This window comes from Pedobacter sp. AC464 (assembly GCF_979253075.1).
On the sequence record NZ_CEEDBV010000002.1, the window covers coordinates 904,111 to 1,134,796 of the forward strand.

The 230,686-nt window shown below is 38.9% G+C and carries 212 protein-coding genes, 1 tRNA gene and 1 riboswitch (1 of these 214 cut by a window edge); of the genes, 112 read left to right on the top strand and 101 right to left on the bottom strand.

What is annotated here, in order from left to right:
• Positions 1 to 120: 120 nt before the first annotated feature.
• Together AC0IWT_RS14690 and AC0IWT_RS14695 are read left to right on the top strand one after the other, a co-directional pair.
• Positions 121 to 192: transfer RNA gene (locus AC0IWT_RS14690), tRNA-Glu, on the top strand.
• Positions 193 to 458: 266 nt separating this feature from the next.
• Entirely contained in the window at positions 459 to 1,004 is a 546-nt protein-coding gene (locus AC0IWT_RS14695; RefSeq protein WP_471797724.1) for a hypothetical protein, read from the top strand.
• Between the two features lie 104 nt (positions 1,005 to 1,108).
• On the opposite strand, the gene AC0IWT_RS14700 is transcribed toward AC0IWT_RS14695, so the two are convergent.
• Complete coding sequence (locus AC0IWT_RS14700) at positions 1,109 to 1,624, bottom strand: DinB family protein (RefSeq protein WP_471797725.1); 516 nt, start codon at positions 1,622 to 1,624, stop codon at positions 1,109 to 1,111.
• Between the two features lie 192 nt (positions 1,625 to 1,816).
• On the opposite strand from AC0IWT_RS14700, the gene AC0IWT_RS14705 reads away from it, so the two are divergent.
• Both AC0IWT_RS14705 and AC0IWT_RS14710 read left to right on the top strand, forming a co-directional pair.
• Positions 1,817 to 2,380: a DUF1569 domain-containing protein gene (locus tag AC0IWT_RS14705; RefSeq protein WP_471797726.1), complete on the top strand. Its 564-nt coding sequence runs from the start codon at positions 1,817 to 1,819 to the stop codon at positions 2,378 to 2,380.
• 48 nt (positions 2,381 to 2,428) lie between these two features.
• Positions 2,429 to 3,280 (top strand): alpha/beta fold hydrolase, encoded by an 852-nt coding sequence (locus tag AC0IWT_RS14710; protein WP_471797727.1) that lies wholly within the window; start codon positions 2,429 to 2,431, stop codon positions 3,278 to 3,280.
• Positions 3,281 to 3,354: 74 nt separating this feature from the next.
• Here the strand turns inward: AC0IWT_RS14710 and AC0IWT_RS14715 are convergent, their stop codons facing one another.
• Entirely contained in the window at positions 3,355 to 3,927 is a 573-nt protein-coding gene (locus AC0IWT_RS14715; protein WP_056869537.1) for a hypothetical protein, read from the bottom strand.
• Between the two features lie 214 nt (positions 3,928 to 4,141).
• Between AC0IWT_RS14715 and AC0IWT_RS14720 the strand changes: the two genes are divergently transcribed.
• Complete coding sequence (locus AC0IWT_RS14720) at positions 4,142 to 6,652, top strand: zinc-dependent metalloprotease (protein ID WP_471797728.1); 2,511 nt, start codon at positions 4,142 to 4,144, stop codon at positions 6,650 to 6,652.
• 50 nt (positions 6,653 to 6,702) lie between these two features.
• Here AC0IWT_RS14720 and tssD read toward each other — a convergent pair whose 3' ends face one another.
• Positions 6,703 to 7,233 carry a type VI secretion system tube protein TssD gene (gene tssD, locus AC0IWT_RS14725; protein WP_471797729.1) on the bottom strand — a complete coding sequence of 177 codons (531 nt, stop codon included), beginning with the start codon at positions 7,231 to 7,233 and terminating at the stop codon, positions 6,703 to 6,705.
• Between the two features lie 135 nt (positions 7,234 to 7,368).
• On the opposite strand from tssD, the gene AC0IWT_RS14730 reads away from it, so the two are divergent.
• Complete coding sequence (locus tag AC0IWT_RS14730) at positions 7,369 to 7,593, top strand: CDGSH iron-sulfur domain-containing protein (RefSeq protein WP_056869535.1); 225 nt, start codon at positions 7,369 to 7,371, stop codon at positions 7,591 to 7,593.
• Between the two features lie 154 nt (positions 7,594 to 7,747).
• Here AC0IWT_RS14730 and AC0IWT_RS14735 read toward each other — a convergent pair whose 3' ends face one another.
• Positions 7,748 to 8,044: a Dabb family protein gene (locus AC0IWT_RS14735; protein ID WP_056869534.1), complete on the bottom strand. Its 297-nt coding sequence runs from the start codon at positions 8,042 to 8,044 to the stop codon at positions 7,748 to 7,750.
• 236 nt (positions 8,045 to 8,280) lie between these two features.
• On the opposite strand from AC0IWT_RS14735, the gene AC0IWT_RS14740 reads away from it, so the two are divergent.
• The 5 genes from AC0IWT_RS14740 to AC0IWT_RS14760 all read left to right on the top strand — a co-directional run bounded on the left by AC0IWT_RS14740 (position 8,281) and on the right by AC0IWT_RS14760 (position 11,579).
• Positions 8,281 to 8,496 (top strand): hypothetical protein, encoded by a 216-nt coding sequence (locus tag AC0IWT_RS14740; RefSeq protein ID WP_471797730.1) that lies wholly within the window; start codon positions 8,281 to 8,283, stop codon positions 8,494 to 8,496.
• A 117-nt stretch (positions 8,497 to 8,613) separates the two neighbouring features.
• Complete coding sequence (locus AC0IWT_RS14745; protein ID WP_471797731.1) at positions 8,614 to 9,048, top strand: MarR family winged helix-turn-helix transcriptional regulator; 435 nt, start codon at positions 8,614 to 8,616, stop codon at positions 9,046 to 9,048.
• Between the two features lie 17 nt (positions 9,049 to 9,065).
• Entirely contained in the window at positions 9,066 to 10,325 is a 1,260-nt protein-coding gene (locus AC0IWT_RS14750; RefSeq protein ID WP_056869531.1) for an MFS transporter, read from the top strand.
• Positions 10,326 to 10,521: 196 nt separating this feature from the next.
• Entirely contained in the window at positions 10,522 to 10,914 is a 393-nt protein-coding gene (locus AC0IWT_RS14755) for a winged helix-turn-helix transcriptional regulator (protein ID WP_471797732.1), read from the top strand.
• Positions 10,915 to 11,048: 134 nt separating this feature from the next.
• Positions 11,049 to 11,579 (top strand): hypothetical protein, encoded by a 531-nt coding sequence (locus AC0IWT_RS14760; protein ID WP_471797733.1) that lies wholly within the window; start codon positions 11,049 to 11,051, stop codon positions 11,577 to 11,579.
• A 192-nt stretch (positions 11,580 to 11,771) separates the two neighbouring features.
• On the opposite strand, the gene AC0IWT_RS14765 is transcribed toward AC0IWT_RS14760, so the two are convergent.
• From AC0IWT_RS14765 to AC0IWT_RS14790, 6 genes are all read right to left on the bottom strand, one after another.
• The gene (locus tag AC0IWT_RS14765) at positions 11,772 to 12,653 is read right to left on the bottom strand and encodes a glycoside hydrolase family 16 protein (RefSeq protein WP_471797734.1); all 882 of its coding nucleotides are present in this window, start codon (positions 12,651 to 12,653) and stop codon (positions 11,772 to 11,774) included.
• A 54-nt stretch (positions 12,654 to 12,707) separates the two neighbouring features.
• Positions 12,708 to 14,129, bottom strand: a complete 1,422-nt coding sequence (locus AC0IWT_RS14770) for a PKD domain-containing protein (protein WP_471797735.1) — start codon at positions 14,127 to 14,129, stop codon at positions 12,708 to 12,710.
• A gap of 12 nt (positions 14,130 to 14,141) precedes the next feature.
• Positions 14,142 to 15,650 carry a RagB/SusD family nutrient uptake outer membrane protein gene (locus AC0IWT_RS14775; protein ID WP_056869527.1) on the bottom strand — a complete coding sequence of 503 codons (1,509 nt, stop codon included), beginning with the start codon at positions 15,648 to 15,650 and terminating at the stop codon, positions 14,142 to 14,144.
• Positions 15,651 to 15,662: 12 nt separating this feature from the next.
• On the bottom strand, positions 15,663 to 19,019 hold the full coding sequence (locus tag AC0IWT_RS14780; RefSeq protein ID WP_471797736.1) for a TonB-dependent receptor: 3,357 nt from the start codon (positions 19,017 to 19,019) through the stop codon (positions 15,663 to 15,665).
• A 214-nt stretch (positions 19,020 to 19,233) separates the two neighbouring features.
• Entirely contained in the window at positions 19,234 to 20,406 is a 1,173-nt protein-coding gene (locus AC0IWT_RS14785; protein WP_471797737.1) for a FecR family protein, read from the bottom strand.
• Positions 20,407 to 21,208: 802 nt separating this feature from the next.
• Positions 21,209 to 21,787: an RNA polymerase sigma factor gene (locus AC0IWT_RS14790; RefSeq protein WP_471797738.1), complete on the bottom strand. Its 579-nt coding sequence runs from the start codon at positions 21,785 to 21,787 to the stop codon at positions 21,209 to 21,211.
• Between the two features lie 174 nt (positions 21,788 to 21,961).
• Here AC0IWT_RS14790 and AC0IWT_RS14795 point away from each other — a divergent pair, with 174 nt between their 5' ends.
• From AC0IWT_RS14795 to AC0IWT_RS14805, 3 genes are all read left to right on the top strand, one after another.
• The gene (locus AC0IWT_RS14795) at positions 21,962 to 22,264 is read left to right on the top strand and encodes an ArsR/SmtB family transcription factor (RefSeq protein ID WP_056869524.1); all 303 of its coding nucleotides are present in this window, start codon (positions 21,962 to 21,964) and stop codon (positions 22,262 to 22,264) included.
• Positions 22,265 to 22,275: 11 nt separating this feature from the next.
• Complete coding sequence (locus AC0IWT_RS14800) at positions 22,276 to 23,376, top strand: NADH:flavin oxidoreductase (RefSeq protein WP_471797739.1); 1,101 nt, start codon at positions 22,276 to 22,278, stop codon at positions 23,374 to 23,376.
• A 156-nt stretch (positions 23,377 to 23,532) separates the two neighbouring features.
• Positions 23,533 to 24,414: a pirin family protein gene (locus AC0IWT_RS14805; protein WP_471797740.1), complete on the top strand. Its 882-nt coding sequence runs from the start codon at positions 23,533 to 23,535 to the stop codon at positions 24,412 to 24,414.
• A gap of 1 nt (position 24,415) precedes the next feature.
• On the opposite strand, the gene AC0IWT_RS14810 is transcribed toward AC0IWT_RS14805, so the two are convergent.
• The gene (locus AC0IWT_RS14810; RefSeq protein WP_471797741.1) at positions 24,416 to 25,609 is read right to left on the bottom strand and encodes a porin family protein; all 1,194 of its coding nucleotides are present in this window, start codon (positions 25,607 to 25,609) and stop codon (positions 24,416 to 24,418) included.
• A complete protein-coding gene (locus AC0IWT_RS14815; protein WP_471797742.1) occupies positions 25,606 to 26,229 on the bottom strand; it encodes an RNA polymerase sigma factor in 624 nt (207 codons plus the stop codon). Before AC0IWT_RS14815 ends, AC0IWT_RS14810 begins: the two co-directional genes overlap by 4 nt.
• A gap of 168 nt (positions 26,230 to 26,397) precedes the next feature.
• Here AC0IWT_RS14815 and AC0IWT_RS14820 point away from each other — a divergent pair, with 168 nt between their 5' ends.
• Positions 26,398 to 27,246, top strand: a complete 849-nt coding sequence (locus tag AC0IWT_RS14820) for a hypothetical protein (protein ID WP_471797743.1) — start codon at positions 26,398 to 26,400, stop codon at positions 27,244 to 27,246.
• 54 nt (positions 27,247 to 27,300) lie between these two features.
• On the opposite strand, the gene AC0IWT_RS14825 is transcribed toward AC0IWT_RS14820, so the two are convergent.
• Positions 27,301 to 27,699: an HIT family protein gene (locus AC0IWT_RS14825; RefSeq protein ID WP_471797744.1), complete on the bottom strand. Its 399-nt coding sequence runs from the start codon at positions 27,697 to 27,699 to the stop codon at positions 27,301 to 27,303.
• Positions 27,700 to 27,769: 70 nt separating this feature from the next.
• Complete coding sequence (greA, locus tag AC0IWT_RS14830) at positions 27,770 to 28,243, bottom strand: transcription elongation factor GreA (protein WP_047798983.1); 474 nt, start codon at positions 28,241 to 28,243, stop codon at positions 27,770 to 27,772.
• 284 nt (positions 28,244 to 28,527) lie between these two features.
• On the opposite strand from greA, the gene AC0IWT_RS14835 reads away from it, so the two are divergent.
• Positions 28,528 to 29,991 carry a M1 family metallopeptidase gene (locus tag AC0IWT_RS14835; RefSeq protein ID WP_471797745.1) on the top strand — a complete coding sequence of 488 codons (1,464 nt, stop codon included), beginning with the start codon at positions 28,528 to 28,530 and terminating at the stop codon, positions 29,989 to 29,991.
• A gap of 24 nt (positions 29,992 to 30,015) precedes the next feature.
• Positions 30,016 to 30,405, top strand: coding sequence for a hypothetical protein (locus AC0IWT_RS14840; RefSeq protein WP_471797746.1), 390 nt, complete (start codon positions 30,016 to 30,018; stop codon positions 30,403 to 30,405).
• A 107-nt stretch (positions 30,406 to 30,512) separates the two neighbouring features.
• On the opposite strand, the gene AC0IWT_RS14845 is transcribed toward AC0IWT_RS14840, so the two are convergent.
• A complete protein-coding gene (locus AC0IWT_RS14845) occupies positions 30,513 to 30,989 on the bottom strand; it encodes an OsmC family protein (protein ID WP_471797747.1) in 477 nt (158 codons plus the stop codon).
• A 130-nt stretch (positions 30,990 to 31,119) separates the two neighbouring features.
• On the opposite strand from AC0IWT_RS14845, the gene AC0IWT_RS14850 reads away from it, so the two are divergent.
• The gene (locus AC0IWT_RS14850; protein WP_471797748.1) at positions 31,120 to 31,596 is read left to right on the top strand and encodes a GNAT family N-acetyltransferase; all 477 of its coding nucleotides are present in this window, start codon (positions 31,120 to 31,122) and stop codon (positions 31,594 to 31,596) included.
• 98 nt (positions 31,597 to 31,694) lie between these two features.
• Here the strand turns inward: AC0IWT_RS14850 and AC0IWT_RS14855 are convergent, their stop codons facing one another.
• Positions 31,695 to 32,621 (bottom strand): 2-hydroxyacid dehydrogenase, encoded by a 927-nt coding sequence (locus AC0IWT_RS14855; RefSeq protein ID WP_471797749.1) that lies wholly within the window; start codon positions 32,619 to 32,621, stop codon positions 31,695 to 31,697.
• Positions 32,622 to 32,836: 215 nt separating this feature from the next.
• Here AC0IWT_RS14855 and AC0IWT_RS14860 point away from each other — a divergent pair, with 215 nt between their 5' ends.
• The 3 genes from AC0IWT_RS14860 to AC0IWT_RS14870 all read left to right on the top strand — a co-directional run bounded on the left by AC0IWT_RS14860 (position 32,837) and on the right by AC0IWT_RS14870 (position 36,905).
• Positions 32,837 to 35,329, top strand: coding sequence for a TonB-dependent receptor (locus AC0IWT_RS14860; RefSeq protein WP_471797750.1), 2,493 nt, complete (start codon positions 32,837 to 32,839; stop codon positions 35,327 to 35,329).
• Positions 35,330 to 35,422: 93 nt separating this feature from the next.
• On the top strand, positions 35,423 to 35,977 hold the full coding sequence (locus tag AC0IWT_RS14865; protein WP_471797751.1) for an NUDIX domain-containing protein: 555 nt from the start codon (positions 35,423 to 35,425) through the stop codon (positions 35,975 to 35,977).
• A 175-nt stretch (positions 35,978 to 36,152) separates the two neighbouring features.
• On the top strand, positions 36,153 to 36,905 hold the full coding sequence (locus tag AC0IWT_RS14870) for a lysophospholipid acyltransferase family protein (protein WP_471797752.1): 753 nt from the start codon (positions 36,153 to 36,155) through the stop codon (positions 36,903 to 36,905).
• Here the strand turns inward: AC0IWT_RS14870 and AC0IWT_RS14875 are convergent.
• Both AC0IWT_RS14875 and AC0IWT_RS14880 read right to left on the bottom strand, forming a co-directional pair.
• Positions 36,902 to 37,651 carry a LytR/AlgR family response regulator transcription factor gene (locus AC0IWT_RS14875; RefSeq protein WP_056869511.1) on the bottom strand — a complete coding sequence of 250 codons (750 nt, stop codon included), beginning with the start codon at positions 37,649 to 37,651 and terminating at the stop codon, positions 36,902 to 36,904. The genes AC0IWT_RS14870 and AC0IWT_RS14875 overlap by 4 nt on opposite strands.
• Before the next feature lie 61 nt (positions 37,652 to 37,712).
• Entirely contained in the window at positions 37,713 to 38,741 is a 1,029-nt protein-coding gene (locus AC0IWT_RS14880) for a sensor histidine kinase (protein WP_471797753.1), read from the bottom strand.
• 247 nt (positions 38,742 to 38,988) lie between these two features.
• Here AC0IWT_RS14880 and AC0IWT_RS14885 point away from each other — a divergent pair, with 247 nt between their 5' ends.
• The 11 genes from AC0IWT_RS14885 (at position 38,989) to AC0IWT_RS14935 (ending at position 49,963) form a co-directional block, all read left to right on the top strand.
• On the top strand, positions 38,989 to 39,249 hold the full coding sequence (locus tag AC0IWT_RS14885) for a hypothetical protein (protein WP_471797754.1): 261 nt from the start codon (positions 38,989 to 38,991) through the stop codon (positions 39,247 to 39,249).
• A 1-nt stretch (position 39,250) separates the two neighbouring features.
• Positions 39,251 to 40,159 (top strand): ABC transporter ATP-binding protein, encoded by a 909-nt coding sequence (locus AC0IWT_RS14890; RefSeq protein WP_471797755.1) that lies wholly within the window; start codon positions 39,251 to 39,253, stop codon positions 40,157 to 40,159.
• Between the two features lies 1 nt (position 40,160).
• Positions 40,161 to 40,958 carry an ABC transporter permease gene (locus AC0IWT_RS14895; RefSeq protein ID WP_471797756.1) on the top strand — a complete coding sequence of 266 codons (798 nt, stop codon included), beginning with the start codon at positions 40,161 to 40,163 and terminating at the stop codon, positions 40,956 to 40,958.
• A gap of 254 nt (positions 40,959 to 41,212) precedes the next feature.
• Positions 41,213 to 42,808 (top strand): M28 family metallopeptidase, encoded by a 1,596-nt coding sequence (locus tag AC0IWT_RS14900; RefSeq protein WP_471797757.1) that lies wholly within the window; start codon positions 41,213 to 41,215, stop codon positions 42,806 to 42,808.
• Between the two features lie 577 nt (positions 42,809 to 43,385).
• Positions 43,386 to 43,883 carry a hypothetical protein gene (locus AC0IWT_RS14905; protein WP_471797758.1) on the top strand — a complete coding sequence of 166 codons (498 nt, stop codon included), beginning with the start codon at positions 43,386 to 43,388 and terminating at the stop codon, positions 43,881 to 43,883.
• A 669-nt stretch (positions 43,884 to 44,552) separates the two neighbouring features.
• Positions 44,553 to 45,320, top strand: a complete 768-nt coding sequence (locus AC0IWT_RS14910; RefSeq protein ID WP_471797759.1) for a sensor histidine kinase — start codon at positions 44,553 to 44,555, stop codon at positions 45,318 to 45,320.
• A 3-nt stretch (positions 45,321 to 45,323) separates the two neighbouring features.
• Complete coding sequence (locus tag AC0IWT_RS14915; protein WP_471797760.1) at positions 45,324 to 45,965, top strand: response regulator; 642 nt, start codon at positions 45,324 to 45,326, stop codon at positions 45,963 to 45,965.
• 107 nt (positions 45,966 to 46,072) lie between these two features.
• Positions 46,073 to 46,450 carry a BlaI/MecI/CopY family transcriptional regulator gene (locus AC0IWT_RS14920; RefSeq protein ID WP_056869502.1) on the top strand — a complete coding sequence of 126 codons (378 nt, stop codon included), beginning with the start codon at positions 46,073 to 46,075 and terminating at the stop codon, positions 46,448 to 46,450.
• On the top strand, positions 46,447 to 48,453 hold the full coding sequence (locus AC0IWT_RS14925) for a TonB family protein (protein ID WP_471797761.1): 2,007 nt from the start codon (positions 46,447 to 46,449) through the stop codon (positions 48,451 to 48,453). Before AC0IWT_RS14920 ends, AC0IWT_RS14925 begins: the two co-directional genes overlap by 4 nt.
• Before the next feature lie 5 nt (positions 48,454 to 48,458).
• Positions 48,459 to 49,127, top strand: a complete 669-nt coding sequence (locus AC0IWT_RS14930) for a hypothetical protein (RefSeq protein WP_471797762.1) — start codon at positions 48,459 to 48,461, stop codon at positions 49,125 to 49,127.
• A gap of 104 nt (positions 49,128 to 49,231) precedes the next feature.
• Positions 49,232 to 49,963: an energy transducer TonB gene (locus tag AC0IWT_RS14935; protein ID WP_471797763.1), complete on the top strand. Its 732-nt coding sequence runs from the start codon at positions 49,232 to 49,234 to the stop codon at positions 49,961 to 49,963.
• 339 nt (positions 49,964 to 50,302) lie between these two features.
• Here the strand turns inward: AC0IWT_RS14935 and AC0IWT_RS14940 are convergent, their stop codons facing one another.
• The 3 genes from AC0IWT_RS14940 to AC0IWT_RS14950 all read right to left on the bottom strand — a co-directional run bounded on the left by AC0IWT_RS14940 (position 50,303) and on the right by AC0IWT_RS14950 (position 53,832).
• Positions 50,303 to 51,073 carry a succinate dehydrogenase/fumarate reductase iron-sulfur subunit gene (locus AC0IWT_RS14940; protein ID WP_056869498.1) on the bottom strand — a complete coding sequence of 257 codons (771 nt, stop codon included), beginning with the start codon at positions 51,071 to 51,073 and terminating at the stop codon, positions 50,303 to 50,305.
• A gap of 80 nt (positions 51,074 to 51,153) precedes the next feature.
• Complete coding sequence (locus tag AC0IWT_RS14945) at positions 51,154 to 53,133, bottom strand: fumarate reductase/succinate dehydrogenase flavoprotein subunit (protein ID WP_471797764.1); 1,980 nt, start codon at positions 53,131 to 53,133, stop codon at positions 51,154 to 51,156.
• An 18-nt stretch (positions 53,134 to 53,151) separates the two neighbouring features.
• Positions 53,152 to 53,832, bottom strand: a complete 681-nt coding sequence (locus AC0IWT_RS14950) for a succinate dehydrogenase cytochrome b subunit (RefSeq protein WP_056869496.1) — start codon at positions 53,830 to 53,832, stop codon at positions 53,152 to 53,154.
• 322 nt (positions 53,833 to 54,154) lie between these two features.
• Here AC0IWT_RS14950 and AC0IWT_RS14955 point away from each other — a divergent pair, with 322 nt between their 5' ends.
• Positions 54,155 to 55,267 (top strand): TlpA family protein disulfide reductase, encoded by a 1,113-nt coding sequence (locus tag AC0IWT_RS14955; protein WP_471797765.1) that lies wholly within the window; start codon positions 54,155 to 54,157, stop codon positions 55,265 to 55,267.
• A gap of 130 nt (positions 55,268 to 55,397) precedes the next feature.
• Here the strand turns inward: AC0IWT_RS14955 and AC0IWT_RS14960 are convergent, their stop codons facing one another.
• Complete coding sequence (locus AC0IWT_RS14960; RefSeq protein WP_010599638.1) at positions 55,398 to 55,589, bottom strand: cold-shock protein; 192 nt, start codon at positions 55,587 to 55,589, stop codon at positions 55,398 to 55,400.
• Between the two features lie 234 nt (positions 55,590 to 55,823).
• Positions 55,824 to 56,333, bottom strand: a complete 510-nt coding sequence (locus tag AC0IWT_RS14965) for a hypothetical protein (protein ID WP_471797766.1) — start codon at positions 56,331 to 56,333, stop codon at positions 55,824 to 55,826.
• Between the two features lie 27 nt (positions 56,334 to 56,360).
• On the opposite strand from AC0IWT_RS14965, the gene AC0IWT_RS14970 reads away from it, so the two are divergent.
• On the top strand, positions 56,361 to 56,648 hold the full coding sequence (locus AC0IWT_RS14970; protein ID WP_471797767.1) for a hypothetical protein: 288 nt from the start codon (positions 56,361 to 56,363) through the stop codon (positions 56,646 to 56,648).
• A gap of 199 nt (positions 56,649 to 56,847) precedes the next feature.
• Here the strand turns inward: AC0IWT_RS14970 and AC0IWT_RS14975 are convergent, their stop codons facing one another.
• Positions 56,848 to 58,395 carry a trypsin-like peptidase domain-containing protein gene (locus AC0IWT_RS14975; RefSeq protein WP_056869492.1) on the bottom strand — a complete coding sequence of 516 codons (1,548 nt, stop codon included), beginning with the start codon at positions 58,393 to 58,395 and terminating at the stop codon, positions 56,848 to 56,850.
• 314 nt (positions 58,396 to 58,709) lie between these two features.
• Between AC0IWT_RS14975 and dapF the strand changes: the two genes are divergently transcribed.
• The 9 genes from dapF to AC0IWT_RS15020 all read left to right on the top strand — a co-directional run bounded on the left by dapF (position 58,710) and on the right by AC0IWT_RS15020 (position 72,369).
• The gene (gene dapF, locus AC0IWT_RS14980) at positions 58,710 to 59,492 is read left to right on the top strand and encodes a diaminopimelate epimerase (RefSeq protein ID WP_471797768.1); all 783 of its coding nucleotides are present in this window, start codon (positions 58,710 to 58,712) and stop codon (positions 59,490 to 59,492) included.
• A 444-nt stretch (positions 59,493 to 59,936) separates the two neighbouring features.
• The gene (locus AC0IWT_RS14985; protein ID WP_471797769.1) at positions 59,937 to 61,106 is read left to right on the top strand and encodes an efflux RND transporter periplasmic adaptor subunit; all 1,170 of its coding nucleotides are present in this window, start codon (positions 59,937 to 59,939) and stop codon (positions 61,104 to 61,106) included.
• Between the two features lie 42 nt (positions 61,107 to 61,148).
• Entirely contained in the window at positions 61,149 to 64,331 is a 3,183-nt protein-coding gene (locus AC0IWT_RS14990; protein WP_056869489.1) for an efflux RND transporter permease subunit, read from the top strand.
• A 13-nt stretch (positions 64,332 to 64,344) separates the two neighbouring features.
• Positions 64,345 to 65,745: an efflux transporter outer membrane subunit gene (locus AC0IWT_RS14995; protein WP_471797770.1), complete on the top strand. Its 1,401-nt coding sequence runs from the start codon at positions 64,345 to 64,347 to the stop codon at positions 65,743 to 65,745.
• A gap of 183 nt (positions 65,746 to 65,928) precedes the next feature.
• The gene (locus tag AC0IWT_RS15000) at positions 65,929 to 68,820 is read left to right on the top strand and encodes a DEAD/DEAH box helicase (protein ID WP_471797771.1); all 2,892 of its coding nucleotides are present in this window, start codon (positions 65,929 to 65,931) and stop codon (positions 68,818 to 68,820) included.
• Positions 68,821 to 69,389: 569 nt separating this feature from the next.
• Positions 69,390 to 69,776, top strand: a complete 387-nt coding sequence (locus AC0IWT_RS15005) for a GxxExxY protein (RefSeq protein WP_471797772.1) — start codon at positions 69,390 to 69,392, stop codon at positions 69,774 to 69,776.
• Between the two features lie 732 nt (positions 69,777 to 70,508).
• On the top strand, positions 70,509 to 70,826 hold the full coding sequence (locus AC0IWT_RS15010; protein ID WP_471797773.1) for a YgaP family membrane protein: 318 nt from the start codon (positions 70,509 to 70,511) through the stop codon (positions 70,824 to 70,826).
• 65 nt (positions 70,827 to 70,891) lie between these two features.
• Entirely contained in the window at positions 70,892 to 71,674 is a 783-nt protein-coding gene (locus tag AC0IWT_RS15015) for a 3-keto-disaccharide hydrolase (RefSeq protein WP_056869483.1), read from the top strand.
• 101 nt (positions 71,675 to 71,775) lie between these two features.
• Positions 71,776 to 72,369 (top strand): TMEM175 family protein, encoded by a 594-nt coding sequence (locus tag AC0IWT_RS15020; RefSeq protein WP_471797774.1) that lies wholly within the window; start codon positions 71,776 to 71,778, stop codon positions 72,367 to 72,369.
• Here AC0IWT_RS15020 and aat read toward each other — a convergent pair.
• Positions 72,366 to 73,004, bottom strand: a complete 639-nt coding sequence (gene aat, locus AC0IWT_RS15025; RefSeq protein ID WP_471797775.1) for a leucyl/phenylalanyl-tRNA--protein transferase — start codon at positions 73,002 to 73,004, stop codon at positions 72,366 to 72,368. The genes AC0IWT_RS15020 and aat overlap by 4 nt on opposite strands.
• A gap of 73 nt (positions 73,005 to 73,077) precedes the next feature.
• Between aat and AC0IWT_RS15030 the strand changes: the two genes are divergently transcribed.
• From AC0IWT_RS15030 to AC0IWT_RS15045, 4 genes are all read left to right on the top strand, one after another.
• Entirely contained in the window at positions 73,078 to 74,520 is a 1,443-nt protein-coding gene (locus tag AC0IWT_RS15030; RefSeq protein ID WP_471797776.1) for a DUF1800 domain-containing protein, read from the top strand.
• Between the two features lie 115 nt (positions 74,521 to 74,635).
• Entirely contained in the window at positions 74,636 to 75,835 is a 1,200-nt protein-coding gene (locus AC0IWT_RS15035; RefSeq protein ID WP_471797777.1) for a DUF1501 domain-containing protein, read from the top strand.
• A gap of 165 nt (positions 75,836 to 76,000) precedes the next feature.
• Positions 76,001 to 76,189, top strand: a complete 189-nt coding sequence (locus AC0IWT_RS15040; protein WP_157274813.1) for a hypothetical protein — start codon at positions 76,001 to 76,003, stop codon at positions 76,187 to 76,189.
• A 136-nt stretch (positions 76,190 to 76,325) separates the two neighbouring features.
• Positions 76,326 to 76,694 (top strand): YccF domain-containing protein, encoded by a 369-nt coding sequence (locus AC0IWT_RS15045; RefSeq protein ID WP_471797778.1) that lies wholly within the window; start codon positions 76,326 to 76,328, stop codon positions 76,692 to 76,694.
• Here AC0IWT_RS15045 and AC0IWT_RS15050 read toward each other — a convergent pair.
• Positions 76,691 to 77,746, bottom strand: a complete 1,056-nt coding sequence (locus AC0IWT_RS15050; protein WP_471797779.1) for an App1 family protein — start codon at positions 77,744 to 77,746, stop codon at positions 76,691 to 76,693. The genes AC0IWT_RS15045 and AC0IWT_RS15050 overlap by 4 nt on opposite strands.
• Between AC0IWT_RS15050 and AC0IWT_RS15055 the strand changes: the two genes are divergently transcribed.
• A complete protein-coding gene (locus tag AC0IWT_RS15055; protein WP_471797780.1) occupies positions 77,727 to 78,581 on the top strand; it encodes a diacylglycerol/lipid kinase family protein in 855 nt (284 codons plus the stop codon). The two genes, AC0IWT_RS15050 and AC0IWT_RS15055, sit on opposite strands and share 20 nt — an antisense overlap.
• A gap of 385 nt (positions 78,582 to 78,966) precedes the next feature.
• Here AC0IWT_RS15055 and AC0IWT_RS15060 read toward each other — a convergent pair whose 3' ends face one another.
• The 8 genes from AC0IWT_RS15060 to AC0IWT_RS15095 form a co-directional block, all read right to left on the bottom strand.
• Positions 78,967 to 79,620, bottom strand: coding sequence for an energy transducer TonB (locus AC0IWT_RS15060; protein ID WP_471797781.1), 654 nt, complete (start codon positions 79,618 to 79,620; stop codon positions 78,967 to 78,969).
• Between the two features lie 39 nt (positions 79,621 to 79,659).
• Positions 79,660 to 80,346 carry a peptidoglycan DD-metalloendopeptidase family protein gene (locus AC0IWT_RS15065; RefSeq protein ID WP_471797782.1) on the bottom strand — a complete coding sequence of 229 codons (687 nt, stop codon included), beginning with the start codon at positions 80,344 to 80,346 and terminating at the stop codon, positions 79,660 to 79,662.
• 24 nt (positions 80,347 to 80,370) lie between these two features.
• Positions 80,371 to 80,751 (bottom strand): 30S ribosome-binding factor RbfA, encoded by a 381-nt coding sequence (gene rbfA / locus AC0IWT_RS15070; protein WP_471797783.1) that lies wholly within the window; start codon positions 80,749 to 80,751, stop codon positions 80,371 to 80,373.
• Between the two features lie 49 nt (positions 80,752 to 80,800).
• Complete coding sequence (gene hflX, locus AC0IWT_RS15075) at positions 80,801 to 81,991, bottom strand: GTPase HflX (RefSeq protein WP_056869471.1); 1,191 nt, start codon at positions 81,989 to 81,991, stop codon at positions 80,801 to 80,803.
• 534 nt (positions 81,992 to 82,525) lie between these two features.
• Positions 82,526 to 83,308 (bottom strand): indole-3-glycerol phosphate synthase TrpC, encoded by a 783-nt coding sequence (gene trpC / locus AC0IWT_RS15080; protein ID WP_471797784.1) that lies wholly within the window; start codon positions 83,306 to 83,308, stop codon positions 82,526 to 82,528.
• Positions 83,309 to 83,393: 85 nt separating this feature from the next.
• Positions 83,394 to 83,975, bottom strand: a complete 582-nt coding sequence (locus AC0IWT_RS15085; RefSeq protein WP_056869469.1) for an anthranilate synthase component II — start codon at positions 83,973 to 83,975, stop codon at positions 83,394 to 83,396.
• A 27-nt stretch (positions 83,976 to 84,002) separates the two neighbouring features.
• Entirely contained in the window at positions 84,003 to 85,400 is a 1,398-nt protein-coding gene (locus AC0IWT_RS15090; RefSeq protein WP_471797785.1) for an anthranilate synthase component I family protein, read from the bottom strand.
• Between the two features lie 299 nt (positions 85,401 to 85,699).
• Positions 85,700 to 86,143, bottom strand: a complete 444-nt coding sequence (locus AC0IWT_RS15095) for a hypothetical protein (RefSeq protein WP_056870208.1) — start codon at positions 86,141 to 86,143, stop codon at positions 85,700 to 85,702.
• A 114-nt stretch (positions 86,144 to 86,257) separates the two neighbouring features.
• Here AC0IWT_RS15095 and AC0IWT_RS15100 point away from each other — a divergent pair, with 114 nt between their 5' ends.
• From AC0IWT_RS15100 to AC0IWT_RS15120, 5 genes are all read left to right on the top strand, one after another.
• Positions 86,258 to 89,290 carry an amidohydrolase family protein gene (locus tag AC0IWT_RS15100; RefSeq protein WP_471797786.1) on the top strand — a complete coding sequence of 1,011 codons (3,033 nt, stop codon included), beginning with the start codon at positions 86,258 to 86,260 and terminating at the stop codon, positions 89,288 to 89,290.
• Complete coding sequence (locus AC0IWT_RS15105; RefSeq protein ID WP_471797787.1) at positions 89,268 to 90,602, top strand: amidohydrolase family protein; 1,335 nt, start codon at positions 89,268 to 89,270, stop codon at positions 90,600 to 90,602. Before AC0IWT_RS15100 ends, AC0IWT_RS15105 begins: the two co-directional genes overlap by 23 nt.
• A gap of 288 nt (positions 90,603 to 90,890) precedes the next feature.
• Positions 90,891 to 94,019, top strand: a complete 3,129-nt coding sequence (locus AC0IWT_RS15110; protein WP_471797788.1) for a TonB-dependent receptor — start codon at positions 90,891 to 90,893, stop codon at positions 94,017 to 94,019.
• 102 nt (positions 94,020 to 94,121) lie between these two features.
• Positions 94,122 to 95,876 carry an ABC transporter ATP-binding protein gene (locus AC0IWT_RS15115; RefSeq protein ID WP_056869464.1) on the top strand — a complete coding sequence of 585 codons (1,755 nt, stop codon included), beginning with the start codon at positions 94,122 to 94,124 and terminating at the stop codon, positions 95,874 to 95,876.
• A 15-nt stretch (positions 95,877 to 95,891) separates the two neighbouring features.
• On the top strand, positions 95,892 to 96,110 hold the full coding sequence (locus tag AC0IWT_RS15120; RefSeq protein ID WP_471797789.1) for a PLDc N-terminal domain-containing protein: 219 nt from the start codon (positions 95,892 to 95,894) through the stop codon (positions 96,108 to 96,110).
• 701 nt (positions 96,111 to 96,811) lie between these two features.
• On the opposite strand, the gene AC0IWT_RS15125 is transcribed toward AC0IWT_RS15120, so the two are convergent.
• The 6 genes from AC0IWT_RS15125 to AC0IWT_RS15150 all read right to left on the bottom strand — a co-directional run bounded on the left by AC0IWT_RS15125 (position 96,812) and on the right by AC0IWT_RS15150 (position 103,197).
• Positions 96,812 to 98,095: an MFS transporter gene (locus AC0IWT_RS15125; RefSeq protein ID WP_471797790.1), complete on the bottom strand. Its 1,284-nt coding sequence runs from the start codon at positions 98,093 to 98,095 to the stop codon at positions 96,812 to 96,814.
• Positions 98,096 to 98,189: 94 nt separating this feature from the next.
• Complete coding sequence (recG, locus tag AC0IWT_RS15130) at positions 98,190 to 100,295, bottom strand: ATP-dependent DNA helicase RecG (protein WP_471797791.1); 2,106 nt, start codon at positions 100,293 to 100,295, stop codon at positions 98,190 to 98,192.
• A gap of 5 nt (positions 100,296 to 100,300) precedes the next feature.
• Positions 100,301 to 101,206, bottom strand: coding sequence for an EamA family transporter (locus AC0IWT_RS15135; protein WP_471797792.1), 906 nt, complete (start codon positions 101,204 to 101,206; stop codon positions 100,301 to 100,303).
• 2 nt (positions 101,207 to 101,208) lie between these two features.
• Positions 101,209 to 101,589 (bottom strand): RidA family protein, encoded by a 381-nt coding sequence (locus AC0IWT_RS15140; protein ID WP_471797793.1) that lies wholly within the window; start codon positions 101,587 to 101,589, stop codon positions 101,209 to 101,211.
• Between the two features lie 9 nt (positions 101,590 to 101,598).
• The gene (locus tag AC0IWT_RS15145; RefSeq protein ID WP_369817211.1) at positions 101,599 to 101,736 is read right to left on the bottom strand and encodes a DUF6728 family protein; all 138 of its coding nucleotides are present in this window, start codon (positions 101,734 to 101,736) and stop codon (positions 101,599 to 101,601) included.
• Between the two features lie 99 nt (positions 101,737 to 101,835).
• Entirely contained in the window at positions 101,836 to 103,197 is a 1,362-nt protein-coding gene (locus AC0IWT_RS15150; RefSeq protein ID WP_056869459.1) for an OmpA family protein, read from the bottom strand.
• Positions 103,198 to 103,370: 173 nt separating this feature from the next.
• Here AC0IWT_RS15150 and AC0IWT_RS15155 point away from each other — a divergent pair, with 173 nt between their 5' ends.
• Positions 103,371 to 104,657: an aminopeptidase P N-terminal domain-containing protein gene (locus tag AC0IWT_RS15155; RefSeq protein WP_471797794.1), complete on the top strand. Its 1,287-nt coding sequence runs from the start codon at positions 103,371 to 103,373 to the stop codon at positions 104,655 to 104,657.
• Here the strand turns inward: AC0IWT_RS15155 and meaB are convergent.
• Positions 104,647 to 105,543: a methylmalonyl Co-A mutase-associated GTPase MeaB gene (meaB, locus tag AC0IWT_RS15160; protein ID WP_471797795.1), complete on the bottom strand. Its 897-nt coding sequence runs from the start codon at positions 105,541 to 105,543 to the stop codon at positions 104,647 to 104,649. The two genes, AC0IWT_RS15155 and meaB, sit on opposite strands and share 11 nt — an antisense overlap.
• A 71-nt stretch (positions 105,544 to 105,614) precedes the next feature.
• Between meaB and AC0IWT_RS15165 the strand changes: the two genes are divergently transcribed.
• The 5 genes from AC0IWT_RS15165 to AC0IWT_RS15185 all read left to right on the top strand — a co-directional run bounded on the left by AC0IWT_RS15165 (position 105,615) and on the right by AC0IWT_RS15185 (position 111,591).
• The gene (locus tag AC0IWT_RS15165; RefSeq protein ID WP_471797796.1) at positions 105,615 to 106,493 is read left to right on the top strand and encodes a glycosyltransferase family protein; all 879 of its coding nucleotides are present in this window, start codon (positions 105,615 to 105,617) and stop codon (positions 106,491 to 106,493) included.
• The gene (locus AC0IWT_RS15170) at positions 106,494 to 107,480 is read left to right on the top strand and encodes a glycosyltransferase family 2 protein (RefSeq protein WP_471797797.1); all 987 of its coding nucleotides are present in this window, start codon (positions 106,494 to 106,496) and stop codon (positions 107,478 to 107,480) included.
• Positions 107,481 to 107,607: 127 nt separating this feature from the next.
• Positions 107,608 to 109,437 carry an ABC transporter ATP-binding protein gene (locus AC0IWT_RS15175; protein ID WP_056869454.1) on the top strand — a complete coding sequence of 610 codons (1,830 nt, stop codon included), beginning with the start codon at positions 107,608 to 107,610 and terminating at the stop codon, positions 109,435 to 109,437.
• Positions 109,438 to 109,443: 6 nt separating this feature from the next.
• Entirely contained in the window at positions 109,444 to 110,361 is a 918-nt protein-coding gene (locus AC0IWT_RS15180) for a glycosyltransferase family 2 protein (RefSeq protein ID WP_471797798.1), read from the top strand.
• A gap of 132 nt (positions 110,362 to 110,493) precedes the next feature.
• The gene (locus AC0IWT_RS15185; protein ID WP_471797799.1) at positions 110,494 to 111,591 is read left to right on the top strand and encodes an acyltransferase family protein; all 1,098 of its coding nucleotides are present in this window, start codon (positions 110,494 to 110,496) and stop codon (positions 111,589 to 111,591) included.
• Positions 111,592 to 111,688: 97 nt separating this feature from the next.
• Here AC0IWT_RS15185 and infB read toward each other — a convergent pair whose 3' ends face one another.
• The 4 genes from infB to AC0IWT_RS15205 form a co-directional block, all read right to left on the bottom strand.
• On the bottom strand, positions 111,689 to 114,724 hold the full coding sequence (infB, locus tag AC0IWT_RS15190) for a translation initiation factor IF-2 (RefSeq protein WP_471797800.1): 3,036 nt from the start codon (positions 114,722 to 114,724) through the stop codon (positions 111,689 to 111,691).
• 61 nt (positions 114,725 to 114,785) lie between these two features.
• A complete protein-coding gene (nusA, locus tag AC0IWT_RS15195; protein WP_056869450.1) occupies positions 114,786 to 116,030 on the bottom strand; it encodes a transcription termination factor NusA in 1,245 nt (414 codons plus the stop codon).
• Positions 116,031 to 116,032: 2 nt separating this feature from the next.
• Positions 116,033 to 116,497 carry a ribosome assembly cofactor RimP gene (rimP, locus tag AC0IWT_RS15200; RefSeq protein WP_056869449.1) on the bottom strand — a complete coding sequence of 155 codons (465 nt, stop codon included), beginning with the start codon at positions 116,495 to 116,497 and terminating at the stop codon, positions 116,033 to 116,035.
• 121 nt (positions 116,498 to 116,618) lie between these two features.
• Entirely contained in the window at positions 116,619 to 117,047 is a 429-nt protein-coding gene (locus AC0IWT_RS15205) for a hypothetical protein (protein WP_471797801.1), read from the bottom strand.
• Positions 117,048 to 117,065: 18 nt separating this feature from the next.
• Here AC0IWT_RS15205 and AC0IWT_RS15210 point away from each other — a divergent pair, with 18 nt between their 5' ends.
• Entirely contained in the window at positions 117,066 to 117,410 is a 345-nt protein-coding gene (locus AC0IWT_RS15210) for a phage holin family protein (protein ID WP_056869447.1), read from the top strand.
• Positions 117,411 to 117,474: 64 nt separating this feature from the next.
• Here AC0IWT_RS15210 and AC0IWT_RS15215 read toward each other — a convergent pair whose 3' ends face one another.
• The 4 genes from AC0IWT_RS15215 to panC form a co-directional block, all read right to left on the bottom strand.
• On the bottom strand, positions 117,475 to 118,614 hold the full coding sequence (locus AC0IWT_RS15215; RefSeq protein ID WP_471797802.1) for an acyl-CoA dehydrogenase: 1,140 nt from the start codon (positions 118,612 to 118,614) through the stop codon (positions 117,475 to 117,477).
• Positions 118,615 to 118,711: 97 nt separating this feature from the next.
• The gene (locus tag AC0IWT_RS15220) at positions 118,712 to 119,695 is read right to left on the bottom strand and encodes a lysylphosphatidylglycerol synthase transmembrane domain-containing protein (protein ID WP_471797803.1); all 984 of its coding nucleotides are present in this window, start codon (positions 119,693 to 119,695) and stop codon (positions 118,712 to 118,714) included.
• A gap of 4 nt (positions 119,696 to 119,699) precedes the next feature.
• A complete protein-coding gene (gene panD, locus AC0IWT_RS15225; protein ID WP_056869444.1) occupies positions 119,700 to 120,050 on the bottom strand; it encodes an aspartate 1-decarboxylase in 351 nt (116 codons plus the stop codon).
• 224 nt (positions 120,051 to 120,274) lie between these two features.
• A complete protein-coding gene (gene panC / locus AC0IWT_RS15230; RefSeq protein WP_471797804.1) occupies positions 120,275 to 121,120 on the bottom strand; it encodes a pantoate--beta-alanine ligase in 846 nt (281 codons plus the stop codon).
• Between the two features lie 149 nt (positions 121,121 to 121,269).
• Here panC and AC0IWT_RS15235 point away from each other — a divergent pair, with 149 nt between their 5' ends.
• The 3 genes from AC0IWT_RS15235 (at position 121,270) to glmS (ending at position 125,505) form a co-directional block, all read left to right on the top strand.
• Positions 121,270 to 122,094 carry a glycogen/starch synthase gene (locus AC0IWT_RS15235; RefSeq protein ID WP_056870206.1) on the top strand — a complete coding sequence of 275 codons (825 nt, stop codon included), beginning with the start codon at positions 121,270 to 121,272 and terminating at the stop codon, positions 122,092 to 122,094.
• A 22-nt stretch (positions 122,095 to 122,116) separates the two neighbouring features.
• Entirely contained in the window at positions 122,117 to 123,520 is a 1,404-nt protein-coding gene (locus AC0IWT_RS15240; protein WP_471797805.1) for a DUF4270 domain-containing protein, read from the top strand.
• Positions 123,521 to 123,666: 146 nt separating this feature from the next.
• Positions 123,667 to 125,505 carry a glutamine--fructose-6-phosphate transaminase (isomerizing) gene (gene glmS, locus AC0IWT_RS15245; protein WP_056869441.1) on the top strand — a complete coding sequence of 613 codons (1,839 nt, stop codon included), beginning with the start codon at positions 123,667 to 123,669 and terminating at the stop codon, positions 125,503 to 125,505.
• Between the two features lie 59 nt (positions 125,506 to 125,564).
• Here glmS and AC0IWT_RS15250 read toward each other — a convergent pair whose 3' ends face one another.
• Entirely contained in the window at positions 125,565 to 126,002 is a 438-nt protein-coding gene (locus AC0IWT_RS15250; protein WP_056869440.1) for a single-stranded DNA-binding protein, read from the bottom strand.
• A gap of 46 nt (positions 126,003 to 126,048) precedes the next feature.
• Positions 126,049 to 127,122, bottom strand: coding sequence for an A/G-specific adenine glycosylase (gene mutY, locus AC0IWT_RS15255; RefSeq protein ID WP_471797806.1), 1,074 nt, complete (start codon positions 127,120 to 127,122; stop codon positions 126,049 to 126,051).
• Between the two features lie 171 nt (positions 127,123 to 127,293).
• On the opposite strand from mutY, the gene AC0IWT_RS15260 reads away from it, so the two are divergent.
• The 5 genes from AC0IWT_RS15260 (at position 127,294) to AC0IWT_RS15280 (ending at position 132,625) form a co-directional block, all read left to right on the top strand.
• Positions 127,294 to 127,596 (top strand): HU family DNA-binding protein, encoded by a 303-nt coding sequence (locus tag AC0IWT_RS15260; RefSeq protein ID WP_056093708.1) that lies wholly within the window; start codon positions 127,294 to 127,296, stop codon positions 127,594 to 127,596.
• A 10-nt stretch (positions 127,597 to 127,606) separates the two neighbouring features.
• A complete protein-coding gene (locus AC0IWT_RS15265; RefSeq protein WP_471797807.1) occupies positions 127,607 to 128,479 on the top strand; it encodes a tetratricopeptide repeat protein in 873 nt (290 codons plus the stop codon).
• Between the two features lie 279 nt (positions 128,480 to 128,758).
• Positions 128,759 to 130,309: an Rne/Rng family ribonuclease gene (locus tag AC0IWT_RS15270; RefSeq protein ID WP_471797808.1), complete on the top strand. Its 1,551-nt coding sequence runs from the start codon at positions 128,759 to 128,761 to the stop codon at positions 130,307 to 130,309.
• A 120-nt stretch (positions 130,310 to 130,429) separates the two neighbouring features.
• Positions 130,430 to 131,809 carry a DNA repair protein RadA gene (gene radA, locus AC0IWT_RS15275; protein WP_056869436.1) on the top strand — a complete coding sequence of 460 codons (1,380 nt, stop codon included), beginning with the start codon at positions 130,430 to 130,432 and terminating at the stop codon, positions 131,807 to 131,809.
• Positions 131,810 to 132,160: 351 nt separating this feature from the next.
• A complete protein-coding gene (locus tag AC0IWT_RS15280; RefSeq protein ID WP_471797809.1) occupies positions 132,161 to 132,625 on the top strand; it encodes a DUF4920 domain-containing protein in 465 nt (154 codons plus the stop codon).
• An 80-nt stretch (positions 132,626 to 132,705) separates the two neighbouring features.
• Here the strand turns inward: AC0IWT_RS15280 and AC0IWT_RS15285 are convergent, their stop codons facing one another.
• Together AC0IWT_RS15285 and AC0IWT_RS15290 are read right to left on the bottom strand one after the other, a co-directional pair.
• Positions 132,706 to 133,770: a branched-chain amino acid aminotransferase gene (locus tag AC0IWT_RS15285; protein ID WP_471797810.1), complete on the bottom strand. Its 1,065-nt coding sequence runs from the start codon at positions 133,768 to 133,770 to the stop codon at positions 132,706 to 132,708.
• 147 nt (positions 133,771 to 133,917) lie between these two features.
• Entirely contained in the window at positions 133,918 to 134,883 is a 966-nt protein-coding gene (locus AC0IWT_RS15290; protein WP_471797811.1) for a tryptophan 2,3-dioxygenase family protein, read from the bottom strand.
• 64 nt (positions 134,884 to 134,947) lie between these two features.
• A riboswitch (Fluoride riboswitch) is annotated at positions 134,948 to 135,008 on the top strand.
• 18 nt (positions 135,009 to 135,026) lie between these two features.
• Here AC0IWT_RS15290 and AC0IWT_RS15295 point away from each other — a divergent pair.
• Entirely contained in the window at positions 135,027 to 136,316 is a 1,290-nt protein-coding gene (locus tag AC0IWT_RS15295) for a voltage-gated chloride channel family protein (protein ID WP_471797812.1), read from the top strand.
• Between the two features lie 104 nt (positions 136,317 to 136,420).
• Here the strand turns inward: AC0IWT_RS15295 and AC0IWT_RS15300 are convergent, their stop codons facing one another.
• Positions 136,421 to 137,722 (bottom strand): HAD-IB family phosphatase, encoded by a 1,302-nt coding sequence (locus AC0IWT_RS15300; RefSeq protein ID WP_471797813.1) that lies wholly within the window; start codon positions 137,720 to 137,722, stop codon positions 136,421 to 136,423.
• Positions 137,722 to 138,684, bottom strand: a complete 963-nt coding sequence (locus tag AC0IWT_RS15305; protein WP_471797814.1) for an NAD-dependent epimerase/dehydratase family protein — start codon at positions 138,682 to 138,684, stop codon at positions 137,722 to 137,724. The genes AC0IWT_RS15300 and AC0IWT_RS15305 overlap by 1 nt, the downstream gene beginning before the upstream one ends.
• 69 nt (positions 138,685 to 138,753) lie before the next feature.
• Between AC0IWT_RS15305 and AC0IWT_RS15310 the strand changes: the two genes are divergently transcribed.
• Positions 138,754 to 139,935 carry a formimidoylglutamase gene (locus AC0IWT_RS15310; RefSeq protein ID WP_471797815.1) on the top strand — a complete coding sequence of 394 codons (1,182 nt, stop codon included), beginning with the start codon at positions 138,754 to 138,756 and terminating at the stop codon, positions 139,933 to 139,935.
• A gap of 70 nt (positions 139,936 to 140,005) precedes the next feature.
• Positions 140,006 to 141,148 (top strand): redoxin domain-containing protein, encoded by a 1,143-nt coding sequence (locus tag AC0IWT_RS15315; protein ID WP_471797816.1) that lies wholly within the window; start codon positions 140,006 to 140,008, stop codon positions 141,146 to 141,148.
• Between the two features lie 84 nt (positions 141,149 to 141,232).
• Here AC0IWT_RS15315 and AC0IWT_RS15320 read toward each other — a convergent pair whose 3' ends face one another.
• From AC0IWT_RS15320 to dcd, 9 genes are all read right to left on the bottom strand, one after another.
• Entirely contained in the window at positions 141,233 to 141,739 is a 507-nt protein-coding gene (locus AC0IWT_RS15320) for an SMI1/KNR4 family protein (RefSeq protein WP_471797817.1), read from the bottom strand.
• A 16-nt stretch (positions 141,740 to 141,755) separates the two neighbouring features.
• Positions 141,756 to 143,027: a phosphoribosylamine--glycine ligase gene (gene purD / locus AC0IWT_RS15325; RefSeq protein WP_471797818.1), complete on the bottom strand. Its 1,272-nt coding sequence runs from the start codon at positions 143,025 to 143,027 to the stop codon at positions 141,756 to 141,758.
• Positions 143,028 to 143,084: 57 nt separating this feature from the next.
• Positions 143,085 to 143,966, bottom strand: a complete 882-nt coding sequence (locus AC0IWT_RS15330) for an SDR family oxidoreductase (protein ID WP_471797819.1) — start codon at positions 143,964 to 143,966, stop codon at positions 143,085 to 143,087.
• Between the two features lie 62 nt (positions 143,967 to 144,028).
• Positions 144,029 to 144,790 carry an enoyl-CoA hydratase/isomerase family protein gene (locus tag AC0IWT_RS15335; RefSeq protein WP_471797820.1) on the bottom strand — a complete coding sequence of 254 codons (762 nt, stop codon included), beginning with the start codon at positions 144,788 to 144,790 and terminating at the stop codon, positions 144,029 to 144,031.
• A gap of 77 nt (positions 144,791 to 144,867) precedes the next feature.
• A complete protein-coding gene (locus tag AC0IWT_RS15340) occupies positions 144,868 to 146,178 on the bottom strand; it encodes a carboxypeptidase-like regulatory domain-containing protein (protein ID WP_471797821.1) in 1,311 nt (436 codons plus the stop codon).
• Positions 146,171 to 146,455, bottom strand: coding sequence for a hypothetical protein (locus AC0IWT_RS15345; protein ID WP_471797822.1), 285 nt, complete (start codon positions 146,453 to 146,455; stop codon positions 146,171 to 146,173). Before AC0IWT_RS15345 ends, AC0IWT_RS15340 begins: the two co-directional genes overlap by 8 nt.
• On the bottom strand, positions 146,436 to 147,380 hold the full coding sequence (locus tag AC0IWT_RS15350; RefSeq protein WP_471797823.1) for a hypothetical protein: 945 nt from the start codon (positions 147,378 to 147,380) through the stop codon (positions 146,436 to 146,438). The genes AC0IWT_RS15345 and AC0IWT_RS15350 overlap by 20 nt, the downstream gene beginning before the upstream one ends.
• An 86-nt stretch (positions 147,381 to 147,466) precedes the next feature.
• Entirely contained in the window at positions 147,467 to 150,157 is a 2,691-nt protein-coding gene (locus AC0IWT_RS15355; protein ID WP_471797824.1) for a TonB-dependent receptor plug domain-containing protein, read from the bottom strand.
• An 80-nt stretch (positions 150,158 to 150,237) separates the two neighbouring features.
• On the bottom strand, positions 150,238 to 150,774 hold the full coding sequence (gene dcd, locus AC0IWT_RS15360; RefSeq protein ID WP_056869422.1) for a dCTP deaminase: 537 nt from the start codon (positions 150,772 to 150,774) through the stop codon (positions 150,238 to 150,240).
• A 71-nt stretch (positions 150,775 to 150,845) separates the two neighbouring features.
• Here dcd and AC0IWT_RS15365 point away from each other — a divergent pair, with 71 nt between their 5' ends.
• The 5 genes from AC0IWT_RS15365 (at position 150,846) to AC0IWT_RS15385 (ending at position 153,947) form a co-directional block, all read left to right on the top strand.
• Entirely contained in the window at positions 150,846 to 151,493 is a 648-nt protein-coding gene (locus tag AC0IWT_RS15365) for a 4'-phosphopantetheinyl transferase family protein (protein WP_056869421.1), read from the top strand.
• 17 nt (positions 151,494 to 151,510) lie between these two features.
• Entirely contained in the window at positions 151,511 to 152,266 is a 756-nt protein-coding gene (gene lipB, locus AC0IWT_RS15370; protein WP_471797825.1) for a lipoyl(octanoyl) transferase LipB, read from the top strand.
• 34 nt (positions 152,267 to 152,300) lie between these two features.
• The gene (locus AC0IWT_RS15375; RefSeq protein ID WP_471797826.1) at positions 152,301 to 153,026 is read left to right on the top strand and encodes an SGNH/GDSL hydrolase family protein; all 726 of its coding nucleotides are present in this window, start codon (positions 152,301 to 152,303) and stop codon (positions 153,024 to 153,026) included.
• Positions 153,027 to 153,113: 87 nt separating this feature from the next.
• Entirely contained in the window at positions 153,114 to 153,611 is a 498-nt protein-coding gene (locus AC0IWT_RS15380) for a DUF5684 domain-containing protein (RefSeq protein WP_056869419.1), read from the top strand.
• Complete coding sequence (locus tag AC0IWT_RS15385) at positions 153,612 to 153,947, top strand: DUF2752 domain-containing protein (protein WP_471797827.1); 336 nt, start codon at positions 153,612 to 153,614, stop codon at positions 153,945 to 153,947.
• Here the strand turns inward: AC0IWT_RS15385 and AC0IWT_RS15390 are convergent.
• The gene (locus AC0IWT_RS15390; RefSeq protein WP_471797828.1) at positions 153,944 to 154,687 is read right to left on the bottom strand and encodes an RDD family protein; all 744 of its coding nucleotides are present in this window, start codon (positions 154,685 to 154,687) and stop codon (positions 153,944 to 153,946) included. The genes AC0IWT_RS15385 and AC0IWT_RS15390 overlap by 4 nt on opposite strands.
• Before the next feature lie 129 nt (positions 154,688 to 154,816).
• Between AC0IWT_RS15390 and AC0IWT_RS15395 the strand changes: the two genes are divergently transcribed.
• From AC0IWT_RS15395 to AC0IWT_RS15420, 6 genes are read left to right on the top strand one after another with little or no spacing between them, the layout of a single operon-like run.
• Positions 154,817 to 155,764 carry a stage II sporulation protein M gene (locus AC0IWT_RS15395; protein ID WP_471797829.1) on the top strand — a complete coding sequence of 316 codons (948 nt, stop codon included), beginning with the start codon at positions 154,817 to 154,819 and terminating at the stop codon, positions 155,762 to 155,764.
• A gap of 4 nt (positions 155,765 to 155,768) precedes the next feature.
• The gene (locus AC0IWT_RS15400; protein WP_056869415.1) at positions 155,769 to 156,653 is read left to right on the top strand and encodes a hypothetical protein; all 885 of its coding nucleotides are present in this window, start codon (positions 155,769 to 155,771) and stop codon (positions 156,651 to 156,653) included.
• Between the two features lies 1 nt (position 156,654).
• Positions 156,655 to 157,377: a DUF4129 domain-containing protein gene (locus AC0IWT_RS15405; protein ID WP_471797830.1), complete on the top strand. Its 723-nt coding sequence runs from the start codon at positions 156,655 to 156,657 to the stop codon at positions 157,375 to 157,377.
• Positions 157,377 to 158,576, top strand: a complete 1,200-nt coding sequence (locus AC0IWT_RS15410; RefSeq protein ID WP_471797831.1) for a DUF4350 domain-containing protein — start codon at positions 157,377 to 157,379, stop codon at positions 158,574 to 158,576. Before AC0IWT_RS15405 ends, AC0IWT_RS15410 begins: the two co-directional genes overlap by 1 nt.
• On the top strand, positions 158,551 to 159,534 hold the full coding sequence (locus AC0IWT_RS15415) for an AAA family ATPase (RefSeq protein ID WP_471797832.1): 984 nt from the start codon (positions 158,551 to 158,553) through the stop codon (positions 159,532 to 159,534). Before AC0IWT_RS15410 ends, AC0IWT_RS15415 begins: the two co-directional genes overlap by 26 nt.
• Before the next feature lie 29 nt (positions 159,535 to 159,563).
• On the top strand, positions 159,564 to 160,910 hold the full coding sequence (locus AC0IWT_RS15420; RefSeq protein ID WP_471797833.1) for a DUF58 domain-containing protein: 1,347 nt from the start codon (positions 159,564 to 159,566) through the stop codon (positions 160,908 to 160,910).
• A gap of 3 nt (positions 160,911 to 160,913) precedes the next feature.
• Here AC0IWT_RS15420 and AC0IWT_RS15425 read toward each other — a convergent pair whose 3' ends face one another.
• Genes AC0IWT_RS15425 through AC0IWT_RS15435 form a run of 3 tightly spaced genes read right to left on the bottom strand, consistent with a single transcriptional unit; the run spans position 160,914 to position 163,038 of the window.
• Positions 160,914 to 161,972 (bottom strand): nucleoid-associated protein, encoded by a 1,059-nt coding sequence (locus AC0IWT_RS15425; RefSeq protein ID WP_056869410.1) that lies wholly within the window; start codon positions 161,970 to 161,972, stop codon positions 160,914 to 160,916.
• A gap of 50 nt (positions 161,973 to 162,022) precedes the next feature.
• Positions 162,023 to 162,598 carry a TlpA family protein disulfide reductase gene (locus tag AC0IWT_RS15430; RefSeq protein WP_471797834.1) on the bottom strand — a complete coding sequence of 192 codons (576 nt, stop codon included), beginning with the start codon at positions 162,596 to 162,598 and terminating at the stop codon, positions 162,023 to 162,025.
• Entirely contained in the window at positions 162,595 to 163,038 is a 444-nt protein-coding gene (locus AC0IWT_RS15435; protein WP_471797835.1) for a hypothetical protein, read from the bottom strand. Before AC0IWT_RS15435 ends, AC0IWT_RS15430 begins: the two co-directional genes overlap by 4 nt.
• A 126-nt stretch (positions 163,039 to 163,164) precedes the next feature.
• On the opposite strand from AC0IWT_RS15435, the gene AC0IWT_RS15440 reads away from it, so the two are divergent.
• Positions 163,165 to 163,497: a hypothetical protein gene (locus AC0IWT_RS15440; RefSeq protein ID WP_157274811.1), complete on the top strand. Its 333-nt coding sequence runs from the start codon at positions 163,165 to 163,167 to the stop codon at positions 163,495 to 163,497.
• Positions 163,498 to 163,614: 117 nt separating this feature from the next.
• On the top strand, positions 163,615 to 165,933 hold the full coding sequence (locus AC0IWT_RS15445; protein WP_471797836.1) for a TonB-dependent receptor: 2,319 nt from the start codon (positions 163,615 to 163,617) through the stop codon (positions 165,931 to 165,933).
• Between the two features lie 106 nt (positions 165,934 to 166,039).
• Here AC0IWT_RS15445 and namA read toward each other — a convergent pair whose 3' ends face one another.
• Positions 166,040 to 167,119, bottom strand: a complete 1,080-nt coding sequence (gene namA, locus AC0IWT_RS15450; protein WP_471797837.1) for an NADPH dehydrogenase NamA — start codon at positions 167,117 to 167,119, stop codon at positions 166,040 to 166,042.
• Between the two features lie 274 nt (positions 167,120 to 167,393).
• Here namA and AC0IWT_RS15455 point away from each other — a divergent pair, with 274 nt between their 5' ends.
• The 6 genes from AC0IWT_RS15455 (at position 167,394) to AC0IWT_RS15480 (ending at position 171,636) form a co-directional block, all read left to right on the top strand.
• On the top strand, positions 167,394 to 168,221 hold the full coding sequence (locus tag AC0IWT_RS15455; protein WP_056870201.1) for an ABC transporter ATP-binding protein: 828 nt from the start codon (positions 167,394 to 167,396) through the stop codon (positions 168,219 to 168,221).
• Between the two features lie 3 nt (positions 168,222 to 168,224).
• Complete coding sequence (locus AC0IWT_RS15460; RefSeq protein WP_471797838.1) at positions 168,225 to 169,043, top strand: hypothetical protein; 819 nt, start codon at positions 168,225 to 168,227, stop codon at positions 169,041 to 169,043.
• 17 nt (positions 169,044 to 169,060) lie between these two features.
• Positions 169,061 to 169,435, top strand: a complete 375-nt coding sequence (locus AC0IWT_RS15465; protein WP_056869405.1) for a GntR family transcriptional regulator — start codon at positions 169,061 to 169,063, stop codon at positions 169,433 to 169,435.
• A gap of 4 nt (positions 169,436 to 169,439) precedes the next feature.
• Positions 169,440 to 169,724 (top strand): hypothetical protein, encoded by a 285-nt coding sequence (locus AC0IWT_RS15470; RefSeq protein WP_471797839.1) that lies wholly within the window; start codon positions 169,440 to 169,442, stop codon positions 169,722 to 169,724.
• Positions 169,725 to 169,758: 34 nt separating this feature from the next.
• Positions 169,759 to 170,292: a hypothetical protein gene (locus AC0IWT_RS15475; protein WP_471797840.1), complete on the top strand. Its 534-nt coding sequence runs from the start codon at positions 169,759 to 169,761 to the stop codon at positions 170,290 to 170,292.
• Between the two features lie 363 nt (positions 170,293 to 170,655).
• Positions 170,656 to 171,636 (top strand): alpha/beta fold hydrolase, encoded by a 981-nt coding sequence (locus tag AC0IWT_RS15480; protein WP_471797841.1) that lies wholly within the window; start codon positions 170,656 to 170,658, stop codon positions 171,634 to 171,636.
• A gap of 4 nt (positions 171,637 to 171,640) precedes the next feature.
• Here the strand turns inward: AC0IWT_RS15480 and AC0IWT_RS15485 are convergent, their stop codons facing one another.
• Genes AC0IWT_RS15485 through AC0IWT_RS15495 form a run of 3 tightly spaced genes read right to left on the bottom strand, consistent with a single transcriptional unit; the run spans position 171,641 to position 174,368 of the window.
• Complete coding sequence (locus AC0IWT_RS15485; RefSeq protein WP_471797842.1) at positions 171,641 to 172,540, bottom strand: DUF6263 family protein; 900 nt, start codon at positions 172,538 to 172,540, stop codon at positions 171,641 to 171,643.
• Between the two features lie 18 nt (positions 172,541 to 172,558).
• A complete protein-coding gene (locus AC0IWT_RS15490; RefSeq protein WP_471797843.1) occupies positions 172,559 to 173,329 on the bottom strand; it encodes a M90 family metallopeptidase in 771 nt (256 codons plus the stop codon).
• A 13-nt stretch (positions 173,330 to 173,342) separates the two neighbouring features.
• A complete protein-coding gene (locus tag AC0IWT_RS15495; RefSeq protein ID WP_471797844.1) occupies positions 173,343 to 174,368 on the bottom strand; it encodes a Gfo/Idh/MocA family oxidoreductase in 1,026 nt (341 codons plus the stop codon).
• Positions 174,369 to 174,508: 140 nt separating this feature from the next.
• Here AC0IWT_RS15495 and AC0IWT_RS15500 point away from each other — a divergent pair, with 140 nt between their 5' ends.
• Positions 174,509 to 174,853, top strand: coding sequence for a hypothetical protein (locus tag AC0IWT_RS15500; protein WP_056869399.1), 345 nt, complete (start codon positions 174,509 to 174,511; stop codon positions 174,851 to 174,853).
• A gap of 153 nt (positions 174,854 to 175,006) precedes the next feature.
• On the opposite strand, the gene AC0IWT_RS15505 is transcribed toward AC0IWT_RS15500, so the two are convergent.
• From AC0IWT_RS15505 to AC0IWT_RS15525, 5 genes are all read right to left on the bottom strand, one after another.
• Positions 175,007 to 175,684 (bottom strand): YiaD family glycine zipper/OmpA-like lipoprotein, encoded by a 678-nt coding sequence (locus AC0IWT_RS15505; protein ID WP_200940305.1) that lies wholly within the window; start codon positions 175,682 to 175,684, stop codon positions 175,007 to 175,009.
• A gap of 175 nt (positions 175,685 to 175,859) precedes the next feature.
• Complete coding sequence (locus AC0IWT_RS15510; RefSeq protein WP_056869397.1) at positions 175,860 to 176,552, bottom strand: ABC transporter ATP-binding protein; 693 nt, start codon at positions 176,550 to 176,552, stop codon at positions 175,860 to 175,862.
• Between the two features lie 2 nt (positions 176,553 to 176,554).
• Positions 176,555 to 178,027, bottom strand: a complete 1,473-nt coding sequence (locus AC0IWT_RS15515) for a DUF5687 family protein (RefSeq protein WP_471797845.1) — start codon at positions 178,025 to 178,027, stop codon at positions 176,555 to 176,557.
• Positions 178,028 to 178,084: 57 nt separating this feature from the next.
• Positions 178,085 to 179,365, bottom strand: coding sequence for a replication-associated recombination protein A (locus AC0IWT_RS15520; protein WP_471797846.1), 1,281 nt, complete (start codon positions 179,363 to 179,365; stop codon positions 178,085 to 178,087).
• A 175-nt stretch (positions 179,366 to 179,540) separates the two neighbouring features.
• On the bottom strand, positions 179,541 to 180,440 hold the full coding sequence (locus AC0IWT_RS15525; protein WP_471797847.1) for a hypothetical protein: 900 nt from the start codon (positions 180,438 to 180,440) through the stop codon (positions 179,541 to 179,543).
• 111 nt (positions 180,441 to 180,551) lie between these two features.
• On the opposite strand from AC0IWT_RS15525, the gene AC0IWT_RS15530 reads away from it, so the two are divergent.
• From AC0IWT_RS15530 to AC0IWT_RS15550, 5 genes are all read left to right on the top strand, one after another.
• Complete coding sequence (locus AC0IWT_RS15530) at positions 180,552 to 181,871, top strand: flippase (protein WP_471797848.1); 1,320 nt, start codon at positions 180,552 to 180,554, stop codon at positions 181,869 to 181,871.
• Positions 181,868 to 182,515 (top strand): class I SAM-dependent methyltransferase, encoded by a 648-nt coding sequence (locus AC0IWT_RS15535; RefSeq protein WP_471797849.1) that lies wholly within the window; start codon positions 181,868 to 181,870, stop codon positions 182,513 to 182,515. Before AC0IWT_RS15530 ends, AC0IWT_RS15535 begins: the two co-directional genes overlap by 4 nt.
• 17 nt (positions 182,516 to 182,532) lie before the next feature.
• Positions 182,533 to 183,294, top strand: coding sequence for a class I SAM-dependent methyltransferase (locus tag AC0IWT_RS15540; RefSeq protein ID WP_471797850.1), 762 nt, complete (start codon positions 182,533 to 182,535; stop codon positions 183,292 to 183,294).
• Positions 183,295 to 183,492: 198 nt separating this feature from the next.
• On the top strand, positions 183,493 to 184,395 hold the full coding sequence (locus tag AC0IWT_RS15545; RefSeq protein WP_471797851.1) for a glycosyltransferase family protein: 903 nt from the start codon (positions 183,493 to 183,495) through the stop codon (positions 184,393 to 184,395).
• Between the two features lie 49 nt (positions 184,396 to 184,444).
• Entirely contained in the window at positions 184,445 to 185,896 is a 1,452-nt protein-coding gene (locus tag AC0IWT_RS15550; RefSeq protein WP_471797852.1) for an alpha-L-fucosidase, read from the top strand.
• 1 nt (position 185,897) lies between these two features.
• On the opposite strand, the gene AC0IWT_RS15555 is transcribed toward AC0IWT_RS15550, so the two are convergent.
• The 3 genes from AC0IWT_RS15555 to AC0IWT_RS15565 all read right to left on the bottom strand — a co-directional run bounded on the left by AC0IWT_RS15555 (position 185,898) and on the right by AC0IWT_RS15565 (position 190,081).
• Positions 185,898 to 186,644, bottom strand: coding sequence for a class I SAM-dependent methyltransferase (locus tag AC0IWT_RS15555; RefSeq protein WP_471797853.1), 747 nt, complete (start codon positions 186,642 to 186,644; stop codon positions 185,898 to 185,900).
• Between the two features lie 246 nt (positions 186,645 to 186,890).
• Entirely contained in the window at positions 186,891 to 188,528 is a 1,638-nt protein-coding gene (locus AC0IWT_RS15560) for a S41 family peptidase (protein ID WP_471797854.1), read from the bottom strand.
• A gap of 158 nt (positions 188,529 to 188,686) precedes the next feature.
• A complete protein-coding gene (locus AC0IWT_RS15565; protein ID WP_471797855.1) occupies positions 188,687 to 190,081 on the bottom strand; it encodes a DPP IV N-terminal domain-containing protein in 1,395 nt (464 codons plus the stop codon).
• An 84-nt stretch (positions 190,082 to 190,165) separates the two neighbouring features.
• On the opposite strand from AC0IWT_RS15565, the gene AC0IWT_RS15570 reads away from it, so the two are divergent.
• From AC0IWT_RS15570 to AC0IWT_RS15580, 3 genes are all read left to right on the top strand, one after another.
• Positions 190,166 to 191,437, top strand: coding sequence for a glycosyltransferase family 4 protein (locus tag AC0IWT_RS15570; RefSeq protein ID WP_471797856.1), 1,272 nt, complete (start codon positions 190,166 to 190,168; stop codon positions 191,435 to 191,437).
• 107 nt (positions 191,438 to 191,544) lie between these two features.
• Complete coding sequence (locus AC0IWT_RS15575; RefSeq protein ID WP_471797857.1) at positions 191,545 to 192,291, top strand: glycosyltransferase family 2 protein; 747 nt, start codon at positions 191,545 to 191,547, stop codon at positions 192,289 to 192,291.
• 186 nt (positions 192,292 to 192,477) lie between these two features.
• Entirely contained in the window at positions 192,478 to 193,038 is a 561-nt protein-coding gene (locus AC0IWT_RS15580) for a type 1 glutamine amidotransferase domain-containing protein (protein WP_471797858.1), read from the top strand.
• Positions 193,039 to 193,104: 66 nt separating this feature from the next.
• Here AC0IWT_RS15580 and AC0IWT_RS15585 read toward each other — a convergent pair whose 3' ends face one another.
• From AC0IWT_RS15585 to typA, 5 genes are all read right to left on the bottom strand, one after another.
• Positions 193,105 to 194,148 (bottom strand): hypothetical protein, encoded by a 1,044-nt coding sequence (locus AC0IWT_RS15585; RefSeq protein WP_471797859.1) that lies wholly within the window; start codon positions 194,146 to 194,148, stop codon positions 193,105 to 193,107.
• Between the two features lie 96 nt (positions 194,149 to 194,244).
• On the bottom strand, positions 194,245 to 195,438 hold the full coding sequence (locus AC0IWT_RS15590; RefSeq protein WP_471797860.1) for a serine hydrolase domain-containing protein: 1,194 nt from the start codon (positions 195,436 to 195,438) through the stop codon (positions 194,245 to 194,247).
• A gap of 47 nt (positions 195,439 to 195,485) precedes the next feature.
• Positions 195,486 to 196,382, bottom strand: a complete 897-nt coding sequence (locus AC0IWT_RS15595; RefSeq protein WP_471797861.1) for a lysophospholipid acyltransferase family protein — start codon at positions 196,380 to 196,382, stop codon at positions 195,486 to 195,488.
• Between the two features lie 73 nt (positions 196,383 to 196,455).
• A complete protein-coding gene (locus AC0IWT_RS15600; protein WP_471797862.1) occupies positions 196,456 to 197,388 on the bottom strand; it encodes a lysophospholipid acyltransferase family protein in 933 nt (310 codons plus the stop codon).
• Positions 197,389 to 197,736: 348 nt separating this feature from the next.
• The gene (gene typA, locus AC0IWT_RS15605) at positions 197,737 to 199,542 is read right to left on the bottom strand and encodes a translational GTPase TypA (RefSeq protein WP_471797863.1); all 1,806 of its coding nucleotides are present in this window, start codon (positions 199,540 to 199,542) and stop codon (positions 197,737 to 197,739) included.
• A 337-nt stretch (positions 199,543 to 199,879) separates the two neighbouring features.
• Here typA and AC0IWT_RS15610 point away from each other — a divergent pair, with 337 nt between their 5' ends.
• On the top strand, positions 199,880 to 200,107 hold the full coding sequence (locus AC0IWT_RS15610; RefSeq protein WP_471797864.1) for a hypothetical protein: 228 nt from the start codon (positions 199,880 to 199,882) through the stop codon (positions 200,105 to 200,107).
• Between the two features lie 18 nt (positions 200,108 to 200,125).
• Here AC0IWT_RS15610 and AC0IWT_RS15615 read toward each other — a convergent pair whose 3' ends face one another.
• Positions 200,126 to 201,469, bottom strand: a complete 1,344-nt coding sequence (locus tag AC0IWT_RS15615) for a tetratricopeptide repeat protein (protein ID WP_471797865.1) — start codon at positions 201,467 to 201,469, stop codon at positions 200,126 to 200,128.
• 207 nt (positions 201,470 to 201,676) lie between these two features.
• Here AC0IWT_RS15615 and AC0IWT_RS15620 point away from each other — a divergent pair, with 207 nt between their 5' ends.
• A complete protein-coding gene (locus AC0IWT_RS15620; protein ID WP_471797866.1) occupies positions 201,677 to 203,440 on the top strand; it encodes a caspase family protein in 1,764 nt (587 codons plus the stop codon).
• A gap of 13 nt (positions 203,441 to 203,453) precedes the next feature.
• Here the strand turns inward: AC0IWT_RS15620 and AC0IWT_RS15625 are convergent, their stop codons facing one another.
• On the bottom strand, positions 203,454 to 204,263 hold the full coding sequence (locus AC0IWT_RS15625; protein WP_471797867.1) for an alpha/beta hydrolase: 810 nt from the start codon (positions 204,261 to 204,263) through the stop codon (positions 203,454 to 203,456).
• A gap of 171 nt (positions 204,264 to 204,434) precedes the next feature.
• Between AC0IWT_RS15625 and AC0IWT_RS15630 the strand changes: the two genes are divergently transcribed.
• The 10 genes from AC0IWT_RS15630 (at position 204,435) to AC0IWT_RS15675 (ending at position 215,560) form a co-directional block, all read left to right on the top strand.
• The gene (locus AC0IWT_RS15630) at positions 204,435 to 205,142 is read left to right on the top strand and encodes an esterase family protein (RefSeq protein ID WP_056869374.1); all 708 of its coding nucleotides are present in this window, start codon (positions 204,435 to 204,437) and stop codon (positions 205,140 to 205,142) included.
• A gap of 84 nt (positions 205,143 to 205,226) precedes the next feature.
• Positions 205,227 to 206,303, top strand: coding sequence for an ATP-grasp domain-containing protein (locus AC0IWT_RS15635; RefSeq protein ID WP_056869373.1), 1,077 nt, complete (start codon positions 205,227 to 205,229; stop codon positions 206,301 to 206,303).
• Positions 206,304 to 206,330: 27 nt separating this feature from the next.
• The gene (locus AC0IWT_RS15640) at positions 206,331 to 207,431 is read left to right on the top strand and encodes a carboxylate-amine ligase (protein ID WP_056850795.1); all 1,101 of its coding nucleotides are present in this window, start codon (positions 206,331 to 206,333) and stop codon (positions 207,429 to 207,431) included.
• 8 nt (positions 207,432 to 207,439) lie between these two features.
• Entirely contained in the window at positions 207,440 to 208,267 is an 828-nt protein-coding gene (locus AC0IWT_RS15645; protein WP_471797868.1) for a type 1 glutamine amidotransferase, read from the top strand.
• Between the two features lie 62 nt (positions 208,268 to 208,329).
• The gene (locus AC0IWT_RS15650; protein WP_471797869.1) at positions 208,330 to 209,517 is read left to right on the top strand and encodes a hypothetical protein; all 1,188 of its coding nucleotides are present in this window, start codon (positions 208,330 to 208,332) and stop codon (positions 209,515 to 209,517) included.
• A 53-nt stretch (positions 209,518 to 209,570) separates the two neighbouring features.
• Positions 209,571 to 209,729, top strand: coding sequence for a FeoB-associated Cys-rich membrane protein (locus AC0IWT_RS15655; RefSeq protein WP_082491293.1), 159 nt, complete (start codon positions 209,571 to 209,573; stop codon positions 209,727 to 209,729).
• Positions 209,730 to 209,741: 12 nt separating this feature from the next.
• Complete coding sequence (locus AC0IWT_RS15660) at positions 209,742 to 210,332, top strand: Crp/Fnr family transcriptional regulator (RefSeq protein ID WP_056869370.1); 591 nt, start codon at positions 209,742 to 209,744, stop codon at positions 210,330 to 210,332.
• 175 nt (positions 210,333 to 210,507) lie between these two features.
• Positions 210,508 to 211,038: a YceI family protein gene (locus AC0IWT_RS15665; RefSeq protein ID WP_056869369.1), complete on the top strand. Its 531-nt coding sequence runs from the start codon at positions 210,508 to 210,510 to the stop codon at positions 211,036 to 211,038.
• Between the two features lie 59 nt (positions 211,039 to 211,097).
• Positions 211,098 to 211,976 carry a pirin family protein gene (locus tag AC0IWT_RS15670; protein ID WP_471797870.1) on the top strand — a complete coding sequence of 293 codons (879 nt, stop codon included), beginning with the start codon at positions 211,098 to 211,100 and terminating at the stop codon, positions 211,974 to 211,976.
• Between the two features lie 179 nt (positions 211,977 to 212,155).
• The gene (locus tag AC0IWT_RS15675; RefSeq protein WP_471797871.1) at positions 212,156 to 215,560 is read left to right on the top strand and encodes a glycosyltransferase; all 3,405 of its coding nucleotides are present in this window, start codon (positions 212,156 to 212,158) and stop codon (positions 215,558 to 215,560) included.
• A gap of 49 nt (positions 215,561 to 215,609) precedes the next feature.
• Here the strand turns inward: AC0IWT_RS15675 and ispF are convergent, their stop codons facing one another.
• From ispF to AC0IWT_RS15700, 5 genes are all read right to left on the bottom strand, one after another.
• The gene (gene ispF, locus AC0IWT_RS15680; RefSeq protein WP_471797872.1) at positions 215,610 to 216,089 is read right to left on the bottom strand and encodes a 2-C-methyl-D-erythritol 2,4-cyclodiphosphate synthase; all 480 of its coding nucleotides are present in this window, start codon (positions 216,087 to 216,089) and stop codon (positions 215,610 to 215,612) included.
• 55 nt (positions 216,090 to 216,144) lie between these two features.
• Entirely contained in the window at positions 216,145 to 217,332 is a 1,188-nt protein-coding gene (gene porV, locus AC0IWT_RS15685) for a type IX secretion system outer membrane channel protein PorV (RefSeq protein ID WP_056870198.1), read from the bottom strand.
• A 196-nt stretch (positions 217,333 to 217,528) separates the two neighbouring features.
• Entirely contained in the window at positions 217,529 to 217,672 is a 144-nt protein-coding gene (locus AC0IWT_RS15690; protein ID WP_471797873.1) for a hypothetical protein, read from the bottom strand.
• A 59-nt stretch (positions 217,673 to 217,731) separates the two neighbouring features.
• Entirely contained in the window at positions 217,732 to 218,013 is a 282-nt protein-coding gene (locus AC0IWT_RS15695) for a hypothetical protein (protein ID WP_471797874.1), read from the bottom strand.
• 55 nt (positions 218,014 to 218,068) lie between these two features.
• On the bottom strand, positions 218,069 to 219,820 hold the full coding sequence (locus tag AC0IWT_RS15700; RefSeq protein ID WP_471797875.1) for an AsmA family protein: 1,752 nt from the start codon (positions 219,818 to 219,820) through the stop codon (positions 218,069 to 218,071).
• A gap of 232 nt (positions 219,821 to 220,052) precedes the next feature.
• On the opposite strand from AC0IWT_RS15700, the gene AC0IWT_RS15705 reads away from it, so the two are divergent.
• Entirely contained in the window at positions 220,053 to 221,711 is a 1,659-nt protein-coding gene (locus AC0IWT_RS15705; RefSeq protein WP_471797876.1) for an SUMF1/EgtB/PvdO family nonheme iron enzyme, read from the top strand.
• A gap of 57 nt (positions 221,712 to 221,768) precedes the next feature.
• On the opposite strand, the gene AC0IWT_RS15710 is transcribed toward AC0IWT_RS15705, so the two are convergent.
• The 9 genes in view from AC0IWT_RS15710 to nuoL are tightly spaced (at most 47 nt apart) and all read right to left on the bottom strand, a layout consistent with a single transcriptional unit that may run on beyond the window.
• Positions 221,769 to 222,269 (bottom strand): acyl-CoA carboxylase biotin carboxyl carrier protein subunit, encoded by a 501-nt coding sequence (locus tag AC0IWT_RS15710; protein WP_056869365.1) that lies wholly within the window; start codon positions 222,267 to 222,269, stop codon positions 221,769 to 221,771.
• Between the two features lie 2 nt (positions 222,270 to 222,271).
• Positions 222,272 to 222,934 carry a DUF4159 domain-containing protein gene (locus AC0IWT_RS15715; protein WP_471797877.1) on the bottom strand — a complete coding sequence of 221 codons (663 nt, stop codon included), beginning with the start codon at positions 222,932 to 222,934 and terminating at the stop codon, positions 222,272 to 222,274.
• A gap of 41 nt (positions 222,935 to 222,975) precedes the next feature.
• Positions 222,976 to 223,680: a 16S rRNA (uracil(1498)-N(3))-methyltransferase gene (locus tag AC0IWT_RS15720; protein WP_471797878.1), complete on the bottom strand. Its 705-nt coding sequence runs from the start codon at positions 223,678 to 223,680 to the stop codon at positions 222,976 to 222,978.
• Positions 223,681 to 223,688: 8 nt separating this feature from the next.
• On the bottom strand, positions 223,689 to 225,113 hold the full coding sequence (locus AC0IWT_RS15725) for a hemolysin family protein (protein ID WP_082491291.1): 1,425 nt from the start codon (positions 225,111 to 225,113) through the stop codon (positions 223,689 to 223,691).
• Positions 225,113 to 225,664 (bottom strand): inorganic diphosphatase, encoded by a 552-nt coding sequence (locus AC0IWT_RS15730; RefSeq protein ID WP_056869362.1) that lies wholly within the window; start codon positions 225,662 to 225,664, stop codon positions 225,113 to 225,115. Before AC0IWT_RS15730 ends, AC0IWT_RS15725 begins: the two co-directional genes overlap by 1 nt.
• 2 nt (positions 225,665 to 225,666) lie before the next feature.
• On the bottom strand, positions 225,667 to 226,323 hold the full coding sequence (locus tag AC0IWT_RS15735) for a DedA family protein (RefSeq protein ID WP_056869361.1): 657 nt from the start codon (positions 226,321 to 226,323) through the stop codon (positions 225,667 to 225,669).
• 47 nt (positions 226,324 to 226,370) lie between these two features.
• The gene (locus tag AC0IWT_RS15740; RefSeq protein ID WP_471797879.1) at positions 226,371 to 227,744 is read right to left on the bottom strand and encodes an NADH-quinone oxidoreductase subunit N; all 1,374 of its coding nucleotides are present in this window, start codon (positions 227,742 to 227,744) and stop codon (positions 226,371 to 226,373) included.
• Between the two features lie 3 nt (positions 227,745 to 227,747).
• Positions 227,748 to 229,211 carry a complex I subunit 4 family protein gene (locus AC0IWT_RS15745; protein ID WP_471797880.1) on the bottom strand — a complete coding sequence of 488 codons (1,464 nt, stop codon included), beginning with the start codon at positions 229,209 to 229,211 and terminating at the stop codon, positions 227,748 to 227,750.
• Positions 229,212 to 229,231: 20 nt separating this feature from the next.
• Positions 229,232 to 230,686, bottom strand: the 3' portion of a protein-coding gene (nuoL, locus tag AC0IWT_RS15750; protein ID WP_471797881.1) for an NADH-quinone oxidoreductase subunit L. 447 nt of this gene lie beyond the right edge of the window; 1,455 of the gene's 1,902 nt are visible here — the last part of the coding sequence; the start codon falls outside the window, past its right edge; it ends in the stop codon at positions 229,232 to 229,234.

The following is a 230,686-nucleotide window of genomic DNA, read 5'->3' on the forward strand; positions in this document are numbered from 1 at the left end:
GCTCGTCGGGCTCATAACCCGAAGGTCGCACGTTCGAGTCGTGTCCCCGCTACCAAATTGAGTGACGATTTTAGATTTTAGATTTTTTTTAAATCGTACTTCTAAAATCGTAAATCAAATGGCCCGTTCGTCTAGGGGTGAGGACGCCAGATTTTCATTCTGGAAACAGGGGTTCGATTCCCCTACGGGCTACGAAAAAGCATTAACCTTGGGGTTGATGCTTTTTTTATATATAATCATTTCTAAAGATTTTCCTCCATTTTTCCTGGTTGCAAGTTGCCATAAATTTAGGTGACTATAATTTTAAACCGAATCGATTTTCCTGGCAAGATGGCCTTCGAATGCGGCTTCTGTTACCGTTTTATAAAATATTTACAAAGTTTACATCTTTATTTACAATCCAAAATGTATTGCAGAAAGGCTATCAACGTAGATTTGTTCTATAAATTCTGAAGGAAATGAAAATTAAAAAAACTGTAATCTATGCGCTGATGGTATCAATGGTGATAATAAGCGGACTTGTGTTTGCCAATCGTGAAATTAAGGGAGTAGACAGGCCTTTATCTGATAGTTCTAACAACGCCAGCTTGAATGAACGCAAAAGATGGGAAGCATCGCCAGACGGTATAAAATATAAAAAATGGGACGCATCGCCCGAAGGCAAGAAAGTACACGCCAGCAACGATAGAATAAAGCACTATTTAAAAAATTTTGAAAACATGGAGGCCGTGGTAAAGTCTGTTACTTTTTCGCGTCAGGGTGCCAAATCATCTTCACCAAAATGGCTCATTGTTGAGATTGATGGCGCAACATATATGATGCAATTTACCCTGAAAGAGTTTCGGCAATTGAGTAGCCTGAAAGTTGACGAAAAAATAATTGTACGCAGCCACAGTGCCGGCTTTTCGCCCAATCATCCATACCTAATCGTATCGGGCGACTATATTGAGCAAAATAAAAAAGTGATTTTTAAACGCGACTTTAATAAAAATAATGGCTGTTAAGCTCTTTATTGACTGGTATTTGCAAAGGTCTTGGAACACTTTTCATAAGCGTCGCCCCTACTTGTTGCAGCGAAAAGCATTAATCTTTTGGTTGATGCTTTTTGCTAAATGCCACCATTTTTTACAACAGCGACAGTTACCATTAACTGACCCACATGACGCATTGTGTGTTCCGCCCCATGCACAAGTAAACCTATAACTGTAGATGGCAAACCTGCACGGCCAATGCCCCTGAAATCGCCGAAGGTGGATTCATAGGTAACCTTAATTTGCGCTAATGCCACATCAACCTGTTTGTTAAACCTCCCAACTAAATCTGAGACCGTATAGCCGGTTGGCGAATCATTACCTTCTTCTGCAAGTTGCTCAAATTGAAATTCGGAAAGTTTTTCATTCCTTGCATAAGTAAAAACCCGGTCTAAAACTCCACTTAAATGCTGCAAATGAAAACCGGTAGAAGCCATACCGGCAGGACGATGCCAAAGCAATTCGACAGGAAAAGCGATCATATATTCATTAACCTCTTCTCTTGCCTGCAATAACGCATGGGCAATTGGCTGTAAAACCGGTAATATATCGGGCAATGGACCACGCTGCCAAACTTCTAATTTCTGAGCCATTTTAATTCTAAATTTTTGCTACCCAAATATTAGCGTTATAGAAAGAATAAAAATCAGCCATAGCGACAAAATTGCTACAAAATAAGGTTTTGTAAAGGCTTTATTCTTCTTTGCCCCCGCCACAGAGGTTACTCCGAAAAAAAATTCTAAAACTAACTCGATCATAACAATTTTTAAACTAAGATACTAAAAATGAAAATGTTGTTACAAAAATTGTCATTTTTAATTGTCTCATTCTATCCCTTAGTTTGTCTTAAGCTAACCGATCGTAACTTAGGTTTATCAATTAGCTTTGTTTCAAGCCTAGAATATATGAAAACTATACTAAACAAAGAAAATAGAGCAGAAATATTAAACAGAATTTCAAGCTTAAATAAAAACAACGAACCACTCTGGGGGAAAATGAACATTTACCAAATGCTTAAACATTGTGTTCTTGCGGAAGAAATGTATTTAGGAAAAACACGGTATAAAAGAACATTTTTAGGTTTGCTCCTTGGCAAAATGATGTTAAAAAAGATGCTTAAAGATGGTCCAATGGAGAAAAACGCACCGACTAGCGCTCACTTTATAATTCGAGAAACTGAAGGCGTTGCAGATACAGAGAAACAAAACTGGATTTCGCTGATTAAAGAATATGAATTTCTGCCGGACTATACCCTCAATCACTGGTTTTTTGGTAAAATGACTAAAGAACAAATAGGATACTTTGTATATAAACATGCTGATCATCACCTTCGTCAGTTTAACAACTAAAATAAATCCTTATCCATGAACAGGTTAACCTACAAAATAATTATTTTTATGCTAGTAGAATCACTCTTATTTTTATGGTCTACGCCTTTAAGTGCGCAGAACACTGCGGAGATGAAACAATCGATGAGTGCAGGTTATGCCCCTGTAAACGGAATCAAAATGTATTATGAGGTTTATGGAGAAGGCAATATCCCTCTGATATTAATTCATGGCGGCGGCTCAACAATCGAAACCTCTTTTGGAAACTTTTTGCCTTTGCTTCACAACTATGGAAAAATTATAGCTGTGGAGTTGCAGGCACATGGCCGCACCACTGACCGTAATAAGCCGGAAACCTTTGAGCAGGACGCAGATGATGTGGCCGCTTTAATTAAATTTTTAAAACTGGAAAAAGTAAATATTTTAGGTTTCAGCAATGGTGGTACCACCACATTACAAATCGCAATCAGGCATCCTGAAGTGGTAAATAAAATTGTTACGATCTCAGCGAGCTACAAACGCGATGGATTAATAAATGGTTTCTTCGACGGCATGAAAAATGCCAGTTTGGACAACATGCCAGCACCCTTAAAAAAGGGATTTTTAGACGTAAATCCGAGCGAAAAAGGATTGCAGACAATGTTTGAAAAAGACAAAAACCGGATGCTTAACTTCAAAGATTATGATGACGAAGCAATAAAATCTGTTAAAGCTAAAGCATTATTTATCGTTGCTGATAATGATGTAGTAACCATCGAACACACGGCAAAAATGTCGCATATGGTTTCAGGGTCGCAGCTTGCAGTTTTACCAGGTGTTCATGGCTCGTGTATTGGCGAAGTTTGTGTGAACATTGAAGGAAGCAAAATACCTGAAGCGACTTCACTCCTGATAAAAGAATTTCTGAATGAGCAACATTAACCGGCAGGCAAGTTAATATGATAACGTTATCGGAAAAAATAAGATACCTAGGCTTCCTAAAAGCATTAGCCGAATTACTGAATTTTAACAGCTTTGACTAAATAACCATTGCTCCTGTTATTTGGATCATGAACTACGGTAGCATCTATTAAAACTTTTGCGGCGTATTGAGGGTCTGATTGAAATTTGGGCGCTAATGCCAATACCTCTTCTAACTGTTTCTTCACTAAATCATTATCAGCCCTTAGTACGTAGCTTCCATAAAAAAATGTTTGCTTATCGAGGCGTAATGCCAAACCTGTTGAGAAAAGCCTGTTGCTCTTCAATGAAATATTAAATGGTTCGTTCCCTGAATAAATTTCCTTATTAAGCACTTTCACAAACTTATACCACCTGCTTGGGCCATCCATTGGTGCAACATCGGGTATGTAAATTTCGGCGCTCACCTTGTAAGTATAGCCCAGTTCGCGTTCGTCAAATCCCTCCAGATAAGTATCAACAGGCGTTTTTGCCGGCAAATTAAAAATCATTTGTGCATCTGCGGTAGCATAATGATCAACAAATAATTCGACGACCTTACCGTTTTCAGAATTCTTTTTGCACCCGATGGATAGCAACACTAAAAGTACAAGAGGAAGATAGCGCATAACTTATTTTTTTGACTGTAACGTTAGAAGATTTAAAAACGCTACTTCGAACATACATATTTTTTTCCAAGCCGTTGTGCACAATTTAGAATCTTCACCATCAAAAAGTTACGCGACTAACAAGTTGTTAATGATGGTTTAAATTATATTTGTTTGGCAAAACAAAATTTTATCCAGGTTTTGGTTTGCATCCTTAAACCAAATCTATTCCCATATGATTAAAAAACTTTACGCATTAGCGATGCTTGCACCACTATTTGTTTGCGAAACTACGTACGCACAAGTTGCCCCTGCAGGTGCAAGAACGCAAACAGTAGCGCCCGCAACAAGCATTTCTGCCTTCACCAAAGATTTCAAAAAACAGGAAGGGTATTTTAATTTCTATTACGATGAAAAATCTGGAAAAGTGTTTCTGGAAATTTCTGCCTTTGATAAAGATTTCTTGTACTTCAGTTCGTTAACGGATGGAGCCGGAAGAAATGCGGAGCGTGGTGGGGCATCTACAGATGTTGCCCGTTTCATAAGGGTTGGTCCGAAAGTTTTTTTGCTTGAACCTAATCTGGCTTACCGTGCAGGGAATGGCAATCCTGATGAAGTAAAAACTGTTGAAGGATCATTTGCGAAATCAGTTATTTGGGGCTTTGCGCCTGTTGCAATAGAAGGTGAGAAGGTTTTAGTTGATTTAACGCCTTTCATCATTCGTGATAGTCAGAATATTGGCGGTACCATTGGTGCGCCTGCTTCTTCTGGTGGTGCAGGCGGAAGAGGCGCAGCAAGTGGCGGAGGAACGTATCGTGTAGATGAAACACGCTCGGCAGTATATCTGCCTAATACAAAAAACTTCCCAAAAAATACAGAGTTTGAAGCTATGCTCACCTTCACGGGTGGCGCACCAAGCGGAAGAGGCAACATAGCGCCCGACGCAAACGCGGTAACTGTCAGAATGCATCAATCTTTCGTCGAACTACCTGATAACAACTTCAAACAACGGAAATTTGATCCCCGTTCCAGTTACCAGCTTTTCAGTTACACTGATTTTTCTGCGCCAATGTCCGAACCGCTTGTTAAGCGCTTTACCAGAAGACATCGCCTGGAAAAAAAAGACCCGAACGCGAAAATGAGTGAGGCGGTTAAGCCAATTGTTTATTATATTGATAGAGGTGCGCCGGCGCCGATAAAAAAAGCATTAATTGAGGGTGGTGCCTTTTGGAATGAAGCTTTTGAAGCCGCTGGTTATAAAAATGCTTTTCAGGTAAAAGAATTACCGGAAGGTGCTGACCCAATGGATATCCGTTACAATGTTGTAAACTGGATTACCAGGGCCGGAAGCCCGAGGGCCTTCTCCTACGGTTCTTCTTATAGCGACCCAAGAACAGGTGAGATTATTAAAGCTGTGGTAACTTTGGGTTCCGACCGCCACCGCCAGGATTATTTAATTGCCGAAGGTTTATTGCAACCTTACACAGATGGCAAACCAGTAAGCAAAGCGATGGAAGAGATGGCAATTGCCCGGATCAGACAATTATCAGCGCATGAAATTGGCCATACACTTGGTTTAAACCACAATTTTGCAGCGAGCCCGAAAGAGCGGGCCTCCGTAATGGATTACCCGTTTCCGCGTATCAAACAAAAAGCTGATGGTAGCATTGATTTATCTGATGCCTATGCAAAGGAAATTGGGAGCTGGGATAAAAGGGCAATAATTTGGGGTTACAGCGATTTCCCGAAAGGGGCAGATGAAAATGTCGAACTGGATAAAATTATGAACGAAACCTTAAAACAGGGGTTTCAGTACATTCCCGATATCGGTGGCTACACACATCCAAATGCAAACCAATGGGAAGACGGCGAAAATACCATTGCCGAACTGAACAGGTTAATGAAAATTCGCAGACAGGTTTTAGATAACTTTTCGGAGAAGGCTATTGTTAAAGACGCACCAATGGCTACACTACAAGAGGTTTTAGTGCCGATTTATTTATTGCACCGCTACGAAATTGAAGCCGTAGCAAAAAACATTGGCGGCTTATACTTTACACATGCCGTAAAAAACGATGGACAGAAACCTACGAAAATGGTAGATCCTTCGCAGCAATGGGCTGCTTTTGATGCATTGCTTGCAACTGTTAGCCCAGAGGCCTTAGCTCTACCTGAAAGCCTTATACAAAAAATTCCGCCCCGCCCTTCCGGCTATCCCGCATCTGCTGAAACCTTTAGCGGCTACACGGGCCCAACATTCGACCCGATTGCTACCGCAGAGGCTGCGGCGAATGAGACCATTTCGTCGTTGTTAAATCCGGAGCGGGCATCACGTTTAGTCGAATATAATTCACGCGATTCAGAACAACCTGGCTTAATTGCCGTTGTCGAAAAATTACTGTCGAAAACCTGGCGAGCAGACCTTTTACCTGGCTATAAAGGCCAGTTGCAAGTTATGGTGAATAACCTTACGCTTAAATATTTGCTCCAGCTCGCTGCCAACAGTCGTGCTTCAGAAAGTGTTAGAGGCGAAGCGCTTCTGGAAATATCCGAACTAAAATCCTGGATGAACGGAAAGCTAAGTGCTGCTGAGCCAAAGCGGAAGGCAAATATTTTATATGGACTGTCGCAAATTAGGGCGTTTGAAGAGTCGCCCGCCAAATTTCAGCCAGAACCAGCACAGGTAATGCCGCCGGGTGCGCCAATTGGTATGGGTAGCATGGATTTTACCGAAGATTGGAAATAGCAGAAATATTAATGAAAGCATCAATCAGAAATGCCTGGTGCTTTCATATATTAGGTAATCATCCAATCATCCGTGGCTGAAATGCCCCCGTCTGTCCAGATCCATTCTATTTTTTGATAGGAGAATGATACCTCTTCATACTCGTTAAATTTTGCAAGTTCAGGGTCTTTAACGTTAGGCATAACAAACCGAATGTTGCTAACTCTCGCATTCGTAAGGATTACCGTGTATTTCTGTATTTCGGCTCCAGCGCCGGCAACTTTAGCAGACGGCCCCCAGAACTCCAGTCTCCACTCTGTTATATTTTCATTGGTTGCCAAAGCATTATACAAAAGAGGAGAAGATCTATCGAGCTCCTTAGTGATAACAAAACGGGAATGAATTTTCCGCCCAACCGCCACAGCGCTTGCCGAACTTGTTGGCGTACTTAATTGATGGCTGGCTGCAATAACCAAAATCTTATCTTCTCTGCCTTTGATGGTCACCGATCCTTTTATCAGGCCAGACCTTTTACCTTTAATTGTTAAAAATGCGTTGAGCGCCATAATGCCATTGTTATCGTGAACATAGAAGTTAACCAAATAAATATACTGATTATTAATGCTTTGCACAAAATAACTTATTGCAAATCCTGCGATTAGAGCCTTTCTAAATTAGAATGAAATTATGTTAGCACAAGCTATTGTTCTAAGTTTGCAGGTAAACAAAACATAATTATGTCCAAAACAAAACTTACAATTAACAATAACGGTTCGGTTAAAATAGAGGGCGATTTCGAAATCGTAGATAGAAATGGCAACGAATACGGCTTGCAAGGCAGAACTATTGTTTCGATTTGCAGATGCGGACTATCCAAGAATAAACCCTTTTGCGATGGTGCACACAACGGCCATTTTGAGCATGAGGCCATTGCTTTTGACCTTCCTCCAAAGAAAGTTTAAAGAGAATTAAGTCGTCATTTCGGCCGCCGCTGCGAAGTGTTTTCACGTTGAAAATTTTGCGATGTGACGAAGGTTTCGCTTAGAGATTTAGAAACTGAATGCCAACCGAAATGACGACTATTTATGCCTTAATGAAAGTTCCTGGGGGCATTATTTATTCCGCATCGTAGATAATTACTTTTTCGAATAAGCTGCGGAACTCATCTAAAAATGCTTTGTGTATTTCGTGAACCTGGTAAACATCGTGTGCAGCCAAATCTTCAAAAAACAAAACCAAACTGAAAGAATAAGTGCTATCTACAACTGCACGCTCAATTGGTGCAGGTATGCCAATATGGAATGTTTTTACAACTTCAATATTTTCCAGACTTTCTAAACCTTTGCGAAAAGCGGCTTTTTGTTCATTACTTGTATCGGCTTTAAGCCAGAATAAAACGTGATGTGCTATCATAAATATATTTTTTTCAAATATAATGATAAGCCAGATTTAAAAGCGTTTTAAGTCGAACTACCTTCCAAAATGCAAATTTTCCAATTTTTTCATATTCCAGTTTAAGGTTCGGATAATGCCAAATTGCGTGTTTTCTCAGTTTCGTAATTAGCGCAATTATTAAGCTCATCTGTTTCTCCGGAACCTTTATTAGTGTTTTGCTGTTAAGATGTTAGTTAACCTAAAAATCAGAAATAATGGCTAAAGAAAAAAAGAAAACAGGCAAGAAAAAAGGTGGCAAGAAGAAGGATAAGAAAAAGAAGAAAGGCGTTAAAAAAAATAAGCTGGGCGTGAAAAATTCACTTGTCAACAATATCAACGCCCGCAAGAAAAAAGGGAAATCGCGATCGAAAAAGAAATCCAAAGTTAGTAAGAAAGCTTATAAAAAGATGCAGAAAGGCTGGAAGAAATAATCTCCAGTCCTTTCTCTGCGAAAAATCTTTTAAATGTCAATAAATTCTATCGGATAAGAATTAGCTTAAATTATGCATTATATTTGTAAGGTAAACTTATAAGTTTTACTTACAACTATGAGCATAGAAAAGAGCATAAAAATTGCATCAGAACTTCGGCCTGTACTCGCGAGGCTAAATCGAAAACTGCGCAAATTATCTCCGTCTAATACCGCTTTGTCTCAAACCGAACGTTCAGTTTTAGTTTTGCTGGAACAGCATGAATATCTGCTTTCTGCAGAACTCGCTGTGTTGGAAAAAATCACACCGCAGAGCATGGGTGCTTTGTTAAATCACCTTGCCGAACTTAAGCTGATTTCTAAAACTGCATCTGAAAACGATAGGCGGAAAATACACATTTCGTTATCTGCCAGTGGAAAAGAAATGCTGGAACAGGTTAGGCATGAACGCGATGAATGGTTGGGTAAAACCATTGCAGAAGTTTGCACAGAAAATGAACAATTAATTTTAAAAGAAGCTATAGGTCCTTTAACAAAACTGGTTAATTTTTAATCAAATGGCCTTGAATTATGAAAATAAGTACATTTAATGCTTTTAAAAGTAGAAATTATCGCCTCTATTTTGGCGGACAATCCGTTTCGTTAATCGGAACCTGGATGCAAAAAACCGCCGTAAGCTGGGTAGTTTACGAGCAAACGCATTCCAATTTTATGCTAGGGCTAACGCTGTTTGCAAGTTTATTTCCCTCGTTTATTTTTTCATTCATCGGTGGTGTCGCGTCAGACAGGTACAACAGGTATAAACTCTTATTGATAACGCAAATCGCATCAATGGTGCAGGCGATTTTAATGACGATATTAATTTTCTCCAAACACTACGAAATGTGGCAAATCATTGCACTAAGCGCATTTTTGGGAATGATAAATGCTTTTGACGTTCCGGCAAGACAATCGTTGGTTTACGAAATGGTTGATAATAAAGAGGATTTACCAAATGCCTTAGCCCTCAATTCATCAATGGTAAACCTATCAAGGCTCATCGGCCCCGGACTGGCGGGCTTAGCATTAGAGAAACTTGGTGATGACGTGTGTTTTGGCTTAAACGCAGTGAGTTTCATCGCAGTTATTGGCTCATTACTGATGATGAGGCTACCAAAATATGTTGAAAAACCACACACCAAAAATATTATCGGTGAACTTAAGGAGGGTTTTGCCTACATCAAACAAACCCCTTCCATTGCTCATGTTTTAACCATGCTTGCGCTGATAAGTTTATTTGTTTTACCATTTAGCACACTCATTCCGGTTTATGCTAAAGATATTTTCCGCGGAACAGCTTCAACATTTGGTGTAATAGATAGCGTAATCGGATTGGGAGCCTTTACGGGCGCTATATTCCTAGCTTCGCTTAAACCCGGCCGAAACCTTCGAAAAATACTGGCCATAAACACTTTAATCTTTGGAGCGGGCTTAGCCTTGTTTTCGCACACCACCTTGTATCCGGTAGCTTTAATTTTTGCAGCCATTTCAGGTTTCGGTATGATGTCGCAAATTACAATTAGCAATACTTTAATTCAAACCACGGTTGACCCAGATATGCGTGGCAGAGTTATCAGCTTTTATGCAATGGCCTTTTTCGGTATGCAACCACTGGGCGGTTTGTTAATTGGTAGCGTATCCCAATTGGTGGGCACACAAAACACAGTGCTGTTTCAAGGCGCAATTGCTTTTCTAATCGGCATCATATCTTACAGGAAATTATATAAAGGAGAAATTAAAAACCTAAAGCCCGTTAAGCCGGTAAGCGAACTCGTTTTGGAAAAAGTATAAACGATAGCTCAAAAAAATTGCGCCATCGCCTGGAGTGGTTTTGAACTAAGCTAAACTACAAGGCTAGGCTATTTATAGCTGAGTATTTTTATGTTCATGTTGTTTTTTTAATTAAACGTAGCTATTTTTACTATCAAAAGGATACTACTTTCCAAAAGGATAGCGGTATCGTTTCGGAAAGCCATTAACTTTGAGTATGCCTTTTAAAAAAGAACAACACAGTAAAGAAAGTTGCAATACCCACCTAAATGCCGTTAAAGACGCTTTATATGTTTTGAACGGAAAATGGAAACTGCCTTTAATTTTAGCCCTGCAAAACGGCCCGCTCCGTTTCAACGAAATACAAAAATCACTCGGAGAGATTACACCGAAAATTTTATCGAAGGAATTAAAAGATTTGGAGTTAAATGAGTTTTTAAACCGCAAAGTTTTTTCTACAACACCAGTTACCGTTACGTACGAATTGACAGCATACAGCGCCAGCTTAGAACGGGTAATTGATGAACTCAGAATTTGGGGAACGCAACACCGTGAAAGATTGGTGAACCATAGAAAAACCGACTATCATATGAAAGAGGTGGCAACTTAAATAGCGGGCAGTCAGACTTTATTGCCAGGAAAAGATTGGCAAACAAAAGGTTTTGGGCCACCAGGATAAAAGTTTAAATCTGGTATTAACATGATTATCTGTAATATCGGTTATCTTTGTTCAAAATTTTAACAATGGCGGTATTACATAGAAAAGAAGAAAAAATTCAGGCAGTGTTGGGCAGGTTGCCTAAAAAATATACAGACGAACAATTTGTTGAGCAGTTTATTAAACTTTACTCTAAAGATTGGGGAAAAATTAAATCGGCTTACATTAAACAATCGCAGGATAAAGAACCTGGAACGGTAATTAACATGCCTAAGCCAGAAGTTTATCTGAAACAGGTTTTGGCTAATTATTTGCAGCAAGCCGATGCGCCTAAAGTTGCTGAATTGAATGAGGAAGTTGTAGCAGAGCAGCCAGCTGTAGAGTTGAAGAAGGCCAAAGCGCCTGCAAAGAAAAAAGAGGTTGTTGCAGAAGCCATTACTGCTGAACCTAAAAAGAAAGCACCCGCTAAAAAGAAAGTAGAAGCTGTTGAAGAACTTGTTACTGAAGTTAAAAAAACTAAAGCACCAGCAAAGAAAAAAGCCGAAGTTGTTGAAGAAGTTCCTGCTGTTGAGAAAAAACCAAAAGCCGCAGCAAAAAAACCTGCAGCAAAAAAATAAAAAAATTCGATTCGATATAATAAATCTGCTTTTTGGTTGTTTATATATCTGAGAGCGTTAATTTAGATGACGGGGATGGGTCGGTATGATTTATCCCCGTTCCTTTTTTTAGGCTTTACCTAAACACACACTCAAGCGCATAAAAAAAGCCGCCAATTACTTGGCGACTTAACAATTAAACTAACCTAAAGTCTATTTATCGATCATTTTATAATATCGAACGTAATCAACTTCCATTGCTTGTGGCCAGATGGAATCATCTACACCTTGAGCGCCACCCCAATCGCCACCAACAGCAACATTCAACAGCAGGTGAAATTTTTTATCAAATGGCCAGGCTTTATAACCTGTTCCTTCATTTGCAAATTCGAAAACCTTAACATCGTCATAGTAGCCCCGCACTGCGTAAGGCGTCCAATCAACCCGGTAGAGGTGAAAAGCTGAACTTGCCCCGTCGATTTTTTTAGTGATGGTTTTCTGAGTATTAATTTTAAAATAATAGGCTTCGGTGTGTGTACTGAAGTGAACATTATCCTGGTCGTAACCTACGTGCTCCATAATGTCGATCTCACCAGACTTTGGCCAATCGCCGTAAGCTCGTTCTGTTGGCAGCATCCAGATTGCCGGCCAGGTTCCTTTACCAAGTGGTAGTTTAGCTTTAATTTCAAAGCGACCATATAGCGCATCCAACTTACCTCTGGTAACCATACGGGATGATGTATAACGCATACCACCCATGCTTTCCTTTTTAGCGGTGATGGTTAAGAGTCCGTTAGCTACGCTCGCATTATTTGTTGTGCCGGTATAATACTCAAGTTCGTTATTACCCCATCCGCCTCCACCAGTATCGTAATCCCAGTTACTTGACAATGGTGCACCACTATTTGTAAATTCGTCTGCCCAGGCAGGAGTGGTTTCAAAACTCCAGCTTTTATCTACGGGTGTAACCACAACTGGCGGCACATAAACCGGTCCGCCAGCGTCTGTCCCTTTAGAACATCCGCCTATTCCAACTACTACAATCGCGAAAGCTGAAACAATTTCTTTCTTTAAGTACTTCACTGAATCCCTCATTTTTAAAAATTTAAACAGCAGTTTGCAGGTATGGCAAACTGCTGTTGTTTAGCACTATTTAAATTCAAAATCGTCAATATAGAATATACCCGGGTTTGGATGCCCTTCGCCGCCTAACTGTACAACAATTTTATCGTATAATGTTTGGCTGGCAGAGGCTGAATAATCAAATTCTAACTGCACCCACGTATTATATTGCGATGCCGCTATAGTTTTAACAATTTCGATTTGCGTAGTGTAAGCATTTGCCCCCAATAATGAATTCTGCAACTTAACAGAAACGGTTGGCGCAACTTTAGTAAAATCATTTCCTCCCGGGATGAACACCTTTAACCTGATCTTATTTTTCGCGGTTAAATCGAAACGGTAAGGCATGGTAATATTAATGTTTCCATACTGGCCATCGTTACCTGTTCTTTTCTCGTAGTAAGCTACTTTTGATGAAGTATTTACAGGGAATCTTGCAGGGTTATCATAACTTCTGTTGAAATCCATGTTTTCGGCCAGCCAGGCCATGCCCGTTGCAGTCTGGAAATCATCTGATAGATTGGCCGCCTGTATTGGTTTTTGTACCGGTGGCACGATTGGCCTCACGTAGCCTTTTCTAATTAACTTCAGATACCAGGCATTTCCTGCGTTAGATTTATCTCCACATCTTAACCACATTTCATCCGCGGTAAGCGATAAAATCTGATAAGAAGAAACGCCAAGATAATATGAAATGAATCCGTTGTTACTTAAATTGATGTATTTTACACCATTTACATCATTTAAAATCCAGGTTAAATTTGTCGGGGCCGTATAATTAACCGTCGGGTCGTTACTTCCTGTTGGGCCGCCAATGCCCGGCGCATTTGATGCGTTGGCAAAAGTGGTTCCATTATTAGCGTAAGTATATTTTACCGAAGATGCGCCCATGGCAAAAGTCATTTCGTCATCGTAAAAACCTAATCCGGCTTTCTCATTTGGCCCAGCCTGGTACCAATCCGGCGTTTGCGAAGTTATCGGACCAACGCCCAGGTGGCCAGGTTGCGTTTGATCTATAACCCAGGTTTTACCGGCGGCATTCGATAAGCCCCCAGAGAGCAGTGTATAGGCGGGGTCGCTTAGCATGCTTGTATTGGTTGTTGCAATGGTAATGGTTTTGGTTGTTGAAACCGAACCACCATCTGCCAAAACAGTTAACTTTACAGTGTAGGTACCCGCAATTGGGTACGATGACTGAACATCGTTTCCGTCAGCGCTTGCGCCGTTTCCGAAATCCCAATGTGCGTTGATTCCATTGTATGCACTTTTGAAACTAACAATATTCGGGTTGGTAGCCGTTGGCGTAGAAGTGAACTGAATCTCTGCCGCGGTTGGCGGAATACCAATGTCTTTGGTGGTTTCGCTCTTTTTGCAGGAAACCATAATGCTAAGCACTAAACCCAGACTAAGCAGGATTGATGCTTGTTTTTTATTTTTAAATAATTTCATGTCAAATGCTGATTAATTATAACCTGGATTTTGTTTAATACCACCTTTAGTTACTTCAATTTCGTTTAGTGGAATTGGAAGGTACTCGCTTTTACCAGCCTTAAAGCCTTGCGAACCTAGCACTGCTACGGCTTTACCTGTTCTAACTAAATCGAAAAACCGGTGACCTTCAGTAGCTAATTCTAACCTGCGTTCTGCATAAACATTATCAAGCGTAGCCGGAATTGATGCTAACCCTACTCGTGCTCTTACTGCATCCAGCAACTCTTTTGCACGGCTTGCGCTACCGCCACTTCTTAATAAGGCCTCGGCCTGCATTAAATAAGTATCTGCCAAACGAATCTCAATTTCATCAATCGGCCAGTTTTGCTCTGCAACACCGCTTGCCGAACGGAATGCTTTTAATGGCGCATATTTTTTGATGAAATAATCTGTATTCTGATAACGGCCGTTGTAGGTTGCACCGGCTGCTTTTAATGCAGCACCGTCGATAATCGTTGCCGCAAAGCGAGGGTCATTTTTCATTACGCCAACCAAATCAAGTGTTACCGGACAAAAGCCCCACCCGCTCGAATATGTATCACCGTTATAGCTATCCATACCCACAAATTGGGTACCCACATTCCCTTCACCACCATTTATGTAACCCCAATCAGACCAGGCTGCATTATTTGAGTGCGGAATTTCCAGAATTGCCTCTGCATTGAACTTATTAGCCGGATTAAAGATATCAGCATAGTTTGGCAGCAACGAGTAACCATACGGATTTCCAACGCGGTTTACGTCTTCAAATAAAGTAGCGGCTTCAGTCATTTTCGCATTGTCATTTTGATACAATAAAACCTTGCCCAACTGCGCTTTTGCCGCACCTTGAGAAATTCTTCCCTTCTCGCCCGCCGAAATGGTGGCTGGCAATCCTGGAATTGCATCCCTTAAATCTTTCTCAATTTGAGCGTAAATTTGAGCCGGTGTAGATTGAACCTGCGTATAAAGTTCGCTGGTTTCTAAAACTTTGGTAATTAAAGGAACATTACCGAACCATCTTACCAAATCAAAATAAAAATAAGCCCTTAAAAACTTCGTTTCAGCAGTAACACGGGTTTTAAAAGCGGCACTTAGCGTTGTAGCCTTTTCAATTTTGCTCAAAATAACATTTGCCCGGTTTATGCCACTGTAGTTTTTATTCCACAAACCAACCTGCGGACCAACACTCGAGTTCATGTTAAAATTATCATACGCCACCCAGTTCGGCTGGTCGGAAGCATTACTTCCGCCTGCAAAGCAATCATCAGATGCGGCACTTAACAAAGGCATTTTCATGGTGTAGCCACCTGTTGTACCCCACTGCGTAACATCATACACAGCAATTACGCCCTGCATAACCTCAGTTTCATTTTTATAAAAGTTATCTTCAAGAGCTGTGCCGCGTGGCGTTAGCTCCAAATAATCCTTCTTACACGAAACAAAAACAACCATGACAGCAACTATTGCCATCAGGCTTTTAATATTTTTATTGTTCATCTTTTCCAATAATTAAAAACCAACATTTAAACCGGCAAAGAAGGTTCTTGCCTGCGGATAGAAACCGCGGTCAACACCATAACTTCCACCACCAATTTCCGGATCGTAACCTGTGTATTTTGTAAATGTTACCAGGTTATTCGCCATTACATAAAACCTTACTTTATCTAAACCAGCCTTAGCAACCAACTTTTTAGGCAGCGAATAACCTACCTGCAAAGTTTTGATTCGGAAATAAGAACCACTTTCAAGGAAAATACTCGAAACGCGACTGTAGTTTTGGTTCGTATCATCCAAAGTTACCCTTGGTATGGTATTGCTCGTTCCCTCACCTGTCCACCTGTTTAAGATTGCAGTGGTATAGTTTGCAGTTGGTAAATCGAATCTTCTTAATGCATTAAAAATCTGATTACCAGCTACGCCCTGCCCAAGAACGATTAAATCGAAACCTTTGTAAGCAAGGTTAAATGTCATTCCATAAGTAAAATCAGGGGTTGGGTCTCCAATAATCTGGCGGTCATCGTTATTGATCTGACCATCACCATTTAGGTCGATAAACTTAATATCACCAGGTTTTGCATTTGGTTGAATAAGGGCACCACTCTGGCTTTTATAGTTATTAATTTGCGATTGATTTTGGAATAAACCATCGCTTTTGTACCCGTAAAACGAACCAATTGCATTCCCAACTTTGGTACGTGTAATTTCCAATGCCTGAGGTGTAACTGTTTGGCCGCCAAGGTATTCTTTATCATCACCTAAAAAGTCGATGTTGTTTTTAACGAATGCCCCATTTGCATTAACCTTTAAAGAAAATTCGCCAATTCTTTTTGTGTAACCAAGTTCCAGTTCGAAACCTCTGTTGGATAAATCAGCGATGTTGCCGATAGGACCAGCATTACCGACATAACCTGGTACAGCAATTTGAAGCAACATACCTGTGGTTTTTTTCTTGTACCAATCTGCTGTTAAGGTAAAATTGCCAAAAAGGCTCATGTCAACACCGATATCGGTTGATGAAGTTTGCTCCCATTTCAAATCAGGGTTTGAAAGTGCGTCAGGACTTACACCATTATTTAAACCGGCAGATGTACCTAAAGTAAAGTTCCTGCCACCGCTAACGGTAGATAAGTACCTGAAATCTCCAATATTATCATTACCCACAACTCCGTAAGAACCTCTGAATTTTACAAATGTTACGTAATCGTTTTTAGGAAAGAAGTCTTCTCTACTGGCCACCCAACCAACCGAAGCCGAAGGGAAATAACCAAACTTATTATTCGGTCCGAAACGCGAAGAACCATCTCTACGGATAATACCTGTTAAAAGATATTTCTCATCATAGTTGTAAGTTAAACGTGCGAAAGCCGAGTTCAAAGTGTTTAAATATTCACCACCGTAAAAAACATCATTTGCCCTTGATACCGGAAATTGTAGTGAAGCGTCTTTGATGTTATTTACCGGAATGCCATCTTTTGTTCCGCCCTGGGTTTCACCTCTGTTTTTTTGGAATGAGTAACCAATTAAACCGGTAACATTGTGTTTAGCAATCTGCTTGTTATAGCTAATTGTATTCTCCAACGAATAAAAAAGGCCGCGGTTTGATGACCTGTTGTATGAAGTTATTGTTGTTTGGTTAATCGAGTTTAGGTAGTAAATTGGCGTAAAACCTTCACTGCCATAAAAGGCTAAATCTACACCGCCTTGCGACCTTACTTTTAAACCTTTAATAATTTCGGCCTCAACAAAAGCATTAGCAACCACTTTATCCGACCACCCGTTGCCTTGTGCAACTTGTAAAGCCGCAACAGGATTTAAAATTTCCGATTGTGCATATTGTGAAATTCCATAAGGAAAACCGGCTTCGTTTCTAACTACAGGATTGCCAATATAAGGCGCTGCACCATATTTAGCGGGGTCTGTTTCTACAATTGGCGTAATAGGATCGATGTTAATTGCCCTGTTTAATGGAGAACCGTATTCGGTATTTGTACCGACGCCTACAGAGTTTGTGCGGGTATAGCCGATGGTTTGTCCGAATTTTATTGCCTTGGTTAACTGGTGTTCAGAGTTAAAACGGGCTGTAAATCGTTTATACTTAGAGTTACTTGTTGCAACAATACCCTCCTGATCGAAATAACCAAAAGAACTGTAATAGGTAGATTTTTCACCACCACCGCTAATGCTTAACTCGTGATTTTGAATCCTTGCATCATTATTAAAAACAGCAGCCTGCCAATCTGTTCCAACACCATACTGTGAAGGATTTGGAAATCTTGGTGTTGCTAAACCGGGTGTTTTTGCATACTCAGCCTCGTTATAAATAGTAGCATACTGCGTAGCATTTAACAAATCTAATTTTCTTGATGGTGCTTGTGTTCCTAAATAAGTATTGTAGTTAACAGCCATTCTGCCATTCCTGCTACCTTTTTTAGTTGTAATAATGATTACACCGTTGGCAGCTCTGGCACCATAAATCGCACCAGATGCAGCGTCTTTTAAAACTTCGATAGATTCAATATCGGCCTGGTTAAGGTAGTCGATACCACCACCAACCTGCACACCATCTACAATATACAAAGCCTCGCTATTATTAATTGAAGTTGTACCACGAATACGCAGGGTTGCGCCTTCACCTGGCTGGCCAGAGGATGTTGTAATCGTTAAACCCGAAGTACGGCCTTGCAACGATTGCTCTACACGTACAACTGGCATATTCTCTAAATCGGTGCCTTTAACCTGCGAAATTGCTCCCGTAACCACGCTCTTCTTTTGCGTACCATAACCAATAACAACAGCATCGGCAAGTATGCCGGCCTGCGGCGCCAGTTGGATATTTAAATCCCTTCCTGATGTTGCCGCAACTTCTTTATTTTCATACCCGATGTAAGAAACAACAATAATTGCGTTTTCTTCGACAGTTTTTAATATAAAACTACCGTTTACATCTGTAATTGTTCCCTGGTTAGAGCCCTTAACTTTAACACTTGCACCGATTAACGGCGCACCGGTTTCGTCTACAACTTTACCTCTTACATCTGCATAGGCACGGAGCAACAACGGCGAGCCATCTATTGCCTTTTTGTGTATAATAATGGTGTTGTTTTTTATCGTGTAGCCGAGTGGCTGCTCGTTAAAAATTTGCCTCAGCGCTTCTTTTATATCCGTATTTCTTATATCAATAGTTACCAGTTTAGCTTCTTTTAAAAGTTCGGTATTGTATAAAAAGCTGTAGCCAACGCTTTTATTCAGTTTTCGAAAAACACTTAGTAAGCTTGTATTTTTTTCTGAAAGTGTTACGTTTTGAGCTTTCGCAGCGTAACTTATTTGAAGAAACGTAGTGATTAATAAGACAAAAGTCAATTTCATAATCAACAATAATTTAGATAGCCTGCCCTTAGGGTTGGGCAGCCATTCAGTATAAAAATTCATATATTTGGTTATTAGGTTTAGAATAGTTGTATCTCACAATTTTACGATTAAACAAAAGCCCTAATTTATGCCGGGAGCGTTGCCGCGCTTCCGGTTTTTTAGTCATACTTCCGCCTAAATAATCGTCGTAACCGATAATAGAAAGTATAGGTTAAGGCATAACTAAAATCCTCCTTCCTTCAATTTTAAAATGAACATCGCCGGTTGTCTGCAGGGTTTCTAAAACTTCGTTCACACTGTTAAACCTCGAAATTCGACCGCCAAAAAGCTTATCCATTTTTGCGCCGCGGTATGATATTTCTACATCATACCAGCGGGAAATTTTATTCATAATTGTTTGTAAATTTTCGTCGTTAAAACTAAAAAAGCCGTCTTTCCAGGTCACAGCATCTTCTGCATCTACATTGCGCACCAATACCGCCGGCGTAGATGCTGCAATTACAGATTGCTGCCCAGGTTTTAAAATATTCGACGTGGATGAGCTAAGGTTTACAATACGCACTTTACCTTCCAGCAAAGTTGTTTTATTATTCGGCTCGTCTTTATAGGCGTTAATGTTAAAATGCGTTCCAAGAACTTCCACTTGCTGCTTTCTTCCTTCGCCAAGCTCGCTGTTCACCTTAAAAGGCACACGCTTGCCTTTTTTATCGTTCAGTTTTGCAACTTCAAAATAAGCTTCTCCGGTTAATTCGACCCGTCTTTCTTCGCTGTTAAAAGCCGCCGGATAACGTAAAGATGATTGTGCGTTGAGCCAAACTTTTGTACCATCAGGCAAATTAATTTGATATTGGCCACCGCGGGGCGTTTCAATGGTATTAAATAAGTTTTCCTTTTTAGCCGAATTTGAAGAAACGATAGAATAGACAAGCTCGCCGTTTTTTGTTTTTGTAATCTTTATCCCGGCTTGCTTGGCAATAACACCGTTGTTGGCATCCGTTAATGATATTTTGGAGCCATCAGCTAACGTTAAAGTTGCTTTATTGCTCCCTGGTTTTATTGCTTCGGTTTTGTTGCTGCCCAAAGTTTGGCTGGCAAACTGTTTTTTAAATTGATTATTAACTATGAAACCGATAAAAAACAATACCACTGCCGCAGCGGCAACTTTTAACCAGGCAACACGCTTTAAGGCTGGTTTTATTTCGGTTCGTTCTTCAATAGCCTGCCAAATTTGGTTTTTGGCTTCAATTATATCTTCGTGCTTTAAATCAGATTGTTTTTCCGAAAGCGCTGCAAGGTGCCAGGATTCTACCAAAGCTTTTTCCTGCGCGGTACAACGTCCATCCCTGTATTTTTCTAAAAGTTTTTCAACTTCTGGGTTATTCATCACTATAATATATTTGGCTAATTAAATACAAGTAGGTTAACAAACACCCAGGTAGTAGAACATTGAAAAATAAATTTCAATTGGCGCAAAAAGCCAGCTTAACTGGTCGGTGCTAAACTGCTGCTTCTTATTTTTTTGGAGCGCAAGGCTTTTGCGTTTAACAAAGCTGGTTCCCGTTTTCCGCTTTACTCCGCAAAAACAGCCGAAATGGCTGTTGCTACGTGTTCGCTGCAACCGGGGCTAATTTGCAAAGACGGTGTTCCATTTTAAATGGTTTGCAAGGCGCAAAACCTTCGTTTATAAACCTGATAGAGCGGAATAGCCCGCAGCGCAGCGAGGACTATAAGCGATAGCAGGAATGCAAGCAGCCAAGAGCACTGCCATACATTTCCAAACCATCTTTAAAATTTTAATTAAATGAATCTGAAAATTTAATAAAAAACCTGCTTAGGTCTTATTTTTTTTGGAGCGCAAGGCTTTTGCGCTTAACAAAGCTGGTTCCCGTTTTCCGCTCTACTCCGCAAAAACAGCCGAAATGGCTGTTGCTACGTGTTCGCTGCAACCGGGGCTAATTTGCAAAGACGGTGTTTCATTTTTAAATGGTGTTGAGCGCATAAATCCTTGGTTCTTAAACCGGATAGAGCGGAATAGCCCGCAGCGCAGCGAGGACTATAAGCGATAGCAGGAATGCAGGCTGCCAAAAGCACTGCCATACATTTCCAAACCATTTTTAAAATTTTAATTAAATGAATCTGAAAATGTAATAAAAACCAGCTAGGGCTTTACACAAACGGGTATACCGCTATCGAATTAGCAAAATGGCTGCAATTGAGATAAAAGAGGTAAGCTTTAAGCGAAGAACCTTAAGGGCGTTGCTCATTTGCTTTTTTACGGTCTTATCTGACAGATGAAGAATTTCTGCAATTTGTTTTTGCGAAAGATGTTGCTGCCTGCTCATTTCGAAAATTTGCCGCATTTTGGGTGGTAATAAACTCACCTCTTTCTCTATTATTGATGCGAACTCTTTCTCCCGGATATAATCATCAGTTATGCAATCGCCACGTTCTGCAAAGTTTTCCAGTGAGCGCAAATAGTTTGATTTCGACTTATTTTTATCGAGCCAGTCGAACACCTTGTAACGTACCGCTGTGTATAAATAAGCAGATAACTGAGCTTTGATTTTTATACCCGGATTGCTCCACAAATAAACAAAAATTTCCTGCACAATATCTCTCGCGTCTTCCTTATCAGTAACCAGTTTGCAGGCATAAATGTATAGCAAACCATTAAAGCGCTCGTATATTTCTTCGAAAGCAAACTTATCTCCAGCCTGCGTAAGTTCGAAAAGTTCGTTGTCTGTTAATGGTTTATAGTGAAACATCTGGTTAGAATGATTAAACGAATGTAAGAATTAGTTTAAGTTAAATCCTAACAAAATTTTGCATCGCGTATTTATTTAAAACGTTTTAACAACGTTTATCAGCAACTTTCACACAGGTTTGTAATCTTAAATTTAATATTGGTATATCGGGAAAAGCCGATATATATTTGCATCATGGATCAGGTAGAAATATTTAAAGCTTTATCAAATAAAACCCGCTTGCAGATTTTAAATTGGTTAAAAGATCCGGCTTTAAATTTTCCTGAGCAACCAAACGCCGATTTTGAAAATGTTGGTGTTTGCGTTGGGCAAATTCAAATTAAAGCCGGCTTATCTCAGAGTACAATTTCCGAATACCTTGCCATTTTACAGCGGGCAGATTTGGTTTCAGCAACCCGTGTTGGCCAGTGGACTTATTACAAGCGCAACCAGGAAGGCATAGCGCAATTAAGCAAAATCATTAACTCAGAATTATAAATTTTAACAATATGAACACAGATAGTTTATTCAGACCATTTAATCTGAAAACATTAAATACAAAAAACAGAATCGTAATGGCGCCAATGACGCGTTCGTTCTCGCCAGATGGTATACCAACAGCCGATGTTGCAACTTACTATGCAAAACGGGCAGCGGCCGAGGTTGGCTTAATTTTGTCGGAAGGTACTGTGATAAACAGGCCATCATCGTCTGCAGACCCAAACATTCCACATTTTTATGGCGAAAAGGCATTGTCAGCCTGGCAAGATGTAATCAATGGTGTTCATGCAGAAGGCGGCCAAATGGGCCCTCAAATCTGGCACCAGGGCATTCATGCAAACCACCCATCGGGCTGGTTGCCGGGCACACCTTTCGAAGGGCCATCAACCTTTAACAGCCCGGGTTTTGAGAACGGCGTGGCCATGACGGATGCTGCAATTGCAGATACGATTGCCGCTTTTGGTCAGGCTGCTGCAGATGCAAAGGCACTGGGTTTTGATACAGTTGAAATTCACGGAGCGCACCAATATCTGATAGATCAGTTTTTTTGGGATGCTACCAATAACCGCACAGATATTTGGGGTGGTAAAACACTTGGCGAACGCACCCGTTTTGCTGTCGAAGTAATAAAAGAAGTTCGTAAAAGAGTTGGCGAAGATTTCGCTCTAATCATCAGACTGTCGCAATTTAAACCCTCGGCTTACGATTATAAACTGGCTAAGAATGAAAGCGAAATGGAGCAATGGTTAGCGCCGATGGTTGATGCCGGAATAGATATTTTTCACTGTTCGCAACGTCGTTTCTGGGAACCGGAATTTGAGGGCTCGGACTTAAACTTTGCTGGCTGGGCTAAGAAAATTACCGGTAAAGCAACAATTTCTGTAGGTTCAGTTGGGTTAGACGGTGATTTCTTTGGTGCATTTGCCGGCCAGAGTTCTCAGCCTAGCTCTTTAGATGAGTTGGTACGCAGAATGGATAGAGGCGACTTTGATTTGGTTGCCGTTGGCCGCCCATTATTGGCTGACCCACAATGGGTAGAAAAAATTAAAGCGAACAGAACCGACGAACTTCAGGGCTTTACTAAAGAAGCTTTGGCACAATTGGTTTAAATAGTTAAACATTATAAAGGCATCTCCGTTGGGGGTGCCTTTTTTTTGTGCCTTAAATAACGTGTGCGGACGAGGCTTGCAACTAAGCTTTCAAGTTTTTGCAATGACGGGTTTTAAACTTTTTACTTAAATTCACAGCATCAAACAAAAAACGATATGTCGAACATTAAACTGATTATAGATGAACGCCCGGCTAACATTGGCAATTTTATGGTTGGCAGATTGCTGCCATTCAGAGAAAAAAGAATGGTTGGCCCTTTTTCCTTTATAGACCATATGGGCCCGGCGGCTATGAGCGACCACGAAAATCTGGATGTTCCGCCTCATCCCCACATCGGCCTGTCTACCTTAACCTTTTTGTTTGAAGGCGAAATTACACACAAAGATTCTTTGGGGAACAATGTGGTTATTAAACCTGGCCAGGTAAACTGGATGACATCGGGTAGTGGAATTGTTCACTCAGAAAGAACACCTGAGCATTTAAGGCATACAGATAAAATGCTTCATGGTTTACAAATCTGGGTTGCGTTGCCGAAAGCTTTAGAACAAATGGAACCTGAGTTTTTTCATGTTGAAGAAAAAGACATTCCACATTGGGAAGAAAACGGCTTACAGTTTAAGTTAATTGCTGGCGAAGCCTTCGGGAAAAAATCTGCCGTTCCGGTTTATTGTCCGCTTTATTTTATCGAGATTAAAAGTACAGCGAGGCAAAAAGTTAACATCGGCGAACACCTTTTCGGCGAAAGCGCTTTATACATTTTAGAAGGCGCCATAGCAAGCGAGGGAAATGTTTTCGAGCCAAAACACATCCTTATTGCCAACGATGCGAAGTTGTGTGAATTCGAAATGCTCGAAAACTCAACAATTTACATTTTTGGCGGCGAACCTTTCCCGGAAGAACGTTTTATGTACTGGAACTTTGTAGCTACCGACAGGGCTTTAATTGAGGAAGCCAAAACCAAATGGCTTAACCAAAGTTACAAACCTGTACCCGGCGAAACAGATTTTGTGCCTTTACCTACACAAAGCATCCGTTAAGCTAATTGGCTTTTTTGAACAAATTCATATTTACCGAAACCGCAACGCCTGTTGATGACAACTTTGAGTTTCCATAACCAATATCAGTTAACGGAATTTTTATAAACGGGCGTGCACTAATGCTGAACTTGTTGTTTATTTTATGCTGTATGGCTACACCCAAATTCGCAATTCCTAAATAGTGCTGGTTTTGGTTTCTAACTTCGTAATCTGCCGGACCCGGATAAGTTGAATTATAGGTGTAACTGTATTTTTCCTTAAGCATCAGGTAACTGGATAAACCTGTACTAACAGCTATCGAATTCCTTTTACCCTCAAACACTTTAAAATTAAGATTTAGGGGAATATCCAACACATCGCAATTTGCCCGCACATTTGTGGGCTGTGTTCTGAAAACGTAAGTAGAATTAGGATTATACAAGCTGAAATCAGACTCGTAAATCTTTTTAGCATAAGCTGCACCAGTTGTTATGCTCAATCTTTTTGTCAACGAAAAAGTAAGTTCGGCGCCAATGCTTCCGCTCAAATTGCTTCTTCCTGATGATTGCACAGATGTTAAATCGGGAGCCGCCAAGATGCTCAAAACAAACCTTTGCCTGTTCCCCGTCCGTTTAAAAACCACTTTATCTTTTGGCTTAACAAAATCAGCAGGAAATCTTTTACTGCCGTCTAACGAGACAATCTTAGTCGGCGCCTCAGCTAAAACGGAACTGTTTAAAGCCACCGTATGCGCTAACCGGTTGCCACTCATTATGCCCGCTTCAAAATCTGTGTTTGCTAAAGTTACCGGCTGGCTAAAGCCAACTGCTTTTGAAACCGCTAAATTTCGATTGCCATCAGCAAATAAAGGCTTATTTTTACTAACTATACGTTGTGGCGTTTCCTTGCTCAACTTACCCTCCAGTCCTAATCCATTCCGGCTGTTTCTCTTGTCTGCATTTACATCCTCTAATTTTGTTTTAACCACGATGTTCGTGTTTAAGCGTTCTTTTTTAGGTTCCACTAAAAAAAATACGATCACCAAAGCGGCGGCGATACCGCTTAATGCTGTAAACCAGATTACCGGGGCAATTCTACGCTTCGGTTTTGGATGCAGCCGCTCCTCCATCGCCTGCCAGTGCGCATCATTAAAAGGAATTTCGGGCTCCTCTAATCCTTCTTTAAAAAATTTATCTATGTCGTTCCCGTTTTTCATTTCGTGTTTGTATTAAAATTCACCCGCACATTATTTCTGTCAAAAGCCACCATTTTACGCTCATAACCATTTGTTTGAGGCGGCGCAAGCATTTCCTGTAGTTTTTGCCTTGCCTTAAACAGATTAGATTTTGATGTTCCGACAGAAATAGAAAGTATCTCTGAAATTTCCTCGTGCGAGTAACCGTCTATAGCAAAAAGGTTAAAAACCGTTCTGTATGCTGGCGTTAATTTTTGTACAATAGCCAGTAAATCTTCATAGGCTAACTTCGAATAAACAGATTGTTGCTGCGAAACTTCATCATGATCAGAAATGTCGTCATGGTCTGCAAATTTTAAATTCGACCGGTAATAATCAATTGCAGTATTGGTAATGATCCGGCCTAACCAAGCCTTAAAAGGCTTATCCTTTTCGTATTTCTCGATATTCCTGAAAACTTTAAAAAACCCATCATTTAGTATCCCGGCAGCATCCAATCGGTTATTTGCATAACGCAAACAAATGCCCATGGCAAAGCCATAGAAATGTTTGTAAAGCGTCTGCTGCGCTTCGCGTTCATTTCTGATACATCCGTTAATGGTACTTTCTAAAGCATTTTCATTGTTGCGATTAGGGATCACTAATTCTCCTTTCTAAATCATCATACGGATAAAAAAATAAAAGGTTGCCTGAAATAATTATTTAATTCATTTTCTAAAAAGTTGCCCTCCGGTTTAATTAATCAACCAGGCAACCTTTTAGCTTCCGCAGGCGTAACAGGATTATCTTACACATTAAACAAAATCGTTATGCTAATCTACTTAAAAAAATCACTATTTGCGGTGTTATGCATTGCCCTGGTAATTGCTTCATCTTGTAAAAAAAGTACAGATAATTCAGTTCCAAAGAAGGGTATTCAGCTGGCTACAGATGCAAAGTTTGGCACAATACTTACCGATAACGCCGGCAAAACCCTTTATATGTTTTCCAGTGATGTTGCCGGCCTGCCAACTTGTACGGGTGGTTGCGAAACCGTTTGGCCACCATATTATGCCGCCGATGCCAGTACCGACCTGAAACTTAACGCGGCAGATGTTGGCGAAATTACCAGAGCCGACGGGCGCAAGCAAAACACCTACAAAGGCTACCCGCTTTATTATTATCAAAATGATGTAGCCACTGGCGATGTGAAAGGCGATGGTGTGGGTGGGATATGGTTTGTTGCCAAACCAGACTATTCTTTGATGCTGGCAAATGCACAAATGATTGGTTTAAACGGAAAACTTTATACCAGCACCTATGCCGAAGGTAGTGGATTAACAAGATACTTTACTGATGCATCGGGAAGAGCACTTTATTCTTTTTCTCCTGATAAAAACAATAAAAATACATTTACCAAAGCCGATTTAAGTAACAATACCATCTGGCCGGTATACGAAGCAGAATTGAAAAGCCTGCCTTCAATTATCACTAAGGATATGATTTCTACAATTGATGTCTTTGGAAAAAAGCAGATGACCTATAAAGGATGGCCACTATATTATTTCGGACAGGATACAAAGCGAGGAGATAATAAGGGTTCGAGCGTTGGCCCGGCGCCAGGCTTTTGGCCAATGTTAAATGCAGCAACTGCTGTTGCACCTGCAGCTGCACCATAAAACCAGGTAAACGATGAAATGAGTCGGCTTATTAATTTAAAGCCGGCTCATTCATTAAGCTTCTAACAAAGCCTGTTTTATCTTTTCTGCAGCTTCTGCAAGTTCTTCCTGACTTGGCGATAATTTTTCTTTGCTGAAATTCATGTCGCTAACATTGTTCATCGGGATAAGATGGATGTGTGCATGCGGCACTTCAAGTCCGATTACCGAAACACCAACTTTTTTACATGGAAAAGCGGCCTTAACACCCTTGGCAACAATCTTTGCGAACATCCACAGACCAACATAAAGGTCTTCTTCCATATCGAAAATGTAGTCTACCTCAACTTTCGGAATGACCAGAACGTGGCCGGCCGTTAGTGGCTGCACATCTAAAAAAGCTAAATATTCTACAGTTTCTGCAACAACATGAGCAGGAATTTCTCCGGCAACAATTTTTGAAAAGATAGTCATAGTTCGGTTGTTTGTTAGGTTACAAGTTAGAGTTTGCTATTTTAATATTAACCCATAACTCACAACATTTTTATCTCGAGATTTCTAAAACTTCGAACTGCATTTTACCTGCAGGCACTTCAATTTCGGCAAATTCGCCAACAGATTTACCCAATAAACCTTGTGCTATAGGCGACTTAACGGAAATTTTTCCGGTTTTTAAATCTGCTTCACTTTCTGCTACAAGCTGGTAGGTCATGGTAGCTCCGTTTTTAACATTTTTGATTTTAACTATCGATAAAGCTAAAACTTTAGATAAATCCAGTTTAGATTCATCAATTAAACGGGCATTAGCTAATGTATTTTTTAATTTCGAGATTTTCGCCTCATGCAAACCCTGCGCTTCTTTTGCTGCATCGTATTCCGCATTTTCCGATAAATCCCCTTTATCTCTCGCCTCAGCAATTGCTTTAGATATTAGCTGACGCCCTGTTGTTGTTAGATAATGAACTTCCTCTTTTAGTTTATCTAACCCCTCTTGTGTGTAGTACGTTACCTCTGTCATTGCTCTATTAATTTTTGTTCAAACGCTATAAAAAACAAACAAGACTACATAGTTGGTTTCCTACATAGTCTTGCTTCAATTATAACGAAGATAAAATGTGGAAATTACAAAAGCAAATAAAAGAACAGGATTTTTGTGATTCGAGCCTCAGATTTCAATGCCATATCAAGTTATACTGCTTTAAATACTCATTATTATTGGGCAAACCGGCCAGGAAATTATACCCATTCCCTTCATTCTAAATTCATTCATTATTTTTAGATTAGCCGAAATTATTCAGAAAAATGAAAAAGTTGATATCTCTGGCCATTTTGGCTGCTCTGGCAAGTTCTGCAGTTTCTGCGCAAGAACTTTACATGCCCAGAAACATAAAAGCGGCCTATGCAAATGGTACCCGTTCTGCTAACGGTGCGCCAGGCCCAAATTATTGGCAAAACCACGGTAAATACAATATGGATATTAAGGTGGATGCCGATACAAAGGTGGTGAGCGGAAGCGAGGAAATTGTTTACAGCAACAACAGCACCGATACCCTTAAAACACTCGCCATACGCTTCGTGAACAATTTACACAAGCCTGCATCACCAAGAAATGGTAGCGTTAGTGATGATTTTTTAAGCTCAGGTTTAAACATTTCTGCCTTTTCCGTTGATGGGGAAACCATAGCTGTAAATGCGAAATACTGGGGCACTGTTGGTAACGTACGACTGAAAAAACCACTTCCGCCTAAATCAAAAATCACCGTCAAAATTAATTGGGATTATCCTTTATCAAAGGAAAGTGGTCGCGAGGGGCAAATTGACCCCACAACTTTATATGTTGCCTACAGTTACCCAAGAATTTCCGTGTACGATGATTACAACGGCTGGGACCGGATTCCGCATACCGACAGAGGCGAGTTTTACAACGATTTTAACGATTACACTTTCTCGGTTAAAGCACCAAAAAACTACGTGGTTTATGCTACCGGCGATTTGTTAAATCCTGATGAGGTTTTACAACCAGAAATTGCTTCAAGGTTAAAAAAATCTTATTTAACAGATGAAATCCAACACATTGCGAACGAACAGGAGTTAAAAGATGGAAAGGTTACTTTACAAAACGACTGGAATACCTGGAAGTTTAAAGCAAACCACATTACCGATGTATGTTTTGGTTTAAGCAGCACCTACCTTTGGGATGCAGCAAGCGTAATTGTTGATGCAAAAGCGAACAGGCGGGTAAGCACACAGGCAGCCTATAATGTAAAATCCAAAGATTTTCCAAGCTCAGTTAAAAATAATTTATTTGCACTTAACTGGTTCTCTAACAATTGGCCGGGCGTACCTTACCCATTCTCTAAAATGACCGCTTTTCAGGGCTTTGCAGATATGGAATATCCAATGATGGTTAACGATTCTGATAGCGGCGACCCGGTTTTTGCGCAATTGGTTCAGGATCATGAAGTGGCGCACACGTACTTCCCGTTCTATATGGGCATTAATGAAACCCGTTATGCATACATGGACGAAGGTTGGGCAACCACTTTAGAATATTTAATCGGCATTGCCGAACATGGCAAAGAAGCTGCTGATAAATTTTATAAGTCATTCAGGGTTCAGCGCTACATTAACGATAAATCTACCGAAGAAGACCAGCCAATAATTTCAATGTCTGATCAGGTTTCGGGTGCTGGTTATGGGAACAATTCTTATGGCAAGGCTTCGCTTTCTTACCTGGCATTAAAAGATATGCTGGGCGATGACTAGTTTAAAAAAGCACTTCACCACTACATGAATAATTGGAATGGGAAACATCCAATTCCATGGGATTACTTTAATTCAATGAACACAGGCTCTGGTCAAAATTTAAACTGGTTTTTCCTAAACTGGTTTTTTACCAATAACTACATCGATTTGGCGATAAACAAAGCGCAGATTTCGAGTGGCAAGGCAACATTCGTAATTAAAAATGAAGGCGGTTTTGCAATTCCGTTTGATATTCTGGTAACAGATACCGAAGGCAAAACAGAAACAATCCACAAAACGCCCTCTGTTTGGAAAGTTAATCAAAAGGAATTCACGATGACGGTTAATACAAATCGTAAAATAAAATCGATTAAACTGGATGGGGGCATTTTTATGGATGCCACACCTGCAGATAATGTTTATGAGGTGAAATAATTTTTAATACCTGAAATTTATCACATTGAGCTTGCCAAAGTTTTTGAATTAAATTGCTTTGACTGCTCAATGTGCTAATTAAAAGCCAACAAAACTACAACCGTTTATCAGCTGTTTTCTGCCTTGCTACTCGCTTCATGCCTCACCGGAAAATTGAGCGAATTCGCGATGAAACACATTTTGTTCGCTTCCTGATGAAGCGATTCTGCAAGCTCAAAATGCGCCTTGTCTGCTATTAAAACCTGCGGATGCAGGGTTACCTCTTTAAATTTACCACTTCCATCTGCCGATTCTTCCATTGTGCCAACGGCTTCATCTTTATAATCTATAACAACGATTTCGTTTTTAGAACATAAGTGCAAATACCATAACATGTGGCAGCTCGAAATTGAGGCCAGCAATAAATCTTCAGGGTTGTATTTCGATTTATCGCCCAGAAATGCAGAATCAGACGAACCAGAAATATTAGCTTTACCCGTTACAGAAATTAAATAATCGCGATCGTAGGAGCGGTAATCCATTGTGCCCGAGCCTTTATTGCCCGTCCAGGTTACCGTAGTTTTGTATTGATGATCTTTCGGCATGATGTAAATGGTTAGAATTGTATTGCCAATTTAAGAAATTAAGATTGATTTATTCAGGAAAGGTTGTGGAAGAAGTTTTTTTGCTGAAGTATAAATAATTATCTTCCTTCGGATAAAAATTTCCTGAATTATGCTCAGCCCCACTTGCCACCTCACCTCAACACAAAAAAGCCAGATTTTCAGACTCTGGAATAATGAGTATCCAAAATCGTTAAACTTTGCTGATGCAACCGGTTTTGATAATTACCTGGCTGGTTTATCGGACCCAGTTCACTACTTACTGGAAGGTGAAAATGGCAAAATATTAGCCTGGGCTTGCAAATTCATCAGAGCTGAAGAAAAATGGTTTGCAATAATTCTTGACCAAGAAATTCAGGGGCAAGGGAAAGGAAGAGCAATGTTAAACGCCTTGAAAAAAGATGAACATGTGTTAACCGCCTGGGTTATAGATACAAAAGATGCGCTGAAATTAAACGGCGAAAGCTATAATTCGCCGCTAAACTTTTATTTAAAAAATGATTTTATCACTATTCCGGAAATTAGACTGGAGAACGAAAAAATGTCGGCCATAAAAATTATCTGGACTAAGGCATCCGCCTCTCTCTAAAGTGTCGCGTTCAACTTACGTACCTGGAAGTCCAACCTGCTTAAAACAAAGTTTAAGCTGTTTACGGTAACCTCATAACGGCTTTAAGCAACAATGAACTAAGTCAGGTTTCGCAGTTTCTCAGCTAAAACTTCTGATATTTTTCGGTAAGAATCGAATGTCCAGCCGCCAACGTGTGGTGTCAAGATAACCTTCACATTACCCTTCAATTCTTCATACCAGCTTTGTTCGCTCAGTGCGGGGAATTTCTCAGTCTCTAAAACATCTAAGCCTGCACCCAAAACTTTGCCTGATTTAAGGCTATTCAACACCGCTTGGGTATTCACAATTTCGCCCCTGGCCGTGTTAATGAAGAAGATTGGCTTTTTAAAATGGAAGAAATACTCATCATCAACTAGCTGCTTAGTTTCTGTTGTAAGCGGTATATGTAAACTCAGTACATCACTGTGTTTAACAATTTCTTCCATACTCACCTCGCGGGCAAAAGCATCGCTAAAACCTGTTTTATACTTATCATAAGCCATAACATCAACTTCAAAGCCAGCAAGTTTTCTTGCGAAACTTTGTCCCATAAAGCCATAACCGATGATGCCAACTTTTTTACCTTTCAGTTCGTAACCACGGTTGCCTTCCCTATCCCAAACGCCATTTCTAATTTCCATATCCGCCCTGCGGAAGTTATTCATCAGCGATAAAAGCAAACCCGTCGCATGCTCGCCGACAGCATCACAATTGCCTTCAGGGGCGTTAATCAGCTTTATGTTGCGCTCAAGAGCAATTTTCTCATCAATATTATCCAAACCGGCGCCGGCACGTGCAACAAATTTTAACTTCGCCGCAGCAGAAAATATTTCAGCATCTATTCGGAATTTCGTTCTAACCGCAATGCCATCATAACCGGCAATCCTCTCCAAGGTTTCCTGGCGGGTAATTTTCGGCTCATCATCAACTTCATAGCCCAAACTTATGGCCTGTTCTTTAAACGCCGGATGCAAATCATCAACAATTAATATTTTTTTACTCATGATAACAAAAGTAACATTTTAAGATTTTTACTGGGGCACTAATTGCTGTTAGAAAGCAATAATTCACCCATAGAAGTGAACCTGGTTTAACGCTTCAAAACAACAAAAATATTACTGTAAAGTAGCTGTAATAAAATAGTTACGGCACTTATTTTAAACTTCCTTGCCGTTTCTTTGTCACTCTTTACGAAAACTACTAAAACTTTTATAATTTAATGAGACTTTTACATTCAAAAACGATAAAAATTGCCACTTTCTTTTTGCTACTTTCTTTCAGTTTATTTGCTCAAACAGGTAACAAAGCCAAAATTTCTGGTGTGCTTAAAGATGCTAAAACGCAGGAGACCATCCCTTTTGCTACAGCTGTATTAATTAATAAGGAAACAAAGGCAAATGTTAAAGTTGCGCAAACCGACATCAACGGCGCCTTTACCATGGCCGATTTACCTACCGGAACCTTTACTTTTAAAATAAGTTTTGTAGGCTACCAAACCATGGTAAGAGATAATGTTTCGATTACTGCTGCAACAGGCACACTAAATTTTGGCGACATAAAAATGAACCCTGCCGCCGGTAATGTACTTAAAGACGTTACGGTTACAGCGCAGAAGGCGGCCATTCAAATGGGTATTGATAAGAAGGTTTTCTCTGTTGACCAGAGTTTGGTGAGCGAAGGTGGTTCTGCCGGCGATTTATTACAAAACGTACCTTCAGTATCTACCGATATGGATGGAAATGTGAGTTTGCGTGGCTCTACAGGTGTAAAAGTTTTAATCGATGGTAAACCCTCTTTAATAGCGGGCGGAAACGTTGCCCAGATTTTGCAATCTATTCCTGCAAGTTCCATTGAAAGTGTTGAAGTTATTACAAACCCTTCGGCAAAGTATGATGCTGAGGGCCAGTCGGGTATTATTAACATCGTACTAAAGAAAAATACGAAACTTGGCTTTAACGGGTCGGTGGCTTTAACGGCCGGTAACCGCGATAACTATAATGCAAATACCAATTTGAGTTTTCAAAATAGCAAAGTTAATGTTTACGGAAACTACAGCTACCGTTACGGAAACCGTATTGGTGGTGGTTTTCAGGATATTACCTACAAGAATTCTCCAAGTTCAACGGTATTCGCGAACCAGAATACGGTTTCTTCATCATTAGATAAAGGGCATAATGCTAAAGCGGGCATTGATTATTATGTTGCGCCAAAGAGTGTTTTGAGTTTATCAGGAGGATTTAATGCCCGTGATAACGACCGCAACGAGGCCATTAATATCAGGCAGTTGGGCGCTTCTTTGAACCCCGTTTTATTAAGCAACAGAAATAACGTAACAAGCGGCACCGGAAACAGCTACGATTTAAATCTTGATTACAGTCAGAAATTTAAAAAACCAAAGGAGGAACTAACCTTTAACTTTGGTTATTCTTATGGCACAAATGATAACGACCAGACTTACAACACTAACGTTACAAATTTAAACGGCGCAGCAATAAATCTTAACCGAAGCCTTCAGCGTACTTTTAATACCGGCGATAATACCAATTACAACATCCAGGCTGATTATAGTTTGCCTGTTGGCAAAGCCGGAAAGATTGAAGCAGGTTATCGCAGCCAAATCCGCCTGGGCGATAATGGCCAGTACGCCGATTCAATATTAAATGCAACGAATATTTATGTTCAAAACAACAGACTAATTAACAATTTCGATAGCAAGGATCAGGTGCATGCACTCTACCTAAATTATCAGAATCAAATTAAAGATTTTGGATATCAATTGGGTTTAAGAGCCGAAGATGCCCGTTTGGATACCCATCTGGAAGGTTATACAAATAACGTGCTCACAAGCAGCGCCGGAAACATTCATTACAAAAGGTTATACCCAAGTGTATTTTTAACACAAAAACTTAAGGGCGATAATACCATCCAATTAAGTTATACCCGCCGGGTTAATCGTCCGAGGCCTTGGGATACAAACCCATTTTTAGACGTTTCTGACCCGCTAAACTACAGAGCTGGTAACCCAAATTTATTACCTGAAGATGTGCATTCATTTGAGTTAGGCTACAGTAAATATTTTAAAAAGGTAACTTTAACATCTAGCTTATATTATCGCCAAACCAATGATGTTATCCAAAGGGTTAGGAGTACGCCTGATATTAACGGAATTATTACCTCCACACCTCAAAACCTTTCCCGCCAGATTAATAGCGGTTTAGAGTTAATTGGCCGTTTCGATTTAATTAAAGCATTAAACTTTACCACAAACGTAAATCTGTACCAAAGCAAATTTTTTGGCGATGACCGCTTTAATATTGCAACAACAAGCGGCTTTAGCTGGAATGCAAACATTACAGGAAACCTAACAGTTGTTAAAAATTTATCATTGCAGGTTCGTGGCGATTACAGAGCCCCGGAAGTGATGGCGCAGGGTAAACGTAATGCAATGTACGGCATTGATGGTGGTGCGAAATACGATTTCCCGAACAAAAAAGCTTCGCTTAGTTTCAACGTTAGAGATGTATTTAACACCCGTAGATGGAGCATGACCACAGAAGATGCCGCAACCATCGTTGATTTTCAACGCCAGATGCAAGGTACAATGGGAAACATAACATTCTCTTACCGTTTCGGGAAAACATTATTTAACAACACTAAAAAACCTAAAAAGGACGACCAACAGGAAAACAGACCTGACGAAGGTTCATTCTAAAACATCTTAAAGCGCTTTAAAGAAATTTAAAGCGCTTTTTTTATATAAACCGGCAAAGTCGATTGAAAAGCCACCAATTTTCTATCTTGCAATATGGAAGAAATTAATCCCTGGAAAACCCTGGAAAGCGAAGTTAAATATGATAATAACTGGATTAGGATTACTGAACATCAGGTAATCAACCCATCCGGTGGCGAAGGAATTTATGGCGAAGTGCATTTTAAAAATTTCGCTATCGGTATTTTGCCCTTGGATGAGGAATACAATACCTGGCTGGTTGGGCAATATCGTTTTCCGTTAAAAGCTTACAGCTGGGAAATACCAGAAGGCGGTGGCAGGTTAGATGGAGAACCTATCGACAGCGCCAGGAGAGAATTGCTGGAAGAAACCGGAATGAGTGCAAAACATTGGAAAGAGATTCAGCGAATGCATTTGTCAAATTCGGTAAGTGATGAGTTAAGCATCATTTATGTTGCCACAGGATTAATCCAGGGCATTGCAATGCCTGAAGAAACAGAACAACTTGTTGTTAAAAAATTGCCTTTCGAAGCGGCTTATCAAATGGTATTAAAGGGAGAAATTACAGATTCGATGAGTGTAGCCGCAATTTTAAAAGCAAAGCTGATGATGATAAACAACGAATTGTAAAACCTCGGAAAAACGCCGTTTGCAAAGAACTTTGAAAGAAAATATCTTCATTGTTAAAGGCTTTTGAGCTTGAATATGATGACAGGCTCTTATTTACACTTCCCCAATAATCTAATTCATTTGATTTTATTGCGACACACAATATTTCTATCTTTGCTACAGTTAAACTAACCACATGAGCAAATTTTTCGGCTACATATTAACCCCTTTATTTTATTTTTCCTTTGGATTAAGCCTCTGCATTTTTCATCCGATACAATGGATTTGCATTAAGTTTTTTGGCTACAAGGCCCATAAAATTTCAGTTGATGCGCTAAATTTTTTCCTTACCTACTCGCAAATCTTTCTTTTAAATTCGATTTCGTTTAAAAATGAATTCAATTTGCCTACAGACCGACCAATAATATTTGCTGCCAATCATCAAAGCATGTACGATATTCCATCGTTAATATGGTTTTTAAGAAGGCATCATGCAAAGTTCATTTCCAAAATTGAACTTACAAAAGGTATTCCGTCAATTTCCATAAACCTACGCGTTGGTGGTGGTGCAAATATCGATCGTAAAGATAATAAGCAGGCAATATCAGAAATTATTAAGCTGGGCCGGAGAATGAAAGAAAATAATTGGAGCACGGTAATATTTCCGGAAGGCACCAGGGCTAAAGACGGGCAGGTAAAAACCTTTCAGTTTGGCGGCATTGCAACATTATTAAAAGCGGTTCCAAATGCCTTGGTGGTACCAGTTGCGATAGAAAACTCATGGAAAATTGTTCGCTTCGGGATGTACCCGCTTAAAACAGGTAACGCTTTACGGTGGACGGTTTTAAAACCTATTGAACCTGCCGATAAAACACCAAATGAAATTACCTTAGAGGTTGAAACCGAAATTAGAAAAGTTCTCGGGCAGGCTACCAGCCAGGTTTCTTAAATATTTTTATTGCCGATTACTTTAAAAAACTCATCGCGATAGGTATCTCCGACAGGAATTATTTTCTTGTTAATCGTAATTCGGCTACGTTCTATGCTTTCAATTTTGTCGACCGCAACAATGTAAGATTTATGAACCCTTATGAACTGACTTTGAGGTAACGCTTCTTCCATTTTCTTCATGCTCTGCAGCGTAATGATTCGCTCATCCTTTGTAAAAATAGAAATGTAATCCTTTAATCCTTCGATATATAAAATGTCGTGCAGATAAATCTTTTGGATTTTGTGTTCTGTTTTAACAAAAATAAAATCCTGCACCGGGTTCGGACTACCCGAGAATGGGGCTGCAGTTACCAACGGCTGTATCGGCGGTGGCCCAACATCTGCAGGTTTTGCCTGATTATGTACTTTCTCTACAGCTTTATAAAAACGATCGAATGCTATCGGTTTCAAAAGATAATCAGAAACGTTTAGGTCGTAACTTTCCAAGGCATATTGCGGGTAAGCCGTGGTTAAAATATAATGGCATTTGTTGCCGGCAATTTTTAGAAACTGGATGCCGGTAAGCTCTGGCATCTGGATATCTAAAAAAACAAGATCTACACCGCCACCCTGAACAATTTGTAAAGCTTCAATCGGGTTTTCGCATCTTTTAACCATTGTTAAAAAAGGTACTTTGGATATATAATCTTCCAAAATATCAAGCGCTAACGGCTCATCATCAACAACAATACAGTTTAAGTTCATTTTTAGTAGCAGCTATAATTTAGTAAAACAGATATGTAAATTTAGTTAGTTGGTTCGAAACTTAAATATCAATCATCAACTCGCAGGTATAATGAGTAGCCGAATTTACAACATTTAATTTATATCTGTCAGGATAAATCAACTGAAGACGGCGTTCTACATTCGTTAAACCCACCCCACCCTGAGCATCTTTATTTTGGTTATTTTTCTTATTGATAACGCTGAAATGCAAAATTTTCTGATTTGCAATAATGTCAATTTTAACGGGTTCCTGCGGGTCGGTAACCACGCCATGTTTAAATGCATTCTCAACAAAAGAGATTAACATCAGTGGAACAATTTTCTGATCATCAATTTCGCCGTTTAATGTCATTTCCACGAAGGCGCCATCTTTAAACCTGATTTTTTGTAACTCAATGTAATTTTTAAGGTAATCTACCTCTTTACTTAAAGAAACCGTTGGCGTGTTGCTTTCATAAATCATGTAGCGCATAATCTCAGAAAGTTTCATAATGGCATCGGCCGTTTTATCCGATTTCTGATAAGCTAAAGAGTATATGTTGTTTAGTGAATTAAATAAAAAGTGTGGGTTTAACTGCGATTTCAAAAACTGAAGTTCCATTTCACGGCGCTCGCTTTCCAGATTACGTTGTACACGCTGACTGGAGAACCAATCGATAATGAAACTAATAATGGAACTGCTAACCAGAAAAAAACCACAAGAAAAAATGCTATTAATTGCAAAGGCATTAACAGAGAATTCCCGCAATTTACCATCCATTCTATACTTTAAGAGTTCTTCGGGATTTAAAACAGCTATAACGATTTTTATTAATGCCGCAGCAGCAATTAATAGAATAAAGAATACTACAAAAAGCCAATATCTTTTACGCTTTTTAATAAATTCCGGAATCAGAAAAATATAATTAATGTAAAATACCGAGACATTGACAATCCCTAACACCCCAAACGATAGAATATAATCCTTTAGCGTATGTGGCTCCTTTTCTAAGAACAAAGCCAGGCCGATAATTATAAGAATTACCCCCCAGAATATGATATGCAATATAAGCGGTCCTTTACTTTTCATATTTAAAATTATAGGAATGTAGGTTATCAGACCTACAAAAAATGATGCAACCAAAATAAATAAAGAAAGTTGCATTTAACTACACAATCTACCAACTGGCTTTTTTTTTCTACCAACGGCCCAATGGCCAAAATTTATCGACAAACGCCAAAAATGCCAGTTTATCTATAATCTTGAACACTTGGTATAATAGATTTTAGCAGCGTTATTTTCTTGTGTTTCTTTGAATCATCAAAACGAAACAATTATGAAAACGTCAGCAGTAAACACATCGAAAAATCAACTATCAATTACCGCTGAAAGTTTCACCGCTCTTAAACTAAATGAACCGATTATGAAAAAGTTAGCCAACACCTCGCCATTTTTACTTTTATTATTGCCAGTATTTATGTTAATGGTTTTCTCACTTACTATCAATACAAACCAAAATGCAAATGGTGAAATAGTAGTTAAGCCTGCTAAAACTTCAACATCTGTTGTAAAACAAGCAACTGCTATTTTTAAATAGTATGAGCAATTTCGCAATCGAAACTGTTGGGTTAACCTATAACTTCGGTAACCAAACCGTTGTTAAAGATTTATCCTTACAAGTGCCAAACGGCAGTATATATGGTTTTCTGGGGCCGAATGGTGCCGGCAAAACCACAACAATAAAAATATTATTAAACCTGCTTCAGTCGCCAGCTGACCAGGTCTTTATTTTTGGAAAAGAAATTAACCGCAACCGGATTGCAACCTTAAAACGAGTGGGCGCATTGGTAGAACAACCTGCCATTTACGGCCATTTAAGTGGTAAAGAAAATCTAATTAACCGTTGCATTTTATTAGGCATTAAAAAAAGCAAAGCAGATGACATGCTGACGCTTGTAGGTTTAACAGAAGCTGCCAATAAAAAATCCAGTAAATACTCGCTAGGCATGAAACAGCGACTTGGAATCGCACTGGCACTGGTTTCCGATCCCGAATTGCTTTTATTAGATGAACCCACAAACGGCTTAGACCCTAATGGTATTATTGAGGTTCGTAACCTGATGATAGATTTGGCCACCAAACACAATAAAACAATACTTGTATCCAGTCATTTACTGGCAGAAATAGAACGCACGGCAACGCATGTTGGCATCATTAACAAAGGTTCCTTATTATTTCAGGGCACCATTAACGAGTTGCATCTGCTCAGCAAACCAATGCTCGAAATCGAAGTAGATCAGATAGAAAGTGCCGCAAAACTTTTATCGGCTTCAGGCTTCGAAGTTTTAGAATCAACAGCTAAAAAAATTATTGTTCCATTCGCTTCGCCTAAAAATAGCGGCGAAATAAATACGCTCCTTGTGCAAAATGGCTTTACGGTTTCCAGCCTTTATCAGCAAAGAAAAGATTTAGAAAACTTGTTTCTAGACATCACAAAAAATAATTAACATGCGCTCATTATACATTTCTATCTTTTCAGAATTCTACAAATCGAGAAAAACACTCGCCTTCTGGGCTGCAATCCTGCTTCCTGTTGTAATTTGTAGTCTGGTAACTTTCGGCTTCTATTCCAATTCAGATAAAATACTAAAAATGGGTTACCCGGGCCTAATGCTATGGGCAAGATACAGCGGCGCAACCCTTAACGTTATGGGCATGTTGATAATGCCCTTCTACGTAATCTTCATGGCATTTTCTGTAAACAATATAGAACACAAAAACGACACCTGGAAAACCCTGTTCGCTCAGCCATTAAATAAATTCTCTATCTATGCCGCCAAATATTTATATGCAGTATTGCTTATATTTATTTGTCTGGCTTTGTTTGCTGCATTAACATTTGGCCTCGGTTATTTACTTCAGGCGCTGGTACCAAAATATACCTTTAATCAGTATAACCCATCAACCGTGTTAATTAATTCTTACACCAAACTTTTTCTTTCATCGCTGGGTATTTTATCCCTTCAATTTATTTTGAGTTTAATTTGGGCCGATTTCTTAAAACCGATGGGCGTAGGTTTCATCGGAACCATTATGGGCATTGTTACAGCAAGTTTAAACTGGCAATATGCATATTTAATTCCTTACAGTTTGCCTGCACTTGCCTTACAAATAACGAAAGTAAAACCTGGTGGCGACCCGTTGGCTTTTGAGATTTTTACAAAAGAAATTTATACCAGTTTAATATATGCGCTTGTACTTTTTATTATCGGCTACTTTATTGTATCCAAAAAAAGCATAAAATAGCAGGAGTTTCTTTTGAAAAGCAATTGTCTGCTAAAACTTAAGCACGTCCTTCTTTTCTCTCCAAGTCCGCTCCCGATGAAGAACCGGGCTTGCGGGCTTTTCGTTTCAATAAGGTTTAAATTACCACGGTTTTTGCTACTATGAAAGGATAAAAACCTAAACGCCAGCAAAATCTTGTAAAAATCTCATGGTAAAAGCATTTAATTTATAATTAAAGTTATTTTTAGATGAAAATAAATCAAACCTAACTAAAAATGATAAAAAGATTTACAACCACAGCATTTGCTTTGGGCTTATGCCTGTATGCTTTTGCACAGGAAACTCCTGATGCCGCAATTGTATCAAAAATTAGAAAAGAAGGCTTAGAAAACTCAAAGGTAATGGACATTTCATTCAACCTTACGGATGCAAACGGACCACGCCTTTCTAATTCACCAGGCTTAAAGAGAGCGCAGGAATGGGCAATGAAACAACTAACCGACTGGGGCTTAAAAAATGCACATCTAGAAGCCTGGGGCACTTTTGGCAAAGGCTGGCAGGTAGATAAATATTATGCCGCTACCACCCTTCCATACTATCATGCAATTATTGCCTCGCCGAAAGCTTGGACACCGGGAACAAACGGCCCTATCAAATCGGGTGTGGTTTTAATTAAGGCCGATAGTGTTGCAGATTTAGCTAAATATAAAGGCAAACTTAGCGGTAAAATTGTTATGATGGATGCGGGCGCTCCATTGCAAAGTGGCATCAGAGCTGATTTCTCTCGTTATGCAGACACAACTTTGGCAAAAATGGCTGAAGCTAAACCTCCTGTAGCCGGCGCTGCAAGAGGCCCTCGCCCGGGTGGTGCTAATAACATGATGGCGCAGATGATGAAGATGCGTGAAGTTCGTGCGGCCATGAGCGCAATGCTAGTAGAAGAAAAAGTAGGCTTAATTTTAACATACGCACGTGGTGGCCAAGGCACATTTTTTACCAGTAACGGTGCTTCTTACGCTTTGGATGCTAAACCAGTTTCACCCGAGTTGGAGGTAGCAGCTGAAGATTATCTGCACATTTTACGCCTACTCCGTGCGGGCAAACCTGTAGAGTTAGAGGCAGATATTAAAACATCATTTTACGACCAAGATCCACAGGGCTACAACGTAATTGCCGAAATTCCGGGAACTGACAAGAAACTTAAAGATGAGTTGGTGATGATTGGCGGTCACTTCGATTCATGGCATGCAGGCACAGGTGCTACCGATAACGCTGCCGGTTCTGCAGTAATGATGGAAGCAATGCGTATTTTAAAAACCATCGACTTCAAACCAAAACGCACAATCAGAATTGCACTTTGGAGTTCTGAAGAACAAGGATTATTTGGCTCACGAGGGTATGTTGCAAAGCATTTCGGCGACCCAAAAACGATGGTTTTAACACCAGATCAGAAAAAAATCTCGGCTTACTATAATCTTGATAACGGTACAGGCAAAATCAGAGGCGTTTATTTGCAAGGTAATGTTGCGGCAGGCCCGATTTTTAAAAGCTGGCTAACCCCTTTTGCAGATTTAGGCGCAACTACAATTACAGCCAGCAATACCGGCGGTACAGATCACCAGGCCTTTGATGCCGTAGGTATACCTGGTTTTCAGTTTATTCAAGACCCGATGGATTACAACACACGTACGCACCACAGTAATATGGATACCTACGACAGACTTGTTGAAGATGATTTGAAACAGGCCGCGACGATTGTTGCATCATTTGTTTACAACACTTCACAACGCGACGCACAAATACCTAGAAAAGAATTGCCTGCTGCGCCAGCAGCAGCCGCTACAGGAACGGCTACACCAGCACGTAACTAGCTTTAAAAAATGGCTTTAAATAAGATAGGTCCCGATTTACATCGGGACCTTTTCTTTGGATTGTTTTTCATAAATCCTAAAACAGCTAAAAATTTGAGAGACTGAACCTGTTATTTCTGAGGTATCAACGTTATTTTAGAGCTTTATCTTTATCTGCCTTTCCATAGTATTAATGGCTACTGAAAGCGCTTAAATTACACAAGTACCAGCTACATCAGGGTCATCAATTAATTGATGACCTGATAAGCTGTTTAAATTAAGGTATTTGAGAGTCGTGCTGAAACAGCAATATTTTTTGTTAAATTTTTAATAGGAAAGTTTGTTTCAAAGGTGCTGTATAGGTTATTCTCCTGCATTAAAAGGTTTGGTTCAATTGAACCAGTTATTTATGCTGGCTAGAATATCATACTATTTATTTGTTTTGTTTATCCAAATTTATCATCAAACCCAAAATAGTATCAGGATGGAATCACCCTTTTTTACAGGGTATTTTTACGGTATTTAAACAGGGTGATTTAACGGTTGATAAACTGGGTAATTATCCCCAATTTTAACTTATATACATCCCAAACAAATCATGATCAAAAATCCCCGTACAAGAGATGGTGTAAACAACACTATTCCTGTTGACATAGCAAAAAAAATGACTGCCGCTTTCCGGGAAAGTCAGCAGGGTGATAAAGGAAGTTTTACAGAGGCCGCCTGGTTTCCGGCAAAGCAGATTGCCCAATTGGCAGAAAAAGTAGCAAAGTTTGATGGCGATGGAGTACGCATTTATTTTGGGAGATACACGCGTGAAATAATCGAGTCTATCAATAAATTAGAATATGGCGACAAGGTGCCGGATAGCTATGCAGAAATGAATACGTTACTTTTTGTGGTAACAAAAGTTATTGATGGTAAGGCCAGAACAGATTACTTCGCAGAAAAAGTAGGCCATGGTCATGGGCATAAGAGTGCCTTAATATCGGCAAAACCTAGATACGGTAGCGAACCAATTCCAACCGACCCCGGTAACAGAGCAGATTTATGTCCGGCAATGTGCGACGATGGAAGCGAATTGATGAAACTATGAACAGTATTATTTAATAGAGGAAAATATGCTTAAACTATTTTCCGTGAATTCATTAATCGAATTCGCTTGTCTGATATTTGCCCTTATTTTTCTAATCAGAGACAAGAGTATCTTTTGGCGAATAACGCTGGCTTACATTTTCATTGTCGTTTTTACAGAAACCTTTGCTAGATACATCGGTAAAGTATACCACAGCAATTTAATTGTTTATAATATATTCACATTTGTAGAACTAACCTATATAACATTTGCCTTTTACTGTTTCCTAAAAGACTTTTTAAACATTAAGAAAATAATCATCCCAGTATATCTTATCCTGTTATCGATATATGTTGTGTTTTCTATAAATAACAACATGATACTGGTTTATAACGCAATTACCATAAGCGTAATGTCAGTTGTTTTCGTCATTTATGGTTTAATGTATTTCTTTCTGCTTTTGAAAGACGAAAAATACATCGACTTAAAATTTCACCCGGCATTTTGGTGGGTTGGCGGGGCCATAATATTCTATTTTGGCGGTACCTTAGCTAACTTTTTTGATGACATCATACAGCAAAAGTTTCTGGGTAAATTCATTCCCCGATATATTATATACACAACCCTTAATTTGTTTTTATACGGTTTTTGGTCTTACTCATTTATATGCAGAGCTCGTCAACGGAAAATATGTCGATAATCTTATTGGCATCATTAGTTTTTCTTTTGATGCCAATTGGGCTGTTGGTTTACATTCGATCTTACAACCGCCACAAAAAAAATCACTTTTTTGAGAAAGAAAGTATGCGTCAAAAATTTGAGTCTGAAATTTTAAAAACTCATATCGAAGTTCAGGAACAAACCATGCAAACAATCGCCGCCGAGCTTCATGACAACATCGGGCAGCTATTAAGCTTAACCACGCTAACGCTGAATTCGATAAATGTTACTGAAAATGAAAAGGCATCAGAAAAGATCGCAAACTCGCTTTCGCTGGTCAATAAATCAATTAAAGAAATAAGAGAACTGGCGAAAATTCTGCATGGCGAACAAATTGTCGAATCTGGAATTGGCAATGCCATTGAGCAGGAATTAAGCTGGCTCAGAAAAGTTGGTACTTATCAGCTTCAGGTAAATAACGGCCTGCTCGATTTAAAGAATGCTTCGGCAGATAAGGACCTTATTATTCTCCGCCTGTTGCAGGAAATCATCAATAACATTATTAAACATGCGCAGGCAACATTTATTCAAATCGATACTTATTTAAAAGGTGACACACTCTTTTTAACGGTTAAAGAAGACGGCATAGGTTTTAATTATGGCGAAGCCATGGTTAACAAAACCGGAATGGGTTTGGCGTCGGTGGAGAAAAGAGTAAAATTAATCAAAGGAAAAATTGAAGTAAATTCTGTTCCAGAAAAAGGTACATCAATTTTTATCGAAATCCCCTATCCCTAAATTATGCAAACAGAACCTCTTTTAATTGGAATAGTAGATGACCACACGCTTTTTCGCTCGGGCCTGGCAAACCTCTTAGCCGAATTTGCAGAAATAAACGTCTTATTTCAGGCAACTAACGGCGTAGATATGCAGAAAAAAATTGCACAACACCAGGAAGTTCAGATTATTCTAATGGACATCAATATGCCGGTTATGGATGGCTATGCGGCTACAAAATATGTAAAAAAAACTCATCCATCGGTAAATGTTCTTGCATTAAGCATGCATGAGGATGAAAACGCAATAATCGGAATGCTTAAAGCAGGTGCAGGCGGCTACATTTTAAAAGGTTCTACACCTACAGATTTGGTTATCGCCATCAAAGCCGTAAAAGAAAAAGGATTTTACATCAACGAAATGGTTTCCGGCCGACTACTTTTTTCTTTGAAACAAGAGGAGCCAAAACCACTGATTACCGAAAAAGAACACATATTTCTTCAGCATTGTAGTACCGAACTTACCTACAAAGAGATAGCAGATTTAATGAACATCAGCCCCAGAACAGTTGATAACTACCGCGAATCACTTTTTGCCAAGCTCAACATAAAAACCCGAACCGGTTTGGTGGTTTATGGAATTAAGCACAACCTCATAAAAATATAGCTAAAAACAACCCAAAAATATTCGCCCAAAAATTTGCTTAACTAACAAATTAGTTTTAACTTTAATATTACAGACGTATAACGTCCTTTCCTATAATTTAAAATAAAATGGATATTAAAGATTTAACCAAAGCCGAAGAACAGATAATGCAAGTTTTGTGGCAGTTGGAAAAAGCATTTGTAAAAGAGGTGATTGACGAGTTACCGATTCCAAAGCCTGCTTATAACACCGTATCTACCATCATTAGAATCCTCGAAACCAAAGGATTCATCGGCCATGAAGCTTTTGGAAAAGCACACCAGTACCATCCCTTAATTAGTAAAGAAGAATATAAGCGCCATGCTACTGAAAAGTTGCTCGGCAATTATTTTGAAAACTCCGTAGAAAGTATGTTCTCATTTTTCGTTAAGGAAGAGAAGCTGGATTTAAGTGATGTGGATGAAATTTTAAAGATGATTAATAAAATTAAACACAAACCAAGATGAGTTTTGCCCATTACCTTCTGCAGGTAAACTTATATCTGATTGTTTTTTATGGCTTCTATAAATTGCTATTAGATAAAGAAACCTACTTTACATTAAATCGTGTTTATCTGGTTGCTGCCGGGATATTGTCGCTTAGCATACCATTTATCCGTTTAGAATGGCTTACTGAGCAAAAAGCAGCACAGCAGGTTTACACAACAGTTAAATGGGACGCCGTTTTGCAACAGGCAACCATTGTAACTGATGTGCATGAAGGTTTTAATTGGGCTAACTTAATTGTTTACATTTATTGTGGTGGCATTTTATTTTTTCTTTGCAGGTTAATTTTCAATCTTTTTGCGGTTAATAAATTGATAAAAAATGCTGAAAGAGGTTCTGCATTTTCGTTCTTTGGCAAAAAAGTTATTGATAAAGAATTGCCACAGCGAAATGTTATTGACAGCCATGAGGAGGCGCACATTAAACAATGGCATACACTCGATGTGCTTTTTTTCGAGCTAATTGGAATCATAACCTGGCTTAACCCAGTCATTTATCTCTATAAAAAAGCAATTAAAAACATCCATGAATTTTTGGCAGACGACCATGCTGCTAAATTTCAGGGCGATAAGGCGGAATATGCAATGTTGATTTTGAGCAAATCGTTTGGAATCAGTCCGACGGCCTTAACAAGCAATTTTTTCGATAAATCTTTGATTAAAAAGCGCATTTATATGCTGCACAAAGAGCGTTCAAAGAAAACTGCGGTTCTAAAATATGGGATATCAATACCTTTGTTTGCGATCTTCATCGTATTCTCATCGGCCACGATTCGCAAAAATGAAAAGTTACTCGCACTTTCCGACCAGATTCCGTTAGAAAAACCTGTTGAGCTGGTTCAGGAAATGGTAACTAAACCAATCCAGTTTACGTACGAAGCAAAGCAACCTGTAAAAGTCGTTGTAGAGAACGTACCTGTTGAACGGGATTGGAAAGACTTTTATCAGTTCATGAGCAAAACAATTGTATATCCTAAAGATGCCCAGGAAAGTGATTTACAAGGAAATGCACTTGTTAAATTTACTTTGAGAAATGGGAAAGTAAGCGATTTAAGCACAAATACCGACTTGGGTAAAGGTTGTGATGAAGAGGTGATGAAGGCCATTTTATCTTATAAAGGATTTAAAGAGGTCGAGAATGGAAAATATGCTTTAAAGGTAGCTTTCCGTTTGGATGGCTCTGATGCTGAAATTCAAAACGAAGCCACGGGTGATATTAAAGACCATAAAGAACTGTCGCAACTAAGTGTTGTGGGTTTTGCCCCTGCCACAGAAGCTACCGAGACAGAAAGCATTAATAGTGGAAAAGTTTACGATTTTGTAAGCATAGAGAAGGTTCCTCAATTTGAGGGGGGAATGAAAAAGTTCTACGAATTTCTGGGTAAGAACATGAAATATCCGAAGGAGGCGCAGGAGAACAACGTTCAAGGCAAAGTGTATCTTTCTTTCACGGTTGAAAAAGATGGTGCGCTGAGCGACATCCAGATAACAAGAGGATTGGGCAGCGGAACAGATGAAGAAGCCATACGGGTGTTGGAAAAATCGCCAAAATGGCTCCCCGGCATCCAGAACGGCAAACCAGTGCGGGTAAAATATAATATTAACATAAATTTTAGTTTAGAAAATTCTGAAAGTAAAGCTTTTGTAACGAAGCCAATTCAGGAAAGTGGTAGAATCACCCTGAGAGGGATAGGTGATGCAGATGGCATTAACGGCCCCATGGTAATATTAGACGGCATAGCGCAGGAAAAAAATGCTTTGAAATTCATTGCGCCGGAAACGATAGAATCAATTTCAGTTTTAAAAGACGCAAGCGCAACATCCATCTACGGCCCTAAAGGGAAAAATGGTGTGTTAATAATTACATCCAGAAAGCATAAAAACGACATTTTTAGAAGACCGGCGATTTCCGAACTCACAATTGATAAGTCTGCCAATCATTATTTTTCTAAACCAGAACTTTAGTCACTATGAAAGCAATATTTTTAGTATTGGCGTTGATAACTGGTGGCATCGGCAGCGTAAATGCACAAGTTTACGATAGCCTGTTTAGTAAGTCGCCTTTATTGAAAGTTAAAGGAATACGGAAGCCAATTTACATCATCGATGGCGTAAAACAGCTTGATTCAGACCTTGCGCATGGCAATTTAATTCCAGATTCTATTGCAGAAATTAAAATTGTAAAAAATGAAGCCGCGATAAAATCATTTGGACTTGAAGCGGCTGATGGTGTAATTTTTATCACAACAAAATCCGGGAGAAAAAATGCCCGCTACCCTGATTTTGACAGATCAGTAAGCTCCGAAGGTATAACTAAAATAAGCGATTTAAAATTTTATCCAAAACCAGCTGAGACAAATTCGATAACAACTGTTGATGAAGCGTCTAAATCTTTGGTACCGGCTTCTAAGCGTTTGCCAAACCGGATAAACGATGCAATGTATATTCTTGATGGGCAGAAAATTGAAAAGGACGAAATGCACTGGATTAGTCCCGATAGCATACAAAGCATCTCAATACTAAAAAAAGACAGCGCAATTGCTAAATACGGCCCGCAAGCAAGCAATGGTGTTGTCATAATTACAACCAAACCCGGCAAAATTTTGAAAGGGCAGCCGAAACCCGCAGACAAGAACTAACAAAATTTTAGTGCCAAGTGTCGATTTTTCATTTTAAATGAAGAGATGGAAGCGTTTTGCAAAAAATTAAAGTCAATTATCAGTAAAATATAAATCTTATCCCTATGAAAAAACTAATGATCTTATTAATGTTGTCAGCAATAATGCTTGCAGGCAGCGCAGAAAGCTACGCTCAAAAAGTGTACGATTTTGTTTCGGTAGATAAAACACCACAATATCCGGGTGGAATGGCAAAATTTTACCAGTATCTTGGAGCGAATATCAAATATCCGGCAGAAGCCAAGGCAAATAAAACATCAGGAAAAGTATTCCTTTCTTTTATTGTTGAAGAGTCAGGTAAGCTAAGCAATATTCAGGTTATAAGGGGCTTAAGTAAAGAAACGAACGCGGAGGCCATAAGAGTTCTTCAAGCCTCGCCGAAATGGAACCCGGGCATGGTAAACGGAAAACCTGTTCAGGTGAAGTATAATTTAAGCATCAACTTCGACGCCAATGGTTCCGCAAATTCTAAAAAATCTGCTTTGGGTAATAATAAAATTAAAAGCCCGGTATTTCCTGGAGGGCAGCCGAAACTTTTCAGTTATTTAGCCAAGACCTTGAAGTACCCAACGATTGCGAAGAAAAACAATGTCCAGGGGAAAGTATTGATTTCTTTTGTTGTTGAAAAAGACGGCTCATTATCCAATATTCAGGTGGCTAAAGGCTTATCTAAAGAAACTGATGCTGAAGCTATAAGAGCGGTAAAAAATTCACCTAAATGGGTTCCGGCATTTGACGAATCAGGAAAACCGTTTAGGGCAAAGTGCGACCTACCTGTAAATTTTAAACTCTCGTAAACCTGCATCAAATTAACAACCCTCAAAAACACAAAACCCCGACAAACTGCCGGGGTTTTATGTTTTCTCTCCTGTCTCGGAACAATAAATTTATAAAATCTTTAATGTATATACAAATTTTACAGAATAAAATTTTTAATCAGGCAAATAATTGATATGCTAACATAGAGTTTTTATGATTTTTGCAAATTATAGTTTGTTTCACTTTCTTCTCAATTTGGTTTCGAATGTTTTTGTTTACCTTTTATGATTTACAGTATACTAGTTATTAAATGAAAAAGCCCCGAACAAGTTCGAGGCTAAAGCTTCCGGGATTAACCGGAATGCACAGTATATTTTTTAAATCGTTTCTTCTGAAATAAACTTCGCTGAAGCGAAATCGCGGTTCATACGGGCGATGTTTTCCAATGAAATACCTTTAGGGCATTCTGCCTCGCATGCACCTGTATTGGTACAGTTACCGAAGCCTTCAGCATCCATTTGCGCTACCATACTTTGCACGCGGCGATAGCGCTCTGGCTGCCCTTGAGGTAACAAGGCCAACTGAGATATCTTGGCAGATACAAATAACATTGCTGAGGCATTTTTACAGGTAGCAACACATGCGCCGCAACCAATACATGCAGCCGCTTCAAAAGCAGCATCGGCATGCATTTTCGGAATTGGAAGGTTATTGGCATCTTGCGCATTACCCGTATTTACCGAAATAAAACCACCAGCGGCAATCACTCTATCGAATGCTGACCGATCTACGGTTAAATCTTTAACCACTGGAAATGCAGCAGCTCTCCATGGCTCCACAACAATTGTATCTCCGTCTTTAAACGAGCGCATATGCAGTTGGCATGTTGTAACCAAATCTTTAGGCCCGTGTGGCCGGCCGTTGATAAACATTGAGCACATACCGCAAATACCTTCACGGCAATCGTGATCGAATACCACAGGCTCTTCGCCTTTATTAATTAGATCTTCGTTTAAAACATCGAACATCTCCAAAAATGACATATCCGGAGAAATGCCAGACAGTTTATAATCGACCAAAGCACCTTTGGTGTTGTTATTTTTCTGACGCCAAACTTTTAGCGTTAAGTTCATATTTCCTGTACTCATGATATTGAGATTTTAGGTAGTTAGTACTTAGTAGTTAGCAGGTAGATGTCATCTAGATACTTACTACTAATCGCTAAATACTATTTATAACTTCTTTGTGCTACTTTAATATTTTCAAACTTCAACTCTTCTTTGTGCAGTTCGAATTGTACTCCTTCTTTAAACTCCCATGCAGCAACGTAGGCATAATTAACATCATCGCGTAATGCCTCACCTTCTTCAGTCTGGTACTCCTCACGGAAGTGACCGCCACAACTTTCATTGCGGTCGAGTGCATCAATACACATTAGTTCACCGAGTTCGATAAAGTCTGCAACACGTCCGGCTTTTTCCAATTCAGGATTTAATTCGTTCACGGTACCCGGAACACGAACATTACTCCAGAATTCGGCACGCAAAGCTCTGATATCGCGAATGGCTTCGTTTAAACCTTCTGCATTACGGGACATACCACATTTTTCCCACATAATGTGGCCCAAACGTTTGTGGAAATGATCTACCGATTTCGTTCCTTTGATATTAACCAGTTTATTTAATATGCCAACTGCCCTTTCCTCAGCCTCTACAAAGGCAGGGTGATCGGTTGGGATTGCTTTTACTGAAATCTCTTTCGATAAATAAGCGCCAATTGTGTATGGAAGTACAAAGTAACCATCTGCCAAACCCTGCATTAAGGCTGATGCACCAAGCCGGTTAGCACCATGGTCTGAAAAGTTAGCTTCACCTGTGCAATATAAACCAGGAACAGATGTCATCAAGTTATAATCAACCCATAAACCGCCCATTGTATAGTGAACCGCAGGATAGATACGCATCGGTGTTTCGTAAGGATTTTCACCGGTTATTTGCGCATACATATCGAACAGGTTACCGTATTTTTCTTTGATTACCGCTGTTCCTAAACGCATGCAGGTTTCTTTGTCAGGATTGTGAATACCAGCTTTCGAGGTTTCGATTCTACCGTAACGCTCTGTGTTTGCTTTGAAATCAAGGTAAACGGCAAGTTTAGATGCACCTACGCCATAACCGGCATCGCAACGCTCTTTTGCAGCACGCGATGCAACATCACGCGGAACCAAGTTACCGAACGCAGGATAACGACGCTCTAAATAATAATCTCTTTCATCTTCAGGAATTTCCGAAGCCTTGCGGGTATCATCCTTTTTCTTAGGAACCCAAATCCGGCCATCATTACGTAATGATTCGGACATCAGGGTTAGTTTCGACTGGTGATCGCCTGAAACCGGGATGCAGGTTGGGTGGATTTGCGTGTAGCAAGGATTTGCAAAATAAGCACCTTGCTTGTGCGCTTTCCATGCCGCCGTAACATTACTTCCCATTGCGTTTGTAGAAAGATAGAATACGTTACCGTAACCACCCGTTCCTAAAACCACAGCATGACCGAAGTGACGTTCGATTTCGCCTGTTATTAAATTTCTTGCGATTATACCACGTGCTTTACCATCTATTTTAACAACTTCAAGCATTTCATGGCGGGTATACATTTCTACCTTGCCCATACCAATCTGGCGTTCTAAAGCAGAATACGCACCTAGTAATAATTGCTGACCAGTTTGGCCTGCAGCATAAAAAGTACGTTGAACCTGTGTACCACCAAAAGAACGGTTATCCAATAGGCCGCCATATTCGCGGGCCAGAGGAACACCCTGCGCCACGCACTGGTCGATAATGTTAGCGCTAACTTCAGCCAAACGATGAACATTTGCTTCGCGGGCACGGTAATCACCTCCTTTAATTGTATCGTAGAAAAGACGGTAAGTGCTGTCACCATCATTCTGATAGTTTTTCGCTGCATTTATACCACCCTGAGCTGCAATTGAGTGCGCCCGGCGGGGAGAATCCTGAAAGCAAAAACATTTAACTTTGTAACCCATTTCGGCTAAAGTGGCTGCCGCAGAAGCACCAGCCAATCCTGAACCAACAATAATTACTTCAATCGTTCTCTTGTTCGATGGGTTAACCAAAGGCACAGAAGACTTGTATTTTGTCCATTTATTGGTTAATTCTCCTTCTGGAATATTTGAATTAATATCTGACATATCTCTTTTGTGCTAAAATTAATTGATTAAATGTGTGTAAACGGCAATCGGCATCAATGCGAAAACAACCGAAATGATGATTGCATACCAAACGCTTACCCTTTTAATTATGCCGTTATATTTAGAATGATTCCAACCCATAGTTTGAAATGCAGATGCAAAACCGTGTAATAAATGGTAGCATAAAGAAATCATTAAAAGTACGTAGGCAATAACCCGAACCGGATCCTGAAATTTCTCCCTCATTACCGCATACAAATCTTCATTGCCATTTGCATCTACCGTCGGGATGCCTGTAAAACGAGAAACTACCCAGAAATCTTTCAGGTGAATAACCAGAAAAATAAGTAAAAGCGTACCTAACAAGCCCATTGAGCGGCTATACCATTTACTGTTCGCATTACCATTGTATGCAGCATAACCTTCCGGACGAGCTTTTCTGTTTTGAATAGTCAGGTTAACCGCCTGGTAAATGTGTACCAGCAAACCTAAAAACAAAATGTACTCTCCAGCCCTGATGATCCAGTTGGTGGCCATAAAATGTGCACCAATGTTAAACTTCAACCCGCTATCGTCAAGAAAAATTAGCGAATTGATACCAGCATGTACAATTAAAAAAAGTATCAGGAATATACCTGTAATACCCATCACATATTTTCTTCCTATTGATGAAGAAAGTGCATTTCCGAAACCACTCATTTGATTAGGATTTATATCTAAATTTCTTGCAAAAGTATCTAATTATGAGTTTAATTTATAAACGATTATGACAAATCAGCGATAAAACATTTATTTAGAAACATTCTAAGGCGAATTATTCTCCCGACAGGAAATTCCAAATCGATTAGGCATAAAAGATTTATGCCACCAGACAGCTTGAGCTTAAATTTGAGGTTTTTTGTAGCGAATTTTTAATTAAAAATGCATTTCCACAATGAATTAACAGTCGCAACTGCAAACGAATATTTGGAACTTTTGTATAACTAAGTTTTTCGTTATATTGCAGTATTAAATTAATTTTATGATGAAATTACTCATAAGTTCGGCTCTGTTTATATGTTTGCTATCCGGATGCATTAACAGGCAGGCCACATTTAATGTGACAACTAAAAATTTTCCGAGAAATTCGGTTATCAGTATTTATAGTCCTGAGAACGGCGTTACATACCTTGTCGAAAACATTGCCAATAAAAAACAGACTTTTAAAGTAAACTTCAAAAAAAAGGGCTACGCCGCCTTGAAGGTCTCCATTGGGCCAACCGATAAAGAGTTTTGGTTTTACATCAACAGTGGAACGTTCGAAGCAGTTTTAAATGCCAACGATGACAAAGTCTACCCCTTCGTCACGGCGCCAAAGGAAGAAACCGAGCAGTTTAGAGCATTTTATAAATTGAAACGGTTGATGGGCAAAAAAGTAATGGATAGTGTGAGCAGCGCAACCCTTGCATTGGATAAGTCTACCTCCGCAAATGTTGAACAAAGGGCAAGAAATTTAGACTTTTGGATGGAAAAAAGAAGCTCGAATGAATTAAATATGATAGAGGCCTTCGCAAAAAAATATCCCGCTTCTCTGCACACTTTATTTTTGCTTGATCAACTTGGCCAGGTAGACACAAATAACGGACGTTACGTTGCAATATTTAATAGTTTGGATAAAACGGTAAGGGAAAGTGAGGATGGGAAAAATTTTGTTGAGCAGGTAACACGTAAAACGAGAATGATGGCCGGAAATATTATGCCTGAAATTGAAGGCCAAAATCCACAGGGCGCTAATTTTGAAAAGAAAATTCTCAAAAAAGTTAACCTTGTTATTGTGTGGACTTCCTATAACACAAAAATACGAGAGAATAGAAAATTGTTAACCGATATGTACAAAAGCTTTGAAGGGAACGACGTGGAATTTATCGGCATTTCTCTTGATAAACGCAAAGATTGGTGGCTAAATGTAATCGCTGATGATAAATTAAGCTGGCCACAGTATTCAGATTTAAAGGGCGCTAAATCGCCGAATGCGAAAAACCTGAGCGATTATAACATCCCTTACTTCTTTATAATCGATAAGAACGCAAAGATATTGATGAATAACGACCTCAGACCTGAGTTTATCAGACAGGAAATCGAAAAACGACTGTAGGGTAATATTGAGATAAAGTTTGATAATGATACTATACAGCTGCTTGCAACCGGCATTCTGAAAAATCTTGCCCATAAAAAAAGTCCCGATTTTTATCGGGACTTTTTACGATTTATGTGTTCGAGTTTTCTTAAGCTACTTTAACATTTACCGCGTTTAGGCCTTTTCTACCTTCTTCTACATCGTAGTTTACGGTATCATTCTCACGAATGTTGTCAATTAAGCCTGAAGCATGAACAAAAATTTCGGCATCGCCATTAGATGGAGTGATAAATCCGAAACCTTTAGTTTCATTAAAAAATTTTACTGTTCCTTGTTGCATTATATTGTATTTTAATTTGCCTCAAAGATATGGTTAAATACCTATTAATCAATTTTTTATTTTTTTTATTTTAATTATTTACCAATATACCGCTTAATTTGCCCTTAAAGCTAATTTTGCGATGCATTATCAACCTCTCCAATTCGCTTAAGCAGTGAGTTTTCGCATATTCCGGGACCTAAAAGCCCACTTCCTCTAAATTGGTTGATAAGCTAAAATAGCGAAACAGGGTATTTAACTATACACCGTTTCTTCTCGCTGTTCGTAATTTATTTTTAAATCGCTCGTCATTTTTACCATAAAAGGCCTGTTAAAGTTGCTTTCAATATCGTAACTCAAAATCAATAAATCGCCAACAATTTCGTGTAGAACCAGCCGCTTACTGGTATAAGTTAACGAAATAACGTGGTTTGCCTTGTTCAATAAATCCGAAGAATAAATGTGAAGCTCCGCCAAATCGAAAAGTATCGGCCTACTATTTGTGTCATATAAAACAGGGATTTTGCTTTCCAGGGCATCAATGCTAGTCATAACCGAATACTGGAGTTTTTGGTGTAAAACCTTTGCCTTCTCATTCGCCGATAGCATTTCTGAAAATGTATGCAAATGTTCATTACAACTGAACGGCCTTGATTTTTTTTGGAATTCGCGGTAAGTATCGTGGAAAACCCTGCGTTCAAAATTTGTGCTGCACATGAAATTGAAATATTGTTTAGCACAAAGGTTAATGTAAGCTAAAGGCATAATATTCAGGTTGTTGCTAATTCAAATATGATTAAAACTGCTTTGCATATCGGTAAATATTCAAACGATATCCAATTGTTAAATGCGAAACTAAAATCCTTTTATGAATTTAAAATGAACAAGTTTCATATACAAAACGACCTAATTCTTAAAATCGCTTCATGGCAGGCAAATAAAATTGATTTGGAAAGCAGATTTCTGCACTTTTTCGGCTACGATAGTCCTGCCAACCGCTTTATTCAGCCGAAAGAAAAATTCGGCTTACATGCCCGCTCATGTCAGGTTTATAAACTAAAGGCCATTACAAGAAACTAAAAACAAGGTGCCGGGAAGTTTCTTAAATTTAGATATGCTCCTTTGCTTTTGCCGAGTAAAACCAGGTAAGTTTTCTAAAGCTATAGTCAATCCCGAAGCACAAAGCATTCTAAACTGTCAGTTTTTAACCATTCACCCTGAAACAAAAAAAGGGCTTGATTAAAAACCAAGCCCTTTTTGTAAAATATTAAACTTTAAACTACTGTGCAGGGAAACTAAAATTAAAGGTTCCCTGGGCACTTACCCCAGACATATAAATCATGTTATTTCTGGTTTGTGGTAATGCTTTTTGAACGTCGGCGACTGAATTTACCGGCTGACCATTTACTTTTGTAATAATCAAGCCTTTTTCAACACCAATATTGTCGAAAGCTTTTCCTGTAACTACAGAGTTTACAACAACGCCACTATTTACCCCATATTTCGATTTCTGTGCTTGTGTTGCAGGCACGAAAGTTGCACCCAGCTTTGAAACCTCTACACTCTTGGTCGTTGCAAGGTTGGTGTTCACGCCAACGCTAGATTCTCCCTTTAAAGTTACGGTGAAATCTTTTAATGAACCATCTCTTAAAACAGTCAATTTTACTTTATCACCTGGATTTAAACGACCAATTCTTTCTTGCAAATCAGGCGAATCATTAATTACAACGCCATCAACCTTTTTAATCACGTCTCCAGATTTTAATCCCGCTACAGCGCCGCCACCACCTGGAACAACCTCGTTCACGTATAGTCCGCTAACCTCATTTGATTTAATTTCAGCTGGATTATCAGCACTTAATGGAACAAAGCTTACTCCAATGTAACCACGTTTTACTGAACCATATTTCATAAAATCATCGACGATTTTACGAGCCAAATTTACAGGAATGGCAAAGCCATAACCTTGGTTATAACCACTTTGAGAAGCAATTGCAGAATTAATGCCAACCAGTTCGCCATTTGCATTAACCAAAGCACCACCGCTATTACCAGGATTTATCGCCGCATCTGTTTGAATAAAAGATTCGATGCTTGTATTTGCAGGGCGATCTGGTCTTTTACCGGTACGCTGATACTCTCTGTATTCTTCCTCAGTGATTTCACCACCTTCCTGCTCACGACCGATAATACCGATACTTCTGTTTTTTGCACTCACGATACCTGCGGTTACCGTTGTATTTAAATCTAACGGGAAACCAACAGCCAATACCCACTCGCCAACCTGAACATTATCAGAGTTACCAAATTTAACAACCGGCAAATTGGTTGCATTTACTTTGATAAGTGCCAAATCCGTATTCGGGTCTCTACCGATAACTTTTGCTTCAACTTTACGTCTGTCGGTTAAAATTACTTCAACTTTTTCCGCATTTTCAACTACGTGGTTATTGGTAACAATGTAGCCATCCTGACTAATGATCACACCAGAACCCGATGCAGCTCTTGGCTGGCGTTGCATCTGCCTTCCGCCACCGCCAAAGAAATCCTCGAACATATCCATAGGAGATGAACCGCTTCTACCGCCACTTTTAGAAGCATAAGTTGTTTTAATGTGAACTACGCCTGGCGCAACTGCTGCCGCTGCCTGCGTAAAATCTGCAGTACCAGCTGATGATACCTTAAGTGGATTATTGGCAAAGTATAAATTCTGCTTTTCAGAAATTGTACTGCCAGTTTGGTTACTTTCAAATAGCTTGTAACCTCCAATTGCTGCTGCCCCACCTATAAAAGCAGCCAACACTGTAATTCCTAGTATTTTTTTCATGTGTTTGTATAATTTTTTTTTAATCCCCTGATATTACAAGCATTATCGCTAGCTAATTGTTTGCCTGTAATATTTAAGTTTGTTAATTTATAAAGGTTCGCGAGAGCATCAATTCACTTTGATTTAAGCAGAATGCTCAGGCAGTTTTTATCTGCTCAAATTTTCTTTCGTAACTATCTTCAAATTTAATACCATATAAACGATATTTGTAACTGCAAAGCACCTAAAGCTGTGTTAAAAAATGTTAAATTAAATATTAAATGCACACAATTGGCTTTTGCAACTCAAATATTGCAGTAAATAATGAAGAAAAAATGAAAATGAATTTCTTTAAATATCAGGGCGCTGGAAACGACTTTATTCTGATCGACCACAGGATGAGTTCGCTAAATAGTGTCGATAATGCCTTAATAGAGCAGCTTTGTCACCGCAGATTTGGCATTGGAGCCGATGGATTGATGTTTTTAACGAGCCATGATGACTACGATTTTGAGATGCATTATTTCAACGCTGATGGCAAGTTGGGGAGTATGTGTGGTAATGGTGGGCGTTGCATTGTTGCTTTTGCGAAATACCTTGGCGTTATAGAGAAAGAGACTAACTTTTTGGCAGTTGATGGCGCTCATTATGCCAGAATTTCAGACGATGGTAACTGGGTTGATTTACAAATGATTGATGTTGAATCGATAACCAATGATGGTGAAGCATTTGTGTTAAATACAGGCTCTCCACATTATGTAGCGCTGCAAAATAATCTGGATAGTTTTGATGTTTTTACTAACGGAAAAAACATCAGGTATAATGCTTCTTATAATGAAAAAGGCATAAACATTAATTTTGTTGAAGATAAAGGCGGCCACTTATTTGTTCGTACCTATGAGCGTGGAGTTGAGGATGAAACTTACGCTTGCGGAACAGGTGTAACTGCGGTTGCAATGGCGATGGCAAAATACAAAGATCAAACCGGACATATTAAAACCAATATTAAGGTGTTGGGCGGAGATATTAAAGTAGAATTTGATTATGATGGAATCAAATTCACGAACGTTTTCTTGTGTGGCCCTGCAAAACTTGTTTTTGAAGGCGACATCAGTTAGAAGGCAAACGCTGATTGTGTTTAATATTGCTAAATTTTTTGTACTACTGCTCTGCAACTTAGAAAATTCTATTTCGAGTGATCACATAAGCGTGTACTTTAAACACTAACCAAAGGGAAAATTGCCTGATTTTGAACACATTTATCATTTTTAAAACACTACAATTCAGCTTTAATTAACAGTATTTAACCTCTGTCGAAATTTATTTACACATCAAATTTCAGGTAAAAAACCTTCATAAAATACTTTAGAACAGCTATTTAAACCGTGTAGCCATCTTTTTCATTATCAAAATAAATCAATCGATTGATTAAATGACAGAATTTGGACAGACTTATTTTTTTTTAGGCTCTATTTTTGGGCACAAATTGCGAAACTCAAAGCATCGACTTTGACAACGCTTTTAATCCGGAGATAATTTTAAACAACACACAATAATAGTCCATGAGAAAAGTAACAACTCTCTTTTTCAGTATCAGCATTGCTATGGTTTTAGCATCATGCGGCGGTAATGACGATGCTAAAAAAGCTGCAGCCGCAGCGGCTGCAGGTCCGCAAGCCTACCCGGTTTTTACCGTTAACGCACAAACAACAGAATTAAATTCAGATTATCCAGCAACTATCGAAGGGATTCAGAATATCGATATCCGCCCAAAGGTAGATGGTTTTATTCAAAAGATATTTGTAGATGAAGGTACCGTTGTAAAGAAAGGACAATTGCTTTTTACCATTATGGCGCCACAATATGAACAAGAAGTTAGGACGGCGAGAGCTGCCATCAGCAGTGCCGAAGCAGACGTAAATGCAGCCCAGCTTCAGGTTAATAAAACAAAGCCACTTGTAGAGAAAGACATCATCAGCAAATACGATTTGGATGCTGCACAGCTTACACTTCAAAGCAGAAAAGCTGCGCTTGCGCAGGCAAGAGCAACCTTGGCAAATGCACGGGTAAATTTAGGCTATACTTCCATAACAAGTCCGGTTGATGGAATTGTAGGCAGTATCCCTTTCCGTACCGGAAGTTTGGTAAGTAGTTCGAGCACAGAGCCGTTAACAACCGTTTCAAATACATCGAAAGTTTATGCTTACTTCTCCTTAAATGAGAAGCAACTTTTAGACTTTTCAAAAACTTATAAAGGCAACACGCTTTCGCAACAAATGAAGAATATTCCGCCTGTTAGTCTGGTACTGGCCGACGGAACCGTATATGCTCAAAACGGTAAAATAGAGTCGATAAATAGTCAGATAAATACAAATACTGGTTCCGCTAGTTTAAGAGCGACGTTTCCAAATCCAACTGCCTTGCTAAAATCCGGCGGAAGTGCTTCCGTTAGAATTCCACAGAAAGTTGAAAATGCAATTTTAGTTCCTCAAACATCAACAGTTGACTTACAGGGCAAAAAATTTGTTTATGTTTTGGGCGATTCAGCGAAAGTTACCAGTACTGAAATCCAGATTATGGATTTGGCAAAGGATAAATTTTATGTGGTAACAAAAGGTTTAAAAGTTGGCGACAAAATTGTGCTGGAAGGCTTCCAATCGTTAAAAGATGGCACTAAAATAAAACCCGAAGAAAGAAGTGCCGATTCAGTTTACGCTGACATTAAAAAATAAACGGTTTCGTAAACCGTATAGCAACAATCGTAATTCAAAATTATGTTTAAGAAATTTATAGAAAGGCCGGTTCTATCAACGGTTATATCCATCATCATCGTAATTCTCGGTGTTTTAGGTTTGGCCACTTTGCCGGTTTCACAGTACCCGGAAATTGCGCCGCCAACGGTACAGGTTTCTACCGCCTACCAAGGTGCCAATGCCGATGTGGTTATGAATAGTGTGGTAGTTCCGTTGGAAGAACAAATTAACGGAGTGGAAGACATGACTTACATGACTTCTTCTGCGAGTAACGATGGTACAGCAACCATTACAGTAAACTTTAAGTTAGGAACAAACCCAGATTTGGCGGCCGTTAACGTTCAAAACCGCGTGGCCCGTGCAACCAGTTTATTACCTGCAGAGGTAACTAAATCTGGTGTTATCACCGCAAAAAGACAAGCGAGTAACGTATTGATTTTCGGCTTGTACAGCGACGACCCGTCTTATGACCAGAAGTTTCTTCAGAATTATGCGAACATTAACATCATTCCTCAAATTAAGCGTATTAATGGTGTTGGTGATGCAAGTGCATTCGGAACTTTAGATTATACCATGCGCCTTTGGTTAAAGCCAGACATTATGGCAACCTATGGTTTGGTGCCAAGTGATGTTAATGCGGCGCTGGCCGATCAAAACGTTGAGGCTGCGCCGGGCCAGTTTGGAGAACAAGGCGACCAGGCATTTCAATATACCTTAAAATATACGGGCAGGCTGAAAGACGAAGCCCAATTTGGAAACATCATTATTAAATCTGATGCTAACGGGCAAATTCTTCGCTTAAAAGACATTGCAAGGATAGAATTAGGTGCTCAAAGCTACGCAAGCTCTGTAAAATTTAATGGCAAACAGGCTTTAGGTATCGCAATTAATCAAACGGCAGGTTCCAATGCCAAAGAAGTTATCGAGAATTCGATTAAAACATTAGATGAAGCACAAAAAACGTTTCCGAAAGGCGTTCATTATTCAACGCTTGTTAACGTAAACGATTTCCTCGATGCATCAATTGAGAAGGTAATACACACATTAATTGAGGCCTTTATTTTGGTGTTCCTTGTTGTATTTATCTTTCTGCAGGATTTCCGTTCAACATTAATACCGGCGATAAGTGTTCCGGTAGCAATTATTGGTACGTTTTTCTTTTTAAGTTTATTCGGGTTTACCATAAACCTGCTCACACTATTTGCACTTGTGCTTGCCATCGGTATTGTGGTAGATGATGCGATTGTGGTTGTAGAGGCGGTACACGCCAAACTTGATGAAGGTTACACAGATGCCAAAAAAGCAACGATTGATGCGATGGACGACATCAGTGGTGCAATTATTTCCATCACTTTAGTAATGGCGGCGGTGTTTATCCCGGTGAGTTTTATTCAGGGTTCTTCTGGTGTATTTTACAAACAATTCGGTTTAACGCTTGCGATTTCAATCATTTTATCAGCAATTAACGCGTTAACTTTAAGTCCGGCGTTGTGTGCATTATTTTTAAAACCACATACTGAAGACCACGAGAAAAAGAAAAATTTCTTACAGCGTTTTTATGGTGCATTTAATACATCATTTGATGCAGTTACCGGAAAATACAAGAAATCTGTCGGTTTTCTTTCTCATAATAAATGGATGGTTGGTTTAGGCATCGCTTTCTTTACCATTATTTTGGTTTGGACAATGAATACGACACCGAAAGGCTTCGTACCGAATGAAGATTTGGGCACAATTATGTCCGACATTTCACTTCCGGCAGGAACATCTCAGGAGGAAACCAATGTTGTTATTGCAAAAATTGATAGTATTGCCCATGGTATTCCGGAAATTAAAAATACGTTGCGGGTTGTTGGCCGGAGTTTGATTAGTGGTTCGGGAAGTTCATACGGTATGGTAATTTCGCGATTATCGCCATGGGATGAGCGTAAAGGCCGTGATGTGAAAACGATTATTGGTGAATTATTTGCCAAAACCGCTAACATTAAGGGCGCTAAAATCATTTTCTTTGCGCCACCAACCATTCAGGGTTTTGGTACAAGTGGAGGTTTCGAATTCCAGCTACAGGATAAAACCGGTGGTGACATCAAAAAATTCAACGAAATTGGAAACGGATTTTTGGCGGCACTAAGTAAACGTCCGGAAATTCAATATGCATCAACTTCTTTTAATCCTAACTTCCCTCAATACCAAATTGATGTTAACGTGGCAAAGGTAAAGCAAGCCGGTTTAACAGTAGCCGATGTTTTGGGCGTTATGCAAGGGTATTACGGTGGCGTTTACGCATCAAACTTTAATAAATTTGGCAAGCAGTTTAGGGTAATGTATCAGGCTGATGCTCAATACCGTGCCAATGAACAAACTTTAACCAGAATCTTTGTGAGAAACAGTTCCGGTCAAATGGCTCCGGTTTCCGAATTTATCACCTTATCGAAAGTTTACGGCCCACAAGCAATTTCGCGTTTCAATTTATTTACCTCAATCTCAGTAACGGGTAACCCAAATGCAGGTTATAGTTCTGGTGATGCGTTGAAAGCCGTTCAGGAAGTAGCTGCACAAAGCTTACCAGCCGGATATGGTTATGAATTCTCAGGCTTATCTCGTGAAGAAATAAGTGGCGGGAGCCAAACGGTATTCATCTTTTTACTTTGTATAATTTTCGTTTATTTCTTGTTGGCTGCGCAGTACGAAAGCTATATTTTACCCTTAGCAGTATTAATTTCTTTACCAATTGGTTTATCTGGCGTATTCGTTTTCGATAAGATATTTGGCGTAGATAATAACATCTACACCCAGATTACACTGATTATGCTTGTTGGTTTACTAGCGAAAAACGCAATTTTAATTGTAGAATATGCGGTAGACAGACGCAGAAAAGGAATGAGCATTATTAATGCTGCCATCGATGGTGCAACTGCCCGTTTACGCCCGATTTTAATGACGTCGTTTGCCTTTATTCTCGGATTATTGCCGCTAATGTTGTCATCAGGTGTTGGTGCTTCGGGTAACAAATCGATTGGAACGGGTGCTGTAGGCGGTATGCTTATCGGTACATTGTTTGGCGTATTCGTTATACCTGCATTGTTTATTATTTTCCAAAGTTTACAGGAGAGAATCAGCAACAAATCGCCCTTCGAAGAAGGAATTGAAAAGGAACAAACGCCCGAAGAATACGAGTTAGCAACCGCTAAAAGTAAACACTAATTTTAACAAGAAAATGAAATTTAGATATAAGTATTCCATCTTAATCGGTAGCATAATACTCACTTTAAGTGCCTGCGTAACCAAAAAATATGAGCGCCCGCAACTTACAAGTGTTGGCTTATACCGTGATAATAATACAACTGATACAACAACCATGGCCGATTTGCCGTGGAAGAGTCTGTTTTCCGATACCACATTACAATCTTTAATTCAGCAGGGCATAAATCAGAATTTAGATTTAAAACAAGCCATTGAGCGGATTAAAATTTCGGAAGCAACTTTACGCCAAAGCCGTGCGGCTTTTTTACCAAGTTTGCAGGCCGATGTTTCAGTTACGGATAACAAAGCTTCTGCCTCAGCACAAAATTTCCCTGCTGGCATTAACATTAACTTAGAAACGCAAACCTATCGTGCGCAATTAAGCACTGCTTGGGAAGCTGATATTTGGGGGAAACTCAGCAGCGCTAAACGTGCTGCTTTTGCCACACTACTTCAGAGCGACGCCGCAAAAAGGGCTGTGCAAACACAACTTATTGCAACAATTGCCAACAGCTATTATACCCTACTTGCTTTGGATAAACAACTGGCAATTACCGAGCAAACTATAGCCATCAGAACTAAAGATGTTGAAACGATGAAAGCGTTGAAAGAAGGCGCAATTGTTAATGGTGCTGCTGTTGTGCAAAGCGAGGCGAATTTGTATGCGGCACAGGTTACGCTGCCTGATTTAAGGCGTAGTGTTAAGGAAGCGGAAAACGCCCTTAGTATTGTTTTGGCAAGAGCACCTGGTGCAATTGACCGCACAACTTTAGACCAACAGGTTCCATACAGCAACCTGCAAACCGGTATTTCGGCCCAGCTTTTACAAAACAGGCCAGATGTGATTGCTGCGGAATTTGGTTTCAGATCAGCATTTGAAAATACCAACGTTGCCAAAACTTACTTCTACCCTGCGTTAACCTTAACAGCATCGGGCGGCTTAACGAGCTTGCAATTGAGCAACTTTTTCTATAACTCGATATTTTACAGTTTAGTGGGTGGTTTAACACAGCCCATTTTTGCGAAAGGCACAAACAAAGCACGCTTAACCACCGCACAGGCCAATCAGCAGATTGCATTTTACAACTTTCAGCAAACGCTTTTAACCGGCGGGCAGGAAGTATCAAATGCTTTGTATGCATATCAAACCGCTAGTGAAAAGGAAGAAACGAGAGCAAAGCAAATTGCTTCACTTACAAAAGCGGTAGATTTTACCAAGGAATTATTGCGCTACAGCTCTGCAACAAATTATACCGACGTTTTAACATCGGAGCAAAGTTTGCTAACGGCTCAGCTTAATGGCATTAACGATAGACTACAAAAACTACAATCGGTGGTTAATTTATATCGTGCCCTCGGTGGTGGCTGGAAATAGAACACAAAATAATAAACAAGCAAAAAGCATTCTGGAAACCAGGATGCTTTTTTGTTTAGTGCAATCGACATAGCTACATAATTTTTAATCCTATTTCATTTCGTTTTTTTGATGTGCCACGAAATTATTGTAAGTTTAAAGTTTTTCAAGCGGGTAGCTTTTAAAAAAAAATCAATCCAATAAATGTTACGCGTAGATAGCTCTAAAAACTGTAAAGTTGTGTACTCCTTGTGCAAACATGAGTATTTGGGCTATTTAATTGAACCTCATGTTGTTCAACTAAATCCACAGGGTGATTTTTCTTTTACTTACCAGAGGATTTTTACACACACTGCCCAGGAATTTAATGCTTGTTTAAGTGAAATTGATTACAAACTGATAAAAGTTCTGGATGATATTGAACAGGATTCACTCATTAAAAAACATTACAAAAAATTAATCCGGCCGACTGAGTTTTTCACAAAAGTATTTGATGATAAATTTTATGAGAGTGTGCGGCCTAAGATTGAAAAAAAGCTTGCAGAAGCGCTGGAACTTTTAAAAGTTAAGGATGAACTTTACTTAATGGATAAAGATGGATGGCCGGTAGAACGCAAGATTGAGTTTGCATCAGAACCTGCATCTATTTTGTTCCATTTTCGAAGAAATGAAACGGAGACACGTTATTTCCCGACCATAAAATATCAGAATCTGCGCATCGAGTTTATGTTCAAAGAGGCGCAAATTATCAGCAATAAACCGGCATGGCTGCTATTAAATGATGTTTTATACTTCTTTGATCAGGATATCGAAGGTAAAAAATTACAACCCTTTTTAGCGAAGAGATACATCGCCATTCCAAAATCAACTGAAGCCACTTACTTCGAAAAGTTTGTTGCGCCTTTAATTGAAAAGCACCATGTTTATGCAGAAGGTTTCGAAATTAGAACAGAGCAGTTTGAAGCTAAACCAATTTTAAAAGTTTTTTATGTTGATGGTGGCTTATCGCAAATCCAGCTTTATTTTAGATATGGAGAATACGTTTTTCCTGTAGAAAATGCACACAAAGTAACCGTTCGGCTTGAGAAAACTGATGATAATTATATCTTTCACCGCATTAAACGTTCCGCTGATTGGGAGAAAAAACAACTTAATCTGCTATTATCGCTCGGGTTAAAAAAAACCAGCGCTTTATTCAGTAATCTGGAAGTGGTTGCTGCGGAAGACAATCCGAGTTACGCCGCCATAAATTGGGTGAACGAACACATTGAGTTGCTGGAATCTTCAGGCTTTGAAATTGAACAGGCAACTGGCCAAAAACGATTTGTTCTAGGTGCCAGCAAAATTGATTTGGAAGTGAAAGAAGGCAACGACTGGTTCGATATTAATGCCGTGGTTTGGTTTGGCAAATATCAGATCCCATTCTTATCTTTAAAACAACATATCTTACATAAAAGGAGAGAATTTATTCTGCCGGATGGTGAAGTTGCAATTATTCCTGATAGGTGGTTTACGCAATATGGCAGCTTGTTTAGTCTGGCAGATACTGGTAAAACGCTAAAATTAAAGAAACACCACATTGGCCTGCTCAATGATTTAGCCGAAGATAGCCTAGCAAATATAACGCTGGAGCGCAAGCTGCAACGTTTAAGTGATTTCGAAGACATTGCAGATATTCAGATGCCGGTTCATTTTAAGGGAAACCTGAGGGACTACCAGAAAGCTGGTTACAATTGGTTCAGTTTCTTGCGTGAGTACAATTTTGGTGGCTGTTTAGCTGATGACATGGGTTTGGGGAAAACCATCCAGACACTGGCGATGCTTCAAAAAAGTAAGGAAGATGATCAGCTTGCATCAACGCAAACTACTTCCTTAATTATTATGCCAACCTCGCTTATCTACAACTGGCTAACGGAAGCAAAGAAATTTACACCGAAGCTAAAAATCCTTGCGCATACAGGCACTAACAGGAATAAGGATGTTGCAAATTTTGCCAATTACGATATTGTAATTACAACTTATGGCGTTACAAGGGTCGACATTGATGAGTTGAAGAACTTTTATTTCAATTATGTTATCCTGGATGAGAGCCAGAACATAAAAAATCCTTCATCCAAATCGTTTAAAGCAGTTCGGGCATTAAAATCCCGACACAGATTAATATTGAGTGGTACGCCGGTAGAAAACTCTGTGGGCGATTTATGGTCGCAGTTAACGTTTTTAAATCCCGGCCTCCTCGGCACACAGGCTTTTTTTTATGAAGAATATGTACAGGCAATCGAAAAGAAAAAAGACGAGGAAAAAGCCCGCAAACTTCAATCAATAATAAAACCGTTCGTGCTTCGCCGAACAAAAGAACAGGTTGCTTCGGAATTGCCTCCAAAAACAGAGCAGGTTATTTACTGCGATATGAGTGAGGATCAGGCTACCTATTATGAAAAGACTAAATCGGCTTATCGCAACGATCTGTTGCAAAGCATGGATGATGGAACCTTTGCGCAAAAGCAAGTGCAGCTTTTACAGGGATTAACAGCCCTGCGCCAGCTTGCCAACCACCCGGTTATGATTGATGCCGAATACATGTCTGACTCGGGTAAGTTTGAAAACGTTATTCACACCCTGGATAATGTTTTAAAAGGTGGCCATAAAGTGCTGGTTTTTTCTCAGTTTGTTAAACACCTTGATATTTTCCGAAAACATTTCGAAAAAGAAAATATTCCCTTTGCCTATCTGGATGGGGCGACAAGAAACCGCGGAGAAATTGTTTCTGAATTTCAACAGAATGAAGATCTAAAGGTTTTCTTAATCTCTATCAAAGCCGGCGGTGTTGGTTTAAATTTAACACAGGCCGATTATGTGTTTATTTTAGACCCATGGTGGAATCCGGCAGTGGAACAACAAGCCATAGATAGGACCCATCGTATCGGGCAGGATAAGAAGGTTTTTATCTATAAGTTTATCGCCAAAGATACGGTTGAAGAGAAAATCCTTGCTTTGCAAAAGCGCAAAAAATCGCTCGCCAATTCACTGATTACAACTGAAGAGAGTTTCTTCAAATCGTTGAGTAAAGAGGATATTCGGGATATTTTAAATTAACACCACCGAACTGCCGCCGAATATTTGATTTGAATGTAGCAAGCTATTAGGCTTAAACTTCAAAATTATGCCACAGAAAGGCGGATGATAGGGTATTTTTGATCAGTTTGCCACAGAAACACAGAACGCACAGAAGGTTGGAATTTCTTTAGAAATTAGTTTTGCTGAGCATTCAATAAGTTTGCCACAGAAACACAGAAGGCACAGAAAATTGGAGCTGCTTTAGATTCTCATAGTCTAACTGTGAATCCAATAAGTTTGCCACAGAAACACAAAAGGCACAGAAAATTGGAGCTGCTTTAGATTCTCATAGTTTAGCTGTGAATCCAATAAGTTTGCCACAGAAACACAAAAGGCACAGAAAAATGGAGTTTCTTTAGACGCTCATAGTTTAACTGTGAATTCAATAAGTTTGCCACAGAAACACAAAAGGCACAGAAAAATTGGAATCTTAAGAATCTAATAGTTTTTGTCTTCCAATTTGATTATTTTGCAACAGAAGCACAAAAAGCAGAAGATGTAATCCCTATTAATAATAACATCCCAGATTATTTTTAAATAGGTTGTTTATGGCTATTGAAGACTCAAGTTTTCCTTTGAAAACGGAAACGAATATGATTATCAATGCCGCAATAGATGTTCACAGACATTTAGGTTGTGGTTTTTTTGAGATTGTTTATAAAGATGCACTCTGCATTGAGTTAGAAAGACGAGGGTATCATTACGAAAGGGAAAAATATTATCCCATCTATTATAAATCGATTTTACTTCCCCATAGTTTTTATGCCGATTTTATCATATTTGATTCGGTAATCCTCGAGGTGAAATCAAAAAGTGCAGTCGCAAATGAAGACCTCGCCCAAGCCATGAACTATTTGAAATGTTCCTCTTGTAAAGTTGGTTTAATTCTAAATTTTGGAAAGCCAACATTAGAAATTAAACGTGTAATTCTATAAAATTAGTCCTGTGTTAATCTGTGTTTCTGTGGCTAATCATTAACCAAAACAAAATTCAACAAAGCAATTCTGTGTTAATCTGTTTTTCTGTGGCTATTCATTAACCAAAACAACTTCCACAAAATAGTTCTGTGTTAATCTGTGTTTCTGTGGCTAATCATTAACCAAAACAACTTCCACAAAATAGTTCTGTGTTAATCTGTGTTTCTGTGGCTAATCATTAACCAAAATAAAATTCAACAAAGCACTTCTGTGTTAATCTGTGTTTGTGTGGCGATTCATTAACCAAAACAAAATTCAACAAAGCAGTTCTGTGTTAATCTGTTTTTCTGTGGCTATCATTAACCAAAACAACTTCCACAATAGTTCTGTGTTAATCTGTGTTTCTGTGGCTATTCATTAACCAAAACAAAATTCAACAAAGCAGTTCTGTGTTATTCTGTGTTTCTGTGGCTATTCATTAACCAAAACAACTTCCACAAAATAATTCTGTGTAAATCTGTGTTTCTGTGGCTAATCATTAACTAAAACAAAATTAAACAAGGCAATTCTATGGTAATCCGCGTTTCCGTGGCTAAGATGCAATCAAAAGGAATAAAATTAATTCAAAAATTATTCCTGTGATGAACCGTCTTTCATTGTATATCGCGTAATTTCTGTGGCGTTTCTGTATTCAATCAAAACTGATTTACCTTCTGCTTGTTATATGATAGAAAATTTAAAACTACCATCATGACAAACGAAGATTTAAACACCACGATAAACAACATTAAAGAAGCCTGGAAATATCCAGAATTATACAACAACGTATCCAGTTCTGAACGTTGGCTTTCTGGTGCCGCCGGGACCTACCTAATTTATAAGGGAATTAGTGGCCTGTTTTCTCATCCTATCCTGAGTTTAACTGGGGCCGCAATTGGCGCAAGTTTACTTTACAGAGGCGTTACCGGTTACTGCCCGATGCGTGATATTGCTGAGCAGAAAAAAGAAAGTATCGCACCTGATGAAATCGTAGTGACCGAAACTTACATCACAGACGATTTGGCGTAATAAATTGAATACTTTATTTCCACTTATTAATAAATCGGTTAACTTTAAAGCGTTAATCTGTAATTATGAGCAAATACGCATTATTATTTATTCCGGCATTCTTTTCAATGCAGGCTATGGCGCAAGATAAAAAAATAGACCCGGCCAGAGACCCAAAAACAACAGAAGTTTGGGAACCTGTTCCTAAAACGGTTACTCCAGGCAATTTACCCCAGGATGCGCCTTCTGACGCCATCATTTTATTTAATGGCAGAAATCTGGATGCATGGCACTCTGTTAAAGATGCTACTAAACCTGCCGCATGGACAATAGACGATGGATTTTTTACCGTAAAAAAAGGTACGGGAAACATTGAAACCAATAAAAAGTTTACAGATTACCAGTTGCACATGGAGTGGAAAATCCCTGCTAATATTACTGGCGAAGGTCAGGCTCGTGGCAACAGCGGTGTATTTTTAGCATCAACAGGTGGCGGAGACGACGGCTACGAAATCCAGATTATGGATTTGTACAACAACAAAACCTATGTTAACGGACAAACAGGAAGCGTTTATAAGCAGGCAATTCCTCTTGCAAATGCAAATAAAAAACCTGGCGAGTGGCAGTATTATGATATCATTTGGAATGCTCCACGCTTTAATGAGGATGGAAGTCTGTTGAAGCCGGCATCAGTAACATTGTTTTTAAATGGTGTACTGCTGCAAAATGGCTACGTTCTAAAAGGCGAAACAAGATACATCGGAGCGCCGCAGTACAAAAAGCACGGTCCTTCCTCAATCAAGCTTCAGGATCATGGAGACCCTTCTCCGGCAATAAGCTTTAGAAACATTTGGGTTAGAGAACTCTAAAATTAAAACCAATACAAAAATCCTGCGATGTAAAAATTGCAGGATTTTTTGTTTTAAGAATAAATTGCTGCATAATTGCATCTTAAAAGGAAAACTGCATTATGAACAAAGGAAGGTTGGAAGCATTTAGCGATGGTGTTTTCGCAATTATAATAACCATTATGGTTCTGGAAATCAAGGCTCCCGAAGGTGAGAGCCTAATGACCTTGAAGCCCCTAATTCCTAAATTTATCAGCTATGTGCTCAGTTTTACCTATGTGGGCATTTATTGGAACAACCACCACCATTTAATGCATGCTGTTAAGAAAATTAGCGGGCAAATGATGTGGGCAAATCTAAATCTGCTTTTCTGGTTATCACTATTTCCCGTTACAGCCGGTTGGATGGGCGAGAATCACTTTGCGCTTTGGCCGGTTGTTGTTTATGGGATCGTTTTATTTTTGGCCGCCCTGGCTTACCTCCTGTTAGTTATCGTTATTAAAAAAACAGAAGGTGCGCATTCTTTAATTGTACATGCAATTGGTGGAGACAGCAAAGGCAAACTCTCTTTAGTTTTTTACCTTTTAGGAGCAGGGTTGGCCTTCGTAAACCCATGGCTGGGGGCAAGTATGTACGTTATTGTTGCCTGCATCTGGTTCATTCCTGATAGACGAATTGAACGTGCAATTCATCAGACATTGGAAGACGAAAGCTAAGTACGCTGCGAGTCTATAAATTTCATAAAGGTATCTCGCTGAATCATTACTGCACCCAAACTCATCAAATGGTCATTTGGTAATTGGCAATCAATTAAATCAATATCGGTTTTACTTAAAAAAATCAGCGCTGCTTTAGAGGCATTGCTTACGTGACTGAACATGCTTTCGCCGCAAAAAACACGATTGATTTTTACACCATAAAGGCCGCCAACCAGGCGCTCGTTTTTCCATACCTCCACACTGTGGGCGAAACCCTCTTTGTGCAGATTAATATATGCTTCCTGCATTTCATTTGTTATCCAGGTGCCGTTCTGTCCATCGCGAGGCGTTGCTGCGCAATTTTTGATTACATCTACAAAAGCTTTATCGATCGTTATTTGAAAGGTTTCATCTTTAAGTACCTTCCTCATGCTCTTGCTGATTTTTATCTCACCAGGATAAATCACACACCGCTGATGCGGCGAATACCAAAGAATTGGGTCACCCTCGCTAAACCACGGAAAAATGCCATTTGAATAGGCAAAAAGCAATCGCTGTAAACTTAAATCGCCACCTATCGCCAGTAATCCATCGTCATCTGCCAGGGCAGGATTTGGAAAACTAAGGTCATCATCAAGCAATTGAAAAAACATATGTAAAAGTAAGAAATGAAACAAAGATTAAACCACCACGTTCTAATTAAGTCATAGTATTAAAGTTATTATTATGAGTGCGAAAGATAATTTTTTCAAAGTAAAACATCTTTACAACAGAGCGGGCTTTGGTATCGCTTATACCGACCTGCACAAACTGAGTAAAAAAAACATCGGCAAAGTTATCGATAACCTCTTAAAACAACCACAAGAGGCAGATGACCTGACACTCATCGATTCGGTTGCATCCAAACAGCAGCTTTTAATGCAGGCAGGCTTATATGCAAAAAAAGACTTAACCGACGAAGAGAAAAAGCAGCGCCAGGAAATTGTCAGGATGCAGAACGAAAAAAGTCGTGATTTAAACATTGCCTGGGTTGAGAAGATGATTAACACGCCAACGCCCCTGCGTGAGAAGATGACTTTGTTTTGGCATGGCCACTTCGCCTGCCGAAGCAACAACCCAATGTTTGCCCAGCAACTTAACAACATTCAACGCACAAATAGTTTGGGAAGTTTCAAAACTCTACTTGTTGAGGTTTCTAAATCGCCTGCAATGTTGCAATATCTAAACAATCAACAGAACAGAAAAGGCAAGCCTAACGAAAACTTTGCCCGGGAGCTCATGGAATTGTTCACCTTGGGACGAGGAAATTACACCGAACAAGACATAAAAGAATCTGCCCGCTCCTTTACCGGATGGATGTATGATAAAGACGGTTCATTCATATTTCGCCCCAATCTCCACGATACCGGAACAAAAGCCTTCTTCGGAAAAGTTGGCAACTTTGATGGCGAAAACATCATCGACATCATTTTGGATAAGCCTGAAACTGCCGAGTTTATTTCGCGAAAGGTTTATAAATTTTTCGTTAACGATAAGCCAAATGAGCTCCATGTTAAAGAATTGGCTACTGCATTTTTCGAATCTAAATATGACATTGCCCAGCTGATGAAAAAAATGTTTACTGCAGATTGGTTTTACGCTCCCGAAAATGTAGGCACCAAAATAAAATCACCGGCCGAATTTTTAGTGGGATTAAGTCGTGAGTTCTACGTTACCTACAATAAGCCGCAGGTTTTAATTCAGCTGCAAAGCAGTTTAGGGCAGTACCTTTTTAACCCACCGAATGTTGCCGGCTGGCCTGGCGGACAAAGCTGGATAGACAGCTCTTCGTTAATGTTGAGGATGCGGATTCCATCGCTTGTACTTAATGATGGGCAGATTGATTTCAGTGGAAAGGCAGATCCGGAGGATGAGGCTGTGATTGCCCAAAGTAGAACGGCCACAGCGAATGCTAACATAAAGATTAAACCAAAATCTTTTGTAGACGCAAAAGCAGACTGGCCTAAGTTTTTGGGCACCCTGCCAAAAGAAATTAAGCCGGTAGAGCTCGCAGAATTTTTGCTACAGCCAAAATTAACAGATAAGATAACGGCAATGGTTGGCAACAACGCCGGATTGAGAAATACATCTGTAGAAATTGCAAGCATGCCTGAATATCAACTCTGTTAAGGAAAAATACTGAGGCGATGGATCATAAGAGCTTAGATGTTCAACTCAAAACATTAGGCTTCGTGGATTCAAACCGACTTGTAAATGTAAACTATTAACCATTAATGATAACAAAATGGATAGAAGAGGTTTTTTAAGAAATACAGGTTTTGTAGCGGCAGGTGCTCTTTTCGTTCCTGCTTTCATGAAACCTTTGGAAGCAATGGCGCTCGACGAGTTAAGCCTATACAAAAACTTAGTTGTTGTGCAGCTTTCTGGCGGTAATGATGGCCTGAATACTGTTATTCCTTATGGCAACGATATTTACTATCAAAAGAGAAAAGGTATTGCAATTAAACCCGAAGAGGTAATTAAGCTGACGGATATGCAGGGCTTAAATCCGAATATGGCAGCATTGCAGGAAATTCACGACCAGGGATGGATGACGATTATAAATGACGTTGGTTATCCAAATCCGGATCGTTCCCACTTCCGTTCGATGGACATATGGCAAACAGGCAGTGAGAGCAACCAGTTTCTTTCTACCGGATGGATTGGCCGTTACCTGGATAGCAATTGCCAAACCTGTAAATTCCCATATACGGCGATCGAAGTTGATGACTCCCTTTCGTTGGCCATGAAAGGCCAGACTAAAAAAGGCATTGCTTTAAAAGACCCCGCAGCATTATTCCGCAATACCAATGATCCGTTTTTTAAAGCAATGTTGCAAAATGATAAGGAACACTTGGATGAAGATAATTTAGGCTATCTATATAAAACAATGATCGAAACCTCTTCTTCGGCAAGCTACATACAAAACACCTCGAAAGTTTATCAAAGTAAAGCTACCTATCCTCAATCCGGATTTGCAAATCAATTGAAAACGGTGTCTAAATTTATTTCATCAGGCTTAAAAACCAGGGTTTATTACGTATCCCTAAGCGGCTTTGATACCCACGTAAACCAGGTGCAACAGCAGGGAAATCTGCTTAAACAATATAGTGAAGGCATGGCTGCGTTTTTAAAAGATTTAAAAACGAACAACAAACTTGAAGATACCCTGGTGGTAACATTTTCTGAATTTGGACGGAGAGTTGAACAGAACGCCAGCAATGGCACAGACCACGGAACGGCAAATAACATGTTTGTTTTCGGCGGGCGTTTAAAAAAGCAGGGTATTTTTAACGATGCACCAAACCTGAGCGATTTAGACACCGGCGACTTGAAATATCAGCTTGATTTTAGGCAGGTATACGGCACAATTCTAGATAAATGGCTCGACGTTAACAATGCAGATATTTTGAACAAGAAATTTAATACCCTGGATTTTATTTAATGTCTGATTATTCCTCAAATTTGAACTTGCATGGCTAATGCCCGTTTCTGCACAACAGGAATAGCTTAACCGAATTTTACCGTAGTTTGCCTGGCTTAGAACCATTAATTGCATAAAATTAAAACAATCTTATTGCAAAACAGATTAATAATAAAAAGGAAAACTATGAAAAAGACATTTTTAATTTTATTTGCAATAGCTTCCATTGCAGCTACAGCTTGTAACGGTAAAAAAGCAGATAAAGAGAATGCAGATAGCATGTACAAATATACCGACACCAATGTTCGCGATTCGCTGAAAACCGACACGACGTCCGATTCCACAACTAATGCCCCTGCAGACGCAAATAATTAGTTTACAAAAGCTTTCAAAGTGCCCATCCTAAAAGGACTGGGTACTTTTCTCCTCATCGAGGAAAGGGATTTTCGAGCTTCAAACGCTGGCCCTGTAACAATCGTTTCTTTAATTCATCTTACCTAAAAAAGAAATAATGAATTTTTTAGGCAACATCATTTGGATTATTTTTGGCGGAATTTTTATATTCTTTGAATACATTATCGGTGGATTAATTCTTTGCCTAACTATTGTTGGCATTCCTTTCGGCATACAATGCTTTAAATTTGCTATTGTGGGGTTAGCGCCATTTGGTGTCAAAATTACAGATAGCGCATCAAATACGGGCTGTCTCTCTACAATTATGAATATCATTTGGATTTGTTGCGGGGGACTATGGATAGCCCTTACACATTTCCTTTTCGGCATTTTGCTTTGCCTAACGGTTGTAGGTATCCCTTTTGGCCGTCAGCATTTTAAGTTGATGAACCTAGCCTTTACGCCATTTGGCAAGTCGATAAGTTAACTTATTAACCCGATGGCTTTTGAATGTTCAATGGCTTCGTTACTGTGGTTAAAAAGACAGGTGTGAATCTGATTCACTTCCATTTTTTTGAGTAGCTCCCTTGTTTCACCTTCTTTTTCTTTGCGGATATTTCTGATGTAAATTGCCTCGATATTTTTAGGGTATTTTTCTGCTATTGAGGTGTATATTTCCGGATCCTGTTGCGAGTTGTCTCCAAAAAAAATAAACTTTTGATTCGGAAAAGCGTCTAAAATGCGCATTACGCGAAGTAGCTTTCCTTCATGCCCCGTTTTGCCGGTTTTCACTAAATCCTTCCACCTTTTTAAGGTATTTAGTAAAAAAGCACCATCTGGCAGTTTGTTAAATTTAAAAGTTTCGAGGAGATAATCATACAAATTCCATTCACTGCTGCTCACATAAAAAAACGGGTTGGGTTGTGTTGCTTCGGTGTGTGCCAGCGCCAGTTGCTGATAGTGTTTTGAAGCATCGGGAAAAGTTTTCCGTGTGTGTGGATTTTTGATAAAAAGTTCTCTCAATCTCCGGCCTATTGTTGCCGAGTGGGAAATCATAACCGTATCATCCACATCAGAAATGAAGGCGTACTGCGTAATGTGTGGAACATAAATTTCGCCTTCACCAACCCCCAAAACAGCGCCATCCTCGCCCGTTGCCTCAACCCTTACTGCGTGCCAACCCGCGGCAACATCCTTCAATGCTTCAAATTCGAACTTGAAAAAACCATCGGCTTCAGCTTTGTTGTAAATAATTTGGTTAGCGAAGCAAAGCCTTAACTGAACGAATGGATAAGGCTTTAGAATAAAAAGCTTTAATAAATGAACAATATTTACGAATAGGTTATTGCTGTAAACCTGCGTGGTTTTTGCTTTATGATTAAAAACATGACCATAAACGACCAAATTGTGGGTGTGGCCATAACCACGATATACTTTTACGCTAACCGATTTATTCATTATAATTAAAACAGAGTTTACAATAAGTTGTTTTGATGTTACCAAAAGAGGTTCATCCACCATGAAATTACTGTTCATCATCAACCCGGGTTCGGGTAGTCACAACATCAATCTTAAAGAAGTAATTTCTAATCATTTCGAGACAAAACAAATCGAAACTGAACTTTTCGAGTTACCGGAAGATTGTTCTATCGAAAAAATAAAGCAAAAAATAAATAGTGCACATGCCGATAAGGTGGTAGCTGTTGGCGGTGATGGAACGCTAAAACTTGTTGCAGAATGCCTGTTAAATTCGGAGACGCCGATAGGCATAATCCCGGCAGGTTCTGCAAATGGAATGGCTAAAGAATTAGGCATACCGACAGATATTACAGAAGCACTGGATTTTCTTGAAACAGGTACCCCTAAAAAAATTCATGTGGTTAAAATTAATGAGGAGATTTGCATCCATCTGGCAGATTTAGGCTTTAACGCCTACCTTGTAAATAAATTTGACACCTTACCCGAACGCGGCATGTGGGGTTATGCAAAGGCCACCTGGCATGCATTGTGGAACCACAAAAGGATGGATGTTGAGTTAAAACTCAAAGATGAAACGGTAAAATCAAAGGCAGCAATGGTTGCTATTGCAAACGCAACGATGTATGGCACAGGTTTAAAAATAAATCCCGACGGGAAACTGGATGATGAATTATTCGAAATAATTTTAGTAAAGGATTATTCCTACATGGAAATTCTTAAAATCTGGATAACAAAATTGCCATTTAACCCCAAAAAAATTGAGGTCTTTCAAACTTCATCCGTAAAAATATTTTCAAAGCATAAAGCACATTTCCAGGTAGATGGAGAATACATTGGCAAATTAAACAATGTTGAAGCGAAAATTTTACCGGCCGCAATTTCGGTAATCATTTAGAATGTTTTTCGATGTATCTGAATGCTGAAATATAGCCTGAAGAATTCGGCAATAAAGCACAATTTAAATAAAACGTCGAACCAGGTCTGGCTTAGATTTAACAGCTCTGGAAGTAGGGTTATAAACCCGATGGAAAACACCCACACCACTAAGCGAAATGGGAATTGAATATAATATGCTATAAATCCGAATTTTTTAAAAAGCATTAACCCAATTGCAGAGACGAAAAGCGATATAAACATGGGTAATGTTAGGATAACCCTGGCTTGCGATAACACCTGATCTGGAATTTCTTTTAAATGCGTAACGATTTCGAAAAATGGTTTGGCAAGCAGAAAAATACTTATAATATCAAGAAGGGCAAAAATTCGAATTACTAAACGCATTATTTACAATATTTGGCAAGATAATCATCTGCTTTGTCGCTTCCCAAATTTTTAACAAGATTAAAATCTTCACAGGCTCCTTGCCTATCACCTTGTTTTACTTTTTTCAAGCCGGTTTTTATCACCCCGTCCAAATATTCTTCATCAATACCAAGCTGCGTTTTTATGGCCAATATCTGCGCTTCCTGACCAGGTTTTGCCTGATCCTTATTTTTATAAAAATTTATTACCGCATTTGTTAAGCCTTCTTCAGCTTCGTAAGCAATAATTGATGCTTTTATTTCTGCTTTACTTTTCCCTTCGCAATCATACCCGGACAACTTAAAATTAACTGGCACAACAACAGAAATGGTGGTATCGTAACCGGCCGGGACCTGCCATTTACCGCTACTCATCCTCACCAATCGAAGGGCTTCATCATCTAAATCAGAAATAATTCCACGTGTTATTTTGGACGAATATACTTTGCCGCCCTTATCTAATTTGAAACTTACATTTACTGTTCCCTGAATACAGTTTTGTTTAGAAAATTGTGGGTAGATGGTATTGTTTTTTAGAAAAGTAGCAAAACCTGATGGCCCGCTCTTAAACTGCACCTGCGCCATTGCCAGGCTGCCAAACAAAACAAAACCGACAATTATTAAGTTTTTCATCACTCTAATTTACTAAAATAAGCTGAAAGCGAGCCTAGATTAATAAAACGAATATTCGAAGATTAAGTTTGGATTGGGGCAGTTTGACAGATACTTTTCCCGCTCGCTAAATTTGCAAACGCCGGGATAATCTCCTTTAAAATGTTCCAGGTCTAAAATAATCTGAAAGTGAAGGTGCGGCGGCCAGTATCCATTTTCTTCTTTGTTACCAAATTCAGCAAATTTTTCTCCGGCAGCGATAACAGTGCCTTCCTGTAAACCATTTAGTGAGGCAAGGCTTAAATGGCCATAGAGTGCATAGAATTCAAAACCATCGATGTTGTAAGCGAGAATTATTGTTGCGCCGTAGTCTCCAAAATTGTTGTTGTTGGCAAAGCTATGAACCTTTGCATGGTAGAAATTATAAACAGGTGTAAAAACCGGCCCCCAAATATCTACGCCAAGGTGCAATCGGCGAGGCTCTGCTTCGCTATCGAAATGAGCACTCCTCGAATAAATTGTTCTATGTTCGTTATACCCCCCAATACCATAACGGGCGCCCACGGATGCAAGCTTTTCATCTACCCAGGCGGAAAATAAATTCGTGTTATCAAGAATCTGATCAGTTAATTCACAATTTTTGGAGGTAAAATCAAGTGGTAAAAGTTTATCGGCGTTTTTATCAAAATCGACAACCTTTTGTATAGAAAAAGCGTTGCCCCTGATTACTTCTTCGAAAGTTTTCATTAATTATCTTAAAGTAATATGAAGCTATTCTTCGGTGTCGTCTTCTTTTTGTCTAGGTTCTTTAGCAATCTTTTCAAAAAGGCTATCCATGCGTTCAACATATTCATTTGTATCATCTACAAAGAATGTAAGTTCGGGTACAACCCTTACCTGGTGGCGTATTCTGGAACCTAACTTATACCTGATTTCGCCACTGTGTGCATTTACGGTATTAATAGAAAGCGTTGTGTTGTTCGTATTGAAAAAGCTTAAATACACCTTTGCAACTGCCAAATCTGGCGACACCCGCACACGGGTTATAGTAACCAGTGTATTTGGCAAAAACGATGCACCTTCGCGTTGAAAAACCTGTGCCAATTCTTCCTGTATTACTCCTGCAAATTTCTGCTGACGTTTACTTTCCATAATATTTTATTTCGCCAATTGCTTGCTAGCCTGCAACGACGTTAATTACCTAATATAACAAATTACTATCATACGGATATCTCGCCACGTGTGCAGCCTTTACCTTATCGTACAATAATGTTTTAAACTCTTCTATATTTTCACGTTCCGTGGCCGAAATGAACAAAACCGGCACTTTGCCGTGGCTCATCCAGCTTTTTTTAAAATCTTCGATGGTGAGTTTTCCATCGCCGTCTTCATCTTCAACCTCCGGCGAAACATAAGCATCAATTTTATTAAACACTAAAATCATGTCTTTATCAATTGCGCCAATGTCTTTTAAGGTTTCGTTTACGATATGAATCTGATCTTCAAAGTTTGGATGCGAAACATCAACAACGTGGATCAGGATATCGGCTTCACGAACCTCATCCAGCGTAGATTTGAAACATTCTACAAGATGATGAGGTAATTTTCGAATGAAACCAACCGTATCAGACAAGAGGAACGGCAGATTTTCAATCACCACTTTACGAACGGTAGTATCGAGCGTAGCAAAAAGCTTATTCTCAGCAAACACTTCCGATTTCGAGAGCATGTTCATAATAGTCGATTTGCCAACGTTCGTATAGCCTACAAGTGCTACACGAATTAATTCGCCTCGATTTTTACGTTGCGTTTCGTTCTGCTTGTCGATATTTCTGAGGCGCTCTTTTAACAAAGAGATTTTATTTAAAATTATCCGTCTATCACTTTCAATCTGCGTTTCACCTGGTCCACGCATACCAATACCACCCTTCTGACGTTCCAAGTGCGTCCACATACCCGTTAATCGTGGCAAAACATATTGCAGCTGAGCTAATTCAACTTGCGTTTTAGCCTGTGCAGTTTGGGCTCTGCTGGCAAAAATATCCAGAATTAAATTGCTTCTATCTAAAACCTTAACACCCAGCTCTCTATCTATATTTCTCAACTGCGAGGGCGACAATTCATCGTCAAACACAACGGTATCAATCTCTTCCGATTTTACATAAGCCTTTATTTCTTCAAGCTTTCCTGTACCCACAAAAGTTGCACGTTCCGGTTTCAGCATTTTTTGAGTAAAGTTTTTTTCAACCATCCCACCAGCTGTTTCGACCAAAAAGGCTAACTCATCTAAATATTCTTTAGTTTGCTCTTCCTTTTCACCAGGTGTAATTACACCCACCAAAATGGCCCGCTCCTGCTTTATCGCAGTATCATAAAATTTTTGTTTTCCCATGTAATTAAAGCAAATATACGAAATTTGCGAATGTGTAATTCCATTTACAAACCATGCTCGTGTAATAAAAGTTTCGCTTCAATAAGCCGAAATGTAACAGATGCAATTATTAAAGCACGGTTTTTACACAAATTCCGCCACTAAACAAAGTTCTCAATAGGTAAATAGTATTGCTTTATAAATAATGGTAAGTTCGATTACTCCTGTGTTTCTGAAACAAAGCAATTTTGACCGAACGGTTCTAAGTGCAAACCTTCCCAAGCCCACCTGATTTCCGTGCCTTCGGTGTTTCTGTGGCAAACAAACCTCAACCAGAAATAAAAACTCATAAACAAGCCTTCTCAAGCCCATCTGATTTCCGTGCCTTCTGTGTTTCTGTGGCAAACAAACTTCAATCACCGAAATAAAAACTTATAAGCAAGCTCACTTGTGCCTTCCGTGTTTCTGTGTCAAACAAACGTCAACAATAGAAATAAAAGTTCACCTACGGGATTTCTGTAGTTCTATGGCAAAAAACCTGTCGCAAAAAGAATTCTAAAGCGCTCTTACAAATTCTTCCATTGCAGCCCCTGGATTTGCTGTTTTCATAAAGTTTTCGCCAATAAGAAAGCCATTAAAACTTGCAGCTTTCAATTCCTTAATGGTTTTAGGATTACTAATCGCACTCTCCGAGATTTTCAAAAACTCATCAGGAATTCTGTCAACCAAATCAAATGATGTTTGAATGTTAACCGTAAAATCACCCAGATTCCTGTTGTTAACGCCAATGGCATCTAAATTCAGACAAATACTCCTTTCAAGTTCCTCAAGATTATGCACTTCGAGCAATACATTTAAGCCAAGACTTTGCGCAAACTTTCCGAAATCTTTTATTTGTTGTGGCGTTAAAATCGAGGCAATTAGCAAAATAATATCAGCACCCCAAGCTTTAGCTTCCAGAATCTGGTACTCATCAATCATAAAATCTTTACGAAGAATGGGGATGTTATTTGACGCTCTCGCACCAAGAATATCATCCGTTTTGCCACCGAAAAAATCTATGTCAGTTAAAACAGAAAGTGCAGATGCACCAGCGTTATTGTAGGCCTGTGTAACCTCGGCAACATCGGCCACGCCGTTAATTAATCCTTTAGAAGGCGAACGACGCTTAAATTCGGCAATAATTCCGGTTCTATCATCAGCTAGCAAAAATTCTTTAAAAGAATATGGTTTCCTCTGAAAGTAGATAGATTCCTCCAAATCCTTAACTGAAACTAATGCCTTTGCATCTGCAACTTCTTGCTGCTTGCGCAGTACGATTTTATCTAAGATATTCATAGTTAATAATTACTAACCACAGTGAAAGTTCGAAGCAATCCGTTCGTTAGAAAGACGCTTTTTTTTTCCACAGTGATGTTTTTTTTTAAGAGCTTAACCAATTCTCCATCATTTGTTTTCCAAACTCGGTTAGCACACTCTCCGGATGAAATTGTACCCCGCGAACATCAAGCGTTTCGTGTCGCAGTGCCATAATTTCGTTTTTGTGGTCTCTGGCTGTAATTTTTAAGCAACTTGGAAAATTATCTTTACTAACTACCCAGCTATGGTACCTGCCAACGTTTATTGTTTGCGGGCATTCCCAAAATAAAAACTCATCGCCATCTACAACGGTTACGGGCGTTGCAATGCCATGCATTGGCCGACCAAGATTTAAAAGCGTCCCGCCAAAAACCTCTGCAATTGCCTGCTGACCCAAACATACCCCGAAAATACTCTTTGTAGGCGCATAAGTTTTAATAACATCAAGTAGCAATCCGGCCTCTTCGGGTATTCCTGGTCCTGGAGAAAGTAAAATCTTATCATATTGCGCAACATCGGCGAGTTCGAATTTATCGTTTCTCCAGACTTCAGCTTCATAACCAACTTCATTAATTAAATGAACCAGGTTGTAAGTGAAACTATCGTAATTATCGATTACGAGAACCGTTTTCTTATTATCAATCATTATAAATCGTAATTCGTAAATTAAATCTTAAATATCCTTCGCCATTTCAATTGCCTTGCGTAAGGCGGCGATCTTATTATTAACCTCCTGCATTTCCATTTCAGGAACAGAATCTGCAACAATTCCTGCGCCCGCCCGGTAATGCAGCTCATTATTCTTGCTCATAAAAGTTCTAATCATAATTGCGTGATTAAAATCTTCATTAAAGCCCATAAAACCAATAGCACCAGCATAAAAATTCCGCCCGAGCTTTTCGTTTTCATCAATTAACTGCATGGCTTTATACTTTGGTGCGCCACTTAAAGTTCCTGCCGGATAAGTGTCTGCCACCACTTTAAATGCACTAACATCCTCTTGTAAATGCCCACTCACCTTACTTACCAGATGAATTAAATGTGAATAATATTGTACTTCTTTAAAAGATTTAACTTCAACGCGGTTGCAATGCCTGCTTAAATCGTTTCTGGCCAAATCCACAAGCATTACATGCTCCGCACTTTCTTTCGGATCTTGTTCCAGTTTCCTGGCTTGCTCGGCGTCTTCAACATCATTACCGCTACGTTTAAAGGTTCCCGCAATAGGAAAAATATTTGCTGTATTGTTCTTAATCGTAATCTGTGCTTCTGGCGATGAGCCAAAAAGCTTAAAGTTCCCGTAATCGAAATAGAACAAATACGGCGAAGGATTTATCGATCGCAGGCAACGGTAAACATTAAACTCATCGCCCGTAAAGGCCTGTTTAAAAGCCCTGGATGGTACAATCTGGAATACATCACCTCTGTAAATGTGTTTCTGAAGGCGCTCTACCAGTTGAATAAAACCTTCATCAGTTAAATTTGATGATTCTTCCCCTTTTATCTGAAACTTGTATTCTGGATAGTTTTTATTCTGAATCAGGTATTCCATTTTTTCAAGCCCACCTTTTTCTTCACCGTCGAAAGCGTTTTCGAACAAGGTTATCTCATTTTTGAAATGGTCGATGGCAATGATGTAACGGTACAAATGGTACTGCATTTCAGGTATTTCCTCGCCTTCGGGCGTTTCGGAAGTAAATTTAATATCTTCAAAATGCTGTACGGCATTCCAGGTAAAGTACCCGAATAAACCACTTGTTATAAATTTAATTTCAGGAATTTCTGTTTCTTTAAATTTATCTTTAAAGGCAGAGATCTGCTCCGTTAAATCCTCACTTTCAGTAATTTCCACTGAGCCATCAGGAAAATAACTTTCAAGCCGCGAGCCCCGTAAAATAATGCCTGCAACCGGATCTGCGCAAACAAAACTCATCGAATTTTCGCGACTGTGGTAGTCAGAACTTTCGAGTAAAATGCTGTTTGGGTAAACATCGCGTAAGCGTAAATAAATGCTTACGGGTGTTGTAGTATCGGCGAGTAATTTTTTATAGGTGGTATTAATTTTAAACATTACTATTCGTATTTTGGGGGATAACCGACCACCTGTCCCGGGGATTCAGGTAAACAATTTCTCCTTTTGTTAAATTATAATAAATAAAAAGCCCGGCGTGTGGTTCTACGCCGGGCTTTAATGGTTCTTTAAGGTTTAGGTTGATAAAAATATTTCCTCATACGCAGCCGGCGCAATTCTTTTTTGAATTACCTTGCCAAAGCCATGTATGTATATTGTTGATCATTGAGTGACAAAAATATAAAGAATTTCGAAAAACGAAAATATTTTAAAAAATAGTTTTCCGATAGTTTAAATATTTACGAAACGCCGAAAAAACTTCTTCCCGGCACATCTTTAATCATAAGTAAAATTGTTACGATTATTAAAATTAAAGCCAGGCCGAAAAATACCGAGATGGTTCTGTGTTTTGCTACGGCTTCTACTGCCTTTTTTGATTTTGAATTTCCAATCGTAATCAGGATAATGGCTAAAATCATCATGCTGATGTGTTCCATTTTCCAGTAACGGCCTACGGCATTACTGCTATCTGCTTTATACCAATCGCCAATAAAATACAATGCCAAACCAATTAGTAATTGAATATGGGCACTAATTAAAGTGAATACATTCAATTTTCTATCGCCCTCTGTGTAAGTTTTATTTCCTAACCAACCAGATAAAGCCTTAATTACTGCAATAACCAGCAGGATTAAAACCAGGTAACGCCATCCTGAGTGTGCACTTTTTAAAATTTGATACATAATGATAATTTTTTGTCCACCAAAAGTAACGATTAATTGTAAAAAATAGGTTAATAAGCAATATAGACCGTAATTTATATTAGTTTTAAACAAAATAAACCCCCTAAACATATTATGAAGAAAATTTTACTCGCCTTTGCGCTGGTATTTTCCTCTACAATTTTGTTTGCTCAGCAAAACACCTATCCTGTTAATGGTTCTTATGATACCAGGCCGGGAATGTTTGCATTCACCAACGCAACAATTGTAGTAAATGCCAATCAAACGCTAACAAATGCAACGCTATTGGTAAAAGGTTCTACAATACAGGCCGTAGGTGCTGGCTTAGCCGTTCCTAAAGGTTATGTTGTTGTAGATTTAAAAGGAAAATTTGTTTATCCATCCCTCGTTGATGCCTTTACAAGTTATGGCGTACCTGAAGCAACTGTTCAGGGCCGTGGTTTTGGAGGTGGCGGTGGCCAGCGCCAGTCCATTTTCGTTTCAACTAAAAAAGGCGCTTATGGCTGGAATGAGTCTATCAGGCCAGAAACCTACGTTAAAAGTATTTTCACGGTAGATAGCAAGAAGGCTGATGAATTACGCAAGGCCGGTTTTGGTAGCGTGAATACGATAAGTCGCGATGGTATTGCTCGTGGTGTTTCTGCAGCAGTAACGTTGAATGAGGGTTCTGACAATAACGTTTTTCTGAAAGATCAAACCGCAGCTAACTACTCATTTAATAAAGGAACTTCCTCAAACGATTACCCAACTTCTTTAATGGGGTCTATCGCTTTGCTTCGCCAAACCTATTATGATTCGCAATGGTACGGCAAACAAAAAGAGGAATACAACATTTCATTAGAAGAATTTGGAAAGCAACAGGCTATGCCTCAGATTTTTGAAGTTGATGGCTGGGCAAATGTGCTTCGGGCCGACAAACTTGGAAAAGAATTTGGTAAGCAATACATTATCAAATCTACAGGCGATGAGTATCAGCGCATTAATGAGGTAAAGGCGACAGGCGCCAGCTTAATCGTACCTTTATCTTTCCCAAAGGCTTACGATGTTGAAGACCCTGCAGAAGCAAGAAACATTACCTTATCGCAGATGAAAGGCTGGGAATTGGCGCCAACAAACCCTGCGGCACTTCAAAAAGCCGGAATTAAGTTTGCCTTAACAGCATTTGGTTTAGAAAATACCCGCGATTTCTGGGCTAATATCCGTACCGCTATTGATAATGGTTTAACCGAAAAACAAGCCTTACAGTCTGTTACCGAAATTCCAGCTTCGCTTTTAGGTGTTGCCGATAAAGTTGGCTCCCTGGAAAAAGGTAAAGTGGCCAACTTTTTAATTTCGTCTGATAACCTTTTCAAGAAGGAAAATATCATTTTCGAAAACTGGGTTCAGGGCAAACGCTATATCATCAATAAAATGGATGTTTCTGATGTTCGTGGAAATTACAACCTGAATGTTGATGGCATTGGTGGCAGCTTGTTATTGAAAATTACCGGAACTTCTGGCGGTTCTACCGCAACTATTGAGAGAAGTGGAGTTGACAGTGTAAAAACTACAGCAACGTTTTCCAGAAATGGCGATTGGGTTAGTATTAATTTTAACCTGAAGAAAAATCCTAAAGGAGATGTGCGTTTAAGTGGCTATTTAACATCGGCAAATCCGCTAACGTTTAAAGGCGAAGTGGCGCTGCCAGATGGAACATTCGGCAAATTTACAGCAACTTATAAAGAAGCAGGCAAGGAAATGCCAAAACGCGACGAGCCAAAACCGGCTTTGGCTGTTGGAACAATGCTATATCCATTTGGCGCCTTTGGTAATGCCGAATTACCTAAGCGAGAAACTGTTTTAATTAAAAATGCAACCGTTTGGACAAATGAAAAAGAAGGTGTTCTTCAGAATGCTGATGTGTTGTTAGAAAATGGCAAAATTAAAGCAGTTGGTAAAAATTTATCTGCAGGAAGTGCAAAAGTAATTGATGGAACAGGCAAACATGTAACCGCTGGTATTATTGATGAGCACTCGCACATAGCCGGTAGCGGCGGTATAAACGAAGGTGCGCAATCTGTTTCGGCAGAGGTTCGCATTGCCGATATTATCAACTCAGAGGATGTAAATATTTATCGCCAGCTTGCTGGTGGGGTTACAACTTCACATATTTTACACGGTTCCGCAAATCCAATTGGCGGCCAGTCTCAACTTATTAAACTGCGTTGGGGTAAAGCACCAGAAGAGTTAAAATTTGCTGGCGCAGATGGCTTTATCAAATTCGCACTAGGCGAAAACGTTAAACAAAGTAATTTTGGTACTGGCGCACGTTTCCCGGTTACGCGTATGGGCGTTGAGCAAACCTTTGTTGATGAGTTTACCCGTGCAAAAGAGTACGAAAAAGCGATGAAGGTAAAAGGCAACAGTGTTCGCAGGGATTTGGAATTGGATGCGATTGTTGAAATTTTAAACAACAAGCGCTTTATAACCTGCCACTCATATGTTCAAAGTGAAATTAATATGCTCATCCACGTAGCGGATAGCTTAGGCTTCAAAATAAACACATTTACACACATTTTGGAAGGTTATAAAGTAGCCGATAAAATGAAAGCACATGGTATTGCTGGTTCTACCTTCTCAGATTGGTGGGCATACAAAAACGAAGTTGCCGAGGCAATTCCTTACAACGGAAAAATTATGCACAACGTAGGCGTTACTACTGCTTTCAACTCGGATGATGCAGAAATGGCCAGACACCTGAATCAGGAAGCTGGTAAATCCGTTCTTTATGGCGGCGTACCGGAAGAAGATGCATTGAAATTTGTAACGCTGAACCCGGCAAGAATGCTTCATATTGATGACAAAGTTGGCAGTTTAAAGCCAGGTAAAGATGCAGATGTTGTGGTATGGTCAGCAAACCCTTTATCCATTTATGCAAAAGCAGAAAAAACGTTTGTTGATGGCGTTGCGTATTGGGATATCGATAAAGATGCCCAAACGATTAAAACACAACAGGCAGAAAAAGCTCGTTTAATTCAAAAGATGTTGGATAGTAAAAGCAGCGGCGTACGTACTCAACGTCCGTTTGGGAATGCACCACGCCTTTACAATTGCGAAACATTGGAAGATTATTCAGCAGAATTAAATGAAAAAGAACATGCACAGTAACCTAAAATATTTATTAAGTCTGGCGTTATCGGCATCCAGCCTGATGTGCTTTGCGCAAGCCAATATATCACCTGCCAAAAAGCAAACAAAAACCATCGCCATTACAGGCGCAACGGTACATGTGGGCAACGGAACAGTTATCGAAAACGGAACTATTTTGTTCTCTAACGGCAAAATTGTGTCGGTTAAGGCCGGCGGGCAAGTGCCACAGGATGACGTGTTACGTATTAATGCCGCTGGAAAGCATATCTATCCAGGTATGATTGCAGCAACAACAAACCTTGGTCTGGCAGAAACTGAATCAATAAAAGCAACTTTGGATTACCAGGAAATTGGCGATTACAATTCGCACATTCGCTCTATTGTGGCTTACAATACAGACTCTAAAGTGCCTGCAACTTTGCGTAGCAATGGCATTTTAATGGCCCAGCCAACCCCTCAGGGCGGCACGGTTTCCGGAAGCTCTTCAGTTGTGCAGCTAGACGCCTGGAACTGGGAAGATGCAGCCATTAGAATTGATGATGCCATGCACATGACCTGGCCGGTAACGCCACGCTTTAGGGGCGGCTTTGGTGGTTTTGGAAGAGGACCTGCAGCTTCACCAGAATCCTTAAATGAACGCACACAAGCTGCAATCAGTCAGTTAACCTCTTTCTTTGCAGAAGCAAAAGCTTATGCAGAGATGGGAAAACCTGAGGTAATAAATACTCGTTTTGAAGCGATGAAAAAAGTGTTTTCCGGTGCGGAAAAACTATTTATTGCAGCAGAAACTCAAAAAGACATTGTTGCGGCAGTAAACTTTGCCAAAAAGTTCGGCATCACGCCGGTTATCACCGGTGCCGACGAGGCTTACTTAGTTATTGATTTCCTTAAAGAGAACAATATTTCTGTGGTGGTAAAACAACCTCATGCGTTGCCTAATAATAATGATGATGATGTGAACATGCCTTATAAAAATGCGGCTATTTTAGCAAACGCGGGCCTAAATGTGGTTTTGAGTATTGATGGTTACTGGCAACAGCGCAACCTTCCATTTATGGCCGGTACAGTTACCGCCTGGGGTTTGGATAAAGAAAAAGCATTATCAACTATCACGCTCAATGCTGCTAAAGCTATGGGTGTAGATAAAACCACCGGAAGTATCGAAGCAGGTAAAGACGCTACGTTATTTATTTCTGCGGGCGATGCTTTAGATATGAGGACCAATAAAGTTGAACAAGCTTTTATTCAGGGCAGAGACATTAACCTGGATAATTTGCACAAACAGCTTGATAAAAAATTCAGCGATAAATATACTGCTGAGAAAAAGTAGCATCAAGCAAGGCTTTTTTATAAACCCTCCGTCGATTAATTTTGGCGGAGGGTTTTTTTGGCTTTGGTAGCATGTAACGCAGCAGGCCAACGCTTTATTTTATGAAAAAAGGTAATTTTATTTTAACATTCAGCAAGCAAATAAACAATTTGCAAACCATTTCTTAATCTAAACTGAAATTTGAGTTAACACTGCTACTGCAACTTTGCACCATAAAATCAAAAACTAATTATGGTCAAAAATTTACTATTCGCAGTATTATTGCTGTGTTTTTGTGTTTCAAATTCTTTGAGAGCACAAACCACACAGGCATCCATTTCCGGTATTGTTACCGATGAACAAAAGAAGCCTATTCCAGGCGCTTCGGTTCAGGTTAAAAACAATTCAACAGGCTTCACCACAAAAACTTCTACAAATGCACAAGGTGAATATACATTTAAAGAACTCCCTTTGGGTGGCCCTTATTCTGTAAAAGCTTTATATGTTGGCTTTGGCGAACAAACCAGGAGTGGCTACATGCTAAATCTTGGCGATGTGGTTAAAGTTTCCATATCAATGCAGGAAGCTGCTCAAAATCTGGAAGCGGTACAAGTTGTGGCTTCAGGTTTAAAAAACAAAGTTCAAAACTTTGGTGCATCGACGGAAATCTCCGCCAAAACCATGAACCAGTTACCGGTAAATGGCCGTAACTTCTCTAACTTAATGGATTTATCGCCTTTAAGTCGCGGTGGAGGGATTTCAGGTCAATTGGGTTCATCAACAAACTATACAATTGACGGTATGAATGCTAAAAATCCTACATCAGCAGGAAGTACAACAAGCCGTAGTGGTGCGCCATACTCAATTTCGATCGAAGCGGTTCGCGAGTTTAAAGTGGTAACCAACCAATATGATGTTACTTATGGAAGAGCCGGTGGAGGCTCTGTTACAGCCGTAACCAAATCTGGTACAAACACCACAAGCGGAAGCGCATTTATGTATGGCAGAGCAGATTGGCTGGCTAGTCCTTATGATATCAGAGGTATAAAACGCGATAATGATTTCTCAACTTATCAATATGGATTTACTTTAGGTGGTGCAATCATCAAAGATAAATTGCATTATTTTGTTGGTTTAGATCACCAGAAAGATTCCCGTCCGTTAATTATTGCAGATGTGAACGGCCCTGCTGATGAAGCAAGGTTTAGGATTACCAATTCTACCCTGGCAGATTTCTTAAGTATTGCCAGAGCAAAATATGGTGTTTCAAACGATCCTCAATATGGAACATTCGACAAAAAGCGTGGTTCGGATGCTGCATTTGCCCGTTTAGACTGGCAAATAAACGACCGAAACTTGCTAACGATTCGTGATAATTATACGAACGATAGAAATCCACTTGGTTTAGCGGATAATACTGCAATTAACTTTTTCGAGAGTTATGGTAATGATAAAAACGTAGATAACAGCTTATTGGCAACATTACGTTCAACAATTAACAGCAAAGTAACCAACGAGTTAAAAGTTCAGCATCTTTATACCTATCAGGCAAGTACGCAAAACGACCAGTTGCAGTTCGCAATACCTAGAGCAGTTGTCGGAAACGTTCAATCTACCCTATCTGATGGTTCTGCGGCAAACACAGCAATTCAGATCGGCGGTCACCGTTTTGGCCAGGAAGGCTTTACAAACAACGTTTTCCAGTTGGTTGATAACTTCTACTACAACACCGATAAAATCAAATATACATTCGGTGTTGATGTAATGTATACCGATGCAAAATCACTTTATGGCAGTGAGGTTAACGGACGTTTCGAATATACAAACTCAACAGCAGGCTCATCATTACAAAATTTTAACAACTTAATTCCGAATAGATTTTACCGTGAAGTACCTTTAGTTGCCGACCCGACAGTTAAAGCCGGTATTCGGAATGCCGCAGCTTATGGCCAAATGCAGACTAAACTTGCAAAAGGTTTAGAGTTTATTGGTGGTATTCGTCTGGATTACAGCGCTTATCCAAAATCTCCTCTTAACCAGACTTTGCTAAGCGCTGTTGGCGTTAGAACAGATAACGAACTGAAACAATTTTTGGTTCAGCCACGTATTCAGTTTAACTGGGATATTAACGAGAACAGAACTGACTTTGTTCGCTTCGGTGCAGGTATCTTCGGATCGGACGTTAATAACTATGTGACCATTAATAACTTAACGTTTGATGGAACACATTTGGCAACCCTTGATGTAACTGGTGCCAACGTACCAACTCCAAATTTTGTTGGTTACCGTAATGGCACTGTCGCAACTCCATCTTTACCGGCCCTGCAAGTGCCTACAATTAACACTTACGCCGAAGACGCAAAAATTCCAGTAGTTTATAAAGCAAACTTATCATACAGTAAACTAATTACCGATAAATTAAAAGTTGGTATTACGGGTTATGCTACTTTAGGTCGCCATAATTATATGTACGTGGATAGAAATATGGCTGCAAACCCTTACTTTACATTACCAAATGAGGCAAACAGAGGCGTTTTTGTGCCTACAATTCCAAGTAATGGTGCGCCCGACTGGAAGACTGGCCGTATCAGCAATACATTTGGCCGTGTGCTTGAGTTAAACAGCAAAGGTAGAGTTAATCAGTTTGCAGTTGTTTTAGATGCAACCTGGAACTACTTTAAAGATGGGGAAATTTCTGCAAGTTTCACCTGGAATGATACGAAAGACAACACATCATACAACGGAAACGTTGCGAACTCGGCAACTTTATCGCTTCCTGTAAAAGATGACCCGAGAGATCTAAGTAACATGAGCTACTCAGATAATCAATTCAGAAATAAGGTTGTAATTTACGGTACGCTACCAACTTTTTGGGGTGTTACAGTTGGTGTTCGTTATTCAGGCATCGGCGGAACACGTTATAGTTTACTATCAGGTGCAAATAATAATGGTGATTTCGTAGCCACGAATGATTTAGCTTACATTTTTGACCCAAATAACACTAGTGTTCCACAAAATGTTCGCACAGGATTGCAAACACTTTTAAATAACCCAGATGCAAGCCAGAGTTTGAAAGATTATATCACTAAATATGCTGGCCAGATTGCGCAAAGAAACGGTGGTATTAACGATTTCTTCGGTGTTGTAGATTTAAGGGTTAGCAAAAAAATCAGATTATACAAAACGCATACACTTGAAGTTTCCGGAGATATTTTCAACTTCGCAAACTTATTAAATAAAAAGTGGGGTGTAAATGAATCATTAGGTAGCCAGGCTTTGTACGCACTTAACGGAACAGCTGCAACAGCTACTGCACCAGCGGTTCCGAATTACGATTCGGCAGCGAGAGCATTTAATTATCGTGTAAACAATTCGGGTATTGTTACGCCTTCGGGAAATCCATACCAGTTTCAAATTGGTTTGAGATATGGATTTTAACTGCTAACATTTGCGGTATCTTATCACAGCGTCATAAAAAAAGGGAATGGATTTTTATCCGTTCCCTTTTTTTATGTTTGCACTTACAAACAACAAAACTTAATGGGATTATTAATCGACTACCTGAAAAACCACAAATGGATTGTGGCTTTGGCATTATTGCTTGCAGGTGTAAATATTGGCTTTTCTTTAATGGATCCTTACTTTACCGGTAGGATTTTAGATTTATACATCAACAAACGCTCATCATTTACCAGTAAAAGCACTTACATATGGGGTGCACTCGGCTTTATTGGCCTGGCTATTGGTGCGGCAATGGTTTCGCGTATTGCGAAAAACTTTCAGGATTATTTCACCAGCGTTATTGTACAAAAAGTTGGCGCAAAAATGTATGCTGATGGCTTGCAGCACTCACTTAAATTGCCATATCAGGTTTTTGAAGATCAGCGTAGCGGAGAAACTTTAGGTGTTTTGCAAAAAGTTAGACTCGATTCTGAAAAGTTTATCACTTCTTTTATCAGCGTATTGTTCGTAAGCTTAATCGGGATGGTTTTCGTAATTGTGTATTCCGTATCGATAAGTTACAAAGTAACGCTGGTCTATTTTGCCGCGATTCCAATTATCAGCTTTGTAAGTTGGTTTTTAAGTCGTAAAATAAAAACCATCCAACGATCGATAGTTGGCGAAACAACGGCGCTTGCCGGTTCTACTACAGAATCTTTAAGAAATATTGAACTGGTAAAAAGTTTGGGTCTGGCCGACCAGGAAATCGAAAGGTTAAACAAAACGACCTACAAAATCTTAGGCCTGGAACTTAAAAAAGTGAAATATGTGAGAAGCATGAGCTTTGTTCAGGGCACAACTGTTAACCTAGTAAGGAGTTCAATGATTGTTGTATTGTTGCTGTTAATTTTCGATAACACCATTTCTCCAGGACAATATTTCTCGTTCTTATTCTACTCATTTTTCCTTTTCGGACCGTTGCAGGAACTTGGTAATGTAATTTTAGCCTGGCGTGAGGCTGAGGTTTCACTGGGCAACTTTAAAAAGATTTTGAGTACACCTGTTGATAAAAAACCTGTTAACCCGATATCTATTAAGAAGATTACGGAACTGGCTTTCAAGGCTGTGAGTTTTAAGCACCTTACCGCAAACAGGAACGCTTTAGAAAACATTTCTTTCGATACTCATAATGGGCAAACCATCGCTTTCGTTGGGCCATCGGGCTCCGGAAAATCTACCCTGGTTAAACTTTTGGTTGGCTTGTATCCGGCTAAAGACGGCGAAATTTTATATAATGGTAATCCGAGTAACGACATTGATTTAGATGCTTTAAGAGAAAAAATTGGCTTTGTAACTCAGGATACACAGCTTTTTTCGGGCACAATACGAGAAAATTTATTATTCGTAAACCCTACCGCAACCGATGAGGAGTGCTACAAAGTTTTGAAGCAGGCAGCCTGCCAAACGTTATTGGCAAGGGCAGATAAAGGTTTGGATTCTTTAATTGGTGAAGGAGGCGTAAAGGTGTCTGGTGGCGAAAAACAGCGTTTATCTATTGCCAGAGCACTATTGCGCCAGCCAGACATTTTGGTTTTTGACGAGGCAACATCTTCGCTGGATTCGATTACTGAGGAGGAAATAACAAAAACCATTAGGTCGGTTTCTGATTTAACGGACCACATTACCATCTTAATCGCACACCGGTTATCCACAATAAAACATGCTGATGTTATTTACGTTTTGGAGAAAGGCCACATTATTGAACAAGGAACGCATGAGAGCCTGATTGCACAAAATGGCTTATATCAGGCAATGTGGCGCCAACAAATCGGCGAAAGAATTGTTGAAGCTTAATAGAAAATTCTTTTTATGTTACTTCAGGCAAACGTTAACAGCAACCAGATTGCGCTATTCATTATTATTCCGGCTGTTTTATGGCTTGTTTTAATCCTGGTTGCACTTTATCACATTTCGAGAAATAGCCAGATGAGTTTCGGCGTTAAAGCTTTGTGGTTTATTATAATTATCCTGGCACCTTTTTTAGGTTCAATCATCTATCTTATCTGGGGTAAAAATAAACAGTTTTAACGATTTGTCTCGGAGATGGCTTGTATTCTGTTGAGATTCGGTTTTTTTTCTTTAACGAGTTAATATCCAATGTTCTGCGGAAATCTGCGATTATCTGCAGGAAGAATTTTTTTTAATTAATATCATTATCGCTCCCGCGGATTTCGGTGATTTGCGCAGAAAAACTTCCAGCACGCATAACTAGAGTAGCTTTAATATTCTGCGGAAATCTGCGTGCATCTAACGGAAGAAACTTTTCTAGTTAACATCATTCTCTCTCAGGCGGATTTCGGTGATTTGCGCAGAGAAATTTTCATCACGCATAACTAGTTAATTTTAATATTCTGCAGAAATCTGTGTGCATCTTCGGGAAGAAACTTTTCTAGTTAACATCATTGTTTCTCCCGCGGATTTCGGTGATTTGCGAAGAGAAATTTTCATCACGCATAACTAGTATAATTTTAATATTCCGCGGCAATCTGCGTGCATCTGCGGGAAGAAACTTTCTCTAATTAACAACATTATTTCTCCCGCGGATTTCGGTGATTTGCGCAGAGAGATTTTCATCACGCATAATTAGAATAATTTTATTCTGCAGAAATCTGTGTATTGTGGGAGGAAATTTTTCTAGTTAACATTATTATCGCTCCCACGGATCTCAGTGATTTTCTTATAAAAATTTCTATTCGTATGAAAGTAAATCGATAGAAAATAAACACAACCTAAAGCTTGCTTGTCTGTTCGTTAATATCCTGCAGACTCAGTTTCGTCAAAGATTTCGTTTTTAACCACGTGATAAAGGCGATTCCAATCGTCATACTGCCACCGAAAACCACTGCCGGAACCAAAGTTAATAGCTTTGCCGAGAGACCAGATTCGAACTCTCCGATTTCATTAGAAGACCCGATAAACATGCTGTTCACTGCCGAAACCCTCCCACGCATTTCATCAGGCGTGAGCAACTGCATAATTGTTTGCCTGATAATGACACTTACGCTATCGAAAGAGCCTTCCAGGAATAAGAAAAAAAGCGTGAGATAGAAATTTTTAGACAATCCATAGCAGATAATACTCAGTCCAAAGCCGGTAACTGCTATCAGCAAATTTCGCCACGGCTTTCCCATAGGCGAAAAGCGGGTCATGGCTAACATCGTGATCACAGCGCCTGAAGAAGCAGCACCACGCATCATCCCTAAACCAAAAGAACCTAGATGGAAAACATCCTTTGCAAACATGGGTAGCAAAGCAACCGCGCCACCAAAAAACACAGAAAACAAATCAAGACTCATTGCCCATACCATCATTTTGGTTTTAAAAACGAAATTAATGCCTTCCTTCAAGCTGTGGAAAATATTCTCTTTCGGAATATAGGTTGATGGATGTTTCTTAAATGTGAAAATGCAAATCAGAGAGATGGACACCAGTAAAACGATAACGCTGTAGGCTGCAGTAATTCCCCAAAGCCAATTCACCAGGCCGCCGGTTAAAGGGCCGATAATTGTGGCCAGTTGCCAGCTGCTGCTGTTCCAGGTACTCGAATTAGGATACAACTCTTTAGGAACAATCTTCGCCATTAACGAAAAAGTTGCTGGTCCGAAAAAGCCCCGGGCTAAACCAATACAAAAAACCAGCCCGTACATAATCAGTACGATAAGGTCTTCCTTAAGGTGGAGGTATTTGCTGGTAATAATTAACATCAAAACAGAGGCCAGCCATACACCTGAAAAAATCTTAATTAACAAACCTCGCTTCTCACTTTTATCGGCAATGTAACCACCATATAAAGCGATGCCAATTGCGGGTATAGCCTCACAAAGTCCAACAAGGCCAAGTTTCAACGGATCGTGGGTTAAATCATAAATGTGATATCCAATTACGACCGCCTGCATTTGGTAAGCGAGCGTAAAAAAGAAACGCATCCCTAAAAAAGAACGAAATTCTTTATAACGCAATGCAGCGAAAGGATCTGGTTTTAAAACAGCTGGGTCCGGATTTAAATCTGCCAATGGAATGATGTATTTTTTTACAAAATTAAGGTTTGGAAAATAAAAATTGGCATAGAATAGTTCCTTTGGAAAGAAACCTTACTACGAAATGATATTAGGAAATTTTATCAAAAGATATCCCTCTTTCTAACCTTTGCAAGTGAGCTTTGAGCAATGCATGTTCAGGCTTCTCCAGCTGTGAATCGGTTTCGAACAGTTCGATTACGGTATTTCTCGCTTCTGAAAGTATTACCTGATCTTTCGCTAAATCGGCAAGCTTTAAATCGAGCACGCCACTTTGCTGCGTACCTGTAATGTCTCCCGGGCCGCGAAGTTGTAAATCAATTTCCGATATCTCAAAGCCATTATTGGTTCTAACCATCGTTTCTAAACGAACTTTCCCTTCCTTACTTAGTTTATTACCGCTCATTAAAATGCAAAAAGAATGGTCGGAACCCCTGCCTACCCTGCCCCTTAACTGGTGTAATTGTGATAAGCCAAAACGCTCTGCATTTTCGATTACCATAACTGATGCATTTGGCACATTCACGCCAACCTCTATCACCGTTGTCGCAACCATAATCTGGCTCTTGCCCTCAATAAACTGTTGCATTTCGAACTGTTTATCGGCGTTCGGCATTTGGCCATGAACAATGCTAATCTGATAGTCTGGACGGGGAAACTGATAACTCAACTGCTCTACGCCGGCTTCCAGGTGAAGTAAATCAAGCTTTTCACTCTCCTTAATTAATGGATATACAATATAAACCTGCCTACCCTTTGCAATCTCCTGCTTCATAAAACCGAACATCCGTAGGCGTTGACCTTCAAACAGGTGTCTGGTATCAATAGGTTTTCTTCCAGCCGGGAGCTCGTCAATTATCGAAACATCCAAATCTCCATACACAGTCATTGCAAGTGTACGGGGAATTGGCGTTGCCGTCATCACCAGAATATGTGGCGGAATGATATTTTTTCGCCATAATTTTGCTCTTTGCTCAACCCCGAAACGGTGTTGCTCGTCAATTACCACCAAACCCAGGTTTTTAAATTGTACTTTATCTTCAATCAAAGCATGAGTTCCGATTAAAATATCAATCTCGCCATTTTCGAGCTGCTCATGCAAAATTATTCTGTCTTTCTTTTTTGTATTTCCCGTTAAGATGGCAACTTTAACTAAATCATCCGTAACCAATTCGGTAACCGAAGCAAAGTGCTGCCGGGCCAAAATTTCCGTTGGCGCCATCATACAAGCCTGATAACCGTTATCGTTGGCTAAAAGCATGCTCATTAACGCAACCGCTGTTTTCCCGCTACCTACGTCGCCCTGCACAAGCCGGTTCATTTGCACACCACGTTGGGTATCAATCCTGATTTCTTTAACAACACGCTTTTGCGCATTGGTTAACTCAAAAGGCAAAAATTCTTTATAAAAGCGATTCACTTTCTCGCCAACCTTATCAAACTTTACCCCTTTAAACTTCAATTGCCTTAACTGCTTGTTGTGCAATAGCTGAAGCTGAATAAAAAACAACTCTTCAAACTTCAATCGTCGTTGAGCGGCATTTAAATCGCTTTGATTTTTTGGGAAGTGGATATTTAGTAAGGCCGTTCTTTTATCCGGCAGCTGATACTTATCTAGGATATACGGCGGTAAATTTTCAGGAACCTGCGCAATCACCTGATCCAGTAATCCCGCTATCAATCTTTGTATACCCTTCGAATCGAGCGTAAACTTTTTTAACTTTTCTGTAGAATTGTAAACGGGCTGCAAGGTGAGATTACCCCGCCCAACCAACTTATTCTGGTAAAGCTCCATTTCCGGGTGAGAAATGCTAAACGTTCCGTTAAATAACGTTGGCTTGCCAAAAGCGACATAAGCAACGCCAACGGTAATGTTATCCTCCACCCATTTTAAACTTTGAAACCAAACCAGTTCCATTGTCCCTGTGTCATCTTTAAACACCGCAACAATTCTCTTGGTACGCTTCTCTCCAATTACTTTTTTACTTATAACCCGGCCGATTATCTGAATGTATTGAGCATCGGGGTTGATTTGATTTATTTTAAAATACTTTGTTCTGTCGATATACCGAAAGGGATAATGCGAAAGCATATCACGGAAGGTGAAAAGTCCGAGGTCTTTCTTAAAAACATCGGCACGACTAGGGCCTACGCCCTTAATAAATTCTATGGGCGTGTCTAAAACCGAATTAAACAAAATATCTACCGTTTCTTGTAAACAACATTTTTTAACAATTGCACGTTAAAAATAAGTATCGATAAAAGCAAAAGCAAGTATGCAAATAGCTGATGAATATCTATTTCTTCTTTAAAATAGAAAAATGCAACTGCAAAAGCAACAATTGGGTTAAGGTAAATCAAAATTCCGAGTGCCGAAGATGGCATGCCCAGCAAAGCATATGCATTCAAAAATAAAGGAATGATGGTAAACACGATTGCGATCAGCAGGATATGGCTCCAAAAAAAGCCGTCTACCGGAAAAGGATGAGCTTTTATAAGATACATTGGCAGCATAATTAAACCCGCAAGAATTAACTGTATACCCAGAAAGTTAAACTTATCAACGTTTTGAATTACCTTGAGCACGATTACGTATAAGGCATAAAATGATGCAATTACAACTGCCCATATCACTTCATACATTGACCCTGTAGCAAGCAGCACAATGCTTACAAACGCAAGCATAAGTGCAAATACTTTAATTTTACTAAGTCGCTCTTTAAGAATAATGAACCCACCGAGCGCTGTTACGAGCGGGCAAACCATGTATGCAAAAGCTGCAGCCTTTAAGCTAACACTATTTACTGCATAGATATAAGTAAACCAATTACCGGTTATTAAAAAAGCAGAAAGAAGTGTGAGGAATAAGAGTTTGCGTTTCTCTGGCGGATTTAGGGCTTTTACATAATCCAGATCTTTTTTTAATGCTTGCCGCCTAAATAACACAATGGTTACCCAAACCATCACAATAGAAATGAAAATCCTGTAATATAAAATCTCCTGCGGTGGATAGTGTTTTATACTTCTCAGCGGGATAGACATCGTTCCCCATATGATATAAGGAATAATGCCGGCAAGGAAATACTTACTTTTACCTGCCGCTGCCAAAGTTACCCTACTATGGCAATAACCGAAATTTCTACATTAACATTTTTTGGCAAAACAGATACCTGAACAGTTTCCCTTGCCGGGAAGTCTGCTGAAAAATATTGTCCATAAATTTCGTTCACCTGAGTAAAAGTACCCATATCGCTTAAAAAGATTGTTGATTTAACTACGTTATCGAACGTTAAACCCGCCTCGAGCAAAACGGCCTTAAGGTTGCGCATCACCTGATGAGTTTCTTCGTCAATACTGCCAATGTTCAATTCGCCGTTTTCAGGGTTAATAGCCACCTGACCCGATACAAACAAAAAGTTGCCAGCTTGCACTGCCTGGCTATACGGCCCGATTGGTGCAGGCGCATTTGTTGTAGTAATTATTTTTTTCATTAATGTAGATTATTTTGCAAGCCACTGAATGAGCTTGTAGATGATACCTGCAAGGAAAACCGATATGGCCAGTGCATTAATAAAATGCATAATTCTCAAATTGATGTTATTTGGCCGGTTTGGATCTTTTTTCCTAAAGAAATACATAGTACAAACTTAGCTAAAAAGGCTTAGATCAAAAATTAAAAGGCATAAAAAAAGTCCCGATTTGCATCGGGACTTTTCTTTAAACTTTATATTGAAATACTAGTTTCTAGCAGTTTCAACACGACGGTTTTGGATACGACCTTCTTCAGTATCGTTAGAAGCAATTGGGTTAGCTTCACCATTACCTTTAGTAGCAACTTGACTAGCGTTAACACCAGAGTTTACTAAGTAAGTTTTAACAGAATTTGCTCTGTCTTTAGATAATTTCAAGTTATATGCAGCAGTACCTTCGCTTGAAGCGTAACCGTTTACAGTTACTTTACCACCGTTTTCACGTAACACTGAAGATAATTTATCTAAAGTAGGATAAGATTCAGTTTTTAATACTGATGAGTTAAAATCAAAACCGATTTTTTCGAAACCTGTTACATTTGATACTGAATCAACTGCAGCTGGTTTTGGAAGTGGGCATCCTGAACCATCAACAGCAGTACCTGCAGGAGTTCCTGGGCATTTGTCGAATTGGTCAGCAACACCGTCACCATCAGTATCTTTTTTCAAATCTTCAACAGATTTTTCAACAGCAGATACACGGTTTTTCAAAGCTTCAACTTCTTGACGTAAAGTTGGATCTTTTAAATCATCATACATTGTAGCTAATGGGTTAGTCCATTCTAAGCTAGGTTTAGCAGAAGAACCTAAAGAGAATTCTAAACCAGCATAACCGTAAGAGAATTTATCTTTAGTAGTACCTTGAGCATAAATTCCGTCAAAGTTATCAGCATCAATAAAGTTCATAGTGTAACCTAAGTTGAAGTTAACACGCTCAGAAACTTTAAATTTAACACCAACACCTACTGGAATGTACATTCCTTTTACGTAGTCTTTAGCCTCGTGTGGATCTCCAACAGGACCAGTAGCTTTACCTTTCCAGTCGATAACTGTACCATTGTTGTAAGTTACTTTTGGAGCATAAGCCATATAACCAGCACCAGCAGTAACGAAGAAACCTACAGAGTTTTCACGACGTAAGAAATCGATAGAACCAACGTTAACAACACCACGTAAATCTACAGCATATTGTAATTGAGTTTCGAATTCTTTAGCAGTTGAACTACCTGGAGCGATTGGACCGTTTGTAGAAACGTTAGAACCAGATACTTTACCACGTAAACCGTTTAATTCTAAAGCGAAAGAGTGACCTAGTTGTTTACGGATATTTAAACCGTAACCTAAGTTAACATCCCATGAGTTAAAATCATTAGAACCGCCAATAGCAACAACTGGAGCTAAAACACCTCCGTTAACGCCGATTGACCAAGTTCTGTACTGTCCTCTTCCACCAAACACTTTGGTAGAAGAAGTTGTTGCAGGAGCATCCTGAGCAACAGCAAGAGTAGCAACTCCTGTTAATGCTACTAAGGAAAGCGCAACACTTTTCTTTAAAGTAGAATAATTCATAATCTTTTTTTCTTTTTTAAGGGTTAAACAATTTAATTGATTAATTTTTTAGTAACTGCAAAATTAATCAAAATATTAAATTTTCAAACTTTTATACAAACTCCGTTCCAAACTTCACTATAATTAATCATTTTCTTACTTTTGGCCACCACCTACTTTTAAATTAATTAGTTATGAAATACCCTAAAATCAATCAGGAATTATTTATTTTAAACAGAAAAAATTTCTCTAAACAGTTAAAATCCAACTCCTTAGCAATATTTCAAGCTAATGATGAGTTTCCTCGTAGTGGCGACCAAAGCTTTATCTTTAAGCAAAACCCTGATTTATTTTATTTATCAGGTATAGACCAGGAACAAACAATTTTACTCCTATATCCCGATTGTCCTAATCCTTTGTACAGACAAGTCCTGTTTTTAAGACAGACAAATGATTACATTAAAGTTTGGGAAGGCTATAAATATACTAAGGAACAGGCCAAGGAAACTTCTGGTATCGATTCAATATTCTGGCTTGAAGATTTTGATAATATTTTGCACAGCATTGTTAACTATGCAGATAATATATACTTAAACACAAACGAAAACGACCGTTACGCACATACGGTGCCATATCGCGACATCCGGTTTATTGCCCAGATGCAATCTAAATATCCGCTTCATCATTATAAACGTGCAGCCCCCATAATGCGTGAGCTCAGGGCTATAAAATCAGAAATTGAAATCGAATTGACGAAAAAAGCCTGTGGAATGACACGTGATGCCTTTATAAGGGTGTTGAAGTTTGTAAAACCTGGCGTGAAAGAGTATGAAATTGAAGCAGAAATTATTCATGAATTTATTCGTCAGGGCGGAACCGGACATGCCTACACGCCAATTATTGCTTCGGGCCATAACGCTAACATTCTGCATTACAACGACAACAACCAGGAGTGCAAGGATGGCGATGTAATTCTCTTTGATTTTGGCGGCGAGTATGCAAATTACAATGCAGACATGAGTCGTTCGATACCTGTAAACGGAAAGTTTACGAAACGACAAAAAGAGGTTTATAATGCAGTGTTGCATGTGATGAAGGCAGCCACCAGGTTGCTTGTTACCGGTACCGTGTGGAATGAATACCACGAAGAAGTTGGAGAAATTATGACAGAGCAGTTAATTGGCTTAGGATTATTGACTACCACTGAAGTGAAGAATCAAAATCCGGCCTGGCCAGCATATAAGAAATACTTTATGCATGGCACTTCACATCATTTAGGAATTGACGTTCACGATTTTGCGAGTAGATATACGCCATTTGCAGCTGGAAATATTTTAACGGTAGAACCCGGCATCTACATTCCTGAAGAAGGTTTAGGTATCCGTTTGGAAAACAATATATTGATTACAAACAGTGGAAATATCGACCTGATGGATGATATACCTCTTGAGGCGGATGAAATCGAAGACATTATGAATTAAATTTATCGGCAAAACGATAAAGGTTAAAGTTATCTGTTTTCAAAGCTTCGTGAATTTCTTCGCGAAGCTTTTTTTTATCAACCGTTTTCATTTTTTTATGCTGAATAATTCTCCATGCTTTTTCAGCAAAAAGAAATGCTCTCTTTTCACTTTGACTCCCCGCAGCGGGTTCGGCAATCCATTCAGCTAATTCCTCAATGCCCTGGTTTTTATCGGCTACTGTTTTTAAAATCGGGATAACCTTATTTACCTGATGGACTATTTTTTTGAGATTATTGGCAAAGGTGGCGGCACCATCCCTGTCGGCCTTATTTATTACAAAACAATCCGCAATCTCCATCAAACCCGATTTGATATTCTGTATTTCATCGCCGGATTCTGGCACCAAAACAACCACGGTTTTATCGGCCAAACCTGCAATTTCTACTTCCGATTGGCCTACTCCAACGGTTTCAACCATTATTAAATCAAAATTTGCTGCTTTTAAAACATCAACCATTTCAATGGTTTTAGCAGAAACACCGCCCAAAGCACCCCGTGTTGCAAGAGACCGGATAAATACGTTTGGATTGTTAAACTGAGCTGCCATCCTAATCCTATCGCCAAGCAGCGAGCCATAATTAAAAGGCGAAGTGGGATCAATAGCCAATATCGCGATGCGCATACCCCTGGCTAAAAAGTGATTTGTTATTGCATTTACCATTGTGCTTTTCCCTGCGCCCGGCGGCCCGGTTATGCCTAATACAATTGCTTTCGAATCACTCTGCAAATCTCTCAAAAGCAAATCTGCGGGCTGTATATCGTTCTCAACCAAAGTTAATACTCTGGCCAAAACCTTATAATTGCCTAGCTTAATTTCGCTTAAAAGAGTTCGATGGGTATTCATCAATAAAACTATATTTGTACAAATAAACAAAATTATCAAGCGGATATAAGCTTAATTCATAAGGAAATTTAATGAAAGTAACCGGATTTACCTTTATCAGAAATGCAATTACCAACGACTACCCGATAAAGGAAGCAATACTTTCAGTTTTACCCCTCTGTGATGATTTTGTTGTTGCCCTAGGAAACTCTTCAGATGAAACTTCGGCCCTGGTGAAAAGTATTTCGCCAGAAAAAATAAAAACAATTGATACCATTTGGAATGAAAGCCTGAAAGAAGGCGGTTTTGTATTTGCTGATGAAACGAATAAGGCCATAGCAGCGGTGGCAAATGAGGCCGATTGGCTGGTGTATATTCAGGGAGATGAAGCCATACATGAAGACTTTTTGCCTTTAATTGAGCAGGAAATGAAAGCTGAGCTGAACAACAAAAATGTTGAGGCTTTGCTTTTAAAGTACAAACATTTTTACGCTTCTTATGATTATGTAGCCGAATCGAGACGATGGTACAGAAGGGAAGTTAGAATATTAAAAAATTTACCCGGAATACATTCTTATAAGGATGCACAGGGCTTTAGAATAAACGGGCGGAAGCTGAAAGTTAAATTAATTGACGCCTATATTTACCATTATGGTTGGGTTAAACCACCAGAAGGCTTACAGGGAAAGGTTCGTAATTTTAATAAATATTACCAAACAGAAGAATGGATAGCGGAAAACTATCCCGTTCAAAACAGTTTTGATATGCATAATGCAGACAGGCTGGTTCATTTTACGGGCAGCCATCCAAAAGTTTTGCAAGCAAGAATTGAAGCCGCAAACTGGAAATTTGAAAAAGATTTAACTAAGGAAACGCCCAAAATGAATTTTAGAAGGAGATTTTTGCAGAAAGTAGAAGATTTAACGGGCTTGCGTTTATTTGAATACAGAAACTATAAAATTGTTAAATAAATGCAAAAAAGCGTTTCTATCGTAATACCCAATTATAACGGCAGGCACCTGCTCGAGCGATATTTACCATCTGTATTCGAAGCAGCAGAAAATGCGGACACCGATTTTGAAGTGATTGTAATAGATGATGGCTCGAAAGATGAAAGCATAAGTTTTATTCAACAGCAGTATAAAAGCGTAAAACTGCTCATAAATGATAAAAACAGAGGCTTCTCGTATACTTGCAACCACGGCATTCGCGAGGCTAAGTACGAGCTGATTTTGCTTTTAAATTCGGATGTTAAACTCACTCCTGACTATTTTAAGCAACAATGGAAGTATTTCAACAAAGCAGATACTTTTGGTGTAATGGGCAGGATAATGAGTTTCGATGATAAAAAAATAGAAGATGCCGCCAGATTGCTTTATTACAGTGGATGCAGAATTAAAGCCAACAAGTTTTACTATAGTGAAAACCCGCGAGATGAGCATGTTTACACAGCCTATCTTTCTGGCGCCAATGCTTTGGTTGATGCAAAAAAGTTAAAGGAACTTGGTGGTTTTGATGAGATTTTTTCTCCTTTTTCCTCAGAAGATTTTGATTTGAGCCTTCGGGCGTGGCAATTGGGCTGGAAATGTTATTATGAACATCAATCGGTTTGTTTTCACCACATTAGCGGGAGCACTAAAACTCAAATTAAATCGAATTTTATTAAAAAGATATATTACCGAAACCGGTTCCTGCTCCAAAGAATTCAGTTGCAAGGCAATCGGTTATTTTTGTTGCCATTTCACCTAATTTTCGCCGAGGTGATTCCGAAATTGCTCACGGGTAAATTTTGGATTTGGAACGCCTATGAGGATTATTTATCAGCAATGGCCAGCGTAAACCAAAGCCGGGAGCGCCTGCAAACACTAAAGTTAAAATACAATTCAACATTAAACGTTTCTGAGGTGATTGGGATAATTAATAAATCAATTGAAGGAAAAAGCATTACCCGTTTGTAATTTTACTTGCCACAAATAAGCTAAACTTAAAGCTTTGTTTGAAAACCGTACATTTGCCAAGTTTTATTAGATTTTTTTGGAAGCGTTTTGGCGCATCATCCATCATACATATTCCATTTTTTATAAAATGAAAACTTATTTCCGTTTATTATCTTTTGCTAAGCCTATAGAAAAATTTGCAATTCCTTATGTTATTGCAACGTTGTTATCAATCTTGTTCGGCACCTTAAACTTAGCTTTACTTTCGCCTTTATTTGAAACACTGCTAAATAAGAACGGCGCTAAAACTGAATCACTAACCGACAAGGCTGCTTCTGCATTTAACATACTTGGTACCTTTAGGAAATTTGTTAATGACTCTATTTTATTAAACGGACCCGACAAAACACTTCAGTATGTCTGTATCGTAATTGTAATTTCTGTTTTACTGTCAAACCTTTTCAGATATATTTCCCAGCGTTATATGGAAGATCTAAGGGTTCACACGCTATTAAATTTTAGAAAGAGAGTATTTGATAATGTAATGAATTTACATGTCGGTTTCTTTAACAATGAACGCAAAGGCGATATTATTTCAAAAGTGGCATCTGATGTGCAGGTGGTACAATTTACCGTTACAAATACGCTCCAGGTCGTTTTTAAAGAGCCGGTAACGCTAATTGTTTACATAGTTTTACTTTTTAACATCTCTGCAAAGCTTACTTTTTTTTCCCTGCTTGTTATCCCAATTTCGGCATTTATAATAAGCAAGATTGTTAAAAGATTGAAACAGCAGGCCAAAGAATCGCATGAATCTTTCGCGAAAATGATTGGATTTCTTGATGAATCACTTAGCGGCATTAAAATTATAAAAGCCTTCAATGCATCTGAACGCGTTAAAAACAAGTTTAATCAGGAGAATATTTTTTATTCTAACCTTATGAGAAAAATGGTTAGAAGACAGCAATTAGGCTCACCAGTTTCTGAATTTTTGGGCGTATTGATGATATCAATTATTGTTTGGTACGGTGGAACGCTTATTTTACATCAGGACAAGACTGCTCTAACCGCCTCGGATTTTATCGCTTACATTGCAATCTTTTCGCAGGTTATGCGTCCGGCAAAGGCGCTAACAGATTCTTTTAGCGGAATTCACTCGGGCATTGCCGCCGGCGAACGCGTGCTTGAATTAATCGATACAAAACCAGAATTAATAAACAAAGCTGATGCAGAAAACTTGGGCAGCTTTGGTAAAGCACTGGTTTTTGAAAACGTGGCGTTCAGTTATGGCGATAAACAAGTTTTAAAAAGTATTAATCTGAATATTGAAAAAGGGCAGACCGTGGCATTAGTTGGTCCTTCCGGAGGTGGAAAAAGTACCTTAATGGATTTAATTCCCCGTTTCCACGATCCCAAATCGGGAACAATTAAAATTGACGGCCATGATTACCGTGATTTAACTGTTGAAAGCATACGCAGCCAGATGGGAACTGTAAATCAGGAGTCGTTTTTGTTTAATGATAGTATTTTCAATAACATCGCGTTCGGAAAACCCGAGGCGAGCGAAGAAGAAGTAATTGCCGCGGCTAAAATTGCAAATGCACACGAATTTATCCTTAATACGGAGGAAGGTTACCAAACTTTTGTAGGCGATAGAGGAAACAGGCTCTCGGGCGGACAAAGGCAAAGGGTTTGCATTGCCAGAGCCGTTTTAGCCAACCCACCGATTATGTTGCTTGATGAAGCGACATCAGCCCTGGATACCGAATCGGAAAAGTTAGTTCAGGATGCGTTGAATAATTTGATGAAAAACAGAACTTCGATCGTGATTGCGCACCGATTGAGTACCATTCAACATGCCGATAAAATTGTTGTGATTGATAAAGGCCAGGTCATCGAAACGGGAAATCATCAGGAGTTGATGTCGCAAAATGGTTTATATAAACGTTTAATAGATATGCAGGCGTTTAACGATTAGATAAAAATGAGTAACCATCCCTTAGTTTCGATAGCTATTTGTACATACAATGGAGCTCTTCACTTAGAAGAACAATTAGAATCGATAATTAATCAATCTTATAAAAATTTAGAAATTATCATTGTTGACGATGTTTCTTCAGATGAAACCTTATCGATTTTAAATAAATTTTCCGCTGCTGATAAGCGGATTACGGTTTACCCCAACCAGGTAAACCTTGGTTATGTTAAAAACTTTGAAAGCGCTATTTCACTATGTAGTGGAGATTTTATCGCACTTTGCGATCAGGATGATATCTGGCAACTGGATAAAATTCAACTACAGGTAGACGCTATCCGAAATGCGGCACTCGTTTACCACGATTCTGAATTTGTATCAGAAGAAGGCATCTCTTTAAATTCTAAAATATCCGATATTTTAAACATGTATCAGGGAAATTCTTCATTGCCGTTTCTTTTTTACAACTGTATTTCCGGGCACAGTTTAATGATGCGAACCAGTCTTCGAGATAAATTTATCCCGTTGGATAAAAAATATTACCACGATTGGGCAATAGCTTTCGCTGCTGCTGAGAATGGTGGAATCAAATACATAGATAAGGCTTTGGTAAAATACCGCCAACACGCCGATTCTAACACAGATATACTGAGGATTAAAAAAGAAAAACTTAAGAAAAGTAAAATAAAGTTTAATGAGATTCAGCCGGAGTGGCTAAGAAGCTGTTATAATAAAACCATCTTGCACAAGCGCTACATCGCAGATATTCTGTCGTGTTTTACGGATGATAGAAAAATAAAAAACGATTCACGGTTCAGGCTTTTTTCATTGCTTGTTAAAAACTTTAACTTATTATTTTACCTGAAAAAGAAAAACTTTTTTAGTAAACTCAATTATATCCGAAAAATGTGCTTTAGACTAGACTAGGCACAAACCGCCATGTTTTTAACTTTTATTTACAATACTGCAATAAAACTGTTATAAACCATTAACCTTTCAGTTTAATGATGTAGATTAATTTTTAATAGCTTTGCCCATTAATCTACCATTATATTTGATATGTCTGCTGACTTAAAAAAAGAAAAGGCAAATTACGATTTTATTGATTCTCTGCGTTTCATTGCCATAATAACCATTGTGATAGAACACAGCTACATGTGGCCAAAATCGCTTTATTTTAACACCTTAAGCGAACAATGGATACAAACATTAACCATGCAGATTTTTAAGTTCGGAACCGTAACTTTTTACATTCTTGCAGGTTTTCTTATTGGCGATAAAATAAAAACAACAACCTCGCTGGCCTATTTAAAACGAAGGTTCGACGGCACTTTTAAACCCTGGTTATTTTGGCTTAGCCTTTTCTTAATACTAATCTATGCCGATTTAATGGTTATCTATTTTAAAGGTGGAGATTTTCCTGGCGGAGACAAGCCATGGGCATTTCTGGGCGACAAACTATACTACATTGTGTTCGATACCAGTTTTTGGTTTATTTTAAATTTCCTTGGCAGCATTTCAATTTTGCTAATATTCAGAAAGTATCTATACAGCTACAAGCTGGGTATTTTTCTGGCCATTTGTTCATTCTTTTATTCGATAAACCTTTATTATGAATGGATTCCAAGCAGGCACACCACGGCAGTTTTAGGTTTCGTATTTTACTTGTGGCTGGGTGTTATTATGCATAAATATTACGATTTATTTAACGCCTGGATAAAGAAAAGAAGTTTGGTTTTACTATGGACCTTAACAATAATTACCTTCGTAATTTCATGCCTGGAAAGTATTTATTTGATGAATTCTGGAATAGAACATGCCGGCGTTCGGGTAGACCCTTATAATACTTTGAGGTTTACAAACATTGTTTATTCGTTGGTTACATTTTTACTGTTGTATAAAATTGGCAACCTTAAATTTATTAAAAACCTAAATCCGCGGAGCACTACCTACGGCATCCACCTAATTCACTTTATCATTATTGCACAGATACTTCCACTTATCTTTCGCCCATTAAATATTTCTGGCGAAGGCATGTCATCCCTCGATCTGGTATTCATTCAATATGGACGTTTTCTGTTCACCTATCTCGTAAGTTATTTACTCGTTTACCTCATTAACAAAATCGATAAAATAAAGTGGATTGTTGGCCAGTAAAATGCTTCTAAGTTATTACGTTGTCAATTCATAACAGCATAAAAAAAGGTCCTAAAGAATAAATCTTCAGGACCTTTATATTTTGAAAGCTTAGCAATTACAATTTCCTTGCAACTTCTACCTGTTCGTAAGCTTCTACAATATCGCCAACTTCGATGTTGTTGAAATTTTGAATGTTTAAACCACATTCATAACCTTTTACAACCTCTTTAACGTCGTCTTTAAAGCGTTTTAACGATGCAAGTTCACCAGTGTAAACGACTACACCATCTCTAACGATACGGATTTTGCTGTTACGGGTAATTTTACCGTCTAATACCATACAACCTGCAATGGTACCCACTTTTGTAATTTTGAAAGTCTCACGGATTTCAACATTCGCCACAATTTTCTCTTCAAATTCTGGATCCAACATACCTTCCATTGCCGATTTAATCTCATTGATTGCATCGTAGATGATAGAATATAAACGGATATCGATTTGCTCTGCTTCAGCAAGTTTACGTGCACCTGTAGATGGACGAACCTGGAAACCAATTATAATCGCATCAGAAGCAGAGGCTAATAATACATCAGATTCTGAAATCTGACCAACACCTTTGCTGATGATATTGATTTGAATCTGCTCAGTCGATAGTTTTAATAATGAATCGGCTAAAGCTTCGATAGAACCATCCACGTCACCTTTAACGATGATGTTGAGTTCTTTAAAGTTACCGATTGCCAAACGACGACCAATCTCATCCAAAGTGATGTGTTTCTGCGTACGCAAACCTTGCTCACGTTGCAACTGCATACGTTTGTTTGCAATATCACGTGCTTCAGTTTCACTTTCTAATGCATTAAATCTATCGCCCGCTGTTGGCGCTCCCTGCATACCCAATACCTGTACGGGTTGCGATGGACCTGCAGATTCTACCTTAGCACCACGTTCATTGGTTAGTGCTTTCACACGTCCGCTGTAACTACCTGCTAAAATCGGGTCTCCAACTCTTAATGTACCAGCCTGAACCAAAACTGTGGTTACAATACCACGGCCTTTATCCAATGCCGACTCAATTACTGTACCTGTAGCACGCTTATTCGGATTGGCTTTAAGCTCAAGTAATTCTGCTTCTAATAAAACTTTATCTAAAAGTAAATCTACGTTTAAGCCACTTTTACTTGAGATTTCCTGAGATTGATATTTACCACCCCAATCTTCAACCAAAATGTTCATTACCGATAACTGCTCACGAACTTTGTCTGCATTTGCGCCTGGCTTATCTACTTTTGTAAAAGCAAATACCAATGGCACACCAGCAGCCTGTGCGTGATTAATAGCCTCTTTTGTTTGAGGCATTACCGCATCATCCGCAGCAATAACGATAATTGCAATATCTGCTGCCTTGGCACCACGAGCACGCATCGCTGTAAAGGCTTCGTGACCCGGTGTATCTAAGAAAGTTACTTTTTTACCGGTTGGCGTGGTTACCATGTAAGCACCAATGTGCTGGGTAATACCACCTGCTTCACCTGCAACTACGTTCGCTTTACGAATATAATCCAGCAATGAAGTTTTACCGTGATCGACGTGACCCATAATCGTAACAACCGGAGCTCTTTCGATTAAATCTGCCTCGTTATCTTCTTCTTCAATTACATTTTCCTCATCTTCATCAGGTTTAACGAATTGAATTTCATAACCAAACTCATCAGCAACGATTGTTAAAGTTTCAGCATCTAAACGCTGATTAATGGAAACGAACATGCCAAGGCTCATACAAGTACCAATAATTTTGGTAACCGGTACGTCCATCATGCTCGCCAACTCGTTTGCGGTAACAAATTCCGTTACTTTTAATATTTTCGATTGCGATTCAAGCTCATTTGCTGCCTCTTCTGCATTATACGCCACGTCATCACGTTTTTGACGACGCAATTTAGCACGCTGTGCAAATTTACCAGACTTACCAGCACCGCTTAAACGGGCCAGTGTTGCTTTAATTTGATCTTGAATTTCTTTTTCAGTAGGCTCCTCTTTAGGTCCGCTTGGTGTAGCATTTCTATTTTGAAAACCTGGTCTGTTATTGTTGTTATTTCTATTTCCCTGATAAGGAGTTCCGCCCTGCCCTGCAGGTCTGTTACCTTGATAAGGCGTACCACCACCTGGCCTGTTGCCCTGGTATGGTTGACGTGGCTGACCTGGCGCACCACCCTGGCCTGCAGGGTTTTGCCCTGGCTGGCCCTGGCCATGTTGTCCCGGCTGACCTGGCGCTCCTGGAGTTTTCTTACGTTTGCGTTTGCGTTTTGCCGCTTCGCTATCGCTAGAAGATGCAACCGGACCATTTCTCCTGTCGGGAGTAGTTGGCAACACGATTTTACCAATAATGTTGGGCCCTGTTAATTTTACCGTACGGGCTTTAATAACCTCAGGCTCGTTGTTTGCTGGTTCCGGTTTAACTTCGGCAGGTTTTGGTGCCTCTGCTTTTGGCTGTTCAACAACCGGCTTTGGCGTTTCCTCAACTTTCGGCGCCGGAGTAACAGCAGCCTCTTCTTTTTTAACCTCAACCGGTTTTGGGGCTTCAGCCTTCGGTTGTTCGGCCACCGGTTTCGGTGCTTCTTCAACTTTAGCCGCAGGTGTTTCTTCCTTTTTAACCGGTCTTGTTTGAGAATTAAGATTATTTAAATCAATTTTCCCAACAACTTTAACACCAGGCAGGTTTCCTTCATCTGCTTTCTCTTCTGCCTTAGTTTCCTTTACAGGTTCGGCAGGAGCCACAGGTGGAGTTTCAGCTTTTGGTGCTTCTACTTTAGGTTTATCTACCGGAGGTGTAAACGTTTGAGCATTTTTTATCAAAATCTCTTCGTTTTTCTCGAAGTCGGTATTTTTTTTCGGTGCTTCAGCTGGCTTTTCAGTCTCAGGCTCGTCACGACGTATTTTACCAATCACTATTTGTTTGGCTTCTTCTCTTACGATCTTATCTCCCTGATACTCTTTTAATAAGGCATCATACATATCGCCCGAAAGTTTAAACATAGGGCTTTTCTCGGCTGAGAATCCCTTTTTGTTTAAAAACTCTACGGCCGTACCCATGCCAATATTAAGTTCTTTAATAGCTTTAATTAAAATGATTGGTTTGTCGTCTGACATTTAGCTCCTGTTATTTTTTTATTTTAATACAAAAGTAGTGTTTATTTGGCAATTACACCACTTATTCAAATTCTGACTTCAAAATTTGAACCACTTCTTTAATGGTTTCTTCTTCAAGGTCGGTGCGTTTTACCAAATCTTCTACTGTAAGTGCTAAAACACTCTTAGCAGTATCGCAACCGATAGCCTTTAATTCGTCGATAATCCAGCTATCAATCTCATCTGAGAATTCTTCCAAATCAACGTCTTCATCACTTTCTTCACCGGCTTCACGGTAAACATCAATTTCGTAACCGGTCAATTTGCCGGCCAGTTTAATGTTGTGTCCGCCACGGCCAATTGCTAACGATACCTGATCAGGTTTTAAATAAACCGATGCATGTTTAGTATCATCATCTAATTTAATAGATGTAATTTTGGCCGGACTTAAAGCACGGGTAATATATAGTGAAATATTATTTGTGAAATTAATCACATCAATGTTTTCATTTTTCAGTTCGCGAACGATACCATGAATACGGGATCCTTTCATACCCACGCATGCACCAACCGGGTCAATGCGATCATCGTAAGATTCTACAGCAACTTTAGCACGTTCTCCAGGTTCGCGAACGATTTTTTTAATCGTAATCAAACCATCAAAAATTTCGGGAACTTCCTGTTCAAATAAACGTTGTAAAAACTCTGGTGCCGTTCTGGAAATTATAATTTTTGGATTTGCATTAATCATTTCAACTTTAGAAATCACTGCCCTTACAGAATCACCTTTTTTGAAATAATCTGCAGGAATTTGTTCAGTTTTAGGCATTAAAAGCTCATTGCCTTCATCATCTAAAACTAAAGTTTCTTTTTTCCAAACCTGATAAACCTCACCTGTGATAATCTCACCAACGCGGTCTTTGTATTTTTTAAAGATTTCGTCTTTTTCTAATTCCAACACTTTAGAAACCAAAGTCTGGCGAGCCGCTAAAATCGCCCTGCGACCAAAACTTTCTAACGTAATCTGCTCAATGTAATCATCACCAACCTCTAAACTTGGGTCAATTTGAGTCACTTCAGCAAGTTCAATTTCTAAATCATCATCTTCAGAAAACCCATCTTCCATTACCTTTCTCGTTCTCCAAATCTCCAAATCTCCGTTATCCGGGTTTACAATCACATCACAGTTTTCGTCTGTTCCGTATTTTTTACGCAACATACTACGAAAAACTTCTTCCAACACACTAATCACCGTTGGGCGATCTATATTTTTGAAATCTTTAAACTCCTGAAAAGAGTCGATTAAATTAATTGTTGTAGTACTCATTTTTACTTAAATGAAATTAACACACTTGTTTCTAATATATCATTAAACGGAACAGTCGTTTCAACCGCTACCGCTTTTTTTCCTTTTTCTTTAACTGATTCTTCAATCAGAATACTGCTTTCTGCAACTTCCAGAAGCTTACCTTCCTTCTTTTGCCCACCCATTAGTTTTACACTAACAGAGCGTCCAATATTTTTGTTATACTGGCGGATGAGCTTTAAAGGCTCACCAACTCCAGGCGAAGAAACCTCTAAATTATAAGCCTGTTCTATCGTATTTTCTTCTTCTAAATGAAAACCGACATGCCTGCTTATTGCCACACAATCCTGTATGCTTATGCCTTCATCACCATCAACATGAATAATTAATTTGTTGTTTGGCAACATTTTTACTTCTACCAGAAAAAGCTCTGGTCTATCGGCAATTTTCTCTTCTACGAGCGCTATAACTCTCTTTTCTACCTGCATATTTTAATCCGATTTCATAGAAAAAGGGGACATTGTCCCCTTCACTTTTCTTCGATTACGATGCAAATGTACAAAATTTTTAGAAATAATCAAACTCTGATACAGGAATTTACATCGTAGACTATCTTAAAAGCATCTGTGTTTGAGGTTCGAGGTTATGTTTTATAGTGCCTTTAAATAACTTGCTTTTATCAGCAAACTTCACTCCGATGTAGCTTTCAACCAGGTAGGTTTTTCCTTTAACAAAACTGTTCGCTGGCGTAAAAATTACCGAATCTCCTGCCAAAACGGCTTTTCCAGAAATATCTTTTTCATCCTGCAAACTATCCTGCGCTCCCGGTGTTACTAAAACCGAAATTAATTTAATTGAATCGGGATTAACCTGATACGTTTTTTTAATTTCAAACAAACTCGCCTGGTCGATATTTTTGATTACAATTGATGAACTATCTGCAGAAAAAGTAATGATTGGCTTATCATTCTTCTGCGAGCACGCAGTAAATTGAAACAAAATTACAAACAGCAACAAATATTTAACTGACTTGAACATTTTACTAAATTAAACATTATGAGACTAATTATCGAAATCCTTTTAATGGGATTGGCCTTTTTTATCGGCGCCAAGCTGGTTCCGGGCGTAAGTATTGACGGTTACGGAAGTGCGATTATTGCGGCAATTCTGGTTGCGCTTGCTAATGCTACCATTGGATTTATCTTAAGGTTATTAACCTTCCCGGTAAACTTTCTTACGTTGGGGTTAATGTCATTCATCATCACCGTATTAATGATTTTATTGGTTGATAACATGATGACCAGCTTTAACACTACAGGTTTTTTAGCAGCAGCATTTTTAGCAATTGTTGTGGCTTTGATTAAAGCAGTTTTTGGTGCAATAGCCGGAGAAAAGGAATAACTAAACCGAGCGCAAAATGGCGGAAGTTTGCGGTTATTACGCCAACTTCTGCCATAAAACATAACTATCTGATAACTTCTCTCGAGATTACCATTTTCTGTATTTCTGAAGTTCCTTCGTAGATTTGAGTAATTTTTGCATCACGCATTAGTCGCTCCACATGGTACTCTTTAACAAAACCATATCCGCCGTGTACCTGCACCGCCTCAATGGTAACATCCATAGCAACTTTCGATGCAAATAGTTTGGCCATAGAGCCTGCCTGAGTATATGGTAAACCCTGGTCTTTTAACCAAGCCGCCTTGTAAACTAAAAGCCTTGCTGCCTCTATTTGCGTGGCCATATCTGCCAGTTTAAATGCTATTGCCTGATGTTCTGATATGGGTTTGCCGAATGATTTACGCTCTTTAGCATATTGAGTAGCCAATTCGAAGGCGCCTTGAGCAATACCCAGGGCTTGCGCTGCAATGCCAATTCTTCCACCTTCGAGGGTTTTCATTGCAAATTTAAATCCGAAACCGTCTTCGCCAATCCTGTTTTCTTTGGGCACCTTAACATCATTAAACATCAGAGAATGCGTATCCGAACCGCGAATGCCTAATTTATTTTCCTTCGGACCGATCGTAAACCCTTCCATTCCTTTTTCAACGATGAAAACGTTAATACCTTTATGCCTTAATTCTGGATGTGTTTGCGCAATAACCAAATATGTTGAAGCTGTACTGCCATTTGTAATCCAGTTTTTGGTTCCGTTCAGCAAGTAATAATCGCCTTTATCCTCGGCTGTTGTTCTTTGCGAAGTCGCATCAGAACCCGCTTCTGGCTCCGACAAACAAAAGGCACCGATTTTTTCTCCTGAAGCCAGAGGTTTTAAGTATTTTTCTTTTTGAGCTTCATTTGCATAGGCTTCAAGGCCGTAACAAACCAAAGAATTATTTACAGAAACAACTACTGATGCAGAGGCGTCAATTTTAGAAAGCTCTTCCATAACAAGAACATAAGAAATTGCATCTAAGCCACTTCCGTTGAATTTTTCGGAAACCATCATACCTAAAAATCCGAGTTCGCCGAGTTTTTTTACTTGTTCTGCCGGAAATTTTTGATGCTCATCTCGCTCAATAACGCCAGGTTTTAGTTCTTGATTAGCAAAATCACGGGCTGCCTGCTGAATCATTACTTGTTCTTCACTTAATTCAAAATGCATAACAATTATGTATAAAAGGTTAGTGCTTCAAATGTAGTATTTATAGATTGAAAATACTATGGCGGCATAGTATTTATTTTTCAAGGGTTATTCGCGGTTACTTTACAGCAGATTTGTTTGCTAACACAAACAATAAGCTTAAAGCGCCAAGCATCAGCGTTAATAAAATTTGTGAAGAATGAATAATCGTTGCGTAAGCCAGTGCATCTTTGAAAGGAATTAAATATAGAACCAGTGCCTGGGCAACCATCCAATGGAAAACACCTATACCGCCCTGTACGGGTGCGACCATTGCAAAACTCGAAAAAATGAGCGCTGTAAAAGCGGCATTTAAACCCAAACCCGACGTTATCTGTATTGCAGAAAAGGCAAGATACATGGAAAGCCAGTAGAAAAACCAGATGCCTGAAGTATAAAGCATAAACAGCGGTTTCCTTTTTAGGCTTTTGTAAGATTGGAAGCCTTGCTTTAGCCCAACTAAAATTCTTAAAAATTTCTTGCTTAGCCGCTTCCTTAAGAAAATAATCAATCTTGCTCCGAGTACTAAAACAAAAACAATTAAACCGACAAACCAATAAAGATTTAGCGCCTGAATTTTGCTCGCGAGATTTAGATAAATGGTATTGTAGAGAAAATCGGAAACTAAATGATATTGGAAGACTAGTAAAAGCAACGCCAAAATTAGCAGCACAAAAACATCTAGTAATCTTTCGGTTATTACAGTGCCTATCGAAGAGAACACTGGTACTTTATCGGTTTTAAAAATAACGGAGCACCGGCCAATTTCACCAAAGCGTGGCAAGGCTAAGTTGGCTAGGTAACCTATAATTACTGCATGGTAAGTGTGCCAAAAACCAACATTATAATTAATAGATTGATAAAGCATCCGCCAACGCATTGCCCTTAAAACATGTGCCAGCCATATTGATGCTGCTGAGAGTAAAATCCACAGCACATCAGCGTTTTTTATTTCCCGCCAAATTCTGTCTAAATCCTGCCCCTTGAATGCCAAGTATAAAATCCCTATTCCTATCAGAAACAAGAAAATGTACTTGAGGACGGATCTAAAATCGAATGTCACAAAATTATTTTAGCAAATGGTTATTGTCATCAGGAAATACCAGTATCGGATTATATTTCTTTGCTTCGTCTATAGGCAAAGACCCATAAGACATGATGATGAGTACATCACCTAATTGCGCCAAACGGGCTGTTGCGCCATTTAAGCAAATTGTTCCCGTGCCCCGCTCGCCCTTAATTACGTAAGTTTCGAAACGTGCACCGTTATTGTTATTTACAATCTGCACCTTCTCATTAGCTATAATGTTGGCCGCATCCATTAAATCCTCATCAATCGTAATACTGCCAACGTAGTTTAATTCGGCCTGTGTTACCTTAACACGGTGTATCTTCGATTTTAAAATTGTGATAATCATTTTGCAAAGTTAGCAATAAAAAGATTGATGATAAAAAGGTTGATGGTAAAAGGACTTAACACAGGAAGATTAGTTGCTAAATGAATAAAACATAAACACCGAAGGACCGAATATCATCAAATGAATTGATTATCAAGGCATAGCATCTTACTAGCTTTTAAAATTTATAGTTAACTACCAACGCTTGATATCGAATACCCGATACTTAAAGCAACAATTTTATGCTATTTAATAATCATATTATCAATTAGTCGGGTTGAGCCAACTTTCGCCGCAACCAGCGCAACCAGGTTAGGCGCCTCTTTATGCTTTGCGTTTTCTAAAGTATTGCCGTTAGCGATTGTAAAATAATCGAGCTCTACACCATCTAAATTTTTATAAAATGATTTAGCTTTTGTTTCAAGTTCGTCAAGCGTGTAATTATCAAAATTATCAAGAACAAACTGTAGCGACTTGCTTAAAACCAATGCGTTTTTTCTGTCAGTTTTCGACAAATGTATGTTTCGGCTACTCATAGCCAGGCCATCATCTTCTCGAATTATTGGGCATGTAACAATTGTTATCGGAAGATTAAAATGGGCGAGCATATTCTTAATCATCAAAACCTGCTGAAAATCTTTTTGTCCAAACATTGCAACATCCGGCTCCACAGCATCGAAAAGTTTCTTTACTATTTGAGTTACGCCCTGATAATGCCCTTTCCGAAATTGGCCCTCAAGTAAAAACTCAGCCTTTCCCAAATCAATATGCCAGTCTTCATCAGCGCCTGATGGATACATTTCGTTTACATCGGGCATGAACACACCATTGCAGCCAGCAGCATCTAACATAGCTAAATCATGTTCAATCGGCCGCGGGTATTTTTCGAGGTCTTTTGGATCAGTAAACTGGGTAGGATTTACGAAAATGCTACAGATAATTACATCTGCACGGCCTTGCGCCAATTTAATTAGCGAAATATGACCATTGTGCAATGCGCCCATGGTAGGTACTAAAGCAACTTTTTTACCCAACGCCCTTAATGGCTTTAAATAAGCCCTAAGCGCTTCTTTTGTTTTAAATACTTCCAAGATAGAAAATATGAGTTAAAGCCGTAAAGGTGTAAATTAATCTAAATGAAACCAAACAAATGCTTGCTATATTGATAAATAGTATTATTATTCTTATCTTTGCAGCTCATTATCTTTTATTTAACTTAATATTTTCTTAGAATATGGAGATGGCAAAAACGAAGCTGCTGATTGTTACACACGAGATGTCGCCTTTCCTCGAGCTTACTAAAATTTCTGAAATTACTCGCCAGTTACCACAGGCTATGCAAGAGAAAGGATTCGAAATCCGTATCCTCATGCCTAAATTTGGTAACATTAACGAGAGAAGAAATCGTTTACACGAAGTAATACGCTTATCCGGAATGAACATCATTATTGATGACAACGATAATCCACTAATTATTAAAGTAGCTTCCATCCCGGCTGCACGTATGCAGGTTTATTTCTTGGATAATGAAGAATACTTCCAACGCAAGCAAGTATTTGCTGATGCAAGCGGAAAATTCTTTGACGACAATGATGAGCGCACAATCTTCTTCTGCAAAGGCGCATTGGAAACTGTAAAAAAATTGGGTTGGGCACCGGATATTGTACACTGCCATGGCTGGATGAGTTCATTAGTGCCTGCTTACATTAAAACAACCTACAAAAACGACCCAACATTTAAAAATTCAAGGGTAGTTTATTCAATCTATGAAGGTGGTTTTACAGAGAAGTTAAATGCAAACTTTTCGAAAAAAGCTGTAATGGCGAACATGACCGAAAATGACACAAAAGCATATGAAGGGGCAGATGTAAATAGCTTGCATATTGGGGCGGTAAGCCATTCAGACGCAGTTGTTTTAGCCGATGAAAACCTTGATGCAGCTGTGTTAAAATATGTTAAAGATTCAAATAAGCCAACATTAGCTTATAACTTAACCGAAAATTTTGAAAACTTCTACACCTTTTACGAAGAAATTTCAAATGAAGAACTGGTTTCTGTTGCTTAATTAGGTATTATTATTTTTAAATATGAAATTTATAAAACAAGACTTATTAACCCTGTTGATAGGTCTTTTTCTTTTTGCTTCCTGTAAAAACCCTACCAGTGTAGGCTTAGATGTTGATCCGAATTCTGCAATTCAGGGAACTTTAGTGAGCGACCAACCGGTTAGCTCGCAAACTGTTCAGGAACCAGACGTTAATACAGCTAACCTTCTACGTTACCCGTTGGGCTATATGACGGATCCTGTATTTGGTAAAACCGAAGCAAGTGTAGCCATGACTGTTTATCCATCAGAGCTAAGTATCGACTTCGGAACTTCTTCCATTTTAGATTCTGCAGTGCTTGTTCTGGATTTGGGCACCCAGTTTTATGGTGACACCACAAGTTCCAGGTACAGTATAGATGTTTATCAGTTGGCAAACACAATTACCAAATACAAATCTTCTGATGTGCAGGCGCATAACACTGCCCTGTTAGGTAATTTTAACAGCAAAATTTATCCTAACACGCCGATAAAAGTTACAGAGATTGTAACAGGTGCAAAAGATACCTTGCGAACTCTTCCGGCACAACTGCGTATCCCGCTGAATAAAGCATTTATTCAGAGTTCTATACTTAGCCTGGCAACGACCTCTACCAGCAGCAATTTAAAGTTTGCAGATATTTTTAAAGGCTTATATGCTGAGGTTAATAAAACTTCGTCTACCGGTACCGGTGGCATTGCTTTTCTAGACTTTTCAACTACAAACTCTTATTTACAACTGGTTTACAGAAAAACAAATGCTTCAAACGGAATAGATACTTTATCCAAAAAGTTCCCGATTACAAATTCTACCGTTGGCCAGATAGTTACTGCAAACATAAAGCATGACTATACCGGAACACCTGTAAAAACGCAACTAGATAATCCGGCAACTCAATATACGGTTACTTATTTACAGGCAGTGGCGGGTTTAAAAACGAAAATTTCTTTCCCTAATTTAAAGAACTTTACAAGCGTTTACGGTAAAGCACTGATTAATAAAGCAGAGCTGGTGGTAGATTTAAGTGCGGGGAGCTACGCATACCCGTTTAATGCGCCGCAAAGGTTATCACTTTATCGTTGGGATATTGCCCAGCAGCCGGTTAACGTTCCGGATCACGATCAGCCCGCAACAAATTATGCCGGCGACCGCAGAGCACTTAGCGACGCAGTTTTTGGAGGCTATTACGATGCTTTAAAAAACCGTTACGTTTTTAATGTCACCTCTTACGTTCAGGATTTGATTGATAGCAAAAAGGTAGATTATGGCACCTTTATCGCACCAACATCCTTAAACGAATTTGAAGTGACACCTTCGGCATCATCTGCAGCAAGAGCAATTATAGGTTCATTTGGTAACACAACAAATCGTTTAAAACTGAATATTTATTACACTAAAATAAATTAACAAAATTTCTTGTCATAAAAAACCCCGTTTGTTAATTCAGGCGGGGTTTTTATTTTATAAAGCGTATTGTAAAAACGTTAAAATCAACCGTGCATATTAAAGCAAACGTTTGTTTGTTATATTTGCCAAAAAACATTTATAAAAACATGTGTGGAATTGTAGGTTATATAGGATATAGAGACGCCTGGCCAATTGTATTAAAAGGTCTTAAAAGATTAGAGTATCGCGGTTATGATAGTGCGGGCATTGCACTAATGAACGATGGCGGCCGACACATCTACAAAAAAGTTGGAAAAGTTGCGGCCTTAGAGGCGTTTTCTGCAGATAAAGATAAAACCGGCAATATCGCAATGGGCCATACAAGATGGGCAACACATGGTGTTCCATCTGATAGAAACTCTCACCCACACACCTCAAATAACGATAAGCTTTCTATTATCCATAACGGCATCATAGAAAATTACGCCACCATAAAAGAAGAATTATTATCTCGCGGACATGAGTTTAAAAGTGATACAGACACCGAAGTACTCATACATCTGATCGAAGAAATTCAAAAGATAGAACAGATTGATTTATTTGAAGCTGTTCGTTTAGCGCTGCAAGAGGTTAACGGTGCTTACGCTATCGTTATCATGGATAAGGAAAATCCAGACCGTTTAATTGCAGCAAGAAAGGGAAGTCCGATGGTTATCGGCGTAGGCAAAGGCGAGTATTTTATCGCTTCTGATGCGACACCAATTATCGAATACACTAAAAATGTAATCTACTTAAATGATAACGAAATCGCCCTTATTACCAAAGATGATCTTCTAGTTAAGAGATTAGATAACATCGTTCAAACGCCTTTAATTCAGGAATTGGAATTAAAGCTGGAAATGCTTGAAAAAGGAGGCTTCGATCACTTCATGCTTAAAGAAATCTACGAGCAGCCCCGATCAATAAGGGATTGTATGCGTGGCCGAATTTACCCTGAAGAAGGAAAAGTACAGCTTGGTGGAATTAAGGAATTTGTAGAGAAACTTAAAAACATTGATAGAATTATCATTGTTGCTTGTGGCACATCGTGGCATGCCGGCTTAGTTGGTGAATATTTAATAGAGGAATACGCAAGAATTCCCGTGGAAGTTGAATATGCTTCGGAATTTCGTTACAGAAACCCGATTATAACGGAAAAAGATGTTGTAATAGCCATATCTCAATCTGGCGAAACCGCCGATACCATGGCTGCGATAGAGATGGCAAAAGAACGTGGAGCAACTATTTTTGGAATTTGTAACGTAGCTGGCGCATCTATTCCACGATTGAGCCACGCAGGTGTTTATACCCATGCAGGTCCTGAAATAGGCGTTGCATCTACCAAAGCGTTTACCGCACAGGTTACGGTTTTAACGTTGATGGCTTTTTACATGGCCCAACAAAAGGGAACAATTACACAATCGAAACTCATTGGCCTGTTAACCGAGTTAGATAATATCCCCGAAAAAATTCAGCTCGCTTTAGAGTCTAATGAACTTATAAAGGAAGTTGCCTCAAAAATAAAAGATTCGAGAAATTGTTTGTTCTTAGGACGTGGGAGCGGATTCCCTGTAGCGTTGGAAGGTGCTTTAAAGCTTAAAGAGATATCGTACATTCATGCAGAGGGCTACCCTGCGGCAGAAATGAAACATGGCCCAATCGCATTAATCGATGAAGAAATGCCGGTTGTATTTATCGCAACTCAAAATTCATCGTATGAAAAAGTGATTAGCAACATTCAGGAGGTAAAAGCCAGAAAAGGCAAAGTTATCGCTATCGTGACTCAAGGCGATACAGAGGTGCAGAAAATGGCAGATTATTGTATAGAAATTCCGGATTCTGATGAAGCTTTTTTACCACTTCTGGCAACAATTCCATTGCAACTTTTATCGTATCATATTGCTGTGATGCGAGGCTGTAATGTAGATCAGCCCCGAAATTTAGCTAAATCGGTTACTGTAGAATAGATTAAACAACAAAGCCACGATTTAAAAACCGTGGCTTTGTTGTTTACAATGAACTGATTTTAAAAGGGTAAATCCCCATTTTCATCATTTGGTTGTATCGTAAATTCATCTTCAATTTTGGATTCGTTATTCTGAACATGATTAACGGGCTGTCCGGGTTCAAAATCACTTTTTCTACCCAGCATTGTAAAGTTTTCAGCTACAATTTCAGTAACATATTTTTTTACTTTTTCTTTATCTTCAAAAGAACGGGTTCTCAATTTGCCTTCTATGTAAACCAGTTTGCCCTTTTGCAGGTATTTTGATGCCACTTCAGCTAATCCACGCCACAACACTATATTATGCCACTCCGTTTGCTCCACTCTTTTGCCATCTTTGTTATAAGTTTCTGATGTTGCTAAAGGAAAGCTGGCGACAGTAACGCCTCCATCTAAATGCCGCACTTCGGGGTCTTTACCCAAGTGGCCGACTAAAATAACTTTGTTAATCCCGGACATAAAATATTTATTTTGGTTAGTTTTTACCCTTAAAATGATTACCAGTTTAATAAAGGTTAGTTACGCCTTTATCAATACCAAAGTTTTCGGTAATGAAATTTCTTATTACGTTAGGTTGTGGTAACTCATCTAATTTATTAAAAGAAACCCAATTAAGTTCCTTTTGTTTATTAAAGTTAAATATATAATTTTTTACAGCAAAAAAACGCACATGTATAATTTGGTGCGTTAATACATGCTTTGTCGCCGTTAATAATGTGAGTTGAGCTTCATTGCCGAAATTTTCCTTAACTGTTGATAAAAGTATTTGATCTGATTGCTGAGAAAATTCTCCAGTTTCCACGCAGGGAAAATCATTTAGATGCTGCCAGATATCGCCTGCATGCCGTTCTTTAATGAGGATTTTATCGGCATTAATGAAAACCAGGTAGTTGAAATACCGATGTTTTTTCTCCGCTTTGGCTAACTTAACCGGTAGCTGTTTTACTAAATTATTGTTGTATGCGAAACAATCGATTTTCAGCGGGCATAGCTCGCAGGCAGGAGATTTGGGTTTACATTGAATAGCCCCAAACTCCATAATGGCCTGGTTGTATAAAGCAGGTTCTGCCACATGCAATAATTCATTAGCCAGTTTAAAAAACTGCTTTTTCCCTTCCGGACCGTTAATTGGCGTATCAATTCCGTAATATCTTGCTAAAACGCGAAATACATTTCCATCTACCACTGCCCTGGCCTCGCCAGAAGAAAAAGAAGAAATAGCGGCGGCCGTGTAATCGCCAATGCCCTTAAGTTTAATTAAATCATCATGAAGTGTTGGAAAAATACCATCGAAATCGTTCATTATGGTTTTTGCAGTTGCATGCATATTGCGCCCGCGGGAATAGTACCCCAAACCCTGCCACAATTTGAGTACCTTTGCCTCAGTTGCAGCGGCAAAATCCGCCACGGTTGGAAAATGCTCCAGAAACTTCACAAAATATGGCAACCCTTGTTCAACTCTGGTTTGCTGTAAAATAATTTCAGAAAGCCAAATGGTATACGCATCATTTGTATGGCGCCAGGGAAGATCTCTTTTGTGAATCAGGTACCAGTTTATAAGCTCGTTTTGGAATGTCATCACTGCAAATAACGGGCTAATTATTTGTTTTTAAAAAAACTTGCATTAAGGTGATAGGACAGCGTATAAAAAAATCATCTTTTATTTCCCTATCTCATTAAAAAGCAATACTTTTGCAACCCCAAAACACTGATAATTTTAAAATACACAATATATAATAAATAATAAAATATGACTAAGGCAGATATTATTTCAGAAATATCAACAAAAACCGGAATTGAGAAGGTTGATGTGCAGGAAACAGTTGAGGCATTCTTCAAGGTTATCAAAACCAGCATGATTGGCGGTGAAAATGTTTACGTTAGAGGCTTCGGAAGCTTTGTTGTTAAAAAGAGAGCTCAAAAAACAGCTAGAAATATCTCTAAAAACACTGCAATAATCATCCCTGAACATTTCGTTCCAAGCTTTAAACCAGCAAAAGTATTTGTTGATAAAGTGAAAAACAATTCTAAAAAAATTCAAGTAGAAGCTTAACCTTAGTCACGTGAACAGTAGCATCAGATTAAAACAGACCATTATTGTTGGAGCGATTTTATTGCTTGTTGCTTTCTTGTTTACGAGAGACATTAAAGGTTTGGTAAAACCAACTGAAGAGAACGGCAAGATGCCATCCTCAGGCCAGATGTCTGAATCGGCTGCGGTTTCTTCCGGTTTAAACATCCAAACAACATCTGAAGCTGCTAAAAATGTAATAAACAAAAATTTAGCAACGGATATTACAAACTTAGAAAACAGCTATAAAGGTGCAACAGGCGCCGAAAAAGTAGAACTTGCTGCACAACTTGCTCAGAAATGGGATGATGTGGAACAGCTTACACCTTCGGCACTGTACCTGGAAATTGTTGCAGAAGCGAAACCATCAGCAACGAGTTGGTTAGCATCAGGCAATAAATTTTTAAAGGCTTTTGAAAGTACTCAGGATAGTTTGGCACAACCTGCTTTATTGCAGAAAGCCAATACATCTTTTACAAAAGCTTTAGCTTTAGATAAAGAGAATATAGATGCCAAGACTGGCTTAGGCGTAACAATTGTAAACGGTTTAGGTGCTCCAATGCAAGGTATTGCGATGTTGCTCGAAGTTGTTGCAAAAGACCCTAAAAACATCAAGGCAAACATGAATCTTGGTCTATTCTCAATCAAATCAGGTCAGTTTGACAAAGCAATTCCTCGTTTCAACACCGTTATTGCAGCGGCACCAACACCTGAGGCCTATTTTTACTTAGCTACGGCTTTAGAGAATTTAGACCGAAACAAAGAGGCCGTTGAGGCTTATTTGAACAGCAAAAAATTAGCAGCAAATCCAACTCTATCGTCATTTATTGATAAGAAAGTTGTTGAGCTAAAGAATAAAAATTAATTAACGGATTAATAAAAACATTTAAAACTTAAAATTATGCCAAGCGGTAAAAAAAGAAAAAGACATAAAATGGCTACGCACAAACGTAAGAAACGTTTAAGAAAAAACAGACATAAGAAAAAATAGTTTCTTATTTTGATTTAGCCCATTAAACCTCATAGTACAACGCTATGAGGTTTAAAATGTTTATGTGATTTTTCTATCGTATAATCCGTGCTACATCATTGTTTCTACTTACTATCCATTTGTTAATAGGCGAAAGCCTTAAATCTGTAGCTGTTGGTAAAAGAATTAATTATCAATTCGACTCCTGCCGGAGTTACCATAGCTTTGATTGAAGACAAACAACTTGTTGAGCTTCATAAAGAACAAATCAATAATAACTACGCCGTAGGCGATATTTATTTAGGCCGCATTAAAAAAATTATGCCCGGCCTGAATGCTGCTTTCGTAGATGTTGGTTATGAAAAAGATGCCTTTTTGCATTATTTTGATTTAGGCCCTCAGGTACAATCTTTAATTAAGCTAACGAAGATCAAGCGTAATGGCTCGGTTACAGGCACATTATTAGATAATTTAAAGCTCGAAGCCGATATAAACAAGGCAGGCAAAATTTCTGATGTGCTAAGCAAAAACATGCTCCTACCCGTACAAATTGCTAAAGAGCCAATTTCTACCAAAGGACCACGTTTAAGTTCCGACCTATCTATTGCCGGCAGGTATGTGGTACTGGTGCCATTCTCCAATACCATATCCATATCAAAAAAAATAAAAAGTAATACCGAACGTAATCGTTTAAAAAAGATTATTGAAAGTATTAAACCCCAAAATTTTGGGGTAATTATCAGAACCGTTTCCGAAGGAAGAGGTGTTGCCGAAATGCAAAAAGATCTATTGGATTTAGTTGCAAAATGGGAAAACTTTATAAAAAAACTTCCTACAGCCGAACCTTCGAAAAGGGTTTGGGGCGAAATGGACAGGTCGTCTACGTTAATTCGTGATATCCTGAACCCTGATTTCACAAACGTTTATGTGAGCACACCAGAGTTGTTCGACGATATTCGTTCTTATGTACATGATATTTCGCCTGAAATGGAGAAAATTGTTAAACTGTACAAACAAAAGGAGCCAATATTTGACCACTTCGGAATTGAAAAGCAAATTAAAAATGCTTTCGGCAAAACAGTAAACCTACCAGGCGGTGCCTATTTAGTGGTAGAACACACTGAAGCGTTGCATGTTGTTGATGTTAATAGCGGTAACCGTACGGCCAGTAAAGAAAATCAGGAAGAGAACGCTTTACAGGTAAATAAAGAAGCGGCAAAAGAAATTGCCCGTCAGTTGCGTTTACGCGATATGGGCGGTATTGTGGTAATCGATTTTATCGATATGCACAAACCAACAAACCGCAAAATTTTGTTCGACTATTTGCGTGAACTGATGTTGCTGGACCGTGCTAAGCATACAATTTTGCCACCGAGTAAATTCGGGTTGGTACAAATAACCAGACAACGTGTTCGCCCCGAAATGAACATTGTTACGGTAGAAAAATGCCCTGCCTGTGATGGAACAGGAGAAATTAAGGCCAGTATTGTGCTCATGGACGATATTGAAAACAACCTGAATTATATTTTACGGGAGCAAAATGAAAAAGGCATTACACTTTGTGTTCACCCTTACATTGAAGCTTATATAACTAAAGGGATTTTTAACCTGCAACGCCGTTGGTTTTTTAAATATGGCCAGTGGATTAAAGTTAAAGCGCAATCCGCTTATCACTTAACAGAGTTTCATTTTATATCATCAAAGGATGAAGAAATAAAACTTTAATAAGGTCAAAACACAAAAACGCCTGACGCTTCAATAGCATCAGGCGTTTTTTTTGTGCAACAATGGTTTAGCTTTTACGGCAAGTAAGCTCTAAATTCGTATCTATAAATTTAAAATCAATTGGCGAAAACAAAAACTGCATATTTCTGCCAGAGTTGCGGATACGAATCTGCTAAATGGCTCGGAAAATGTCCTTCCTGCAATCAGTGGAATACCTTTGTAGAAGAAATTGTTGAAAAAAGTTCTACGGCAGTACCCACCTGGAAAAACGATTCAGCACCGGCAAGAAAACTTAGCAAACCGAGTAAAGTAAGCGAAATACTAAGTTCGCCAGAACGACGTATGCTAACAGGAGACAAAGAGCTCGACCGCGTGCTGGGCGGCGGACTTGTTGAAGGTTCTTTGATTTTAATCGGTGGTGAACCTGGCATCGGTAAATCGACATTAATGTTGCAGCTCGCTCTGAATTTAAAGGGCAAAAAGCTCTTATATGTATCGGGAGAAGAAAGCGAACAACAGATTAAAATGAGGGCAGAAAGAATTACGGAGGCGCCTTCTGCAGATTGCTACATTTTAACCGAAACTTCCACCCAGAACATCTTCAAACAAATAGAAACACTTGAACCAGAAATTGTTGTTATAGATTCCATTCAAACACTGCATTCGGCACATATCGAATCTACACCGGGCAGCGTTTCTCAGGTACGTGAATGCACAGCAGAGCTTTTGCGTTTTGCCAAAGAAACAGGAACACCTGTATTTTTGATTGGGCACATTACGAAGGATGGTGCCATAGCCGGTCCGAAGATTTTGGAACACATGGTAGATACCGTTCTCCAGTTTGAAGGCGACAGGCACCATGTTTACCGCATTTTGCGCTCAATAAAAAACCGTTTTGGTGCAGCAGCCGAATTGGGAATTTATGAAATGCAGGGAAGCGGCTTGAGAGAGGTTTCAAATCCATCGGAAATATTATTAACTCAACGCGAAGAAGAACTGAGCGGCATCGCTATTGCAGCTATGCTGGAAGGCGCCAGACCAATGTTAATAGAAACCCAGGCGCTGGTTAGTGCTGCAGCATACGGTACGCCACAAAGATCGGCCACCGGGTTTGATACCAAAAGAATGAATATGCTGCTTGCAGTTTTAGAAAAAAGATGCGGCTTTCGATTAAGTACCCAGGATGTATTTTTAAACATTGCGGGTGGCCTGCGGGTGGAAGACCCGGCAATTGACTTAGCAGTGCTGATTGCGATTATTTCTTCACATCAGGATATCGCTGTCTCATCTAAAAACTGTTTTGCAGCGGAGGTTGGCTTATCTGGCGAAATCAGGGCAGTAAACAGGATTGAACAAAGAATAGCCGAAGCAGATAAATTAGGTTTCGAAACGATATACATTTCGAAATATAACCTCAAAGGGATAAATATTGAAAAATACAACATTGAAATAAAGGCGGTAAGTAAAATTGAAGAAGTATTCGGTCTTATTTTCGGATAAAAGCGGTAAACAAACGGGGAATACTATCAACAAATTTCCGCGGTTAGAAGATATATTTCCCCAATTCCCCAAACGAGAATTATTTGGCACGAGAAGATTTATTTTATAACTTATAGATAATGAGTATTTTACAAACCAATAGTGCAGTCAGCAAGCTTTGGATTAACATTTGCCTAATAGATTATGTTGTACATCATGGGATGTGATCTATAACAATAGGGATGATTTTCCTCGTTAGTGAGAGCTAACGAGGATTTTTTTTGTCTTAACTATTTTGAGAAATTTTAAATAACTTTGAATCAGATAAATAACAGGAACTAAATAACTTGAAACGACAATAAAAACGACATTATGAAAAGAATTCTTTTGAGTTTGGGATTTTGCTTAATTACTGCAATCACATTTGCACAAACCGAACTTAGCGGCCAAAAATTTGGCGAAGCGGTAAGCCCTGGAAACATTAAGCCTGTAGCTAAGATGGAAGCCGCAATGGGCGCCAAAACAACCGCTGATATGAAAATTGAAGGCAAAGTTGTGGATGTTTGTAAAAAGAAAGGCTGCTGGATGACTTTGGAAACAGCGAACGGTGAACCGATGCGTGTTACCTTTAAAGACTATGCCTTTTTTATGCCAATGGATATAGTAGGCAAAAAAGTTGTTCTAGATGGTATTGCAAAAAAGCAGACAATATCTGTTGAAACGCTTCGTCACTATGCTGAAGATGCAAAAAAATCGCCAGCAGAGGTTGCTAAAATTACCGATCCTAAGAAAGAGCTTGCTTTCGAAGCAAAAGGTGTTGTCATCCTTGACAAGTAAACCTATTACTTAGATAGCTAAAAATAAAAATGCCCCAGATTTTTTTAAAACCTGGGGCATTCTTGTATCATTATAATTAATTACAAAATCCAGTTCCAACCAAATTCATCAGTTGCTAAACCATAGCGGATATTGTTCAGTTTTTTGGCAATACCGTTAGATATTTTTCGGGTTGAAGGATCGGTTAGTTTGTAATTTTTGCCTAAGTAGCCTATTTCACCGATGTGGGTAACGGTTGCCGCTGTACCTGCAGCAAAAGCTTCGGTTAAACTTCCGTTTTCTATTCCCTCAATTACTTCTTTTACCGAAACTCTGCGCTCCTCTACTTCAATCCCATCGGCGGTAGCCAGTTTAATAATTGTATCGCGGGTAACGCCATCCAAAACAGTACTTCTAACTGATGGCGTAACTAATTTGCCATTTATAACAAAAATAAGGTTGGCGGTTCCTGCTTCTTCAATAAACTCATGATTAACAGAATCTGTCCAGATTAATTGGTCGAAGCCTTCTTTTTTAGCCTGTTCGAAAGGATAAAGCGAGCGGGCATAATTACCAGCAGTTTTGGCGAAACCTACGCCGCCTTCATCAGCTCTGGTAAACTCTGTTTCAATTTTAACTTTTAAAGCATTGCTGTAATAAGGACCCGTTGGTGTGGTAAGTAAGGCAAACTTATATGTGTCAGACGCTTTTACACCCAGGTAAGGATCAGTAGCAAACATAACCGGACGCACATAAAGTGCATAATCATCTTGAGATGGAACCCATTTTTCGTCGATGCTGATTAGCGCAGCCAGCCCTTGCATAAAAATCTCCTCAGGTATTGTGGGCATAGACATTCTTGCGGCTGACTTGTTAAAACGTTCAAAATTTTTGTCAGCACGGAAAACGCTTATTTTTCCATCAGGCTGGCGGTAAGCTTTCAAACCTTCAAAAATGGCCTGGCCATAGTGAAGTGCCGAAATTGCCGGACTCATAGAAATAGGCCCGTAAGGTAAAATTTGTAAGTTTTTCCACTCACCGTTCTCAAAGTCGGCAGTAAACATATGGTCGGTAAAAACTTTACCAAAAGGTAATTGTGAAAAATCGGTAACTGATAAACGGGTGTTATCAACTTTCTCAATTTTTATATCTAATGTATCAGTCATATTGTTAAATTTTGAAATGATAGAAGCTTTCATGACCGGAATAGTTGCAGGCTGCAAATTTTCACATTCAATCAATGAGTAGTTCAATCGTAATTTTAATTGCGCAAATTAAGAAAAAACGAGGTATATTAATAGTTTTTCAACATATTAATCTTTGTTCTTTAGTGTTTTAAGCACACTAAGCACCCAGCCTTTGCCCCATTCTTCCATCTGTTCGTCTGTCCATAAAAACGGATAAAATATTCTTTTTTGAAAACGTGGAGGCAAATATTTTTGCCAGTTTGTTCCGCCGGTTGCGGCTACATCAACAGGGTCTTTTTCAAGGTAGCGTACGGCAGATTTGTAATGCGCCAGCGGCCATTCTACATTTACATATATATCGAGCTTGCGCAGTTCTTCTGCCAAAGCCGAAACATCGCTACCATTTACCTGGAGCTGCTGGTATAAGGCAGAAAAATTTGTGAGTGTTCTTTCTTTTGCGAGCTGTAGAAATTCTGCCGAATACTTTCGAATAAACTGTTTTAACGTTAAGGTTTCTTTGCCTGAAGATAGTTCTGTCGCACCAAATTTCCAGTAAATATTTTCAAACTGCTCTTCCAGTGTTGCGGTACTTAACTCTACTCTTTTGCTTTTATCAACTAAACGAATAAAATCAGTGGCACAAATTTCAATCATTCTGTATTGCCCGGATTGAAACCCACTAGCTGGCAGCAGCGACATTCGGAATTTCAGGAACTGTTCCCGTTCCATACCTTCAACCATAACTTCGAAGGAAGTTGTTAGAGCATTGAAATAAGCATTAATTCTTTTCACCCGGGCGGTAAAAAAATCGACTGTTAAATTCTCATGAGTGGCGATCTGCCTGCATTCGTGCAAGGTTAGTTTAAAGTACAACTCCGTTATCTGGTGATACATGATGAAAATCTCTTCATCAGGAAACGGCGTTTTCGGACTTTGTAAACTCAACAAAGTATCCAAATGGATGTAATCCCAATAGGTCAGGAAATCTGCATACAACAAACCATCAAGGTATGAGGCCATATCCTGCCCCATCGCCGTATATTTTTCCTGAAGCTGGTTGAGTTTATCTTTTATGTCTGGTGTAAATTCCATGGCACAAAGTTAGTATTCCAAAATTGATAAACATATTTTGCGCTAAATAGGAAATTTTATACATTTGAACCATGGCGATGGGGTACCGCCAAAACCGCCAACAGGCTGATGACTCCTACGATTTTACTTAAAATTGATTTATAATGCCTGTTAAAAACTTAACGGAAGGTAATCTTTCGTACTTACATCGTTTCCAAAAATTAGAATTTGGGCTATTGTTAGCAAATAGCTTAAAATGGTTATTTTTCTCTGCGTTACTTGGAGGAATTGTAGGGTCCGCATCTGCACTGTTTTTAGTCGCTTTAAATTTAGTAACCGATTATCGTGAACAAAATCAATGGATAACTATCTTTTTACCCTTGGCTGGTTTACTCATTGGCTTGGCCTATCACTATTGGGGAAAAAAAGTTGTAAAAGGAAATAATCTTTTGATTGAAGAACTTCAAAGTCCGAAGAATATTATTCCAATAATTATGGCTCCTCTTATTTTTGCAGGAACAATAATTACCCATTTATTCGGTGGCTCTGCGGGGCGTGAAGGAACAGCTGTTCAAATTGGGGGCGCATTTGCCGATCAGTTTACAAAAGTATTTAAGCTTAAGCCCCGCGACCGAAAAATCATTTTAATTTGTGGTATTAGTGCAGGCTTTGCTTCAGTTTTTGGAACACCGTTGGCGGGCGCAGTTTTCGGAATAGAAGTTTTTGTTATTGGAAGCCTACTGTACACAGCCATTTTACCATCATTTGTTACAGCGATAATTGCCGATTATGTTTGTAAAGCTTGGGGTGTTGGACATACTCATTATGCTATTCCAATCGTGCCACAAATGGACATGATTAATCTGCTATTATCGCTAGGCACTGGTATAATTTTCGGCTTAGCCGCAAGAAGTTTTTCTACATTAAATCATGGTTTATCTCAACTTTTTGCGAAAATTAAATATCCACCTTTGCGGCCCTTTGTTGGTGGCTTTATTTTGATTGGAATGATTTATTTACTTGGCACAACACGGTATATTGGCTTAGGAATTCCTGTTATTTCTGAATCATTTCCACAACAAGAACCTTATTATACATTTGCTATAAAGCTATTTTTAACTGCTCTAACTTTAAGTGCTGGTTTTAAGGGTGGCGAGGTAACACCACTATTTTTTATTGGAGCTACTTTAGGTAGCTTTCTTAGCATTTTTGTTCCATTACCTGTTGGATTGTTGGCAGGTATGGGTTTTGTAGCAGTTTTCTCAGGCGCAGCCAATACACCACTTGCCTGTATTTTTATGGGTATAGAATTATTTGGAGCAGAGTGTAGCGTGTATGTAGCGCTTGCTTGTGTTATGGCCTATTTATTTTCAGGCCATACAGGTATTTATCGTTCACAAAATATCGGTAGTCCTAAACATTTGCTACTAAAAAGACATCAGTTTTTAATTTAGGAATGTTGTGGAATGAGTTATTGTGTATAGCTTTGACTATAATGTGCATTTAGCTTCGGCAAATTTAAAAGTTGCCAAAGCTGTAAAGTTTAACAATCACTTATCTAATAAAGCACTCTAAACTTTATGGTATGTTCGATTTTTTTGAGTGCCTTGAATAACTGCTTATCGTACTCCGTGTTGATGTCCGTTATTGCATAGCCAATCTCGGGGTTTGTCATTAAAAACTGCCCGACAATGTTAATATTATGCTTTGCAAAAACGGTATTAATTTGCGCCATTATGCCGGGAACATTTTTATGAATGTGAATTAAGCGGTGCGATTTATCAATTTTTGGCAACTGCAGGTTAGGGTAATTTGTACTTAGGTAAGTTGCACCTGTGTTCATAAAATCAATCATTCTCTTCGGAATAAAATCGGAGTTGCGCGGGTTTGATTTTACATCGTCGAAAATAACAATACCCATTTTAGTACAAAGCGCCGTATCGATTTTGCCTTTAGCATTACCTAAATAACCTATTGTTTTAAGTTTAACTGCATTTTTAAGTTGTTCACTTTCTATTTTTTCTCCGTCGGCCAAAAGGATTACACCAACATCTTTAACGTATTTTTCCTCGAACGAAGTTTTGTGTCTAATGGATAAACCATCGTTTTTGAGTAGCGCAATGCTATGTGCATCTACATCACCAATAATTAAACAAAGTATTCTGTTTTTTGGATAAGATATCGCCCTTGGCAGGTTGTTAACATATAAAAATTCATCGAAGCTTGGCGTAATGTGGTCAGCTTTTTCAATGATGGTTTGGCGGGCAATGTTTTCTGTAAAGGCAAAAAACTTATTAATCATCCCGCTTTCGCGAAGCTGAAAATCAGAGTAACCGTCGCCAATGCCGAAAAGTTCCCCTTCCAGTTTCAAATGCTGAAGAAGTTTAACTTTGCCACCTTCTTCACTAAGTGGATTGGCATGGTCGTAATCTATAATTTTACCATCACCTGTGGTTACAAATGTGTTGGCATAAATATTTTCTTTCTTAATATGGTACTGACTTACAACAGGCGTTATAAATTCTTTAAACCCGCCGGAAACAATCAGCACTTCATCGGCATGTTTTTTAAAAAACTCGGCGTTACGGGAGAAAGACGTCGAAACCTTTTTCTTGAGGTGTTTAATTAGTTGCTTTAAATGATCTTCATTTGCCTCTAATAACTTAACGCGTTGGGCCAAACTTTCTGAAAATGAAAGTTTACCTTCCATTGCCTGGTTTGTATAATCTTCAATTTTTTGAAAGATCGATTCCTTTTCAGGGTGTTTTTTTAACGATATTCTGGCAAGTTCGTCCAGGGCTTCAACCTGCGTAAAGGTACTGTCGAAATCTATAATGTAATAGGCTTTTTTCTGCGGCATTATTTTAAAAATTGAGTAATCTCCTGTATACTTTGTTCAATCGGCTTAAACTGAATTCCTGTTGCTTCAATCACTTTTTCGTTACTGTAATAACTTAATGCTAAACTGCTTGTTGCAGTATCTTTTGTAACTGAGGGCTGTGCGCCTGTAAAAAGCGAAAAGAATTTTAGTGCCCGCCATGCAATTCCAAGCATCCAGGCCTTCGCTTCTTTTTTTGGTGGTTCAACCTTAAAACCTTTGGCAATTGCAGCGAATAAATCTTTATAATGAATATTGTCTGAAGAAATGATAAATCGTTCTGCGCTGGTAGAAGCTTCCATCAAAAGTATCATCGCTTTTGCAACGTCTTCCACGTCGACAAAGCCAGAAGCGCCATCGGTATAAAAAGGGAAACCACCCTTTATTAATTTAAAAATGGCACCACTACCCTCAAAACCTGCGTTTTCTCCAATGATTATTGACGGATTTACAATTACGGCATCTAGACCCTCGGTAATGCCACGCCAAACCTCCATTTCCGACTCATATTTAGACAAACCGTAGGCGTGTGCTTTCGAATCGTATTCCCAGAAATCTTTCTCGGTAATTTGCCTACCCTTTTTTGCCTCACCCAATGCAGCAACCGAGCTTACATGTAACAAGCGGCAATTGTACTCTATACATAGGTTTACGATGTTGGATGTACCATCGATATTTACATGAAATAGTTGTTTTTTGTCTTTAGAATTAAGTGAAACAAATGCTGCACAGTGAAAAACTTTTGTAATGCCAATAAATGCCTCTTCCAGTGTGGCGGGTTCATTAATATCGGCTTCAAACCAATCAAGAAGTTTATTATTCTGAATAATCGGGGGAATTTTGGAATTTTTTCTCCTTAAAGCCCGAACTGCTAAACCGTTATCAGTTAATTGTTTTATTAATTCAGATCCTAAAAATCCCGTTCCACCTGTTACGAGTATCATTATTTTTTTTGGGCTATAGATGAAAATACGCATTCAAAAATAGATATTTGGGGCGATAGTTTTAAATATATGTCATTAACCGATTTCTTTTCTCCATTAAATGTTGAACAGTTTACACCAAAAGATGGATTTTACACCAGTCAGCTAGGTTTGAAAACCCAATTCTACACGGAATCTTTTCCTGATTTGGAAGAAACAAAATTCGACATTGCAATTTTTGGCGTATTGGATGGCAGAAGCGCAATCAATAATGAAGGTTGCGGAATTGGTCCGGACTATTTCAGGGAAAAATTTTATAAGTTAAACGAAGGCGCATTTACCAGCCGGTTAGTTGATTTGGGAAATATATTGCCTGGCGCAACCATTGCCGATACCTATGTTGCGGTGAAAATGGTTGTATCAGAGTTAATTAAAAACGACATTATCCCGGTGATTATTGGCGGCGGACAGGACTTGACTTACGCCCAATATCTGGGTTACGAAGATTTGGAACAAAAGGTAGATTTGGTAATTGTAGACAATCAGTTTGATATCGACGATGATAACAATGATGGTATCGCAACGCGTTCTGATTGCTATCTGAATAAAATTTTCCTTCATCAACCCAATTATCTTTTCAACTTTAGTAATATTGGCTACCAAACTTATTTTGTAAATCAGGAAAGCCTGAGCGTTATGGACAAGCTTTATTTTGATGTTCATCGCCTCGGCGAATTTGCGCAGGATATTACTTTAACTGAGCCAATTATTCGTAATGCAAACATGGTTAGCTTTGATATTGGAGCCATTCGTTCTGCCGATGCCGTGGCAAATGCCAACACTACGCCCAATGGTTTCGACGGAGAAAAAGCATGCAGAATTGCACGTTATGCGGGCATGAACGACAAACTTACTTCAATAGGATTTTATGAGTTTAACCCAGCCTACGATAGCAACGGACAAACGGCCTTTTTACTTGCACAAATGGTTTGGTATTTTATTGATGGCTTTTATGCCCGCAAAAAAGACTTTCCACTTACGCCAAAATCTCAGTTTATAATATACAGAACCAGCTTAAAAGATGGTTCGGGCGAAATGACTTTTGTGAAAAGCAAAAAATCAGATCGTTGGTGGATGCAGGTTCCCTACCCAACCGGCATCTCAAAAAATGAAAGATACCACCTCGTACCTTGTCGATATGATGACTACCAAACGGCTATTAATGGAGATATGCCAGACCTATGGTGGCGAACATATCAAAAGCTATCATAATTTTACACAAGGAGTTACGTTAGAAATTTACAAATATTTATCTTTACAAAAAGACGATTAAATTAGAACCATGAAAAGAATACTCTTATCTGCAATGGCACTTTTGCCGCTGGCAGCATTAGCTCAAAAGCCATTTACCATTAAGGGTGATGCAAAAGCTTTGAAAACAGGCGACAAAATATATTTTGTTTATGCGGCAAATAGTGAACGCAAAACCGATTCGGCGGTTGTTACAAATGGTAAATTTGAATTCAAGGGCACCGCAGCCGATCCGGTTATGGGAAACTTGTTTAAAAATATAAATCCTTACGTTAAAGGAACCAACACCCGCAACATGGATTACGCAAGTTTATATGTTGAACCGGGAAACATTATGGTGAGTTCAATGGATTCCTTAAAATCTATAAAAGTTACCGGAACGCCTGCAAACGATGATAACACAAAGCTAAAGGCAAGCTTAAAGCCATCTACCGATAAAATTGATGCAATTAATGCAGAATACGCAAAACTAAGCGCAGAGCAAAAGAAAGATAAAGCTGTAATGGCAAGCATTAGCGAAAGATACGATAAGGCAGCTGGCGAAGCTACCCCGATTTACATTTCGTTCGCCAAAAGCAACCCGAAATCTTATGTAAGTTTAATTTCGTTAGCACAGTTAGCAAGCGATCCTGACCAGCTTGCGCAAGTTGAAGCGATTTATCCTACTTTAAGTGCGGAATTGAAAGCTACAAAAACTGGAACAACCCTGGCAAAAACTTTAGAAGCTTCTAAAAAAACTGCTGTTGGAGTAATGGCGATGGACTTTACCCAAAATGACCCTGACGGAAAACCTGTTAAATTATCTGATTTTAAAGGTAAATATGTGCTTGTAGATTTCTGGGCATCATGGTGTGGACCTTGCCGCCAGGAAAACCCGAACGTTGTTGTGGCGTATAACAAGTTTAAGGATAAAGGCTTTACAGTATTAGGCGTGTCTTTAGATCAGCCGGGCAAAAAAGATGCCTGGTTAAAGGCTATTGCAGATGATAAGCTAACCTGGACCCATGTTTCTGACCTGAAATTTTGGGACAATGAAGTAGCCGTGATGTATGGCATTCGCTCTATTCCTGCTAATTTTTTAATTGACCCTACGGGTAAAATTATCGCAAAAGGGTTACGGGAAGAAGCTTTGCAGAATAAACTTCAGGAACTTTTAGGCAGCAAAACCAAATAATGATTTCTTAAGTTAAACGGTTAAAAAATCACATAAAATTAAAGCCCCGGTTTAGTCGGGGCTTTGTTTTTTTATACGATTTTTTTAAGCTGATTTTAAGAAATCGAGTGCGTTGATAAAGTAATTTTCCATGCCCTCGTATGGATCTGCACCTGGTATCCAGGAAGCAAATTTCCAGTATTCCCAATCACCATTTTCTGATAGCGGCGGAACAAGGAGGAAATATTGCTCTTCATTTCTGCCACCAACCACAATACTCCTTGCCAGCTTAATGGCAACATCCAAAAGCTCATCGTTACTAATCCAAATCTCTATTAAATGCGGATCGATGTCTTTTAGAAAACCAACACTATCAGTTGGCTCAAACGATGGCTCAATATTTTCATTTGGCGTGCTAAAGCCATTGGTAATCGATAAAAACAGCTTATAATCTTTGGGCAAAACGATGCCCAACCGTTCTTCCAACCGCTTTATTTCATCTGAAGAAGCAGGCAAATTCCCCAACCACGCAGATTCGATCTGTTCGTTAGTAAATGTAAATTCAGCTTGTTTAATTGCCGTTTCCGAAATCTTTTTAAGTATCTTTTTCAATTTGAAGCCTTTAAAATTATATTAAATCGAAACCTATATCTTCTCTAAAATATTTGCCGTCGAAATAAATTCTACCAGCGTCGGCTGTTGCAGATTGTAATGCGGTAAACATATCCTTCTGTAAACTGGTAATCGCAATAACGCGGCCACCATTCGTTTTAACAACATCATTATCAAGCAAAGTACCTGCATGGAAAGCAGTAGAGTGACGAAGGTTTTCGATACCTGAAATTGCTTTTCCTTTTAAATACTCGCCCGGATAACCACCGGCAACAATCATTACAGTTGCTGCAGTTTGCTCAGAAATTACCAGGTTAACCTGATTCAGTTGCTTATTTGCTGTTGCCATAAACAGTTCTACCAGGTCATTTTCAATCCTCGGAATCACGCTTTCTGTCTCTGGATCGCCCATTCGTGCATTGTACTCAATTACATATGGCTCTTCGCCAACCTTTATCAAACCAAAAAATATAAAGCCTGTATAATCGATATTATCCGCTTTCAAACCCATTACTGTAGGTCTAATAATTCGTTCTTCAACTTTAGCCAGAAATTCAGTGGTGGCAAATGGCACCGGAGAAACCGAACCCATACCACCAGTATTCAGGCCGGTATCGTTCTGGCCGATTCTTTTATAATCTTTAGCAGATGGAAGGGTTAGGTAGTTTTCACCATCGGTTAAAATAAACACCGAAAGTTCTATACCACTTAAAAACTCTTCAATAACCACGGTAGCACCCGCAGCACCAAATTTACCTCCAAGCATTAACTTTAATTCTTCCTGAGCTTCAATCGTTTCCGTGCAAATTAAAACACCTTTGCCAGCCGCTAAGCCATCGGCCTTTAAAACAACGGGAAGTGCATGCGTTTGCAGGTAGGCCAGGCCATCATCTAGGGTTTCGGGGGTAAAAGATTTTGAAGCTGCCGTTGGAATACCATGGCGTTGCATAAATTGTTTGGAAAAATCTTTGCTTCCCTCTAAAATTGCTCCTTCTTTTTTCGGGCCGATTACAGGGACGTGTGAAATGGCATCGTCGGCAAGAAAAAAATCATGGATACCATTTACTAAAGGCTCTTCCGGACCAACAATCACCAATTCAATCTTTTCGGTAAGCACTATTTTTTTTATAGAATCAAAATCATTTACACTGATATTGATATTTGTACCAAAAGCACCTGTGCCGCCGTTTCCTGGCGCAATGACTAGCTTATCACAATGTGAAGACTGGCTTAATTTCCAGGCGAACGCACTTTCTCTGCCACCTGAACCTAATAGTAAGATATTCATACTGGCAAAGATAATATTTTAGCATCAAGTAGCGAGTACGAAGTAAGAAGACATGGACTAGCTCCCTTTGGCGCTTCTTGTCATCTGCTCAAGCATATCCCACATTTCATTCGGAATTGCTTCCAAACCGTTCATTTGTCCGGCACCTTGTAGCCATTCGCCGCCATCTATGGTAACAATTTCTCCGTTAATGTATCCGGAAAAGTCGCTAACCAAAAACGCAGCAAGGTTTGCCAGTTCCTGATGTTCGCCAACCCTTTTTAAAGGAACACGATTTTTAAAATCGAATTTTTTAGCCAAATCGCCGGGCAACAATCTTTCCCAGGCACCCTTTGTAGGGAATGGTCCGGGTGCTATTGCATTTGTGCGTATGCCATATTTACCCCATTCTACTGCAAGTGAACGGGTTAATGCAAGTACGCCTCCTTTTGCACAGGCAGATGGAACAACATATGCAGAGCCGGTAAACGCATAGGTAGTAACGATATTTAAAACTGTAGCGGTTTGTTTCTCCTTTATCCAATGTTTCCCAAAGGTAAGCGTACAATTTACTGTGCCCTTTAAAACGATATCAATAATTGATGAAAATGCATTTGCAGATAACCGCTCCGTTGGCGATATAAAATTCCCGGCAGCGTTATTTAATAGCACATCTACCTGTCCAAACTTTTCGATTGTTTTTGCCAGCACATTTTCAACTTGTTCAACCTCGCGTACGTCGCAGGCGACAGCCAGAACCTTTCCACCTGTTTTTTCTTCCATTTCATCAGCCGTTTTTTGCAGTACATCCTGCTTCCGGCTCGTGATTACCAGATTGGCCCCTAACTTTAAAAAGTAAATACCCATGGCTTTACCTAAGCCTGTGCCGCCGCCGGTAATAACGATGGTTTTGCCTTCCAGGGCACCGTCTCTAAGCATTGGTTGGTTAAATGCAAACATAATTCTGGTTATTAAGAAATGGTTAGTTGGTTAATTGTTAATTGAATGGCTTTTATACTTAATTACTTGCGCTGGAGGTTTTCCAGAATGGTTTTTAAGATATGGCGTGTTGCAGGCGACCACCACTGCTGGAGCATTTTTGCCAGGGTTGCCGATTGGTCTGCATTCATCGAAGCAATCAATTCCTCGCGGATGTTTTGTTTGCTTTGCGACCAGGTATTGCTTTCCAATTCCATAAACTTTTTAATTTTTCTTTCTGCTGTGGTAAGCAATGTTTCACCTTTAACAACATCATCAACTAAACCAACTTTTAATGCCTCCTCCGGATTATATAATTTGCCGGTGAGTAAACTTCTGGATGCCTCAGCTTTGCCAATCCAAAAAGAATAAAGCTGAAAAATACTGTTCGGAACAATTATCCCGACAGGAACTTCATTTAAGCCAATAATGTATTGCCCTTCAGCCATAACACGGTAATCGCATGCTAATGCCATTACACAGCCACCTGCGGGACTATGGCCACTTATTGCTGCAACCATAGGCTTTTTAAAAGATACCATGTTCGCTGCAAAATCGAAGAACAAGGTAAAGAATGATTTTGCCTCGTCTTCATTGTAGTTGAAAAGTTCCACTAAATCTAAGCCTGCAGAAAAAAACGGAGCAGAACCAGTTAAAATTACACCACCTATATTATCATCTGCCGAGATGTTTTTAAGCATGTCATCAAGCTCCGTAACCAACTCGCGGTTTAGCGCATTCGATTTACCTCTGGCCAGCGTTATTGTAGCAAGGCGGTCTTTTACACTTACTTTAATCGTATTCATAGTAAACGGCTTTCAATGTGATTTTCAGCACACAAATAATTATGCATGCATACTAATTCAAATTTATTTAATTTTTCCTATTTAACACTATATGTGTAAACCTTTCTTGCTAAATGGCCAGATACATCAATCCCTTCCATAATCATTCTATAATCACCAGGCTCATTTGCATTATAAAATTCAAATCGTCCTTTTCCGTTTTCGTCCGTTATCACCTCCGGATTCCAATAAACCGTACTCCTCGTGTCGTTGATGTCTAATTCCTTTGGTTTATCGTACTGAGGGGAATAAAAAGTTTTTGAAATGGTTATTCCCTTTGGATTAACACTGATAACGCCTTCTGCCTGATATTTGGTGCTCATGCCTTTTCGGGTAGTAATTACAATAACTCCGCCGCTTCCCTGCATTCCGTAAATTGTGGTTAATGCAACAGTTTTCAGCAATTCTACACTTTCAATATCAGCAGGAATTAACCCATCCAGCGTTCCGGGATAAATTCCGTCTACAACGTAAAGCATCGCCGCACCTTTAAGCGTAGATGAACCGAACTGACCCCTGATTAACACCGGACTGTCGAGCTTGCCTACGAGCACTCCCGGAAGTTGCCTCCAAACACATCCCCATGTAGCGCAACCCTTTATTTTATCGCCGGGTAAAACATAGTCTGCCACGCCCGGCCCATTGTAGTTTGAAGAATTTGGCGCAAGGCTTTTCTTTCCTTCGATTGTCACCTCATTCAGTTTGATGCCCTTATCCATTAAACCGAGGCGTCTCATTTCGTCAAAAAAGGTGTCGTTGGCTTTAATGTATTGCATTAAAACCTCGTTAACATTCACTTCCACATCGGCAACATTTTTATTTTTGGTAACGATTTGATTGGGAATCCTATCCAGAATTATGGTTACCTTTTTGTCGTTATCTTTTGTGCGGGCCTGAACAATAAATTTCGTGCTATCTTTAAATAAAAGATTTTGGAACCGGAAACGCCCGGTTGCATCTGTTACCGTATCGAGCACGAACCCTTTCGATTCTTTTGCCATCAGCAAAACCTTACCGCCCACCACAGGCTTGTTACCTTTTTTTATTTGTCCGCTAATAATACTCGAATACTCGGGCACATAAGTGATGTTTGGGAAAACGTCATTTATAACATCTTTCCAAACAAAACGGCTCCAGCCTTGTGTAAGCATGAGGTTATCCAGGTCACGGTTAGTTTTAGCATCATTATTTAAGAAATAATAGTTGGGTTCTTCTATGTATCCCGCCAAATCTGATGAGAGCAATAAATTGCTGTAAATATTGCTTTCATTATTTTCATCAGCCTTTAATTTGGTTGTGTTGGCAATTGAAATCGAAAAACTGCCCACCGCAGGTTTATCATCAGCCAAGCGAGGTAACTACTAACTGCTTTGTAATTTTCGCTTTTATTACGTGGGCTATGGAGCCGTTTTGCTGAACGACCAATTTAACTTCCTCGCCATTTACAGCATTTGAAGACGACAATATTTTTAACTTCAACGTTTCGGCATCTGTTTCATCCACTGCCAAAGCATGACCATTCTTCTGCGTTTCGGGAAATTTAAACTCCTTTTCAGAACCATCTTTAAACTTAATTAAAGCAGTGTAAACCTGGTTTGGCTGCACATTAGTGATAAAGCTGCCCATTGCCTAAATGTGAGGTTTGAAATGTGTTTACAACCTTGCCGTTGCCATCTAAAATAACGCCGGCAACGTCTTCACCTCTACCCGAAGAGTTTACAGCTTTTACGGCTATTCTTTGAGGCAAATCTTCTAAAAGCACGCCGCTTTCTGGCAAAAACTGAACATCGACCTGATTTGAAGTAGCGCGGATTGGTATGGATTTTACAACTTTATTTCTGTTGGGTAGGTTTAACGTTGTTAAAATGTAGCCCTGCGTATTTGCTTGATTTTTGGTAAAATGAACTTTTGCATTGCCGTCTAAATCAGTTTTTGATTTCCCTGCCGTTTTCGTTTTATCGTCAAACTGAATCTCATAACTAATTTCATTTTCGCGGTATGGCAAACCGTTTTTATCTTCGAAGTGAATTGTTGCATCTACATTATTTAAATTATTTTCTTTACTAAACTTATAACTCGTTTTTGTGAAGACTTTATTGGAAATGCTGTTGCCAATTTTTATCGTTTTATCGTAAAAGAAGTCGGTTCCAAAATTCCGCATGTAATTAGTATATGCGCGGATTCTGTAATTTCCTTCAGCTAAGGTGTCGGCAATTTTTATATTGCCCCAACTTACACCATTCATCAAGGGGAGTTTCAACTGAATTTTTAGGGAGTCTTTTTCATCAATCAATTCAACATAAACTATCTTGCTTATCAATGATAATCCTTTGGCGTTCGAATTTGTTGCGTACGCTTTAAACCATACATCATCTCCCACAGCGTAGTATGGCTTATCAAGATGCAGGTATAGCTTTTCGTGTGGATACTTTGTACTGTAAGCAACAAGCTTTTTGAGTATCGCATTAAAAGGGTCATCATCGCCTTTAAATGCGATAAGCGCTAAAAACAGGAAAGAGAAGGCGAGTAAACGGTAAAGTAGATTTTTCATTAGGGTTGTATAAAAAAATATGCCTCAAGTTAATAAACCTGAGGCATATCCTCTAAAAATCCGACTAACGTTTTAGTTACGTTTTGTTACTTTATGTCGTACGTATAAACCTTTCTGGCTAAATGGCCTTCTGCATCTATGCCCTCAATTACGATACGATAAGTCCCGGCTTCATCAGCATTGTAAAAATCGAATTTTGCATTACCCTGATCGGCAGCAACGACCTGAGGGTTCCAATAAATTGTACTTCGGTAATCTTGTTTGCTACCGGTTGTTTGCGAATCGTATTTAGGCGCATAAAATTCTCTGGATGCAGAATATCCTTTCTGGTAAACAACAACAACTCCTGGCGCATAATTATTAAATGATGTAGAACTGTCACCACGTTTTGTGGTAATTATTAAAACGCCGCCACCGCCATTGATTCCGTAAATTGCCGTGTTACTTGCCGACCTTAGAACTTCAATCGTTTCAATATCTGCAGCACTTAAGTTGTCCAGAAAATCTGACCCGACCTGCAAACCGTCGACAACAATAGTCATTGGCGTGTTAGGACTGCGTGTAGAGTATGGTACGCCACTTTTGAAAAGTACAAATGGAATGCGGCCGTTTAAACATTCCGAAAGCAGAATACAGTTTGAAAAGTCTTTCTCTGTAAGCACGTAATCGGCGTTACCTGCTCCGTTTAGGTTCGAAGAATTTTTTGCGATGTTTCGTTTTTCGGTCACCACAACTTCATCAAGTTTAATGGTTCTTTCCAGCAGTCCCAAACGGGTCATTTCGTTAAAATAGTTATCGCTTTCTTTGATGTATTTCATCAGCGAATTATTAACATTAACATCAATATCAGCGCTATTTTTGTTCTTAGTAACGATCTGATAAGGAACGGCGTCCACTTTAATGTCTACAAACTTTCTATCTGCCTTTGTTCTCGCCTGCACTACAAATTTTGTACTGTCGCTAAACATCAGGTTATCGAAATTAAATTTTCCTTCGGCATTTGTTACCGTATCTAGCACAAAAAAACCACCTTTGGTAGACATTAACATCACCTTGCCATTGGGCACTGGTTTACCGCCTTTTGTAACTGTTCCACTAATTGAAGTAGATTGCTCCGGCTTGTAAGTAATGTTGGGCGCCGCACCGGTTATCACATTTTTCCATAAAAATCTTCGCCAGCCTTGCGTCAGCAATAAGTTATCGAGCTCTCGGGCAGTTTTCAAATCATCATTAAGGAAATAATGATTTGGCTTTTCTACATGACCGGCCAAATCTGATGTCAACCATAAATTAGCGAAAATATTGCTCTCATTATCCTCATCTGGCGTTACTTTGCTTGCGTTTGTTACGGAAACAGAAAAACTCCCCACAATCGGTTTACCACCATTTGATGCTTTAAATGTAAAACTCGACAAGCCTTTTTTCGAATCTGATTGTGCGGCAGAATTTAAGTCGATATCGATAACATCAGATTTGCTTTTATTGAAAATCAATCGTTCCGCGATTGGCTCATTATTAGCAGAAAATAAGGTAAACTGAATAATGCCTGATGGCAATTTGCTTTTAGGTATGTTGGCGAGCAGCACTTGTTTATCAACCTTAGCTTTCGAAACGTAGTAAACATTTCCAGCTTGCTGGGCAACAATCTTTAACTCATCGCCGTTGGTTAGGTTGGCACTTGCCATAAGTTTAACCATAACCTTCGCTGTGTCTATATTATTTATAGATAAAGCATAACCACTTTTTTGGGCCAGCGGAAGTTTAAAGTCCTTTTCCGAGCCATCTTTAAATTTAATTTTTGCGGTATAGTTTTTACCTGGAAGTGCGTTCAGCGTAAAATTTCCCATACCAAGGTAATTGCTCTCAATTTTTGCAAGTTCAACGCCGGTATCGTCTACAACCCTACCCGAAATATCTTCGCCATTGCCTGAACCGTTCAATGCTTTAACAGCAATCTTTTGAGGAAGCTCTTCTACAAATGTTCCTCCTTCCGGCAGAAACTGCACATCAACATCATTACTTGTGGCGGTAATTGGAATCGATTTAACAATTTTTTGTTTGTTATCGAGCGTAATGGTGGCAACAATTTTACCTTTTTTATTCAAAAACGACTGGCTGTTCGTAAAACTGATTACAGCATCGCCCTTGAGGTTGGTTTTGGTTTTACCTTTTGCAACACTTCGAAAATCAAGTTGTGCCTCGTAGCTCACGTCGTTTTCCTTGTAAGCCACGCCATTTTTATCTTCAAAATGAATGGTGGCAGTAACGGTTTCAGCACTGTTTTCTTTCGAAAATTTATATTCGGTAAATGTAAAAACCTTATTTGCCCAGCTGTTGCCAATTTTTATGGTTTTATCGAAAAAGAAATCGGTGCCAAAATTGCGCATATAATTGGTGTAAGCCCTAATCCGGTAGTTGCCTTCACCCAAAGAATCGGTTAGTTTGAAATCGCCCCAGGAAATGCCACCCATGATGGGAAGCTTGATTAACTTTTTTAACGAATCCTTTTCATTAATTAATTCTACATAAAGTATTTTGCTAATGTTGGAAGGCGTTTGTGTTTTGCCGTTAACAACATAGGCTTTAAACCAAATATCGTCTCCAATGGCATAATACGGCTTATCTAAATGAAGGTAAACCTTTTCCTGTTGATATTTAGTGGTGTAGTCATTAAGCTTTTTAAGAAGCTGGGTAAACGGGTCATCGTCGATTTTAAAGGCAACAAAACCTATAAGCACAGCGAAGAAGCCCAAAGCGAGCGAAATTTTGATTTTCATTTGGTGTGTGGTAAATTAAATATGCCTCAAGTTACAAAACCCGAGGCATATTTTAATGAAGATCAGATGAATATTTAATTCTAAAAGCTGTTCTTCCACATCATACTTTCTACCGGCTTAGTCGTTTTATTATTGTATTTAGCGTTACCCTTGGTGTTATACATGGTTTCAATATTTCCTTCTACAACGAAATATATTAGCTGGCCGATGGGCATGCCTGCATAAATTTTCACAGGCTGGGCCACAGAAATTTCAAGCGTCCATGTATTGCAGAAACCAACATCGCCTTTTCCGGCAGTGGCATGAATATCGATACCTAATCTTCCTGTACTGCTTTTACCTTCTAAAAAAGGAACATGACTATGTGTTTCGGTGTATTCTAAGGTTACTCCAAGGTATAATGTGCCTGGCTGAAGTACAAAACCATCTTTAGGAATTTCGAAATGGTCAATTTCATTATGCTTTTTTGCATCTAATACGCGGCTTTTATAGGTTGCAAGGTATTTTCCAAGGTGTACATCGTAAGAGTTGGTGCCCAAACAAGTTCTGTCAAAAGGCTCTATAATTATTGTTCCCTTTTCAATTTCCTCTAAAATCCTTTTATCTGATAATATCATTTTTATGCGTATTTTTGGCCTAAATTATCATTTATTTAAGATAGTTTTGCATGCAAATTTCAATTTTATAAATGCCTATAGTTTATAATAAAAACATTGATGAACATTCGGTTTTGGCAATCTGGAAAATTGAAGAAACTGAAGCTGAACTGCTTGCCGGCTTACAACTTAAGCAGCATGAGTGGGATATCATTGCATCATTTAACAATGGAAAAAGGCTGCTTCATTGGTTAAGTACAAGGCTTTTACTTAGAACCCTGCTCAACACTAAAGAATATATCGACTGTCAGTTCGATGAAGATGGAAAACCATACCTTACCAATTCTGATTATAAAATATCATTGAGTCATTCTTACGATTATGCCGCCGTAATGATTAGCAAAGATTTTGCTGTTGGCGTTGATATTGAATTGATTAAACATAAAATTAAAAGCATTAAACACAAGTTTTTGAACGATGTAGAATTGGCTCAAAAGCAAATTGGAGACAATACCGAAGGCCTTTATGTTTGCTGGTGCGCCAAGGAAGCCATTTATAAGTGGCATGGCAAAAAAGGTTTGGAGTTTAAAAAGCACATCCATATTAAACCGTTTAAGCTTAAAAGCGAGGGAAGCCTAAATGCTATCGTGGAGTTACCGGACAGTACGAGAGCACTAACTGTTCATTATTTTAAAACGAAAGACGGCTACATGTTAGGCTATGTACAGGCGCCGGCGTAAACAGAGAAAGGCCAGAAATGAATAACGATAAGCAAAACCAGATTACTGAAAAACAGGATATCGCTGTAAGTGATTTACAAAACCGTGCTACAAAGTTTATTGATTGGGGCCTGACCGACTACCAGGAAGCCTGGGATAAACAAGAAAGTTTACTGAATGAAACTGTTGCCATTAAAACTGAGAACAGGGTAAACGGAACGCAGTTGCCAACCCCAAACTACTTAATTTTTAACGAGCACCCACATGTTTATACGTTGGGAAAAAGCGGGCATTCCGAAAATTTATTGTTAGATGAGCAGGGGCTTAAAGATAAGCAGGCAACTTACTATAAAATAAATAGAGGTGGCGACATTACTTATCACGGCCCTGGGCAAATTGTTGGCTACCCGATTTTAGATTTAGATAACTTCTTTACAGATATACATTTATACCTGAGAACGCTGGAAGAGGCCGTTATCCTAACCTTAAAGGATTATGGAATTGAAGCTGGCCGCTACCCGGGTTATACTGGCGTTTGGCTTGATGCAGATAATGAAAAGGCCCGCAAAATCTGCGCAATGGGCGTTCGCTGCAGCAGATGGGTAACCATGCATGGCTTCGCATTCAACGTAAATGTAGATTTAGAATATTTCAAAAATATTGTTCCATGCGGCATTGATGACAAGGCCGTAACCTCATTACAAAAAGAGCTTGGCCATAAACTTGATATTGAAGAAGTAAAGTACAAGCTTAAAAATCATATTGCGGGCTTATTTAAAATGGATTTGGTTTAAAATCTAACCACAATCCTTTTGCGTAAATTAGGCTATGAAACTTTTATTCGGCTTTGCCTTATTTTGTTTGCTATCTTCGGGCTGCACTAAAGAAAATGACATGTCTGTTGCTGCTCCGGCCGATACAAACTTTATTAATCCTAATGCCGTTGGCAATTACACATATCTTGCCTTGGGAGATTCTTACACAATCGGCGAATCCGTAACGCAGGCAGAATCTTTCCCTTATCAGCTTCAGGCTAATTTAAAAAAGAATGGCCGAAATGTAGAAGACCCGAAAATTATCGCTGTAACCGGGTGGACAACAGATGAGCTTCAGGGTGCAATAGCACAGGCAAAACTTACACAGAAATTCGATTTTGTTACCTTATTAATCGGGGTTAACAATCAATACAGAGGTTACCCTATAGAAACATATAAAAAAGAGTTTTCGGCATTGCTGCAAACTGCAATCGATTTTTCTGGTGGAAGAAAAGCAAGGGTTTTTGTAATATCTATTCCCGATTGGGGCGTAACGCCATATGCTAAAACGTTTTCAAAAAGCGCTCAAACCATTGCATCAGAAATTGATACTTTTAATGCTGCTGCGGAAAAAATTACACTGGCTGCGGGGGTAAGTTTCACTAACATAACGCCCGATTCCAGAATGGCTGCGAATGATGTATCTTTAATTGCAGGCGATGGACTGCATCCGAGTGGGAAAATGTACACCAATTGGGTTAATGCGCTGGCGCCCAAAATTATGGATGTTATTAAATAATGTAATCTAACTGTTACTCCATTATTAATCAAAAAGTTATAATTTAGTTTAACTATCTAATCATTAAACTAAAAACTTTTATTAATTATGGATGACTATCAATCTGCTGCAGGTTCAGGCGCTCTTGCCGCATTTATTGGAGCCTATTTCTTTTTTATTCTTATCGTTTGGGTTATTTCCGTTGCAGGAATGTGGAAAACCTTCGAAAAAGCGGGCAAGCCGGGTTGGGCTGCTATTATTCCAATTTACAACATTATCATAATGTTAGAAATTGTTGGCAAGCCGATGATTTGGATACTTTGGCTGCTTTTACCTTGCACAAATATTGTATTTGGTGTTTGGTTGCTAAACCTAATGAGCAAAAGTTATGGTAAATCAGAAGGGTTTACGCTTGGCTTACTTTTTCTGTCGTTTATTTTCTGGCCGATTTTAGGCTTTGGAGATGCCAGATATTTAGGTCCGTCAGCCGCGGAAGCACAGAATCGTGGTTTTGGAAATAATCCGTTCAATAACCCGAACAACCCATTCGGTAATCAAAACACGCCATTCAACAACCCTAACGACACGCCACCGCCTGTAGTTTAAATGGTTTTAACATTATCATACCAAATATTTTGCAGCCCGGTTAATTTATTTAACTGGCTGCAAAATCATTTATTACCATGCCCTTTCAAAAGTTTAACAAACTTCGATTGCCCGGGTTGTGGCTTTCAGCGGGCATTTATATGTCTTATCAAAGGAAACTTGAGCGAAAGCTGGCAACTGTATCCGCCAACAATCCCAATCATCAGCTTGCTTCTATTTGCCGCAATATCTTATTTCGCTGGTTTCAAAACCCGCTCTAAAGCAATTAATATTTTCTCGATATTGGTTGGAAATTTTATTCTGCTATCCTATTTCTACAAAATGGCAATGCATTAGTATGCTGTGTTAGCCGTTAAATAGCTATAATCTTTTAAAATGGTTTCTAAAAATTGAAGTTCATTCATGCCGGCAGGCATTGCAGGATTGATGTGTTCTTTTACTTTGCCAGCCATTGCGTAAATTAATTGAGGGTTTCCGGTTTGGTAAAAACCGGTTAGCACTTCATAAATGAGCTCCACATCACGATCATTCAAAAGAAGTGCTTCTTTAAAAGTTGGCTGGTAATCTTCCGGTAATGAAGAAATGAAGGCGACGTTATCGATCTGAGTACGCGGCACTGTTTTAATAAGTGTTGTTTTTGCAAGCATATCGCCCACACGCTGATGATTTTTGGAAATCGCGACAGCAATTAAGGCAACAACGCCCCAGCCAAAGAAAAAGCCAAAATCAACAATCCTGAATACCCACCGCATAAGGTATTGCCCAAAACTTGGCTGGCCGCCATCCAAACTAATTACCTTAATTTTCATAACTTTCTTCCCGAAGGTTTGGCCATCCATAAATGTTTCGCAAACTAAATCGTAGAATAGAAAAATGAGGCCAAAAAGCACCAGTAAGACAACGATTAACATTTCAGACCGGCTGATTGATGCCACAAGCATTAAAATTACAGCAACAATGTAAAGTATGGCAAAGCCTGCCAAATCAATTAGCCTTGCCGCAATTCTTTCACCCAAGCCTGCAACTTCATAATCAATATCAACATTTTGAGCAGTGCTAATTCTGATGGTTTCCATATTTCAAACATAATTTTTTTTTTAACAAAAGCGCTTAACCGCAATCAAAAATTTATGGCCAAAGTTTTAGTTCCTATTTTTTGTAGCTAAGAAAAATTAGCCTATTTTAACCAAAGATTTATCAAATCGATGAGAGAAGCCTTATTTGTAAAACAAAACACGGAAAAGTGGAAACGCTTCGATGAAATGCCATTGGCAAATTCTGATGAGCTTGCCGATCGTTTTACAGAGATAACAAATGATTTGGCTTATTCAAAAACATTTTATCCCAACTCAAAAACAACGGCTTACCTTAATGGCCTGGCTTCAAAACTGCATCAATCGGTATACAAAAACAAGAAAGAAAAATCTAACCGGTTTGTTTATTTCTGGAAAACCGAATTGCCTTTGCTTTTTTTCGAGCATAAGAAGCAAATCATGTATGCATTCGCTTTTTTTTTGGTTTCATGTATCATCGGTGCCATTTCAGCAAAATACGACGATACTTTTATACGCTTAATTTTGGGCGACGGGTATGTAAATATGACCAATGATAATATTGCCAAAGGCGATCCTTTTGGCGTTTATAAACAAGCAAACCCGCTTTTGATGTTTATCCAGATTGGGGCAAACAATATTTTTGTTTCTCTTTTAACTTTTGTGCTGGGCATCATCTTTTCTTTTGGAGCAATCGTTTCAATCTTCAGGAACGGAATTATGCTTGGTTCATTTCAATATTTCTTTTTTAGTAAAGGCTTAGGTTTACAATCCGTTTTGGTAATATGGATACACGGAACGCTGGAAATTTCGGCCCTGGTTTTAGCCGGTGCGGCAGGCCTGATTCTGGGTAACAGCATGTTATTCCCGAAAACTTACACGAGAAAGGCCTCAATATTAAAAGGGGCGAAAGATGGCTTAAAAATAGTTTTCGGTTTAGTTCCAATTTTTGTAGTGGCTGCTTTTTTTGAAAGTTTTGTTACCCGTCACACCGAAATGCCGGCGTTTTTAAGTGCCCTTATTTTATCGGTTTCGGCCATATTTATTGTTTGGTATGTAATTATTTACCCAAAACGCATTAGCAAAAGAACACTCATCTAACATTATGCTTTCAATTATTGAATTTAAAAAACGAAGAGATTTTGGTCAGCTTATCAACGACACGTTCACCTTCATCAGGCAGAATTTTAAATCGTTGTTTACAACTTACTTCATTTTTTGTGGCCTTTTTGTTTTAGCAGGAATGCTCTCTATGCTTTTACAGCAATACAAAGCGGTGCATACTTTTAACAATATGGATGTAAATACGCCAAGACGTAATTTAAGTTTTGGTGGGCAATTGGGATGGGAATACTGGCTCGCCATTTTATTTACGATGGCAGGCTATGCAAGTAGCACGATTACGATACTTTCGTACATTGCAATTTACGTTCAAAAAGGGAATAAAACGCCCACCACCGACGAAGTTTGGGGTTATTTCAAATATTATTTTTTTAAAGTTTTCGGCAGCACTTTATTACTGACCCTATTAATGGGTTTTGGGCTGCTCTTTTGCGTTTTACCTGGCTTGTGGCTGTTTCCATTCATCTCCATTGTATTTCCAATCATGATTATAGAAAATGGCACATTTAGTTATTCATTTAGCCGAAGCTTTAAACTTGTGAAAGATAATTTTTGGTTAACTTTTGGGTCGCTCGTAATCATTTGGATAATCGTTTATGCCTGTATGACGCTTGTGGTTTTGCCGACTACAATCGTTAGTATGATTGGTCTTTTCTCTTCCACAAAACCCGAAATGTCTCTTGTTTTTACCATGTTAACTACTGTGCTCCAATACCTTTGCCAGGTATTTATGACCTTTCCACTCATTACTGTGGCTTTAATTTATTTTAATCTGGTAGAAGAAAAAGAAAGCCTTGGTTTAATGGAGCGGATTTCAAATTTCGGCGCAGCCGATAAACCAATTGACAGCCGACCGGAAGAATATTAACATGTCAAATTTCGCACTCAAATTTCTCGTTGTACTGTGTTTGCTTTTTGCATCAGCAAATGCCTATGCTCAAAATTCCATGCCATCGGTAAATCACAGCATAAAAACGGATAGCACAAATTTAAAACCCGCAAAGTTTGATAAAGAGGCTTTAGAAACCTTTGCCGATCAGACAGCATTTCAGTACGATGGCGATTTGGTAAGGGATATTTCTCTTTGGGATAGGTTCTGGATGTGGTTTTGGCGACTCTTTAACGACCTTGCAGGTAGCGCCGCCTCGAATCCGCTTTCGAGATATTTTTTCATTGGTTTGGGTGTTGCAATTTTGTTATATATCGTGATAAAGATTGTTGGTACCGAAAACATCTTTAGTAAAAAATCAAAAGAGACGATTTTGCCTTATGATATTATAAATGAAAATATTCATCAAATTGATTACGAAAAGGAGATTCAAAAGCTTATCGACCAAAAAAAATACCGCCTTGCAATTCGATTGCTGTATTTAAGAACACTGAAAAAACTGAGCGACGCCGAAATTATAAACTGGCAACCTGAAAAAACCAATTACAATTACTTTACCGAAATTTCCAAACCCGAAATTCAAAACGAATTTGGCGTGCTAACCCACCAATTTGATTATGTCTGGTATGGTGATTTTCCTGTTGATGCACAAAAATTTGAGCCAATTAACCAATCATTTAATCATTTCAACGCCCGGATTTAATGAAAGGATACAAAATTTATTTCGGCATTGGCATCATCCTGATATTAATTTACCTCGTAGCGCAGTTTAACAAACCAACCCCTACAGATTGGTCGCCCACCTACGTTAAGAAAGATAAAATTCCTTATGGCACCTATATCTTTTACAATCGAATTAAAGATATTTTTCCAAAAGCTAGTGTAAAAACATCAGCCTTACCCATTTACAATACTATTAAAAGTAGCAACTACCGCAACAGCACTTATATAATTATCGCCCCTGAGATAAAAATTGAGCTGGCGGATTTAGCACAATTAAAAAAGTATATGTCTGCCGGAAACGATGTTTTCATTGCCAGTTACAACCTCGGAGAAAAGGCAGAGAAAGCATTAAAACTAAAGATCTCTTCATCTTTTTCTCAAAGTGGTAGTTCTTTAAACTTTACCAATCCAAACCTGAAAACAGTTGTAAACTATGGTTTCGAAAAAGGAATAGGCGATCAATATTTCAGCAGAGTAGATACCTCAAGTGCGGTTGTTTTGGGTGTTGATGCAAAAAATCGCCCTAATTATGTAAAATATAACTTTGGTAAAGGTTCGCTTTATTTAATTGCCGGCCCGGGATTTTACAGCAATTTTAACCTTCTGGACAAATATGGTGCAGAGTACGCGGGGAAAACTTTGAGCTACATACAGAGCGCAACAACAGTTATCTACGACGAGTATTTTACCGTTCCGAAAACTGGAGAACAAGGTTTAATGAGGGTTTTCTTTAAGCATCCGGAATTGAAAAACGCCTATTACCTGTGCATTTTTAGTTTACTGCTTTTCGTTTTTTACGAAATCAAACGCCGGCAGCGGGTTATTCCTATCGCAGATGCTTACACAAATACGTCAGTAGAATTTGCTAACGTGGTTGGCAGTGTATATTACCACCAGCGAAATAACCTGGATATTGCGCAAAAGAAAATCAGCTTTTTGATGGAACATTTGCGAAGCAGATATTACCTGAAAACAAACGAAATACAAACAGATTTTGCAGAAACTTTGCGATTAAAAACTGGTATTAACGAAACGTTGGCTAAAACTTTAACAAGGTATTTTATGCAGGTACCTACGCTCGATCATTTTAGCGATACAGAATTGATTGGCCTTAATAGTATAATTGAAGAATTTTATAAAAAAACAAAACCTAATGGAGCAGGAACAAGAGCAATTTAGCCAGCGAACCGATTTAAGTGTGCTGAATGACGCGGTAACACAAATACGTAGCGTGTTGAGCAACATCATAATTGGCCAGAAACAGGTAATCGACTTTTTAATAGTAGGCTTGCTTGCCGACGGACATATTTTGATAGAGGGCGTACCCGGTGTAGCAAAAACCTTAAGTGCCAAACTCTTGGCAAAATCAATTGCTGCGCAATTTTCAAGGGTGCAGTTTACACCAGATCTTATGCCGTCTGACGTGTTAGGAACTCCTATATTTAATACCAAAACCGGCGATTTTGAATTTCGGAAAGGGCCAATATTCGGCAACATTATCCTTGTAGATGAGATTAACCGGGCACCGGCAAAAACACAGTCGGCCTTGTTTGAAGTGATGGAAGAGCGCCAGGTTACCATTGATGGAACAACTTATCAAATGGAGGAGCCATTTCTTGTTTTGGCTACCCAAAACCCAATTGAGCAGGAAGGCACCTATAGGTTACCCGAGGCACAATTAGACAGGTTTTTATTTAAGATTGAAGTGAAGTATCCAACACTTGAAGAAGAAACTCAAATCCTTACAGCACAACATTCTTTGGTTAATAAAACGATGCTTGATAACGTAAAACCTGTGTTATCAATAGAGCAAATTAAGGCCGCCCGTGGCATTATCCGTAACCTATTTGTAGAGCCAAAATTGCTGGAATTTATTGCGAAAATTGTTTTCGAAACCCGCAACAATCCGTCGCTGTACTTAGGCGCCTCACCAAGAGCTTCACTCGCAATTGTACACAGCGCAAAGGCGCTGGCAGCCATACGTAACCGGGATTTTGTAACGCCAGATGATATCATTGCAGTGGCCACACCGGTGTTGGCCCACCGGATATTATTAACACCCGAAAAGGAAATGGAAGGCATAACGACCACTGATATCGTAAACCAAATTATCAAAAAACTGGAAATACCCAGGTAGGCACCAATTATCATTTTAAAAAAAATTCCTTGAAAAAAATCTTTCAGCAATACTACATAAATCTTTTTTTAACCGACCGCCTTTTTGGGGCATTGGCTCTTTGTGTATTGCTCTTTGTTTTAAAATTCTTTTTTAGATGGCTGGGAGAAATTCCGGAAATTGCCACAGGCCTGGTTTTTACCTTATTTGCTTTAGATATTATAATCTTATACCGGAATAAAGGTGGAATTGATGCACACAGGCGGACGGCAAAGCGATTAAGCAACGGCGACGAAAACCCGATACAAATAGAGGTAAAAAACAGCTACGGCTTTAGGGTTAACATTCGAGTTATTGATGAAGTGCCTTTTCAGTTTCAGCTTCGCGATAAAGACTTTGAATTAAGCCTTAAGCCTGGTGATGTAAAATCCATTCATTACAATTTGCGGCCAACCAAACGTGGCGAATACGATTTTGGATTTATCAGGATTTACACCGGAACCTTGATCGGTCTGGTAAACAGGCGATATAATTTTGATGGAGCACGGATACTTCCTGTATATCCGTCGTTTATCAATTTAGGTCAGTACGAATTAATGGCCGTTTCCAATCATCTAACGGAATTTGGCATAAAAAAAATAAGAAAAGTTGGCCAAAGTTCGGAGTTTGATCAGATAAAGAATTATGTGGGCGGCGACGATATCCGAACAATAAACTGGAAGGCTACTGCAAGAAAGGGTGGCTTAATGGTAAATACCTACAGCGATGAGCGTTCGCAGAATGTTTATTCTATTATTGATAAATCAAGGGTTATGAGAATGCCTTTTGAGGGTTTGAGTTTGCTTGATTATGCCATAAATGCAAGTGTTGCGCTATCGAAAGTGGCAATGCTGAAACAAGATAAAGCAGGAATTATAACGCTATCAGAAACCATTGGGGCTGTTGTGCCTGCGGAACGAAAAGCTGCACAGCTTGGGCACATTATGCAGGTTTTATACAAAGAAAAAACGAGGTATCTGGAAAGCAACATGGACGCACTGTATGCGACCATCCGCTCTGTAATTAAACAACGAAGCCTGATCGTTTTTTTTACAAACTTTGAAAGTTTATCGGCCCTGCAAAGACAATTGCCATACCTTAAACGGATTTCAAAATACCACCTACTTGTCGTTGTCTTTTTCGAAAACACAGAATTGAAAACCTTGAGCACTGAACCTGCAAAAGACGTTGAAGGAATTTACCATAAAACCATTGCAGAAAAATTTATTTACGAGAAAAAACTCATGGCGTTAGAACTAAACAAGCATGGCATACTTTCAATTTTAACACCGCCTCAAAAATTAACTGTAAACGTAATTAATCGTTACATGGCGTTAAAAGCACAGCAAAAAATTTAGTAATTATTCTTCGTCTCTAAAATAAACCTTGTAGTAATTCAGCGATTTATCGTCATCATAGCCCTTCTCAATCATATCCTTATTTCCATGGATGTAGATGTGAAAATTTTTATCAAGCTTTAGTACACTTTTGTATGCCCTTGCCTGTTTTTTTACGGCAGATTCTGCAATTTCAAATGAATCTGCAATGGGCGATTCATACTCCTGCTCGTAATTTTTCTTGTAATTTTTAAACGATTCAATGCCTTCTGCGTTCCCGATTACTTCATTGCTAAATTCATCGATATCGAAGGTTTCTTTTTCCTTAAAATATTTCATCGAGCGGTTAAGCAAATCAATTTTATCTGCCTTGCTTATCTCGTATTCATCATCCATTTTTTGTGTTACAAAATTTTTGTAAACACCTAAAACATTATTTGTCTGGTTGTAACTATCATTGCGGATTTTGAGTTTCAAAAATTCGTCTTTCCAGTAAACGGCGCTGTCGTTACTACTTTTTGCCTGGTCCAAAACCACTACTTTATAGCCTTCCTCCCTATCAACATTAAAAATTAAACAACCTTTATCAAGCTTATTAATGCTGATTGCTTCCTGTTCGTAACTCATTCCAAAACCATCCTGCTCAGGATAAACTTTTAAATAAGTGTCTTTTGTTTCTGATTTAAAAATGCCAATCACATCAAGTTGTTCACCTTCAATTTGCACCTTCTCAAAATAGCCAACGTAAAGTTCTCCTGATTTTATTTTTGGATGATTAGCCACATCATACAAATGTTTTGCGAGTTGCTGCGAATCTTCATGAAAGTGCTCGATGTTCTCAAAAATCTCTGTAGCGAAATGAAAAACCTCGTTAAGTTGCAGGTTATCATTAGGATGATAAAAGCGATAAACCTCGTTAACTTTTTCGAAGGGCTTAAGAAAGAATTGCATTAGCAAATTGCCCAGCATTTCATCCTCAATTTTTAAGGGCGCATCAGATAGTTTGTAATATTCCTCAACTAATTTGTTGCCGGTGTGGTGAATGGAGAGTTGCTTAAGCGAAGCCTCGAAAAATGAAATCATAGCGGCAAAAGTAATGAATAATCAAATCATTGCGCAGCAGTTTACAAGCTTTAATCGTTGCTTTCTATTAGCTTGTTTATAAAGGAAATAAACTTTTTATCGGCATAATTTGCCACTCCTTCATGTTTAAAAGATATTCTACCCTGTTTATCAAAAATTATGGTTGTTGGCAGCGGCCCAGAAAAAATCTGCTCCGGAACATTTGCATCAACTTTAAAAACCGGCATGGCAAAGCCTCTGTCAGACATGTATTTCGTCGATTTTGCAAAATCTCCATCAGCATCTGCAAAAATAAATGTTATGTTAGGATTATTCCGAAATTCTGAATGTAGTTTGTTTAGTGAAGGCATTTCTGCACGGCAGGGCGGGCACCAGGTTGCCCAGAAATTTAGAAAGACAACTTTACCGCTTAAGTCTCCTAAATCTATTGTATTTCCTTTACTATCGCTAAACTTAATTCCTTTAAGGCCTGGCGATTCTGTTGCCGTCTCTTCAATTTTCGGACGATAAAAACCAATTTCCATCAAGCCCTTTAACAAAAAAGCCTTTGCATCTGGCACAAAAATCACGATCAATAATAGCGCAATAAAGAGGGTGTTGAAAATGTTTTTCTTAATGAGTTTCATCTATTTAAGTCAGCTGGTTTTCTATATATAACTGCACGCATTATAAACCATAAATTTACAATTGGAATAGCTAGAATTTTACCTGGAAGCAGAAGCAACTGACTCCACAACAACATTCTGTTGATATCATCAGTATACCTGAAAGGGTTATCTATAAAGCCAAAGAAACCAACATTATTTAAGGCTGGTTTTGGGTAAATATAATATGCCAAAGCCAGGTAAGCTACAATTGAAACGGATATTAACATACCCTTAACTGCGTTATAGTAGTGGAACCGATTAAAAGCCAATACATAAATAACAACACCCAAAACAAACAAGGCACAAAAGCCAACGATGATTATCCAAATTCTTGGCCAGGCTAAATGATAATGACCCCGGTCAAAGTTTCCTGTTGGGCCGGGATTGTTTTTTTCAAAAAACCATTCGAATAACGACATATCTTCTTTGTAAGCGATGCTGTAAACTAACTAAAACTTTTTGGAACGCATATCGCGATAACACTATCAAAGCAATGTTACCTTTCAAAGATATATAATTGAATACTATTTGTTACTTTTGGCGCATTGAAAAAGCACAGGCAAAACATCAATCGTTTTCTATCAGCATTAATGTTGATGGTTTTTGCCATTGCCTTAACGCCGTGGAACCTACTTCACCATCACCAGCCTGTTCCGGTGGTAACAAAAGAAATTAACTGTAAACATTTAAGTCACGTTCAGGCACATGCCGATAATTGCTTGATATGTAATGCTGGTTTCGAAAAAAATTACGTTCACACACACCACATCTATAAAATATACCTTTCGGCCAAAATTTTTAGTCAGGCAGCACCTGTACTTAAAAGTTTCTACGCAGAGCTGAAGCGAACCAGTTTACGGGGACCGCCCTCAGCCTAATTTTTTCAGCTTGGAACACGTTTAAGTGTTAAACAAATTTTTATTTATAGGATATTAAGACATCATGCTTATTGCTGTTGTCTTGGCTATCCGTAACGATTAAAAAACATGCACATCATGAAAAAATTACAGCTTTTAGGCCTTGTAATTCTATATACATTATTAAGTACCTCCGTTTTTGCAAACGTTTTAAAAGATATTAAAGGTAAAGTTACAGATGCATCTACAAAAGAAACACTTCCCGGGGCTACCATCTTCATCCCTGATTTAAAGGTTACGGCACAAACGAATAACGATGGTGAATTTACTTTAAATAACCTCCCTGCAAAAGGAGTTTATTTGGTAGAAGTTCATTATGTAGGCTATAAAACTTCTACCCGAGTTATAAATTTAGCTAGCGTAGCTTCGCTGGATTTCGCTTTGCAATCTACCGCAATAGAAACCAAAGAGGTTGTTATCACCGGAAGCTTAATTAGCAGTACCAGTAAACGAAATAGTGCTTCGGCGGCAGTTTTAGGTAAAGATCAGCTGCTGCAACCATCAACAAATTTAATTGATGCGTTAACTAAAATTCCGGGGGTTTCGCAAATCACTACTGGCCCGTCGATATCTAAACCTGTTATAAGAGGTTTAGGTTACAACAGAATCGTGACTTTGGATGATGGAATTAAACAGCAAGGGCAACAATGGGGCGACGAACATGGCATTGAAATAGACCAATTTAAATCTGACAGGGTTGAAGTGTTACGCGGTGCCGCATCCTTAATGTACGGCTCAGATGCTTTAGGTGGTGTTATCAATTTATTAGAGCCAAGTTCGGCGCCTGATGGCCAGGTTAAAGGCGAATTTATTACGAATTATTCTACAAACAATGGTTTAACAGCAAATTCCCTTATGTTAAACGGCAATGAAAACGGCTTTGTTTGGAGAGCCCGCGGAACTTATAAAAATGCTTACTCCTTTAAAACGCCCACAGGTTATTTCCCAAATTCGGGTTTTAATGAAACCGATTTAAGCGGTATGGTTGGCTTAAATAAAAGTTGGGGATACACACATTTGAATGTCTCCAGCTTCCGCAACAACATTGGTTTTTATGAACCAACTTTGGATGCCGCTGGTAATTTTGTTAAAGAAAATGGCGATCCGTTTGCTAATGCAGATTTCAAAAGCAGAGATTTAGACTATCCCCGTCAGGACATCAGGCATTTTAAAATTGCTTTAAACAACAACTTTATAATCGGCGACGGAAACCTAAAAGCTGACTTCGGATACCAGCAAAATCAACGCCGCGAGCTCGAAGACGGACCAGATCCATCCTTATTTTTCGACCTGAAAACTTATAACGCCGATTTAAAATACTACATACATCAAACCAGTAACGGCTGGCAGCCAGTATTCGGTTTTAGTGCCGATGCAGGTAAAAGCCAGAATAAAGGTGTTGAATTTTTAGTGCCCGCTTACAATACTTACGGAGTTGGTGTTTTCGCTTATGCGAAAAAGAATTGGGAAAACAGTACGTTTAGCCTGGGTGCCCGTTACGATTTCCGAAAAAACACCGGCGAGCAGTTATTTGTTGATGGAGATGAACAAGTTGCTCCTTTCGTAAATAAATCGTCGAACGTTAGTGGCGCCTTAGGTTTTACCCACCAGTTTAACGAAGAATGGAACTTTAAAGCCAACGCAGGTTCGGCTTTTAGAGCCCCAAATCCAGCAGAGTTGGGTTCGAACGGTGTGCACGAAGGTACTTTCCGGTATGAGATTGGAAACCCGAATTTAAGTCCCGAGCGCAGCTACCAGGTTGATGCAGCATTAGAATATGAAGGCAAGATTGTAAGCGCCAGTGCAAGCATTTACAATAATTACGTACACAACTTTATTTATGCTTCCAATAACGGCGAAACCATTACTGCTGAAGGCGATGAATATCCTGTGTACCGTTATGGGCAGGTGAATGCCAATCTTTATGGTGCAGAGGCGAGTTTAACCATCCATCCGGTTTCTTTTATCCATTTCGAAAACACATTTGGTTATGTACATGCGCAAAACAGTACTCTAAGCAGGCCATTGGCTTTTATTCCAGCCGGAACATTGAGAAATGAGCTACGTTTCGAGCCAAAACTGAAAGGTACAAACGATGCATATTTATCAGTTGGCATACAATCGGCATTTAAACAAACACGTGTTGATGATGTGTTCGAAACGCCTACAAGTGGTTATACCCTGTTAAATGCCGGAGTTGGCGCTACGTTTAACTTAGGCAAACAGCCCGTAAAACTTTCCGTATCGGCGAATAATTTATTAAACCAAAAATATTACGATGCGCTGAGCAGATTTAAGCCTGGCCGTTTCGATTATGAAAATCCAAATCTTGGTGTTTATAATACAGGAAGAAACATCACTTTTGGTTTATATATTCCTTTTACTTTAGCTAAGTAAGCCAAGGCGCAAATTGAGCGAATTAACCGACAGTTAGAATTATAAATCAGTTTAAACAGAAAATCCGGCTAATGACCGGATTTTCTGTTTATCGCATATTACAATTTTATTTTTTAAACGTTTCTCGTTTTGCTCTAACGTATTGATTTGGCCATTCCGTTTCATCGCCCAAAATCTGAGCTGCATGGGTTGGAAAATAAGCATCTCGTAACGATTCTCTGGCGATGAAAATTAGATCTGCTTTACCTTGTTCTAAAATTTCCTCCGCCTGGTGCGCTTCTACAATTACGCCAACGGCGCCCGTGTATATTCCAATTTCATTCCTGATTTTTTCAGCAAACGGAACCTGGTAATTCGGACCTGCAGGGATAAAAGCATCCGGAACATTTCCGCCCGATGAAGCATCAATCAAATCTACACCCCTATCTTTCAGTACAGCCGCAAGTTGAATAGAATCATTCTCGTTCCATCCACCTTCGGTCCAGTCTGTTGCAGAAATGCGCACAAATAAGGGCAGGTTGTCTGGCCATACAGATTGGACAGCTTCAACAACATCAATGGTTAGCCGAATGCGGTTTTCGAAACTGCCACCGTAAACATCAGTGCGTTTATTGCTCAGCGGACTAAAAAATTCATGTAATAAATAGCCATGAGCAGCATGTATTTCAACTACTTTGTAACCCGCATCCAAAGCTCTCTTTGCCGCAGCCCGAAATGCGAAGACAATATCCTGAATTTCGTTAATAGATAACTCATGAGGGCTTTGTTGCCCAGCCTTGAACGGAATAGCCGACGGACCAACTGGAAGCCAGCTATTTTCCCCTTCAGTAAGCTGTTCGCCACCGTTCCAGGGCAAATCACAACTTGCTTTTCTACCTGCGTGTGCAAGTTGAATGCCTGCAATAGCGCCATTACCATGAATGAAGGAAACAATTTGTTTTAGCTTTTCTACATGTTCATCCTTCCAGATGCCTAAATCGGCATGAGTGATTCTTCCTTCGGGCACAACGGCAGAGGCTTCCTGAATAATTAAACCGGCACCGCCAACTGCTCTGCTCCCAAGGTGAACCAAATGCCAGTCGTTGGCAAAACCATCAACAGCAGAATACTGACACATTGGAGAAATTACAATTCTATTTTTTAAGGTAACGTCTTTAAGTTTTAAAGGTGAGAATAATTGAGACATAATATTTTGTAAGAGATAAACCTATTGGATAAAAAACTGGATAACCTTTCTGTAGTTCATTGATTGTATGCTAAACCTTCAACAGAAACCAAAAAAGCCTGTTATCATACAAACATACAACTCCAACATTAAGGATGTTTTATCATATCCGTATTAAAATCTACATTTTACACAAGCCTTATAAAATTGACTGCAAATAAAATAATTGCAAAATTATTTGGCAGTGATAAAAATAGAACATAATTTAGTGTATTATTTAACTAATACAGTAGAGATGATAAAAATAAGTAATCTGGATTTTGGCTACAGCAAGCATAAGCCACTATTTAAAAATATGAGCATGCAGTTAAGCAATGGCCATATTTATGGTTTGCTTGGAAAAAATGGCGCCGGAAAATCGAGTTTGTTAAAGAATTTAGCTGGTTTGGTTTATGCGCAAGGTGGCTCTTTAGAGGTGATGGGCTTCAATCCTGCGAAGCGACAACCGGCCTTGCTGGAGCAAATTTGCTTCATACCGGAAGAATTTTATTTGCCGCCGGTTAAAATTGATTCTTATATTAAAGCGAATGCCCCATTTTACAAAAACTTTAACCATTCTTATTTTGCTGAGTTACTGAAGGAATTTGATATTCCGGCCAGCAACAAACTCATCAACATGAGTTACGGCCAGAAGAAGAAGTTTATAATAGCCTTCGGCCTTGCAACAGAAGCAAAGTTGGTTATCATGGATGAGCCAACAAACGGCCTGGATATTCCTTCGAAAGCACAGTTTAGGAAAATCATGGCATCAGCATTAACAGATGAGCGTTGTATCATCATTTCAACCCACCAGGTTAGAGATTTAGACAACCTGATAGATACCGTAATTATGCTTGATGAAAATGATGTGGCATTAAAAGCATCAGTTGAACAAATTACAGAAAAATTGACATTTAAAAAGGTCAAGGAACTTGATGAAAGCATCATTTATGCGGAACCATCTTTATCTGGCTACAATGCAGTTATGCCAAATTATCATAATGAGGAAAGCAAACTCGATATGGAGCTTTTGTTTAATGCAATACTTGCAGAAAAAACCAAATTTAAACCCCTATTTAACTAAGCCATGAACAATACATTTAACATAAACAGATTTGGCTTATTGCTTAAAAGACAATGGCTGGATTTTGGAAAGATATATTTGATTAGCCTTTTGGTAATTCTTGGCGTCGTAATCGGATTTTACGCCTGGAATAGTCCTTCTCCATTAAAATTTAACAACTATGATGGTGATGGTAACCTTGATATGCGCTTCAGATATGGCTTGTTCTTAATACTGGGCTTTATCTTCATCAGTGTGGTTGCAAGCAGTTATTACGCTTTTCTCGGACAAAAACCGCGGGCAATTTTAGAGCTAATGACGCCGGCATCGACCTTTGAGAAATTTTTGGCCGGCGTGTTTTACACCGCAGTTTTAAGTTTAGCAACTTACTTAATCTTGTATTACCTGGTAGATTTATCTTTTGTAAAATACATTAACGCCCACCTCTCCGAATTTAAAGTAGATGGCGCAAAACAAAGCTCAGTAAAGCCCGCCGAAAGTATAAGCGCTCAGATTTTTAGTGACGAAAATTACAGGCACTATTTCCTGCATTTCATTTCAGTTCCGTTTTTAATCACCAGCGTCTTCCTTCTCGGGTCAGTCTATTTCAATCGGTTTCACTATATAAAAACAGCAATTTCAGTTATGATTTTTACAGGTGCAGCAAGCTATCTCATTTTTAAATCAGTAAATCTTTTAACAAGAAACATGGTAAATGTAAGCCATGGTGGCCATCGTAACAATGAGCAACTTGCATTTTTACTGATATTCTTGATAACAACTACCTTAACATTAATTTTCTGGGCGATAACCTATATCCGTCTAAAAGAAAAAGAGGTTTAATTTTAATTGCTATAAACATGGAATTTAGAGATAATAAGGCGATATACCTTCAAATAGCAGATTACGTTTGCGAACATATTTTGCTGGGAAAGTGGAAAGCCGATGAAAAAGTGCCCTCAGTTAGGGAGCTTGCCATAGAAATGGAAGTAAACCCAAACACCGTGATGCGCACATATGAACTTTTACAGAACAAAAACATCATAAACAATAAAAGAGGCATTGGTTTCTTTGTTGATGAAAGCGCAACTGAAAATGTAAAAAGCTACCGAAAAGTGCAGTTTATAGATGATGAATTGCCTGTAGTATTTAGAAACATTTACTTGCTAAATATCGGTTTTGACGAACTCAAAACCAAATACGAATCATTTGTTAAAGAAAATTTTAACGCTTAAAAACATGAAAACAAGTAATAAAATATTAATTGCATTGGCGGTTGCGCTCATCATTATCCCGATTATTGTGGTCGCGATAACGGTGAAGTTAAATTATGCTGACCAGAAATCTGCCGGGGCAGAAAACAAAACAATTGAGCACTTTGCTACACCAACAGCCGGCTTTGTTAGTTCAGAAATAAATAAACCGTTTACCAGAATACAGGTGACGGACGCGAAAGGATTATTTTTAAACATACAACTAATTAAAGACTCAAAATCAGGGATAAAAATTTTCCAAAAACGATAAGAGCCTGATAAACTTTGAGACAGATGGGAACGGCGTGCTACAAATTACTATCAAAGATGCCGGAAATAACAAAGGCAATTACTCGTCGATAGTCATTTATTCGCCAAACTTTATAGCGCTAAGTATGGCAAAAGGGCGTGGTTTATCGCTGACCGCAAATGTAGATTCCCTGCAGTTAGATGCAGGCGAACTAGATGACGTTTCCATTGGTTCGGAAACAAAAATGAAAACGCTAAATGCGACGCTAAATAAGGTTGGTAGATTAAATTTCGATAACAATCTTAAAGTTGATGTTGTAAGTCTAAACCTCAAAAATTCCAATTTCGAATCTGAAAGGACTTCTTGTAAATCGCTGACAGTTAATGCATATGGCAATTCTGACATAGCAATCTCAGGGGAAAACAACAGTTCTAAGAAATTTCAAATTGAGAACCTCTATATCAAGACGACAGGTAAATCAAACTTGAAAGTTGAGGATATTATCGTAAATAAATCGTCAGGAAGTTTATCCGATTCGACAACAGTTAACATGTCTGCGGCAATTTTGAAAACAATGTTTAACAAATAGAAACGCTTAAAACAGTAAGCTTTATGCCTTCTAAATTGCGCATAAAGCTTACTTAAATTTGATTTCACGGGAAGTTTTGCGGTGCTCAGTTCGCCACAGCTCCGTTCATTTGTAGGAATCTCCATTATATCAAAAGATTGAAATCATGGGTTATGCGGTTGCTAGCTGAAAACCAGTATCATAACGAGTGTTAGGTAGACCAGGCAACAACACTATCAACCAAAACATGCTCAAAAACTAAAATTATTTCGTGATTTCGTTGGCCGGTTTAAAAACGGGCATGGTTTTTAAGCTATCCATTAAGCTTGAAATTATTGCTATTTTAGGCCGAAAGTGAATTGTATTGCCACCAAACATTTAAACATGAAAAATTTTTTTCTCCTGATTGCGATTTCCTTATTTACAATGAATACTTATGCGCAAAAGGTTGACACCCTTTCCATAACATTAGAAAACATTAAATATCCGTATCCTGTTAAATTTTTGCCACTTACAGTTGAGGGACAGGATATTAGAATGGCTTACATGGATGTAGCACCAACCACCACCGCAAATGGCAGAACTGTTATGCTTTTCCATGGTAAAAATTTTGGCGGTTATTATTGGAGCCATGTAATCAGGGCCTTGGCAAGTAACGGATTTCGGGTTATCGTTCCAGATCAAATTGGCTTTGGCCGCTCATCTAAACCTATAATAAATTACAGTTTTCCACAACTTGCAACCTGGAGTAAAAAATTACTGGATACACTTGGCGTGCAAAAAACCTCAATATTAGGCCACAGCATGGGCGGAATGCTTGCTACCCGGTTTGCACTAATGTTTCCTGAAAGAATGGATAAACTTTTGCTCGAAAACCCAATCGGGCTTGAAGATTATAAAACTTTTGTTCCTGTTTCTACTGTTGAAGAACAGTATCAACGGGAATTAAAAAATACACCTGAAAGTATTCGCCAATACTACAAAAGCTATTTTACGGTTTGGAAACCTGATTATGAAATGCTGGTAAACGCTGGTGCAGGCGTTATTTTTAGCGCAGAATACCCAAGATATGCTAAGGTGGCGGCATTAACATACAACATGATTTATAATGAACCCGTTGTTGATGATTTTCCGAAACTAAAGGTACCAACCATTTTATTTATTGGTAAAGAAGACAGAACCATCATTGGCAAAGCGTTACTAAGCGACGACCAAAAAGTTATACATGGTCAGTACAAATTTTTAGGAAAAAATACCGCAGTAAAAATACCTGGCGCTAAAATAGTAGAATTCGAAGCTTGTGGCCACATTCCTCACATTGAGATTATGACCGAGTTTTTGGTTGCATTAACAGGAAGCTTATAGGAAGTTAATTGATTTCCTTGCCGGTTATTTTGTTAATGCCTTCCATATCGAAATCAATATCCTGATTTACAGCTTTCATTTTACCGTACAATTCTATGCGGGTATGGCTGCTTAAAATTATGCCTGTTCTTATGTCTATCTGAGCATCGCCAACATTCATGCCCTTTAGGTCTGTTTGCATTTTACTACCCATACTGTCAAAATCTCCTTTCGAAACCAAATTTCCTTTAATGCTCAGGGTAGCAACATTGTCTTTCACCTCCTTTAAGGTATAGGTAGTTGCCGTTTCAATGGGCATGGTAATTTGCACCTTTGTGTTTACAATCCAGCTTTCGCCTATTTTAACAGGCTTGTCAGCAAACATTCTGAATGATGATTCCATGGTCTGTCTAATCACCTCTGCATTAAACTGCTTTTCTAACGAAAGTTTTATTTGCTTCAATTGTGTGGTATCTTTTGTCATTTTTGAGGCAATGCTATCAACCATTTTATCGGTTCCGGAAACAGATTTGATGGCACCGTTAGGTGCCAGAACCATGCTAAAACTCGCATTTCTAAGACCGGAAAACGGATTCATTTTTCCAACTTCATCTTTGTCCGAATCGAGAATAAGTTCGTTACCCATGCCAACTGATTTTATTGTTAGGCGCCTATAGGTTACTTTAATATTTTTGTCGACCCCTTTTAAAGCAGCTATATCAAAAATGTAATCCGTACCCACATTTTGGATGTAGCTAAGTTCCTTACCATCAACTTTTTGATTAATTATTTGATCAGAACTTATTGTATAGCTGTACTTTTTTCCTGGCGGATAATCTTGTTTTAGCTGATACGACTTTTGTGCAAAAGTGTGAAAAGACGAAATTAGGATTACGAAAAAAATAAGCTTTTTAAACTGTTTCATTATTAATAATTTATTTCACTATCCAGCCGGCTGTTGAGCAAAAATCCGGCTAAGATGGTACAAATCAGGGTGTTTTTCTTTTAAAAGTTCAGGTTTTTCGAAGAAATACTCAGAAACGACTGCAAAAAACTCTGCCTGATTTGTAATGGCATATGGATTTATATCTGATTTATTATCCCCGATACGTTCCATTTCTTCATGCATCATTTTCACCCATGGTAAGGTATATTCGTGTCCTATCAGGTTTTCAGGAATGCCATCCGTTGCGCCGTCAGATTTATCTAAAAGATGCACAAACTCGTGAATTGCCGTGTTTTCTTTGCCCGCACTTTTCGAAAAACCATGCCTTAGAGCAGAACGTGACAAAATCATTTGTCCGTTCATATAACCACTTCCAACCATGCCCATAATGTTTCTTTCGCCGCCTTCAAAGTCAAAATCTTTGTTGAAAGTATCAGGATAAAGCAAAACGCTTGTAAGATTTTTATATTGCCAATCGGTAAAACCAAAGATGGGAATTACGGCGCTGGAAGCAATTAACAACTCATCGAGCGTTGTCATTTCCACACCAACACCTTCAATTTTTACCGTGCTAAAAAATTCAGCAATTCTTTGTTCAAACCTCAACTTATCGGTAGAATCCAAATGGTGATAATAACCAACATAATCGTTTAAGATTTGTCTATCTGTTTCAGTTAAGGGGTCTATAGCAGGCTTTTTTTTCCGGAGAATAAAATATAAAGCGAGGAGGAATATGGGTATTAAGTACGCAAAAGGCAAAGAGTTCATAATTTTAAAACGATTAGCTTTCGATGATTTCCAATTGAACCAACACGTCTTGCCTGGTAACCGGGTAAGGTTTGTTTTGGGTTAAGCTATAGTAAACCGCATCAAATAGTGGCAGGTAACTTCCTATCTCTGAAAGTATTAGTGTTTCAGTTTTATTCCCGTCTTCATCAATGGTGGTTAGTAAACCTTCTTTACCTTTCGGTTCAATGCCATAACCTTCATCAGTAAGTTTCATACCCGCAAGTAGCTGTTCTTCCTGTATATCCGCTCTTTGCTTGATAAAACTTCCATAAACACCGTGCAGCACAAAAGCTGCCTGAGGGTTAACCACGAGCATGCTCGAAGTTACAAATACATTAACGCTATCAGGATAGCTCAGTTGAATAGAGAAATAATCATCAACCAAAGTATCTTTCCTGTTTTTCCCTAAAATTTTGTGGTAACTAAGGGGTTTGCCAAATAAACTAATTATCTGGTCGAGCAGATGCGGACCTAAATCATACAACAAGCCGCTCGCTTCGATGGCTTTTTCTTTGAAAGCTTTCGGCCCGATCACATTTCTGTATCTATCGTAACGGAAATGCATCTCATTCAATTTACCCAGTTTTCCGCTTGCTAAAACCTTTTTTATCGATGCAAAATCACTATCCCAACGGCGGTTCTGATAGAAAAAAATCTGCTTGCCTACCTTATCCGCTAAATTGAACAATTCTACAGCCTGCGCTGTTGTTGCAGTAAAAGGCTTCTCCACAAGAATATGTTTACCCTGTTCTAATGCGGCTTTAGCATGTTCGTAATGAAGATTATTTGGAGTATTAACGATTACCAACTCAATTTCTTCGTCTGCTAAAAGTTCGTCAATGCTATTGTAACTTACCACATTTGGGTAATCTCTTTCAGCGTTTTTATTGCTGCGCTCAACTACAGCTTTTAAAGTGAATCCATTGTGTGCATTTAGAAACGGTGCGTGGAAAACTTTACCCGACATGCCGTAAGCCAATAATCCTGCCGTAATTGTCTTGTTTGAATCAGTACTCATAGGTTATAAATGTAACCAAAAAAATATTTCAGTGCGCAAGGAAATCCTTAAACGTTTTATTTTTACTTTTTAAAGTCAAAAATTTTGGCTTTTGCATACAGTTTTTGACCTTGCTTCATTTTAAACTTATCTTTGCACATATGAAACCAGCGGAGATTAACAGCAAGTGGAAAATTTTACAGGAAAGAATATCAAAAGAATTCGACTCAGACTTCCCTGATTTAAAAGTGATGCTGTTTTTAATTGGAGTGCAGGAATTAGGCAAAGGCCCGAAAAAATACAGCAAGCGGCAGAAAGAAGAATTAATGCACATTGCAACGTGCCGTTTGTTAAGCGAAATGGGTTTTTACGAGCTGGAAGGACTTGATCAAGACGGATGGCCACATTGGAAATTAGTCAAAGCGATTCCGCCATATACCATGCTGGAACAGGAATTGCTGATGAAATCTTTGGTGGTAAGCTATTTTGAAGATATCTATTCGTAGCGCAGTTCTCCAATTCTGAACAGTTAGCAACCTTTGCTGAAGGATTTACTAATTCAGAACTCGCAATTGAGTTGGATTAAAATAAAAAAACCCCGATGTTTTTGCACCGGGGTTGGATATATAATGACCTCATAGGTAGAGGGAATTGTAGTATTATCCTTGTGTTTTTGCTGTGTTTTTCAATGCATCGTTGGCAACGATTACAATTTCTACACGACGGTTAGCAGCACGACCAGCTTCAGTTTCATTATCTGCAATTGGTTCTGCAAAGCCTTTACCAATGGTAACTAACCTTGACGAAGGAACCCCTTGAGAAACAGCATAAGCTTTAACCGCAGCAGCTCTTCTTTCTGATAAGCCCATGTTGTATTGCTCAGTACCTTTGCTATCTGTATGGCCGATAATTTTAATATCGGTATCAGGATATTGATTTAATGAAGCTGCAAGGCTCTGTACATTTGTTTTAGCTGCATCTTTTAATGCTGTTTTATCGAAATCGAATAAAATTCCGCTATCAAATTTTACGATGATACCTTCACCTTCACGGATAACTTCTGCATTAGGAATTGCTTTTTGTATTTCTGCTGCCTGTCTATCCATTCTACGACCGATGAAAGCACCCGCAGTACCACCAATAGCACCACCAATTAATGCACCAACCGCTGTATTACCAGCTTTTTTGCCAATTAATGCACCAACTACACCACCCGCAGCAGCACCAATACCAGCACCTTTCTGTGTTTTAGTTAAACTATCACAGCTTTGAAATGCCATCGAACCAACTGCTAATCCTATACTTAATGTTGCTATTTTTACTTTTGAAATATTCATAATAATTTAGGTTTAATTTCCTTCGAATCCCTATTCAAACACAATGCCAAAAATCATTAGGTCGAAATATTAAATAGATTAAGCAACAATAGAGCTGAAAAGAATAATTTTCTACAACAAAAAAAAGCTTCAATATCTTGAAGCTTTTTGAATGTATTATTATTAGTACAAAACCTTAAGCAGAAAAGTAGCTTTCCAACTCCTTCAAAGTATTTTCGTCTGTTTTAAAATCTTTGATTACCCTTCCCTTTTCTACTAAAATGATTCTGTTACAAACATCGGTAACGTGGTTTAAATCATGACTTGAAATAAAAGTTGTCATGCTTCCGCTTTGTGCTTTAAGTAAATTCTTCAAACGAATTTGAGTTGTTGGATCCAGGTTGGCGAACGGTTCATCTAGAATTAAAATTTCAGGTTTTTGCATTAGGGCAGCAGCAATACCAACTTTAACCTGGTTTCCTTTACTAAAATCGCGGATGTACTTCCCGCTGTTTAATATCTCGCCGTTAAAAAATTCTCCATATTGATTAAGGTAGGCCGAAACATCTGCCACACTTAAATCGTGCAAACTTCCGATAAAAATAAAATACTCTTCGGGCGTCAGATAATCTATCAGGAAACCCTCATCGAGAAAGGACGCGGTGTAATTTTTCCAGTTATCATTCTGCATTACATTTTCACCTTTCGATAAAACTTCTCCTGCTGTTGGCCGGATTAAATCTAACAACATTCTAAAAAACGTTGTTTTTCCGGCGCCGTTATTACCTACCAAACCTACGGTTTCGCCAGCTTCGATATGCAAATCTTCGATGTTTACGACGGTTTTATCGCCATAAACTTTCTGTAAATTCTTAACTTCTAAAATCATAATTATTCTCTAAAGCCTTCGGCTATTTTATAACGTTGTAATTCTAATCTTTTTGCAATGTAATTAACCCAGAATCCACGCATCAAAAGCATGGCCAGGCCAAAAATGGAAACGGCAATTAAGCCCCAGTAAGGCATATCAAGCGCACCGAAAGGAACATAAATTAATATCGGCGTAAGTGCGTAAGGAAACATTAATAACCATTGGGTTGCACCCGTACCCTGATAATTAAAACTTGCCGCTTTGGTAATGTCTAACCGTTTATAATTTAAAGTTGCCAGATAAAGCACCACAACAGTTCCAAAGCCTATGTTGTAGAGGTAAGCGGCAACATGGAGCAATAAGAGTTTAGGACTTAAAAAGCCGTAAAAACTGGCAAGCAAAGTAATCACGGTACAGCCAATTGTAAAAAGCAAAAACTTGGCCTTTATGTAATCTTTAAAATTGATTTTGTTGGCAAGGATTCCATCGAAGTGGGCACTTTGCCAGGCAAACATAAACTGGCCATAAATAATTATGGAAATGCCTGTCATAAAAATTGCCCCGAACATCATTTGCCCGAACGCATCTCTGTCTATCGCCTTTTCTTTGTAGAAGATAAATCCATAGAAGAGAAAGAAAAACCCCATAATAACCGAAGAACGGGGCCTTTTGTGGCGAAGAATTAACTTTAGCTCGAGGGCGGCAAGTTCACCTACTTTGCCAAAACGGTTTAAGAATGCATAATCTGTACTCGCCTTTTTCTCCTGTTTGCTGCTTAACTCCTCAGTATACAAGTTTTTACGAAGGAAGGTAGCGTTTATGTAGAAAATGGCAATGGCTCCCAACGTAAAAATGAAACCGATGTAGGGTTTTGCCGCAATAGTTTTAAAAACGTAATCAGAAGCGGCCATTACCGAAATCACTTTGTAATATTCAAGTGCCGAAAGGGCAGCGAAAATTACCAGGCCAACAAGTGTATAAAGTACATTGCTAATAGATTTACGCTTAATGTAAAGGGCCAGGTAATTGTTAAAAACAGATAACGAAAGGATGGTAACAATATACATTAACGTTGGGAAAGCGCCATAAGTTGGCGCAATTTTCATGAAGCAAAATGGCCAGAACAGAAAAAATGGCCAAAGGTTAAAAGCTGAAAAAAGTGCCTTAACATTAAGGAAATTGATGATTTTACTTCTCGAAATTTTTAAATGGAGGTAGGGAATAATGCTTAAGGTTGGTAGCTCCTGAAGTTGCAGCCGCATAATAAAATCGAGCGCAAAATAGTACAGAATTAAGCCATTAAAGCTCTTTATCACATCTTGATTGGGGAATATTTTAGGCAAAATGAATTGCATTCCAAAACCTGCACCGAGGGCAAGCACAAGAAAATAAAGCATAAAAAAGCCGAGAACAATTTGCCCGGCAATACTACTGCCCCGATTCCTCGAACGCCAGAATGATTTCCATTGATGGCTTAAAAAAGTATTCAACATATATAGTTTAGGTATTAGTTCTATTAATTAGTATTTGTTTTGGCTTAAATGTTACAGCTAATAGTTGTATTTATCTTTCCAGTTTTGCTTTAATTTTTCACGAAGCTTTTCTTCTGCCGGATTTTTGCCCGGATCGTACAGTTTAGTGCCGCTTATTTCATCAGGCAAATATTCCTGTGGTTCGAAATTTCCTTCATAGCTATGCGAATATTTATAATCTTTCCCATATCCAATGTTTTTCATAAGCTTGGTAGGTGCGTTACGGATATGTAGGGGAACGGGTAGGTTGCCGGTTTGCTTTACCAGGGCCTGTGCCTGATTTATGGCCTCATAAGATGCGTTACTTTTTGCCGAGCTGGCCAGGTAAGTTACACACTGCGACAGAATAATTCTTGCTTCAGGATAGCCAATAACGTTAACCGCCGTAAAGCAGTTATTTGCCAGTAACAAAGCATTGGGATTTGCGTTTCCGATATCTTCCGAAGAAAGAATCAATAATCTTCTGGCGATAAATAATGGGTCTTCACCGCCTTCAATCATTCTTGCTAACCAATAAACTGCAGCATTTGGATCGCTTCCGCGGATAGATTTTATAAAGGCGGAAATGATATCGTAATGTTGCTCGCCTGCTTTATCATAGAGGGCCAGATTTTGTTGCGCATGCGCAAGTACACTTTCGTTGGTTAAAGTTATTTTATCTCCACCAATACCGTTCACTGCAATTTCTAGTACGTTTAAAAGCTTTCGGGCATCTCCCCCGCTTAAGCGGATTAGGGCCTCATGTTCCTTAATGGTGATGCTTTTTTTTGCAAGAACCGCGTCTTTCTTTATGGCAGTTTCGAGTAAACCAGCAAGTTCATCTTCTGTTAACGATTTTAAAATATAAACCTGACAACGGGATAGCAAAGCTGATATCACCTCGAAAGATGGGTTTTCTGTTGTTGCACCAATTAAGGTAACCAAGCCACGTTCTACAGCACCAAGTAAACTGTCTTGCTGCGATTTACTAAACCGATGAATCTCATCAATAAACAGGATCGGCAAACCCAGGAAACTATCTTTTAAGGCAGCTGCCTTGTCAATTACCTCGCGGATATCTTTGACGCCACTATTAATTGCGCTGAGGTTGAAAAATGGCCTGTCTAACGCTTGCGAAATAATATAAGCCAGTGTTGTTTTGCCAACACCGGGTGGCCCCCAAAAAATCATCGATGGTAACTGGCTGCTTTCAATAGCCTTACGCAAAACAGCACCAGCGCCCACCAGATGTTTCTGCCCAACGTATTCATCTAAGTTTTGCGGGCGCATTCTTTCTGCTAACGGAGCTTGGTTTTGCATAATGGTAAATATATAAAAAATGCTCCTTGTAGCATACTCTTGCAAGTCCGAATCGCTAAAACTACCTTAGTTGGTGGAGCTGTTTGTGTAAAAACTACAGAACTTATTGCTCGCAAAATGGAATTGTAATTCTGCGGGTAATATCCCTAAATCGTAGTAACAGATTCTACTCCTGTTAATATTTGATGCTTGGAAAATCGGTTCTGGCTTTGTTAAATTGATTTTCCATTTCTGTTGTCCAGCCAAAAGCTATTGTTGCTTGCGATTTAAGATTTACGCCTGCAGCACCACTCCAGAAGTGAACAAACTCTCCAAAGTTCATATCCCTGGTATATTCAGTACCGCTTGCGGGGAAGTTTTGAGATAACAAAACGAAAAATTTGTTTAAAGCCGCTGTCCCTCCATTGTTTGAATAAATTGGATAAAACCAGTTCTTAAACCATTGCGTATTTGCTTTCGGAAAGTTATCGCTTGTGGCCATGCATTTGTTGTACCAGCGTACGGCATCGGCTGCCATACCAAGGTTTTTATAAACATCATACTGATAAATTTCCATCCATTTACTATCGCCCCAAATTTTAAAAGCGGGTGAATTATGTTTCCCTTTAGAAGCAAATTCGACGATGTGGCCTACTTCATGTGTAACGATGTCAATCTCGCCGGCGGTAAATCCTTCCCAGGCTTTCGGATCGAGGAGACCAATGTCGATAACATTTCTATTGTCATGACTGGCTTCAAAATAATTAGATGGATGCCCGCCTGAATACTTTGCGGTATGAAAGATGGCATACAATTGTTTATCTGCACCGAAGTTGCCGTAAACCGTTTTTGTATACTGCCAAACTTTGGTTAAATAATCATTCGGCCATTTTACGGATTTATTAACATCATTATCATAAAAAACCTTCAAATCATCGTTAGAAAAAACATTAGTAAGCAATTGATTGTGTTCAAACCAATGCTCTTGCCAGGTTTCCTGCTTATCTGTTCCCTGGGTAACGGTGTTGTCTTTTTTACAAGCTGAAAGTGTCAAAAAAAAGCATACCATGCAGGCAATAGTTTGATATTGTTTCATAACATATTATTTTGGTTCTTTTTATCAACGATTTATTTCGCCTAAATGTTTTATGCACAGATTGTAACATAGACTGTAAAGCGACAAACATTTTTTTACATCTTTGCGTTGATGAAATTACCTGCCATAAAAGGTTTTGATGAAGAAGCATTTAACAAGTATCTAAAAAATACAGGCTGGTTAATGTTTGGAAAGGTACTAAGCTTAATCGTCGGGCTATTCATCGCGAGGTATTTAGGCCCTGATTTGTTTGGCGATCTAAATTTCGGCCTTTCACTGGTGGCCATTTTAGCTGCAGTTGGGGCGTTAGGTCTCGATACCTTTATCATACGAGAAATTATCAAAGAACCTTCTAAAAGGGATGAAATTTTAGGCACCTCGCTTTGGCTGAGAATAGTTACAAACGCCGCCGCCATTCCGTTGGCAATGGCTATTTACTATTTTAGCCATAAGTTATCTTCAAGCCCCGGTGCACCGTTAACGGTAATGGTAGGCTTGCTTGCACTGGCTTCCTTTTTTAAATCATTTAACGTTATTGATGCTTATTTTCAATCGCAGGTTCAATCTAAATACGTTGTTCAGGTTCAAAATATTTGTTTAATTATTTCGGCAGCCGTAAAATTAATTTTAATCTACTTCGGTTTGCCATTAATATACATTGTATGCGCTCTGGTATTTGATGGATTTATTCTGGCACTCGGCTTAATTATCGTTTATCATAAAAGAGGTTTTGATATCTTTAAGTGGAATTTTGATTCCGGCAGGGCAAAATCACTCCTGAGACAATCTTCACCTTTAATTTTATCTGCAGTAATGGTTTCCATTTATATGAAAATCGACGTAGTAATGCTTAAGGGAGTTGGCAGCAAGGCGGTTGGCATTTACAGTGCCGCAGCAAACCTAAGCGAGGCATGGTATTTTATTCCCGTTGCTATAGTAACTTCAGTATTTCCGGCCTTGGTTAATGCCAGGAAAACGGATTTGGAACGCTACCATAAAAGGTTAGGCAACTTATACGATTTACTGGTATACATCTGCCTTCCGGTTGGCATCTTTATTAGTTTTACTGCTAATTTCATCATTCATTTGCTATACTCTAACAAATACGAAGGCGCAGGTGCAATGCTTTCCATTCATATCTGGTCTGGAATATTTGTGTTTTTAGGCAGTGCTAGTTCGCAGTATTTAATCGCCGAAGGCTACACAAAAATTGCGTTTTACCGTACAGCCGCCGGGGCCTTGGTAAACGTTTTGCTTAACCTCTGGTTAATTCCGAAATATGCAGGCATTGGCGCATCAATTGCTACACTAATAGCTTGCTTTGTTTCTACCTTTTTTATACTGTTAATTCCAAAAACTCGTCAACAAGGCATAATGATGTTAAAATCGTTATTTTTGGTCACCGCATTTCAAAAAATATCAACACGTTGAGTACTCTAAAAGCATTAACAACACTAATTGCTAAGCCAAACAGGCTTAAAGCATTACTATCTTACGGCCATAAAGGCTATTTAAACAGCATTGGCTGGTTCACCGCTTTTGATAAAAGGCAAGCTGTAGATGGAGCGGGAAACGCTCTGCCATGGGTAACCTATTCTTTTATTGATTTTATAAAAGAAAGAATCAACAAGTCGCAACATATTTTTGAATATGGCTCAGGCAGCTCGACTATTTTCTATGCGGAAAGAGCCGGCTCGGTTACCTCTGTTGAACACGATGAAGGCTGGTTCGACAATGTGAAAAACAGCAGTCCGGCTAATGCGGAAATGATTTTTTGCCATCTAGAACGTGACGGCGAATATGCGAAGAAAGCCACCTCGCTTGGAAAGAAGTTCGACATTATCATTGTTGATGGCCGTGACCGGGTAAATTGCTGCAAATATAGCGTCGAGGCTTTGTCATCAAACGGTGTGTTGGTTTTAGACGACAGCGAACGTAGTGTTTACGATGCGGCGAGAGTTTTGTTGAAAAACCAGGGTTTTAAAGAAATCAGTTTCAGCGGAATTTCTCCGGGTTTATTTTACGAAAAAGCAACCTCTGTTTTTTATAAAGCGGACAACTGTTTGGGCATTTAATCTTCAAACTTTAACATATGATTAGTGAAGAAGTAAAAACCGCGTACGATAATTTTTATACAAACAGCGATGTTGCCTGGCGTATGCTTGGCGCAAAATATAAAGCCCAAAACATTATTGATGTTTGTAAAGGCATTAAGCCGAAAAAGGTTTTAGAAGTTGGGGCAGGCGACGGAAGTATTCTTCATTTCTTAAACGAATGGAGATTTGCGCCCGAATTATATGCACTCGAGATTGCGCAAAGCGGTGTTGATATAATTATGGAAAGAAAGCTTTCTTTATTAAAAGACGCCCAAACCTTCGACGGCTATAAAATTCCTTATGAAGATGATGCTTTCGATTTGGTGATTCTCGCGCATGTTTTGGAACATGTAGAGCATGAAAGAATCTTGCTTAGAGAGTTAAAAAGAGTTGCCAAACATATTGTTGTTGAAGTGCCAAAAGATTACCGTTTTGGTGTGGATAACAGAATGAAACACTTTTTAGATTATGGCCACATAAACATGTATACGCCAACATCGTTACGTTTTTTGTTGCAGAGTGAGGGATTGGAAATTTTAGAAGATAAAGTTTCTATGACCGCCCCCGAAACCGTTAAGTTTAATGAATTCGTTAACAAAAAGGCACCTAAAACATTTACCAAAAACTTAAAAATCGAATTGGAATATCGCATTAAAAAGACTTTGGGGAATTTCCTTGGCAGAAAGAAACAGGAACAATTTGCTAATGCTTATACGGTTTTAACACAAAAGTCAGATTCGAACCTGCATATTTTTTAGTTGGGGAGAACATTATCGCACAACTTTTACCCTGGATGAAACTATTAAATCAGCCGATGGGTTTAATGATAAATTTAAATTCAAATCATATCTTCGAGGAAGGTTAAAAACCGCTGCAAATGAGTTACGCGAGCGAATTTTTTAAAATATTGCCTTAACCGGAACCTACATTCCTTAAATGGTGAAAGACTAACAACAATGCAAAACCCCGCCCCGATAGCACTTTTCGTTTACAACCGCCCACAACATACGGAGCGGACTTTAAAATTTTTGCAACAAAACGAACTGGCTGCCGAAAGCCGGCTTTACATCTTTTCTGACGGCGCTAAAACCAAACAAGAGGAAGATAAAGTGGCAGAGGTTAGATCAATAATTAACAATGTTGATGGTTTTAAATCTGTTAAAGTTATCGAACGAAAATCGAACGCGGGTTTAGCCAATTCCATTATAGCCGGAGTTACACAACTGATAAACGATTACGGCAAGGTTATCGTTTTTGAAGACGATTTGATAACTTCCCCACATACACTTACTTATTTTAATGATGGTTTAACCCGATATAAAGAAGAGGAAAAAGTGATGCACATTGGTGCTTACATGTACCCCATTAAAGCTGAAAGTTTACCTCAGTCGTTTTTTTACAGGGCCGCAACAAGCTGGGGATGGGCAACATGGGCAAGAGCGTGGAAACACTTCGAACCAAATATCGACACATTATTAAGCCAGTTCGACAGCAAAAAGAAATCGGCATTTTCCATTGATAATACTATGAATTTCTGGAAGCAAATGCAGGAGTTCAAAAATGGTAAAAATAATAGCTGGGCAATCCGATGGTATGCCTCTATATTCTTAAAAGGCGGCCTAACGTTAAATCCATCGCAATCGTTGGTAAATAATATTGGTCACGATGGTAGCGGGGTTCACTCTGGTATAAATGACATTTACAATGTTATCATTAACCCGAAACCAATTGTTGAGTTTCCGGAGGTTATTGAAGAAAATGAACAGGCTTATCAGGTAATAAAATTGTTTTTAGCCAACAGAAAGGGAAGTTTATGGGACAGGATTAAACGGTTCTTGATAGAAAAAATCAATAAATAACAACCATTGCAAATAATCTGACCATCTTTAAGTTTTTAAATTTTGCTTTATGAAATGGATAACGATACTACTTCTTTCAGTTTCGATACTGGTAAAGGCACAGAATGCGCCAAAGCCTTATGGAGCTTTACCGTCTAAAAGGCAGCTTGCCTGGCACGACATTGAAGTTTATGGTTTGATTCATTTTACGCCAACTACATTCGAAAACAAGGAATGGGGATTTGGAGACGCCGATCCCAAAACTTTTAACCCAACAGACTTTAATGCAGAACAAATCATTAAAGCTGCGAAAGCCGGCGGTTTAAGGGGAATTATTCTCGTGGCAAAACATCACGACGGTTTCGCTCTTTGGCCAACAAAAACCACAGCTTATAATATTACGCAAAGTCCATTCAGAGGTGGAAAAGGCGACCTTGTTAAAGAGATTGAGCAGGCTGTTAGAAAAAACGGCTTAAGTTTCGGTGTTTATTGTTCTCCATGGGATAGAAATAATGCCAAATACGGTACTCCGGAATATTTAGCCATTTATCAGGCGCAACTTAAAGAACTTTATAGCAACTATGGCTCTCTTTTTATGAGCTGGCATGATGGCGCAAACGGTGGCGATGGCTATTACGGTGGCGCAAAAGAAAAACGCTCTATCGATAATACAACTTACTACGACTGGAATAATACCTGGGCAATTACCAGAAAAATGCAGCCAATGGCAAATATATTTAGCGATATTGGCCTTGATATCCGTTGGGTTGGCAATGAAGATGGCAACGCGGCAGAGACCAGTTGGGAAACCTTTACGCCGCTTCCGCCCGAGGGCAAAAACGTGGCTGTTCCGGGTCAGGCAAATTATCCGCAAAGCCCGATGGGTATTAGAAACGGCAAGTTCTGGATGCCCGCCGAATGTGATGTACCACTTAGAAAAGGATGGTTCTATCATCCGACAGAAATGCCAAAAACACCAGAGACTTTGTTTGATTTATACCTGAAAAGTGTTGGCCGGGGTGCCGGATTAGATTTGGGCTTAGCACCCGATACACGCGGCCAGTTGCATGAAGATGATGTTGCGGCGCTAAAAGCTTTTGGAGATATGGTTGCCCACACTTTTGCAAATAACCTGGCTAAAACTGCACAAATTACGGCCAGCAATAGCAGAGGGAAAACTTATGGAGTTTCGAAAATTTTAGACGCAAATAGAAACAGCTATTGGGCAACTAAAGATGATGTTCGTACCGCAAGTATAGAAATCGACTTAAAAGCGACCAAAACTTTCGACATCATCAGCCTGCAGGAGTACATACCGCTTGGCCAAAGAATTGAAGCATACAACATTGAAATTTTTGAGAACAATAGCTGGAAAAAAGTTTTTGACGGAACGAGTATCGGGGCAAAAAGATTAATCAAACTGGAAACACCGGTTAGCACAACCAAAGTAAGGCTAAATATTACCAAATCGCCGGTTTGTATTACTTTAAGTGAGTTTGGGATTTATAAAAAAAGAGACTAATTTATTTTCTGGCTTGTAAAATAATGTATGGCGATAAGCCTTGGCTTTCGAAGGGAATAAGTTTTGTGAAGATTTTCCCGCTAACCCAAACCATTTTTTTAAATAAACGAACGCCTGCTGATTTTTGAGACTCATCTTCGAGCCACACACTAAACCGACCAAAATAGCCTGCTTTAACATCCTTTAAACCCGCTGTTTCGCAAATCGATTTTAGCAATTCCGGATTCATGCTATTGATATTGTGCTTATCGTAATTTTCCCTGTCGAAGTTTTTTTGAAACCAGCCATTTACAGCCTTGAAATTCGGTAGCGTGATAAACAGCGTTCCGCCGGGCTTTACAAAAGCGATATGCCGATTAATGATGTCTGCAGTATCATTAAAATGTTCAATTAAACCACAACTAAGCACTAAATCATATTGCTGTTCGGGTTCGTAATTAAACAAATCGGTTTCAATAATATGGATGTCTTTAGCACTTAAATCATTCTTTTGAAGTAACTCATTAACCACAGGCGGATGTACGAAATAATCGAGAAGCGTTACATCCAGTTTAAAATATTTTTTTAAAAAAACGGCATAATAACCTGGAAAACCACCAAGTTCGATTGCAGTTTTTACGTTATGCTTCTCTATAACATCTGCCAGTTGGCGATGAAACAGATAATTTGATGGTAGCTGTACCGCAAGTCCTTTTTTACGCTCCCAATAATTTACCCAAAAAGCTCTGTCGGTTAATAAATTTGCCATGTTAAATAATTCCAAAGGCCAAAGAAACGGAAAAATTTGAAGATACAGGCTAATACAATTACATCAAGGAAAGCTTTGGGAAATTCTTCTGGAGTATTAACCAGCCAAACCATATTTCTTCAGCTCCGGCTTGCCAGTTTTCCTTCAGGATTCACCTGTAATTCAGCTATCAATTTTTGAGCTTTTTTTGAATGCAAAAAGGCAAGATTTCTTCGAATATATTAACTCATCAAGGATTCGATACCATTACTTCAAATCTTTTAAAATTTCTGCCACGGCTTTTTCTAATTGTGGATCTTTATCCGCAAGCCTGTCTTCGAAACTGTTTTTTACAAAAATATCTGGCTTTACGCCTTCTTTTTCAATGTTTTTGCCATCCATTGTATAACAGCCCCATGATGGTAAGCGGTAAGAAGAACCATCAACCAAACCTTTAGCCGAGGTAAAAATGATCCAGCGGTAAGTTTCAGTTCCAATAATTTTACCCAATTTCAATTGCTTAAAACCCGCGGCGGTCATTTCCGCATCACTTAACGATTGTTCGTTAACCAGCAAAACAATAGGCTTTGCCGCCGGACCAAAATTGCTTTGTGGCGCCATTTTTCCGCCACGGTACTTCCACTTTAAATATGGTTTCTGAGAAAGGAATTTTAGTACTGCATCATGAACATTTCCACCGGTGTTGTAGCGCAAATCTAGTATGATGGCGTCTTTTTGCTCCTCCTGCTCTACCATATCTAACAAAAACCGCTCTAACTCTCCCGCACCCATATTTTTCATGTAAGAATAGGCAATGCGATTGTTGCCCCATTTATCTACATTTTGACGGTTTTTTGCAATCCATTCATCATATAGATTGTTTTTTAACGCAGCAGAACCCTGCGGATGGATGTTTACGAAGACATTTTTTCCGCCACGCGAAAAGGTTAAGGTTATCTCCTTATCCAAAGATGGTTTGCTAAAATAGAAATCGCGGTCAGCTTTTTCATCAACCTGAGTTCCATTTACAGCCATTAAAACATCGCCTGGAAGAATGTTTACACCATTGTACGATGCATTACTTTTAGCAATGATTCGCTCCACTTTATATGGATTTTCGTTGTCAAACATAATCCCCGTTTGGTTGGTAATGTAATTCAGGTTTTTGCGTTCTTCGGCGCCTGTGCTATTAAAGCCCATATGCGAAGAGTTTAATTCGCCCAACATATCGTTCAGCAGCAACCTCAAATCACTCCGATTATTAACGTATGGCAGATAAGCTGCGTAACGGGTTTTCATCTTCTCCCAATTTACTCCATGGAAATTTTCATCATAAAAATTTTCGTCCAAACCAACCCAGGTTTCATAAAACATCTGGTTAAATTCAGCATTCAGGTTTCTCGCAAACTTATACGCATGGTCAATCTTATCCAGTTTATTACCGTCGAGGTTGTATTTATTAATAACACCGCCAGCAAGTGTAAAAAACTTATCGGCAACCTGGATAATGCTGATGTCATCACCGTCGCCAACCTTTTCCGTTTTATTGGCTTCAAATGGCTCAATTGTGGTACGATATAAGCCTGTTTTCCCGCCCTCGTGGTTAGAAGAATAAAAAACATAAGTTTTATCGCCCTTAGCAAAAACATCTGTGCCAAACTGGCTGCCAAAACCCGGACTAACCAGTTCTACCCTATCCAGAATATTTTGGGTGTTTATGGTGATGATGTTCTCAGGTTTCGGTGTTGCTTTGACTTCGGTCTTCTTTTTAGCGGTATCGATAGTTTTAGCGCTTTTTTTATCTGTAACGGCAGGCTTTACATCTTTAGGTTCAGGAGCAGTTTCTTTAAATAAATCATCAAATTTATCTGAACGGAAAGGTGCATCGTAATTGTTGAGCGCCATGCGATAAATGTGAACATTTTCACTTCCGGAAGGGTAAAAAGGATCGGTTCTGGCGCTGGTAAAATAAATGTATTTCCCATCTGGCGACCAAGCCGGAGCGGTTTCTGTAACACCAGTATTTGTAAGGTTGATGGTTTTATTGCCTTTGATGTTATAAACTAATTATCTTGTTCAAAATTGCGATAGGCGGTAAAAAGCACGTATTCATCATTTGGAGAAAAACCTGGTGTCGAATTTTGAATCGCCCAAAACTCGTCTGTAACCAACGTTTTGCTTTCAAATGTTTTTAAATCCAAAAGCTTCAACTCATTTCTGCCGCTTAAATAAGCGCCCATTGTCCGGGTTTTATTCAGGGTAATATCGCGGTCGTTTGCCTTATCTTTTGTAAGCTGTTTAGGGGTTCCTTTGCCATCACCGGTTATAGTAAACCAGTTTTGGTAGCCGTTCCACGTTTGGCAAAACAGAATCGTTTTATTATCTGCAAGCCACTTACACTGCATTGCCCGTTCGCCGCTGTTGGTAATTTTACGGATAAATTTTCCGTCGGCATCGCTAACGAAAAGCTCTCCACGAGAAACAAAGGCTATTTTTTTACCATCGGGAGCAACATCAAACGCCGAAATATTACCTTTAACATCATACTCCTGCGCCTTAGTTAAAATCTGATTCCGTGATGTGCTGATGTTTACTTTTTCCGTTTTTTTAGTTGCAACATCATAGATATAAAGCTGATAATCTTTTTCAAAAACAACTGTTGTTCCGTTAGCTGATACAAAGGGGTGTTTAATCGATGTATCGAAATTGGTAAGTGCAGTCTTTTTTCCGCCTAAAAATGTATATAGATTGTATTCTTCATTGCCCTCATCAGAAACGAAATAGACGTTTCCTTTAGCATCAACGCTTGTCCAAAAGTCCTTACCAATATAATTTGTGTATTGTTTATATGTTTTGGTTTTTAAATTATAAGATTGTATATCAGGATTATAGGCCCCTTTATAATGCTTTCGATTGGCGAAACGATAACTTTCCCACGTATCGCTAAAAAACAACTCACCATCAGGAGCCTCTGCAACATGATGAGTGGTGTTGAAATAGTTTTCGAACAAGCGAACGGCAGTTCCTCCGGCTATGCCAACTTTATAACTTGAAAAAGAATTGAACCTGCCCGAGGTGAAATAAATTGTTTTAGAATCCCAACTCCAGTTATCAACCTCGTCAGCAGCATCATTAAAAGTTAACTGTTTAATGTCGCCACCAGCTAAAGGCATTATGTAAACATCATAATTTCCATACTGATTGGAAGAAAAAGCCATCCATTTACCATCAGGGGAAACTTTCGGGTTTATTTCTTCACCTTGCATTGCGGTAATTCTTGAAGCAAGACCACCTTTCGCAGGCACTTTCCAGATGTCGCCATCATAGCTGAATACTATTGTTTGCGCATCGGGCGTTAAAGCAGGAAATGCAGCGAAATAAGTTTGGTTTTGAGCAAACGCGTGTAAAGGCAACAAAAATACTATTGCAGCTAGCGATTTTAGTATGATTTTAATCATGATATTGTTTGTTTGGCTTTGGAAAGTTGAAAATACGCAACAGATTTTATATTCGTAAACAATAAAATGTATTTTTGAATTGATTTGAAGATTTTACACCTAAATACTTACGATGGAAATGGCGGCGCAGGAAGAGCCTGTTTACGCCTTAGCGACGCCCTGAAAGCAAATGGAATCGATTCGAAAGTTTTAGTGTATTATAAATTCGGGCAAAATCCAGTTGTTGATACTTTCAGTAAATCGCCGTTTCAAAAAGCCAAAGCTGTTTTCAACATCCTGTCGGAAAGATATTATGCAAAATGGCTTAGCAAATCGGTTAAAACGCCTTTTAGTCTACAATGGTTTGGCCGTTCGATAAAGAATCATCCGGAGGTGAAAAGTGCCGATGTTATTCACCTTCATTGGATAAATCATGGCTTTTTAACTCCAAAATTTTTGGCGGAACTTGATGAGCTGGAAAAGCCAATTGTGTGGACCTTTCATGATAGTAATGCTTTTACCGGTGGCTGCCATGTTCGTTATGGTTGCGAAAATTTCTATCAACAATGTGGTAACTGCCCTATCTTAAAGCTCAGCAATAAAGATGATATTTCGCACAAAACCTGGCTGAGGAAACAACAAGCCTACACCGCTTTAAATTTTCATATTGTTGCGCCAAGCAACTGGATGGCTAGATCGGTAAAGTTTAGTAGTTTGTTGGGTACCCGGAAAACATCAGTAATTCCAAACACGATAGAAACCAAAATTTTTAAGCCATACGTAAAAACAGAGGCGAAAAAAATCCTGAAAATTAATCCGGATAAATTTGTGTTGATGAGTGGTTTTATGCCTTCGAAAAATGATAAACATAAAGGGACACCTTATCTGGTTGAAGCGCTCGAAATTTTATCAAGAAGAAAAGGAATTGATAAACACACAATTGAGCTTGTTATATTCGGTAACAAAGAAAACGCCGAGATGCCCGAATTCCCTTTTAAAACTACGTTTTTGGGCACCATAAATAAAGATGAGCACCTGGCAAAATGTTACTCTGCCGCCGATGCTTTTATAACCCCATCGCTCGAGGATAATTTGCCCAATACCGTAATGGAAAGTCTTTCTTGCGCTACGCCGGTAATTGCTTTCACAACTGGAGGTATTCCTGATATGGTTAAACACCAAAAAAATGGCTACCTCGCAGCATATCAAAGTGCAGAAGATTTGGCTAATGGAATTGAGTGGCTCTATCATCGCCCAAATAAAGAGGAAATTCAAAAAGCAGCCAGGCTGACTATTCTGACCGAATTTTCGGAAGAAGTTATCGCCGCCGAACACATTCATTTGTATGAAACACTGATTGATTTGCAACCAAAATAAATGAAAAAACTTAAGAGCCAACCAACAACAACAAGGCGCTCAAAGCGGCAAGTTTTCAGCAATGTTATCCCGCTTCTACGCTCTCTGACAAAAATTAATGGAATAGCATGCCTGCATTAACCGTAATCACCATCGTGTATAATAACGTTCGAGATATTGAGCGAACGATAAAATCTGTTTTAAATCAAACGCATAAAAATCTAGAATACATAATAATTGATGGGAAATCGACCGATGGTACGATGGCAGTTATCGACAAATACAGAACACAGATTTCAAAGGTTGTTTCAGAACCCGACAAAGGCATTTATGATGCGATGAACAAAGGGCTGGCGATGGCAAAAGGAGACTATATTATGTTCATGAATTCTGGTGACGAAATTTACGATGAACATACTGTTGAAGAGGTATTCGCTTCTACTCCCGGAGCGGATATTTACTATGGTGAAACGGAAATGTATAATGATAATTGGGAAAGTTTAGGCCGGCGCAGACATGAAGCGCCTGAACAATTCGATTGGACAAGTTTCAAATACGGGATGAACATCAGTCACCAGGCTATTTATATAAAAAAAAGTATAACCGAACCTTACGATTTAAAATACAAGTATAGTGCCGATATCGACTGGATAATTAAAGCAGCCAAAAAATCATCGAGCATTGTAAATGTGCACCGTTACGTAGCCAGATATCTTGTTGGTGGAATGAGCAAGAAAAAACATCGTGAAAGCCTTAAAGAGCGTTTTAAAATCTTCACCAAATATTATGGATTGATTCCGAATATTTTAAACCATATTATTATTGCAGGCAACCTGGTATTTTATTTTGCGAAACATCGTAGAACGAACGACTAACAAATCAATTTGTTCAAACTGATCTTAACCTCCACGTGTTCGCTGTGGTTTTTTCCGATGCTTTGCTCAAATTGACGTTTATTCGAGAGTTTCGAATTGAGTGTGCCTTTAGCAATTATCCAAATTTTGAAAACAATATATTCATTTGCCTTGTCTTAAATACATTATCTATTAAAATTTAAGATTATGGGACAATTAAGTAACCGCACAATTGCTGTACTTTCAGAAAGCGGATTTGAAGAAGTTGAATTAACCGAACCAGTAAAAAGGTTAAAAGAAGAAGGGGCTACTGTTCACGTTATCTCTTCAAAAAGCGGAAAAATCAAAGCCTGGGATCAGGATCACTGGTCGATAGAAGTTGATGTGGATAAGACAATAGCAGAAGCCAGTGCCGATGACTATAATGGTTTGCTTTTGCCAGGTGGCGTTATCAATCCAGATCAGTTACGTGTAAACGAAGATGCCATTAAATTTGTAAAATCTTTCTTTGAGGCTGGCAAACCTGTTGCCGCAATTTGCCATGGGCCACAAACTTTAATAAATGCCGATGTGGTTAAGGGTAGAAAAATGACCTCGGTAAAGAATATTTCGCAAGATTTGATCAATGCTGGCGCAGATTGGTCTGATGAGGAAGTGGTTGTAGACCAGGGTTTGGTTACAAGTCGTACGCCGAAAGATTTGCCTGCATTTAACGATAAAATTGTTGAGGAATTTGCAGAAGGTGTACATGAAGGCCAACATGCCTAAAACGCTTTGAACGTTCTCCTAAATTACTCAAAAGACGGCTGGTTAAATTAACCGGCCGTTTTTATTTTAAAGCTTTACCTGCCTGATGATGTTTTTAATATTGAGCTCAATGATATCTGTCATTGTATGGCATCTCAAATAGCTATTATCCTTAAAATAACTAGCCATGGATTGCTTGAGCAGGGCGATATTTTCTGCCGTTGTCAGTTCATCTTTGTTAGATACATCACGCAAATCTGTAAGTCTGTGGCGCTCGCTTCTAACCCGATGAACAATTGATGAGCGTTCCTCCTGTTGGTATTGCAAAACCGTTTTTTCAGTTAGTTGTTCCATACTCATTTTTACATAAGGCAAATTTTCCTTAAAAAACTGAGGTAAATAAACTTTTAAGTTTCCTTCATAAAACTGCTGGTCGAAATCTATCGCCCTGATCCGAAACTGAATGTCGTCGAAATCTGGCGTTATTTGCACTACAAAATTATAGGCTCTCATATCACCCAAAAGCATAATTAAACAGCGTTCGTTAAATTTTACAAACTCCTTTGCAATACGTGTCGGGTTAAATTCGGGTGAGTAAAGCTGTCCTTTCGTAAACACATCGCCAGGTATTCCGGCAATATGTTCTTCAACTAAGGTATCGCCATCCACAAGGTAATTTACCTGATTTGGGGATAGAATTTCTTCGAGCTCTAAGCCATAAATTCTCGAAGCATCAGCCTTTTTTATGTAAAAATAATCGTAGACATCGTTAAGGCGATTTACAATTCTTATTCGAAACGGGTGTGTATTTCCGAAGGTGCAATATTCTATTTTGTCGATATATTTATGTTCAACAATCCGGAGGTTGCCTGATGCCTTTAAATTCGCATAGATTTCTTTCAATCCGTTATGAAGATTTTCGATTAAATCCTGTGCATAAATTGGTCCTTCCCAAAGGGAATCTTTGCCAAGCTTATCCATCAACGGGAAAGCTTCATTAAACTGCATTAAATCATTGTAGCCGATGGGTAATTTCGCCTCTCGCTGGTAGGTGCGCAAGTATTTCTGCAAAGCCGTGGTAACCGGAAAAATCGGCTTCTTTTTAAGGATTTTTACATCTTCGTTTTCCATTGATAAGCAATGTAGCGTTTTAATTTTTTTACCACAAAAGCGATGCAGAAAAACTGGCAAAGAAAACCCTAACACATTGGCCGGTGCATAATCTCTCTATTCAGCTTTCGGATAGCGAAATGGCAAGCCGGCCAAATAGCGGCTTATCTTTCTATACGGATAATTGCCTGCGCCTTTTTCGGCGAACTGAACGATGATGGTATTCGTTTTCGGGTCTACGTAAAGCCGCTGGCCAAGCATTCCCTCTGCCGCATAGTCGCCATGTTCGCCTTCCTGCGGAATCCACCAGAGATGATGATGAGCAGACTTTTGCCAGCCTTTTGCGGATGAGGCCTTTTCATTTCCGAGTTGAGTAGATTCACTCACCCATTCTTCCGGTATAATTTGTTTAGCATTGTAGCGGCCTAAATTCAAATATAGGCGGCCAACTTTGGCTAAATCAACCGCCGTTACCTGAAAACGACTTGCTGTATTTGCCAATCCATTTACATGATCCAAGCCCCAGCTTGCATTGTGTTCTGCACCTATTTTTTTCCAGATATTTTTCTCGAAATACTGGGCAACCGTTTGCCCGGTTGCCTGCTCTAAAACCCAACCCAGTAAAATCGGGTCGATACTTTTGTATTTCCACACCGTTCCTGGCGCATTTACGAGCTTAACTTTCATCAGCTCGGCCTTCATATCATGGGTATAGTAGTATTTTGCTTCATCAGAAAAAAATGCCTGAACAATCCCGCCGAGCGCATCCCGAAACTCGAGACCAGACTTCATATCCAGCAGGTTTTTTATGGTAATATATTTAAAAGCTGAATTAGCCTTTAATTCAGGAATGTACGTTGTTGCCCTATCATTTAAACTTTTTATTTTTCCATCTGCCAATGCTTTGCCCAATAAAATAGATACCATACTTTTTGCACCAGAGAAAATAGAGGTTAATGTACTATCTGAGTAGCCAGCACTATATTTTTCATACAAAACGCTATCATTTCTAATAACCAGAAAAGCATTTAAATTTCCTTTCGTAAAATAATCTTCGAATGGAACAAGTCGATTTTCGCCATCCTGAACTTTCAATGTATCCAGATCATTTCTCATGTCTTTAGCACGATGAAAATGAAAAACGGAATCACCTTTTCGCACTAAAGCCTGAGGAAATTCTTTATATGTTGCAGCATCTGGCGTTCGGTATTTTAAAACCCTAAATAAATAAGGCTGCCAGGCAAACAAGGCGCCAAAAACAATAATGATTAGCAGAAAAAGAGAGAAGACGATTTTTTTAAAGACTTTCATTGGCATTCAATACAACCGCAAATATAAGCCTTTCTTCAGCAGGCTTACTAATCGGCAGTTGTCGTTAGCGTTGCCTTGGGCTGGTATTTCCAACGCCTGTGGCTCCAAAGCCAATAAGCCGGCTCATTTCTAATTAATTCTTCCAAAAACCTGGTATGCAATTCGGTAATTTCATATTTAGCCGTTTCGGCTGGGTTTAGGCACAACGGAACGCAATCTACCTCATAATAGCCTCTTTTTACGCAACTCAGTTTCAGGTAAAAAATTGGCTGATTAGTTTTTTTTGCAATCTTTTCAATGCCCAACTGTATTGATGTTTGCTGGTGCATAAAGCTTGTCCAGTAATGGGATTCGTCTTTTGATGGCGCCTGATCGTTACCAAAACTGAACATACTAGGCCGGATCTTACTGGCTTGCAATGCCCTCAAAGTTTGTCGCATTGCAATTAATTTATTTCCGAAACGACTCCTTACTTTTTTAAACCAATGATCGAAAACAGGGTTATTTAATGGCTTGTAAATTGGATAATGATCTGCAGAAAAGTTAAGGCCAATACCTAGCGTACCCCATTCCCAGTTACCGTAATGTGCCGAACAAAATAACACACTTTTTCCTTCGGCGAAGTAATTTTCTATCTGTTCTTTGTTATGAAATACAAATCGTTTCCTTATTTCGGCTTTCGAAATATTGTTCATTTTCAAAATTTCAAAAATCAAATCAGAGAGAAACCTATAAAATCGTTTTTCGATGATTATGATTTCGTCAAGGCTTTTCTCAGGCAGCGCCTTTACAAGATTGGAACGTACTATTTTTCTGCGGTAGCCAAATACATAGTAAAGCAAGATGAAAACTCCGTTTGAGATGAGATACAAAACGGATAAAGGCAGTGTTGACAATACGCCCAAAAAAAATATTCCTATGTGAGAAAAGCCCTTCTTAATCATATCACCAGGTACTTACAAACAAAATTACTACAAAACCATGTAGTCAGAAAGTTTTTCGGGTGGTTAATTGAACTTACGAAAGACTTAAAAGCGACTCGTTACTTAAGTCGCCGAATTGAATTTTTGGCAACTTAACTTCTGGTTTATACTTCCACCGTCTGTGGCTCCAGAGCCAGTACGCCGGTTGGTTTTTAATCATCTCTTCGAGAAAATGCGTATGTGTTTCAGTTATTTCGAACTCAGAAACTGCTTTTGGATTTAAACAGATTGGAACGCAATCAACTTCGTAGTAGCCACGTTTCAGGTAATTAATTTTTAAGTAAAATATTGGCCTGTTTGTTTTTTTCGCTATCTTCTCAATGCCAAGCTGCACAGAAGTTTCCTGATTTAGAAACTTTGTCCAGTAGATGGATTCTTCTTTTGATGGAGCCTGGTCGCTACCGAAAGTAAACATGCTTGCCGTATTTTTGCTAGCCTGAATAGCACGCAGGGTTTGGCGCATGGCTACCATGTTATTACCAAACTTACTTCTCATGGTTAAAAACCAGTTATCAAATTTTTCGCTACTGAGTGGTTTGTAGATTGGATAATGCTGACCCGAAAAATTTAAGCCAATGGCCATGCAAACCCATTCGTAATTACCGTAATGGGAAGAGCAAAAAAGCACACTTTCGTTATTTTGAAGATAGGCTTCAACTAAATCAGCATTTTTAAATTTCACCCGCTTTTGAAGTTCTTTTTTTGAAATGCTTTTCATTTTAATAATTTCGATAAACAAGGAGGAAAGGAACTTATAGTATTCTTTTTCTATAGTGTTCAGTTCTACCGACGTTTTCTCAGGAAATGCATTGTATAAATTCTCCTTCACCACTTTTCTGCGATATTTAACGACGTAGAAAATCAATAAATAAAAAGCATCAGCTAATCTATAAAGCAGAGAAAGTGGCAAAAGAGAAAGTGCGTTTAATAAAAATATCCCCACAAAGGATAGGCTCTTATTAATCATAATAGGGTGATTAGTTTGTTGCAAGCAAAATTAAATGTCCGTTTAAACCCGACTGCCATGGAAATGTTAGTTTTTTACTCTTAAAAGTTTTATGAAAAAGCACTGACAGAAAATCAATCGATTGATTAAGAATTCCGGGTTTTTAACGTTGTTGATAAGAAATAGTACTTCCGTTATATTTTTGGAACGCACCAGGCAGTTGTTAAGGCTTGCTGTTAAAAGGATGGAATTGAGTACTCCGCTGCCAGCTAGGATTCGGTGAGGGGTTTTGAGAAGCTTCGTTTAGAAATTAACTAAACAAAAAAAGCCCCGATTTACATCGGGGCTTTTGAAATTATTTTGAAAGGCTTAAGCGAATTGCTTTCCTTTAACCTTACGTTCTTGTTCTGTTAAGAAAATTTTACGTAAACGCATGCTTGCAGGTGTAACCTCAATATATTCATCAGCCTGGATGTACTCCATTGCTTCTTCTAATGAGAATTTAATTGCCGGTGCGATACGCGTGTTGTCATCTGTACCAGAAGCACGCATGTTAGTTAATGCTTTTCCTTTAACAACGTTTACTACTAAATCATTATCACGAATGTGCTCACCCATAATCTGACCTTCGTAAACATCCGTTCCCGGATCAACAAAGAAACGACCTCTATCTTGCAACTTATCAATAGAATACGCAGTTGTCTGTCCTTTTTCCATTGAAACTAAAACGCCGTTTAAACGACCAGGAATTGTTCCTTTCCAAGGCTCGTAAGCTTTGAAACGGTGTGCCATAATCGCCTCGCCCGCAGTAGCAGTTAATACGTTGTTACGTAAACCGATAATACCACGAGATGGAATTTCAAATTCTAAGTGTTGTAAATCGCCTTTTGGCTCCATAATTAACAACTCACCTTTACGCTGAGTTACCAATTCGATAACCTTACCAGAAACTTCACCCGGTACATCTACGATTAATGTTTCAATCGGCTCATGTTTTTTACCATCGATTTCTTTAACGATAACCTGTGGCTGACCAACCTGAATTTCATAACCCTCGCGACGCATGGTTTCGATTAAAACCGATAAATGGAGAATACCACGACCGTAAACCAACCATGAATCCGGAGATGCAGTTTCGATAACTTTTAAAGCTAAGTTTTTCTCCATCTCTTTGTACAAACGTTCTTTAATACGTTGAGACGTTACTAATTTACCTTCTTTACCAAAAAACGGAGAGTTGTTAATGGTAAACAACATGTTCATTGTCGGCTCATCAATGCTGATTACAGGCAATTGTTCTGGTGTCTCGAAATCAGCGATGGTATCACCAATATCAAAACCGTCAATACCTACAACAGCACAAATATCACCAGAGGCTACCTCAGTAGTACGGATTTTCCCTAAACCTTCGAAAGTATAAAGTTCTTTTACTCTCGATTTAACAATTTTGCCATCGCGTTTAATTAAAGTAACCGGCTGGTTTTCTCTAATTGTTCCACGGTGAACACGGCCAATTGCAATACGACCTACGAAAGATGAATAATCTAACGAAGTAATTTGCATTTGTAAAGTACCATCATTAATTGGTGCAGGCGGAATGTTAGCCACAACAGCATCTAATAATGCGAAAATATCAGTTGTTGGTTTCTGCCAGTCAGTACTCATCCATCCTTGTTTAGATGAACCGTAAATAACAGGGAAATCCAATTGTTCTTCAGTTGCTTCGAGGTTAAAAAATAATTCGAAAATTTGCTCATAAACCTCTTCAGGGCGACAGTTTTCTTTATCCACTTTATTTACAACCACAATCGGTTTTAAACCAAGTGCCAAAGCTTTTTGCGTTACGAAACGCGTTTGAGGCATTGCACCTTCAAAAGCATCGCAAAGTAAAAGTACACCATCGGCCATTTTTAAAACACGCTCTACTTCGCCGCCAAAATCCGCGTGACCAGGAGTGTCAATAATGTTAATTTTTACGTCTTTGTATTGAACAGATACGTTTTTCGACACGATTGTGATGCCACGCTCACGTTCCAAATCGTTGTTATCCAATATCAAATCTCCTGTTTGTTCGTTGTCACGAAAAATAGAACAAGAATGTAAAATCTTATCAACCAACGTGGTTTTACCGTGGTCAACGTGTGCTATAATAGCTATATTTCTAATCTTTTGCATAAAATGCGCCTCAAATTTGGCGCAAAGATAGTGTTTAGAAATGGATTTTCTACTATATCGTCCACTATTTAATAGGATGATAATGTTGTAATTGTCTCATTTTTAACAACAAAACCAATCTGTTCAATCCATGATGCTGTTGCCGAATGCCCCAGTGAAATACGAACCGTTATGATGGGCACGAAGCATGAACTTAAAATAGCCGGAAATTGACCTGCTTTTACCAAAAGATTGCTATTTCCGCGAAGTCCTTAAACCTTGCTTAACCAAATGAGAAACAACGCTTTATAATGAAAATAAAATTGTAACTTCAATAAACCCTAATTCTAAATTAATTATGAAAAAAACCATTATTACTTCAGGTGTTATCATGATGGCAGTATGTGCGCTATCTCTTCAAAGCTGCAACAGCGAAAAAAAGGCAGACACAACTGACACGGTTGTTACAACCACAACGGTTGATACTACAATTGTTGACAGCACGAGTTCAATGTCGAAAAAGATGGCAGACACAACAGACACTGGCGGCAGAGCCGGACAAGCGCCACCTGCTGTTAAAAATTAATTTTTTAACATAGAGTTTTCAGTCGTTTTCGATTTCTGATCCAGGTGTATCATCCACGTCTTTCTTAACTAGCGCCTGGCGGTTTAACTGATGTTGTTCTCTGATTTTAGTTAACTTATTTATTAACCAATGCTCAACGCGATGGTGCGTTGGGGTTAATAGCGATGCAATAATAACGAAAACAATAATCTCTATTATTGGCGAATGATGAGATTTTTCAGCCACAAAGGGATGAATGAACAACGTTAGGTATTCAAATAGCATCAGCAAAGAAACAACCCCTGAAAACTCTATAACTCTTTTAGGCACTTTTCTCCGGCTTAAAAAAATACTCACAAAAAATAAAATTGGTATAAATATACCAATGGCAAGCAGCTGTAATTTTTGTTTTCTATCTTCGGCTTCCTTAATCTTCGCCTCCTCTATTTCCTTTTGCCGAAACTCTTCAGCAATTGTAATGCTCTGCACTTCTTTAGCTCTTTCTTTGCTGTCGATAGAATCTGATAGGTTGACAGTTAATTCCTGATAAGCGAATGCACTATCAATTTTATTGTCTTCTTTGTACAACTTCGACAAAAATGTACCAGCATCTACCGCCCTGGCAAAAAACTCATTTTTTATTGCCAAATCGTAAACATTTTTAGCAAAGTAGATTGCCGAATCTTTCTTTCCCTGCGCTTTATAAACTCTTGCCAAACCCAAATTACACTCAGCCAAAGTATTTAAATCGCTCACATTTTCTAAGATAGGGACACTTTTTTTATAATAATTTAAGGCATTTGCGTAATCCTTTCTTTTAAAATAGATGTTCCCAAGATTGTTGAGTGATGTGCCCGTTATAAGGTCGTTTTTTTGGAGCAGAGAAAGTTCATAAGCGCTGTGGGTATAAAGCATTGCCGGCGAGAGCTGGTTTGATTTCTCGTAAATATCTCCAATGTTAAGTTTTGAATACAGGATAAGATCAGCAAAGCGATTTTTCTTTGCAATATCCTCAGCCTTAAACGCATAAGCCAGCGCCTTGCTATACTCTTCTTCGCTGCTATAAACCAGTGCCATACTAATATAAGTGTTTGCCATGTTTTTCGGCTTTCCCCTCTTCTCATGAATTTTAAGTTCTTCAATAAAATATTCGATGGCCCTGGGGTAGTTATGCAGGGAATGAAAAGCGTTTGCCAAACCATTCAACGCCCAGGATTCACCTTTTAGAAATTTACTCTTTTTAGCCAGTTTATAAGCCTGCTGGGCTAAAATTAAGGCAGAATCGGGTTTCGACTTATGATAAGAATAACTTAAATCGTACAAGATGCTAACCCGCCCGGTATCTGTTTTTTGGGCAGCCAAATCTTTATATAAACTATCCAAAACTTGCTTTTGAGAAAAACACGAAATTGAGATAAAAAAAAACAGTGAGAACAGCGCTATTAATTTCATTTTTAGGGAATTATGTATTAAATTTAATATAATATTTAGAGTTAGCGCTATAATTCTTTCGCATATTTTCCGGTCGTAATCTTTTACCTTCCCCCGAGCTTTTTTACACGCGATCCATCTAATTTTAATCATCCCAAAATGAAAATATTTCTGCTTTTATTCCTGTTGTTGCCTTCCTGTTTATCGGGCTTTGCCCAAAATAAATATGCAGTAATTGTTGGCATAAATGAGTATTACGATAAGCCCGGTGTAAAGAGTGCCAAATACAGTTTAAAAGGCTGCGTAAATGATGCCATAAGCATGAAATCGCTTTTAATAAACCGTTTTTCTTTCCCGAAAGAAAATGTAAAAACATTACTTAATGCGCAAGCGACTCAGAAAACATTTATAGATGCAATGGAGAATATCCTCGAAAAAAGTAAACCTGGGGATGTTGCGGTTTTCTTTTTTTGCGGGCACGGCATTTATACTATCAACCCCGGAAATAAATTAGATTTTGTAAAGCAAGGTTATAATCAGGCCATTTGCATGAGCGATTTATATACACCCAACTATGAATGTCTGGTTAGAGATAACACCCTCAAACTGCTTTTTAACCGTTTCGTACAAAACAAAGTAACGCTCACCTCAATTCTGGATTGTTGTTACAGCGAAAATATGTCTATGGCGCCTCCACCACCTGTTTATCATAATCCTTACCGCAAAGTAGATGTTGTTACAAACAAAACGGTTCCGGTTGGCGTAATTGATTTAAGGTCTTACAAACTTAACCAAACGCTTACAGTAAATGATCAAGCTGTAATAGCTCGCCCCTCAGAAACACGGAATTCCCGTTTCGCAAACTTGGCCGCCTGCTCCTGGGCCCAAAAAGCCGTAGAAATTTGGGATGAAGGTGGCAAACCGCATGGCGCTTTTACGAAAGCAGTTATAAATGTTTTTGAGAAGAGCAATGTCGATCTAACGCTTGCAGAAGTTATTGCAAGGATAAAAAATGATATCGATGTTGTGCAGAATTTACAGCAAAGGCCTGGTTTTCGGTACGATACATTATCGCGGGATAAATTAAATTTTATAGGCTTACCCGTTCAGAAAACAATTCCGGTACTTCAAACGAGGGTAATTAACGCCCGGCCTGGCAAATTGACTGTAGATGTTGGTGCTAAAGACGACGTTATGGTTGGAAACATTTTTATAACGAAAAATAAGGCAACACGTTTTACAATCTCAAAAGTGTATACTGATAGCGCTACGGGATTAGTTTACCCAAACGTTAAAATTGAAAATGGCGACACCTTATTTATGTCAGACAGGTACCGAACATCCAAACCAATAATAAAAATGTACATACCTGCATCAACGCTAAAATCGGCAGCGTATATGGATTTGTTTAACAAGCAGGTTTTGCCCTTTACAAAAGAAAAAACTTATCAGGACTATTTTAACTTCAACGACAACCGAGCCGCAGCGACTTTCTTATTCAGTAATCAGAAAAATTCAGGTCTGGAGATTTCGAAGATTGTAAAACAAAACGAATTTTTTGTACTGATGGCTTTGCCATCAGATATTGCGAACGTAGTTAAATTTAACCTCAGTAAGGAACAGAGCATCAAACTCGTAAACACTCCCGGCGAGGCAGATTTTGCGTTATACGTTAATTATGCAACAAAATCAGTTGATAATAACAACCCAAAATTTGTTTTCAGTTTCCGGAAGCCTTTACCTGCAGATGTTAACGTAAAAAAGAACGCAGACGTAATTTTTTGGGCAGATAAAATAACCTTTTCCAGTTTGCGACTAAGTAAACCACAGTTGGCCTTGCTCGGCAAAAGCATACAGCAACTAAGTTATGCCGCAATTCGCAGCAGAGGAACGCAATGGATAAACACCTATTCGAAACGGTGAAGATTTAAAAAGCTTACACCTCAAAAGCCCAATCCAAAAAGGCTGGCATCGCAGTTTCCCAGGTTGGAACATCATGCTTTCCGCCAACCTTTTCATAATAAAAAATGTTTTCGGGACGTTTGTAGCCTTTCTTCAAAAGTAATTTTACAACATCAATCGTATCGTCTATCGAGTCGATAATTAAATTTTTATTACGATCTGCTTTTTCATCTTCTGTGCCTGTCATCAGCCAGAATTTCATATCCGGTTTCGTAGTGCTGGAATCAATCATCGAATGTAAAATCCGGTCAGCATCGGTGTAGCCATTAGCCAGGTCTTTTTTTCGCCACCAGAAGGCTCCTGAAAAAACTCCAATAACATCAAAAACTGATGGATTTTTCCAGGCCACATCAAAAGCAGACAAACCGCCTAAAGAAAACCCTGCAAAACCAACTTTTCCGCTTATTGGCATTGCAATTTTTTTCTTCACAAAAGGTAAAAGTTCTTTAACAACAAAATCTGCATACAGATCGGCTTTTGCGCCTCGACCTTTAAAATCGGGCTCATTAGCGATACCATATTCCATTAAACGATCTGTAGAGGCGCTAATCGCGACTACAATTAACCGGTGGTTACGCTTATTGTGGTGAGCTTCTTCCAAAACCTTCGTAAAGTTCATTTTGGCAACATCCTGGCCATCATTTAGAAAAAGAAGCTCTATTTTTTCGTTGCCTAAAATTCCTTCAGGCGCATAAATATCTATCTCTACTTCACGCTTTAAATAAGCAGAAGGCACTTTAAATTTACTGATGTTAACTTTTACTGATAAAATTGTAGTGTACATAATATTCTAATCCCATATCACCCGGCAACGCCTTACTATTTGTGCAAAGGTACAAATCTTGATAAACTATCAATTATCAGCAATCAATTTTTACACTACGCTCCATTTTAAAACATTTAACATTCATTTTGTAGAATTAATTATCTATCTTAAAACATTCAATTTTTTTGTATGGTTAAAGAAGAACATAAAAAGTGGTACAGCCCAAATCTAAGTGCTGAAATCGACATGCTCATCTTTGGTCACGGCGGTATCCCTATTCTGCTGTTCCCGACGAGTATGGGCCGATATTTCGAAAACAAAGACTTTAAGTTAATAGATTCTGTTGAAGGATTTATCAACGAAGGAAAAATTAAGATTTATTGTCCGGATGGCATAGACAAATTAAGCTGGTACAACAAAAGCATACATCCCGCCGATAGAGTAAAAAATCACATTTGGTACGATAAGTATCTACTGGAGGAAGTAGCACCTTTGGCCAGGCATGAAACCGGACATAACAAACTTATAACTGCCGGCTGTAGTTTTGGCGGTTATCACGCTGCAAATTTCGCATTTCGGCACCCGTGGTTGGTTAGCCATATGTTTAGCATGAGTGGCGCATTCGACATTACCGGCCAGTTAGATGGCTTTTATAACGACGATGTGTATTTTAACAACCCGGTAGATAACCTGATGAATAACAGCAACCCGGAATTACATTACATGAAAATTGTTTTGGGCACAACTGATAGAGATATGTGCAGGCCAGACAATGAAAGACTATCGGGAATTTTGACTCAAAAAGGTATAAACCATTGGTTAGACATTCGCCAGAATGCCGACCACGATTGGCCGGTTTGGCGTGAAATGTTCCCGAATTACATTGCACAACTTTAAAAAATTCGACATAAAATGAACCGCGTTGGTTTCAAAACAATTAACCAATAAAGCAGTTACACATTTAAACTTAAAACAGTACCAATGAAAAAAATAGGGATTTTATTTGGCCAGGAACGTTCTTTTCCTGAAGCCGTTGTAGAGAGAATTAATCAAAAAGCAGAAAAAGGAATTACAGCAGAACCTGTTAAAATAGAGAAGATATTGCAAAATACGCCGCTCGATTATGCAGTTATCATCGACCGCATCTCGCAGGATGTTCCATTTTACCGTGCATCGTTAAAAAATGCAGCCATTACAGGCACAGCCGTAATTAATAATCCTTTTTGGTGGAGCGCCGATGAAAAGTTTTTTAACAATGCCCTTGCAGAACAAATTGGTGTTCCTGTACCGAAAACAGCGCTAATCCCTTCTCGCCAACACCCAACAGGCACTTCAGGAGAATCGTTTTCGAACCTAACCATGCCACTTAACTGGGATGCAATTTTCGATTATGTAGGTTTTCCAGCTTATATGAAACCTTATGACGGTGGCGGATGGAGAGATGTTTATAAGCTTCACGATAAAGAAGATTTTTTTGATAAACATGGTGGAACCGAACAACTGGTAATGCTATTACAGGAAGAAATTATTTTTGATGATTACTTCAGGTGTTATTGCATAGGTGGAAAGCACGTGCGCATTATGCAGTACGAGCCTCGTAACCCGCATCATTTACGTTATGCGGTTGATGGAAAAACACCAGATCCGAAGTTGTTAAAAACAGTCGAAGAATATACTTTAAAACTGTGTCAATACCTGGGTTACGATTTTAATACCGTTGAGTTCGCGGTGCGGGATGGCGTGCCGATTGCTATCGACTTCTGTAACCCGGCGCCTGATGCCGACATTAAGAGTGTTGGCCAGGAAAACTTTGACTGGGTGGTAGAAACCACAGCGAACTACGCAATTGAAAGAGCAAAAGCACAAAAACCCGGACAGGATAACCTAACCTGGGGCGAATACATTAAAACTTCTGTTGCAGGCAAGCCGTTAGTGGCAAAAGCTGCTACACCAAAAATTGATGCGCCAAAAGCCAAAGCAGCGCCAGCAACTGCGAAGGCAAAGGCTGCACCTAAAGCAGAAACAAAACCAGTGGCAAAGAAAAAGCCAATAAAATAAAAGGGATTATAACCAAATATTACTAAAATGAACGAATTCACGCTTGGCATTGAGGAAGAGTACATGGTAGTTGATCCCGTTACCAGGGAACTTACCTCACATGACCAAAAAATTGTAGAAGCAGCACAAAAAATTCACAAAGACCAAGTGAAGGCAGAAATGCATCAGGCAGTTGTAGAGGTTGGCACCGGAATTTGTAAAACTACAGAAGAAGCCCGTAAAGAAATTTCTCAATTGAGGTATACGGTTTCACAACTGGCGGGCGAACAAGGGCTAAGAATAGGAGCTGCAGGTACACACCCATTTTCACATTGGGAAAAACAATTGATAACTGAACATCCCCGCTATAATGAAATTGTGAATGAGCTGCAGGAAGCTGCCCGCTCAAATCTAATTTTTGGATTGCACGTCCACGTAGGTTTTCAATCCCGGGAGTTAGCCATACACATTGCAAATCAGGTAAGGTATTTTCTACCACACGTGTTTGCATTGTCAACCAATTCTCCTTTTTGGGAATCTAGGAATACTGGCTACAAATCCTTCAGGACCAAAATTTTCGACAAATTTCCACGTACCGGCATTCCCGACATTTTTAACAGTATAGAAGATTACGATAACTATGTAAAGCTCCTGATTAAGACTAATTGCATGGATAATGCGAAGAAAATCTGGTGGGATATACGGGTGCATCCCTTTTTCGATACCGTTGAGTTCCGCATTTGTGATTGTCCTATGTTAATTGACGAAACAATGGCTTTTACAGCCTTATTTCAGGCTTTATGTGCTAAACTGTACAAACTTCGTTTGCAAAACATGGAGTTCATCAGTTATTCACGAGCATTAATTAACGAAAATAAATGGCGTGCTGCCCGGTACGGCATTGACGGAAATTTAATTGATTTTGGCAAAGAAATGGAAGTGAATTGCCGTAATCTGGTGTTAGAACTGCTCGATTTTGTGGATGATGTTGTGGATGATTTAGGCTGTAGAAACGACCTGGAATACGTTCATAAAATACTTGAGCACGGCACCGGTGCTGATAGACAGTTGGCAGTTTACCAACAAACTGGTAACTTTGAATCGGTAGTAGATTATATTACTACTCAAACACTTATAGGCGCAAAGTAATTTTTATCATGGATAAAAGAGATTTAAAGGTCGCCGTTATTGACATGAATAACGGCGCACCTAATCAGGGTATGCGGGGAATTCAGGAAATTTTATCCCGATTTAGACACGAAAATAATATTAACCTCACTTTCGATATTTTCGATTTGAGGCAAAAAGGAGAAATTCCGGGAATCGACTATGACGCTTACATTTCGAGCGGAGGGCCCGGCAGCCCACTTGAAAGTAAGGGTGAAAAATGGGAAAACGACTTTTTTAACCTGTTAGATGAAATAGAAGCTTTCAATGCTTCAAGCGAGGAACAAAAGAAATATGCATTTTTAATTTGCCATTCTTTTCAACTGGCATGTAGAAAATTCGGATTGGGAAATGTTACCGAAAGACGCTCGAATGCCTTTGGAATATTCCCCATCACTTTAACTGAGGATGGTGAGCAGGATGAAATTTTCGATGGCATCACAAATCCTTTCTTTTCTGTTGATAGCAGAGACTGGCAGGTTATTGAACCAGACTTTGCTGCTTTTGAAGCAAAAAAGGCAAAGCTCCTGGCGATAGAAAAAGAACGAAAACATGTCGATTTGGAAAGATGCATGATGTCTATCCGTTTTTCTGATGAAATTATTGGCACACAATTCCATCCGGAAGCAGACCCTGTTGGAATGAAAATGTACTTACTGCAAGAGGAAAGAAAGCAAGCGATTATCGGCCTGCATGGCGAGCAAAAGTATCTTGACATGCTTAACAGTCTTGATGATCCGGCCAGGATTGTATTGACACAGCGTGTTATTTTACCAAATTTTTTAAACAAGGCAATAGGAAATTTGCAGGAAGCATAAGTCATATAACAGATTAATCTAGTTTTCAGCAAGCACTCTTTGCGAAATCAAAACAATAAATAATGATACCTGCACAACGCCAAAAATACAACCAGCAGTTTACAGAAAAAAAATACAAAAACTTCATAACAGAATTGGAGAGTGGTTTCTTGGAAATACCTTTTCGCGTTGCTGAAACGCCCATTTTCGTTCCGAAGGCACTTAAAGAAAAGCTGATTGCGGCGGGCGAAGAGATTATATCATTAATTAAACAGCCAAATTTCAAGGAGCTTACTGAAAAGGCAATTCCGAAAGATTGGAAAGTGCCAAATGAAAATAAGCAGCCTCATTTCTTAACTTTTGATTTTGGCATTTGTAAAGACGAAACCGGCCAGCTCGTGCCAATGCTGATTGAAATGCAAGGTTTTCCTTCGCTTTATGGTTTTCAAGTTCATTTAGCAAACACGTTCCGAAAATGTTTTGACATTGATAGTTCAACAAGTCATTTTCTAAATGGCTATGATGAGGAAAAATATATTAACCTTTTCAGGGAAGTTATTACAGGCAAGCACCAACCGCACGAAGTTGCCATAATGGATGTTGATGCTACAAACCAGAAAACGGCAATTGATTTTTTTGTAACCCAAAAAATGCTGGGTATTAAAATCCTGGCGTTAGAAGACATTAAAAAAATTGGAAAGCAACTGTTTTACGAGGAAGATGGCAGGCAGATTCAGCTAAAAAGAATTTACAATCGATTAATATTTGATGAGGTAGCAGAAAATGCGGATGTATTTAAACAAAGTTTCGATCCGAGGGAGGAATTGGATATTGAGTGGGTAACGCACCCAAATTGGTTTTATAGGATAAGTAAGTACACCATGCCGTTTTTGAACAGCAAGTTTGTGCCCGAAACCCGTTTTTTGAATCAGGTTGAAAGTATACCAAAAGACTTGGAAAATTATGTGCTGAAACCACTGTTTTCGTTCGCAGGAATGGGTGTAATAATTGATGTGTCAGAAGCTGACATTAGCAACATAACTGACCCCGAAAACTGGATTCTTCAAAGAAAAGTAATCTACGAACCTGTTGTCCAGTCGCCCGACGGGGGTGTAAAAGCCGAAATTAGGATGATGTATTTATGGCCCGACGATGGAGAACCGCAACTTTGCACTAACCTGGGTCGCTTAAGTAGAGGTAAAATGATAGGTGTGCGCTACAATGCAGACTTCGACTGGGTAGGTGGCACAATCGGATTTATGGAGAAATAACCTTTTTACATTAACCTGAGTTCTAAATACCAAAATCGGGTTATATTTGTTCTATGAATACTCAAACGATTTTAGTTTTTGTACTTTTTGCGGTTGCATTGGTGTATGTTGGCCGTTTGGTTTACAAATCTTTACAGGTTAAAAAAGACGGATGTGGTGGAAATTGCAAATGTGGCGTAGATTTTTCTGACATTAAGCCTGCGAAAAAGTAACTTCCGCCGTTTATGACTGATCAGTTTAAAAATTATCTTAAGGAAAAAATCCAAATAACTGATGAGCAATTCGACAGTATTTCTGAGGGTTTAAAAATAAAAAAGTTCGATAAGAACGAAATAATTCAATATACCGGCGACATTAGCAAGCACGGCTTCTTTGTTTGCAAGGGTTTGCTGCGTGCCTATTCAATAGATTCAAAAGGAAAAGAGCACATTCTTCAGTTTGCCCCCGAAAACTGGTTAATCTCCGATAGGAATAACATGAACAACGAGCCTTCTGTGTTTTTTATCGATGCTATTGAGGCTACCGAAGTTGTAATAATGCCAAATGATTTTATGGAACAAGCGGCCATAAAAGTTCCTTGCTTACAACCTATGCACACCAGATTATTGAATAATTCTATCCGTTTTATGCAAAAAAGGATTAACATGTTGTTAAGTGCAACTGCAGAAGAACGTTACCTCGATTTTATAAAACTATATCCAAACTTAACGCTCCGGGTTCCACAATGGATGATAGCTTCATACCTTGGTATAACACCAGAATCGCTGAGCCGGGTGAGAAAAGAGTTAGCCAATAAACATTTCAGGCCATCATAGGCATCCGAAAGGCAAATTTGCACTTGTTGAATGACTAAGTGAGAAAATGTTTTGTTCACCAAAATCAATCTGTAATTCTCTAATTCGCTGATTTACTTATCATACATCAATTTCTACCTAAACTGCTTGCTGTACATTTGTGTTGTAAATAATAACAATTCAAAAACAAAAAGATATGGCAACTACAAAATGGACTTTAGATCCAACCCACAGCGAATTACAATTTAAAGTAAAACATTTAATGATTACTACTGTAACTGGTAGTTTAAAATCTTTCACGGCAGATTTAACATCTGAAGGTGATGAGTTTGAAAACGGCGAAATTTCGTTTAAAGGTGATATCAGTTCGATTGACACCGGAAACACAGACCGCGATAATCATTTAAAAAGTGGTGATTTTTTTGACGCTGAAAATTTTGCACACATTGAATTCAAATCTACATCAATAGAAAAAGATGGCAGCGATTACCTGGTTAAAGGCGATTTAAGCATTAAAGGCGAAACAAAACCTGTAAAGTTAACTGCTGAATTTGGTGGTATAGCTACAGATCCATGGGGAAATACAAAAGCTGGCTTTACTTTGAGTGGAAAAATTAACCGTTCAGATTTCGGTTTAACCTGGAATGCAGCTCTTGAAACTGGTGGCGTTATGGTGAGTGAAGAAGTACGCATTTTAGGCGAGCTACAATTTGTGAAGCAAGCTTAATTACGATCTAAATATACAGCCTGCAGTTTGCAGGCTGAACTTAAATTTTCCATGGAGGTATGATGGAAATAAAAATCAAAGAAGTAGCAGATGTACTAAAAGCCCCGGCACCACATATGGTTGGGGATGGTTTCAGGGTACATAATTTTTTTCCAAGTGGCTATAAAATAGATATGAGTCCGTTCTTCCTGATGGATTACGGCTCTAAAATCGAATTCTCAGCAAGAAAGGAGCCTCGAGGCGTGGGTGTCCATCCGCATAGAGGCTTTGAAACGGTAACCATTGCTTATCATGGTGCGGTTGCGCATCACGACAGCTCGGGTAACAGTGGCGTTATTTACCCCGGCGACGTGCAATGGATGACAGCGGCCAGTGGAATTTTGCACAAGGAATATCATGAACAGGCCTACAGCCTACAAGGCGGGCCATTCCAAATGGTGCAGCTTTGGGTTAACTTGCCGGCAGAATTTAAAATGACCAGGCCAAAATATCAGGCTGTTAAACAAGCTGATATGGCCGCTTTTACACTGCCTGAAAATGGCGGCAAAATCGAAATAATTGCGGGCACTTATGAAGGCATTCAAGGTAACGCAACAACATTTACCCCTATTGAGCTGTATAATGCCAGGTTGAATGAAGGTGGGAAGGCGAATTTCAGTTTCCCGGCTAACTACAATACAGGTTTTATGGTTATCGAAGGCGCCGTAAAAATTAACGGAAAAACTACTGCCAGCACCGATAATTTTGTCCATTTCGGCAATGAGGGAACAGAAATTACTATTGAAGCGTTAGGGAAATCTATAGTTTTAATATTAAGTGGCGAACCCATTGATGAGCCGATTAGCCAATATGGCCCGTTTTTAATGAATACTGAAGAAGAAATAGCAGAGGCATTATCGGATTATAATCAAGGCAAATTCGGCTATTTAGAAGATTAAAACAGGTTTATAATTTATATTTTGAGCCGGCATATTTGAGAGAAATGCCGGCTTTTTTGTGTATTTTTAAATTCATAACGCCACTCATTCCACATCACAGCCGCTTTACACCCGACCAACAATTTCATACAATCTTCACATTGTTTCATCACATTTGTTAAATAAATCAGACCAGAAAAATGTCCGGAAAACAAATATTTCAAACTGAAACAAAGAAACGTTGGCATGCCTTTACCTGGGTTAGCCGCACTTTTTTTTTAGCATTCGTAATCGCAATTATTTGCGTTGCCTTTACCCTATCTTCGGTTCAATCTCCGAATCTACCTTACTTAAATACGAATGGACCGTTAACCCAGAAGCAACTTGAAAAGTTAAAAAAATCACAGCAATACAAAAACTTTTCTATCGAAAAATCAACATTACAGAAAATAAAGCAAGATCGCGAACGAAGAATTTTGTCGAGGCATGGTGATAATAAAAGGATTAACATGGCTTTCTATGTTAGTTGGGCTGGTACAGTTGCTAAATCACTTCCCGATCTGAAAAGAAATATTGGTCATCTTGATGTTGTGGCTACAGAATCTTTTTTCTTAAATGGTGATTCAATTGTGGATAAAGCTGACACCGCTGCTTTGAGGGTAATTAATGGCGCCAAAAAGTCGGCGCTTGCAGTGGTGTCAAACTACAATAAAGATCATTGGGACGGGGCTGCCGTGAGACGGCTTTTGAACGACATGCCAGCGCAGCAGAAGCTGATTTATAACCTAATCAGCATTACCAAAAAATATGGTTACAAAGGTATTAATATAGATTTTGAGGAATTAAACTTAGAAAACAGGGATGGCTTTAACGCTTTCATGAAAAATCTATACACTCAGTTTCATGCAGAAAAATTGATTGTTTCTCAAGATATCTCCCCTGAAAATGATGATTACAGCGCAGAAATTTTACAGCATTACAATGATTATATTGTGTTGATGGCTTACGATCAGCATACTGAAGATAGTAATGCCGGGGATATTTCCAACCAGGAATGGGTAGAAGAAAAACTCGACGATATCTGCAGTAAAATGGATGCCAATAAGGTTATTTTAGCCTTGGCCTGTTATGGTTACGATTGGCCAAAAGGAAGTGTTGGTAAACCGGTAACTTATGAAGACGCCATGACGGTGGCTGTAAATTATCAAAGTAGAATAAATTTCGATCCTATATCTGCAAACCTAAATTTCAGCTATAAAGACGGCAGCGGAATTGGCCATAAAGTTTATTTTACAGATGCTTCTACGTACTTTAATTTAATAAGGAAGGCTGATGATTGGGACATCGCGGGCATTGCACTTTGGCGCTTAGGTTCAGAAGATAAAAGATTATGGCAGTTTATTTCCCGCGATTTGAGTTTGGATTCATTAAAGAAAAAACCAATAGACTTACGCAAAATTTCTCCGCTAACTATAGGTGGCGTTGCTTACATTGGCGATGGCGAGATTTTGGATCTGGTTTCTACGCCGAACCCGGGAGCTGTTAGATTTACGCTAAACAAAGATGATTTTACAATCGCAAATCAGCAGTACATGCGCTTACCAACGCAGTATGTTATAAAAAGATTTGGTGAGGCTGATAAAAAGATTGCCCTTACTTTTGATGATGGACCCGATCCGGTTTATACACCTCAGGTTTTAAGCATCTTAAAAAAGGAAAATGTTCCGGCCTGTTTTTTCGTTGTGGGTATTATGGCGGAGAAGAATGTCGGCCTTTTAAAACAGCAATTTGATGAAGGTTATGAAATTGGAAACCATACTTTTTTCCATCCGGATATGTCATCTGTTGGGCCAAGGCGTGTTAAGTTCGAATTAAATGCAACACGCAGGTTAATTGAGGCGGTTACCGGGCACAGTACAATTTTATTCCGTGCGCCATTTAATGCCGATGCCGAACCAGAAAACACGGCAGAGATCTTACCGGTAGCCCAAAGCAGAAAAGAAAATTACATTAATATAGGTGAATCTATAGATCCGGAAGACTGGGAACCTGGCAAAACTGCCGACCAGATTTTTAATGAAGTTGTTAAACAGCAGGAAAATGGTAACATTATTTTGTTGCACGATGCGGGAGGAAACCGCGAAGCAACAGTTGCTGCCTTACCAAGGATTATGAAATACTTCAAACAAAAAGGCTATAAATTTACTACCGTCGGCGATTTGATGGGCAAAAAGCGATCTGAATTGATGCCGGCCGTAAAATCAAACGCAAATAGTGGGTTTCTTGGTTCTGGCGACTATGTTTTTATCAACTTCTTCTACTACGGGAACCTAATATTGAACATAATCTTTAGCGTTGCAATTGTTTTGGCCATTTTAAGAACGATTTTTATAGCCTATTTGGCAATCAGACAACGCAAGAGAGCGAGCCGCAATGCTTATAAATTAATAGAAAATCCTTCTGAAAAAGTAAGTATAATAATTCCGGCATATAATGAAGAGATAACTGCTGTACAAACCATAAATAGCCTGCTAAAAACAACTTATCCAAATTTCGAATTGATTTTTGTTGATGACGGCTCGAAAGACAAAACTTTTGAAATTATTCATCAGCATTTTGGAAATCATCCGCAGGTTAAAGTTTACCGTAAAGAAAATGGAGGAAAAGCTTCAGCACTTAATTTTGGTATTACCAAAGCGAGTGCAGAGTTTATCATCTGTATAGATGCAGATACACAGCTGAAAACTGATGCGGTAACCGAACTTATGCGTTATTTTTATAGTCCAAAAATTGCTGCTGTTGCAGGTACGGTTAAGGTTGGAAACGCACATAACATCATTACAAAGTGGCAATCTATCGAGTACATTACCGCTCAAAATATGGATCGGCGGGCATTTGATTTGCTGAATACCATTACAGTTGTGCCTGGTGCAATTGGTGCTTTCCGTAAACATGTTGTGCTGGAAGTTGGCGCCTTCACCATCGATACACTTGCAGAAGATTGCGACCTTACCATGCGTATTTTAAAAGCGGGCTATAAAGTAAAAAACTGTGATACCGCAATTGCTTACACCGAAGCACCCGAAACGGTAAATATGCTTTTGAAACAACGGTTTCGCTGGAGTTTTGGTGTTATGCAAAGTTTCTGGAAAAACCGAAAGACGTTATTAAACAAAAAATATGGTTATTTCGGTATGGTTGGGATGCCAAATATTCTGATTTATCAGATCATTTTACCTCTATTTTCGCCTTTAGCCGATCTATTTATGTTGATATCGCTGATAAGCGGATTGTTTTCATTAAGCGCCATTAACAACCTAACATTAACAGGCTTTTCTGGAATCTTGAGCTTACACAATGGTTTTGGCCAGGTTCTGTTCTACTACCTGATTTTTATCTTTGTAGACATGATTTTTGCCGCAATCGCGTTTAAGATGGAAAAGGAAAAATTTAAAAACCTGCTGTACATCTTTCCACAACGTTTTTTTTGGAGGCAACTGATGTATTTGGTTTTGTTCCGCTCATTTCGCAAGGCGATAAAAGGAGAACTCGAAACCTGGGGAACACTCAAAAGAACAGGCAACGTAAAAGAAGCCACAGTATAACTTCGGCCCGGTGGATGAAAATCGCCGGGCTTTAATTTATCTGAAAACCTTAAATACGCTCAATTAAACAAACTGCGTATGCAACCACACCTTCCTCTCTACCCACGAAACCCATCATTTCGTTCGTTGTTGCTTTAATTGATATTTCTTCGACAGATATTCCAATGGCTTCCGCAATGTTGGCCTGCATTGCGGGAATATGAGGGTTTATTTTTGGTGCCTCTAAACAAAGCATTGCATCAATGTTGCCTACCTGCCACCCTTTTGCGGTTAGCAATTTAACCGTTTCTTTCAGTAAAATTACACTACTTATTCCCTTCCATCGATCGTCTGTATTTTTAAAATGGAAACCAATATCGCGTAGATTCGCCGCACCTAAAAGTGCATCGCAAATGGCATGTAACAAAACATCTGCATCTGAATGGCCGAAAGCGCCTTTATGGTGTTCTAAACTAACACCACCCACAACAAATGGATGCTGGTCTTTTAACTGATGGACGTCAAATCCAAAACCTACTCTTATTTTCATAAAATTAAATGTAAAGGTATTGGCACGAAATTGCCAAAATAATCTGGTTCGACCTTTATTTTAGTCCTTTTTTATCACCGAAGTTAAATAAAAGGCTGAAACGTAGCGTATTTGCCAGCGGACTGCTTTGTGCATTTGCGATAAGGTAGGCAAAATCAATATTAAAAACATTGTATTTTAAACCCGCCCCCAATGTAAAGTAACGGCTGTCGCCTTTTTGTGGACTTTGATAATTATAACCCCCGCGAATGGCAAACTGCTGATTGTACCAATATTCGAACCCTGTAGAGATGCCAACCTCTTTCAGCTCCTCGCTAAAGCCTCCAGGGGCATCAGAAAACGACCCAAAAATTGCCGCAGGAACTGAGCGATTTGGATCTTTACCACTCACAATATTGTTGTTCGAATCGTAAATTGGTTGTGTTGGGACAAGCAATTTGTTAAAATCTACGGCGAAAGTAAATGTATTAAAATCATCAATTGAAATTGTACCAGCTCCACCAAGTTTGAAATTTGTTGGCAGAAAATAACTTTGTCCGCCATCAGAGTAACTCATCTTCGTGCCAATATTTGAAATATTAGCACCAGCAGAAAGAACAGCATTTTTCGCAAAAAGCGTGGTTGATGTTTTATATAAACCAGCAACATCTACTGCAAGCGCATTACCGCCACGAACTTGTCCGGTTGATGAGAATTGGCCGGAAGCAAGATTGGAATAAATATATCGTAACGAACTACCTAATGAGAACTCCTTACCAAAGTTCCGGGCAAAAGTAACATCCAAGGCAAGCTCATTCGGGTTTGAAATGCCCAAATCTTGCTGATTGATATCTGTCAACTGAATTTGTCCTAAAGAAAAATACCTTAACGATGCGCCTATCGTGTTTCTATCATCGAGTTTATAAAAACCACCTAAATAAGCAAGGTTAATATCTGGAACGAGACTTTTTAGCCAGGGACTGTAAGAAATTGCAAAACCGTAAGGCTTATCCAAAAAAGCAAGCTTTGCCGGATTAATGCTCGCAGAATTAACATCTCCAGGTACCGCAACACCTGCATCGCCCATGGCACCTGCCCTTGCATCTGGTGTTATTAATAAAAAAGGAACTGCAGTAACAACATTATTAGATTCACTACCATTGGTTTGGGTACCAGAAATAGTAGCCTGTCCGTTTGCTTTTCCAAAAACCAAAGCAAAAGACAGCGCCGAGAAAGCAAGTTTACCGATGTACTTGAAGTTCATTCTTAAAGGTAAGTAATTTAAGATTTTTGGTAAGTTAATATTTTTGCGGAATATATTTATCAAACGAAAAAGCTTGTGTTATATTTTACAGTAAACTTACGAATTTTGCAATGCTTACTAACTAAACATACGATATTAATCGTTTATTTAAAGCGGTGTTGGAAACGTGCCGCACTTGGTTCTCGAAGAGAATATTCTAATTTTTTTTCTTAAACAAATTGTTCAATTTATCTGCAATGGCATCTTTAACCTTTTCAGTTGCTTTCGCGGTTACGGTGTCAATTTTAGCCTGCGCTTTGGCTTGTAGCGCTGCTTTTTTTTCTAAAATTACGTTACTCACAGCTTGCTTCGCTGTGCCGGTTGCATCGCTAGGGCCATATTTCAGCTTTATGGTCGGCTTTAAAAAGTACCGCCGAAAACTGCGTTAACTTTAATAGCTTCACTTATCGCAACGTTAGTACCGGCTTTATTATTGAGCTTTGCCAGCATTGCGTTGGCCGTTTCATTAGCCTTTGCTCCGAGCATTGCCCTTGGCAAATTCAATCCCAAATTATAATCCATTGTTTGGTCCAGACCGTTCGAACCCTGAACATTCATTAAAATTCCATCCTTTTTGATGTCAAACGGTGCCACATTTAATCTCCCATCTTTTATTCTAAACCTGGTGATAAGATTGTTCAATTCCAGTTTTTTAAACTTATCTGAATTTAATGAAGCCGCCAGTTTGTTAAGTGGTTCAGATGGTTTTGTTTTTTACCAATAATGCACCTTTTGCATTGGTAATATCGTATGAATCGCACAGTACTTTGCCTGCTTTTGCTGCTATTTCGAAATCAATATTACCCGGAACTTCAAACACTGAAAGTTTGGTAGCTGATTGTTTAACAGCAGGTTCTGTTGCCGCTTTCGGTCCCATTAATTCGTTCACATCAACTAAAGTAGATGACACGTTGAAATTGCCCTGAAGCGCCTCATTCTTCCTGAAAAAATATCTTAAGTAGTTATTTAATGAGCCATTCGCTGCAAAATCGCTCTTTCCAACTTTCGCAATTAAGTTACTTAGTGTTATATTTTTCGGACTGAAAACCATTTTAGCTGTGGGCACAATTACCGGCATCGGAACATTTTTGCCTCTATAACTAAAGTTGCTGGCGAGTATTTGTCCGGATGCCTTAAAGGCTTCATATTGACCTTTGTCTATCGATGATCTTTTTCCGGCAGCCTGAATATCCGCATCCAAAATACCACTCAATAACATATCTTTCATCGGAAAAATGGTTGCCAGTTGTTTTAGGTCTAATTTTCCTTTCAAAGCCATATCCAGGAAAGGATCGCTTGCAGGGTTTTTTAACAACAATCTGCCATCAACAGGAACACTTCCAAATTCGAGGTGAAAGGACGGCACATTAACAGTTGTGTGATCAATAAGCCCATCAGGATTGCTGATCTGCGCCTTTACCCGAATGTTATTTATCGCAGAAGGCAAAGAAGGATATTTAATTTTACCATGCGCTATGGCCAGGTTTGCATTGAACGAGGGCAGTGATTTTTCATTGTAAATTCCTTTCGCTGTTCCGCTCATCGCAAAACTTCCCGACGCTTCCATATCTTTGAAATTAGAAACATAAATTGCGGGTATTAAGGATAGAAAATTTTTAAGTTCAGATTGTTTTGCATCAAATTTAAAATCCATTGCAATGTCGCTACTATTTGGCATCGCCAGGTAACCAACAGCAGAGAGTATAAGTTCATTCAACTGGATTTTATTCTCTGCAAAAGTAAATTTCATAGCCTTCGTGTCAATATCCAACGGCAAATCTGCAACGAGTTTAACTTTATTCAGGTATGGTATCCCGCCGTACTTAACAGTTACCTTTTTAATATCAGACTGGGTTTTCAATGTAAAAAGATCTTGTGTAAAATCTCCTTTCCCGGTGTGCTCCAGGCTGTCAAGTTCCATAAAGAAACCTAACGTCGCATCGTCATAAATCACCTTACCATTTTCAATCGTGTATTTTTGTAAAGCAACCTTGAAACCCGTTTCTGAAGTATCAGTTTTAATTGTCGCCGAATCTACCTTCATTATATCCCAGCTTGCTTTACCACTTTTTAAAACATGAGCAAAAATTTTGGGTTGGTTTAAGTAAACAGATTTAATTTCATACTTATCGCCACTAATAACACTTAATAAATTAACATTTAATTTCAATTGGTTAACATTTGCCAGTGTATCTTTGGCAAAACTATCAACACCTATTATGGTTAAACTGTTGATTTCAATACCCAGATTGGGGAACGAGGTAATTAAACTTAAATCGATATCTTTGAAATCTACTTTCGCATTTAAATTACCATTAATTGCAGATTTGATTTTTGTTTCGATTTCTTTTTTGAAAAACTTTGGTAAAACCGCTGCGGCAGCGAGAAGGATGATAATTAATGCAACAATTATAATAGCAACTTTCTTAAGCATAACTTTAACTTTCAAGATGAATTTGTTTGTAACCATGTAACAGGCAATAAATACACCAAATTAAAGTCGAATTAGCAATAACATCGGTTTTTGAAAGTATATTTATACATACACAATACATTGAGGTTTAATACGTTTTGCTTAAAAATATTATTCAAATATTTATTAACACAAATTTTACTAAATCATATAAATTTCCGTAAATTTATCGGTTGAATAAGCCCTACTTCAAGTTACATAGCATTTTATGAAAAAACGATTACTATATTCTTTTTCTTGTTTTGCCCTTGCCGCGTTACTTTCTTCTTGTGGAGGTAACAAAGGTGGCGCTTCCAGTAAGACAGGGATTCCGTATGCTGATAAGAATAATAAAACTTACAGCAGTTTCGCAGTAGCCAGTAAATACAAGCGGGCGCCCGGACCAGGTTTAATTCCTATCGAGGGTGGTGTGCTTGTGGTTGGTGGTAGCGCAATTGAGGTTGCGGGTGTTGAGCCAAACATTTACAACTATAAAAGACAGGTTACGGTTCCGTCTTTCTACATGGATGAAACGGAGGTATCCAATACGGATTGGCTTGAATATTTACATTGGATAAGAACGAGTTATCCTGAGGATCGTGAGTATTATTACAACGAACTTCCTGATACATTGGTATGGCGCCGTGCATTATCATACAATGAGCCTTACGTTGATAACTACCTGAGACATCCGGCTTACAGAGATTATCCTGTGGTTGGTGTAAGCTGGGAGCAGGCTTCTCGTTTTTGCGAATGGAGAACTTCTCAGGCAAACGAATATATTTTACGCCAGAAAGGTATTTTAACGGATTACAAAACGTTGGCCGCCAGTAACAAAACAGGCGGGGGAAATACAACAACTGGCGCTACGGCAGCTGCCAGACCAGATAAACCTTTTAACACGGATGCATACCTTAATGGTCAATATGATGATAAAGGTAAAAATGCGCCTAAAGATTATAATGCAAAAGCTGGCGCTTCAGTTGGAGCTGCAGGCGGCCGTGGCGGAAACGCAACGCCAACAAGAAACGCAACTCTGGAAGATGGAGTAATCATGCAGCCTTATCGTTTACCAACAGAGGCGGAGTGGGAATATGCGGCTCTTGGCTTAATTGGCAACACTGAATATGAGAATATCAGCCAAAATAAAATTTATCCCTGGAACGGCTTGGGCGTAAGCTCGGCTGCAAAAAAAACCAGAGGTTTGGTTCAGGCCAACTTTAAAAGGGCACCAGGCGATTACATGGGTGTAGGCGGTTCTTTGAACGATAAAGCCGATTTAACAGCGCCTGTTCGTTACTATGCGCCAAATGATTTCGGCTTGTATAACATGGCCGGTAATGTGAACGAATGGGTAAATGATGTTTATCGTACCGGTACTTTTACCGATGCGGAAGCTTTTAACCCATACCGTGGTAACCAGTTTCAGGATAAACAGCTTGCTGATGCAGCCAATGGCAAAATTGCCTTGGATAAATATGGCAAGCCAATTAAAGAAAATGCTTATTCTGGCAAAAAACTTACATGGGCAGAAAAACAAGCCCTTGCGAAAAGAGCCGATTCGATTTCTAAATCTCCAGACCCTAAGGCAATGGTAACTTCTTACCAGGCGGATGAGCGTGGTTACAGAGACAGGCAAAACAAACTACTGAATGAAGAAGGTGTATCTCTGGTTAATGATAAATCAAGGGTTTACAAAGGCGGCTCATGGAATGATATGGCTTACTGGTTAAACCCAGCAACCCGTCGTTTCCTGCAGCAGGATGAGGCATCTGCCGAGGTTGGCTTCCGTTGTGCCATGACAATGCTTGGCGCTCCTGAAATTAGCACGGCCGGCAAAAGAAATTTCAAACAGGTGAAAGCAAAACCTTTCAATCCGAAAAGATAAAACAATAAAAAAGGTCGTGATGAAAATCAGGACCTTTTTTATTTATGACCATTTCCTTTATTTAAATTGAATCAGGATTTGATTCTTTTCCACCTTATCGCCTTGCTTCACTAAAACTTTTTTAATAACGCCATCCGTTGAAGACTTAAGAATGTTCTCCATTTTCATCGCTTCTAATATCAACAGGTTGTCTCCTTTTTTAATTTCATCGCCCTCCGCAACCTTAACACCTAGCACCAAACCTGGCATGGGCGCTTTAACTTCAGCAACTTTGTTAGCGGCCAGGTTATCAAGTCCGAGTTGTTTAAGCAACTGGTCGAACTGGTCTTCAACGTCAACCTTGTAAAGGTTTCCGTTTACCTTAATTGAACAAAATTTCTCCTGCCTGTTAAGCTCAACAACTTCAGTATTAAAAGATTTATTCTTGTAAATCACACTGGCGAGGTTGTTAGCCAAATCGCTTATATCAATATTTAAAGGTTCATTATTCAAAATAACATCATTGCCTTTAGTTTCCATTTCGAAATGAAACTTATCATTAACTTTTACCTTGTACATATTTATTGAGTTAAAGCATATTGAACTAAGTTAGCGCCCATTTTAAGCGCTTTTGAGCGGGTTTCCTGTGTATCCTCAGGATAGGTTCCAAAATCCTCCCAACCGTTACCTAAATCGCACTCAAATGTATAGTAACAAACAACTCTGCCTTTATAAATTAAAGCAAAGCCTTGAGGGCGTTTATTATCATGTTCGTGAATTTTGGGCAAACCGTTCGGAAATTTGAACTTTTGATTGTATAAAATATGGTTGGCTGGCAATTCCACGAAGCTTAGCTCCGGAAACACCTTTTTCATTTGTGGCCTGATAAATTTGTCAAGCCCATAATTATCATCTATGTGCAGAAAACCGCCGCCTGTTAAGTATTGCCTTAAGTTTTTTACTTCCTGATCGCTAAAAATAACATTTCCATGCCCCGTCATATAAACGAAAGGATAATTGAACAGTTCTTTTGAGCCAACTTCTACGATACTTTCTTCTGGATAAAAATTTGTTTTCAGATTTGAATTGCAAAAAGCAATCAGGTTTGGAAGTGCGGTTCTGTCTGCATACCAGTCTCCGCCACCATTGTATTTCAATTTTGCCATGCGGTAAGTTGGAACAATGCTAAAAGCATAAAGACAAAGCACTATAGCCACAAGACTGAAGCCGAGCAGCAGCCTCATTTTTGAAAACAGGAAATTTACAACTGAAAATTTCAAACGATTTATCGGTTAAGGTAATTGATTTCAAAACAAGTTGCCAGCGCAGCGGTTTCGGTACGCAACCTGTTTTCTCCTAAAGTTAAAGCTTTAAAGCCTTTATTCAAAGCTAAATTAACTTCGTCAGGTGTAAAATCTCCCTCGGGGCCAATAAGAATTAAATATCTTTCACGTGGTCGTACTAAATCAGAAATGTATTTTTTTTCACCGTTATCGATGCAGTGGGCAATTAACTTATCTCCATCAAAAGGCATTTTTAGAAATGAATCATAGGAGATTGCATCATTCAGTTTTGGGTGATAAGCTTTAATGGATTGCTTAACTGCAGCAGTGATAACCTTGTTTAACCTGTCTTCTTTAACAATTCTGCGTTCAGATCTATCAGAAATTATTGGTGTAATTTCGTCAATGCCGAGTTCGGTGGCCTTTTCTAAAAACCACTCTATTCTATCGATATTTTTTGTTGGTGCTACAGCAATGTGCAGGTAATGATTGCGTTTTTGATACGCTTCTTCGACATTCAAAACAGCTAAGCTTACCTTTTTCGGGTTGTCAGATGTAATTTCAGCCGTGTAAAATCCACCTTTACCATCTACGAGATTTACCAGCGAACCAACCGGAAGCCGCAACACCCGGACGCAATGCTTACTTTCTTCTTCGTTAAGGGTATAGGTATTCTCGGTTATATCTGGAGTATAAAAAATATGCATAGTTGAAATTAGTGATTATCAACCATATCCCCTTTATTGATGACCAATTCTAATTTAATTGTTTCGATATTCTGCTCGGTTTTTTTAAGAATGGTGAACAGATAGCCGTAAGATTCATTGCTTTCTCCAACTTCAGGAATGCGCTCGAATACGTGAGAAACCAAGCCGCCAATCGTATCGAAATCTTCATCTTCAGGTAAATCGTGTGGTAAGTGCTCATTTACATCATAAACGGTTGCAAATGCATTTACGATAAATTCATTGTCTGATATTTTCTCTACAAGTGGTTTTTCTTCGTCGTATTCATCCTGAATTTCACCAACAAGTTCTTCCACAATATCTTCAAGCGTAACCATACCTGCGGTACCGCCAAACTCATCTAAAACAATTGCGATTTGAATGCGGTTACTTTGTAGCTCGCTCATCAAATCGTTGATCTTTTTTGTTTCAGTTACAAAATATGGTTTACGGATGATGTCTTTTAAAGTCCAATGCTGGTTGCCCGCGGCTACTAATGGCAGGATATCTTTGGCATGAATAATACCAACAATTTTATCCATAATCTCATCATAAACGGGAAGGCGGGAATAACCTTCTTTTATAATGGTATCAATAACTTCCTCTTTGGCTGAGGTTAATTCGATTCCTGAAATTTTGGTTCTTGGAACCATGATGTTTTTGACAACACGCTCATTAAAATCGAAAACATTCTTAATTAATTCGTGCTCGTTATTGTCTAAGGCACCACTTTCTTTACCCTGATCCAACAGGTATTGAAGTTCCTCGGTACTGTGTAAAGACTCGTGGCCACCCGAAGTATCAATGCCAAATGGTTTTAAAATAATGGCTGCAAGACTATTTAATGTCCAGATGAACGGCTTAAATACAACATAAAATATTTGCAATGGGACAGACACAAACAGAGTTGTAGCCACAGGCCTTTGTATTGCAAATGATTTTGGCGCCAGTTCTCCGAACACGATATGCATAATCGTAATTACCGAAAATGCAACCACCGTTGATGCAGAATGGATAAAGGCATCGCTAAAACCCCAATGCAGGCTATCGAAAAGATTTTTAAAAATGGTATGCATAACGCCTTCACCAACCCAACCTAAACCAAGTGATGCAAGCGTTATACCAAGCTGTGTAGCGGCAAGGTATCCATCTAAGTTATGGATAATGCCTTTTGCCATTTTACCAACACGGCTGCCAGATTTTGCTTTTATTTCTATTTGTGAGGCACGAACCTTTACAATTGCAAACTCTGCTGCAACAAAAAATCCATTCAATAATACCAGAAAGAGTGCCAGGAATAGTCGCCAACCAACGCTTGCGGTATCAGGTTCTTGCAGTGCAACTAAAACGACATTTGTTGGCAGTATTGTACTTAATTCGAAATTAAAAAACAAACAGACCGTGGGTAAATCCATTAAGCTAATTCTCTAAATGTGGTATTATAAAGTTCTATGCTTTCTTTAATTACTTTATGAGCATAACGAACACCGAGTAAATGTTCGATGGTAACGTTTTTCTCTTCCAATGCTTTGTAATCTTGAAAGAAACGAACAATTTCTTTCATTTGATGTGGAGGTAATTCGTCCAAATCATTAATGTAATTTACGGACATATCGTGTGCCGCAACGGCGATGATTTTATCATCTTGTTCACCATTATCAACCATGTGCATTACGCCAACAACTTTTGCTTCGATCAAAGTCATCGGGAAAACGTCTACTGAACAAAGCACTAAAATATCTAAGGGATCTTTATCATCACAATAAGTTTGTGGAATGAAACCATAGTTAGCTGGATACATAACGGATGAAAAAAGAACCCTGTCTAATTTAATTAAACCAGATTCTTTGTCTATTTCATATTTGGCTTTTGAGCCTTTTGGAATTTCAATAATTGCGTTTACAATTTCTGGTACATTTTTACCAGGAGATACGCTATGCCATGCGTGGTGATCGTCTTTTGCCATTTTTAATTTAAATCTGTCTTTTCCTCTTCGGGGCTTTTTACTTTGCTTTTTACAAAGGTAATCAATAAAGGGATAGTTGTGATAAGTATAAACCCAATAATAATATATAATAAGTACTCGTTTATCTGTTTTTCAAACCGCCGGCCCAAAAAATAGCCTAATAAAGTGAGCGAACAAATCCAAAGTACTCCCCCTACAACATTGTAAAAAGCAAATCGTTTGAAATCTAATTTCACTACACCCGCAAAAATTGGTGCAAAAGTTCTAACTATCGGCACAAACCTGCCCATAATCAAGGCGAACGCACCTTGCTTATTGTAATATTCTTCGGCGGCTTTTAAATATTTCTTTTTAAAGAAGAAACTATCTTTTCTGGTATACAATAAAGGACCGGTTCTACGGCCAAACCAATAACCGGTAAAGTTTCCAGAAATTGCTGCAACGCAAAGGCCAGCTAGTAGTACTGCAATATTTACATCAAGTTTGCCTGTTGCCACGAACATTCCCGCTAAAAACAATAAATAGTCGCCTGGAAGAAAAAAGCCAAAGAACAGACCCGTTTCTGCATAGATTACAAATACGACAAGATAGAAACCGCCCTCCCTCAATAATTTCTCGGGATCAATTAGATGATGCAGGTTATTCCAAAAATCTTGCATATTCGATTATTCGTAAAACTACAAATAATTATCTAAGAAGTGCATACCTAGATAAGGTTTAAAATGATTGCAGGATAGATACCCAAAATCAATGTGATTGCTACGGAAACAGCCAGAACCACTTTGTATTGAGCAGGTGCAGAAAGTTCTGTTTCGGCGCCATCTTTAAACCAAACGGCCACGATTACCTTAAAATAATAGTAAAAACCTACCAACGCATTTAAAATTGCAAATGCGACTAAGATGGTATGGTACTCACCCATCACGTTCAGAAACATTAAATATTTACCGATAAAACCAGCAGTTAGCGGAATACCAGCTAATGATAGCATTGCAATTGTTAACGACAATGCGACTAAAGGATTTTTCTTTCCTAAACCGTTGAAACTTTCAAAGCTGTCGTTTCCGGTTTTCTGTTTAACCAGAATTAAAACCGCGAATGCAATGATTGAAGCAAAAGTGTAAGCAGCTGCATAAACTAATACATTATTTTGAGAATTTGCGCCTGTAACAACCAATGAGAACAGCAGGTACCCGGCGTGAGAAATACTCGAATAAGCCAGCATCCTTTTGAAGTTCTTTTGAAATAACGCGGTAACGTTTCCAATAAACAGGGTTAGGCAAACAATAACAATCAGCGGCGTAACCCAAAAATCGTGAAGTGGCTCGAAGGCCCCGGCGAAAAGCCTCAAAAATGCAGCAAAGCCCGCAGTTTTTACTACAGTACTCATGAACGTCGTGATTAACGTTGGAGCACCTTCGTACACATCCGGGGTCCAGAAATGGAATGGCGCAGCACCAACCTTAAAGCACAAACCAATCATCATCAGGATTACACCCGGATAAAAAATTGGTGAGATCGATTTACTGTTATCTATTAAGTAAGCCTGGATTTTTGCCAAGTCAAAAGAACCTGTAGCGCCATAAATTAGAGTAATTCCGAACAAAAGGAAACCTGTTGAAAAAGCGCCCATCAAAAAATACTTTAAGGATGCCTCGTTTGAAGCGAAATCCTTTTTACGGATACCTGCAAGAATATACAAGCTTACCGACATAATTTCCAGCCCAACAAACAACATCGCCATGTTTTTGTAAGATACCATCATAATCATTCCCGCCAGGGCGAAAAGAATTAATGTATAGTATTCTGCAATGTTATCGCTTTTTGCGTGGAAATAGTTTTGAGTTAACAGGAAGATCAAAAGCGTTCCGACAATACAAACAGCCGAAAATGCCAGCGCAAAATTGTCAGTTTGCATCATACCGAAATGAATGGCATTACCATTCCATGCTGTGGCCGTGAAGCCTAAAGCGGTAAGTAAGCCAACAACAGTAAGCGGCAATAATGCTTTCTTTGCTTTAAACAAACCTGCATAAAGTACAATAAAAGCTGTTATACTAATGGTTATTATAATATTCATTGCTTATTTTACTGATGTTAATTTTTGATTTACCTGTTCTAAAAGATGTTGTACAGATGCCTCTGTTAAATGCAATAATGGTTTTGGGTATACGCCCAAAATGATGATTAAGGCGCAAATGATATAAAGCACCAATTTCTCAGTTCCCTGAAGATCGGTAAAGGTAATCGTTACCTCGTTCGTTTTGCCAAGCATTACGTTTTGGTACATACGCAACATATACACTGCGCCGAAGATGATGGTTAAGCCGGCAATTGCTGCCGCCCATATGCCGTAGTTGTAAACGCCCATTAACAATAAAAACTCACCGATAAAACCATTTGTACCCGGTAAAGCCACTGTTCCTAAAACGATAATAAGAAAGGCGATTGCAAGTTGCGGGGCAACTTTGGCAATGCCGCCCAATTCTTCAATTTTGTTGGTTTTAGTACGTGAAAATACGATGTCTAAAACGAAGAATAAGCCAACTACATTAATCCCGTGACTTAACATTTGCACCATCGCACCCTGTAAGCCTTGTTGGTTTAATGCAAATATACCTGCTGAGATTAACCCAACGTGAGCAATAGAGGAATAAGCCACCAAACGTTTCGCATCCTTCTGAGTAAATGCGATAAGTGATGCATATACAATTCCAATGATAGAGAGAACCATGGCTAATGCAGACCAGTCCTGAACACCCGTTGGAACAATAGGCAACAACCATCTGATAACACCATAAATACCCATTTTTAACATGATACCCGACAACAACATTGTTCCCTGAGTTGGTGCTGCTGTATAGGTATCAGGCTGCCAGGTGTGGAAAGGAAAAATCGGCATCTTAATTGCGAAAGCAATGAAGAAAGCCCAAAAAATCCAGCCTTGTTGTGCACTATCTAAATTTAAAGCATAAAATGCCTGAATATCAAAATTATGGGCAGGATTCTGCAGGTATAAATAAATTATGCCCATTAACATAAACAACGAACCTGCAATCGTGTAAACGAAGAATTTCATGTTGATGCGAATTCTGTCTTTTCCACCCCAAAATGCGCAAATGAAATATATTGGAATTAATGCAGCTTCCCAACCTATGTAGAACAAGAATGCATCCATAGCTGTAAAAACCAGTAACAAGCCTGCCTGCATAAATAATATTAGTGCGTAAAAGGCTGCCGGGTTTTTATATTCGTGTTTATAGCTTGATAAAATTATAATTGGAATAAGCAAATTGGTTAGCAAAACCACGAGCATACTTATACCATCGATACCTGCGTGAAAACGTATGCCTAAATCGGCAATCCATGGTAAGTTTGCCTCGAATTGTGTGCTGGCGTTTGGAATAAAAGCGCCGGCTATAAATAAAGTCAATCCTAATGAAATTACCGAAAAAACGGTAGAGACGATTTTAGCCGACTTGCCCGCAAACGCTGTAATTATAGCACCTGCAAGTGGAAGAAATATGAGTAGTAAAAGTTGTTCCATTATTTATTTTTGAACCCTTTTTAGATGTAATAAAATGTATAAGCAAGCAATGCGATGATACCGGCTACCATCATAAATATATAGAAACCTACGTTTCCACTTTGTAATAAACGAACGCCCTTACTTGCCTCGTTTGTACTCCAACCTAAACCATTCACTATTCCATCGATGAATTTAGTGTCGATAATTCTGTAGAAGAATCTCGAAAAGGCATCTAAAGGTTTAGTGATGATGAAATCGTAAATTTCATCCAGATAGAATTTATTGTATGATAATTTCGCGAGTGCAGAACGATTTGCCTCATCTGCTACAGGCACACGGGCGCCTTTCACATATCTGGCGTAAGCATAAAGCAACGCTATAATAGCGGCCACAACGGAAACGCCCATTAACGTAAATTCTGTTGAATGACTTAAGGCCAATTCGTGTTGTGCAACGCCAGCACCGGTTAACCAATGCGCCAACCATTCATTTCCACCAAAAACGTGGGGAATGTTGATGGCTCCGCCAATTGCAGCCAAAATTGCTAAAATTATTAATGGAATGGTCATCGCTTTTGGCGATTCATGTACGTGACTTTCTGCATGATGTGTTCCCCTATACTTACCTGAGAAAGTTAGGAACATCATTCTAAACATATAAAAAGAGGTTAAAAATGCGGTGAAAACGCCGATACCCCAAAGAATAGGACTGTATTGAAATGCATTTGCCAAAATCTCGTCTTTTGAGAAAAATCCTGAAAAGGGAGGTAAACCTGCAATTGCAATCGTACCAATCATCATGGTTAAAAAAGTTACCGGAAGTTTTTTCCTCAACCCGCCCATGTGGCGCATATCTTGCTCATGGTGCATGGCATGAATAACCGAGCCTGCGCCCAAGAATAATAAGGCTTTAAAGAATGCGTGTGTTAATACGTGGAAGAATGAACCAGTATAAGCGCCAACACCAAGGCCTAAAAACATATATCCTAATTGAGATACCGTTGAATAAGCCAATACCTTTTTAATATCAGTCTGTGTTAATGCAATAATAGCCGCAACTAACGCAGTGGTAATACCTACAATTGCAATAATATGCTGTGTTAGCGGCGCTAAATCGAATAACACGCTGGAACGGGCAATCATATAAATTCCTGCCGTTACCATTGTTGCCGCGTGAATTAACGCTGAAACCGGTGTTGGCCCTGCCATCGCATCAGGCAACCAGGTAAATAATGGCAATTGTGCTGATTTACCGCAGGCACCTATAAATAATAAGATGGTAATTAATACAAGCGTACTGTTACCGGGTAGCATATTTGCCGCCTGAGGAAAGATTTTAGAGAACTCTACACTTCCGAAGAAATTGAAAATTAAGAACACGCCTAGCAAAAAACCTAAATCGCCAATACGATTCATTACGAAAGCCTTTTTTGCCGCCGAGGCGTATGCAGTATTAGTGTACCAAAAGCCAATTAATAAGTACGAGCATAAACC

What these genes read in the sequence shown, in the direction of transcription:
- AC0IWT_RS14695 (WP_471797724.1), top strand. Translation starts at nt 459, where the DNA reads ATGAAAATTAAAAAAACTGTAATCTATGCGCTGATGGTATCAATGGTG.
- AC0IWT_RS14700 (WP_471797725.1), bottom strand. Translation starts at nt 1,624, where the DNA reads ATGGCTCAGAAATTAGAAGTTTGGCAGCGTGGTCCATTGCCCGATATA.
- AC0IWT_RS14705 (WP_471797726.1), top strand. Translation starts at nt 1,817, where the DNA reads ATGAAAATGTTGTTACAAAAATTGTCATTTTTAATTGTCTCATTCTAT.
- AC0IWT_RS14710 (WP_471797727.1), top strand. Translation starts at nt 2,429, where the DNA reads ATGCTAGTAGAATCACTCTTATTTTTATGGTCTACGCCTTTAAGTGCG.
- AC0IWT_RS14715 (WP_056869537.1), bottom strand. Translation starts at nt 3,927, where the DNA reads ATGCGCTATCTTCCTCTTGTACTTTTAGTGTTGCTATCCATCGGGTGC.
- AC0IWT_RS14720 (WP_471797728.1), top strand. Translation starts at nt 4,142, where the DNA reads ATGATTAAAAAACTTTACGCATTAGCGATGCTTGCACCACTATTTGTT.
- AC0IWT_RS14730 (WP_056869535.1), top strand. Translation starts at nt 7,369, where the DNA reads ATGTCCAAAACAAAACTTACAATTAACAATAACGGTTCGGTTAAAATA.
- AC0IWT_RS14735 (WP_056869534.1), bottom strand. Translation starts at nt 8,044, where the DNA reads ATGATAGCACATCACGTTTTATTCTGGCTTAAAGCCGATACAAGTAAT.
- AC0IWT_RS14740 (WP_471797730.1), top strand. Translation starts at nt 8,281, where the DNA reads ATGGCTAAAGAAAAAAAGAAAACAGGCAAGAAAAAAGGTGGCAAGAAG.
- AC0IWT_RS14745 (WP_471797731.1), top strand. Translation starts at nt 8,614, where the DNA reads ATGAGCATAGAAAAGAGCATAAAAATTGCATCAGAACTTCGGCCTGTA.
- AC0IWT_RS14750 (WP_056869531.1), top strand. Translation starts at nt 9,066, where the DNA reads ATGAAAATAAGTACATTTAATGCTTTTAAAAGTAGAAATTATCGCCTC.
- AC0IWT_RS14755 (WP_471797732.1), top strand. Translation starts at nt 10,522, where the DNA reads ATGCCTTTTAAAAAAGAACAACACAGTAAAGAAAGTTGCAATACCCAC.
- AC0IWT_RS14760 (WP_471797733.1), top strand. Translation starts at nt 11,049, where the DNA reads ATGGCGGTATTACATAGAAAAGAAGAAAAAATTCAGGCAGTGTTGGGC.
- AC0IWT_RS14765 (WP_471797734.1), bottom strand. Translation starts at nt 12,653, where the DNA reads ATGAGGGATTCAGTGAAGTACTTAAAGAAAGAAATTGTTTCAGCTTTC.
- AC0IWT_RS14770 (WP_471797735.1), bottom strand. Translation starts at nt 14,129, where the DNA reads ATGAAATTATTTAAAAATAAAAAACAAGCATCAATCCTGCTTAGTCTG.
- AC0IWT_RS14775 (WP_056869527.1), bottom strand. Translation starts at nt 15,650, where the DNA reads ATGAACAATAAAAATATTAAAAGCCTGATGGCAATAGTTGCTGTCATG.
- AC0IWT_RS14780 (WP_471797736.1), bottom strand. Translation starts at nt 19,019, where the DNA reads ATGAAATTGACTTTTGTCTTATTAATCACTACGTTTCTTCAAATAAGT.
- AC0IWT_RS14785 (WP_471797737.1), bottom strand. Translation starts at nt 20,406, where the DNA reads ATGAATAACCCAGAAGTTGAAAAACTTTTAGAAAAATACAGGGATGGA.
- AC0IWT_RS14790 (WP_471797738.1), bottom strand. Translation starts at nt 21,787, where the DNA reads ATGTTTCACTATAAACCATTAACAGACAACGAACTTTTCGAACTTACG.
- AC0IWT_RS14795 (WP_056869524.1), top strand. Translation starts at nt 21,962, where the DNA reads ATGGATCAGGTAGAAATATTTAAAGCTTTATCAAATAAAACCCGCTTG.
- AC0IWT_RS14800 (WP_471797739.1), top strand. Translation starts at nt 22,276, where the DNA reads ATGAACACAGATAGTTTATTCAGACCATTTAATCTGAAAACATTAAAT.
- AC0IWT_RS14805 (WP_471797740.1), top strand. Translation starts at nt 23,533, where the DNA reads ATGTCGAACATTAAACTGATTATAGATGAACGCCCGGCTAACATTGGC.
- AC0IWT_RS14810 (WP_471797741.1), bottom strand. Translation starts at nt 25,609, where the DNA reads ATGAAAAACGGGAACGACATAGATAAATTTTTTAAAGAAGGATTAGAG.
- AC0IWT_RS14820 (WP_471797743.1), top strand. Translation starts at nt 26,398, where the DNA reads ATGCTAATCTACTTAAAAAAATCACTATTTGCGGTGTTATGCATTGCC.
- AC0IWT_RS14825 (WP_471797744.1), bottom strand. Translation starts at nt 27,699, where the DNA reads ATGACTATCTTTTCAAAAATTGTTGCCGGAGAAATTCCTGCTCATGTT.
- greA (WP_047798983.1), bottom strand. Translation starts at nt 28,243, where the DNA reads ATGACAGAGGTAACGTACTACACACAAGAGGGGTTAGATAAACTAAAA.
- AC0IWT_RS14835 (WP_471797745.1), top strand. Translation starts at nt 28,528, where the DNA reads ATGAAAAAGTTGATATCTCTGGCCATTTTGGCTGCTCTGGCAAGTTCT.
- AC0IWT_RS14840 (WP_471797746.1), top strand. Translation starts at nt 30,016, where the DNA reads ATGAATAATTGGAATGGGAAACATCCAATTCCATGGGATTACTTTAAT.
- AC0IWT_RS14845 (WP_471797747.1), bottom strand. Translation starts at nt 30,989, where the DNA reads ATGCCGAAAGATCATCAATACAAAACTACGGTAACCTGGACGGGCAAT.
- AC0IWT_RS14850 (WP_471797748.1), top strand. Translation starts at nt 31,120, where the DNA reads ATGCTCAGCCCCACTTGCCACCTCACCTCAACACAAAAAAGCCAGATT.
- AC0IWT_RS14855 (WP_471797749.1), bottom strand. Translation starts at nt 32,621, where the DNA reads ATGAGTAAAAAAATATTAATTGTTGATGATTTGCATCCGGCGTTTAAA.
- AC0IWT_RS14860 (WP_471797750.1), top strand. Translation starts at nt 32,837, where the DNA reads ATGAGACTTTTACATTCAAAAACGATAAAAATTGCCACTTTCTTTTTG.
- AC0IWT_RS14865 (WP_471797751.1), top strand. Translation starts at nt 35,423, where the DNA reads ATGGAAGAAATTAATCCCTGGAAAACCCTGGAAAGCGAAGTTAAATAT.
- AC0IWT_RS14870 (WP_471797752.1), top strand. Translation starts at nt 36,153, where the DNA reads ATGAGCAAATTTTTCGGCTACATATTAACCCCTTTATTTTATTTTTCC.
- AC0IWT_RS14875 (WP_056869511.1), bottom strand. Translation starts at nt 37,651, where the DNA reads ATGAACTTAAACTGTATTGTTGTTGATGATGAGCCGTTAGCGCTTGAT.
- AC0IWT_RS14880 (WP_471797753.1), bottom strand. Translation starts at nt 38,741, where the DNA reads ATGAAAAGTAAAGGACCGCTTATATTGCATATCATATTCTGGGGGGTA.
- AC0IWT_RS14885 (WP_471797754.1), top strand. Translation starts at nt 38,989, where the DNA reads ATGAAAACGTCAGCAGTAAACACATCGAAAAATCAACTATCAATTACC.
- AC0IWT_RS14890 (WP_471797755.1), top strand. Translation starts at nt 39,251, where the DNA reads ATGAGCAATTTCGCAATCGAAACTGTTGGGTTAACCTATAACTTCGGT.
- AC0IWT_RS14895 (WP_471797756.1), top strand. Translation starts at nt 40,161, where the DNA reads ATGCGCTCATTATACATTTCTATCTTTTCAGAATTCTACAAATCGAGA.
- AC0IWT_RS14900 (WP_471797757.1), top strand. Translation starts at nt 41,213, where the DNA reads ATGATAAAAAGATTTACAACCACAGCATTTGCTTTGGGCTTATGCCTG.
- AC0IWT_RS14905 (WP_471797758.1), top strand. Translation starts at nt 43,386, where the DNA reads ATGATCAAAAATCCCCGTACAAGAGATGGTGTAAACAACACTATTCCT.
- AC0IWT_RS14910 (WP_471797759.1), top strand. Translation starts at nt 44,553, where the DNA reads ATGTCGATAATCTTATTGGCATCATTAGTTTTTCTTTTGATGCCAATT.
- AC0IWT_RS14915 (WP_471797760.1), top strand. Translation starts at nt 45,324, where the DNA reads ATGCAAACAGAACCTCTTTTAATTGGAATAGTAGATGACCACACGCTT.
- AC0IWT_RS14920 (WP_056869502.1), top strand. Translation starts at nt 46,073, where the DNA reads ATGGATATTAAAGATTTAACCAAAGCCGAAGAACAGATAATGCAAGTT.
- AC0IWT_RS14925 (WP_471797761.1), top strand. Translation starts at nt 46,447, where the DNA reads ATGAGTTTTGCCCATTACCTTCTGCAGGTAAACTTATATCTGATTGTT.
- AC0IWT_RS14930 (WP_471797762.1), top strand. Translation starts at nt 48,459, where the DNA reads ATGAAAGCAATATTTTTAGTATTGGCGTTGATAACTGGTGGCATCGGC.
- AC0IWT_RS14935 (WP_471797763.1), top strand. Translation starts at nt 49,232, where the DNA reads ATGAAAAAACTAATGATCTTATTAATGTTGTCAGCAATAATGCTTGCA.
- AC0IWT_RS14940 (WP_056869498.1), bottom strand. Translation starts at nt 51,073, where the DNA reads ATGAGTACAGGAAATATGAACTTAACGCTAAAAGTTTGGCGTCAGAAA.
- AC0IWT_RS14945 (WP_471797764.1), bottom strand. Translation starts at nt 53,133, where the DNA reads ATGTCAGATATTAATTCAAATATTCCAGAAGGAGAATTAACCAATAAA.
- AC0IWT_RS14950 (WP_056869496.1), bottom strand. Translation starts at nt 53,832, where the DNA reads ATGAGTGGTTTCGGAAATGCACTTTCTTCATCAATAGGAAGAAAATAT.
- AC0IWT_RS14955 (WP_471797765.1), top strand. Translation starts at nt 54,155, where the DNA reads ATGATGAAATTACTCATAAGTTCGGCTCTGTTTATATGTTTGCTATCC.
- AC0IWT_RS14960 (WP_010599638.1), bottom strand. Translation starts at nt 55,589, where the DNA reads ATGCAACAAGGAACAGTAAAATTTTTTAATGAAACTAAAGGTTTCGGA.
- AC0IWT_RS14965 (WP_471797766.1), bottom strand. Translation starts at nt 56,333, where the DNA reads ATGCCTTTAGCTTACATTAACCTTTGTGCTAAACAATATTTCAATTTC.
- AC0IWT_RS14970 (WP_471797767.1), top strand. Translation starts at nt 56,361, where the DNA reads ATGATTAAAACTGCTTTGCATATCGGTAAATATTCAAACGATATCCAA.
- AC0IWT_RS14975 (WP_056869492.1), bottom strand. Translation starts at nt 58,395, where the DNA reads ATGAAAAAAATACTAGGAATTACAGTGTTGGCTGCTTTTATAGGTGGG.
- dapF (WP_471797768.1), top strand. Translation starts at nt 58,710, where the DNA reads ATGAAAATGAATTTCTTTAAATATCAGGGCGCTGGAAACGACTTTATT.
- AC0IWT_RS14985 (WP_471797769.1), top strand. Translation starts at nt 59,937, where the DNA reads ATGAGAAAAGTAACAACTCTCTTTTTCAGTATCAGCATTGCTATGGTT.
- AC0IWT_RS14990 (WP_056869489.1), top strand. Translation starts at nt 61,149, where the DNA reads ATGTTTAAGAAATTTATAGAAAGGCCGGTTCTATCAACGGTTATATCC.
- AC0IWT_RS14995 (WP_471797770.1), top strand. Translation starts at nt 64,345, where the DNA reads ATGAAATTTAGATATAAGTATTCCATCTTAATCGGTAGCATAATACTC.
- AC0IWT_RS15000 (WP_471797771.1), top strand. Translation starts at nt 65,929, where the DNA reads ATGTTACGCGTAGATAGCTCTAAAAACTGTAAAGTTGTGTACTCCTTG.
- AC0IWT_RS15005 (WP_471797772.1), top strand. Translation starts at nt 69,390, where the DNA reads ATGGCTATTGAAGACTCAAGTTTTCCTTTGAAAACGGAAACGAATATG.
- AC0IWT_RS15010 (WP_471797773.1), top strand. Translation starts at nt 70,509, where the DNA reads ATGACAAACGAAGATTTAAACACCACGATAAACAACATTAAAGAAGCC.
- AC0IWT_RS15015 (WP_056869483.1), top strand. Translation starts at nt 70,892, where the DNA reads ATGAGCAAATACGCATTATTATTTATTCCGGCATTCTTTTCAATGCAG.
- AC0IWT_RS15020 (WP_471797774.1), top strand. Translation starts at nt 71,776, where the DNA reads ATGAACAAAGGAAGGTTGGAAGCATTTAGCGATGGTGTTTTCGCAATT.
- aat (WP_471797775.1), bottom strand. Translation starts at nt 73,004, where the DNA reads ATGTTTTTTCAATTGCTTGATGATGACCTTAGTTTTCCAAATCCTGCC.
- AC0IWT_RS15030 (WP_471797776.1), top strand. Translation starts at nt 73,078, where the DNA reads ATGAGTGCGAAAGATAATTTTTTCAAAGTAAAACATCTTTACAACAGA.
- AC0IWT_RS15035 (WP_471797777.1), top strand. Translation starts at nt 74,636, where the DNA reads ATGGATAGAAGAGGTTTTTTAAGAAATACAGGTTTTGTAGCGGCAGGT.
- AC0IWT_RS15040 (WP_157274813.1), top strand. Translation starts at nt 76,001, where the DNA reads ATGAAAAAGACATTTTTAATTTTATTTGCAATAGCTTCCATTGCAGCT.
- AC0IWT_RS15045 (WP_471797778.1), top strand. Translation starts at nt 76,326, where the DNA reads ATGAATTTTTTAGGCAACATCATTTGGATTATTTTTGGCGGAATTTTT.
- AC0IWT_RS15055 (WP_471797780.1), top strand. Translation starts at nt 77,727, where the DNA reads ATGAAATTACTGTTCATCATCAACCCGGGTTCGGGTAGTCACAACATC.
- AC0IWT_RS15050 (WP_471797779.1), bottom strand. Translation starts at nt 77,746, where the DNA reads ATGATGAACAGTAATTTCATGGTGGATGAACCTCTTTTGGTAACATCA.
- AC0IWT_RS15060 (WP_471797781.1), bottom strand. Translation starts at nt 79,620, where the DNA reads ATGAAAAACTTAATAATTGTCGGTTTTGTTTTGTTTGGCAGCCTGGCA.
- AC0IWT_RS15065 (WP_471797782.1), bottom strand. Translation starts at nt 80,346, where the DNA reads ATGAAAACTTTCGAAGAAGTAATCAGGGGCAACGCTTTTTCTATACAA.
- rbfA (WP_471797783.1), bottom strand. Translation starts at nt 80,751, where the DNA reads ATGGAAAGTAAACGTCAGCAGAAATTTGCAGGAGTAATACAGGAAGAA.
- hflX (WP_056869471.1), bottom strand. Translation starts at nt 81,991, where the DNA reads ATGGGAAAACAAAAATTTTATGATACTGCGATAAAGCAGGAGCGGGCC.
- trpC (WP_471797784.1), bottom strand. Translation starts at nt 83,308, where the DNA reads ATGAATATCTTAGATAAAATCGTACTGCGCAAGCAGCAAGAAGTTGCA.
- AC0IWT_RS15085 (WP_056869469.1), bottom strand. Translation starts at nt 83,975, where the DNA reads ATGATTGATAATAAGAAAACGGTTCTCGTAATCGATAATTACGATAGT.
- AC0IWT_RS15090 (WP_471797785.1), bottom strand. Translation starts at nt 85,400, where the DNA reads ATGTTTAAAATTAATACCACCTATAAAAAATTACTCGCCGATACTACA.
- AC0IWT_RS15095 (WP_056870208.1), bottom strand. Translation starts at nt 86,143, where the DNA reads ATGTATCAAATTTTAAAAAGTGCACACTCAGGATGGCGTTACCTGGTT.
- AC0IWT_RS15100 (WP_471797786.1), top strand. Translation starts at nt 86,258, where the DNA reads ATGAAGAAAATTTTACTCGCCTTTGCGCTGGTATTTTCCTCTACAATT.
- AC0IWT_RS15105 (WP_471797787.1), top strand. Translation starts at nt 89,268, where the DNA reads ATGAAAAAGAACATGCACAGTAACCTAAAATATTTATTAAGTCTGGCG.
- AC0IWT_RS15115 (WP_056869464.1), top strand. Translation starts at nt 94,122, where the DNA reads ATGGGATTATTAATCGACTACCTGAAAAACCACAAATGGATTGTGGCT.
- AC0IWT_RS15120 (WP_471797789.1), top strand. Translation starts at nt 95,892, where the DNA reads ATGTTACTTCAGGCAAACGTTAACAGCAACCAGATTGCGCTATTCATT.
- AC0IWT_RS15140 (WP_471797793.1), bottom strand. Translation starts at nt 101,589, where the DNA reads ATGAAAAAAATAATTACTACAACAAATGCGCCTGCACCAATCGGGCCG.
- AC0IWT_RS15145 (WP_369817211.1), bottom strand. Translation starts at nt 101,736, where the DNA reads ATGTATTTCTTTAGGAAAAAAGATCCAAACCGGCCAAATAACATCAAT.
- AC0IWT_RS15150 (WP_056869459.1), bottom strand. Translation starts at nt 103,197, where the DNA reads ATGAATTATTCTACTTTAAAGAAAAGTGTTGCGCTTTCCTTAGTAGCA.
- AC0IWT_RS15155 (WP_471797794.1), top strand. Translation starts at nt 103,371, where the DNA reads ATGAAATACCCTAAAATCAATCAGGAATTATTTATTTTAAACAGAAAA.
- meaB (WP_471797795.1), bottom strand. Translation starts at nt 105,543, where the DNA reads ATGAATACCCATCGAACTCTTTTAAGCGAAATTAAGCTAGGCAATTAT.
- AC0IWT_RS15165 (WP_471797796.1), top strand. Translation starts at nt 105,615, where the DNA reads ATGAAAGTAACCGGATTTACCTTTATCAGAAATGCAATTACCAACGAC.
- AC0IWT_RS15170 (WP_471797797.1), top strand. Translation starts at nt 106,494, where the DNA reads ATGCAAAAAAGCGTTTCTATCGTAATACCCAATTATAACGGCAGGCAC.
- AC0IWT_RS15175 (WP_056869454.1), top strand. Translation starts at nt 107,608, where the DNA reads ATGAAAACTTATTTCCGTTTATTATCTTTTGCTAAGCCTATAGAAAAA.
- AC0IWT_RS15180 (WP_471797798.1), top strand. Translation starts at nt 109,444, where the DNA reads ATGAGTAACCATCCCTTAGTTTCGATAGCTATTTGTACATACAATGGA.
- AC0IWT_RS15185 (WP_471797799.1), top strand. Translation starts at nt 110,494, where the DNA reads ATGTCTGCTGACTTAAAAAAAGAAAAGGCAAATTACGATTTTATTGAT.
- infB (WP_471797800.1), bottom strand. Translation starts at nt 114,724, where the DNA reads ATGTCAGACGACAAACCAATCATTTTAATTAAAGCTATTAAAGAACTT.
- nusA (WP_056869450.1), bottom strand. Translation starts at nt 116,030, where the DNA reads ATGAGTACTACAACAATTAATTTAATCGACTCTTTTCAGGAGTTTAAA.
- rimP (WP_056869449.1), bottom strand. Translation starts at nt 116,497, where the DNA reads ATGCAGGTAGAAAAGAGAGTTATAGCGCTCGTAGAAGAGAAAATTGCC.
- AC0IWT_RS15205 (WP_471797801.1), bottom strand. Translation starts at nt 117,047, where the DNA reads ATGTTCAAGTCAGTTAAATATTTGTTGCTGTTTGTAATTTTGTTTCAA.
- AC0IWT_RS15210 (WP_056869447.1), top strand. Translation starts at nt 117,066, where the DNA reads ATGAGACTAATTATCGAAATCCTTTTAATGGGATTGGCCTTTTTTATC.
- AC0IWT_RS15215 (WP_471797802.1), bottom strand. Translation starts at nt 118,614, where the DNA reads ATGCATTTTGAATTAAGTGAAGAACAAGTAATGATTCAGCAGGCAGCC.
- panD (WP_056869444.1), bottom strand. Translation starts at nt 120,050, where the DNA reads ATGATTATCACAATTTTAAAATCGAAGATACACCGTGTTAAGGTAACA.
- AC0IWT_RS15235 (WP_056870206.1), top strand. Translation starts at nt 121,270, where the DNA reads ATGGCAAAAACGAAGCTGCTGATTGTTACACACGAGATGTCGCCTTTC.
- AC0IWT_RS15240 (WP_471797805.1), top strand. Translation starts at nt 122,117, where the DNA reads ATGAAATTTATAAAACAAGACTTATTAACCCTGTTGATAGGTCTTTTT.
- glmS (WP_056869441.1), top strand. Translation starts at nt 123,667, where the DNA reads ATGTGTGGAATTGTAGGTTATATAGGATATAGAGACGCCTGGCCAATT.
- AC0IWT_RS15250 (WP_056869440.1), bottom strand. Translation starts at nt 126,002, where the DNA reads ATGTCCGGGATTAACAAAGTTATTTTAGTCGGCCACTTGGGTAAAGAC.
- mutY (WP_471797806.1), bottom strand. Translation starts at nt 127,122, where the DNA reads ATGACATTCCAAAACGAGCTTATAAACTGGTACCTGATTCACAAAAGA.
- AC0IWT_RS15260 (WP_056093708.1), top strand. Translation starts at nt 127,294, where the DNA reads ATGACTAAGGCAGATATTATTTCAGAAATATCAACAAAAACCGGAATT.
- AC0IWT_RS15280 (WP_471797809.1), top strand. Translation starts at nt 132,161, where the DNA reads ATGAAAAGAATTCTTTTGAGTTTGGGATTTTGCTTAATTACTGCAATC.
- AC0IWT_RS15285 (WP_471797810.1), bottom strand. Translation starts at nt 133,770, where the DNA reads ATGACTGATACATTAGATATAAAAATTGAGAAAGTTGATAACACCCGT.
- AC0IWT_RS15290 (WP_471797811.1), bottom strand. Translation starts at nt 134,883, where the DNA reads ATGGAATTTACACCAGACATAAAAGATAAACTCAACCAGCTTCAGGAA.
- AC0IWT_RS15295 (WP_471797812.1), top strand. Translation starts at nt 135,027, where the DNA reads ATGCCTGTTAAAAACTTAACGGAAGGTAATCTTTCGTACTTACATCGT.
- AC0IWT_RS15300 (WP_471797813.1), bottom strand. Translation starts at nt 137,722, where the DNA reads ATGCCGCAGAAAAAAGCCTATTACATTATAGATTTCGACAGTACCTTT.
- AC0IWT_RS15305 (WP_471797814.1), bottom strand. Translation starts at nt 138,684, where the DNA reads ATGATACTCGTAACAGGTGGAACGGGATTTTTAGGATCTGAATTAATA.
- AC0IWT_RS15310 (WP_471797815.1), top strand. Translation starts at nt 138,754, where the DNA reads ATGTCATTAACCGATTTCTTTTCTCCATTAAATGTTGAACAGTTTACA.
- AC0IWT_RS15315 (WP_471797816.1), top strand. Translation starts at nt 140,006, where the DNA reads ATGAAAAGAATACTCTTATCTGCAATGGCACTTTTGCCGCTGGCAGCA.
- purD (WP_471797818.1), bottom strand. Translation starts at nt 143,027, where the DNA reads ATGAATATCTTACTATTAGGTTCAGGTGGCAGAGAAAGTGCGTTCGCC.
- AC0IWT_RS15330 (WP_471797819.1), bottom strand. Translation starts at nt 143,966, where the DNA reads ATGTTTGCATTTAACCAACCAATGCTTAGAGACGGTGCCCTGGAAGGC.
- AC0IWT_RS15335 (WP_471797820.1), bottom strand. Translation starts at nt 144,790, where the DNA reads ATGAATACGATTAAAGTAAGTGTAAAAGACCGCCTTGCTACAATAACG.
- AC0IWT_RS15345 (WP_471797822.1), bottom strand. Translation starts at nt 146,455, where the DNA reads ATGGGCAGCTTTATCACTAATGTGCAGCCAAACCAGGTTTACACTGCT.
- AC0IWT_RS15350 (WP_471797823.1), bottom strand. Translation starts at nt 147,380, where the DNA reads ATGAAAAATCTACTTTACCGTTTACTCGCCTTCTCTTTCCTGTTTTTA.
- AC0IWT_RS15355 (WP_471797824.1), bottom strand. Translation starts at nt 150,157, where the DNA reads ATGAAAATCAAAATTTCGCTCGCTTTGGGCTTCTTCGCTGTGCTTATA.
- dcd (WP_056869422.1), bottom strand. Translation starts at nt 150,774, where the DNA reads ATGATATTATCAGATAAAAGGATTTTAGAGGAAATTGAAAAGGGAACA.
- AC0IWT_RS15365 (WP_056869421.1), top strand. Translation starts at nt 150,846, where the DNA reads ATGCCTATAGTTTATAATAAAAACATTGATGAACATTCGGTTTTGGCA.
- lipB (WP_471797825.1), top strand. Translation starts at nt 151,511, where the DNA reads ATGAATAACGATAAGCAAAACCAGATTACTGAAAAACAGGATATCGCT.
- AC0IWT_RS15375 (WP_471797826.1), top strand. Translation starts at nt 152,301, where the DNA reads ATGAAACTTTTATTCGGCTTTGCCTTATTTTGTTTGCTATCTTCGGGC.
- AC0IWT_RS15380 (WP_056869419.1), top strand. Translation starts at nt 153,114, where the DNA reads ATGGATGACTATCAATCTGCTGCAGGTTCAGGCGCTCTTGCCGCATTT.
- AC0IWT_RS15385 (WP_471797827.1), top strand. Translation starts at nt 153,612, where the DNA reads ATGGTTTTAACATTATCATACCAAATATTTTGCAGCCCGGTTAATTTA.
- AC0IWT_RS15390 (WP_471797828.1), bottom strand. Translation starts at nt 154,687, where the DNA reads ATGGAAACCATCAGAATTAGCACTGCTCAAAATGTTGATATTGATTAT.
- AC0IWT_RS15395 (WP_471797829.1), top strand. Translation starts at nt 154,817, where the DNA reads ATGAGAGAAGCCTTATTTGTAAAACAAAACACGGAAAAGTGGAAACGC.
- AC0IWT_RS15400 (WP_056869415.1), top strand. Translation starts at nt 155,769, where the DNA reads ATGCTTTCAATTATTGAATTTAAAAAACGAAGAGATTTTGGTCAGCTT.
- AC0IWT_RS15405 (WP_471797830.1), top strand. Translation starts at nt 156,655, where the DNA reads ATGTCAAATTTCGCACTCAAATTTCTCGTTGTACTGTGTTTGCTTTTT.
- AC0IWT_RS15410 (WP_471797831.1), top strand. Translation starts at nt 157,377, where the DNA reads ATGAAAGGATACAAAATTTATTTCGGCATTGGCATCATCCTGATATTA.
- AC0IWT_RS15415 (WP_471797832.1), top strand. Translation starts at nt 158,551, where the DNA reads ATGGAGCAGGAACAAGAGCAATTTAGCCAGCGAACCGATTTAAGTGTG.
- AC0IWT_RS15425 (WP_056869410.1), bottom strand. Translation starts at nt 161,972, where the DNA reads ATGATTTCATTTTTCGAGGCTTCGCTTAAGCAACTCTCCATTCACCAC.
- AC0IWT_RS15430 (WP_471797834.1), bottom strand. Translation starts at nt 162,598, where the DNA reads ATGAAACTCATTAAGAAAAACATTTTCAACACCCTCTTTATTGCGCTA.
- AC0IWT_RS15435 (WP_471797835.1), bottom strand. Translation starts at nt 163,038, where the DNA reads ATGTCGTTATTCGAATGGTTTTTTGAAAAAAACAATCCCGGCCCAACA.
- AC0IWT_RS15445 (WP_471797836.1), top strand. Translation starts at nt 163,615, where the DNA reads ATGAAAAAATTACAGCTTTTAGGCCTTGTAATTCTATATACATTATTA.
- namA (WP_471797837.1), bottom strand. Translation starts at nt 167,119, where the DNA reads ATGTCTCAATTATTCTCACCTTTAAAACTTAAAGACGTTACCTTAAAA.
- AC0IWT_RS15455 (WP_056870201.1), top strand. Translation starts at nt 167,394, where the DNA reads ATGATAAAAATAAGTAATCTGGATTTTGGCTACAGCAAGCATAAGCCA.
- AC0IWT_RS15460 (WP_471797838.1), top strand. Translation starts at nt 168,225, where the DNA reads ATGAACAATACATTTAACATAAACAGATTTGGCTTATTGCTTAAAAGA.
- AC0IWT_RS15465 (WP_056869405.1), top strand. Translation starts at nt 169,061, where the DNA reads ATGGAATTTAGAGATAATAAGGCGATATACCTTCAAATAGCAGATTAC.
- AC0IWT_RS15470 (WP_471797839.1), top strand. Translation starts at nt 169,440, where the DNA reads ATGAAAACAAGTAATAAAATATTAATTGCATTGGCGGTTGCGCTCATC.
- AC0IWT_RS15480 (WP_471797841.1), top strand. Translation starts at nt 170,656, where the DNA reads ATGAAAAATTTTTTTCTCCTGATTGCGATTTCCTTATTTACAATGAAT.
- AC0IWT_RS15485 (WP_471797842.1), bottom strand. Translation starts at nt 172,540, where the DNA reads ATGAAACAGTTTAAAAAGCTTATTTTTTTCGTAATCCTAATTTCGTCT.
- AC0IWT_RS15490 (WP_471797843.1), bottom strand. Translation starts at nt 173,329, where the DNA reads ATGAACTCTTTGCCTTTTGCGTACTTAATACCCATATTCCTCCTCGCT.
- AC0IWT_RS15495 (WP_471797844.1), bottom strand. Translation starts at nt 174,368, where the DNA reads ATGAGTACTGATTCAAACAAGACAATTACGGCAGGATTATTGGCTTAC.
- AC0IWT_RS15500 (WP_056869399.1), top strand. Translation starts at nt 174,509, where the DNA reads ATGAAACCAGCGGAGATTAACAGCAAGTGGAAAATTTTACAGGAAAGA.
- AC0IWT_RS15505 (WP_200940305.1), bottom strand. Translation starts at nt 175,684, where the DNA reads ATGAATATTTCAAAAGTAAAAATAGCAACATTAAGTATAGGATTAGCA.
- AC0IWT_RS15510 (WP_056869397.1), bottom strand. Translation starts at nt 176,552, where the DNA reads ATGATTTTAGAAGTTAAGAATTTACAGAAAGTTTATGGCGATAAAACC.
- AC0IWT_RS15515 (WP_471797845.1), bottom strand. Translation starts at nt 178,027, where the DNA reads ATGTTGAATACTTTTTTAAGCCATCAATGGAAATCATTCTGGCGTTCG.
- AC0IWT_RS15520 (WP_471797846.1), bottom strand. Translation starts at nt 179,365, where the DNA reads ATGCAAAACCAAGCTCCGTTAGCAGAAAGAATGCGCCCGCAAAACTTA.
- AC0IWT_RS15525 (WP_471797847.1), bottom strand. Translation starts at nt 180,440, where the DNA reads ATGAAACAATATCAAACTATTGCCTGCATGGTATGCTTTTTTTTGACA.
- AC0IWT_RS15530 (WP_471797848.1), top strand. Translation starts at nt 180,552, where the DNA reads ATGAAATTACCTGCCATAAAAGGTTTTGATGAAGAAGCATTTAACAAG.
- AC0IWT_RS15540 (WP_471797850.1), top strand. Translation starts at nt 182,533, where the DNA reads ATGATTAGTGAAGAAGTAAAAACCGCGTACGATAATTTTTATACAAAC.
- AC0IWT_RS15545 (WP_471797851.1), top strand. Translation starts at nt 183,493, where the DNA reads ATGCAAAACCCCGCCCCGATAGCACTTTTCGTTTACAACCGCCCACAA.
- AC0IWT_RS15550 (WP_471797852.1), top strand. Translation starts at nt 184,445, where the DNA reads ATGAAATGGATAACGATACTACTTCTTTCAGTTTCGATACTGGTAAAG.
- AC0IWT_RS15555 (WP_471797853.1), bottom strand. Translation starts at nt 186,644, where the DNA reads ATGGCAAATTTATTAACCGACAGAGCTTTTTGGGTAAATTATTGGGAG.
- AC0IWT_RS15560 (WP_471797854.1), bottom strand. Translation starts at nt 188,528, where the DNA reads ATGGCGCTCAACAATTACGATGCACCTTTCCGTTCAGATAAATTTGAT.
- AC0IWT_RS15565 (WP_471797855.1), bottom strand. Translation starts at nt 190,081, where the DNA reads ATGATTAAAATCATACTAAAATCGCTAGCTGCAATAGTATTTTTGTTG.
- AC0IWT_RS15575 (WP_471797857.1), top strand. Translation starts at nt 191,545, where the DNA reads ATGCCTGCATTAACCGTAATCACCATCGTGTATAATAACGTTCGAGAT.
- AC0IWT_RS15580 (WP_471797858.1), top strand. Translation starts at nt 192,478, where the DNA reads ATGGGACAATTAAGTAACCGCACAATTGCTGTACTTTCAGAAAGCGGA.
- AC0IWT_RS15585 (WP_471797859.1), bottom strand. Translation starts at nt 194,148, where the DNA reads ATGGAAAACGAAGATGTAAAAATCCTTAAAAAGAAGCCGATTTTTCCG.
- AC0IWT_RS15590 (WP_471797860.1), bottom strand. Translation starts at nt 195,438, where the DNA reads ATGAAAGTCTTTAAAAAAATCGTCTTCTCTCTTTTTCTGCTAATCATT.
- AC0IWT_RS15595 (WP_471797861.1), bottom strand. Translation starts at nt 196,382, where the DNA reads ATGATTAAGAAGGGCTTTTCTCACATAGGAATATTTTTTTTGGGCGTA.
- AC0IWT_RS15600 (WP_471797862.1), bottom strand. Translation starts at nt 197,388, where the DNA reads ATGATTAATAAGAGCCTATCCTTTGTGGGGATATTTTTATTAAACGCA.
- typA (WP_471797863.1), bottom strand. Translation starts at nt 199,542, where the DNA reads ATGCAAAAGATTAGAAATATAGCTATTATAGCACACGTTGACCACGGT.
- AC0IWT_RS15610 (WP_471797864.1), top strand. Translation starts at nt 199,880, where the DNA reads ATGAAAAAAACCATTATTACTTCAGGTGTTATCATGATGGCAGTATGT.
- AC0IWT_RS15620 (WP_471797866.1), top strand. Translation starts at nt 201,677, where the DNA reads ATGAAAATATTTCTGCTTTTATTCCTGTTGTTGCCTTCCTGTTTATCG.
- AC0IWT_RS15625 (WP_471797867.1), bottom strand. Translation starts at nt 204,263, where the DNA reads ATGTACACTACAATTTTATCAGTAAAAGTTAACATCAGTAAATTTAAA.
- AC0IWT_RS15630 (WP_056869374.1), top strand. Translation starts at nt 204,435, where the DNA reads ATGGTTAAAGAAGAACATAAAAAGTGGTACAGCCCAAATCTAAGTGCT.
- AC0IWT_RS15635 (WP_056869373.1), top strand. Translation starts at nt 205,227, where the DNA reads ATGAAAAAAATAGGGATTTTATTTGGCCAGGAACGTTCTTTTCCTGAA.
- AC0IWT_RS15640 (WP_056850795.1), top strand. Translation starts at nt 206,331, where the DNA reads ATGAACGAATTCACGCTTGGCATTGAGGAAGAGTACATGGTAGTTGAT.
- AC0IWT_RS15645 (WP_471797868.1), top strand. Translation starts at nt 207,440, where the DNA reads ATGGATAAAAGAGATTTAAAGGTCGCCGTTATTGACATGAATAACGGC.
- AC0IWT_RS15650 (WP_471797869.1), top strand. Translation starts at nt 208,330, where the DNA reads ATGATACCTGCACAACGCCAAAAATACAACCAGCAGTTTACAGAAAAA.
- AC0IWT_RS15655 (WP_082491293.1), top strand. Translation starts at nt 209,571, where the DNA reads ATGAATACTCAAACGATTTTAGTTTTTGTACTTTTTGCGGTTGCATTG.
- AC0IWT_RS15660 (WP_056869370.1), top strand. Translation starts at nt 209,742, where the DNA reads ATGACTGATCAGTTTAAAAATTATCTTAAGGAAAAAATCCAAATAACT.
- AC0IWT_RS15665 (WP_056869369.1), top strand. Translation starts at nt 210,508, where the DNA reads ATGGCAACTACAAAATGGACTTTAGATCCAACCCACAGCGAATTACAA.
- AC0IWT_RS15670 (WP_471797870.1), top strand. Translation starts at nt 211,098, where the DNA reads ATGATGGAAATAAAAATCAAAGAAGTAGCAGATGTACTAAAAGCCCCG.
- AC0IWT_RS15675 (WP_471797871.1), top strand. Translation starts at nt 212,156, where the DNA reads ATGTCCGGAAAACAAATATTTCAAACTGAAACAAAGAAACGTTGGCAT.
- ispF (WP_471797872.1), bottom strand. Translation starts at nt 216,089, where the DNA reads ATGAAAATAAGAGTAGGTTTTGGATTTGACGTCCATCAGTTAAAAGAC.
- porV (WP_056870198.1), bottom strand. Translation starts at nt 217,332, where the DNA reads ATGAACTTCAAGTACATCGGTAAACTTGCTTTCTCGGCGCTGTCTTTT.
- AC0IWT_RS15705 (WP_471797876.1), top strand. Translation starts at nt 220,053, where the DNA reads ATGAAAAAACGATTACTATATTCTTTTTCTTGTTTTGCCCTTGCCGCG.
- AC0IWT_RS15710 (WP_056869365.1), bottom strand. Translation starts at nt 222,269, where the DNA reads ATGTACAAGGTAAAAGTTAATGATAAGTTTCATTTCGAAATGGAAACT.
- AC0IWT_RS15715 (WP_471797877.1), bottom strand. Translation starts at nt 222,934, where the DNA reads ATGAGGCTGCTGCTCGGCTTCAGTCTTGTGGCTATAGTGCTTTGTCTT.
- AC0IWT_RS15720 (WP_471797878.1), bottom strand. Translation starts at nt 223,680, where the DNA reads ATGCATATTTTTTATACTCCAGATATAACCGAGAATACCTATACCCTT.
- AC0IWT_RS15725 (WP_082491291.1), bottom strand. Translation starts at nt 225,113, where the DNA reads ATGGATTTACCCACGGTCTGTTTGTTTTTTAATTTCGAATTAAGTACA.
- AC0IWT_RS15730 (WP_056869362.1), bottom strand. Translation starts at nt 225,664, where the DNA reads ATGGCAAAAGACGATCACCACGCATGGCATAGCGTATCTCCTGGTAAA.
- AC0IWT_RS15735 (WP_056869361.1), bottom strand. Translation starts at nt 226,323, where the DNA reads ATGCAAGATTTTTGGAATAACCTGCATCATCTAATTGATCCCGAGAAA.
- AC0IWT_RS15740 (WP_471797879.1), bottom strand. Translation starts at nt 227,744, where the DNA reads ATGAATATTATAATAACCATTAGTATAACAGCTTTTATTGTACTTTAT.
- AC0IWT_RS15745 (WP_471797880.1), bottom strand. Translation starts at nt 229,211, where the DNA reads ATGGAACAACTTTTACTACTCATATTTCTTCCACTTGCAGGTGCTATA.